Origin of the sequence: Streptomyces sp. NPDC050528, assembly GCF_044457795.1 — a bacterium.
In the GTDB taxonomy this organism is placed as follows: domain Bacteria; phylum Actinomycetota; class Actinomycetes; order Streptomycetales; family Streptomycetaceae; genus Streptomyces.
The window spans coordinates 1-211,242 of record NZ_JBITHH010000018.1; the positions used below are offsets into that span (position 1 = coordinate 1).

Sequence of the window (211,242 nt, forward strand, 5' to 3'; positions counted from 1 at the left end):
CCGTTACGACAAGAGGGCCTACGTCTTCCACGGCACCGTCACCACCGCAGCCATCAGACTATGGCTCCGGCCCTGATCCGCCGGACAGAACCTAGGGGCGCGGGGAACTGCGCGACAAGCCCCCACCGGGCCCGCACCCGAAATCCCTAGGGCAGGGAGTCGGCGCCGGCGTCGACGTCGCTCACCGCATCGGTCAGCGCGGTTCGTGCCAGGGCTCGTAGCCAGATGTGCGCGGGGTCGGTGTCGTAGCGCTGATGCCATGACAGGTACACCGAGGCCGGTGGAAGGTCGAGCGGGAGGGGGAGCAGGACCATGCCGAGGTCCGCGGCGGCCGAACGTGCCGTGGCCTCGGGCGCGGTGACGACGAGGTCGGAGCCCCGCGCGAACTCGAACGCGGCGCTTTCCGTGGGCGCGGTGACCACCACCCGCCGCGTGAGATCGAGGCGCGCGAGAGCGTCGTCGAGGATGTTCGCGAGCCTGCCGCGCCGCGAGACGCTGATGTGATCCGCCGCGGCGTACCGCGCGGCGGTGACGCTCTTCACGCGGGTGAGCGGATGCCCCCGCCGTACGACGACGACCTGCCGCGTCTCGGCCACCCGGTCGGCGTGGATCTCGGGCGCGGTCGGGCGACCGGCGTCCGCCGCGAGGTCGACCTCGCCGCGCCGCAACTCCGGTGTGTCGACGCTCGATTCCGCGATGAACCGCAGCCGCACCCCGGGTGCCTGCTCGCGCACGGCGGCCAGCAGCGCGGGCCCGCCGAGGGCGACCAACGCGTCGTGCCAGCGGAGCGTAAAGGTGCGTTCGAGTGTCGCGAGGTCGAGTTCACGGCTCGGCGCCAGCACCCCCCGGACCTGCTGGAGCAGATCGTGCACCTGTTCCCGCACGGCGATCGCGTACGGCGTCGGGGTCATCGTGCGTCCGGTGCGCACCAGGATCTGATCCCCCGTCGTACGCCGGATCCGGCCCAGGCTGCGGCTCATCGCGGGGGCGGTGACATGCAGGCGATCGGCGGCGCCGGCCACGCTGCCCTCCTCCAGCAGAGCGTCGAGCGCGGCGAGCAGATTCAGATCCAGTTGCATGGGAGTCATCCTAGCCGTGCTTTACATGCACTTGATGTTAACGATGGCCTCTCCTACCTTCGAACTACGGGCACGAACGAACGAGGTTCTCGCCCGGTCGACCTCAATCCCCCACCTCCAACTCCCAACTCCCAACCCCCAATCCCCGCAGTTCAGACAGGAGTACCGCCATGCCCGCATCGATCCAGGACCCCGCCACCACCTCCGACGCCGACCTGCTCGCAGGGACCGAGAGCGCCGTACGTACGGCGGGTGCGGTGCTGCGGGAACGCTTCGGGGACGTCGTCCCCCACCGGACCTTCGACGAACTGATGCGTGCGCTCGCCGCCAACGACGACGCGGTCCTCGACATCCTGCGCCCCCGCCTCACGGCCCTGCGCCCGGACGCCCGCTGGGTGGAGGAGGAGCTGGACGGCGGCGCTCTCCCGGCCGGCGAATGGTGGGTGGTGGACCCGGCCGAAGGCAACGTCAACCATCTGCACGGCCTGCCGGACTGGGCGGTGACCGCGACCCTCGTACGGGACAACCGGCCGGTGCTCACCGTGGTCCACCTGCCGCTGACCGGTGAGACGTACACCGCGCTCGCGGGCGCCGGCGCCCACCTCGACGGTCGGCCACTGCACGTGTCCCGGACCCCGGAACTCGGTCTGAGCATCGTGGCCACGAGCCAGGCCAGGCCGGACGAGGACGAGAAGGTCGTACGGCGCGTCGGGGCCTCGATCACCGAGATGCTCGTCGACGCCCTCGTGGTGCGGACGTCCGTGCCCGCCACCCTGCACCTGCTGAACGTGGCCGCCGGCCGGATCGAGGTCTTCTGGCAGTTCGCCGGAGCCCGCGCGGACCTGCTTCCCGGGGTCCTGCTCGTCACCGAGGCCGGCGGACGGATCTCCGACGCCGAGGGCCGCCCCTGGACTCCGGAGAGCGAGAGCTTCCTGGCCGCCGCACCCGACGTGCACGCCGACGCGGTCGCCACGCTGTCCCGCCAGCCCATTCACCAGTGAGCACTGATCGCTTTCGAGAAACAGAAGGACCGGATCGACATGAGTGACATGAGTGACATCACCATTCTCGGCGGCGGCCGCGTCGGCGGCGGCCTGGCCACCGCCCTCACCCGGGCCGGACACAAGGTGACCGTGCCGCCCCGCTCCCCGGACGCCACCGCGGACGCCGTACGAACGGCGCGCATCGTCATCAACGCCACCCCCGGCGCGGGCTCGCTGGAACGGCTCGCCGCGCTGCGCGCGGAACTGCGGGGCAAGATCCTCGTGGATGTCTCCAACGCCACCGTCGACGGACCGGACGGACTGCCCGCCGACCTGCTCTACCCGGGTTCGAGTCTCGCGGAGCGGCTTCAGGAGGCGCTGCCCGAGACACACGTAGTCAAGACGCTCAACACGATGCTCCACTCGGTGATGACCGATCCTTCCTCGCTCGCCCAGCCGCCCACCGCGTTCCTCTCCGGCGCGGACCCGGAGGCCAAGCAGGTCGTCCGCGGGCTTCTCGTGGACCTCGGGTGGCGACAGGAGTGGATCACGGACCTCGGCGGGATCGAGACGGCCCGGGCGACCGAGGGCGCGATCCTGTTCGTACCGCATGTCATCCGGTCCAGCGGATTCGCCCCTTTCGCGATCTCGATAGCCCGCTGACCAGCCGTTCCAGCGGGACCGCCACTCAGGTCGGCGTCAGCGCAAACCCCCTGCTTCCCCCACGGCGCCGCACCCGAAAATCCGCAAGGTGCTAAAGCTCAAATCGCCCCAAGCGCCAACCCCCTAGGGGCGCGGGGAACTGCGCGACAAGCCCCCACCGGACCCGCACCCGACAGACCGCCAGCGGGCCATGCCATCGGGAATCCCATACCGGCCAAGTGAATCGTCAGTGGCCGACCACCCCCACCCCGCCTACTGTCGAAGACACCGCACAGACCCCACGCCACCCCTCCCTGGAGACCCCATGTCGAAGATCCTCTTCGTACTGACCGGCGCCGACCACCTCACCCTCGCCGACGGCACCCGGCACCCCACCGGCTACTGGGCCGAGGAGGTCGTCACCCCGTACGAGGCGTTCAAGGCGGCCGGTCACGAGATCGTCGTCGCCACGCCCGGCGGTGTCGTACCGCCGGTGGACCGCGGCAGCCTCGCCCCGGACTTCAACGGCGGCCAGGAGAACGCCGACCGGGTCGCGGGCGTCCTCGCGTCGGCCCCAGAGTTCCAGCACCCGGTGAAGCTGACCGAGGTCGACCTCGCCGACTACGCCGCCGTCTACTACCCCGGCGGCCACGGCCCGATGGAGGACCTCGCCGTCGACGCCGACTCCGGCCAGCTCCTCACCCACGCCCTCGCCTCCGGCAAGCCCCTCGGTGTCGTCTGCCACGGCTCGGCCGCGCTCCTCACGGCCACCAAGGACGACGGTACGAACGCCTTCGCCGGGCGCCGTCTCACCGGGTTCACCAACGCCGAGGAGACCCAGGGAGGTCTCGCCGCCAAGGTGAAGTGGCTGCTCCAGGACCGGCTCGTGGCACTCGGCGCCGACTTCCAGGAGGGCGAGCCCTGGGCCCCGTACGTCGTGGTCGACGGCAACCTCGTCTCCGGCCAGAACCCGGCGTCCTCCGCCCCCGTCGCCGACGAGCTGCTCAAGAAGCTCGGCTGACCGGTCGCGGCTGGTCAATTCCGTCGCGGACACCGTCGTACGACTGCTACGGTCCCCCGCATGAAGCGCGCCAAGCCGTACCCGTCCTTCTGGACGACAACGCCGGAGACTGTCCCGGCGCGCTGACTGCTGAACCGAGTCGAAGCCCCGGGGCGAGTGCCCCGGGGCTTTGTCGTCGCCGGATTCCTCGCCCCACCCCTACCGCGAGGAGCCCCGCCATGTACGACCACCGCCGCCTCGGCCGCGAACTCGACCTCTTCGACACCGACCCCCTGATGGGCGCGGGCCTGCCGTACTGGCTCCCCGACGGTGCGGTCGTCCGGCACGAACTGGAGGAGTACGTACGGGAGTTGGAGAGCGCCGCCGGCTACCGGCACGTGTACTCGCCCGTCCTCGGCAAGCGCGAGCTGTACGAGATCTCCGGCCACTGGTCCCACTACAGCGACGACATGTTCCCGCCGATGCAACTGGGCGGCGAGGAAGTCGTGCTGAGGCCCAGCCTCTGTCCCCACCACGCCCTCATCTATCGGTCCCGCTCCCACAGTTACCGCGAACTCCCCCTCCGCATCGCCGAGTTGGGTGCCATGTACCGCTCCGAACTCTCCGGCGTCCTCGGCGGCCTGACCCGCGTCCGTGCCATCCAGCTCAACGACGCCCATATCTTCTGCACCCTGGACCAGGCCGTCGAGGAGGCCCGCGCCGCCCTCGCCCTCATCACCCGCGCCTACGCCGACCTCGGCATCCGCGCCGCCCGCCACCGCCTCTCGTTGCCGGGCGAGGGCGGCAAGTACGTTGCGGATCCGGCCCTTTGGCAGCGGGCCACCGCCCTGCTCCGCGAGGTCCTCGACGACTCCGGGATCCCCTACGAGTCCGCCGAGGGCGAAGCCGCCTTCTACGGCCCGAAGATCGACGTCCAGATCGTCGACCCGGCCGGCCGCGAAGCCACCCTCTCCACCGTCCAGATCGACTTCCACCAGCCCGAACGCTTCGACCTGCACTACATCGGCCCCGACGGCGCGAAACACCGGCCGGTGATGGTGCACCGCAGCGTCATCGGGAGCGTGGAACGGGCCGTGGCGCACCTGCTGGAGGAGCACGGCGGGGCGTTTCCGGCGTGGCTGGCGCCCGTGCAGCTGGTCGTCCTGCCGGTGTCGGAGGCGCAGGCCGGGCCCGCGTACGACCTCGTGCAGCGGGCCCTCGCCCAGGGACTCCGCGCCGAGGTCTCCGTCGAGGGCAGCCTCGGTGCCCGTGTCCGAGCCGCCCGACTCGCCCCGTACCAGGCGGTGATCGGCGAACGGGAAGCCGCCGACGACCTGGTCGCCGTACGACTGCGGGACGGCCGGCGGATCGAGCCGCTGGCGCCCGGCGACCTGCTGCACCACATCGGCGCCCGGGTCGAGGCGCGCGGCACCGCGTTGTGGGCGGATGCGTAAGGTCACCCTTGAACGGCCTTGATCCACCCCGATCCACCCCGATCGAACCGGATCGAACCTGATCCACCCTGAACTCCTTGATCCGCCTTGATCCGCCGAACCGTTCCCGAGAGGAGCCTGACGTGACCGGTCAGCCCATCCCCGTGATCATCGACTGCGACACGGGGGTCGACGACGCCCTGGCGCTGCTGTTCGCCGTCCGCCACCCGGGCCTTGACCTGCGCGCGGTCACCTGTGTCGCCGGGAACACGGACGTCGACCAGGTCGTACGGAACACGCTGATCGTCCTGGACCACGCGGGTGCCGGTGACATCCCGGTCGCGCGGGGTGCGGCCCGGCCGCTGATCGAGCCGGCGCGTTCGGCCGCGCACGTCCACGGGCAGGACGGCATGGGCGACATGGGGCTGCCCGACTCCACGCGCAGGCCGGTCGACATGGACGCGGTGACCCTGCTGCGCCGCGAGATCCTGGCCTCCCCCCGCCCGGTCACGCTCATCCCGACCGCGCCCCTGACGAACATCGCGCTGTTGCTGCGTACGTTCCCGGAGGTCACCCGCAACATCGAGCGGATCGTGTTCATGGGCGGCGCGGTGGCGGTCGGGAACGCCACGCCGGTCGCGGAGTTCAACGTGTGGCACGACCCGGAGGCGGCCGCGATCCTGCTCACCGCCGGGGTGCCGATCACGATGTACGGGCTGGACGTCTTCGAGCGGGTCCAGGTCCCGGCCGCCGACGTGCGGCGGCTGCGGGAGAGTTCGGAACCCCGGCTGAAGCTCGCCGGCGACCTGCTCGCCCACCGCGACCCGGCCGCGTCCGGCGACCCCACCCCCACCGGCGGCCTCGGCGACGCGGGCGCGGTCTGCGCGGTTGCCGACCCGGACGGTCTCACCACACGCCTCCTCCCCGTCGAGGTCTCCCTCGCTCCGGGACCGGGCCGAGGACAGACGATCGTCGACCGGCGCCCGCGGCACGGCGAGTCCGAGATCCACGACGGCGCGCGTGAACAGGCCCTGGTGGACGTGGGGTTGGACGTGGATGTGGAGCGGTACGTGAAGCTGTGGCTGGAGACGGTCGAGGGGTAGGCAGGAAAGGCGGTAGGGGTACGACGACGGGCGCCGGGCCGGGAACCTGTCCCCGCCCGGCGCCTCAACCACCGCCTGTCGACCGGAGGTTACGAGTGCGAAGCGCGCCGACGACGAGTGGCGACGACGATCGCCGCGCCGCCCGCGAGCAGCACCGCCGCCCCGCCGACCAGCACGCCGGTGTTGCTGCCGCCGCCGGTCTCGGCGAGGTCACCGCCGCCACCGCCGTTGGGCGAGGGCGCCGCCGGAGGAGTGCTCGACTCGGAGTCGGACGGGGTCGGGGTGGCGGACTCCGGGGTCGACTCGGAGGCGCTCGGGGTCGGGGTCGAGGAGTCCGAGGCGGGCGGGGTGGACTCCGGGGCCGACGGGGGGACCGAGGCCGGGGCCGAGGGGGACGGGGGCTGGGACTCGGTGGTCGAGCAGTCCTTCGTGCCGCCGTTCCAGGCCGCGATCAGCTTGTCCTTGATGACCGTGTGGTCGGGGCCCTTGGGCAGGTCGCCGTGGACGAGGCCGTCGCCGGCGGCGGGGTTGCCGTCGAACTTGACCGCACCCCGGTAGAGGTCGATCTGCGCGAAGCAGCCCTCGTCCGGCACCGCGATGTCGAGCGAGTCCGTCTGGCCCTTCTTCACGGTCACCGTGTCGAAGTCGACGAAGACCTGCTGGCCGGAGGTGGCGAAGGTCGGGCCGTGGGCGATGTACGAGGCGAGCGAGGCCGTGCAGGTGGAGGCGTCACCGGCGGTGCGGACCTTGATGTGGATCTTGCCGTCGTCGGTGGGCTTCAGGTTCTGGTCGTCGACCTTGACGGAGGGGAAGAAGTCCGTGCCGTTCAGCGAGAACTGGCAGCCCTCGGTCTCGGTGACCGTGCCGGCGCCGGAGCCGGGCCGGTAGTGGCCACCGGACTCCCAGCCGTCACCGCCACCGCCGTGGGCATAGGCACCGGAGGCGGCGCCGACGGAGGCTGCGGCGAGGGCGAGGGAGGCGGCGCCCGTCCCCAACAGGCGACGCACAGTGACACGACTCGCTATGGACATACTTATCCCATCTTGGCCTGGCAAGGAGTGGAGGAGCTGAGCAGCGAAGGAAGAAACACCGGGCTCATTGGTCACATGCGCCACAGCGTGTGCACATCGTGGGTCCACCGGAAGATGACTGTCAACTTCCGTCAGCGCAGCGGGAATTCATAAGGAGACCACGTGACCGACCTGTCCTCCCGTGACCCGGACTGGTGGCGGCAAGCCGTCGTCTACCAGGTCTATCCGCGCAGTTTCGCCGACGCCGACGGCGACGGACTCGGGGACCTCAAGGGCGTCACCCAGCGCCTCGGTCACCTCGCCGCGCTCGGCGTGGACGCGCTCTGGCTCAGCCCGTTCTACCCGTCCGAACTCGCCGACGGCGGCTACGACGTCGCCGACTACCGTGACGTCGACCCCCGCCTGGGCACGCTCGACGACTTCGACGCGATGGTCGCCGAGGCGCACCGGCTCGGTCTGAAGGTCATGGTCGACATCGTGCCCAACCACACGTCCCGGCTGCATAGTTGGTTCCAGGAGGCGCTCGCCGGCGCGCCCGGTTCCGCCGCCCGCGACCGCTACGTCTTCCGGGACGGGCGGGGCAAGGACGGTCAACTCCCGCCCACCGACTGGCCGTCGGTGTTCGGCGGCAGCGCATGGCGCCAACTCCCCGACGGACAGTGGTACTTGCACCTCTTCACGCCCGAACAGCCCGACCTGAACTGGGACAACGAGGAGGTCCGGGAGGACTTCCGCACCACGCTCCGCTTCTGGTCCGACCGAGGCGTCGACGGTTTCCGGGTCGACGTCGCCCACGCCCTGGCGAAGGACCTCAGCGAACCGCTGCGCGACGTGGGCCCCGTCGCGGCGAACGCCGAGGGCGTCCTCGACTCGTTCCCGCCCGGCAGCCACCCCTACTACGACCGCGACGAGGTCCACGCGATCTACCGCGACTGGCGGCGTACGGTCCTCGACACCTACACCCCGCCCCGCATGGCGGTCGCCGAGGCCTGGGTACCGTCCGCCCGCCGCGCCCTGTACGCCCGCCCGGACGAACTCGGCCAGGCCTTCAACTTCGAGTATCTGGAGGCGGGTTGGGACGCGGACGAACTCCGTGAGGTGATCACCGGCTCGCTCGCCACGGCCCGCGCGGCAGGCGCCTCGGCGACCTGGGTCCTGTCCAACCACGACGTCGTACGCCACGCCTCGCGCCTGATGCTGCCACCGGGCACGGACCCCAACACCTGGCTCCTGTCGAACGGCCACACACCACCGGTCGACACGGCGGCGGCCCTGCGCAGGGCCCGCGCCGCGACGTTGCTGATGCTGGCGCTGCCCGGTTCGTCGTACGTCTACCAGGGCGAGGAACTCGGTCTGCCCGAGGTCGCCGACCTGCCCGTCGAGGTCCTCCAGGACCCGATCTGGGAACAGCAGGGCCACACGCACAAGGGCCGCGACGGCTGCCGGGTACCGCTCCCCTGGACGTCGACCGGTCCGTCGTACGGCTTCGGGCCGGGGCCCGCGTGGCTGCCGCAGCCGGCGAGTTTCGCGTCGTACGCCGTGGAGGCACAGGACGGGACGGAGGGCTCGACGCTGGAGCTCTACCGCACCGCGCTCCGCCTGCGCCGCAAGCTGCTGGACGGGGAGGAGCTGACCTGGGCCCCGGACAGCCCGCCCGGGGTGCTGCACTTCGCGCGCTCCGACGGCTGGCGGTGTGTCACCAACCTGTCGGACGGGCCGGTCGCCCTGCCGCCGGGGGAGGTGCTGCTGAGCAGCGAACCGGCGGCAGGGGAAGGGCAGTTGGGATCCTTGGCACTCCCGGGACTCCCGGCACCCTCGGCACTCTTGGCGCCGGACACGACCGTGTGGCTGGGGGCGTAGCGCGCTCGGTGGCGCACTCACCCCACGGTCGGGGTCTGGCTGGCGCTGGGTGACGCCTCGCCCGGGAGGACCGGCGGCTGGGTGGTGCTGTTCACCGGCGGGGTGAGCACCACCTCCGGCTGGCCCGCGGGGGGCGGCGGCGGGGTCAGGTCCACGGCAGGCAGCTTCGGCGGAGTCGTTTCCTGGAACAGAACCTGGCTGAAGTTGACCAGTCCGGTGTCCTCCATCACGGTGATGTGGTCCAGAACCGTCGCGTTGGCCTGGTTGGCCAGGACCCGCACCAGGGTGTTCTCGGTCGTTCCGCGGATCTTCGCGATGGTGGCGAAGATCGAACCGTGCGTCACCCGCAGGATGTTGGCGAAGTCCGTGTCGAACTGCTTGCCGCTGTCCCCGTTCAGGGTGTTGATGAACCCCTGCTGCTGCGGGCTGGGCTGGTTCGGGATCGTGATGTTGAGCATGGGGGCGATCTTGCGGACGGTGGAGTCCAGCGCCGCGTGCCCGTCGATCAGGTGCTTGCTCGCGGTGATGACCGCCGGGCTCGCCCCCTTCTTCAGTCCCATCTGGCCGACGGGGTACTCCCACAGCCCTGCCGCGCGCACCTTGACCACGAAGTCGCGGTCGGCCTCGGTCAGCGGCCCCCACTGCGTGTTGGCGATCACGCGAGCGGGAGCGCTGGAGACCGTGGTCACGCCCAGCATTGCCGGATAGGCCAGGGCGACGAGGGTCAGGCTGAGGGCGCCGCCCACAACCATCGTTCCCGTCGCGTTCCGCGAAAAGCGCACCGTACCTCCTGTGTCGTGGACCGCCCGTCGGCGGTACGGACAGTCAGAAGTACGGATCCGGGAAGCGCGCGAAGTCTTTGGTTTTGGTAAAGCCCGAGTGGGGCGCGTCACAAGTGACGGACAGCAACTCCGGTTGCCGCTGCGGTCGTCGGGGCTGTCGTGCCGGGGTACTGGCCGGATGGATTGCGAGGAATGCGCACTCTTTCCCCGTCCGTCCGACCGTCCGTCCGTCCGAGCGCAGGCAGCGACCGCACAGCGGCACTCCTGTCTCCGCCGGCCGACCGCCCGGACCTGACGGCCACCCTCCGCACCCACCTGGAACAACGCCAGGACCGCAGAGCCACGGCCCGAGTACGACCTGGGCACACCGCGGGATACGGCACTGGCGTTGGCGGCACTGCTCCTCGGCTCGCGTCAGGCGAACTGACCGGGCTGGTAGTCGCCGGCGGGCATCGTGAGCATGACGTTCATCCGGTTGAAGCTGTTGATGAGGGCGATCAGCGAGACGAGCGCCATGAGCTGCTCCTCGTCGTAGTGCTTGGCGGCGTTCGCCCACACGTCGTCCGACACCCCGCCGGCCGCGTCCGCGATCCGGGTCCCCTCCTCGGCCAGCTCCAACGCGGCGCGCTCGGCATCGCTGAACACGGTCGCCTCACGCCAGGCGGCGACGAGGTTGAGCCGGACGGATGTCTCCCCGGCGGCGGCCGCGTCCTTGCTGTGCATGTCGGTGCAGAACCCGCACCCGTTGATCTGGCTCGCCCGCAGCTTCACCAGCTCCTGTGTGGCACGCGGCAGCGACGAGTCGTCGATGACCTTGCCCGCGGCGATGAAGTGCTTCAGCGCCTTACCGGCGAGCGGACTGCCGAAGGGGTTCAGTCGAGCACCCATGGTGGGCTCCTCTGTTCTGTCGTGGCTGGTGGTTACACAGCACTGACGGAACGGGGGCGCGGGAATGTGACAAGGGTGGGTGTGACCTGGGTCTCGCGCTTAGTGGCGGAGGTGGAGGGTGCCGGTGTGTATTGCCTGGAGGAGGTGGGTGAGGGGGACGGGGGTGGTGGTGAGGTGAGTGGAGGGGGCGTCGGATTCGCGGAGGCGGATCGTGGTGGGGGTTGCGGCGAGTTCGACGCAATCGTTGCCCTCGCCGCCGCCGGAGTAGGACGACTTCTGCCAGTGGAGGGTGCGGTTCATGGTGTGACTCGCAGCTCCTGTGTCAGGGGTGCTGGGGAAGGGTGCCGGTGCGTATCGCTTGCAGCAGGTGGGTGAGGGGGGCAGGGGTGGTGGTCAGCAGGGTGGTAGGCATGTCCGATTCGCGGAGATGGATTGCGGTAGGGGCTGCGGCGAGTTCGACGCACTCGTTGCCTTCGGCCCCTCCCGAGAAGGACGACTTCTGCCAGCGCAGCTCGGTGGCCATGCCCTCGCCTCACAGTTCGTGCATCAGTTGATGGATGAAGTCCCGTGACGCGGTGGGAGTCAGGGACGCTTCCTCAACCTTACGAAAGAGCGCACGAGCCCGGTCGAGTTGGGCCTCCGCGTCCACGAACGCGCTTCCCTGCGGGGTGTCCCGGTGGACAGTGTCCAGTCGTGGCAGCGGTCCGCCGGCCCACATCAACGAGCTGTTGGCGCCGCCGAATCCGTCCGCCTCGAAGGGCACCACGCGCACCGAGACATTGGGGCGTTCCATCACGGTCGAGATCTCCGCCAGTTGGGCCCGGGCGAGCTTGCGGTCCCCCACCTTCACGCGGAGCACCGACTCATGAAGCACTGCCTCGTACTCGAAAGGCGCCTCGCGCTCCAGTACGACACGGCGGTGCAGGCGGTGTGCGACCCAGGAGTCCAGCTCACCGGGCGGCAGTTCGGGAACCATGTACGAGAAAACGGCCCGCGCGTAGTCCTCGGTCTGGAGTATCCCCGGCACGTGCGCTGTGCCGATCACTCGCAAGAACCGCGCGTGATGCTCAAGCTCCGACAAGTCCAGGAACGTGGCCGGAAGGATCCCCCGGTACTCCTCCCACCAACCTCGCGTACGGTCGGTCGCCAGATCAACGAGTGCATCGATCAACTCATTGTTCGCGCAGGCATAGTTGGCGGCGAGCCGCCGCAGCCGCTCCTCACTGACACCCGCGCGACCGGACTCGATCTGGCTCACCTGGATGGAGTTGACGCTCATCAACTCCGCCGCTTCGCGCCCTGTAATCCCGGCAGCCTCACGCAGCTTGCGCAGCTCAACACCCAACCGCATTTGTCGTGCCGTCGGCTGACTCCTCGGCGGCATGGACACCCCTTTCTCCAGTCACTCAAAGCCTGCCGTGGATCGGCAAGTTGCCGCATCCGAACATCGACCGAACTAGCGGATTAGGGTTGCGACGGATTAACCCTATCCCCTACCGTCAGTGACGCGCCGCACGCGTTGCGAAACGCCGGGTCACCGGAAGCGCACCGCTCCGTCCTGCCATGACGGCTGCGGCACTGCCACCGCCACCCCGAACGTCAACTCCCCACCACCGAACCGGAGTTCACGCATGCCCGAAACCGAACACCCCGCCCCCTGGGAGTACTCCCTCAACATCCCCAACGACCCCCGCTCAGTCACCGTCTGCCGCCGCACTCTCCGCCTGATCCTGACGATGCACGGACTGATCGCCCTGGTAGACACCGCCGAATTCCTCGCAACGGAGCTGGTGGGCAACGCCGTTCGCCACACGGAAGGCCCCGTCGCGCTACGAGTCTCCTGGTCACCCAGCGTCCTCCGCATCGGCGCCTGGGACGCGAACCCCGAACCCCCGGAGCCCCCACGTGAGTTGACCGCGATCACCGACCTGGAGGAGGGCCGAGGCCTCGCCCTGGTCAAGGCCTGCGCCGACCTCTGGGGCTGGCAGCCCCTGTCCAGGAACGGCCACCGCGGCAAGTACGTCTGGTGCGAACTGGGCAGCGCAGCTTGATCGTCCCGCTGTTGAAGACGAACGAAGGAGCATCATGGGTTTCGTCAACTACTTCCCCGGCCGGGGCCACCTCATGGAGAGGGCCCATCTCGAAGGTCAGGCCGAGGGGCAGGCCGCAGGCGAGGCCGCGTTGATCCTGCGGCTGTTGGAGAAGCGTGGAGTCCTCGTCTCCGAGGGCGTCCGGGAGCGCGTAACGTCCTGCACCGACCTCGACACCCTCACCCTCTGGTTCGACCGGGCCCTGACCGTCACGGCCGCCGAGGGACTGTTCGTCGAAGAGGCGGAGGGCGCGGAAGGCTCAGTGGACGTCACCCCCTGATCCACCCCCTTATTCACCCCCTTATCCACCTCCTGACCTTGACCTTCAACTACCCTTCGTTGACGGAATGTTGACCGGTGTATGGCACAGCATTGGCGAACCCCCGCTATACGTTCGGCCCCATGCCACCACTCCCCCCACACCCCCAGCAACGGGCCCGCCAACAGGCCCCCCTCCCCGTCCTCCCGTACCGCAAGCCCACCAAGGGCCGCGACTACTGGGTACTGAACGACGTGCTCCCGGACGTGGACGCCGTACGGGAGCGGTGTCTCGCGAAGGACGACTGGGTCAAGGGGTATCCGTACACGTCGGAGACCTGGCCGGGGTTGCGGACCATGCCCGGGCTTGAGCCGGCCGAGATGGGGCGGATCGAGCGGCTGGTCAAGCAGGCGACCGGGGCCAAGGAGTTGTGGGTGCAGAAGGCACCCGGGGGCGGGACCCTCAACCACAACTGCATCCAGGTCGTGGGCGAGGGCGAGAGCGAGCCCCGCCCGCACACCGACTCACGGTCCCTGTGCCGGTACGCCGCCGTGCTGTACCTCAACCCCTCCGTGCCGAAGGACTGCGGGACCAGTTTCTACCGGCAGCATCTGCCGGGTGGACGGCTCGGCGGCAACGTCGTACAGGCCCCGCACAACAACCTCGTCGAGGCGCTGGGTACGCGGTTCGTCGCGCCGGACGCCTTCGAGGAGGACGTACGCGTGCCGCACAAGTACAACAGCCTGCTGCTCTACCACGCCAACCTCGTGCACAGCGCGACCGGTTACCACGGCAGCACGCTGGAGGAGAAGAGGATGACCGCCGTCTTCTTCTGGATGGCCTGAGTACGGGATGCCGAGTACCGGGTGGGCTGAGTACTGGAGGGGCTGACCCCCAACCACCCGCACGCCACCACCCACACCCAACCACCCACACCCAACCACCCACACCCCAACACCCGCCCCTCTACGCCGACTTCCGCCCCCGCCCCTCCGTCAGCGCCGCCCCGAACACCATCCCCACCGCGATCGCCGTGACGATCGTGACCAGTTTCAGCAGGTCGCGGAAGCCCTCGATGACATGCCCGCCCGCCAGCGTCGTCAGGCCGCGCATGCCGAGGGAGCCGACGGTGAGGGTGAAGAAGCCGGGGAGGAGCAGGACCAGACGGGGTGGGCGGCGTTCGGAACGGGCCAGGAGCGTCGCCGCCGCCGACAGCACCGCCGCCGCCACGAACGTCCCCCCGACCTCCCCCACCAGCTTCGTGAACAGCGACTGCACCCCCACCGTGACGTACACCAACAGGAGCAGCGGCCAGAACAGTCGGCGTGGGATCGCGAACGCCAGGACCGTGCCCGCGGTGAACACGATCCAGCCCAGGAAGAGTGCCCAGCGCGCCATGTCCGAGTCCGCCGCGATGTCCCAGAGGGCGTGCGTGGACGTGCCCGTCGCGAACACGCCCAGCAGCACGCCCAGATACAACTGCACCAGCAGGAACACGGCGTAGACGAGCCGGATGGCGCCGGTGGTGATGAGGCCGGCGGCCAACTCCGCCGTGGCCGCGCTCAGATAGTCGCCGGGGACGAAGTAGAAGAGGGCGGGCAGCATCAGCAACACCGGGCCGCCGTGGGACGGTTCGCGGGCGAACACCTCAAGGGCCACCACCGACACGACCGTTGAGACGACCAGCGGCAACACCTTTGCCAGGCGCGGGAGTCGGTCCGCCGTGACAGCCAACACCGCCGCGATCGTGGCCAGTACAGCCGTCGAACCGACCTCGTACCAGGTCGGCTGCATCAGCGGTGCGAAGCCCAGCGAGAACAGCACGATGCCGAGCAACTTCAGCGGCCAGGGGTAGGGGGCGGGGGCGTTCTCGATCCTCGTCAGCCGGCGGTCCGCCTCCGTGACACCGAGGTTGCCCCTCTCCACATCCGTGAGCAGGGGCTTCAGCGCGGTGACCTGGTCCAGGCGGAACACCTCGGGGAAGCCGCGCACGGTCACGGTCCGCGTCCCGCCCCCGACGGTCACCGTGAGCGCCGCCGCGTCCGGCACCAGCAGCAACGACGCCTCACCGCCCAGCGCCCGAGCTGCCGACCGCACCGAGTCCTCGATCAACTCGGCCCCCTCACCGCTCGATCGCAGCAACAGCCGCGTCAACCGGGCCAGGAACACGGTGAGTTCGTCGAGCGCGGCCGCCGTGCGCTGGTGCTCCACGACCGCCTCCCTCACGTAGCCCACGGGTACCGGGACCACGGCCCCCCACCAGCCTGAACGCTCCCCGCCCCACCGGCACCCCGAGCCCCCGCCCCTCACCCGAACGGCCCACTCGACCTGCGCCCACCCGCCCCCGCATCGAGCCTGGCAGCATCCCCGCAACCCCCTTGGGAGGGCCCGTGGCCTCGATGGACGTCCCCGCCGACCTGCCGAAACCGGTACCGGCAGCGCGTACGGCGGCGAGAGCCCGGCCCGCGCCCACCATCACCTGGGTCACCCTCGCGCTGATGACGACCTCGTCGGTGGCCAGCCTCCGCGCCGCCCCGACGATGGCCGTCTACGGCCTGGCCTGCGTGTTCCTGTACCTCGTCCCGGCGGTCGTCTTCCTGCTGCCGACCGCGCTGGTCTCCGCGGAACTCGCCTCCGGCTGGAGCGGCGGTGTCTACCGCTGGGTCAGCGAGGGGCTGTCGAAACCGCTCGGATTCCTCGCCGTGTGGTGCCAGTTCGCGATGACGATCTTCTACTACCCGAGCCTGCTCGCCTTCGTCGCGAGCACCATCTCGTACGTCATCGACCCGGCCCTCGCCTCCAACGGCCTCTACACCGCGATCGTCATCATGGTCCTGTACTGGACGGGGGTGTGGGTGTCGTCCCGAGGGACCAAGGCCCTTGCGGGACTGTCCAGTTGGGGACTCATCATCGGAACTCTCGTACCGGGCACCCTCCTTGTCGTGCTCGGCATGGTCTTCCTCGCCCAGGGGAATCCCTCGGCCGCCCCGATGACGTCGAGCCACCTGCTGCCCGAGTGGACGGGCCTCGCCAGCCTCGTCCTCATCGTCAACAACTTCCTCTCCTACTCCGGCATGGAGATGAACGCCGTCCATGTGTCTTCGCTGAAGGACCCGGCGAAGGAGTACCCCAAGTCGATGTTCCTGGCGATGGGGTTGGTGCTGCTCATCTTCATCCTCCCCGCCCTGGCGATCAGTTGGGTCGTGCCGTCGGACCAGACGAGCCTCACCGCGGGTGTGATGCAGGCGTTCAACGCGTTCTTCTCGTACTTCCACATCGGCTGGATGACCCCGATCGCCGCCGTGATGCTGGTCTCCGCCTCGCTCGGCGGCATGCTCACCTGGCTGGCCGGACCGTCCAAGGGCCTGCTGGAGATCTCCCGCAGCGAGGGCTATCTCCCGCCGTTCCTCCAGAAGTTGAACCGGTTCGGGGTGCAGCAGAACATCCTCGTCACCCAGGGTGTCGTCACGACCGTCATCGCCCTCGGGTACGCCCTGCTTCCCAACGTCTCCAACGTGTACTGGATCTTCTCGACCATCACTACGCAGGTGTATCTGATCGTCTACCTGTTGATGTTCGTCGCCGCGATGAGACTCCGGAAGACTCAGCCCGACCATCCCCGCGGCTACCGCGTCCCCGCCCTCCATCTCCTGTGCACCGTCGGCCTGTTGGCCTCCGTCGCCGCCCTCGCGATCGGCTTCGTCCCGCCCTCGCAGTTCGGCGGCGGCAGCATCTGGGCGTACATCGGCATCATCGGCGGCGGGCTCGTCATCCTCGGGCTGCTGATCCCGTGGGCGTTCCTCAAGTTCCGCAAACCCGGCTGGCGTACGGAGGCGTCCACGGCGGACGCGGCGGCCGGTGATGTCGTATGAGCCCCACCAAGTTCGCCTCCGAGCACCGATGGATCTACGTCGGCGCGGTCGTCCTGCTGGTCGTGCTCGCCGTCGTCGGTGTCATCCAGTACGACAGCGTGAAGACCACCAACAAGGCCACGGACAAGGCGAATCAGCTCGCCGACGCGGCGGTGGCGGCCGGCTATCCCCGGCCCGAGACCAAGACGATCGCCCGCGCGCTCGGCACCGACGGCGGGATCGTCTGCAAGGACCCCGGCAGCGCGCTCAAGTCGGCGCTCTGGAAGATCAACGTCTCCAACGGGGCCGCGTTCGTCGGCCAGCGCCCGGTCATCGGCGACACGGCCGCGCTGCGCGCCGAGGCCAAGATCCTGGAGATCTACTGCCCCGACAAGCTGCACAAGATCCAGGACAAGATCGACGACCTGAAGACCGACAACACGGTGAGGCAGTGACCACGATGGCCGATACGCCCGAACTCGCCTCCCTCATCGCCGAGTTGATGCCCCGCGCGAAGGCCGACCTCGCCGAACTCGTCGCGATCCCGTCCGTCGCCGACCCCCGCCAGTACCCGCCCGAGGAGTGCCACAAGGCCGCCCAGTGGGTCGCCGACGCCTTCACCGAGGCGGGCCTGCGGGACGTGCACCTCGCGGAGACCCCGGACGGCAGCCACGCCGTGATCGGTCACCGGCCGCCCCCGCCCGGCGCCCCGACCGTCCTCCTCTACTGCCACTACGACGTCCAGCCCCCGCTCGACGACAAGGCGTGGACGACCCCGCCCTTCACGCTCACCGAGCGCGACGGCCGCTGGTACGGACGCGGCACCGCCGACTGCAAGGGCAACATCGTCATGCACCTCACCGCCCTGCGCGCGCTCGGCGAAGACCTCCCGGTCGGGCTGAAGTTCGTCGCCGAGGGCTCGGAGGAACAGGGCACGGGCGGGCTTGAGCAGTACGTCGCCCAGCATCCCGAGAAGTTCCTCGCGGACGCGCTGCTGATCTGCGACACCGGCAACGCGGCGGTCGGCGTCGGCACCGCGACCACCACCCTGCGCGGGCTCGCGAACGTCGTCGTCACCGTCAACACCCTTGCGGGCGAGGTCCATTCGGGCATGTTCGGCGGACCGGCGCCCGATGCCCTCGCCGCGCTGATCCAGATCCTGTCCTCCCTCCGCGACCCGGAGACCGGCGCCACGGTCGTCAACGGCCTGGACTGCGAAGGGACTTGGGACGGTGTCGGCTACGACGAGCAACAGTTCCGTACGGACGCGGGCGTCCTGGACGGCGTAGAGCTGACCGGCACCGGGACCGTCGCCGACCGCCTCTGGTCCCGCCCCGCCGTCACCGTCCTCGGCATCGACTGCCCGCCGGTGGTCGGCTCGGCGGCGGCCGTACCCGCGACCGCCCGTGCCCGCGTCAGCCTGCGCGTCCCGCCCGGCACGGACCCCGGCGCGGCCCGCGAGGCACTCACCAACCACCTTGCGGACGCGGCCCCTTGGGGCGCGAAGGTGTCGGTGGAGACGGAGGGCACCGGCTCCCCGTTCCGCGCCGCCACCGACGGGCCGGCGTACACCGCACTCGGCACCGCGATGGAACACGTCTACGGCAAACCCCTCGCCTTCCTCGGCCAGGGCGGCTCCATCCCCCTGTGCAACGTCCTCGCCGAGACCTACCCCCGCGCCGAGATCATCCTCATGGGCGTCGAGGAACCCCGCTGCCTCATCCACGCCCCGAACGAGAGCGTCGACCCCTCGGAGATCGAGCACATGGCGCACGTAGAGGCGCTGTTCCTACGGGAGTTCGCGAAGTCGCGGCAGTAGTACGGCCGTAGTAGGGGACTCAGTACCGCAGCGCCGTGCCGACGTCGGCCTTCACACCGCCCGACAACGTGCGGTTGCTGCGGGCGGTCGCCGTGGCGGACTTGTGGGCCGGGACGTGGGGGACGGTGACGACGACGGTGTCGAGCAGATTGCCGCCCTCGTCCTTGAACTCCACTTGTACGGCGAAGGACTTGGCCGAGCCGGCGGTGTTGTCGACGGTGACCTCGACCGTGCTGCGGCCGGCCGAGTCGGTGGTGGGGGCGGCGAGGTGGACGGCGTCCTTCGCGTCCACGCCGTTCTTGACGTCGTCGAGCCTGCGGCCGGCCTCGGCGGTGGCCGACGCGATCGCGCCGGTGGCCTGGGCGCCGATGGACGCGACGGCGGACGCGGCCTTGCTGGCGACGGAGGCCGGAGTGCTGTCGTCAGAACAACCGGTCAACCCGGCCAGACCGGTTAGGCCAAGGGCCACAGCTGCCGCCGCACGTACCGCAGCGCGCCTGTTCCGGGCCATGTCGCCTCCACGAGTCGGTCGGGTCGTCCCTCCAGTGAAGGTCCGATGCCGTACGGCCGCATGCCGGCGTCACCCGAACGGCGCGGCACTGCTCGCGGCCCCGGGCCATCGGGGATGCGCTGGGAGGCACACGCGCGGAGGAGGCAGAGGTGACGGAACTCGACCGGCTGCGGGCGCGGGTGGCCGAGCTGGAGGCGGAGCGGCGGCCGCGGCACCGGGTGCGCTCGCTGGTCGCCGTGGTGCTGGTCATCGTGGGGTGTGTGCTCGCGCCGCTCGGCGTGGTGGCCGCGTGGACGGCGGACACGGTGGGCGACACGGACCGGTATGTGAAGACCGTCGCGCCGCTCGCCTCCGACCCGGACATCCAGAACGCCGTCGCGAGCCGGGTGACCTCGGCCGTGATGGACCGCCTCGACCTCACCGCCCTGCTGTCCGGTGTGGCGCCCGCCCAACGCCCGTTGCTGGAAAAGGCGTTGGGGGCGTTGGGCGGTTCGCTGGAGGACTCGGTCCGTGCCTTCGTCCACGACAAGGCGCAGGCGGTGGCCGCCTCGGACGCCTTCGCCCGGATCTGGAAGGACGCCAACCGCCGTGTCCACAGCACTGTGGACAAAGCCCTGACCGGCAGCGGGGGTGGTGCCGTCCGGCTCGACGACGGCGCGGTGACGCTCGACGTGGGCCCGGTGGTGGACGAGGTGAAACAGCGGCTGGTCGACGACGGGTTGACGGTCGCCGGGAAGATCCCCGAGCTCCACACGTCGATCACCCTCCTCAAGAGCGACGACCTCGGCACGTACAAGACGTACTTCCGCCTCCTCCAACTCGCCGGTACCTGGCTCCCGTTGGTGGCGGTGGTCCTGGTCGCGGCGGGCGTCCTGCTGGCGGGCCGGAAGCGGCGCGCCCTGGTGACGGGCGCGCTGGGTGTCGCCGCCATGACCGCCCTGCTCGGCATCGCGCTGCGGATCTTCCGGGCCGTCTACCTCGACGCGCTCCCGGCGGGAGTCTCCCCGGCCGCGGCCGGCGCGGTGTACGACGCGCTGACCCGTTTCCTGCACACGACCGTACGGGTGGTCGTCGCCCTGGGCGTGGTGGTCGCGCTCGGCGCCTGGCTGACGGGCCCGGGCCGCCGGGCCGGTCTCGTACGGCGGCTGTGGACGTCCGGGATCGGGGCGGTGCGGGCGGTCGCCGACGGGGCGGGGCTGCGGACGGGGCCGGTCGGGCCGTTCGTGCGCCGGTACCGGGTGTGGATCAGTTGGGTGCTGGTGGGCGGGGCGCTGCTGGCGTATCTGCTGTGGTCGTATCCGACGGGGTGGGTGGTGGTCGGGCTGGCGCTGGCGGTGCTGTTCGCACTGGCGGTGGTGGAGTTCCTGGCGGCGGAACCGGAGGAGGGGCCGGGGTCGGGGGCCGCCCCGGGTGTCACCCGTATGGCGTAACCCCCGTGGTGGAGGGGGTGCGGCGGCCGGATGGTCGAAGCACCACACACCACAGAGAGGTGGGGTACGGCCATGACCCAGCAGCCGCACTCGACGCAGCAGCCGCACTCGCCGTCCGCCGGCGGCCACGAGACGCCCCCGGTCTGGAACGACTCCGGCCAGGCCCCCGGCACCCGGGGCTCGATCCCGCCCCCGCCCGGCGGCGGGCTCGCGATGGGCGGCGCGGTCTTCGCCGGCGTCCTGATGCTGATGAACGGTGTCATCGCCATCCTCCAGGGCATATCCGCCCTCGCGAAGGACGACGTCTACACCCGCGTCGGCTCGTACGTCTACAGCATCAACCTCACCGGCTGGGGCGTCATCCTCATCTGCCTCGGCGCGGTCGGCGCGATCACCGGCTGGGGCATCCTCCGCGGCATGAGCTGGGCCCGCGTCTGCGGCATCGTCCTCGCGAGCCTCAGCGCGATCCTCCAGTTCATGTTCCTTCCGTACGCCCCGGTCTGGTCGGTGATCATGATCGCGGTGGACGTGTTCGTGATCTGGGCACTCGCGGTGTACACCCCGGAGCGTGCGGGGGCGCGGCAGTAGGGCTCCTCCCCGGACCGCGGCCTCCGTCACCGGACGGCAGGCCGCGGTCCCGGGAGTTCCTGTAGTCCTTTACGGCGAGGTCGAACCCGGGGGGCAACGCGTTCCGTCCGTCGCCCGCACGGTACTTTTCCGCCGTGCCCGACATATTCATGCTCGTCGTGGGCGTGCTCGCCGCCGTCATGGCCGCGGTCAACGCCGTGCAGGTCCTGCTCGGCCGCCAGCTCATCAAGCCCGAGGCCAGCAGGCGTTCGGCGCCGCGGCTCCGGGCGGAGTCCGCCGCTGCCGCGGTGGCCCTGGCCGGGACGTCGCTGACGGCCTTCGGCTCGGCCGGGAGCGTCGTGCTGTGCGTGGTGGGCGTGCCCATGGCGGTGGGCGGGTACATCGCGCTGCTGTCGGTCCGCAAGCGGTTCGGCTGACGTTTCCTCCGCCCCTCTCCCTTCTCTCTCCGCGCGCCGCGTTCCTTACGAAACTCGGACGTCCGGTGCCCTGAGCCGGTGCGGGGCCGCATCGGCGGGGGTGGGGGTGCGAGGCTGGGCGCATGCAGCAGTCGTACGAGAAGGCCGGGAAGGCCGAGGGGGCGGGCGGCGGTGCCCGTGTGCTGGTCGTCGATGACGATCCGACCGTCGCCGAAGTCGTCTCCGGGTATCTCGACCGGGCCGGGTATGTCGTGGAGCGGGCCGGGGACGGGCCGGAGGCACTGGCCCGGGCCGATGCGCACTGGCCCGATCTGGTGGTGCTCGATCTGATGCTGCCGGGGATGGACGGGCTGGAGGTCTGCCGGCGGATGCGGGGTCGGGGGCCCGTGCCGGTGATCATGCTGACCGCCCGGGGGGACGAGGACGACCGGATCCTGGGTCTTGAGGTCGGCGCCGACGACTACGTCACCAAGCCCTTCAGCCCGCGTGAGCTCGTGCTGCGGGTCGAGTCCGTGCTGCGGCGGTCCCGGTCGCCCGTCGGGTCCGCGGTGCCGTTGAACGCCGGGGGACTGGTCCTGGACCCCGCCAGTCGTCGGGCCAGCAAGGACGGGGCCGAACTGGCCCTCACCCACCGGGAGTTCGACCTTCTCTCTTTCTTCCTCCGGCATCCGGGGCGGGTGTACGGGCGGGAGGACCTGATGCGCGAGGTGTGGGGGTGGGACTTCGGTGATCTGTCGACCGTCACCGTCCATGTACGGCGGCTGCGCGGCAAGGTCGAGGACGATCCCGGCCGGCCGCGGTACATCCAGACGGTGTGGGGAGTCGGGTACCGCTTCGATCCCCAGCAGGGCGGAGAGGTCTGATCGATGCACAACGCCCTGCTCATCGCCCTGTTCGCCTTTCTCGGGGCCGCCGCTGCCGGGGTGCTCGGGGCCGGCGCCCTGTGGCTGCTGCGCCGACGGTCGCTCACCGCGTCCGTCGCCGTGGTCGCCGCCGTCGCGGTGACCGCGATGCTCGCCGGAACGCTGGCCGTGGCCCAGGCGATGTTCCTCTCCTCGCACGATCTGTCCGTGGTCACGACGGTGGTCGCGATGGCCGCCGTCGTCTCGCTGCTCACCGCCCTGCTGCTCGGCCGCTGGGTCGTCGCCCGCAGCCGTGAACTCGCCCTCGCCGCCCGCGACTTCGGCGACGGCGGCGACTACTCCGCCCCGGCCCGTCCCGCCACCGCCGAACTCGCCGACGTCAGCCGCGAGTTGGCGGCCACCAGCGCCAAGCTCGCCGAATCCCGCGACCGCGAACGGGCGTTGGAGTCGTCCCGCCGCGAACTCGTCGCCTGGATCTCGCACGATCTGCGCACCCCGCTGGCCGGTCTCCGCGCGATGTCCGAGGCCCTGGAGGACGGGGTCGCCGCCGACCCCGACCGCTACCTCCGCCAGATCCGCACCGAGGTGGAACGCCTCAACGACATGGTCGGCGACCTCTTCGAACTCTCCAGCATCCACGCCGGCACCCTCGCCCTCACCCGCTCCCGGATGTCCCTGTACGACCTGGTCGGCGACGCCCTCGCCGGAGCGGACCCCCTCGCACGCGAACTCGGCGTCCGGCTGATCGGCGACCGGATCGAACCGGTGCCGGTCGAGGTGGACGGCAAGGAGATGAGCCGGGTGCTGGGGAATCTGCTGGTCAACGCGATTCGGCGGACGCCCGCCGACGGCACCGTGGCTGTTGCCGCCGAGCGGTCCGCCGACGGGGTGGTGCTGTCCGTGACGGACGGGTGCGGTGGCATTCCCGAGGACGATCTGCCCCGCGTCTTCGACACCGGGTGGCGTGGCACGCACGCCCGAACCCCGCCCGCCGGGGCCGGTCTTGGGCTCGCGATCGTGCGCGGGATCGTCGAGGCGCACCAGGGCCGGGCCGCCGTACGGAATGTGTCCGGCGGCTGCCGGTTCGAGGTGACGCTGCCCGCGGCGGAGGCCTGAGCCGACCCGTCACAGGGTGAGCAGACCCGTCACGCAGTGAACCAACCCGTCACACGTGGCCTATGCCGCCGCCCCCGAACGAACCGCTCCGTCCGGGCAGCCAGCGCAGCCGCTTCTGGTCCTTGCCCGTTCTGCTCCCGGAGTGGTGGAGCTGGTACGGCATCAACCGCTCCTTCTCCTCCGAGGCGACGGGCATCTCGTCGGGCTCCCGCATCTCCCGCATCTCGTGGACCGCGCCCCCGGCGGGGAGGTGGGGCTGCTCCTCCGGGAGCGGTCGCGGAGATTCCTGGTCCCGGACCTTCATGCCGAAACGTACGGCCCAGACCAGCGCGCCTGCGATCACCAGGCCGACCAGAAAGGCTGCGGTCACGTCGAGTGCGTTGTGCGACGCGGCCAGTACTTCATACGTTGCCATGCTCATACTCCGAGTATCACTCTTTCGGGGGGAATGTGGTGATCTGTGACAGGTAGCTCGCCATCTCCGCCGGGTCTTGGGTCAGCAGTGCCACGTGGTTGTCGGGGCGGATCAGGACCAGGGCGGGGACGGGGGCGGGAGTGGAGGCCGTGAGGCCGTACGCGCGTCGGGCGTGGCCCTCGTGGTCGCGCAGATCGCCCGGCTCGCCCGCCTCGCCGTCGGTCACCGTGAACGCCTGCACCAAGTCCTCGTGCTCGATCGCCAACTTGCCGACCGCGTCCGCGACTTCAGCCCCTTCCGCGCCGAAGCCGAGCAGCGTGAAGCGTGGGTCCGCGTACACCTCGAAGAGCCGGACCGGGTTGCCGGAGGCGTCCAGGCAGGGGGCGTCGGGGGCGCGGTCGCCGGGGCGCAGGACGGCGGGGTCGCCGGTGGTCGCGGGGGCGGCGAGGGAGCTCCAGCGGTAGCCGGTGCCCATCGGGGGCGGGGCGGCGGCCTCGACGCCGGTGCCGGGTTCCCTGACCGCTTCGCGCACCCGGGCGTACAGCTCGGTGGTGATGCCCAGGGTCCAGGCGGCGACCGGGAGGCGCTCCTCCTCGTAGGTGTCCAGCAGGGCCGGTCCTGCCTGGCCGGTGGTCGCGAGGGCGAGTTTCCAGCCCAGGTTGTAGGCGTCCTGGATGCCGGTGTTCATGCCGAGGCCGCCGGCGATCGGGTGGATGTGGGCGGCGTCCCCGGCCAGGAGGACCCGGCCGACGCGCATCCGGTCGACCATGCGGACGTTGACCCGCCAGAGGGAGAGCCAGGTCGGGTCGGTCAGCGTGACACCGGGCACCTGCGCGTACCGGTCGAAGATCCGCTGGAAGCTCTCCAGCGACGGTGGCAACGGGTCGCCGTTCGCGTCGAGTTCGGGGCCGGCCTGGAACTGGAAGGAGTTCGTGCCGGGCATGGGGCAGAGCATCACTCCGCTCCCGTCCGACGCGAACCACTGGTGCCAGACGTCCCGGCTGATCCCCTCGGCCTCGACGTCACCGACGACCATCGACTGGGTCGCGTCCGTCGTCCCGTCGAAGCGCACCCCCATCGCCTTGCGCACCCGGCTGCGCCCGCCGTCGCAGCCGACGAGGTAGCCCGCCCTGATCCGCCCGCCGTCGGCGAGCACGGCCGTGACACCGTCCTCGTCCTGCTCGAACCCGGTGACCTCCGTGCCGCCTTCGACGGCGACGCCGAACTCCGCGAGCCGTTCGCGCAGGAGTTTCTCCACCTGCCACTGCCCTATGAGCACCCCTCGCTCGTACGGCGCGTCGGGGGTGGGGCGGGCGTCGGCGAACGGGTCGGTGTCGTTCACGCGCGCGCCGTCGAAGTACTTGCGGAACGGCAGTCGTGTCGTCCCGGTGGCGAGGGCGCGCCCGGTGATGCCGACGTCCTCCAGGACCTCCAGGGTGCGTGGCTGCAGGCCCTTGCCCCGGGATTCCCGGTGCGGGGCCGGGGCCGCGTCCACGATCCGCACGCCCACCCCGCGCCGGGCCAGCTCGATGGCCAGCGTGAGCCCGGTCGGTCCGGCGCCCACGATCAGCACGCCCTCGTTCCGTACAGCGCCGTCGGTCATGGCGGCCCCTCTCGTCGTCGTGCGTCCATGGAACATCGCCCGACGAGAAAATGCAACCAGGTCTCAGAAGTTTCTCGGGCTCAAAAGTTCTCCGGTCTCATTCGAGCCCGAGCCTCACCTCTCGTGTAGACTGTCCGGCATGGACGAACCCGCCGGTCTGCGCGAGCGCAAGAAGGAACGCACGCGGAACCTCATCGCACAGGAAGCCCTGCGCCTCTTCCGCGCCCAGGGCTTCGACGAGGTGTCCGTGGTCGAGGTCGCGGCGGCCGCGGAGGTCTCCAAGGCCACGCTGTTCCGGTACTTCCCGACCAAGGAGGACCTGGTCCTGCACCGTTTCGCCGACCACCTAGGCGAGGCGGCCCGGGTGGTGCGGGAGCGCCCCGCCGGTCTGACCCCGACCGCGGCCCTGCGCGACCACTTCCTCGCCGGCCTGGCCGAGCGCAACCCGATCACCGGCCTGAACGACCACCCCGAGATCCTGTCCTTCCAGGACCTCATCTACCGCACGCCCAGCCTCCGCATCGGCATGAGACAGCGGTACACCAGCCAGGACATCGACGCGCTCGCGGACGCCCTGCCGACCGGCTCCGGCGATGCGCCACCGATCGTCAGACACCTGGCCGCGGCCCATCTGATCGCCGTACAGCAGGAGTTGGGACAGGAGAACTGGCGGACGATCACGTCGGGACGCACCGCCGACGAGGCGTACGACGACGCGGTGGCGGCGGCGGAGGGGGCGTACGGACAGCTCATGACGGGGCTGGACGCGGTGTAGCCGGCGGACGCGCGGACACGCGAACAGCCCCGCTTCGAGGACACGTGCTCCTCGAAGCGGGGCTGCTCTGCGCCCGATGAACCCCAATAGCCGGGGAATCAGGGCTAGTTGGAGAAGTACAGGTACTTCCACCCGGTGTACGTCGTCGAGTTGACGTTGTCACCGGACGAACCGTTGATGTACGCGGCCCGGATGCGGGCCTTGATGCCGGACTGGCCGGGGGCGCCGAGGTTCACGGCGACCTTGCCGTTCGTGCTCAGGGCGAAGTACTCCGAGTCGGAGTCGTACCACGTGCCCTGGTAGTAGACCTGAAGGTCGAGCCGCTCCTGGCGGTTCTTGTAGTACGTCATCGTCGTGGTGACGATCGGCGCCGAGTTCTTGTGGAACCAGTAGTACGACGTCGAGCCGATCTTCGCCGTCTTGTAGTGCTTGCTGATCGCGGCGGAGACCTTGACCTTGGCGTACGCCGTGACCTTCACCGTCTTGGAGGCGTAGCGGGCGTCGCCCGCGAAGACCGCGGAGACGGCCGTGTCGCGGGTCATGTCCACGGTCACGGAGATGTTGCCGCTGGAGTTGACCTTGCCGGTCTTGATCAGCTTCTTCGGCTTGTCGGCGCCGAAGGGGTCCGAGTAGATCGCGACCGTACGGTTCTTGTAGGTCTTGCCGAGGTGCGCGGTGAACTTCACGTCGGCGCCGTAGCCGTACAGCTTGCCGTTGTTGTTCAGGCTCAGGGCGGTGGCCGCGCGGGAGACGGCGACCTTGTCGGAGGCGCTGACCGCCGCGTGCCCGGAGTCGCCCGCGTAGCTCACCTTGTACGTGACGGTGCCGCCGGCCGGCGGGGTGTCCGTGAACGAGTACGTGCCGTCCGCCTTCACCGTGACGGTGGGCAGCGCCTTGCCCTTCGTGGACTCCAGGTCGGTGCGCGTGACCTGGAGCTTCACACCCGTGGGCAGCGCGAACGCCGCCGAGAGCTTGCCGGTGACGGTGAGCTTCTTGGCGCGGGCGGCCGAGGAGGGGGCGTTGACCGTGAGGGTCGGGACGTTCTTCTCCGGGTCGGTCAGCGCCTTGAGGGCGTAGCCGCCGCTGGACGTCCGGGCCAGCACGAAGACGCGGGACGCGTCGGGAGCCCAGGCCAGGTCGGCCATGCCGTAGGAACCGATGGTGTACGTGTGGACGGCCTTCGAGCCGCTGGGACGGTACGTCGTGACCGTGTTGTCGTGGGCCTGGGCGACGAACCCGTCCCGGGCGATGTCGGCCAGCTGACCGTCCGCCGGGAAGGGGCTGGTGCCCTGGGTGAACGTGCCGTTCGCGTAGTCGTCCACCACATGGCCGTTGACCAGCACCCGGTCGGCGCCGGCGGCGAGGTCGATGTCGGCGATGCCGCTGTTCAGCGTGTAGTCGCCGAAGTACCAGGCGGTGAGCGCGGGCGTGCCGCTCGACACGTCGACCACGGCCATCGAGTCCGTGGAGTCGCCGCCGGTCTGGCCGATGGCCAGGACACCGGGCCGCAGCGGGTCGGTGTCCAGCAGCGCCGGGCCCCAGAGGCCGACCGAGGTGCCCTCGGTCGGGAACTGCGCCAGCGTCACCGGGTCGGTGCCGCTCGCCGGGTCCACCGAGGGGTCGACCGAGCCGAGGTCGCCGTCCCACTGGTCGCCGTAGGTGAACCAGAGCCTGCCCGCGGTGAAGGCGAGGTAGCGCGGGCCGGTGTTGGTGGCGACCGGGTAGCGGGCCTTCACGGCGAGGGTGGCCGGGTCGAGCGCCACGATCTCGTGCGTGCCCTGGGCCGCCGCGTACAGGGTGGTCTCGTCGTCGGACAGGACCAGGTCGGAGACCCCGCTGACCCCGCCGACCGAGGCGAGGACGTTGCCCGAGTAGTCGGTGGCCGCGACCGTACCGGCCGAACGGTCGCCGACGAACACCCGCTTGAGGGCGTTGTCCGCGATGAGCCCGCCGGGCGTGGTCACGCTCGCGGTGGCCGCCGAGGCCGTACCCGTCGCCACGGCGCTGAGCGCCGCCGAACCGAAAAGGACCGCGAGCGCTGTCGCGGTCGAGATGCTGCGCATCCGCACGTGCTGTTCCCCCCACAAGAAAACCGGTCAGGAGACCGGGAGTTGAGAGCGCCGCGCAGCACCCGGACGTGACCGCGGATGAGAGACGCGGTGACGCGCGGGGCGCGGCTGCTGGGAGCAGCGTATGACATGGCTGTGACAGGTGGAAAAGGAGTTATGGGTTTGTCGTGTGCGCGCGGTGTCCGGGAGACCCTCCCCCGCCGTGACGAGGGGGCGTTCCGCGTACCGGCCCGGGTCGTGGTCGGCCGCACCACGCCCTGAGCCGGTTCTCCCAGGTCGGCGGCGTCAGTTCTGGTGCACGACGTTGTGGCCCGCGCCGCCCGACAGGACGTCCGTGCCCGCGCCGCCCCACAGGGTGTCGTTGCCGGAGTTGCCGTAGATCGTGTCGGCGCCGGCGTCGCCGTAGAGGACGTCGTTGCCCGTGCCGCCGTAGAGGAAGTCGTTCCCGGCGCCGCCGTGGATCCGGTCGTTGCCGGTGCCGCCGGTCAGGCTCTGGGCGGCCGCGCCACCGGTGATGACGTCGTTGCCGCCCCCGCCGTCGGCCGCGTCGCCGGTGGTGGTGATCGTGTCGTTGCCGTTGCCGCCCTGGGCGATGGTGCCCGCGGCGGCCTTGACGGTGTCGTTGCCGTCGTCGCCCCAGCCCACCGAGTACTTGCCCAGGGCGAGGGTGTCGTTGCCGGTCCCGCCCGAGACGTAGTTGCCATCGACGCTGCCGTCGTCGGTGGACTTGTCGTTGCCGGCGCCCAGGTCGACCGAGGCGAAGTAGTACGTCTGGTTCGTCCTGTTGTGGTACGCGAGCGTGTCGTTGCCGTTGCCGAGCGTCAACTGCACGGTGGGGTACGGGTCTTGACTGTCCAAGGTCGTCACCGTGCACGACACCTTGGTGTGGTCCGAGGCGCTCGGGTACGTGCAGCCCGTGCCCGCCTTGATGGTGACGACGTCGTCGATGACGTAGGTGATGGTCGAGAGGTTGGTCGTCGACGCGGTCACGACCACCTTGTTGGCCTGGCCCGCGGCGGCCGTGTACAGGACCTCGTTGCCGCCGTTGCCGAGCGCGGCGGTGGCCGGTGCCGTGGCCGCGTCCGCCGTTCCGGCGAGGAGCAGCGGGGCGAGAAGCGCGGTGCCGAGCGCGAGGGTCAGCGCGGCGGCGGAACGCGGCGTACGGCGACGGGAAGAACGAGAGGACATCGCACAACCTCCGTGGAACGTAAGGGAGTTGACAGACCGAGGTGCCGGGACCGGGTGATCCGGATTCCGGCACAGCGTCTGACCCTCCCTCTCGGTCCTTGGTTGTGCCTCCTTGCGCACGGGAGCGGTATCCCCGTGAAGTGTCAGCCGTGATTCAGCGCGAATTCATGAACTGGCCCGCCGATCACCTACAACCCTCGCTAAGGGGTACGGGCCAGTTCGTCAGCGTCACGACGGAACGCCCACCGCAACTCCGGTTCCATCACGCCCCGGAAGACCCGCCGGACGGGCGGGGTGCACAGCGCGGTCACGACGACCGCGGCGACCACCGACACCGTGACCTCGCCGAGCGGACCCCGCACCCACGAAGGGCCGTACCAGCCCCAGGACTTGGCGCCCTGCGCGACGAACCCGTGCAGCAGATAGCCGTAGAGCGTGCCCGCGCCCAGCGCCGTGAACCAGGTGCGGCGGCGCGGCACCCAGGCCAGGAAGCAGGCGACCAGGAGTGTCGAGCAGGCGAACAGGGCCAGCGTCATCAGCGGCCCTTCCCAGTCGGGGGCGCCGAGTTGATCCGCGCTCGCGTTGTGGAACAGCCAGGCGTAGTCGAAGCGCGGGACCGACCAGTACGCCACCGCGAGCGTCACGACGAACACCGGCACCGCCAACTGCCGTACCTCCGACCGCCGTACGAGCTGGAAGTGCTCCGGCTTCAGACACAGCCCGAGCACGAAGTACGGGAGGAACTGCAACACCCGTTGCAGATCAAGGTCGTTGCCGATCGAGGGGGAGAGCGTCGCCAGCATCGCGATGACCAGGGCGACGGGCAGCGGGTGGCGTACGTGCTTCCAGATCGGTGTCGTGAGCCGCCAGACGAAGAGCGCCGCCAGGAACCACGTCAGGTACAACGGGTCCAACAGGCTGATGGCGCGGTCGGGTTGGTGGTCCGTCCAGCGCGTGTAGAGCGTGTACGCCGTCTCGAAGACGACGTACGGCACGACAACTCCCCCCAGCAGCCGCCGAATCTGCGGCGGAGTCGCGCGGAAGCTCCGCGAGAAGTACCCGGAGATCACGATGAACGCCGGCATGTGCACGGCGTACACGAGCGTGTACAACGCGGTGACGCTACGGCTGCCCGAGCGCAGCGGCTCCCAGGAGTGGCCGATCGCCACCAGCACGATCGCCAGGTATTTGGCGTTGTCGAAGAAGGGGTCGCGTTGCTTTCCGGGGCCGCGCTTCGACGCGGTGGGCTCCGCCGTGGGGGCGGTGGGACCGGGGGACGACCCGGTGTGACCGTGGGTCCGGGTGGAGCCGGGGGTCTCGGCGGAGGCGGTGGGAGAAGCACGCATTCGGCTCGCCTCACCGCTCCGCGACGCTTCAAACATCTGGCACACCACTTTTTTCTCACCCACTTCTCGCCCACGTCAGGCCCTCTTCTTGCCTCCCGCGGGCAGCCTGGCCTGCCGGAACTCTGCCGGAGATCGCACAAGCGCCTGCCGTGCCGGCCGAGGCAGAGTTCGGACCATGACCGAAGTCGGTGAGGTGACCTGCCGTGCCGGGGCGCGCCGGGTCCTGTGGTTCTCCGTCGCGTTCGGGGCGGTGGGGGTGGGCGCCGCGGGGGCGTGGACGGCGTACCGGGGCCCGGACCCGCTGGCACTGTCCCTCGGCGGCTCGCTCGCGCTCATCGCCGTCGTCGCGCTCCACGTGGTCACCGCCCGGGTGGACGCGGACGCCCGCGGCCTGCGGTCCCGGACGCTGCTACGGCGCTGGAGCGTGCCCTGGTACGACGTCGCCGATCTCCAGATCCGGCTGCGGCACTCCACCGGTTCGCGGGGCGGGGAGAGCCGTAGGGTCAGCGTGCTGCTGCGGGACGGCCGCAGACGGACGCTGCCCCTGCCGGCCGCCGTCCCGTCCGAACTCGCCGCTTTCCACGAACAGTTGACGGCCCTGCGCGCACTGCACCACCGCTACGGGACCGACGTCCCGGAGTCGGCCCGCTTCCGCGTCGTCTCGGACCGTACGGCCGGGAGCGTGCCGGTGACGGCGGCCGTCTGGTGCGCGACGCTGCTGATCGGCGCGGGCGTGGCGGCGGCGTTCGTGTCGGACGTCGCGGTGGATCAGCGGGCCTGGGAGACGGCGGTTCCGTGCACGGCGGCGACGCCGGTCGCGGAGCGCGCGGAGTGCCTGACCCACACCTCGGCCGTGATCGCGCGGACCGACCCCAACCGGCCCAGGATCAACAGCTGGCTGTACTTCACCGACAACCGGCCGTTCAGGCGCCTGGAGGTCCCGGTCGAGGCCGCCGACGGGTTCCACGCCGGTGACAAGGTCCAACTCACCTTCTGGCGCCACGAGGTGAGGACGATCACCGGTTCGCGCTACGTCTGGCACCGGCACGTCCAGTCCGCCGGAGGGCAGGCCGTCATCGCGGCCCTCGCCGCCCTCGGCGCGGGCTACCCCGGAGCCATAGTGCTCCTGAGCCTGCGCAACCGCCGCCTCCCCGACGACGAAGTCCTGCCCTCCGCCCTGCCGTTCGCGTTCGTCGTCGCCGGTACGGCCCTGTGGCTGGTCCCCCTCTGCTACCTCCACCCCACGACCCTGTTCGCCTCCGCGACGACGATCACGTGGGCGACGGCGGGCACGCTCGGCACGGCCGCGCTCTGCGTCCGGGCCTGGCGCGCGACCCGAGTCCGCGTACCTGGACCGGCCGAAGTGCCCGCGGTTCTACCGGAGTTGGACGGGGAGGTGTTCGTGTCCGCGCGCTTCCTGGAGCACACCGACTACAACCCGTACTGCTTCGGCACCCACATCGCCCTCGGCGACGGCCCGCCCGCGGTGGCCCCGGGCCCGGGCCGGTTCGCGGCGCGCCGGATCCCGGTGGAACGGCTCACCGTCCGGACGGTACGACGGGTGCGGGGCGACGACGGCGACACCGTGCCCGGCGACTGGCACATCGCCGAACTCGACGACGGGGGGCGGCTGGTGAGGCTCGCGGCGGCGCCGGACGACTTGGCTCTGGTCCTGCGGGAGCTGAGGGTGGTGCACGAGCCGTCGGTGCGCGAGCCGTCGTAGGAAGGGAGGTCGAGGTCGTAGGAAGAGGGCGTCGTAGGGAGGGGGAGGTCCTAGGAAGGGGAGGCCGTAGAAGAGGGTTTTTGCCAGGAGATGGCATTCCCGCTGGTCAGCTTGTCACTCGCGGGAGTTATCGTCCGACCTGCTTGTTCACTCTTTTCACAGGAGCTTCATGCGCCTCAAGCAGGTCTCGCTCACGGCGGCGATATCGGTCCTCGCCGGGCTGACCACCGCAACCGTCGGCCTCACCGGCACTGCCGCCTGGGCCGACAGTACGGCCGCGCTGCCGTTGTCCCACTACGCGCATCTGCTGGTCGACACCGCTCACCAGCACCTCTTCTTCAGCCAGGGCGCCGGTTCGACCGACATCGTGGTGACGGACCTGGCCGGTGACCCCGTCACCACCATCACCGGCGAACAGGGCGCCACGGGGCTGGCGTTGTCGCCGGACGGCGGCACGCTGTACGCGGCGCTCGCGGACGGTGACGCGGTCGCCGCGATCGACACGGCGACGCTGACCGAGTCCGCGCGCTACCCGACCGGCACCGGCAGCGGGCCCGTGTCCGTCGCGGTGGCGGGCGGGAAGGTCTGGTACGGCGCCATGGCGGACGGCAGGGGAGCCGTCGGGTCCGTGGACCCGGCCGCCGCCGATCCGGTCGCAACACCCCAGTCCGTGCTGTCCAATTGGTTCTTCGCGCCGCAGATCGCGACGGGCGGCGGTGTGCTCGCGGCCGAGGAGACCGGCTCGAACATGACCGACGTGGCCACCTTCGACGTCTCCTCCGGCACGGCGACCGCCCTGACGCACCTGGCGGTCTCCGGTAGTCCGACCACCGGATTCCAGGTCAGCGGCGACGGCAAGAAGGTGCTGCTCGCCACGTCCAGCGACATCGTCCTGCGGGCCTACCGCACGGCGGACATGGCGATCGCCAACCCCGACGTGTACTGGGTCGGCGGAAACCCCTCCGGGCCCAACTCGCTCAGCCTCGACACCGACGGCACGATCGCCGTCGGCAGCACCCAGGGCTCGGCGCCCGGGGTGTACCTCTACGCGGGCACCCGAGACATCGAGAACTACGTCAAGTTGCCCGCCGGGACCCTGGCCCCCGACGGTCTGAAATGGGGAGGCGACGACGTGACGCTCTACGGCGTCACGCAGGACTCCTCGGGCGCCTACACCCTCAATGTGCTGAGCGGGCTCAAGCTCACCGACACCCAACTGGACCTGCGCCTCACGGGGTGGGAATCGGGACGGACATTCGCGGTTCCCACCCGCCCGTTCACGCTCGAAGGCTCACTCACCACCAAGGGCTTCGTCCCGGTCGGTGCGAAACTCCAAGTAAGCCGTGACGGAACGGAGTTGCCCGACGCGACGGTCGGCGCGGACGGCTCGTTCTCGATCACCGACACCCGGCCCGACGAAGGCGGGTACACCTACCAGGTGTCGTACGCCGGGGACGCGACGCACCGGCCCGTGACGGTCTCGCGCACGGTGAACGTGGCGCGGCTGTCGACCACGGTCGGCCCCCCGGAGGCCAGTTCGGCGAAGCCCCGCTCGGTGGTCTTCACCGGCACCCTGAGTTCGGCGGACTTCGGCACCTTCCCCCAGGGCACGACCCTCCAGGTGTCCCGGACCGACAAGGACACCCAGGAGACGGTCCAACTCCCGTCCGTCACACTCGATTCGACCACCTCGCAGTACACGGTCACCGACGCCCCGGGCACCACGGGATGGTTCACCTACGACGTCTCCTTCGCGGGCGACGCCACGCACCAGCCCTCGACCGTCGAGCAGTCCTACATCGTCTCGCCGTACACCCCCACCCTGACGCTCAAGGCCCCGACGACCGCGACGCGCGGCGCCGCGCTGACCTTCGGCGGCACGCTCGGCGACGCCCCGTACCCGTCCGGTGAGACGGTCACCGTGTCCCGCACGGACCTGGCGCAGACCTCAACTCCCGTCGCCTGGACGGTCCCTGTGGGTACGGACGGCAAGATCACGGTCAAGGACACCCCGTCCGTCGGCGGCGCGAACACCTACAAGGTCGACTACCCGGGCGACGCCACCCACCAGGCGGCCACGGCCTCCTCGACCGTCCAGGTGTCCCGCGCGGCGACGGCCGTCTCCGTCACCAGCAACGAGTCGACGTACACCTACGGCGCGACGGCGACCGTCACCGCGCACCTCGGCACGACGTACAACGGCCGTACGGTGTCGATCTACGCGACGCCGGCCGGCGGCAAGAAGACGCTGGTGAAGACCGCGGCCGTCGACAGCAAGGGCAACCTGAAGGCGACGTACAAGCTCACCCACAACACGACGTTCACGGCGTCGTTCGCGGGCGACTACCGCTACGCCCCGGCGACGGCGACCCGTGCCGTCCACGACCAGGTGGGCATCGCCGAGAAGCTGGCCGGCTACTACACCAGCACCAAGTACGGCACGGTCACCTACCGCGTCTACCACCACACGGTGAAGCCCCAGGTGACCGGCACGGTGACCCCGAACAAGTCCGGCCAGTGCCTGCGCTTCCAGGCCCAGGAGTACTACAACAAGGCCTGGCACACGCTCACTACGTCGAGCTGCTTCTCCTTGACCACGGGGAGCGCCGCGACGACCGGGTTGAGCCTTACGAACGCGGTCGATCAGAAGTTTCGGGTGCGGAGTGAGTATGTGGCGGGGGCGAAGGATGGGAGCAATGTGAGTACTTGGGGTGGGTGGTTGTACTTGACGGTCAGGAAGTGATGCTCAGGGCGGGGGAGTTGGGGACCTGAGGTCGGGAACCGCTTGTTGGGAACCGGCGGTTGGGAGACGACCGGTGTCGGCCGGCGCCGGTTCGGTCCATGAACTCCCCGGGAGTCACTGCCAGTTGACGACGATGCGGTTCAGCGGGGTGTCGAGGGCGAAGAGGCCGGGGCGCTGGTCGGTGGCGGGGGCGTCGAGCGGCTGGATCTCGAACGTGGCTTTGCGGTGGCGGTATTCGCGGTCCCAGGTGCGGATGGCGTCGGCGACCTTCGTGACCAGCTCGTCGCTGCCGGGACCGTGGCCGATGACCCCGAACTCCCAGAGCTTGCCGCCCTCGGGGGTCTTCTTCTCCGACGGGCGCCGTGCCAGGTAAGTGACGGCGCCCTTGTCGACGACGGCTGTTGAGGAGGGGTAGGGGTCCTCGGTGAGCAGGTCGCCCTTGGCGCTCTGGGGGAACAGCATGCGGATCAGGCCGCAGGGGAGGGAGCAGGTGACGAAGAGTTCCATCCACTCCGGTGACTCCATGGCCTGGACTGTCATGCCGGTCCATTCCTCGGTGCGCGGGTGGTCGAGGACTCCGGCAAGGGCGTCGGCATTGATGTTCAGCCCGGCGGGGGCCTGCAGCCGTACCGTCCCGTCCGCGCTGAGCGGGATGACACGGCGGTCGTCGTCGGCGATGCCTCGCCTGAGCGGCATGAAGGTGTTCATCTGGCTGTCGAGGGAGACCCAGCGGTCGTCGCGCTGTTCGTAGGCGATGGAGCGGGAGACCGTGCCCTTGAGTCGCTGGGGGACGAGGAGCCGTCCGCCGGGGGCGAGTTGCCGCAGCCAGGCGTGCGGTACGCCGTGGGCGCCGACGGTGGCGATGATGCGGTCGTACGGTGCTCCCTCGGCGTAGCCGAGTGCTCCGTCGCGGGTTACGGCCTCGACGTTGGTGATCCGGGCGGCGGTGAGGTGTGTGCGGGCGCCGTCCACGAGGTCGTCGTCGACGTCGAGGGTGGTCACGTGTCCGCTCTCGCCGACCAGGTGGGCGAGCAGGCCGGCGTTGTAGCCGGTACCGGCGCCGAGTTCGAGGACGCGCTGGCCGGGTTGGACATCGAGCTGGTCGAGCATGAGGGCGACGACGCTGGGCTGGGAGGCGCAGGAGATCGATGTGCCGTCGGGGTCGTACTTGATGTGCACCGGTGCGTTGGCGTAGGCGACTTCGAGCGAGGCGTCGGGCACGAACACGTGGCGGGGTACGATCCGCAACGCGGTCTCGACGGCGGTCGTGCGGGCGTGACCCTCCGCGCGAAGCTGGTCGACCAGGGCGTTGCGGAGGCGCTTGGCGTCCGCCGCGGGAGTGGTGATCGTGTCGGTGTTCACCGCGCCGACGCTATCGACGACGGCGTTTGCCGTGCCGGTCGACGCGGTGTTGTCACTCGTTCCCATGACTACCTCTCGTGCGATGTTGAACAGTGCGCTCTGGTCGTTCCGGGGGAGACCGGCGCGGTTGGCGTGGAAGATCACGTGGTCGGCAGGATCTGCGGGGCGCGGGTGACGTGGGCGCTCTCAGGCCGTCGCCGAAAACTCCGACTACGGCCCGAAACCGGCTGATCTTCGCGTCACGGCGTTCCGCCCAGTCTTCAGCGGTTCGTCGTCCGTCCTGGTGTCCCTCGCGTCGGCGGTGGCGGTCTCAGGAGGGCAGCGGCCACTGGGGGCCGTTCGGATGGCCGAGCCAGACCACCTGTTCGTTACGGGAGACCGTGACTCCGAACGCGGCGCGGTTCGGTGAGCCGTGCTTCTCCCAGGTGGCGACCGCCGACTCGACCGCGTCCCAGAGACGGCGCGGGCCGCCCTGGCGGACCTGCCAGCCGCTGTCCGTGGCGGTGAGGACGGCGAAGGAATCGGTGACGCTGTCCAGCACGAACATGGCGGCCGCACCGTCGTCGCCCGGCAGAGAGAAGAACCGGGCGTCCGGCGCCGCGAGTTGCGTCATGAAGGCCGGGCCGGAGGTCGTAAGAACGCTTGGCCCGTACGTGGCTTTCCGCTGCGTTCCGTCGTCGGGCCCCGGGATCACGCCGAGGCTCGCCGGCGCGTCCTGCTGGCGGGCGATCATGAAGCTCGGGTCGTCTTCGCTGAACCAGCCGCTCGCGCTGTCCCCGCTGACGACCAGCTTGACCAAGCCCAGGGAGCGCATCCACCCACGGAGGGTGGTGAGGATGACACCGCCGGTCACCACCTGCTCCAGCCAGGCGGGCGGGATGTTCCGGAAACCGCACGTGGCGATCAGCCGGTCGTATGGGGCGCCGCCGCGGTCGCCGGTGCGGCCGTCCCCGACCAGCAGGTGAGGGGTGTGACCGGATTCGGCGAGAGCCGCACGAGCCTGCCGAGCCACGCCCTCGTCCGTCTCGATGGAGGTGACGTTGCCGCTGCCGAGGCGGTGGCACATCAGTGCCGTCGAGTAGCCGGTGCCCGTCCCGATCTCCAGTACCTTCATGCCCTCGTGCACATCCAGGTCTTCGAGCATCCGCACCACGAGGCTCGGCAGCGTGGAGGACGAGGTGGGGGCCGCATTGCTGATCGGCTTCGGATCGGCCCAGTCGATGTCCCGGCCGTCGAACTGGGTCATCCAGGTCGCGTCGGTGTAGACGAGCCGGAGCCATTCCTCGTGGCCGACGGTCTCCTGGGTGACCGGCTCCCACTGGGTGATTCCGGGGGCGTCGCTCTCCCGGTAGAAGCGTGGGACGAAAACGTGGCGGGGAACGGCCTCCACAGCGGACCGCCACTCACGCGACCGCAACCAGCCACCTTTCTCCAACTGGTCTGCAAGCTGCAGTCGAAGGCCTCCTGCGGCCGCCTCGACGTCGGGCTCAGCTGACACGAAGTCCTCCTTCCAGGAGATCTGCGAGTGCGGCGGTCATGGGCAGGTCGGTCGGAGGCTCCATCCATGCCCACTGCCCTGAAGGGTTGCACTCGATGAAGACCCACTCGCCGGGTTCGGTCAGAGCGAAGTCGAACGCACCGAAAACAAGACCGAAGTGCCTGAGGTAGGCGCGCATCGCCCGCTCGACTTCCGGGGGTGCGGTGACGGGTGTGTAGGTGTGGGTGCTGTAGTCCGTGCGCCAGTCGAGGAGCCCGGAGTCGATGCGTACGGCGAAGGTGCGCTCGCCGATCACCGTGACCCGGATGTCCGCAACCTTGTCCACACGCTTCTGGAAAAGGTGCATGGTGCCGGTCACAGAGTCGTCGATCTCGTCAGCGGTCACCTCGGTCACGGGAACGGTCTGGGCCTTGCCGTCGACAAGGTAGAGCGGAACCGAGAGCGGTTTGAAGATGGCCGGGCCGTGTTCCTTGAGGAACGCTCGGGCATCATCAGGCACATTGGTGATCAGCGTGGGCGGCAACACGAACCCCACCACCGCCGCTGCGGCGAGGCCGGCCGGTTTGTACTCGGCGTCGCCGATCCGGTTGGGATGGTTGACGTAGAGGCAGCCCGGCAGCGAGGTCAGGATGCCGCCGAGGCCGTAGCGGGCCTGGGCCGCGGCGAACCGCTCGTCCTGCTTGTCAAGGTGCGGGAAGGTGAATCCGGAGGGTCGCCGGTAGTACATGGCTCGCGCCGAGCCCAACTCGGCGCGCCTGCTGGGGGTTTGCACGCTCCCCCGCCACCTGTCGGTGTCCCCGATGAAGGCGGAACACGACAGGGTCGCGGGAAAGTCACCGGAGTCGAACCGCACGACCGGGACACCCCGGTCGTGCAGCTCGGCGATCACGAAGTCCGCGGTCGGGTCGTCGAGGTTCGTGACGACCAGGACCGGACGATCGTCGTACGACACCGGAGTCACTGGTCGGTGTCGTTCCCGGTGTCGCTGTCCGGGGAGTCGCTGCTGCGGTCGCCCTGACCTGTGGTGCCGGTCGCCGGGTTCGTACCGGAGGACGTGCCGTGCCCCGGGGACATGGTCGGAGCCCCGGAGGCGTCGAAGTATCGAGTGGTCTGCGTCGCCGGGTCCAGCTCCACCCTCGCGTAGCCGGGGACTTCGACGGGCGGGTACGGGGCGATACGGCGCAGACCCCACGGGGCGGCCGTCAACTGCCCCTGCGGCAGCGGGCTGCCGGTGGGGAAACGATCCATGTGACTGAACACGGTCTTCCTTTCGTAGTGAGAGACGGGAGTGGTGCGGCTTTCTTGCTTGCTCAACTGGAGCTGTGAACCGTCGGGGGGGAGTGCGCTCAGGTCTGTTCGACTCCAGTGGCCGAGATGGTCGATCCGGCCGCCTGGCAGTCGGGTATGCAGACCCAGAGTCGGAACAGGAAGCCTCGGTGGCACACGTCGCCCAGCACCCGGCCGCTCGCTCCCAACCACCGGGCACAGAAGGCACAGTCCATGGCCATCTGCTGGCGGGGCCGGAGGCGGGCGACGTCCGGGAGAGGCAGGGTCATGGCGGCCGGGGTGCTCACTCGTCGCCCTCGATGCCCTCGATGAGGAGTTCGGCCCAGACCTCTTTGCCCCACGGACGCTTGCCCGAGCCGTGCAGGTCATAGCCCCAGCGGTCGGCGACGGCGTCGATGAGGAACAGGCCACGCCCTGACTCGTCGTCGTCATCCGGCGGACCGAGAACCGGCAGGCGCGAAGGTGCCCGGTCCACCACCCCGACCCGTATCCGTTCCGCGCTCGGCCGCCCGACCTTGAGTCGGATCGAGTGGCACGAGGTGTGCCTGACGGCGTTCGCGATCAGTTCCGAGATGATCAGCGCGGCGCGGTCGGCGAGGTCGTCGAGGTGCCATACGCCGAGGGCGTCACGAACGAGCTTGCGGCCGATCTCGGCGGTGGACGGCGCGCACGGGAACGTCTGGCTGTAGGCGGGGTGGCCGGTTGGGGCGGCCTGAACTGGCGTACTGAGACTCGTCATTGAGGTTGAGCCTTCGTGTTGTCTCGGCGCCCGACCCGCCCCTCGCAGAACTTCAGGGGCGGACCAGGCCGTCAACAGCCGCCCGTCACAAGTGGGGAGGTGATGGGCGACCAGCACTCAGACAACTCCCTTTCACAGCAAGCTGGTTAGGGCGATCGGGCGTTCATCCGACGGCCCGACCTAGGGCGATTTGACCATCCGTTTACCTGGCGGGCGCGGGGCCGTGAGAGCTACCGTGCGGACATGGACACCACGCGCAACACCGTCCTGGAGGAGTGGATGGCCGAACACGGCTACAGCTCCAACAGCCTTGCGGACACGGTGAACAGGGCTTTAGAGCGACTGACCGGCAGACCCGGCGGCCTCGACGGATCATCGGTCCGGGGCTGGAAAGCGGGCCGGGTCAGATGGCCAAAGTCGGCTACTCGCAAGGCACTTGAGGACGTCAGCGGTCTGCCTGCCGTCGCTCTAGGGTTCGTGCCAGGGGGCCGGGCTCGGCCCACCCCAGCCCCACCGCAGCAGGAGGACCCCGACATGAAGCGCCGTACTCTCGTCGGCGGCATCGCGGCGGCTGCCGCAGCAGTAGCCGCGCCCGGTGCCGCCTCCCCGCGTCGTATCGGCATGAGCGACGTCGACCGCCTCCAGAAGCGCTTCGCCGAACTCGTCGCCAGCGACCACCGTCACGGCGGCCAACTCGGCATCGAGCACCGGGCCGCCGCACTCGCCGACGAAGCGCTCAACCTCCAGAACGCCGGTAGCGCCACCCAGCGCGTACGCAGCAACCTCTACGCCTCCGCAGCGGCGTTCCGTTCCTCGGCGATGTGGGCCGCGATCGACGGCCGTCGCTACGACGACGCCAAGGCGCACATGCGCGAGGCCCAGGCCCTTGCCGAGATGTTCGGAGACCAGGCGATCAAGTTCCGCATCTGGAGCCACGCCGGCACCATGTACCGGCACATGGGCCGCCCAGCCGACGCGTTCGCGGCTAACGACGTCGCCCGCAACCTCCACCTCACCCGCCGCGACCCCTTGTTCGCGTCCCTCGGCCTGGCCCGTCAGGGTGCCATCCACGGCGCGGCGCACGACCACACCGGCACCCGCCGCGCATTCGAGCAGGCCCAGGACGCCATGCTGCGAGCCGACCCCACCGACTACCGCCCCGTGTGGATGCTCGCCTTCTACGACCAGGCCGAACTGGACCACTTGGCACTGTCCGCGTACCTAGCACTCGGCGACTACGCGACCGCCGAGTTCCACGCCCACCGCTGCCTGTCCGCACTCCGGCCCCACATGGCTCGGTCCCGCGCCATCACGACGACCCGACTTGCCCACGCCCAACTTGCCCAGGGCGCACCGGAAGCCGCGACGATCACCGCGATGAAGGTCCCCGCGGACGCCGCCACCCAGCACGCCAGAGTCACGCGCATGCTCCAAGAGTTCGGTGCTGCACTGCGCGCCACCGCGCCGGGCAGTACCACCGTGCAGACGTGGACCGAGCACGCCGCCACCTGGAGGATGGCCGCATGACCACGGCGCCCGCCATCGAACTGCGCACCTTCACCACCCTCGACACCGTCCGCGGCGACCTCCTCGACGTGTACGCCGAGGTGCGCGCCCCGCTCCTGCACCTGCCGAACTACGCGGTCACCGCGTTCGGCGAACGCCTGGACCGACACGGCACCGAGCCAGGGTTCGTCGCCGTGCTCGCGTACGCGGACGGCCATCCGGTCGGCTACGCCTACGGCAACACCATCGAGCACGGGGACCGGTACTGGCAGCGCACCAGCCCGGCGCCGGCGGACAAGTACACCGAGCGTCCGGCCGTGGCGTTGAAGGAGATCGGCGTCAGGCCGGCCTGGCGGAAGACCGGCACTGCCCGCCGTATCCACGACGCCTTCCTCACCGCACGCGCCGAACCGTTCGTCACGCTCATGGTCAACTCGGCCGCTGGGGACGGAAAGGTCCACGCGCTCTACGAGTCGTGGGGGTACGAGGACATCGGGCAGAGCCAGCCGTCACCGGCCTCGCCGGTCCTTACCGTAATGATTCGCGCCAGCCACTGACTGCTTCACGAACGAACGAGCCGCCGCCCGATTCTCCACTCTTGGCGGGCAGCGGCCGCCTCGCCGGTTACTACTTCTCTAGCCCTCCTTGGGCCCCGCCTGCTGCACCACCTCGAACGTCCACAACGTCGAGTCCGTCGCGGCAGGCCTCGGCCGCTCACCCTGCGGGGAACCCTCGGCGGATCCCTGCGTGCCGCCCTCCTGGGCCGCGCCGCGGTGGGCGGTCTGTCCCATCCCCGACATCCAGTTCTGGAAGTCCTCCTCGGCGCGCCAGCGCGTGTACACGAGGTAGGTGTCGGTGCCCTCGACGGGCCGGAGCAGTTCGAACCACTCGAAGCCGTCCGAGCCGTCCACCGTTCCGGCGCGGTTCGCGAAGCGCTTCTCCAGCGTCTCGCGCTGCTCCTCGGGGACGGTGAGTACGTTGATCTTGACGATGCTCATGGGGTCATTCTCCCAGTCGGCGTCGGCCCGGTTCCGTCGCGGGTCACCCGGCGCACCAGGTCCACCCAGGTGGCCTGGAGCCGGGCGACCGGGATGCCGCAGCCGACGTGCAGATAGTCCCCGGTCTCGAAGTTCGCGAAGGCGAGCAGCGCGTGGGCGAGCATGTCGGGGTCCGCGTCGACTCCCGCTTCCCGGAGGAGAGTTGAGACGTGCTGGTGGAAGGCTCGCCCGGTCCCGGAGCCGTACCGGCGTTCGTGCACGACCTGGCGGCCCAGCGCGGCGCCCAGGTCGGCGTCGGCGGCGACCCGTTCGATCAGGGCACTGCCGAAGGCTGTCAGCCGGTCCCTCGCGGGGGCGCCGGGGCCCAGGGGTGGCGGGCCCGAGGTGTACGCCTCGTGGAAATCGGCCTCGGCCTCGCCGAGCAGCGCGAGCAGCAGCCCGTCCCGGTCGCCGAACCGCCGGAACAGCGTGCCCTTTCCGACCCCGGCCGCCTCCGCGACCTCGTGCATCGTCACGTGCTCCGCGCCCCGCTCGTCCACCAGCCGGGCGGCGGCCTCCAGCAGCCGCACCCGGTTGCGGGCGGCGTCGGCTCGTTCGGCGCGCTCGGCGGGGCTGCCGTCCGGTGCGTCGTCGGATGTCATGGTCGCGGTCAGACGCGGCTGAGCATCGCGAGGACCTCGTCGTACGCACCCTTCGACTCGGCGTCGCGCACGAACCGGGCACGTTCCACGACGAGTTCCTTCGCGTCGGGGTTCTCCCGCAGCAGGTCGAGGGTCTCGGTGAGGAAGTCGTCCAGGGGCATGGAGTTCTCGTCGTCCTGCTGGCCCAACAGCGTGGTGCGCACGCCCGGCGGCGCGACCTCGATCACCTGGACGCCGGCGTCGGCCTGTGCGAGTTGCACCCGCAGGCTCTCCGAGAAGGAGTGCAGCGCGGCCTTGGTCGCGTTGTAGGTCGGGGTGATCGGCAGCGGGACGAACGCCAGCGCTGAGGTGACGTTCAGGACGGTCGCGTCGGGCTTGCCGGCCAGCAGGGGCAGGAAGCCGTACGTCATCCGGATCGTGCCGAGCAGGTTGACCGTGACGTGGTCCTCGGCGACCGGGAGGGACGCCGGGTCGAGGAGGTTCTCGCGCAGCATGATGCCGGCGTTGTTGACCAGCACGTTCAGCTCCGGGTACGCGGCCCGGGCCCGCTCCGCCGCGCGAGCGATCGACGCCGGGTCCGTGACGTCGAGGGCGAGCGCCTCGACGCCGGGGTGCTCGCTCGTGATCCGGTCCAGCAGTTCCTCGCGGCGGCCGGCGACGATCACCTTGTTGCTGGCCTCGTGCAGGCGCAGGGCCAGACCGAGGCCGATGCCCGAGGTGCCGCCGGTGATCAGGACGGTGTTGCCGGTCAGTTTCATGGGGGTCTCTCCTCGGAGGTCGTCGCTGGTCCGACCGTAGGAGCGGCTGGGTGGGGGCGGGAGAGGAAGAGTTATCCATGGATCGGGGATCCCTGGCTGGGGTGACGGAAAGCGGCGACGATGGAGGTCACGGACGGGAAAGGGCGATGGCGGGCATGGAGAAGAAGGAGCTGGCCGAGTTTCTGCGGCGGAGGCGCGAGGCGCTGCGGCCCCATGACGTCGGGCTCGTCGAGGGTCCGCGGCGGCGCACGCGGGGGCTGCGCCGCGAGGAGGTCGCCCAGCTCGCCGGCATGTCGACCGACTACTACGCCCGCCTGGAGCAGCAGCGCGCCCCGCAGCCGTCCGTGCAGATCACCACCGCCCTCGCCCGGGCCCTACGGCTCACCCCGGACGAGCGCGATCACCTCTTCACGCTCATCGGCCACAACGCCCCGGTCCGCTTCCAGCGCTCCGAGCACGTCAGTCCGGCGTTGATGCGGGTTCTGGAGCGGCTCAACGACGACACCCCGGCGATCGTGCTCACCGACATGGCCGACACCCTCGCCATGAACCCGATCGCCACCGCACTCCTCGGCGACCAGACGCGCCATACGGGTCTGGCCCGCAGCGCGTACTACCGCTGGTTCACCGACCCCACCGACCGGCTGGTGTACCCGGAGGAGGACCACCCCCGGCACAGCCGCACCCAGGCCGCCCGCCTCCGCGCCGCACTCACGGCGGCCCCGGGCAGCGACCCCAGGGCGGCCCGGATCGTCGCCGAACTCCACGAACGCAGCCCGGAGTTCGTCCGCGTGTGGGAACTCCAGGAGGTCGCCCAGCGCTACGGTGAGAGCAAGACGATCCTCCATCCCGCCCTCGGCCGTATCGACGTCGACGCCCAGGTCCTGTTCACCGAGAACCGCGCCCAGACCCTGGTCGTCATGACCGCCCGCCCCGGCACGGAGAGCCAGGGCAAGCTCGAACTCCTCTCCGTCATAGGGCATCAGCAGCTCACCCCCTGACGCCCCGCCTGAACTGCCGTCACCAGCAAGCTCGTTGGGGCCCCAGCGACGCCACAGCAGTCCGCACCCACGCCCACCGTCACGAACTGACATGACCCCGTGGGCGGTTGTGCATCGAACGGCCGCCTCCAACCGCCCTCTTTCGGGTGATCTGCGAGCTACATAACAGACGTAACGTTTCCTCACTTCGCCCGCTGAGCTGCGCGTTTGTCGAAAAAAGCCCCGAACTGGTCACGCGTTCGAATCGCGTCACGCCCCCGCCCGGATCTTGATCCGATCTACAGTCGTGCACGCTCGTCCAAGATCACTTCCCCATCGAGGCGTGTGTGACCTTCCGACTGCCCAGCGCAGCCCCGCTCTTGAGAACGCCGCAGACGGCCGTCCTTGAGGGCATCGCCGGTTTCGTCCCCCCGGACGCGGTGCCGAACCACGCCCTGCCCGCCGCGTGGGACGTCGACGACGCCTGGGTCCGCCGCCGCACCGGCATCGGCGAACGCCGCCGCGCGGCACCGGGCGTGACCACCGGCGACCTCGCGCTGGAGGCGGCCGGCCGCGCGCTCGCGGTCGCCGGCGGCCCTCTGGTCGACGCCGTCGTCGTCGCCACCTCGACCCCCGACCGCCCGATGCCCGCCATGGCCCCCCGCCTCGCCACCCGCCTCGGCCTCGGCGAGATCGCCGCGTGGGACGTCTCCGCCGCGTGCAGCGGTTTCGTCTACGGCCTCGCGGCCGCCGTCGGTGCTCTGACCTCGGGGTGTGCCGACCGTGTCCTGCTGGTCGGGGCCGAGGTGTACTCGACGCTGCTCGACCCGCAGGATCGTTCCGCCGGAATCGTGTTCGGCGACGGCGCCGCGGCGGTGGTCCTACGGCGCGGTGAGCGCGAGGAGCCGGGTGCCGTCCTGGCGCTGGACCTCGGCAGCGACGGCTCGGGCGACGAGCTGATCCAGGTGCCCGGCGGCGGTGCGCAGGAGCGTTCCCGCCCCGGCGACTACGGCCCGGACGACCGTTACTTCCGTATGCGGGGGCACGAGGTGTTCCAGCAGGCGGTGACCCGTATGACCCAGTCCGCCCACACCGTGCTCAAGCGCGCGGACTGGGCGGCCGAGGATGTGGACCGGTTCTGCGCCCATCAGGCCAACGCCCGCATCCTGTCCGCCGTCGGCGACCGCATCCCGGTCCCCGGCGAACGGCATGTCACCAACATCGCGCGCGTCGGCAACACCGGTGCCGCGTCCATCCCGCTGGCCCTGTCCGACGCCGCCGCGCGGGGTGAACTCCACGCGGGGGAGCGGGTGTTGCTGACCGCCTTCGGCGCCGGGCTCACTTGGGGCTCGGCGGCCCTGGTGTGGCCGGACCTGCCGAACGTGCCGCACATCGACACAACCGGCGCGGATACCGCAGCCGTAGCCACGGCCGACCTGGCCGTACGCGCCGCCAACCCGGCCGAACCCGCTATCGACCCGGCTGTACCTGCTACCGATCCGGCCCTGCGGACCCGGATCGCCTGACACCAGCCTCGCCTGAGACCAGCTTCACCTGATACCAGCCCCGCTCAACATCTGCCTCGCCCAACACCAACTCCCCCTGACACCCCCCTTGCCCGTCCCCGGGCATGCCTGTCGCTCGCCTCCCCGAGTCGTCCGCTACGCAAAAAACAGGTCGGACGACTCGGTTCCGGAAAACCGGCTCACCCCGGCTCACCCCGGGTTCCCCCTCACCCCGAAGACCCCCTCCCCCCGAAGTCCCGCTCGCCCCACCGAAAGGACCCCCATGTCCCCCGTCCAGACCGCCGTGACCGCCGTACTCACCGAGAAGTTCGAGGTCAGTGCCGAGAGCATTCGGCCGGAGGCCACCCTGGAGAGCCTCGATCTCGACTCCCTCGCGCTGGCCGAACTCGCCCTCGCGCTCCAGGAGCAGCTCGGGGTTCCGGTTGCGGAGGAAGAGGCCGCCAAGCACAGCACCGTGGGCCAGCTCGTCGCCGCGCTGAACGCCAAGCGGGAGCGATGAAGGCGGCGTCCGCGCCCGTGTCCGTCACCGGCCTGGGGCTCATCACCCCGGCCGGGGTCGGTCGGGAGGAGACCTGGAAGGGGGTTCTGAGCGGGCGGTCCGCCGGTGCCACGGACCCCGAACTCAAGGGCTGTGCCGTGGACTTGTCCTGCCGAATCCCGCTGATGACCCCGGAGCAGGCGCGGATCGGCGGCGGCAAGGCATGGCGGATGGGCCGGTTCAGTCAGCTCGCCGTGCTCGCGGCGCGCGAGGCAGTCGCCGACGCCGGGCTCGACCCGGCCGGGTGGGACGGGGCGCGGGTCGCCGTGGTGATCGGGTCGGGGCTGGCCGGGGCCGCGCATCTGGAGGACCAGACGATCCGCCATCACCAGGGCGGTCCCGAGCTGGTGTCGCCCGCGCTCGTGCCCATGCTGATCTCCAACATGGCTGCCGGGGAGGTGTCGTTGGACCTCGGTGCGCATGGTCCGTCCCTGGCGACCGAGACCGCGTGCGCCTCCGGGGCCAGTGCCCTGGCCGTGGCGCGGGGGCTGTTGCTCGCCGGGCTGTGCGACATCGCGGTGGCGGGCGGCGCGGAGGCGGCCGTCACTCCGGTGATCACGTCCGGCTTCCAGCGGATGGGCGCGCTGTCGTCCCGCGTCGACGAACCCGCCGCCGCCTCAAGGCCGTTCGCGGCGGACCGGGACGGGTTCGTGATCTCCGAGGGGGCCGCGATCCTCGTCCTGGAACGGGAGGCGGACGCGCGGGCGCGGGGAGTGCGGCGGTACGCCCGGCTCGCGGGCGCCGGTCAGACCTCCGACGCGCATCACCCTACGGCCCCTGCACCGGGGGGAGTTCACGCCGAGGCCGCGCTGCGGGCCGCGCTCGCGGAGGCGGGACTTGGGCCTGCCGACGTCGATCACGTCAACGCGCACGGGACCTCGACCCCGCTCAACGACCTGACCGAGGCGGAGTTGATCGCGCGGGTGCTGCCGCACCGGCCAAGTGTCAGCGCCGCCAAGGGAGTTCTCGGGCACAGTCTCGGCGCGGCCGGTGCGATCGAGGCGGCGCTCACCGCCCTCACCGTCCACCGCTCCACCGTCCCGCCGATCGCCAACCTCACCCCGGACAACCTCCCCTTCGACCTGGACTGCGTCACGGGCGAACCCCGCGGCCAGCGCGTCCGGGCCGCCGTCAGCCACTCCTTCGGGTTCGGCGGGCACAACGTGGTGCTCCTCCTCACCGCCGAGGACTGACGACAACTGACCGCGGGCTGACCCGGATTGAAGTGAAGAGGGCCCAATGACCGTTCACAGCACCATCGTTCACGCCACCGTCCACATCCCCGAGGGACGCCAGACCGTGGCCGCCGTGGAGGACCGGTTCCGGGCGGGCAGCCCCGCCGTACCGCTCTCGCGCGGGGTGCTCCAGCGCATGTACGGCCTGGCCGAACGCACGGTGGCCGACGACCTGGAGCAGCCCTCCGACCTGGCCGCGCACGCGGCCCGGCGCCTGTTCGAGGACACCGGCACCGAACCCGGCGCCGTCGACCTGCTCCTCTACGCCGGGATCCTCGCCGACATGGAGGAGCCGGCCACCGCCCATGTCGTCGCCGACAAACTCGGCCTGGGCTGCCCGGTGTTCGACCTCAAGAACGCCTGCAACGGAGTCCTCAACGCGCTGGAGGTCGCCGACGCGTTCATCAGGAGCGGGCAGTACCGGCGGGTGCTGGTGACCACCGCCGAGGTCAGCACCCGGGAGAGCCGCTGGCAACTGGACGACCCCGCCGACCTGTTGACCGCGCTGCCCAGCCTCAGCACCGGCGACATGGGCTCGGCCCTGCTGGTGGAGGCGGGTGACCGGCCCGGCATCCTCGGCTCCCGCTTCTTCGCCAACTCCTGGGGCTGGCGCGCGGCGACCCTCCCCAACCCGTACGCGCAGCACCGCACCCTCGGCCATCTCCGCATCGACTCCGCCCAGTTGGTGGGGTCGTTCGAGGGGCTGCCCGGCAAAGTGCGGGGCGCGCTACGGGAGTTGGGTGTCCGGGGCGACGACCTCGACCTCGTCTGTGTGCACCAGCCGTCGGTGCCGTTCACCAGGGTCGTCTGCGACTGGGTCGGCGTGGACCCGGGCCGCATCCTGCCCACCTTCCCCACCCACGGCAACGTCGCGACCAACACCATCCCCCTCCAGCTCGCCGCCGCCCTCGACAGCGGCCGCCTCCAACGCGGCGACCTGGTGGGCATGTTCGGCTTCGCGAGCGGGGCGAGCGCGGGGGTGGTCGTGTGCCGCTGGTGAACGCCGCCGCCCATCACGACAACCCCCAGCCCCCGACACCGTACGAACGTGAAGGCACAAGGCACCATGACCCCGACCTGTACCTCTCCCCGCATTCCACCCCTCCCGCCCGCCCAATGGCCTCCGGTCCTACGGTCGTTGCTCGCCGACTCCCGGCAGGACGGCCCCGGGCGGGAGAACCTCTTCGGCACCCTCGCCCACCACCCGGTCCTCGCGCACGCCTGGCTCTCCCTCGCCCGCGTCCTCACCCACGAGGGCACCCTCGGCCACCGCAGACGGGAGTTGATCGTGCTCCGGGTCGCGCACCGGCTCGACGCGTCCTACGTCCACGGTCGGCATCGCACCTCGGCGGCGGACGCCGGACTGACGGGCGGGGAGATCGACGCGACGGCGGCCGACCTGGACGTCCACCCCTGGCAGCCGGAGGACCGGGACCTCCTGGAGGCCGCCGACCTGCTGGCCGCCAACTCACCAATCCCCGGCGGCCTTTGGGACCGCCTCGCCGACGCCCTCACCCCCGAGCAACTCGTCGAACTCCTGGTCCTGGCCGGCCAGACCGCCACCATGTGCACCACGCTCAACACCCTCCGCACCCCCTCCGACCGGCGCCCCACCCTCACCGTTCTCCTGGAACGGGACCGCTGTTGCAGCGCGGGTCAGTGCGTGGGCGTGGCGCCCGAGGTGTTCGAGCAGGACGAGTCGGACGGCCGGGTCGCGCTGCTCGTACCGGAGCCGGACGCGCGGTACGCCGACGAGGTGCGCTTCGCCGCCGACCTGTGCCCCAGCGGCGCCATCACGCTCGTCGACCACGAGGAGACCGCCCACCCATGACCGCGACCGTGACTGCCCTCAACCTCCCGGCTTCCTACGGCAGTTGTCCCTTCGACCCGCCGCCCGCCTACACCGCCGCCGCCCGCGAGGCCGCCGTCACCCGTGCCGTACTGCCGGACGGCACCCCGTGCTGGCTGGTCACCGGGTACGACGAGGTACGGGCCGTGCTCGCGGACGCCCGCTTCAGCGCGGACGCGCGCACACCGGGGTTCCCCTTCCTCTCTGCCGGACAGCGTGAACTGGCCACCGCCAAGCCGAGTTTCATCCGCATGGACGACCCCGAGCACGCCCGCCTGCGCCGGATGGTCACCAAGGACTTCCTGGTCAAGCGCATCGAGGAACTGCGCCCCGGCATCCAGGACATCGTCGACCGGGCCGTGGACCGCATGACCGAGGACCGCACCTCGGCCGACCTGGTCGCGGACTTCGCCCTGCCGATCCCGTCGCTGGTCATCTGTCTGATGCTCGGGGTGCCGTACGAGGACCACGACCTGTTCCAGTCGCTCAGCCGCACCCTCCTCGACAACCGGACGACCCGACCGGAGGCGGAACACGCGCACGCCCAACTCATGGGATACCTGGCCGAGTTGGCGGAGCGCAAGCGGCGCGAGCCCGGTGACGACATCCTCAGCCGGCTCGCCGCCCGCGACGATCTGACCGACCAGGAGACCGCGTCACTCGGCTTCCTCCTTCTGGTCACCGGGCACGAGTCCACCGCGAACATGACGGCCATCAGCGTGCTCGCTCTGCTGCGCCGCCCCGACCAGGCGGAACTCCTGCGCCGACAACCGGACTTGATGCGCGGTGCCGTAGAAGAACTTCTCCGGCACCTCACGATCATCCACCTCGGTCTCGGCCGGGCGGCGACCGAGACCGTGCGGGTGGGCGAGGTGACGATCCCGGCGGGCGAGGCCGTGATCTGCATGCTGTCCACGGCCAACCGCGACGAGCAACTCTTCGCGCCCGGCGCCGACTTCGACCTCACCCGCGACGCCCGCCGCCATGTCGCCTTCGGCTACGGCATCCACCAGTGCCTGGGCCAGACCCTGGCCCGCGTGGAACTCCAGATCATCCTCACCACGCTGCTACGACGCCTGCCCGCCCTGCGCCTCGCCGTCCCCGCCGACCAACTCACCTACAACCAGGACAACATCGTGTACGGGGTGCGGGAACTTCCGGTGAGCTGGGACTAGTTCAGGGTCGGTCAGAACACCCGGCCCAGGTCCTGCTGCACGATCGTCCGCATGCTGTGTTCGGCGAGAGCGGCGATCGTCATGGACGGGTTGCAGGCGCCGGTGGAGCCGGGGATGCGGGCGCCGTCGAGGACATAGAGGCCCTTGTGGCCTAGGACGCGGCCGTAGAGGTCGACGGCGTCTCCCATCGGCACTCCGCCCAACGAGTGCCAGGTGGACGGGGCTTGGGCGTTGGTGTCGATCATGAGGCCGCCGCCTGACGTGGCGATGTCCTGCATGCGACCGGCGATCAGTTCCTGGAGGGCGGCGTCCGTGTCCGTCGGCCAGGTGAGGACCGCGTCGTCGGTCGAGGCGTCGTAGGCCCAGGTGCCCGCGCCGTCGACGATGCCGAAGCCGACGACGGTCAGGGCCGTAACTCCGGTCTGCTGTATGGGAGATCCGGCGTGCACGACCGTCAGCGGGATCGCGCTGCTCGGGTCGCGGCCGCCGACGCAGGCCGGGCCGCCCTGTTGGGTGCCCGCGTCGCCGGTCGGGTTGATCCAGGCCCAGATGCGGTCGCCGTTGTTGCCCCAGCCGGTGCCGATGGCGTCGGGCAGGTCCGGAATCAGGTTCTTGGCACGGGACTTGACCAGGAGGCGGGTGGTGCCGGGCGAGCCAGCGTTGAGGAAGACGGCGTCCGCCGTGATCCGGATCTGCTCCTGGACGGTGCCCGCCGTGTCGATGCGGTCGACGGACAGCACCCACTTCTTGTTCGCGTCCATCGCGAGGTCGCGCACGATGTGCAACGGCGCGACCTGCACCAGGCCGGTCGACTCCGCCTGTGCGAGATAGGTGACGTCGATGGAGTGCTTGCCGCCGTTGTTGACGCCGAAGGCGATGTCGCTGGTGGTGTAGGTCGGGTCGTACAGACCCTCCAACTCGCCCCGGACGTATGACCAGTCGATGGGCAGCGGGACCTTGAACGGGGTCAGGCCCGCCTTCGGTGCGATGTCCTGGAAGAGCCGCGAGGACTTGTAGGGGTCGGAGGCGAGGACGTCGTAGGGGATGGTGGAGATGCCCAGCATCCGGGAGACGGTCGGGTAGGCCCAGAGGTCGAGGTCGTCGTAGAGGCCTGCTGCCTGCGGGATGGAGGTGGCGAAGTCGGCCTTCGTGGGCTGGAGGGTCATGCCGTGGTACATGATCGATCCGCCGCCGACCGCCGCTCCGCACATGGCGGTCATGCCGTTTCCTACGACGGCTTCGAGCACGCCCGTGTACGGGGTCCAGGTCTGGGTGCCGCCGCCGACGATGGCGTGGTCGGTGAGCCAGGCGGAGCGGTTGTCCATGTTCGCGAAGCGGCAGAACGTCGTCGCGTTCGGGCCGGTCGGCCAGCGCTTTCCGCGCTCCAACACCAGGGTGGAGACGCCTGCTTGGGCCAGTCGTAACGCGGTGACTCCGCCGCCGAATCCGGTGCCGACGACGACGGCTCGTTCGCGCAGTTCGGTGACGGCGGGCGCGGTCGCCGCCCGTGCCCTGGGGATGCCGGCCACGGTGGCCGCCGCGCCGAGTGCGGTCGCGGTGAGCAGGCTGCGGCGGCTGAGGTGGGGGGTGGGGGTGGAGGTGCGTTCGGGCATGGGGGGACTCCGGCAACCGTAGGGGGAGTGCGAGTCGCCGGGAGCGTAGCGCGATTGGACATGGCATTGTCAACAAACGGAAATGTAATTCTCCCAAGGGAGAGGGGTGTTGTCGTCGCGTGGTGTGGCGGTTCGGGGTGGGTCCGTCCGAAGTCCCGTGAATCCGATCACCCCCAAGTGTCCGATCTGTACACTCCGTTACCCGTCAGAACCGTGAGTGAGTGCACGCGTGCGTGAGGGCGAGAGGTGGGACGGTGTCGGTGGCGCCAGCGGCCGGGGACAGGATCGACGGCCGGTATCTCCTGAACGAACCCATCGGCACCGGCGGCATGGGCGTCGTCTGGCGGGCATGGGACGAGCGGCTGCAGCGCTGGGTCGCGGTCAAGTGCGCACGCCTGGACGACGATCGGGCCACCCGGCGGCTGATGGGCGAGGCGCGCAACGCGGGGCGGCTGCACCACCCGAACATCGTGGCCGTCTTCGACTACGTCGACGAGGGCACCACCTGCTGGATCATCATGGAGTACGTCCCCTCCCGCAGCCTGGCCCAACTCATGGCGGAGCGCGGCCCGTTGACGCCGGAGGAGGCCGGGTCGATCGGCTGCCAGATCGCGGACGCGCTGGTGAAGTCGCATCGCGCGGGTGTCGTGCACGGCGATGTGACCCCGGAGAACATCCTCGTCACCGACGAAGGTGTCGCGCGGCTCACCGACTTCGGGATCTCCCGGGCGCTGGGGAACGACGGCACGCAGACCACGACCGGCACCGTGCGCGGCAAACCCCGTTATCTGGCGCCCGAGTTGGCGAAGGGGCAGTCCGCGGGCGAGAAGTCCGACGTGTTCTCGCTGGGTGCCTCGCTGTTCGCGGCGGTCGAGGGGCAGTCGCCGTACGGCGAGGCCGAGCACCTCATGACCTATCTGGCCCGCGCTGTGGAGGGGCACATCGAGCCCACCCGCCGAGCCGGTCAACTCGCCGCCCCGCTGGCCGCGTTGCTGGAGGTGGAGCCCGGGGACCGGCCCGACGCCGCGCACGCCCGGAAGCTGCTGACGCGGGCCGCGCCGCCGCCCGCGCACATCCAGGAGCAGCTGGCCGACCGTCGCACCCTGGACCTGGAGTCCTCGACCCTCCGGCTGGGCCCGCTGGCCCGCTGTACCCGGGACGTCCTCACCCTCTCGCTGCCGCGCCGGGTGCGCCGCCGTCCGATGGCGGTCACGGCGGTGGCGCTGGTGACGGCCGGTGCCGTCGCGGGCGGGCTCGTCCTCTTCGCCCCGTGGGACTCAAAGGGCGGGAGCGACAAGAGTGTTGGCCTGGCCGACGCGAAGCCCTCGGCCACCGCACGCGCCGGGACCATGGGCGACGAACGGACGGCTGACCCCTGCGGGCTGGTCGACGCGGCCTCGCTCAGCCGCTTCGGGCACACCCAACTCGATCCGGACTACGGGGAGATCGACCGCTGCGACATCCTCGTGGACAACACCAGCGGTGACGACATCGCGGACGTGCAGGTCAACCTCGACGCGGACCGGGACTCGTTCGACGACATCCAGTCCACCCGCCTGGTCGGCAACCTCACGGTGGTGACCATCAAGCGGGACGACAAGACCTGCGAACGGGCCGTCCTGCCCACCGACGGCACCCAGATCCGGGTCATCGGGCAGCAGTTGGCCACGTCGTCGCCCGACCCGTGCCAACTCGCCGACGCGGCAACCGATCACGTGGTCGGCGTCCTGGCCGACGGCCCGGTACCCAGGCGGGCATCGGCACCGGCCGCGAACTCCCTGGCCCGGCTGAACGCCTGCACGCTGCTCGGCGCCGCCGACCTCAAGCAGGTGCCCGGCGTCCAACTCGCCAACCAGGACGCCGGGTTCGGGAACTGGGACTGCGACTGGTCCAGCGACGACGGCAAGCGCGAGGTGGAGATCCAGTTCAGCCGGGACAACTCGCTCGACGCCGACGACGGCACGCTCGTGAACGTCGCCGGCACCAAGAGCTACTCCATCGCGGACGAGGCCGAGGACGACAGCTGCACCGTACGGACCCCGCACCGGACGTACACGGACTCCGTCGGTGAGGAGACCACCGAGCTGTTCCAGCTGACCGTGTACGCACCGCAGCCGAGCGGTCAACTGTGCGACACGGCTGCGGAGTTGGCGGGGACCGTCGTGGGGAACATCGCGAAACGGCTGCCCGCGCGCTGACGCCGGCCGCCCGCTTGACCCCGTCCGGTCGGTCTCAGGGCTGTACCGGCATGGTCCAGCAGTTGGAGGTGGTGGGCCTGCCGGCTAGGCGGTCGGTGAGCCAGGCGATGGCGTCGCCCTGGTCGGTGAGCAGTGGCGCGAAGTGGTTGAGGAGGGCGCTGCCGACACCGGGCAGGACGACGGCCTTGTACGTGACGTCGGCGCCCTTCGCGCACCAGTCGAGGGCGAGTTGGCGGGCCTGCGCGTGCGGGACGAGGTTGTCGCTGACGCCGGTGGCGAGCCGGACGGGCCCGGAGGGCTTGAGGGTGCCGATGCGCTGCTCGTCAAGGAACTTCCGCAGCGCGGGAGTCGAGGCGATGATGTCGCCGATGGACTGCCCGTCGGTGGTCCAACTGCTGCTCTGTGTATAGGCGTAGCCGAACAGCGCGTCGCCGACGCACATGGTCGACAGGTCGGTCAGGGCGGCCTTCCCGGCGTCGTTGAGATGCGCCTCGGCGAGCGGCTTCAACTCCGGGTCGGACTGCAGGAATCCGTTGAGCGACCAGCCCAGCGCGCCCGCGAGTTCGCTGCCGTCGATGGCCTTGGTGACCGAGGTCAGATCGGCGGGCGGGGCACCGGCGTACGTCCCGGAGAGGGTGACGTCCGGGGCGTAGGAGGACTGGAGTTCGGCGGCGGCCGCGGTCGCGCCGCCGCCCTGGCTGTAGCCGTACAGCCCAACTGGGGAGTCTGAGCTGACAGTTGCTCCGCTCACGGAACGCGCGGCGCGCACGGCGTCCAGTACCGCGTGCGCCTCGTCGATCCGGTTGACGTAGGTGTGCAGCCGGTCGGTGGCGCCGAGTCCGACGTAGTCGGTGACGACGACGGCGACACCCTCGGCGAGGAGGCGGTAGATCGCCAGATCCTCGTAACCGACCGACACCGACTGGCTGTTGAGGGACAGCGGGTGCTCCAGACCCATCGACGCGGAGCACTGGTCGCCCTGTCCGAGGGTGCCGGGGGCGACCGCGACGAGGGGGCGTGGGCCGGTGCCCGTCCAGTCGGCGGACGGTTCGACGTAGGCACCGGTGACGGCGACGGGCTGCCCGTTGGAGTCCGTGGACTTGTACATCAGCCGGGTCGCGGTGCCGGGCAGGGTGCTGCCGTCGAGCCCGGGGAGGCTCAGGGCGAGGGGGAGGGGTTCGGTGCGGACGAGGGCGCCGTCGGTGGTGGGGAGGGTGGTGGGCGGGTTGTAGAAGTCGGGGATGGTGACGCCTCTGGAGACGACGTCGGCGGAGGCGGTTGCGGGGGTGGCGGTGAGCGCCTGGGTGCAGAGGCAGGCGGCGGCGGTGATGGTCGCGGCGAGCAGGCGTTTGTGCGCGGGCCCGGTGAGTGGGGTGGGCATGGCGAACCTCCTGTGAAGCGGCCGGCAGGAAGCGGCGGCACGCCGGCGCACCCGCGTCCACGGGGGCGCCGACGCCGCTGGGGAAGTGGTTCGCCTGGAACTTACCTATGAGTAAGTTACTCGTGATACCCGTCGGTAGGTTACGTTTCGGTAATGTGACTGGCTGTCAACTCGCGGCCACCCGCCCCAACAGCTCGGCCACGGCCTCCGGTTCGCTCACCATCAGGTCGTGACCGGTGTCGATGTCCCACAACCGCCCAGCGGCGCGGGCCGGTTCGAGGTCGGCCGGGTCGCGGTACGGCAGCGTCGACGTGCATACGATCTGGGACTGCGGAAGCGCCCGCACGCCCGCCTCGTTCGTGAGCCGCAGCGGCTGCTCGAAGCACTTCCAGGGGTGAGGCGTGATCTTCGGCGCCAGCCAGGCGATGTCGTCCGGATCGGTCAACCCGTAGTCGGGCATGGGTCCTTCGCCGGGAAAGTTGACGAGCTCCACCCCGTCCACGACCCGCCCCATGGCGCGGGAGGCGTTCATCAACTCCGGTGCCAGTTCGGCGAGGGACTGCCCGTTCGCCGGGGTGGCCGCGTCCAGGTAGACGAGATGGCCGACGCGGTCGAGGGCGCGGTCGGCGACACCGGTGACGACCATCCCGCCGTAGCTGTGCCCGACGAGAATGGCGTCGAACAGCCCCTCGTACACGAGGAGTTGGACGACATCGGTGATGTGGGTGTCGAGGTCGACGCCGGGCGTGAGCAGATGCGCGCGCTCGCCGAGCCCGGTGAGTGTCGGGGCGTACACGTCATGACCGCCCGCCCGCAGAATCCGCGCGACGCGCTGATAGCACCAGCCGCCGTGACTGCCGCCATGCACGAGAACGTACGTGGCCATAAGAGGCTCCTATCCAACAACTGTCGGATATCCATCAGGTGTTGGGGAGAATACTGTTGCGGCATGCCAGCGCAACCCCTTGAACGCCACGGCCTCCCCGACCCCCGCGTGCTCCGCTCCCGCGCCGCCCTCGAAGCGGCCCTGCGCGAGCTGGTCACCGAGCGGGACCTGCGCCAGATATCCGTCGCCGACCTCACCAAACGCGCCGGCGTCAACCGCTCGACGTTCTACGAGCACTACGTCGACGTCCACGACCTGGCGGTGGCGGCGTGCACGGCGACGTACGACGAGTTGGTGGCCGCAGCCCCGATACCGCACGGCCAACTGACCCCCGACGGAACCCCGTTGCCCAACCCCCTGCCCGCCCTCTTCACCCATGTCGCGACGAACGCCCCCCTCTACCGCGCCCTCCTCTGCGACGAGGGCAGCGCCCGCATGATCAACCACCTCCTCCACCGCATCACCCTCGCGGCCCGCACCAGCCGAGGCCTGCCCACCGACACCGACACCACCGACCCGGTCTCCGCCTTCCTCGCGGGCGCGGTCCTGGGCACGATCATCGACTGGCTACGCCGTGACTGTCCGGGGACGCCGGAGGAGATCGGGGCGGAGATATGGCCGTATGCGGTGGCTTGTGCGGAGGTGTTGCCGGGGGTGGGGCGGTGAGAGAGGGGGCGGTGCGGGGTTGGGCGAGACGGGTGTGGCTGCACCGTTCCGGACAAGGCCGACCAGGCCCGCATCCGCACGATGCGCGGCTCGCGCGGCGGCCGGCCGCCGAAGTTCGACCCACAGGACTACAAGGCTCGGCATGCGGTCGCATGCGGCATTGATCGCCTCAAAAGGCACTGCAGGGTGGCCACGAGGTACGGCAAGCGGCGGTCCGCTACGAAGTGATCGTCCTCGTAGCAGCCGCGAACGAGTGGCTGTGATCACTCACACGGCACGTTCCATGCACACCAGTTGATCCCGCTCGTCCCACGACTCGGTGACGGCGAAGCCGAACCGTTCGTACAGAGCGATGGCCCCGGTCCGCCAGTTCCACACCGACAGCCGCACAGTGCCGACGCCGCTTTCCGCAGCATGCGCGAGCGCGGCACCGAGCAGATCCGACGCAATGCCCCGACCCCGGAATGCCGGGTCCGTCCAGAGCCTCTTGATCTCCGACCGCCCGTCGGCGGGGGCGGTCACCACCAGACAGCCCACCGCGGCGCTCCCGCTCAGAGCCACCAGCACGACATCGTCGACGAACGCGATCTGCGGGTCCGAGATCTCCGCCCGGTAGCGGTCCGGCAGCCCGGCCACATCGGCGACGACCTCACCCTTCTCGGCCTCCGTCCGCAGATGGTAGGCCGCCAGCAACGCGGACGGCCCGTCCTCCGCGGAAAGAGTCCGTCCTGGCCGACGGACAATGGAAACCTCGTGTTGATCAGTCATGACGTCAGCATCACACGACGCAAGGCCGACCCAGCCTGAGCCTCTCGGACCACTTCCGACACACGCCCTGGGTCCCCGGGCCGCGACCGCCTGCCGCTCGAAGGCGCCTAGGCGCGGGAGCGGAGCTGGGGTTCGTCGTCCTGCGTCCCGTCCGCCGAGAGCCGGCGCGTGATCCGGTCGAACAGTTCCGACAGCGGCTCGCCGACCTCGCGGCCGAACTCCGTGAGTCCGTAGGTGACTTGGGGTGGTGTCGTCGGTTCGACCTCTCTCCACAGGAGGCCGTCCTGGACCAGGGCGCGGAGGGTCTGGGCGAGCATTTTCTCGCTGATGCCCTGGATGCTCTCGCGGAGTTCGTAGAAGCGGAGGCTGTCGCGGCGCAGGGAGATCAGGACCCAGATGCCCCATCTGCTGGTGACGTGGTCGACGATGTCGCGGGCGAGGCAGTCGGTGTGAAACACCTCATACCGCGGCCCTGTCCCGACCCTTCTCTCCTGCACGCCTTCCGACATGTTATGAGCTTACCTCTGGGTATGTCCTTACGGAAAGTTAGCCCAGCTCCTAGCGTGACGGCCGTAGCAGTACAGGCGACAAGGAGCTGAACATGATCGTGGTGACCGGAGCTACCGGAAACATCGGGCGGCCGTTGACGCGGGCGCTGGCCGAGGCGGGGCAGCAGGTGACGGCGGTGTCGCGGCACGCGGCGGCGGTGCCGGACGGCGTCCGCCATGTGACGGCCGACCTCGCGGATCCGGCCGGCCTCGAGCCCGCGCTGGCCGGAGCGAAGGCGCTGTTCCTGCTGCTCTCCGGCGACCTGCACGCGCCGGGAGCCGGAACGGCCGATCTCATCCGCGCGGCCGAGTCCGCCGGGGTCCACCGGGTCGTCCTGCTCTCCACCCAGGGCGTGTCGACCAGGCCCTCCGGCCCGACCCGGGTCGCGATGCGCGCGCTGGAGGACGTCCTGCGGGAGTCCGGCCTGGAGTGGGCGATCCTGCGCCCCGGCGGCTTCGCCTCCAACGCGCTGTGGTGGGCCGAGTCCATCCGCGAACGAGGCGTCGTGGCCGCGCCGTTCGGCGATATCGGGGTGCCGGTCATCGACCCGGCGGACATCGCAGAGGTCGCGGCGGCCTGCCTGCTGGACGGCCAACACACCGGTGAGGTCTACGAGTTGACCGGCCCCGAGGTGATCACCCCGCGCGGCCAGACGGACGCCATCGCCGCCGCGCTCGGCTCACCGGTGAGCTTCCACGACCTCACCCGCGACGAGGCCAAGGCCGCCATGTCCCAGGCGATGCCGGCGGAACTCGCCGAGGACACCCTGACCATCCTCGGTGCCCCGACCCCGGCCGAGCTGCGCATCAGCCCGGACGTGGAGCGGGTGCTCGGCCGCGCGCCGCGCTCGTTCGCGGACTGGGCGGCGCGCCATGTGGACGCGTTCCGCTGACACGGGCCCGGTGCGTGCCCCGAGCGCATGCCCTAACCCCGGCCGCGCAAGGCCTGCGCGAGCGCGCTCACGCTGATGTCGACGATCGCGCCGAGTTCCCTCCCGCTCGCCCCGGCCCTGCTCATCACGGCCAATGACTGATTGACCGCCGTGATGTGCGTGGCATGGTCCTCGGCGTCGCTCTCGGTCAACTTCGCGCTCCGCAGGGCGGTTTGGAGCCGCGCGCGTTGCAGCCCCACGGCTTCGACAGCGCGCGCGGCGATGGCGGGGCTCAGAACGGGTATCGCCATCGCGGTCTGCGCGACCAGACAGCCGTCCGGTACGGCGGGGTCGGCGATGCGGTGAAGGGTGACGTCGAAGAACGCCCGGATCGCGCGCAACGGCTCCCCGGACGCACCGGAGTCGAGCGCCTGCTGGTACTTCTCGCCGTACCGGACGGCATAGCGGTCCAGGCACCGCAGGCAGACCGCCCGGACCAGCAACGCTCAGACCACCAACCCACACACCACCGAAGCCACCTCCACCACCACCCCCGCCTCCAGCAACGACCCGTCCCCCGAAACCCCCAACACCGCGACAGTCCCGCTGTGTTGGTTGGTCACCAGCAGACACCCCGGCGCCGCGGTCAGCCCCCGAGGCCAGCTCCCCCCGCTCGGAACCTCGCCGAGCGGCGCAAGCCCCGCACCCGTGATCCGGAACGCCGCCACTGTGTCCGCACCCCGGTTGGTGACCCAGACGTAGCGCCCGCAGTCCGAAGTCACGATGCCGCCGGGCTGGTTGGGGATGTCCGCTACAGCCGTCGCCGGCACCCGCGACACCTCGTGCAGGGTGCCCGTCCCGGCGTCGTAGCGGTGGCACGTCACCGTGGAGGAGAGTTCGTCGGCGCTGAGGACCAGGTCGCCGCTCGGGGTGAAGGCGAGGTGGCGGGGGCCGGAGCCCGGGCGGAGTTGGGACGTGGCGACAAGCTTCAACTTGCCGGTGTCGGTGTCCAGTTCGTACGTGAACACCGTGTCCGCGCCCAGATCCGTGGCCAGGACGTAGCGGCCGGCCGGGTCGACGAGGACCTGGTGGGCGTGGGTGCCCTCCTGGCGGCCCGCGACCGGGCCCGAACCCTTGTGTTCGACCACGTCCGTCAGGTCCACGAGCCTGCCGTCGGCGTCCAGGCGGTGGACCGCCACCGTGCCGGGCAGCGTGTCCGTGCCGTAGTTGGCGGTGAGGAGGTAGTCGCCGCCCGGGTGGACGGTCAGGTGGCACGGGTTCGCGCCGCCGCTGGTCAGGGGTGCGCCGAGTGGCGTCGGCGCCGCATCCTCCCGTAGGCCGAATGCCGCTACCGCGCCGGGAGTCGACTCGTGCGTCGTGTAGACGACCGGCAGGGTCGGGTGTGCCGCCAGGAACGACGCGCCGCTCGCCGCCACCGCGTCCACCACACTCAGAGCGCGATCCCCCGGCGTGAAACGCAGCGCTGTCACCCCGACACCCTCACCACCCGTGTCCGGGGTGTACGAACCCGTCAGGACGACAACTTGCCCAGCAGTACCAGTACTTGTCATTGAGCGCTCAGTTCCTCAGCGGAGTACGTCATCGGGGTGCGTCATCGGAGTACGTCGTCGTGGTGGTCCAGCAGAGCGAGTTCGGCCCGGCGCGGCAGGCCCTCCCAGTCGCCCTCCGTGCCGACCGCGAACGCGCCGAGCCGAGCGGCCGTGTCCAGCCGGAGTGCGGGCGCGGCGCCCGCCAGCAGCTCGGCCAAGTAGCCGGCCACAAAGGCATCTCCGGCACCCACCGAGTCGTGGACCCGGGCAGGCAGCGCGGGTTGGCGGTACGGGCGGCCGTCGACGAGCGCGAAGGCTCCCTCCGCGCCCAGCTTGATGACCGCGCCGGACGGGCCCAACTCGCAGATTCCCTTGGCCAGTTCCTCGGGCTCGTGGCGGTCCGGTACCGCCAGCCGTGCCTCGTGCGGGCCCGCGAACACCAGGTCGCTGTCCCGGAGGAGGGGCAGGACCGCCGCTCTCGCCTCGTCCTCGTTCCAGAGCAGGGAACGGAAGTTGATGTCCAGGGAGACCAACACCCCTGCATCACGTGCGATGTCGACCGCCCTGCGAACCGCCCGCGCCGGGCTCTCCCCCAATGCCGGTGTGATGCCGGTGACATGGAGGACCGACGCCCCCGCCACCACCTCCTCCGGAATGTCCTCGGGGGACAGGCGCACACCCGCCGTCGCCGTCCGGTAGTAGCGCATCCGGTGCTGCGAACTGGTCCGTCTCTCCTTGAGGAGCAGGGAAGTTGGCGCCGGGTCGCGTACCGCCAGCGCCGTGACGCCCTCGGCCCGCAGCTCTCGTAGGACCAGTTCGCCCAACTCGTCGTCGCTGACGCGGCCGATCCATGTCGCCCGGCCGCCCAGACGGCTGACACCCACCGCCACGTTCGACTCCGCGCCGGCGATGCCGAGGCGCAGGGTGGTGCCCAGGGTGAGCGGGCCCGGACCGGCGGCGGACAGGACGCCGAGGGTCTCGCCCACGGTGACGAGGTAGGGCTCGTCGCTCGCGACCGGCTTGCGGCTGTTCACAGGTGTCACTCCTTGGCCCCGGTATCGGGCCTGACCGTCTTCAGTAGTGCGCGTGCCCGTGCGGTGAGGGCGCTCAGCGCCTCGGGGGCGGGGTCCCGGTCGGCGCCGCGCAGCAGCGGGGAGCCGACACCCACGGCGAGTGCCCCCGCGGCCATGTACCGACCCGCCGCTTCGAGATCCACGCCGCCGACCGCCATGAGCGGTATCTCCGGTAGCGGGGCGCGGAGTTGGGCCAGATGGGTGGGGCCGCCCGTGCACGCCGGGAAGAGTTTCACGGCCGCCGCGCCCGCCCGCCAGGCGGTGATCACCTCGGTCGCCGTCCACGCCCCGGGGTAGAAGGGGACGTTGAGATCAGCCGCCGCCCGGATCACGTCCGGCTCGACATTGGGGGAGACCAGGAACTCCGCGCCCGCCGCCAACGCGTCCCGGGTGTCGGACGCGGTGAGGACCGTACCCGCGCCGACCGAGACGGTGTCGCCGAGTTCGTCCTTGATGCGGGCGATCGCCTCCAGCGCACCGGCCGTGGTGAGGGTGACCTCCAGACACGTGACCCCGCCGGCCGCGAGCGCACGGGCCGCGGCGGGCAGCCCGGAGGCGTCGGCCGACCGGAGGATGGCCATGACCCGGGTGCTGGTCAACTGGGGTGTGAGAAGCGGCCGTTGAAAAGCCCGCACGTCCTGACGATCCGTCACTTCACCGCTCCCGCCGACATTCCGGCGACCATCTGGCGCTGGAAGAAGATGAAGATGACGAACAGCGGCAGTACGCCCAGCAGAGCGGCCGGGAAGAGGGTGGTCGGCTGCACGGTGTGCGGGTCGATGAAGGAGTACGCGTTCACCATGACCGTGCGCTTGCCCGGGTCCTGGAGGAATACGAGCGGGACCAGCAGGTCGTTCCAGATCTGCAGCGAGATGAACGTCAACAGGGTGCTGGTGACCGGCCGTAGCAGCGGCAGGATGATGACGAAGAACGTGCGCAGCGCGCCGCAGCCGTCGAGTGCCGCCGCCTCCTCCAGGTCGGTCGGGATCTGGCGGATGAAGCTCGTGTAGAAGAACACGGCCAACGGCAGGTTGAGCGCGGTGTAGATGAAGACGACGCCCGCGTACGTGTCGAGCAGGTTCAGGTCGCGCATCAGCAGGTACAGCGGTGCCACGACGACGAACACCGGGATCGACGTGCCGAGGATGAAGAGCCGGTACACCGCCGTCGACCAGCCCGCGGTGATCCGGGCCAGCGGGTAGCCCGCGAGCGCGCCCAGCACCGTGATGAGCAGGCACGAAAGCCCGGTGATCAGAAGGGTGTTGAGGGTGCTGGTGCCGTAGTGGATCTGGCTGAAGGCGTGCGTGAAGTTCTTCAGCGTGAAGGAGTGCGGCACGCCCAGCGGGGAGCGCGCCACGTCCGCCGCCGTGCGCAGCGAGGTGACGATCGTGAACACGAACGGCAGCACGAAGAGGACCGTGCCGAGACAGAGCACCGTGGTACCGAGTCCGGCGGCGAGCCTGCGCGGGGTCCACGGCGTGGCGGTGCGCGGCTGGGGCGCGTCACGCTTCCCGGCGGGGCGGCCGACTTCCCTTGCGGGGACCGCGGTTGAGAGGGGTGAGGTCATGGGGTGATCCGTCCGATTCCAACGGTGCCGACGGGGTGCGCGTGCGCGCTGCAAGTGCCGTACAGAAGAGGCTTGTTACGGCGTCACACGCGCCGTTCGCGCAGTCTGAGCAGGGAGTTGGTCGCGCTGGACAGGACGACCACGGTCACGAGGAGCAACACCGCGAGGGCGACGCCGTAGGCGAACTTCCCGCCGCCGAAGATGTTCCGGTACACGAGCAGGGTCAGGGTGTCGGTGGCGCCGGCCGGGCCGCCGTTGGTCAGGACGAGCGGGAACTCGAAGACCTTGAGCGAACCGATCAGGCTGAGCGTCACGTTGACGGTCAACGCCGGTGCCAGCAAAGGCCATTCGATGCTGCGGAAGCGCCGCCAGCCGCTCGCGCCGTCCAGGGCGGCGGCCTCCAGGAGTTCGGTCGGCATGCTCATATAGCTCGCGAGGAAGATCGCGCACGAGTAGCCGGTGAACATCCAGATGTTGACCGTCGCGACCGAGTACAGCGCGGTGGACGGGTCGCCGAGCCAGACGTGCTTGAGTGCGCCGAGGCCGACCCCGTCGAGCAGCGCGTTGAGGCCGCCGTTCGGTGCGAAGAGGTACGACCAGATGAACGCTGCCATCAGCGGCGAGATCAGCGTCGGCGTCAACAGGACGACGTTCAGGGCCTTTCGGACCTTCGGGCGGCGGAACAGCATCGACGCGAAGAGCAGCCCGAGACCGTTCTGCACGACGACGACCACGACGGCGTAGAGGACCGTGTGCCACAGCGCCGCGGAGACCTGGGAGTCGTCCTCCATCGCCGTGTACTGGTCCATGCCCACGAAGTGCGAGATCGGGCCGCCGACGCTGTCGGTGAAGCTCAAGTACACGCCCTTGAACAGCGGATACAGGATGAACAGCGCGTACACGGCGATCGCGGGGAGCAGGAAGGCGGCCATGGTGGCACGCCGTCGGTGGAACACGGGGGATCAACCTCCTTGGCCGACAGGTCCCTTGGGGGAGTGGGCGGGGTGGGGGTGCGTTGGGGTGGGTGGGCTGCGGCGGTCCCGTGCGGCCGGATCGGGCATCCGGCTGGTCGGCTCGGTCACCCGGCCTGTCGACTCGATCGCCTGGCGGGTCTGGTAGCCCGGCCGGTGTTCGATGGGCCGCACAGCCCAACTCCCCGACGGACACGGTTACTTGGCGGACGCCGCCGTCTGGATGTCCTTCAGCGTCTTCGCCGCGTCCGACTGGCCCAGCAGGAACGACTGGATCTTGGAACCGGTGTCGGTCTCCGCCTGGGAGCCGTACCAGGTGTTGGACGGCAGGACCCGGTAACGGCCCTCCTTGAAGGCGGTGTTGAAGATGGTCGTCTCCGTCGAGTCGGGCGTGGTGCCACCAGTGAACGGGGACTCGGCGTGCTCGGCGTCCAGGTACTTCGCCAGATTCGCGCTCTGCGACCAGAACGTGACGTACTCCTTCGCCGCATCGGCGTGCTGCGACTGGGAGTTGACACCCCACGCCGTACCGGAGAAGAGCATGGCGTTCGGCTTGGTGCCCGCGGCACCACCCGGCCAGGGTGCGAACGAGACCGGGAAACCGGCCTTCTTGATGTTGGAGACCTGCCAGGCACCCTGGTACCAGAAGGCGCTCTTGCCCGCGCTGAAGTCCTGCGGACCCTGGGACCACTCGTCGACGCCGAGTTCGTTCTTCCAGTTCACATAGCCCTTGTCGCCAAGGGACTTGAGCTGGTCGAGCGGCTCCTTCCAGTCCGAGGCGAAGGAGGTCTTCCCGGCGAGGAAGTCCGTGTCCCACTGCTTGTTCTTCTGGTAGACGGTCGTCGAACCGCTCGCCTGGAAGATGGAGCTGCCCGTCCAACCCGCCTTGTCCGGCAGCGAGATGGGGGTGATGCCGGCCTTCTTGATCTTCGCGAGGTCGGCGAGGAACGTCGGCCAGTCGGCGGGGACCTCGGTGATCCCGGCCTTCTTCAGCAGGTCCATGTTGGCGTACAGACCGATGCCGATCAGCTCCATCGGCATGGCCAGCGTCTTGCCGTCGCTCTGCGTGAACGGCTTCGCCGCCGAGGATATGGAGCTCGCCCACGACTCGCCGGAGAGGTCCGCGAGGTAGCCGGAGGCGCCCCACTTCTTCATCTTGTCGGCGTCGACCATGATGACGTCGCCGGCCTTGCCGCCCAGCAGCTCGGGCTGCAGCTTCTGGGTGTAAGTCGGGTCCGCAGTGGTGTACTTGAAGTCGATCTTGATCTTCGGATGCGCCGCCTGGAACGCCTTGTTGATCTCGGCGATGTTGGCCGGCTCCGCGCCGCCGCCCTTCCACGCCTCCACGTGGAGCGTGACCGTCCCGTCCGCCGAGGTCGAGTCGGACCCACCGCCACAGGCGGCGAGCGACGTCGCCAGGGCGGCGACCGTGGTGGCGACCGCGAGCAGTCTCCCGGAGCGCTTCATTGCACACCTCACCCATCATCGGCGCATGCCGATTTCGTCGTGCTTGCAGGGGTTGTCTACGAGACCTGCGCGATCGCAGGCTTTTCTACGGAAGTTGACGGTCCATCACCTTCGCCGAGTCCCGTCGGCTGTGTGAGGACCGTGATGATTTGCCGGGCCTGAATGGATATATCACTGAAATCCATCGAAGGAAACCGGTTGACCAATGACTTCGGCGAACGCTAAGTTGCGGCGCCAGAAGGTGTCAAGAGGTCAAGCGCAACACGGCATGCCGAACGCCACACCCCCGGCGAATACGGCAGCCTGGGACGATTCGCACAGCCTGGGTCACTTGGCCTCGGGGACGATTCCCGTGACTGACACAGTGGTCGACAGCGTCGTTGACGAGGAGGGTTCGCGTGGCTGAACAGCCCGTACGGGCAAGGCTGGTGGACGTCGCACGGGAGGCGGGAGTCTCCAAGGCGACCGTGTCCAAGGTGCTCAACGGACGGCAGGACCTGTCCGTCCGTCCCGAGACCAGACAGCGCGTCCACGAGGTCGCCGAAGCCCTGGGCTACCGCCCGCACTCCGGGGCCCGCGCCCTGGCCGGGGCCAGCACCCACGCCCTGGCCCTGCTGGTGCCGGCTCTCAACAACCCTACGTACGTGACCATTTCGCGCGGCGCCTACCAACGCGCCCGTGAACTGGGCTATCTCTCCCTGCTCGCCGAGGACTTCGACGGCCAGGAAGCCGACGACACCTTCAACGACCTGGTCAAGGAGGGCCGGGTGGACGGCCTCCTGATCGCCTCCGCCCGCCCCAACCACCCCCTACTGGAGACCCTGAGCCGCAACCCGGTTCCGCACGTCTTCCTCAACCGCGCCGTCAAGGACTCGGGCCGCAACGTCACGATGGACGTGGCGCGTTCGAGCGTCACCGCCCTGGACCATCTCCACGGACTCGGTCACCGGGTGATCGGCCACATCGCCGGCCCCTCGGGGATCACCCCCAGCGAGGACCGCCGGGACGCGTTCCTGCGGCACGCCGCCGTACTGGGACTCGTCGCGGCACCGGTCGCCTCCGGCGACTTCACCGAGGAGGGCGGTGCGGGTGCCGCCCGCGAACTCCTGACTCCGGTCGAGGGCCGACCGCAGGTCACCGCGCTGTACACCAGCTCGCTGGCCCAGGCCATCGGGGCGATGCGCGCCATCCACGAGCGCGGTCTGCGCATCCCCGAGGACATCTCCCTGGTCGGCAACGACGACCTCCCGGTCGCCGGTTACCTGACCCCGCCGCTGACGACGGTCGCGATGCCGCTGCACGAACTGGGCACGGCCGCGGTGGACGCGCTGGTGGCGGAGATCCGGGGCGAGTCCCCGGGGGATGTGGTGGTGCCGACCGAGCCGCGGTTGGTTTTGCGGGGGTCTACGGCGGGGCCGGCGGGGGGCGCGGGGTGAGGTGAGCCGGGGGAGTGCGGCCCGTACGACCCGTACGACTCTGGGGACTTGTGGCTGGCGGGGGCGAGGGCGGAGGCGCGAGTGCGGGGTGGCCCGTAGTACCCGTAAGACCCGTAGTACCCGTACGACTTGAGGCGCGGGCGCGATCGGCCCCCTGGAATCCGTGCAACCCGTAATACCCGCAGTACCCGCAGTACTCGTACGACCCGGATACGCGAGCCCGGGCCGACCCGTAGAACCCGTAGTACCTGCACGACCCGTAGCTCTTGCCCGACCGGCAGTACCCGCACGACCGGCAGCACCCGCACGACCCGACCCGACCGCTCGGCCCGAGCCGTAGGCCGACCCGGAAGGGCACTCCCGTAGTACTCCGCAGCACCCCCGAAGAGCCCCGCAGTATCCCCAAGCATCCTGAAGCACCACGAAGGACCCCGAAGCACCCCGTAGTGCGAGGACGGATGACCGGACGGGCCGGTCACGCCGAGAGGAACGCCATGAGCCGCACCACCCCCGACAGCCTCGACGGCCGCGACCGCCTTCCCGACCGTCACGCCTCCCGCTTCACGGGCCGTACCGCCCTCCTCACCGCCGCCGCGTCCGGCATCGGTGCCGCCACCGCTCGCCGTCTCGCCGACGAGGGCGCGTTCGTGCTGGTCACGGACGTGGACGCGGCCGGTGCCGAGAAGGTGGCCGACGAGGTCCGCGCCAAGGGTGGCCGGGCCCGCCACCTGGGCCTGGACGTCACGAACCCCGAGGCCTGGCCGGAGGCGGTACGCACGGCCGAGGAGTGGACCGGCCGCCTCGACCTCCTCCACCTCAACGCCGGCCGCAACCTCCCCGGCGCGATCCACGAGATCGACGACACCTTCTGGCACGACCACCTCCGCCTCGCCCTCGACTCCGTCTTCTACGGCGTCCGGGCGGCCGTCCCGCTGCTGACCGCGTCCGGCGCCGGCGCGGTCGTCGTCACGGGGTCCGTGCACGCGGTGCTCGGCTTCAGCGGCTTCCCGGCGTACGCGGCGGCGAAGGGCGGAGTCAGCGCGCTGGTACGGCAGTTGGCGGTGGAGTACGCGGGCCGGATCAGGTTCAACGCGGTGGTGCCCGGTGCGGTGGAGACCGGTCTGTGGACCGACGCGCCGGACGAGTACCGGGCCCAGACGGCGGCCCGGACCCCGGTGGGGCGGCTCGGTGAACCCGAGGACATCGCCGCCGCCGTCGCCTTCCTCGGCTCCGACGACGCGTCGTTCATCACCGGCCAGAACCTGGTCGTGGACGGCGGGCGCAGCATCAGCTCGCAGGAGTAGGCCGGGAGCAGGTGAGGAGTGGGCCAGGAACAGGACCCCTCCCCGTACCCGTAGTACCCGCAAGACCCCACACGGCCGGCTCTCCGTGCCCGTACCCATACCCGTAGGACCCGGAGGTCCGCAGCATGAAAATCACCGGATACGAGCTGTTCCTCGTCGAGCCGCGCTGGCTGTTCCTGCGCGTCGACACCGACGAGGGCATATCCGGCTGGGGCGAGCCCATCGTGGAGGGCAAGGCCCACACCACGGCCCGGGCGGTCGAGGAGATGTTCGACTATCTCGTCGGCCAGGACCCCGCCCGCATCGAGGAGCACTGGCAGATGCTGGCCAAGGGCGGTTTCTACCGCGGCGGCCCGGTCCTCAGCAGCGCCCTCGCCGGTATCGACCAGGCCCTGTGGGACATCGCCGGCAAGACCCACGGCGTCCCCGTGCACCAACTCCTCGGCGGCCACGTCCGCGACCGCGTCCGCATCTACGGCTGGCTCTACGGCGAGACCCCCGAGGAACTCGCCGAGTCGGCGGCCGGGCAGGTCGCCAAGGGCCTGACGGCCGTAAAGATGAACCCCTGCGCGCAACTTGAGCCCCTCGCCACCCCCGCGGCGATCGACGCGATCGTGGCCCGGGTGAGCGCCGTACGGGAAGCGATCGGCCCGGACCGGGACCTGGCCCTGGATTTCCACGGCCGCTTCAGCGGAGCGATGTCGAGGCGCGTACTCCCGTACCTGGAACCGCTGTTGCCGATGTTCGTCGAGGAACCGGTCCTCCCGGAATTCACCCGCGACCTGGGCGACGTAATCCGCGCGACCTCCATCCCCATCGCCACGGGTGAACGCCTCTTCTCCCGCTGGGACTTCAGGGAGGTCCTCGGCGCCGGTATCGCGGTGGCCCAACCCGACATCAGCCACGCGGGCGGCATCTCGGAGACCCGCCGTATCGCCGCGATGGCCGAGGCCTACGACGTACTCGTCGCCCCGCACTGCCCGCTCGGTCCGATCGCGCTCGCCGCGAGCCTCCAACTCGACTTCGCCGTACCGAACTTCCTCATCCAGGAACAGTCGCTGGGCATCGGCTACGGCGACAGCAGCGGCCTGCTCGGCTATCTCGCGGACGCCTCCCCGTTCGAGGTCCAGGACGGCTACATCCACCGCCTCACGGCCCCCGGTCTCGGCATCACGGTCGACGAGGACAAGGTCCGCGCCGCCGCCGAACGCGGCCACCGCTGGCGCAACCCGGTGTGGCGCAACGCGGACGGCTCACTGGCGAGTTGGTAGCCAGCGGCCGGTAAAGGGCCGTACTTCAGGGGGACTTGACACAGCGCTGTCCCGACGCCGTCGAATCCGGCGTCGGGACAGCACCACACGCTCCAGGCGCACCGGCGGCAACCGGTCAACGCGCCTGGTGAAGAGGGGAATCTCGCCGCACGCAGCGGCAAGGGACACATCCACCCATCCAAGGAGCGCGCAATGAAGCGTCGCAGATTCGGTTCTCCCGGCAAACTACTTTCTGCCACAACCCGCCGAAGGCCGGGGATCCTCGCCCTGCTCGCCGCGATGGCGGGCGCCCTGTTGGTCCCCGTCACCGCCACCAACGCGGCGGCGGCAGGCACCAGTTACTACGTCGACTGCTCGGCCTCCACCAATGGCACCGGCACCAGCGCCAGCCCCTGGAACTCGGTCACCGGCGTCAACAGCACGACGTTCACCGCGGGCGACAGCATCCTCTTCAAGGCCGGCACCACCTGCACCGGCCAACTCGCCCCCGGCGGTTCAGGCTCCTCCGGCAGCAACATCTCGATGGCGTCGTACGGTTCGGGCGCGAAGCCGATCATCGACGCGGCGGGCGCGACGGGCGCGGTCATCCACCTCCTCAACCAGCAGTACTGGGACATAGGCGGCCTGGAGCTGATCGACAACTCCTCGTCCCCCGCGTACCGTTCGGGCGTCCTGGCCGAGAACAGCTCCGGCGGGATCCTGCACCACATCCGCGTGCACGACATGTACATCCACAACATCGCGGGCTACGGCGGCGGTTGGTACTCGACGAACGCGGGCGTAGGAGTCCAGACCGACCACACCACCCCGGTCTCGACGTGGGACGACGTGGTCGTGGAGAACAACACGTTCGACCACGTGGACCGCATCGCGGTGGCGGTCACGCCCGACGCGGACGGCCAGGGCACAGGCCTGACGACCGGCACGGTCATCCGCAACAACACGATGACGTACGACGGCGCGGACGACATCCTGGTCGTCAAGAACGACGGCGCCCTCATCGACGGCAACAAGGCGGGCTACGGCGGCGCCAAGTCGACCTGCCCGCCGTCCGGTCAGTACTGCAACGGCGCCTCGGCCGGCATCTGGATGTCCGGCAGCAGCAACACCGTCGTCCAGAACAACGAGGTCTACTGCCACATCAACGGCGCCGACGGCACCGGCTTCGACGTGGACTGGGGCAACCACAACACCACGTTCCAGTACAACTACAGCCACCAGAACCTCGGCGGTTTCCTCCTGGTGATGCCCCCCTTCACCATCGCCAACGAGCCCACGTCGACGGTCCCCAGCGACGGCACGGTGGTCCGCTACAACATCAGCGAGAACGACGGCAGCAACTCGGGCTGCCCCACGTCGGGCACCCAAACCCACGGCGGCGGAGTCCTCCACTTCGTAGGCGGAGTCCCGAACCAGAGCGGCAGTTCGTCCGCGATCCCGCTCTTCTACAACAACACGTTCTCGGTACGGGACGGCCTGAGCACACCGATCCTGTACTCCCGCGCGGGCACGTCGATCAGCGGAGCCCTCTCCTTCCAGAACAACGCGATCTTCAACTACGGCTCCGGCAACTACTTCACCACCACCGGCAGTTCGACGTTCTCCAACAACCTCTTCTACGGCAACCACCCGTCCCGCGAGCCCGCGGACGCGGCGAAGGTCACGTCGGACCCGGAGTTCCGCAACGCGGGCAACACGAACACGTCCTCGTCGTACACCGGCAAGAACGCCTACCAGGTCCACCCGTCGTCCCCGGTGATCCGAGCGGGCGCGGTCATCGCGTCCAACGGCGGCTACGACGCGTACGGCAACGCGGTATCGGCCACGGCGGCCCCCAACATCGGCGCGTACAACGGCACCGGCGGCAACCTGCTCACCAACGCGGGCTTCGAAACAGGCGCGTTGACCCCGTGGACCCAGGCGAGCGGTACGGCGTCCTCGGTGACGGCGTCCAACTCCCGTACGGGCGCTGACGCGTTGACGACAGCGGCCAGCGGCAGCGGCGCGAACCAGGCCCTCACCGGCCTGACCCCGTCGACGACGTACCTGCTCACAGGCTGGGGCAAGGTCGCAACGGCGGGCGAGACGCTGGCCATCGGCGTCAAGAACTTCGGCGGCACGGAGACTTACACGAACGTGGCTTCGACGTCGTACTCCCAGACGGCGATCCTGTTCACCACGGGTGCGTCGTCGACATCGGCGACGGTCTACTGCTGGAAGAACGCGGGCGGCACGGGGGCGGGTTACTGCGACGACCTCGCCGTGGAACCGCTGTCGTCGTCCACGAACGCGGTCACCAACTCCGGCTTCGAAACAGGCGCGTTGACTCCGTGGACCCAGAGCACGGGTACGGCGTCGAGTGTCGTCGCGTCCAACTCCCGTACGGGAACGTACGCGTTGCAGACGGGCGTCAGCGCGAGCGGCGCCATCCAGACGGTGAGCGGCCTTTCGTCAGGCGGCAGTTACCTGCTGGCGGCCTGGGCGAAGGTGGGCACCGCGGGTGAGGAGGTCGCGGTCGGCGTGAAGAGCTTCGGCGGCACGGAGACGTATCTGCGGGGTTCGACGACGTCGTATGCGCAGGAGCCGATCTTCTTCACGACGGGCGTCTCCAACACCTCGGCGTCGGTGTACTGCTACAAGAACTCCGGTTCCGCGGCGGGGTATTGCGATGACTTCACGGTGGTGAAGCTGCCCTGATCAAGCCCCGGGTCACTGCCCTTTGACCACCATCTCCGCAACGAGCCCCCAGGTCTGTGATCTGGGGGCTCGTCGCGGGGCGGGGAAGACGTTCACGTGGTTGGGGCCTATGGCGGCGACCGCGCGCACTCAAGGAGTTTCCGGCGGTGGCGATGTGTCGTCGCACCTTTCCAGAACCAGGCTCGCCGAACCCGCTTCGAGCCCGTTGCCCTCCTCCAATTGGAGATGCGCGCCGTCCGGTGTGCCTTCCTGGGCGAGCGTGAGGAGGTGGCGGGCGAGGGTCTTCAGCCCCGCGGAGTTGGCCTCGATGACGATCTCCCGGCCCAGGTTGCGGACTTCGATGCGCGCGCCTTCGTCCCAGGTGAAGACGGTGGCGATTCCGTCGGTGACGGTACTGACGTGCGTGTTGGCCGGCGGAGCGGCGCCGGGTTCGGTGGGCATGCTCAAGCATCGCTCACGCAAGGGCTGATGGGACGATCGCCCATGGTCTAGAGCTGACCTCGCCACCACGGCACGTCCAGGCTGTCGGCCGGGATGACCTTGGCCCTCGCCAGAATCTTCTCGTCGAGGGCCCGCACCAGGACGCGCAACTCACGCGCGCTCTTCCTGGGCAGCGCGCGAAGCACGGCTTCAAGGTGCTCACGGGAGTCGACGCCGTAACAGCCGCAAGCGAGGATGCGGCAATCGAAACCTACGAGCGGTTCGACAAGTTGGCTGAGAGGACCATGGGCCAGGGCCTTCCAGTGCCAGAACGCTTCTTCCGTGGCCTCGGGCCAGAACCTGGTCCGCTCCAGCCGACGCAGTTGGGCCGCGCAAGCTCCTGACAGCCCGTCAATGAACGGGAACCGTCGCCGACTTGGCGAACGGACGGGGAGTTCGCCCCGCAGGGCTGATGGGCGCCTACGCGGCATTGCCCCTTCGGTTGTCGGTCATGCGAGCAAGGTACAGAACCGGGTGTCAGGTGGCCACCGGGTATCCGAGACCGGCGTCATGGGCTCGGGAAGCGCGGTTCCTCAGGGCCCAACTGGCCTTTCACCAAGGGCTCTTCGACACGGCATTCGCGCCCGATCCCGCCTCGGAAGAGGTCTCGGCGCCACGTCGGTCCGGGAGAGCGGGAGCCGTCCGTGAAGCTGCCCGCGGTGTGATGACGGCGCCAACGTGCCGTGCCTTTCGGCGTCTTGTTCCGATGGTTCCGACAGCGACCTCCGGCCGCCGTCGGCCAACCGCACTTCCCTCGACCGCACTTCCCCCCAACCGCACTCCCCTCAACCGCACTTCCCCGCTTCCACTCACCCACGCCCCCGCCCTCTCCCTCCCGTCGGTCCCCTGTGCGCCGCGGAACACGTCATTCTGCGTCAGCGGTGCACGCCGAGCACGCGGGCGGGAGACGGCTCCGTACCGGAAATGGCCAAACCCTGGCAGTCAGTGGTGCGAGCGACGCCGTAGCCGTAGACATGGCCTGGCCGGGGTGGGCGGCAGCAGTGAACTCAGCAGCCGCCCGGAGGCGTTCAGCAGCGCGGGACGTTCGGCGGCGGTGCTTCCGCGGAGCACGAGTGCCAGCGCGGCGGTGAGTACGACGGCCCGCGAGAAGGGGGCCAGGAAGGTGCGGGCCAGTACCAGGCCCACGACCAGGTCGATGTTGGGTAGACCGTTCATGGTGCGTGTCCTTTCATGGAACGACGGCTTGTCCGACTCCGTTCTACGCACGGCGTCACGTCTCTGACCAGGTGCTTCGGACATTCGTGAACGGTGAACGCCCATGAACGGGAATGAACGAGGGAGCGTTGATGGCAGGACGTGGGGGGACACAGACACCGGGGCCGAAGCGCCCGGATCCGGCGGCGGTCGAGCCCGGGATGCGGCCCTGGGCGCGGCTCATGCGCCGGGTCTTCGACGAGCTCTACGAAGCGCTGGAACCGGCGGAACGCCCCACCCTGACCGCGCTGGCCCAGCGGGTCCACTTGAGCAAGCCCTACGTCTCACAGGTGTTCTCCGGCAAGTCACGGCCGGACCTGGCCAAGTTCCTCTCCCTCGTGCGGGCGCTGGGCGGTGACCCCCGGCAGTGGGAGCCGTACTGGCACAGGGCGGCCGCGGAGCAAGCGGCTGACGCGGGCGAGGAACCGCCCCTGAAACTCCCCGGGGTCGGGGACGAGAGCGCCGACTCCGATGCCGGCACCGTCCGGGCCGAGCCGGACTGGGACCTGCGCCGGCACGTCCTGCGCCGTCTGGTGCGGACGGCCGTCGCCTGGGCGATCATGGCGGCCACCTATCCGGTACGGAGGCGTCGGGACCCGAAGGCTTTACGGCTGCGCCGCACAATGATCAAGCAGGTCAGAGACAAGATGGCCAAGGAGATCGGGCGGTCCGAGACCTTTCACTACCTCCGGCCCCGCTTCGTGATGCTCGTCGACGATGACGACGCCGGCACCGGCCGCAGGCAGCGCGGCAGGAAACGTGGCAGCCCGGAACCCACCCGGGTACCGACCCGGGAGACGTCCGTCCGCGCACTCTTCGACGACCTGGACGAACTGGTCGTACTGGGCAGGCCCGGCATGGGAAAGAGCGCTCAGCTCGCCCGGCTCGCGCACCAGCTCGCCGTCGAGGCCCTGGACGACACCGGCCGCGGGGAACCCCTGCCCATCCCGGTCTACCTGCGGCTCGACAGCTACCGGGGAGAGCCGATCGAGGAGTGGCTGGCCGCCGCGGCACGGCACCAGTACGAGTCGGTCTCCGCCAAGCTGGTGCGGAGCTGGCTGGACGAGCGTCTGTTGCTGCCGGTGCTGGACGGCCTCGACGAGGTACCCGAGCAGGACCGGGCCAAATGCGTCGCGGAGTTACGGCGCCTGCGGGGCATCTGCCCGGGTATCGCCGTCGGCTGCCGAACGGACGAGGCCGACCTGCGCCGACTCGCCCGCCGGATGAACGCGCTCCGCTACGTCGAACTCCAGCCTCCGACGCGACAGGACGTCCAGGACTTCCTGGAGACCGACAAGGAGGCCCTCAAGGACGTGGACGCGGCGCTGAAGGAGAGCGAGGGCGAGGACCTGTGGCCGCTGTTGCAGTCGCCGCTGATGCTCAACTTCATCCGTGTCGCGTACGGCCACCGGACGGCCGACGACCTACGGAAACCGGGCAGTCTCACCGAGCGCCGGAACCGGATTTTCGACGCCTATCTCAGGGAGTGTCTGAAGCGGGACGAGGCTCCCGAGCGGACACTCGGCTGGCTCACCTGGCTGGCCCGGACGCTCACCGGGCGCGGCGAACACGTGCTGTACCTGGACCGGCTGGACCTGAGCTGGCTGTCCCCCACCGAGCGGGCCCTGCCACTGATCGTCCCGAACGTGACCATGTCGATCGTCGCCCTGGGGCTGCCCGTGCTGTGGCTGGCGGTGGCCGTGCCGGCGGGAGTGATCCACGCGAGTGTGGGGGGCGCGGCGGCCTTCGCCCTGGCCATGGCGATCACGATCTCGGCCCAGGCGTACCGGTCCGAGAAGCACAGTCTGGAGAGGGCTGACGATCCGGGCGAGAACGAGCGCAACGGCGCGCCGCGGGGGAGCCTCGTGATTCCCGTTCTGGGCAACACGCCGGTGATCGCGTTCAACCTGTTCTGGCTGGTGGGACTGGCGCATGTGGACCTGACGGCACCGGGTCCCACGGTGGTGGGGCTGGGCTATCTCTGGGTCACCGCCGCTCAGATGGAAGGGGCCTTCACCGATGTCTTCTCCCCCGTGGAGCAGATGCGGTGGAGTTTGCGGAGGCGGGAACGGATGCTCTACTCCGGGGTGAAGTTCTACCTGGTGCGTGCAGGGCACTCCGTCCTCGCCTGGCTGGCCTTGGCCGTGCTGCTCGGTTACGTGGTCCATCTGCTCTGCCCCCGGCCTGGCTGGATCGCCCCGGCGGCGACGTATCTGCTGGCCGTCACCTACATCCTCGGCAACCAGTTCGAGCCGTCGCTGCAGAACCGACGCCCACGCCCCAACGAGGGCATCCGTCGTACGGCCCGGTTCTCGCTCACGCACGGGACGGCGGGCTTCGTCGTGACCGGAGCCGCCCTCTTCCTCCTGATCGCCCTGGCCGTACCGGACGACGGCCTGCGCCACGCCTGGTTCGTTGCCGCGCTCTTGGGCGCGCTCCTCGGCGTGATCCGTGGTTTCCGGTACGGCGGTCTCGCCGTTCTGCGTCACTGGACGATCCGCGTGGTCCTGGCGTACCAGGGCTACACCCCCTACCGCTACCGGCGCTTCCTGCACCGAGCGGAGAGGCACGTCCTGCTTCTCCGAACCGACAGCGGCTTCTTCTTTCCGCACCGTCTGCTCCAGCTCCACGTGAACAGCGCCGGGGACCACCTGATGCATGCCTCGCCCGGCGTCCGATCGGCGCCGCGGAGCTGAAGCGGCGTTGGCGAACCCTGCGACACGTCGCCCTCGGACCACGGAATAGGGGAATGAGGACCGCTGAGAAAATGTAAGTGATCCGATTTCGGCATGGGTGTAGATCGCGAACTGGGAGCCCAATTCATGCGTGCATCACCGGTGCTCATCCTGATGATGGGGGCTACCTTTAAAGGAGAGCCGGTGGAGTGCGGACCTGCGATTCACGATTTCATCGTACGCGGATTCGATTTTCCGTCGTCCATGTCTCACACCGGCCGTGAAGGTGTCTTCTTGGGGGGTTCCATGTCGCAGCTCTGCTACTGGTGCAGGGAAACAGTGATTGTCTGCCCTAAATGTTTGAGCGAGTTCGGGAAGATGGAGACGTGTTCGCGTTGTGAGACGACCGGCTTCCTCTGCCCGACCGATCACGGAACCTCGTGGCAGGGGCATGTCCCATGTTCGCCCGAGGATGAAGCCGCGGTCGATGCCTGGGTTCGTTCGGTGTGCCGGGACCCGTGGGACCATGACATCACCGAGTCTCTGCCGTTCGCCGGAGAGGAGACGCTGAGCTACCTCGCCTTCATGGCGGACTTCAACGCCTACCGCCGCTTCCCTCGAACCAACGAGGATCTCCGCGCAAGGGTCCAACTGACAAGAGCCCGAGACCTGGCCATCCGGCTCGGCGGGCGCGAGCCGAACGTATTGCGCGCGGGCCCCTTGGGAGCGTGCGCACCCGAGGCCACCGTCAGCACGCCACCCGAACCTCCCTTGACGGCCCCACCGAAACCTCCCGTGATGACCCCGCGAAAAAAGTGGTGGCAGAGGTAAGAGGAAGAAGAAATGCCCGAAAATGTAAAAGTAACGTGTCCCCACTGTCACCGTCAGACTTGGGTTCGCAAGGGTTATAACGACCCTTGCGAGCACTGCGAAAGAATCATTATGCAATAGGGGTGTGGCGTTTCCCCTTGGTCTCGGACAGCGGTTGCTTACGCTGCGGGGTGAAGGCGCGTCCTGGACCGGGTTTCGAGTGCGTTGAGGTACGTGAAATCCGGGGTGCCTGCGGAGCCTGGTGCGGTAGTGCGTAAGGGGGATTCACCTGGTGCGTTGCCGTCATTCGAGGGTGCGAAGACGCCGCGCCCGAAAGAAGTGACGGCCTGCGCGGAAGGCCAGGAACAGCGTCGTGATCGCCAAGACGAGGTTGAGCGTGTCCACAACCATCACGACGGAGTGGGTCGCCCCCAGCAGCCGCGGCAGGTTGCTGCCGATCATCCCCAGGCCCATCAGGAGGGGGATCCAGGCCAAAACGACACGCGCGCCCTGATCGGGACCGGCTTCCTTGCGAACGTGGGTCCGCTCCCACCACCGGCCGCCGAGGGTCGCGAGGACAAGCGCGCACCCCATCGCGACTACGGACCAGTCCATGAACCGCAGTGTCACCCTTCCCTCGATTCGTTCGCGGTCCGTTCCTGCTGCCGCCTACGACGCAACCCCTTGGCACTGGCGACGGCGACGAAGAAGGTGCCGCCCACTGTCATAGGGAGGTTGGAGGCGAAGGGCCTCAGCGGGGGGTGTTCAAGGAAGGCCCGGCTGAACGCGATTGCGATCAGGGCGACTGTCAGCGCGGTCGCCCACATGAGTAGTACGAGCAACCATGTGTTCCGGGTGCTCAGCCAGGAAGTCATGGGGTCATCATGCACCCGCCATACGGCCGACTGCAGTCCCCTTCTCCGGGAAGTCACGCTCAACTCATCTTCAGCGACGGCCTGTTGGTGCCGTAGAGGCTGCGGGCAGGGGATCAGGGGAGCCGCCCGGCCCTGTGGAGCGCGTCGAAGGCCATCTCGTCGACGGCCGAGACTCGGTCCCGATCGACGTAGCGGAACCACGCCTTCTCGGCGATCTCTCTGGACGGGGTCAGCTCACCGTGGTGATCGGCGGTGTAACAGATCATTCGGAAGGGGTCGTGATCCGGATGGCCCTCACCGATCTCGAACGTGCCGAAGTGCACCATGGAACCGGGGTCGATGGTCGCCTGCAGTTCCTCGTCGATCTCCCGTACCAGGGTCTCGTTGTCGGACTCGCCCGGCTCACGATGACCACCCGGGAGGTAGAAGCGATCTCTGCCGTGGCTACGCGTCACCAACACCCGGTCGTCCCGAACCAGGATCCACGCCACCTTCTCCGGCACGCCGCTGCTGCCATTCGCCATTCGCCATGGCCCGGGACGGTAGTGGAGGGCATCGTCTGCGTCAGTACCGTCCGCACATTGGGCTTGGGAAGCGTGGGTTTTGGGATGGGGATTGGGATTGGGAGAGCTCAACTGGCCTGTGCTGTGCAGACGGGTTGATGAAGTCGTGCCGGCCGTCGGTTTCGACCCGTATTCGACTGCGGTGGCCGGAAAGAACACGCTTCACTTACGTCGTGGAACTCGTCGAGGGACCAGTCGACTGGAGCCCGGAGCTGCATGCTGCCGGCACCAAGTCTCGTATGCAGCGCTGTGCATGGGGTTCTCCGTGCACGCATAAAGCGCGCTGGAGCGTGCGGGTCAAGGACAAGGGCGGCGAGAGCTGGTGGGCTGTCTGCGAGGAGCACCGCGTTTCGTCAGCGGTTCTGAATACAGGCTCGCCGTGACCGACTGTCTGCACGGCCCCAACTGGGCATCGGCGGCGGTGACTTGAGGTCGCTCCCGGTCACGCGCACGAGCCCGGCCACACCCACGAGTGTCAACCGCAGTCGCCCAAAGTCGCAGCGGTCCACGGGCGTTGATATCAACGTTGGATGCCGACGGAGCAACTCCGGTGCTGGGCAGATCTCCGGGGCAGAGCGAACTCACCCAGGTGTCGCGATCCGCGGCGAGGAATAGAGGAACTGGCCCTTGCCCAGAGGCTGTTCCTCAACCTTGCCGCGCCACAGGAGTACGCCGTGGCGCCGCTCCCAGAAGAGTAGATACACGCCCTTGACGATCCGTTCCGGTGCGAAGAGAAGCCCCCAACCAATGGCCCAGGGACCCCAGAGCAGGCCGAAGACCAGGGTCGGCAGCGCCACGATGACAACGAAGGGCCCGGGGAAGCTGCGGCGCATGGACTCACGCGGGGCGGGGAGTATCGCCTCGGGGTCGTTCAGAGGGACTGCGCTCTCGAAATCGCGCCTCTCACCGCCCACCCACGGCGACCGGGTCGAAATTGCCAGCAGACCGAAGAGCGCGCTGAGCCCTAAAACGCCCAAAAGCGCAAACACCGTGCCGCTTTCGGCCTGCGGTAACCCGCGCACGCCGAAGACCACAGGCGCGGTGACGGCCATGGCGACCCCCACTTCGACGATCGCCGCGAACTGATAATGGACGTAGCGCACCACGGCTTTCCCCCTCCGCACGCGCCTCCCCAGGACGGACGCAGGACTCACTATGTAGGCCGTGCATCCCTCGGTAAACCGGCCACCGCCTCGGCCCTGTACCGGCGTGTGCCGTTGACCTCCCGTTCGTAGGGCATTGGCGGAACCGTGACTTCAACGTTGGGCTCGGGGGCGCTCGGTGACTTCCGGGCGTCGCGGTGAACACCGGCTCAGGCAGGGGCCGTTCAACTAGGGGTCCAGTAAGTACTCCGCCGTCTGCGGTTGTTGATGTCAACGATGGATGTCAGGAGCTGCTTCGGCGACTGTGGCCGGACACGTGCTTGTTGGCCGCGTCGAAACCCTGCTGCGGCCCCGATGCCCCGGTCTGCGACAGTGGTGCCGTGCTGCTGGATCCTGAGAACACGCTGTTCGTCCGTGGTGCCACGCCCGTGCTCCTGCTGGCCGACGCGCCTGTCCACGATGCCTTGCCGCTCCTGACCGCGTCGGACGCGGCGGTGCCCCCCTTGTGCGAGGGCTGGAGCATCGTTCCCCGACTCACCCTGTGCGTGGTGGACGGACCTGGGGACCACGGTCTCGTCGTCCCCGCTCTCGCTGCGCTGGTGGTCGGCGGGGCCGACGATGGCACGGGCACGGCATCTGCCGGCATGGGTGACTGGTGTGCGGATGCGGAGCAGGCCGGCGGAGCAGTCGTTCTGTCTCTGGACCACCTGCCCGAGACACTCGACTGGCCGGCCCTGCTGTCCTCGGGTACTGCTCGCGGCGGCTTCATGCCTGCGCCGGCCTGACCATAGAACAACACGTCCGACTCGCGAAGCGAGCGTTAGGCTTGCCGGCCGGCTTCGCAAGCCTTGGGCTGGTGTACCTCTCGCCTGCTGCAACGGTCCGTAGGCGTCCGGGCTTGGCCGCCGCTATTCGCCTGCGTTGTCATGCAGTTGGACACTCACGGCCACAGCGACCTGCCAGCACTGGCGGCAACCCCGGGCTGACGCATGACGCAAGGAAACCTGAGCCGCGAAGGCTCGAAGAGCCGCTAGTAGTAACTGCTGTGTGCGGCCCAGACATCGATGACAACCATCGTCAGGACCCAGAGGGCTGCGACACCGAAAACGGAACGTTTGACCAGCCGAGTCCGATGTCGCACCACGATGGTGAGCTGTTCTGTGTCCCTGCCGTCAGGTCGTGGGTAATCCCGCCAACGGCCTGTTCCTATCCAGACCGCCGCCAAAGCCACGGCAATCCAGACAGTCCACTCTCCTAGCCGTTCACCCAGTTGGTACAGCGTCATCTGTAACCCCCCTATCCCCAGCGCAGAAAGACCCTACTGCGGCCGCAGGACAACAATTCGGTGGGGGGCGGTAGCCGATTCGAGGCGGCGAACTTCTGATCCGTGGCTCTGCAGAGATCGATCGTTGTGGACGAGAGGGGACGTAGGCAGTGGTCTGTGGGTCGGCGTTGGGCGCTGCCGGTTGCTGTACTTCGTCGGCGTACAGCAGGATCGAAGGATGTCCCGCTCAGTAGGCGCGCACACTGCCGATCCGTGCCCTCGGTGCCGCGTTGAAGCGGTTCGTCCGGGCAAGCCGATGGCTGTTGGGGGATGCGATGCGGTTGGCTACCACTGCGATTACTGTGCGCATGCGTGGACTCGGCAGGTTGAGGATGACCTGGACGTCTACGACACCGTCAGGGTGGACCTCCCCGACGCCACGCTCTACGGCACGGTCTGGCAGGTGGACGCGGATCGCGTCCAGGTGCGCGGTGCGGGTGGTGATTGGCTGCGGTGGGTCGAGCGCTGGAGAGTGATCGTCTACTGAAGGCCCTCCTCGCCTGTGTCCAACTGATCGACCGCACTCCGGAATCACCTGGCTTGCTGGCGTCGGCCGCGGTGCGGATGACTGCCGCATGCGCCGGGGGCGGGTGCACTCTTTCCAACTGTGGGGGTGGGGTCTTGGGCTGGGTACGGCGGCGTTCATGGGCGGCTAACTGCTGGCACCGAGACGGTTTGGGGTCTCGCCTGAACGGCAGTGAACGGTGCTGAATGAGACGGAGACTGAGACGGGGAAGGGCCGAGACTCCGACCTCGAAGTAATGTCTGTCCCTCGTGCCATCATCCTTACCTACTGAGGATCCCTGGATGCGAAGACGGCCAGGGGGCGGCTGTCGACTTGGTGAGTGGGGGCGCTGGATGCAGATTGCAGGCGTTGAGGTGTATGTGAATCATCCGGTGTTGCACCTGGGTGCCACCGACTGGGTACCTGTCTCCCTCGATCTGGGAGACACCGACGCCGCCAGTTGCGACACCCATGTGGCAGTCCGGGTCCGTCCTCAATCGAATCTCATCCGAGTCCGCATCTTCAGGGACTCGACCGGCGCCTTGGGCCTCGATCCGACCTTTGCGACCGTGTTCGACGGCCAACTCCTGCTGTCAGATGGCCGCCTGGCCGTTGGCGACGTCGAAGGACTCACCCGCTTTGTGCGTCTGATCGGTGACCGAGGTGCCTGGAACGTCCGTGTGGCCGTGGACAGACCGGGGTGGGAAGCTCGCGCCATCGATGTGACTTTGGGATGGCCTAGTACCTAGTCGGGCCGCCGCCGGCCGGGGTCCCAGGAAGCGGTCTGCGGCGCTACGCCCTCAGCTTGGGAAGCTCGGGTCTTCTGGGCGCTACTACCGTACTGACCTGCGGCGGAACTGGGCTGCGGCCCATGACGGTATGTGGTCGACTCGCCGTTGTTCCCCGTGAGTCCCCGCAGGTTCTGGCACGGGAATGGCACGCATCCTGCCCTCGTCATCCCCGAACTGCCGGGCCCTGGATCCTGGACGCCTGTGCCTCAGCTGGCGAACGTCAACCACGATGGACGGTCGTCGAACGATCAGGCGCGCGTGTGTCAGAGCACCACCATCGGTCCTCAGCCACGCTGCCCGGTGACGTCCGTCAGAGCAAGCCGCGTCGGCAGAAGCGTATTGGTGAGCCGTTGGGCGATGACCTCTTCACCCCGAAGCGACTTGGGTGGGGCGCTGTCTTGGGGCTGGTGTGGTCCTCACGTGCGTTGATGGTCCGATGGTGTACGCCGGCGTTGTCACGCGGCTAAACACTCAGCGCGGGCGGGGCCATCAGCCAGCGACCCGATACCAAAGGGCCCGCCTGCCGGTTGCATCACCCAGTTGTTCTGGGATCTGCGACGGGATTGGGTCAGTTCACGCCGCCGCTAGAAGCGGTACATCACCTCTGCTGCTTCTCCCCCTACCCTCCGTGTCCACTTGGTCCTAGCATGTGATCTAGGCAACATGTCTGGGGGGGATGGATGATCAACGTGGAAGCCGCTATGCCCGATGTGCCGCTGAGGGGGGATTTACCAAAAAAGCAGCGCATGGAGATGCTGCAGGATGGCTACCTCCGTGCTGTTGCTGCGGCAGCCGGCTGCACTATGGCGAAGCCTGATCCGGACGATGGAATCGACTGGAAGCTGAGCCATACCTCTGAATTCCATACTGCCGATTGTCAGATTGACCTCAAAATCCAGCTGAAGAGCACATGGACTTCAGCTCCTAACCCCTCAAACGGGTTCGTCTCCGTTAATCTCTCCAACGAGCGACTCAAGCTCCTCGCCCGTTCCCCAGTAACTGTGCACCGAATATTGGTTGCGATGATCGTTCCCGAAGACATTGCTAACTGGGTGGAAGCCAGCCATGAAATATTTCAATTGCGACATTGCGCCTATTGGCGAAGTGTGACAGGAGTTGAGTCATCGGGAGAGAAGTATACGGCGGTCAGAGTTTCAACGAGTCAAATCTTTGACGATGTTTCCTTATGTGCAATTATGGAGCGAATAGGTAAGGGGGGCGCACCGTGAAGGTGCCAGACTTTAGAGAGGTGGCCGAACATCTCACGGACTCACAGTTAGCGATCGCTCTTGAATCGACAGGGTGGCAAAAATTCGGCGGACAGGTCAATCTGTATAGCCGTTGGCGACCAACCGCGAACTCTGACTCCAGGTCGGACGGTGGGCTCCTTTTGCCGCAAAACCAGGAAACTGAAGATTACGCCGACTTGCTTAGCCAGGCTGTCGCGCAGGCGTGGATGCTAGGGGATGAGCGGATTCGATCAATCCTGCGGAGGGCGGCGACACTGCACTCTTTGGGAGATGAGCTGAAATTCCATAAAGAAGCCCCTTCACGAAGGGGTACTATCCCATGGAGCGCCGGTGAAGACCTCCACGCAGGAGCACGTAAGTCCATGTTGGTAGCGGCGAAGACGCGAAAATCCAAGTCGGCTTACTACGGTAACTCGAATAGCTTCCTTGCTAAAACTTTTCTAGATTCCGTACTCATGGGTCAGACAGAAGTCGGCAGCTACGTAATTACTGCTTATGCGCCTCCCGAAGAAGTATTTTCTGAGCGGAAGATCAAACCGGGCGACACGATTCCATTGATTGGTCGACACACTGGGCGAGAGATTACATTGGGGCTCGTAGAAGTACTTGCAGCTGCGCGGGAATCAGTTGACGATTTTAAAGAAACCGGATCGACATACACATTTGTAGAGAATGTTAGGCGCGGATTCTGCTATGAGCTGACGCAAGCTGTCAGGAATTTGATTAGAGATTCTGATGGAGCCGAGGTTGAAGTCGAGCTAAACTCAGCCGAAGATCTTTTCTCCGGACGTCCCGCAGAGACTCATAGGCTTGAGTTTTCCCCCTCTGACTATGCCGCCTTGGAGAAGGCCGGCAACATGCTGGCCGCAACTGTCAATCCTCTGTTCGTTACGGTTCTAGGTACTGTGACTCTGCTCGAACGGCCAAAGCCAGGGAACCCAGGCGTAGTCCGCCTGGACGTTCTGAGTGGCACAGAGGCTCGCAAAATGCGGGTTCGCCTCAAGGTTGAGGACTACGATATGGCTGTTGACGCTCATAGAAATAACCTAGGTCTCAGGATTTCCGGTAGGCAAGAGCTCGAAGGCCACTTTTATTGGCTTTACGATCCACGGGTCATCGAACTCGTTAATATTGCTCCACGGCCATCAAGCGGAGCAGTCGGTCAAGGAAATCAAGACCCTCTCTTCGGCGAGTTCTAGCGCGTTTAGTAGAGGACTCCGGGTTACCCACGGACCTCATGCTGCAAGTCGCAGATGCGGTGCGACTACTAGATATTCGGAGCGTTGAGTTCTGAAATAACGGCATTGTTTAATCTGTGGAGGTTCTCATCAAAAGAATTAAGTCGCTTAAGGTTCGAAACTTCCGCGGAATCTCGACGGAGGTAGAACTGAGCCTTGTGAATCGCAATGGGAAGATTTCCTCGATGCTAATTCTTGGAGACAACGGGACAGGAAAGTCCTCTCTCTGCGATGCTTTTGAGTTTTGCCTGAGGGGGAAAATCAGTCGGCGGGGCAACGCTGGAGCTAAAACCCGACGGGAAGCTCAAAATCTAATCAATCGTGGTACTCCATATGTAGAAATTGAAATGGAAGACGGTAAAGTATATGGCCGCGGCTCGGGCCAGGTTGGTCAAGGAAATGTCAAGCTGAAAGGGGAAGATTTTGCTCCAGGTTTCTCGATGTGTCCGACTGTCCTGAGCCGACCGGATATCGAGGTATTCTGGAAGATTGATCCTAGCGAGAGAATGAGATTCTTCTTTGACTATTTTCGCGATACCGTAAAGCATACTGGGTATGTCGCCCTGGAGATCGAGCGGACTCAGTTCGACATGCAAAAATCGCTCATTGCGATGCTTCAGGGGCAGCTCCGTCTTTCCCGACTGACTCAAATTCCGGCCTCATCTATTCCCACTAGAGGGAAGGAAGAGTTCGTGCGCTGGCGCTCTAAAAGGTTTCGTCAGCACCCAGCTTCCCCGAGATTGAAGAAGGCGGCAGGAGCGATCCCTCTTTCGAGGAGTGTTCGCCAAGCGTTGGATGAACTTGAGCAGAGCATCGACGTGGTATCAAGGTACGCGCGGCACATCGAGTCGCAAAAGAGACTTGCTGGTGCGCGCGGGGATTCTCTGCCGATTATCTCGTCGGAGCTGTCTAGTGTTTTGAATGAGATTGCTTCGCGAGTCTCAGAAGATTTTGCTGAGATTGCCAAACTTGAACACATCGATTCTATCCAAATGGCACCCTCGAAGGATGGGGTAGGGCTCGAGATCGACTGTGTTCTCGCGACGGGCGATCACGTAAATCCTGTTCAAATCTTGAGTGAAAGCTCACTGGATCTTCTGGCGCTACTAGTCATGCTGGGTGTAGCTGACGTCTGCGCGGTCCGCGGACAAACGAAGTTTCTGGTTATGGATGATGTCTGGCAGAGCGTTGATTCCGTACACAGAAATTCGATTCTAGATTACCTGTTCGGCGAGCGCTTCAGTAAATGGCAGTTGATAGTTACTGTCCACGATCGTCTTTGGGCGCGCCTTATTCAGGAGAAGGCGCGGCGTAATAGCTTTCCGCTCAAGGTTGTTGAGGTGACGCAGTGGTCGGCGGCGTTGGGTCCCATGATTTCAGACGCCAATATTTCTACCATCGACCAGCTTTCTAGTCTTATTCAGACTGCGCAACCGGAGCCTCTATGTGCCTATACGGGCAGATCTCTCGAAGAGCTATCGGATAGGCTCACTGTAGCGCTTGGAGTAGCTGTTTCCCGTATTCCCGGCGACCGGTACACCTTGGAAAATCTGTGGCCTCCCCTGTACTCGAAGATCAATAAGTATGAGTTGGATCAGGCAATTAAATACGCTGCAAAGTCGGTGGATGATGTCTATATCCTCAGGAATACATATGGGGCTCATTATTCCCAATGGGCTGAGTCGATGTCGCGAGCAGAGGTTTTGCACTTCGCTAACTCCGTAAAGGAGCTTTGGGAGCGTACGCATTGTGAGGTATGTTCCGCCCCGTTGTCGCGTTTTAAAGTGAAGGGTAAAGATTTGGTGGGTTGGCCATGTAGTCACGAGAAGTAGAGTGTCTGCCGCACACGATGCCGATACGCGCGATACTGAGTAATCTGAACGTCAGTGGGGCGGCTTAGGTCTGGAACTGCTTTGGCGCCAGTGAGCATGGCCTCGTTTGACCGAGGGGGAGGCGCGGGCCGGAGAGTTCGGTGCCACGCTGGGTTGAGCGGCGTCATGCTGGCGCCTTCAGTGAGCCTCTTCGAGCTGGCCACTGATCGGGTGACGGTCCGTGAAGCGCAACGCCCGAGGCCCCCAGGCTGTTGATCGAGATGTCTGACGTCTCAATCACGTTGCTCGGGGGCCTCGTTGGTCATCCATCCTGCCGCACTTGACCTGCCACATGCGCTCGTGGAGTGGGTCACCATGCTGATCGTCACCCGTGAGGGCGACCGCCGATGCAAGCTGCGCCCGTCCCAACGCGCGATGGTGGCACTGGTGTACCTGCGCGAACACACCACCCTGGCGAAGATCGCAGCCGGGTTCGGTATCAGCGAGTCCACCGCTCACGCCTACATCACCACGGTCGTCGACCTGCTCGCCGAACGAGCACCGGGTCTGCTGAAGGTGCTGCGCGAGAGTGATGCGGACTTCGTCCTGCTGGACGGCACGCTCGCCGAGTGCGACCGGGTTGGCGACGGACGCGCCGACTACTCCCACAAGCACCGGCGCCACGGAGTGAACGTGCAGGTCGTCACCGACCCCGGCGGCCGGCTGCTGTGGCTCTCACCCGTCCTGCCGGGCCGCACGCACGACCTGACCGCGGCCCGCACCCACCGGATCATCCGGATCTGCGAGCGCCAGAGCGTTCCCATCCTGGCCGACCTCGCCTACCAGGGCGCCGGCCCATGGGTGACCACCGGCATCAAACGCAGGCCCCTGCAGGAACTCACTTCAACCGAAAAGACCCTCAACCGGGCCCTGGCCGCTGCGCGGGCACCGGTCGAACGCGGCGTCGCACGCCTGAAGTCCTGGCGCATCTTCCGCAGATCCCGGTGCAGCCCGAACCGCATGACGTCAATCGCCAAGGCCATCCTCACCCTTGAGCGGCAACGCTGAAGAAGCTCAGTGAAGATCGGCTCGCCTGTGAGGTTCCCGGACAGCCGTTGGATCGGCTGTCGGCTGTATGCGGTTTGAAGTCGTGCGAGCACGATCGGAGTTCGGTGCCGTGACGGCGTGCCACCGGCAGGAAGAGCGCTGGTCGGACTGTCCAGGTGATGCGTGTATTGACGTGGGTGACGGACACGGTCCAGGGCTCCCTACGCAGGAGGCATCGTCTCGTGTCGATGCGGTGGTCGTAGAGCCGCTCCCACGCTTCTTGAGATGCATCGGTGTCGAGGGCGGGTGAGATGGTGCGGAGGATGGTCGAGACCCAACTGTCGGCCTCCCGCTCCGAGTACGCGTCGTAGGAACCGAACAGGGTCGGCGGCAACTGCCCGCCCACTCCTTCCGTCCAGCACTCGCACCAGAACCCGCTCCTGGCCGTGGTCTTCAGCATGGGTGCCCTCCCCGTCGTACGTCCGTGAAGAGTTCCGCGGTGACCGTGTGACCGTCGTCGCTGTCGTGGACCACGAGCCGGTGGGCGATCGCGCTGACCATTCCCAACCCCCGGCCGTGTTCCGCCTCCTGGTCCTGTCCTTCGGGTGAGGCTGGTTGGGGCGGGTGGCGCGCGGGGTTCTTCTCCGGACTCCGGTGTCCCGGAGGGCTTCACAGGGATCGGCGCCCATCAGCACGTACGACGGGCAGGGCCCAGGTCGCTGACCCGGGCCCTGCCTGTGTGTGGGGGTTGGAGCAACCTCAGTCCGTTTCCCCCGGCTTGACCACCGTGCTCACGAAGTTGCCGATCGCGCCGAGCGTCGCGCCCAACTGCTCGATCTGGGGGAAGTGCGCCGCGTCCGTGATCGGGGCGAAGTGGCCGTTGGGGAAGGCGTCGGCGTAGCCGCGGCCGTACTTCAAGGGGGCTATGCCGTCTTCCTCGCCCCAGACGACCAGGACGGGGACCGTTACCCGGTGGAGGCGGGCGCGGAGTTTCGGGTCGTAGGTGAAGTGGTCGCCGCCGTAGACCGCGAGGGTCTTCTGGTTGGCGCCTGCCGCCGCTCGCTGTTCGTCGGTGAAGGAGGCGAAGTCGGGGCGGAACTTGGCGTTGGCGAAGGAGAGTTGGCTGACGTCGGACGGGGCCATGGTGCGGGGGTCCACGACGCGGTTCTCGACCATGTGGGCGTGGATGCCCACCGCGTTGAGGAGGGTCAGGGCGCCGATGCGGCCCTTGTTGTCGCGGAGGGCCATCTCCGCCGCGATCCAGCCGCCGACCGAGTTGCCGATCACCATGACGTTCTTGAGGTCCAGCGTGTCGAGCAGGTCCAGGTAGGCGATGGCCAGGTCGGCGACCGTGTCGAAGCGCTCCGGGCGGGGCGTGCCGTCGAAACCGGGGTGGGTCGGTGTCACGACGTACACGTGCTCGGAGAGGGCGGCGGAGATGCCGGCGACCGTGCGCGGGCCCGCGCCGCCGTGGAGGATCAGCACGCCTTCGCCCTCCGTGTTCTCGCCGAACTCCTGGATGGTGACGGTGAGTCCGCCGGGGAGGGCGACGGTGCGGGGGGAGGTGGGGGCGGAGGCAGGGGTGGTCATGGTGAGGTCCTTGTCCTTGTGCGTGCTGGCGCTTGTCTTTGCTTGCTGAGAGCTGGCTCTCATTAAGGTAGGGGGTGGACTCTCTTTATGCAAGCCTACTCTCATGATGGGGGTTAAGTATTGGTGGGGATGGGTGCGCGAACGCTCTTCGCCCCCGACGCCAAGTACAGGGTGAGACCGTCGTCCGGCGGTCGGAAACGGAGACTCGGTGAAACCGGATGAACCTCACGGCATGAGCGAGCCCTACGGCGGCGGCCGTGCCCAACCCGGCGACAGCGAAGCCCAGTTGACAAGGTCGGCGCGTGGTGACGCGGGGGCCTTCACTCACCTCGTGCGGGACCACTCGGCCGCCCTGTACGGCTACTTCGCCCGGCGTATGCCCGCCGCCGCGGAGGATCTGCTCTCCGAGACCTGGTTGCAGGCGTTCGCCGCGCGGCGCACGTTCGATCCCTCGCGGGGTTCGGCTCGGGGGTGGCTGTTCGGGGTGGCACGGAACGTGCTCGCCCAGCAACTGCGGCGGGCGGGGCGGGAAGAGCCCGCGCCGGGGCCGGATGTCACCGACCCCTGGCAGGTGGTGGACCAGCGGCTCGACGCCGCCGCGATGGCTCCCGCGCTGCGGCGGGCGCTCGCCGAACTGCCGCCTGAAGAGCGGGAGTTGCTGCTCCTCATCAGTTGGGAGCAGCTCACCCCGGCCGAGGCCGCCGTCGTCGTGGGGATCCCGGCGGGCACCGCCCGTTCACGGCTGCACCGGGCCCGGGGCCGACTGCGCGACCGGCTCACCCTGCCCCGCCCGGCGGGACGGAACCTCACCGCCACAGGAGACCTGGCATGACCGCGTACGACGACACGGAGGAGAACGGTATGAACGAGCGAGGCGCACTGCTGGACTTCCCCGGCGCCGATGAACTGGCCGCCGCGGGTCACGTCCACCCGCTGCCGGAACGGGCGTTGGCCCGGGTACTGGCGGAGGTCGAGGCCGCCGTAGCGACGGAAGGGGCCGACGTAACCGCCCCGGGTGCGAACGTAACCGCCCCCGATGCGAACGTAACTGCCCCGGGCACGGCCGGTGTTGTCGTCGCGATGCCCGAACGGCGGCTGTTCGGACGGCAGTTCGGGCGGCGTCGGGCGCTGATCGGGCTGCTCGCCACCGCCGCGGTGGCGACCGGTGTGGTGACGTATGCCAACAACGGCGGGACCTCGGCGGGTCAGGACGCGGGTACGCGCAGCGAGGCGCGGGCGAACACCGCGACCGTCTTCCTCGACGACATCTCCACCGTGGCCGCCAGTCAGTCGGTTTCCTCGGGGAAGTACTGGAAGACGCGGACGACGGTCGGGACCGCGTACCTCTCGCAGTCCATGGACTACTACGTCGTCAACGGCGGCAAGGCGTACCGGAAGGGGCTGCGGCCCGACTGGCAGGTCGGGCCGAAGGACCTCGACTGGAAGGGACTTGGGCAACTGACCACGGATTCCGGCAAGTTGCTCGCCCTGCTGCAGTCACCGCCGCGCCCCAAGAGCATCTCGCCGTTCGACCAGGCGGTCACCCTGCTCACCGACTCCCCGGCGAGTCCGCAACTGCGGGCCGGGGTCTTCAAGGCGATGGGCGGTCTGAAGGGGGTCAAGCTGCTCGGCCAGGTCAAGGACAGTACTGGGCGTGGTGGTACGGCAGTTGAGTTCGCGGAGGCCAAGAGTGTCGGGCAGGTGATCGTCGACCCGAAGACCAGCGCGATCCTGGAGTACACCTTCACGTGGACGGCCGGGCCCAGCAAGGGCAAGGTCACCCACCAGACGTTCCTGTCGACGGGGTTCACCGACAGGATCGGCTGACAGGGGAGGCGCCAACTCCCCTACGGCGGCTAGCGTTTCGCCGTCGTGTACGTCAGGTGGGTCACCCGGGACGACGCGTCCGCGCGGGTCTGGGTGAGGGCGAGGCGGTCCGGGTCCACGTGGTCGAACAGGCGGATTCCGGTGCCGAACAGCACGGGCGCGAGGGTGATCGAGAACTCGTCGACCAGGCCCGCGTCCAGATACCGCTGGATCGTCTCGGCGCCGCCGGCGATGCGCACATCGCGGTCGCCGGCGGCCTCGCGGGCCTGCTCCAGCGCGCTCTCGACGCCGTCGGTCACGAAGTGGAAGGTGGTGCCGCCGGGCCGCTCCCACGGGTCGCGCCCGGTGTGGGTGACGACGAACACCGGGGTGTGGAACGGCGCTTCCTCCGGCCAGGACAGCTCGCCCGCGTCGAACATCCGCCGGCCCATGACGCTCGCGCCGGTGCGTTCGTACGTCGCCCGCGCGATGTCGTTGTCGAGGCCCTCCTCGCCGCCCTCGCCCAACTTCAGGTTCTCGCGGAAGAACCGCAGCGGGAACACCCACGCCTGCAACTCCGACCACTTCGCCATCCAGCGCCTGACCCTGGGGTCGTGCCGGCCCTCGGGCGAGAAGACGTCCTCTATGGGCACCTCCTCCGGCGCCATGAAACCGTCGAGCGACATCGTCACACTGAAGAACACCTTGCCGGCCATCAGTCCTCCGCCTCCTTCAACTCGGTCTCGGTCGCCGTGAGTTCGGCGACGTAGGCCGCCAGGTTGCGGAGCGTCTGTTCGCCGCCCTCGATCGCGTGGTACTTCTCCGCGGCCTCGTCGCGGAGTTCCTTCGTGGGGAACAGCGTGCGCATCAGGATCCGCGTCCCGTCGCCGGCCGGCTCGAAGGTCAGGAGGGACTCGAAGGCGTTCGGGTCGTCGCGGGACTCGCCGTGCAGGAGCGCGATCCGCTCCGGCGGGACGATCTCCCGGTAGGTGATCCACTCCTGGTAGTCGGTGCCGTCCGGGCCGTGCATCACGAAGTCCCAGGTCCCGCCGACACGGAACTCGAAGGACCGGGTCGTCGTGGTGAACCCCTCCGGTCCCCACCACCGCGACAGGTGCCGGACGCGAGTGAACGCCTCGAACACCAGCTCCCGCGGGGCGTCGATCACCCGGGAGATCACGATCTCGCGGTCCGCGGCCGTGGTCGCGGGCGCCGCCTCGTGCGCGGCCTCGCCGTCGTTACTGGTCGTCGCCATCGTGTGGTCCCTCCTGCCGTGTCCGCTCCGGCCCCTGCGCGTGCCCGTGCTCGTGGTCGTCCCTCAACTCCCGCACGTACGCGTCCAGTCGGCCGAAGCTCTCGTTCCAGAACCGCTCGAAGCCGCCCACCCACTCGTGGACCGGCCGCAGCCCGCGCGCGTCCAGGCCGTACAACCGCTGCCTGCCCGCCTCACGGACCTGTACGAGCCCGACCTCCCGGAGAACCCGCAGGTGTTTGGACGCCTGCGGCTGGGTCATCCCCAGGTCCCGCGCCAGGTCGGTCACCGGCCGCTCGCCGCCCCGCAGCAGCACCAGGATGTCCCGCCGCTGCGGTTCGGCGATCGCGTTGAACGTGTCCGAGGTCGTCGCCGCTCGTGCCATGACACCATCGTATGCCCATATCGGCATGCGTCAACATCATGCCTACGACCCCTACGACCCCTACGACCCCTACGACCCCTACGACCCCTACGACCCCTACGACCCCTACGACCCCTACGACCCCTACGACCCCTACGACCCTGGTGTCACCTACGCGTCGGGCAGCGAAGCCGCCAGGTCCTCCCAGGCCCCGTGCACGTCCTCCCCGACCATCCCGAACTGCGTGATCATCGCGACGCACCGCCCGTCCTCGTCGTCGAGTTCGAGAGCCGAGGTCGGGCCGTGGGCCGCCGCGGAGCGGACGAGGTGGCAGGACCGGACGGCGGCCAGGTCGAACTCCACCGAGCTCTCCGCGAGCGCCGCGAACACCCGGCCGCCCACGGTCCGGTCGGTGACGTGGACGCGGCCCGCGCACGCCTGCATGGCCGCCGGGGCGAACACCGCGACCCCGATGGGCAGTCCGACGGAACAGACGTGGTCGAGCACCAACGACACGACGTCCACCTCGATCGGCCGGTGCTCGCCGCCGCGATAGCGGTGGAACGCGGTGCGCCGGGCTCTCCCGCCGTCTGTCAACACCGCGTCCAGCTGGGTCAGTTGATCCCCGTTCTCCCATGCCGGAACCTCGGGAGACGCCGACGCCACGGCGGCCCGCGCGCCGGCGTGGACCGTGGGCGCCAGACCGGCCAGCAACCGGTCGCCCTCGGACAGCAACCGCCCTTGGTGTACGGTCCGGCCCGCCGCGTCGAGGAGGCGCAGCGTGACCGAGTCCGTGTCGCCGTCCCGCGCGACCACCGCCGTGTCGATCCCGTCGGCGTCGATCCGCAACGCGATCGAACCCGGCCGGACGACGAACGCCTCGCCGCGCAGGCTCGGTTGGGCGTAGCTGCCCGCCTGGTCGATCCGGGCGACCGGGCCGCCGGTCACCGCCTGCACGAACTGGAAGAGCGTCAGGCAGCGCGCCAACTCCGGCATTCGCGCGTCGATCAACCGCACACTGCCGCTCCGCCGCGCGCCGCAGCACCCCTCGAACGCGCAGTGCCGGTGAGGGTTGTTGTGGTCCGCCATGCTCAATACACGTCCCGTACATAGCGCTTGGCACGCCGCAGGTCCGCGAGGTACTCCGCCGCGTCGTCGTCCCCGCGGCCGCGTTGCTCGGCCACGACACCCAGCAGCGCCGCCTCCACGTCCTTCGCCATCCGCGAGGCGTCACCGCAGACGTAGACGTGCGCGCCGTCCTCCAGCCAGCCGTACAACTCCCTTGAGCGTTCCCGCATGCGGGTCTGTACGTAGATCTTCTCGGCCTGGTCGCGGGAGAACGCGAGGTCGAGTTCGGTGAGCACGCCGCGGCTTTGCAGCTCGGTCAGCTCGTCCTCGTAGACGAAGTCCGTCTCGCGGTGACGGTCGCCGAAGAACAGCCAGTTGCGGCCGGTGGCGCCCCGTGCGGCGCGTTCGTGGAGGAAGCCTCGGAACGGGGCGATGCCGGTGCCGGGGCCGATCATCACCATCGGGGCGTCGTCGTCCGCCGGGACTCCGAAGGAGGCGTTGGGCTGTACGTATACGCCAACGGGCGTGTCCGCGCCGCCCGTTCGGTCCGCGAGGTACGTCGACGCGACGCCCCCGTACCGGCGGTCCCCGGTGCCGTACCGCACCGATGCGACCGTGAGGTGGACGCGGTCCGGGTGGGCCAGTGGGCTCGACGAGATCGAGTACTGGCGGGCCTGCAACGGCCGGAGGAGGGGCAGGAGTTCGGGGAGGGTGGGGGCGGTGGCCGGGTCGGTGGCTCGGAGGAGGTCCAGGATGTCTCGGCCCCAGAGCCAGGAGTCCAGGTCGGAGCGGTCGCCCTGCGCCACGACCGCCGCCAGCTCGCCGGAGGGTGCGCGTTCGACCAGGTCGGCGATCAACTCCTTTGAGGGGGTGCGGATTTCGCGTTCCGTGCGCAGGAGCTCGGCCGTCTCCTCGTCGCCGGTCGCGCCCAGGTGTTCCAGGAGTTCTGCGACCAGCGCATCGTCGTTCAGCGGTACGACGGCCAGCGCGTCGCCCGCCTCGTACGTGATGCCGCTGTCGCCGAGGTCGAACTCGTAGTGGCGGATCTCCTTCGCGCTGTGCGGGGCGGAGAGCAGCTTGTTCACGGCGAGGCGGGAGCGGTACGGGGTGCGCTTGTTCCACGGGGAGCGGGTCGGGGCGGCGGGCGCCTTGTTCGCCTCCGTGTTCGTGCCCGTCGCGCCTGTCTCGGCCGCCAACCGGTCCAGTACCGCCGTCGTCCATTCCGCCGCCGGGTCCTCGAAGTCGACGTCGCAGTCGACGCGTTCGTGGAGGCGGGCCGCGCCGAGTTGTTCCAGGCGGGTGTCGATGAGCTTGGCGGCCTGGCAGAAGTCGTCGTAGCCGCGGTCGCCGAGGCCGAGGACGGCGTACCGCACGCTTTCCAGGCGCGGTGCCGTGTCGGACTGGAGGGCTTCCCAGAACAGGCCCGCGTTGTCGGGGAGTTCGCCCTCGCCGTAGGTCGAGGTGATCACCAACACGTGGGTCATCGTGGCTAGTTGGTCGGGGGTGACGGCGTCGAGCGCGCTCGCCCTTCCGGCCAGGCCGCGGGCCCGCGCGCCGGCGACCAGCTCGTCGGCGAGGAACTCCGCGTTGCCGGTCTGGGTGCCGAACAGGACGTCGACCGTGGCCGTGGGCGCGTCGGCGGACGTGCTCGCGCGGCGTCCGGCGGCGGCGATGCCGGCGATGAACCCGGCCAGCCAGGACTCCTGTTGGGCGGAGAACGGTGCGTCGGCCGGGATGAGGGCGCCGGTCGGGGGCATGAGGGTCACGCGGTCACCGTCTCGGTCGGGGCCTGCGGGATGTGGGCATGGCGGGCGGCGATGTCGTCGAGCGCGGCCGTCGCGAGCAGCTCGTCGAAGCGGGCGGCGCGCACCCGGTCGGCGTTCTTCGTGGTCTGGTGGAGGATCCAGCCGTAGGTGCCGGGGGCGTCCACGCTGAGGTTGTTGCGCTGGCGGAGGGCGCGCTTGTAGTCGTCGAGGCGCTTGCTCGCGATCAGCGTCGCCAACTCGCCGTCGTCGAACCGCTCCAGCGTGCCGCGCAGGTACTTCACCACCCGCTGCTTGACGAAGAAGTCCTCGGTGAGGACGAGGTTGCGGACGGCCTCCGTGACCCGTGGATCGTTCGGGCCGCTCGCGCCCGGCACCCGTTGCAGCGCCAGGTCCTGCGCGACGCCGAGCACCGTGTAGGAGGACAGGAGCGAGAACATGTCGTCGCTGCCCTGGTCGCCGAACGCCGGGGCACGGCCGCCGAGTACGGTGCGGTGGTCGCGGTAGTCGACCTTGAACGCACGGAGTTTGTCGGTGGCGATCGAGGTGGCCAGCTCGTCCAGCAGCTCGTTGCGGGTCGCGGCGGCGAGGATCTCGCCCGCGTCCTGGTAGAGGAGCAGTGACCGGGGCATCCCGCAGTACACGTACTGCCGTTGGACCTCCCAGTCCTCCAACAGCCGTGCCGCGAGCGGGGAGTTGGTCGCCTCGACATGCCACGCCAGCAGCAGGCGTACGGCCTCCTCGTGGAAGGCGCCGTGCACGGTGTCGGTGACGGAGAAGACGAGGAGGGAGTCGGCGCTCACCTGGCGGCCCAACTCGCCCGTGGGGTCGTACTGGTAGAGGAAACCGCCGCTCATCCCGTTGCCCAGGCCCTTGCCGAAGCCGCCGAGGTTGAGGACCGTACCGCCGGTCATGTACTCGCAGCCGAAGTCGCCGAGGCCCTCAACCACTGCCGTGGCGCCGGAGTTTCGTACGGCGAAGCGGTCACCGGCCTCTCCCTGTACGAAGGTTCGGCCGCCGGTCGCGCCGAACAGCGCGAAGTTCCCGACGAGGACGTTCCCGCCGCGCTCGGTGCTTCCGCCGCCCGGGGCGCGGACCACGATCCGGCCGCCGCTCTGGCTCTTGCCGACGCCGTCGTTGGCGGTGCCGGTGTGTTCGAGGGTGATGCCGTCGTTGCAGAAGACGCCGTAGGACTGGCCGGCGGAGCCGGTGGTGCGGATGCGGACCGCGTCGTCGACGAGACGGCGACGGCCACGGTCGTCGGTGGTGATCGCGGGCCGGGCCTCCGCCAACTCGTGGTTCAGCAGGCGCTCCACGTCGATCGACAACTGTCCGCCCACCGACTTGTCGCTGTTGCGGAGGTGGATGTCCTCGACGAGGAGGGCCGGTTCGCGGCGGTCGACGAGTGCGGCGCGGACGCGTTCGATGAGGGCGTCGTCGGTGGTGAAGTCCTTTTCCAGGTACTCCGGTTCGGCTACGACCTTCTCCGGCACGCGGGCGAGCAGGCGCCGGACGTCGAGGCGGCCCACGCTCGCGGGGTGGTCGAGGAGTTGGAGGAGGTCGGTGCGGCCCCGGGCCTCGCGCAGGGAGCGCAGGCCCAGGCGGGCGAGGATCTGGCGGACGTCGTGCGCGATGTTGAGCAGGTACTGGGCGAGGGCGCGCGGATCGCCCTCGAACGCCTCGGAGTTGGTGGTCAGTCCGGCCGGGCACTTCACGTTGCAGTTCTTCGCCATGACGCAGCCGAGCATCATGAGTGCCGTCGTGCCGAACTCGAAGCTGTCTCCGCCGAGCAGCGCCGACGTCACGACGTCGCCGCCCGTCTGGTGCGCGCCGGAGCAGCGCAGGACGACCTTCTGCCTCAACCCGTTGGCCACGAGGGCCTGGTGGACCTCGGCGACTCCGATCTCCGCCGAACGGCCCGCGTACTTGAGGCTGGTGACGGCCGCCGCACCCGTACCGCCGGTGTTTCCGGCGACGTTGATGACATCTGCGCCGGCCTTCGCGACGCCGACCGCGATGGTGCCGATGCCCTCGGAGGACACGAGCTTCACGATCACCCGGACGCGTGCGGCCTTGCAGTCGTGGATGAGCTGGGCCAAGTCCTCGATGGAGTAGGTGTCGTGGTGCGGGGGCGGGGAGATCAGCTCGATGCCGGGGGTGCCGCCGCGCGCCGCCGCGATGTCGACGGTGACCTTCGGCGCGGGCAACTGGCCGCCCTCGCCCGGCTTCGCGCCCTGCCCGATCTTGATCTCCAGTTCCTGGAGCATCGGGTCGGCGAGGTAGCCCGCCCAGATGCCGAAGCGTCCCGACGCGAACTGCTTGATCCGGGAGCCGCGGATCGTGCCGTAGCGGGAGCGGTGTTCGCCGCCCTCACCGCTGTTGGACATCGCGCCGACCATGTTGGTGCCGTGCGCCACGGCCTCGTGCGCGGTGGCGACGAGCGCGCCGTGGCTCATCGCGCCGGAGGCGAGGGCGCGGGTGATCTCGTGCGCCGGCTGTACGTCGGGGAGTTGGAGGCTGTCGGGGGCGCTGCGGAGGAGGGTGAGGAGGCGGGCGGCGGTGCCGGTGGCGGTGACCGTGACTCCGTCGGCGTCTGCGGGGAGTGACTCGACCTCGCCCGGGTGCGCGAGGGCCAGGCCGTCGGCGAGGGCTGTGTGCAACTCGGCGCTGGGGGAGGCGAGTTGGAGGTGGGCCGTCACCGTGTCGCCCGCGGACCGCCCGCCGACCGTGCCCTCGTCGTCCGCCGACCGCTCGGTGACGGTCGCGACGACGCCCCGGACCGTCACGCTCGCGTTGCCGTCCGTCGAGAACCGGCCCAGTTCGCGGGCGAAGTCCTCCGCCGTGCGCAGGCCGGTGACGTCGGCCGGGAGTGCCAGGACGTCACGGAGGGCGGACGGGCGGCGGGAGCGTTCCTCGTGCGTGGTACGGAGGAAGGCGCGGTAGCCGGGGGTGATCCGGAACGCGTCGATCTCGTCGTCGCTGAGCTGGTCGTAGCCGGTGTTGCGGTAGGCCGCGTCGGTGATGCCGAAGGCGTCGTCCAGTTGGCCGAGGGTGAGGAGGCGGAGTGCCTCCGGGTCGTTCTCGCGGCCGAACTCCGGCTGTTCTTCGGCCATATCGCCGAATCCGCGGACCGCGGTGACGCCGAAGGAGTGCCCGGCGCCGTCGGACCGTTCCTTGAACAGGCCCAGGAGGGGGACCTGTTGCTCGGTCTCGACGGCTCGGGCGCGCTCGTGCCACTCGGTCGCCGCTTGCGCGATGCGGGCGAAGCCGACGCCGCCGACCGGCGCCTCCATGTGCGGGAAGGCTCGTGCGAAGACGTCGTCGCGGGTGTCGAGGTAGTTCGGTTCGAAGAACTCGCCGCCGATGTAGCTCTCGGCGGTGCACAGTCCGACCCGGCCCATCGTCTTGGCGAGGGCCTTCTCGGCCGCCTTGCGGAAGCGGGCCAACGCCCGGTCGGTTTCGGTGACTTCGCCTGCGGGGGCCGGTGCGCTCGGGTGCTTCTCCTCGGCGCGGAGGCGGGCGCTGAGGCTGTAGACGGCGGAGGCGCCGAAGCCGAGCGCGGTCGCGACGTGGTGCGAGGACGGCAACTGGCCGCTCTCCGCGACGATCGAGACGCGCAGCCGGAGGCCGGTCTCGATGAGGCGCTGGTTCACGGCGGCTACGGCGAGGATGACGGGGAGGGGAGCGCGGGTGGAGGAGATCGCGCGGTCGGTGAGGACGGCGATGCCGCCCTGCCGGGTGGCGAACTGCTCGACGTCGTCGCAGAGTTGGGTGAGCGCGGTGCGCAACGCGTCGGCGTTGGCGGTCTCGTCGCCGACCACCGGGTCGTAGAGCATGTCGAAGCGTTCCAGCGGGACGATGCGCTGGTCGCGCAGGCGGACCATGTCCAGGTGGCCCAACACGGGGGAGGAGAGCACCAGTTGGCGTCCGGCGGTGCTGCCCGTGCCGTCCGGCTTGGGGCCCAGGGCGACGCGCATGCTCATGCCGTCGGCCTCGCGGATGCTGTCGAGCGGCGGGTTCGTCACCTGGGCGAAGCGCTGCGAGAAGTACTTCGCCATGCCGCCCTCGGTGTCGCTGAGCGCGTTGATGGCGTTGCCGTAGCCCATCGCGGAGATGCGTTCCGAGCCGTTGGCGAGCATCGGGTCGAGGAGGAAGCGGAAGCTCTCCTGGTTCAGCGAGTACGCCACGTACCGTCCGGCGAGGGCGAGATCGCCGTCGTAGCCGAGGGTGGTCGTGCCGCGGTAGTAGTCGGGGGCGGGCAGGTCGTCGAGGTTCACCCGGGCCGCGTCGAGGAGTTGGGAGTACGGGCGGCGGGCGGCGAGGGCGTCGAGGACCTCGCGGGTGCGCAGGCGGCGGCCGGTGCGGTGGTCGACGACGAGCATGCCGCCGGCCTCGATGCGGCCCCGGTGCACAACTTCGCTGTCCGGGAAGGCGACTTGACCCGCCTCCGACGCCACCATCAGGTACTCGGCGGTCTCGACGGTACGGAGCGGTCGTAGGCCGAGCCGGTCGAGGCGGGCGCCGATGACGTCGCCGTCGCTGAAGATGACGGCGGCCGGACCGTCGTTCTTCTCCTCGTAGAGGGAGAAGTATTCGAGCATGTCGCGGACGGCGGCGGGGAGGCTGCGGTCGTTCTCCCAGGCGGGCGGCATCAGCGATACGACGGCTTCGACGAGGTCCAGGCCGTCGTCGAACACCCGGCTCTGCAGGGTCTGGTCGAGGCGGCTGGAGTCGGACTGGCCGGGCGGGCGCACGATGCTGCGGGTCCGGGCGCGGGCGAGGGCCTCGTCGCTGAGCCTGTTCTTGCGGTCGGTGTTCAGCTCGCCGTTGTGCGCCATGAGGCGGAACGGCTGCGCCATGGTGGGGTGCGGTTCGGTGTTGGTGGAGAACCGGGTGTGGAAGTAGAGCGAGCGGACGGAGTGGCGGGGGTCGAGCAGGTCGCGGAAGTACCCAATGACCTCACCGGAGTTGAGGCGGCCCTTGAGCACCTGGGTGCGGGCGCTGAGCGAGAGCGGGTACAGCCCGGCGTAGGTGTCGTCGGCGTAGGCGACGGCCTCGATCGCCAGCAGGGCGCGGTGGGCGGCGGCGTCGACGTCCGTGCGGGACCAGGCCTCCGGGGCGCGGAACACCCACTGCACGATGGGGAGTTGGTGGGGTTCGGCGGCGGGGCGGGTGACCGTGTGGTCCACCGGGACGTCGCGGACGAGGAGGACGTCGAAGCCCTGGTCGGTGATGCTGCGGCCGACGAGGTGCAGGGCGGCTTCGGGGCGGGCGGCGTCGGTGGGCATGAAGCAGTTGGCTACGCCGAAGTGTCCTGCGCGCAGCGCCTCCCCGGTGATCGCGGAGAAGAACTCCACCGACAGGTCGACGCTCACGCCCGCGCCGTCGCCCACGCCCTCGGCGGACTTCCCGCCCCGGTGGGGGATGGCTCGGAGCGCCTCGTCGCCCTTGGTGATGACGTCGTGGCTCGGCACACCGTCGAGGCGGGTGAGGAAGCCGACGCCGCAGTCGCTGTGGTCGCGGGCAGGGTCGTAGAGACCGAAGGTGGGGTGATTCACGGGCCTGTCCTGTGAGCGGCTCCGGCTGGGGGGTACCTCCCAGGACCGTGAGGCGCTGGGGAGGACGGCCAGGCTGCGTCGCTGGAGCGCTCGCCGCGGGCGGACCGGCTGGCGGTCGGACCCTGGATGGTGCGAAGAGTAATAGTAAGGCTTGCCTAACTTGGATGGCAAGGGTGGGCGGTGGGCGTCGCTAGCACCCCGCGCACGCCTCTGACCAGCGGTTCGGTGGTGCCGTTCAGGTTGCTTTCAGGTCTACGCGGGTCTTGGGCAACTCATGCACCGTAAGCGCAAAAGCTCTGGCAAAGGGGGCTGGGGCCGGGGTCGGACGGCGTGCCAGGGTGCCGCCATGACGACAGATCACCTCACCCACGCCCGGCCTCCGCGCCGCATCCCGTACGCGGCGAGCAAGGTGCCGGAGGTGACCGTCTACTTCTGGATCATCAAGGTGCTGACCACCGGCATGGGCGAGACGGCCTCCGATTTCCTGGCCCATCTGTTCGGGCCGATCCCCGCGGTCGGGCTCGGCGGGGTCGCCCTCGTGGTGGCGCTGGCGGTCCAGTTCACCGCGCGCCGGTATGTCGCGTGGATCTACTGGACGGCGATCGTCATGGTCAGCGTCTTCGGCACGATGGCGGCGGATGTGCTGCATGTCGGGCTCGGGGTGCCGTACGCCCTGTCGACGCCGTTCTTCGTGATCGTGCTGGCGGCGGTGTTCGCGCTCTGGTTCGCGAGTGAGCGCACGCTGTCCATCCACAGCATTACGACCCGTCGGCGTGAGGGGTTCTACTGGGCCGCCGTTCTGGCCACGTTCGCCCTTGGCACGGCGGCGGGTGACCTGACCGCCACGATCGGGCTCGGCTATCTCGGCTCCGCCGTCGTCTACGGCGCCGCGATCGCCGTGCCTGCCGTCGCTCATCGCGCGGGGCGGATGGGTGCGGTGCTCGCCTTCTGGTCCGCGTATGTCATCACTCGGCCGCTCGGTGCGTCCGTCGCCGACTGGATGGCCGTGGGGCATGCGCGGGGTGGGCTGGCGTGGGGACTTGGGCCGGTCACGGCCGCTTGGACGGTGGCGATTCTCGGGTTCGTGGGGTACCTGGCGGTGTCGGGGAAGGACGTTCGGCGGGACGTCGCTGTGTGACGCGGTGGTTCGTGGTCGGCTTTCCCGCCTTGTACGGCAAGGGAGTTCGGGGCGCTACGACGGCAGGTCGATCACGAAACGGGCTCCGGGCGCGTGCCCGGCGTCGTAGGACACCTCCCCGCCTGCCGACCGGGCCAGTCGGCGGGCCAGCGGGAGGCCCAGGCCCGCGCCGCCGTGTCCGTCGTCCGGGTTCGCGCGTCGGCCCGGTTCGAAGAGGCGGGCCGCGAACTCGGGTGGTACGCCGGGGCCGTCGTCGGTGACGTCCAGGCGTACGCCCTCGGGTGTGTGGTGGACGGTGACGGTGACCGTGGAGCGGGCGTAGCGGCAGGCGTTGGTGAGGAGCGGGCTGGCGATGCGCTCCAGGCGGGCCGGTGGGATCCCTGTCGTCAGGTGCGGTCCTTCGACGCTGATCGTCAAGTGGGCCGGTACGTCCAGGAGTTCGGCCAGTCGGCGCAGGGTGGGTACGACCTCGGCGATGCCCGGAGCGGTCGGGGTGTGTTCGCGGGCGTCGGCCAGGAGGGTGTCGCAGATCGTGCGCATGGACTCGGCGGCGTCTCCGATGACCTGGTGGGTGGCGCGGGTCTGGGCTGCCGTGCGCGGTCGCGTCCCCCACCAGTCGAGTTCGGCGATGATGCGGCTCAGCGGGGTGCGCAGCTCGTGCGAGAGCTCGCCGGTGAGCTGTTGTTCGTGGCGCAGGAGGGAGCGGATGCGGTCCAGTATCGAGTCCAACGACGCGCCCAGCGCGGCCAGTTCGGCCGGGTGCCGTGTGCTGCCGAACCGTTCCTCGGAGGCTACGGCGCTCCACTCGGCGGCCTGGTCGGTCATCGTCCGGACGGGGCGCAGGGCGCGGCCGACCGCCAGGCGGGTCAGGGCGTAGGTGCAGGCGAGCATGACCGCGTCCAGGGCGAGTGAGCCGACGAGGAGGGTATGCGCCGAGCTGCGGTAGGGGGTCAGGTCGAGCGCGGTGACCACGGTGGCCGTGCTGCGTCCTCCGGGTACGGGCTGGGCGCACAGCCGGAGGGGGGTGTGGAGGTCGGCGGTGGCGCAGTGCCGGCCGGGCTGGCTGGCGAGCTGTGCGGTGACGCGGTTCAGGGGGCCGACGCCAGGCGGGCCCTCCAGGAGGCGGTGTCCGGCGTAGATCCAGACGTTGGCGTCGAGGAGGTCGTCGTGGGAGGTCTCCAGGACGCGGACGGTCGGGCCGCTGGTGTCGATGGTCGTGGCGACGGCGGCGGCCCGGGTGCGCAGCTCGTCGTTCGCCTGGTGTTGGAGGCGGTGACCGGCCACGGCGTTGAAGGCGATGGTGAGGACGAGCATCAGGAGCGTGGCCGTGGTGAGGGCGACGAGGGAGAGGCGGCCGCGGAGGGTGTGGGTCGGCGTCGGGGTCCGGGTCGTGGCGGTACGGCGAGCCCGCCGCTTGTCGGGTCCCTTGGGTGTTGTCACAGTCGAACGGATTGGTGCCGGGTGCGCGGCGGGCTGCGCCGTACCGCCACGACCCGCTCCCGTTTCGTCGGCGGCTGCGGGCTCGTGGGGGTGAGGGGCTTGGATCACGGTGCTTCGCGGGCCGTGGTGGGCGGCGCCCGGGGCCGGTGGGGGTGGCTGGTGCCGGGGCTCGTCCCGGGTGCCTGTCGTGACGGGCCGGGGCGGTCGATCCGGAGGTTCGTGCCGGGCGGCGCTCATGACAGGTGGTGCCCGATCCCGCGGGCCGTGCCGATCGTACGGTCGCTGCCTGCCTCGCGGAGTTTGCGGCGGAGGCGGGTCAGGTACTGGTCGAGGGTGTTGTCGTGGACGCGGGCGCCTTCGGGCCAGGCCGCGCGGATCAGGTCGCGGCGGGTCACGATTCCGCCGGAGGCCGCCATGAGCGCGGCCAGGAGCCGGAACTCGGTCGGGGTCAGGGCGACCCGGGTGTCCTGGACGCCGATCGCGTGGTGGAGCGGGTCCAGGACCAGGTCGCCCTCCGGGGCGGTGGGTGGTGGTGCGGTGCGGTGCAGGGCCGCCCGGAGGCGGGCCGCCAGTTCGACCAGGTGGAAGGGTTTGGTCAGGTAGTCGTCGCCGCCCGCCGAGAAACCGGACAGGCGGTCGTGCAGCCGGTGTTGGGCGGTCAGGAAGACGATGGGCGAGCGGAAGCCGTTCGCGCGCATCGCCTGGCAGACGTCCCGGCCGTCGGCGTCGGGCAGGCCGATGTCGAGTACGGCGGCGGAGATGTCGGCCCCGGCCAGCCGTAGGGCGGTGGCCCCGTCCGGTGCGGGGACGGTGTCGAAGTCCTCGTCGCGCAGCCCGCGCATCAGTACGTCACGCAGGGTGTGGTCGTCCTCGACGACCAGGATGGTCGGGCGCATGGTCCTCCCTGTGCCGGCTGCCGCGACTGCGACCGGGGTGACTACAGACATGTAGACGGTCTACTGAACTGTAGACGAAGGTGCCGTCACACGGCAGTCAGGATGCGTTCAGGTGTCCGATGGCAGCGTCCGGGCCCATGACCTACGAGATCTCCCGCAGCGGTGACGCCGTTGCCCCGCCCCCGCCCCGCCCGCGCCGCAACAAGGTTCCCGAAGTCACCGCGTACTTCTGGATCATCAAGGTGCTGTGCACGACCGTCGGCGAGACCGCGGCCGACCTGCTCAACGAGAAGGCCGGCCTGGGCCTGACCGGGGTGTCGCTGCTGATGAGCGCCCTGCTCGCGGTCGTCCTGGTCGTCCAGTTCCGTACGGCCGCCTACCGCGCGGGCGTGTACTGGCTCGCCGTCGCCCTCATCAGCGTGGTCGGCACCCTGATCAGCGACAACCTCACCGACAACATGGGCGTCCCGCTGGAGACCACCACCACGGTGTTCGCGATCGCCCTCGCGGTCGTCTTCGTCGTCTGGTACCGGCGCGAGGGCACGCTGTCCATCCACAGCATCGACACGACGGGCCGCGAGGCCTACTACTGGCTGGCCGTGCTGTTCACCTTCGCCCTCGGTACGGCGGCCGGCGACCTGGTCTCCGAGCGCATGAACCTCGGCTACTGGCTCGCCGCGACCCTCTTCGCCCTCGCCATCGGCGCGGTCGCGATCGCCCACCGCGCGCTGGGCCTGGGCGCGGTGGTGAGCTTCTGGATCGCCTACGTCCTCACCCGCCCGCTGGGTGCGTCGATCGGCGACTATCTCTCCCAGCCGACCGGTGACGGCGGTATCGGGCTCGGTACCGTCGTCACCAGTGCGCTCTTCCTCGCGGTCATTCTCGGTCTCGTCGTCCATCTCGCCGTGACCCGCAAGGACGTCATCGAGGCGGTGGCAGAGGGGAGTTGAGCGGGGGAGGGGCGGCGCCCGGACGAACTCGGACGCCGCCGACCGGGGTTCCGCTACTTCCCTCCCGCGGCGCAGAGTTGGGTGTCGATCAGCGCGTTCTGCGCCGTCTCCGTGGACAGGTCGGACGCGCCGTCGCCCGTCGCCTCCAGGACCACGGTCCGGCGGCCGTCCGCGCTCACCCCGTCGCGGGTGGTGTAGCCCATCAGGTCGCCGGCGTGGCTGTAGTAGAAGCCGCCGCAGGTCAGGGGGATCTGCATGAGGCCGAGGCCGTAGCGGGCGCCGGGCCAGACGGGGTCGAGGGAGGTGGCTCGTACCGTCGTCTTCATCTCCGCCAGTTGGGCCGGGCGCAGGAGCTTGCCGCCGAGGAGGGCGGAGAAGAAGCGGGACAGGTCGTTGGTCGTGCTGATCATCGCGCCCGCCGAACCGGCGGCCGTCGGGTTGACGGAGGTGACGTCGATGGTCGGGCCGGATCCGCCGAAGTCCGAGTAACCGTGCAGGTGTTGGCCGGGGATGCGGGCCGAGGTGTCGGGCGCGGAGGTGTCGCGCAGACCGAGCGGGCGGATGACGCGCCGGGTGACCTCCTGCTGCCAGGTGTGGCCGGTCGCCTTCTGGATGATCATTCCGGCGACGATGTAGTTCGTGTTGGAGTACTCCCACTGGGTGCCCGGCGCGAAGTCCGGCTGGTGCCGCATCGCGATGCCGACCAGCTGCTGCGGGGTCCAGGTGGTGTAGCGGTCGGCCTGGAAGTCGGCCACCGAGGCGATCTCGGGGAAGTCGGCGGTGTAGTTGAAGAGTCCGCTGGTGTGGTTCAGCAACTGCCGTACGGTGATGGCGTTTCCGTCGTTCCCGTTCCCCGACACCAGTCCGGGCAGCCAGTGTTCGACCGTGTCGTCCAGCGACACCCGTCCCTCGCCGACCAGTTGGAGCATCACCGTCGAGACGAACGCCTTGGTGCTGCTCGCGATCCGGAACTTGTCGGTGACGCGGGCCGCCCGTCCCGTGGCCGTGTCCGACACCCCGGTGGTGGCGTAGCGCCGTCCGTCCGGACCCGTCGACTGGGCCACGACGGCGACGGTGCCCGTCTTCTGGATCGCGTCCACGCTCTGCTGGAGGGTGGGGGTGGTGCGCTGCCGGGAGTCCGCGGCGCTCGCCATGGGGGTCGCGAGACCGAGTCCTACGGCGGCCAGCGCGGCCGCTGCGGTGAGCTGACGGAACGTCATCATGGGCTGTCTCCCTGCGAGTTGGTGGTCGCTCGCACCGGCTTGCGGTGCGTTCACCAACCTAGGGAGACGGCCCGCGGTGATCGATCCAGCTCGCGGGCCGGTCCGGTGTACAGCCAGCTGTACCAAGGACCTGGGGAAAACCTCAGCCCAGCCGCCGCAGATCCTCCAGATAGCGCAGGACGGCGGCGACCCGGCGGTCCACCTGGTCCGTGGGGGACAGGTCGAGCTTGGCGAAGATGCTGCGGATGTGTTTGTGGACGGCGCCGTCGGTGACGACGAGTTTCCCGGCGATGGCGGAGTTGCCCAACCCCTCGGCCATCAGGGCGAGTACGTCCCGTTCGCGCGGGCTGAGCCGGTCCAGGCGGGTGTCCTGGCGGGAGCGGGTGAAGAGCTGGGCGACCACCTCGGGGTCGATGGCCGTGCCGCCGGCCGCCACGCGGTTCAGCGCGTCGAGGAACTCCTCGACCCGGCCCACCCGTTCCTTGAGCAGATAGCCCAACCCGCTGACCCCGCCGCCGAGCAGCTCGGTCGCGAAGCTCTGCTCGACGTACGCCGACAGCACCAGCACCGCCAGGTCGGGGCGCCGGCGCCGGGCCTCGACCGCGGCGACGATCCCCTCGTCGGTGTGGGTCGGCGGCATCCGTACGTCGAGAATGGCGACGTCCGGCTTGTGTACGTCGATGGCGTCGAGCGCTTCGTCCGGGGTGCCCGCGGTGGCCACCACGTCCAGCCCCTCCGCGCGCAGCAGCAGGGCGAGCCCCTCGCGCAGCAACGGGTCGTCCTCGGCGATCACGATCCGCATCTCAGTCACGCTCCACAGCTCAGGTAGTTCAGGTGTTTCAAGTGGCCGAAGTGGCTCAAGTTCCGCATGGCAGGCCTACGGTGAGGACCGTCGGGCCGCCCGGTGGGCTGGTCAGGGCGAGGTCGCCGTCGTGGGCCGCGATACGGCGGCGGATTCCGGTGAGGCCCGAGCCGCCCTCCGCGTCCGCACCGCCCCTGCCGTCGTCCTCTACGCGCAGGACGAGTCGGCCGCCGTTGCCGCGTGCCGTGATCGTGGCGTGCCGGGCGCCGCTGTGTTTGGCGATGTTGGTCAGGGCCTCGGCGACGACGAAGTAGGCGGTCGCCTCGACGGAGGCCGCGCAGCGTGCGGGTACGTCCACGTCGATCCGGCACGGCACCGCGCAGTCCGCGGCGAGACCGGAGAGCGCGCCCGCGAGACCCCGGTCGGCCAGCACCGGCGGCAGGATGCCGCGCGCGACCGTCCGCAGCTCGGCCAGCGCCGTCTCGGCGGCGGACTGGGCGCGTTCGAGGAGCTCGTCGGCACCGGCCGGGTCACGGGCCACCATGCGGCGGGCGGCGCCGAGCAACACGGCCACGGAGACCAGGCGGTTCTGCGCGCCGTCGTGCAACGAGCGCTCGATTCGCCGGAGTTCGGTCGCGTGGGCGTCGAGCGCGGCGGCGCGGGTCGCGGTCAACTCCGCCACGCGCAGGGAGAGATCGACGTCCGGACCGGCAGCGAGGAGCCGCCGTCCGGGGTCCGACTGCAGCCGGGCCATACCGGGCGTCAGCCCCAGGATGATCGCGATCCAGCCCACGCCCAGCAGCGCCACGGCGAGGGCGTCCGCCCAGGTGTGCGCGCTGCCGACGCCGAGCGACGTGGCCGTCGTGTTCGCCGGCATGAACGTCCAGTACAGCGGAAACGCGGTGTCCCGAATCGCGAGGATCGGCAGCAGCACACCGAACACACCGAGCAGCGCCCCGATGGTGGAGTGCCGTAGCAGCCAGTGCAGTTCGCGGTGGGTGGTGGGGTCGGCGAGGGCGGCCCGCAGGCGCGTGGGCGGGGGTTCGGGGGCTACGACCTCGGGGCCCCAGCGGGCGAGCCGGTCCCGTTCGCGGGCGGCCAGGGCGTGCAGGCCGCGGAGTGGTGCGGGTGCCATCAGCAGTCCCACTCCGACCAGGCTCGTCACGGCGGTGAGAGTCAGCCAGAGCAGCAACAGGGCAGCGAGCACGGCTGTGTTGAGGCCGGAGGCGAGTTGGGCGATGGCTCGGCCGGCGGCGCTGAGGGTCCGTAGCGCGATGTCTTTGAAGGTCTCGCGTTGGACCGGGGCCGCCGTCGCACCGCCTTCCGCCGTCTCGCGCGTGCTCGCTGTCATGCGAACGACCCTATGCCGTACGGCAGTTCTCCGGGGGCGGAGGAGGCGTGGAGGAAGCGCGGGGTACAGCCTGCTGTACCCCGAACCGGGCGGGCTGCGGGATCGGCCCGGAGGGGGGCTGATTCATAGCGTCGGTGACGACAGGACACGCGGCACACGATCACGGGAGAAGCACCCATGCCGGACACGACGACCACCGATCCCGACCGGCTCACCCCGGGGGACATCGCCCGCACCCTCCTCTGGACCGTGGTCGTGGCCAGCGCGCTCACCAACATGGCGGCGTCCTTCGGCGGCGCCCGCACCTGGGTGCACCTGGTGTGCGGCGCGGTCACCGTGCTGTGCGCCGGCACCCTCGTCGTACGGAACCTGCGGGGCCGGCGATGAACACCACGGCCACCACCATGACCACCGCCGCCATCGCCCTGGACGGCGTCAGCAAGGCCTACCCCGGAGGCGTACGCGCCCTGGACGACGTGTCGTTGACCGTGGAACGCGGCACCTTCCTTGCCGTGATGGGTCCTTCGGGTTCCGGCAAGAGCACGCTGATGCACTGTGCCGCCGGGCTCGACTCCCCGACGTCGGGCAGTGTCCGGATCGACGGTCACGAGATCGCCGGGCTGAACGAGACCAAGCGCACCCAACTCCGGCGCGAGCGGGTGGGGTTCGTGTTCCAGGCGTACAACCTGATCCCCTCCCTCTCCATCGAGGACAACATCACGCTGCCCCTGCGACTGGCGGGCCGTAAAGCCGACCGCGACTGGCTGCGCACGCTGGTGGAGCGGGTCGGACTGGCCGACCGGCTGTCCCACCGCCCGGCCGAGCTCTCCGGCGGGCAGCAGCAACGGGCCGCCGTCGTACGGGCGTTGGTGGCCCGCCCGGCGGTCGTGTTCGCCGACGAACCGACCGGCGCGCTCGACCTGCGCAGCGCCCACGAGGTCCTCGACCTGCTCCGCGACCTCGTCAACGACCTGCACCAGACGGTCGTGATGGTCACCCACGACCCGGCCGCCGCCGCCCGCGCCCACCACGTGCTGGTGATGGCCGACGGCCGCGTGGTCGACGCCCTCAAGGCACCGACCGCCGATGAATTGGCCGCCCGTCTCGTCGAGTTGGGGAGGGCCTGAGCCATGTTCCGTCTCGCGATACAGATGGTCGGCCACCGCGTCACCGCGCTGATCGCCGTGGCCTGCGCGGTACTGGGCGGTGCGGCGCTCGTCACCGCCACCGGTGTCCTGGCCGAGTCCGGCCTCCGCTCCCACCTGCCCGCCGGGCGCCTCGCCGGAGCCTCCGTCGTGGTCGCGGCCGACCAGGAGTTCCACCCGACCGGCGACCTCCCGCTCGCCCTCCCGGAACGGCATCGCATCCCGGCCCAACTGGTCGGTCAACTGGCCGAGTTGCCGGGTGTGACCGCGTCGGTCGGCGACATCGGCTTCCCGGCCGCTCTCGTCGACGCGCACGGTCGGGTCGTGGCCGTAGCGTCATCGTCGTCCGGAGATCCGCAGGTGGCGGGGCACGGCTGGTCCTCGACGAAGCTGCTGGCGGGGGCGCGGGTCACCGGCAGCGCGCCGACCTCTTCCGACGAGGTCGCGGTGGACAGCGCCACCGCCGCCGCAGCCGGTGTCAAGCCGGGCGACCGCGTCCAGGTCGTCGTCAACTCCCGTCCTGCGAGCGGCTATCGCGTATCGGCGGTGGTCAACTCCCCGGGCGCGGGCGTCTACTTCGCCGACAAGGCAGCCGTAGGACTGGCTGGCCACTCCGGCCGTGTCGACCTCGTCGGCCTTCGCACCGCGCCCGGTGCAGAGGCACGGGTCGCCGCCGAAGTCCGTACGAAGCTGAAGGGCACCGGGCTGTTGACCGTCACCGGTGCCGAGCGGGGCGACACGGCCGCACCCGGCGCCGGGGCTTCGCGCTCGCTGCTGGTGCTGCTCGCGGGTTCGCTGTCCGGGATCGTGCTGCTGATCACCGGGTTCGTGATGGCGAGTGCGCTGGCCGTGGCGATCGGGGGGCAGCGGCGGGACCTGGCGTTGATGCGGGCGGTCGGAGCAACTCCGAAGCAGATTCGACGGTTGGCCGCCGCGCAGTCGACTGTCGTGGCCGTTGTCGCCGTGGCGCCCGGGGTGGGGCTCGGGTATCTGCTGGCCGGACAGTTCCGGGGGCTGCTCGCGGACCGGGGTGTCATCCCGTCTCAACTCCCCCTCACCTTCAGCCCGTTGCCCGCCCTCGCGGCGATCGTGCTGATGATTCTCGCCGTGCAGGTGTCGGCCCGTTGCTCGGCGTGGCGTACCTCGCGGATGCCGGCCACCGAGGCGGTCGCCGAGTCGCGGAGCGAGCCGCGGAATCCGTCGCGGGTGCGGACGCGGATCGGCGTGGCCGTCATCGTCGTAGCGACCGTCATGTCGGCCCTGCCGCTCTTCTCCCGCACGGTCCTCGGCGCTACGGCCACCTCGATCGCCGGGATCGTCGGGGCGATCGGACTGGCCTTGGCGGGACCGGCGTTGGTGCGGGGCATCGGGGGTGCGGCGGCGCGGGCGACGAGGTCGGGGGCCTCCGCGCCGACCTGGCTGGCGATGGCCAACCTGCGGGCCTACGCCCTGCGCAACGCGGGGATCGTCTCCACGCTGGCCATGGCGGTCGTGTTCGTGCTGACGTACACCTTCACCCAGACGACTGTGCTGGCCGCGACCGCCCAGGACACCAGTACGGGGACCCTGGCCCAACTGCGCCTGAGCGCACCGGCGTTGGGCGGGCTTCCCGCCGACACGCTCGCCGCCGTACGGAAGACGGCCGGAGTGCGGGCCGCCGCGTCCGTCGGGACGACCAGTGTGGTGTGGGAGTACAAGCAGTTCGGTGATCCTGCGGTCGACTCGGGGTCCGCGACGATCCTCACGCCGGACGCGGCCGGTGTTCTCGACCTTGATGTGCGGGACGGGAGCCTAAGTCGGTTGTCCGGTGCGACAGTCGCTGTGAGCAGTGATGTCGCGCGGACGCGTTCCGCGACGGTGGGGCACACGGTGGATCTGGTCCTCGGGGACGGAACTCCCGTCGCCGCCAAGGTGGTTGCCGTGTACGGGCGGGGGCTCGGTTTCGGCACGGTGGTGCTGTCGCACGATCTGGCCGCCGGGCACACGACCACAGCCCTCGACCAGTCCCTCCTGATCCGTACGGACGGCTCGGCGAAGGCGCGGCAGAACCTCACGGCTCTCGCCGCCGACCGCCCCGGGCTGACCCTCGGGCCTGCCAACTCCCCATCCACGGGCGGGCTCAAGGACGCGCCGCCCGAGGTGTGGATCAACCTCGCGACGATCGTGGTGCTGCTCGTGTATCTCCTGCTCAGCATCGCCAACAAGCTGGTCGCGGCGACCGCTCAGCGGAGGGTGGAGTTGGGTGCGCTGCGGCTCAACGGCACAACTCCCCGCCAGATTCGGGCGATGATGCGCCGCGAGGCCGCGATGACCGCCGCCACCGCGCTCATCACGGCACTGTTGCTCTCCGCGATCCCGCTGGCGTTGTTGGGGCAGGGCTTCCTCGGGCGGCCCTGGCCGGCGGGGCCGGTGTGGCTGCTGCCCGGGCTTGCGATCATGGTGATCGTCACGGCGTTCCTCACCATCGAACTGCCTACGCGGCAGGCGTTGCGGACTTCGCCTGCCGATGCGATTCGGGCTCAGTGAGCGGGAGTTGGGGCTAGCGCAGGGCGCTGGCGCGCCGGTGGGCCGGGATGTCCAGCCACCAGGCCGCGGCCGTGCGGGCGACCGGGAGGAAGTCGGCGCCGGTCAGGATCGCGGTGAGCAGGTCGTCGCGCGAGGCCATGCCGAGGGCGTAGACCAGGCTCTCCAGCGTGGCGGCGGTCACCGGGTCCCGGTCGGTGAGCCACGCGGCGTGGTGGTGGGCGACGGCACCGCGCAGGAAGTCGCCCGTGGAGTGGTCGGCGGCGACATGGCCGAGGCCCCGCACCGCGGCGTACGCGGTGGGCCGGGGCACGCTCGGCAGGACCGCGAGGCGCTGGAGCAGCCCCCGGTGACGGTGGTCGCCGAGGACGCGCAGCGCCTCCAGCAGCACCACCGCGAGTTCCTCGTGCCGGACGGCCATGGGGCGGACCAGTTCCGCCGCGAGCGCGTCGGCGAGTACCGGGCGGTACGGGGTGGCCGCGAGCAGGAACGCGGCGTAGAGCCGGATGTCGAAGAGCGGGCTGGCCAGCGTCTCGGCGACCAGTACGGCCGGTACGGCGGGGTCGCACATCCGGTCGGGTTCGACCGTGCCCAGCCGTGCGGTGACCCGGTGGACCGCCGCCGCCACCAGGGCACGGGCGTCCGGATCGGCCCCGTCGCCCTCCCCGTGCCGTCGTGTCGGGCCCCGGCGGCCCAGCACCGAGCGGGCGTACTCGGGATGCACGGCGGACAGATGTGCGCGCAGGGGTTCGAGCTGGTCGCCGGACGGGCCGGTGCCGGTGGAGTCGCGGACCGCCCGGACGAGCGTCCTGAGCTGGCCCTCGTCGAAGTGCCGGTACCGCACCTTGCGGAAGCACGCCATGACCGCGCCGCGATGTGCCAACGGCCCGCTGGGCGTGGCGAGTTCACTCAGCACCAGGTCGGCCGCGTCGGGGTGGGCGCAGTTGTCCAGCGCGCAGACGATCTCCGTGGCCGTGAGCCGGGCCCGTCCGGCGGCCATCGCGCCGCACACGGCGATGACCGTACGGCCGCCCCGCCGGTGGTTGAGCAGCCGGTTGAGGGACTCGAAGCGGAGCATCCACGGCAGGTCGTCGGCGATCACCATCTCCTCGACGAGCCGCTCGGCGAGCACGGACCAGGTGCCCGACGGCATCAACACCGCGTCGGGACACGCGCACAGGCCGTCCGTCAACTGGTCCCAGTCGTCGCCGGTCATCACATCGCCGGACACCGCCTGCTCCAGCAGATCCTCCAGCGGCCTCCCGGCGGGGCCCGCCGGGTCGACGTCCAGGACGGGACCCGGTGCCCAGTACCGCCACACCGTGCGCGCGGTGGCGGTGAGCGTGTTGCGGGGGAGGGCGAGCAACTCCTCGTAGCGGCGAACCGCCCTCCAGGGAACGGGAGTTCGGCCCGTCTCCCAGCGCGAGACGGTGCTGGTGCTCACCTCGCGGTCGTACATCCCGCCGTGGAAGGCCGCCGCGAAGGCCGGTAAGGACCTCAGCGGTTTCTCCTCGGCCAGCACGCGGTTGACCCGTAACAGCCAGGCCACGCGGGCCCGTCGGCCCAGTGCGGCACCCGCGTCGACCGCCGCATGTGCGTCCATACGGCCAGTCTGGCAGGAGCCGGACAGTACCGGGGCAAGGTCGGCAAATGTCACCGCCATACCCCAATTCCGGTATCCCGAGGGCCTCTCTTGCACCGCCCGACGAGCTGTGCAACGCACCGGGGAACGACACCGCCCGCGCGGTACCAACGGGGAACAGGCCCGCGCGGACGGGCACTTGGGCAAGCGACAGGGGGAGAACGATGGGGATGGTGCTGGGGCTCGGGCATGTGCTCGGGGTGGCGATCGCGCTGTGGACCTTCAACGGGCGGGCGGGGGGCTCGTTCTGGCGCGGTATGCCGCCGGAGGTGATGCTCATGAGCCCGGAGTGGTTCCTGACCAGCGCGGTCAAGGCGATGGGCTGGGAGATCACGCTCGCCGTATGGCTGCTCAGAGGGCAGCCCTCCTCGCCGTGGGGCGTACGGCCCGGCAGCCGTTCGGGCCGGATCAGCCGCCTGTCCGTCGCCGAACGCGCCGCCCGCGACCGGGCGTTGCGGGCCGCCGAGCGCGGCCGGGTCCCCGAGGCGTGAGGCGCCGACCGTCTCACCGGCGGTGACTCCACCAGGACATCCCCACCAGGACGTCCGACACGACATCCACCAGGACGTCCAACACGACATCGATTCAGCGAGGGAAGGACGGGGAGCCGTCGATGGAGATCCTGCACAGACTCATGGGACCCAGGCGTCTGCCGCCCAGCAAGGACGGTTACCAGGCGCCCCCGGGTGCCCTGGCCGGCGGCTGGGAGTGCGACGACCCGGACTGCGGGGGGTGCGGGTACTTCGCCGATCCCCGCCCGAGCATCCCGCGCCGCTGCGACGAGTGCGGGAGCGGCACGTATCCCCGGCACGTCTGGCCGTGGCAGCACGGTGAGGAACGGGCGCGGCTCGATGCCCTGCTGTCCGGGGCGGAGCGGGAGAACGACGTGTATCTCGCCCTTCTCGCCCGCTTCCACCTGCTGGAGTGGACGTTCGAGGACCACTTGATGGCGGGCCGCCGCCGGGACGCCCTCGTGACCCTGGAGGAGACCGACGCCAAGCTGCGTACGGCGATGCGCGCGGACCCGTACTTCACCGAGGGCTCCCACCGGTTCGGCCTGGTCCTCGGCGCGCTGCGCAGCGGCGGCCCCGACATCGCGCTGCGGGTCCTCGAACCCTGGGTGGCACTGGCCCACGAACAGGGCCCGGGGTACGGCACGGACCTGGAGTCGGACAATGCGAGCCGCACCAACTACTGCACCGTGGTGGGCGCTTGCCTCGACTGGCTGGGCGACGGGCGCACCCGGTCCCATCCCCGCCGGGCCACGGTCGTGACCTGGACCCTGGACACCGCGCGCCTCCCGCACGTGCGGAACTTCATGACCGCCGACCAGATCACGCGCCTGACCCGCCTGGATCCCGGGTGGCGGCCGGGGCGCTGACGCCACGGACGGCCGCGCGCGGTGGGCGGAACCCGCCCGCGCGGCCGAACATCGGTCCGAACGAGTGGACTCGCAGGCGCGCGCACCGCAGGCAGACCCCTCACCCGACTCCGGATGGTGCCGTGGCAGCCCCACCCCCGATCCGGAAGAAGCGCCCCCACATGCGACGTACCCCCTCCAGACGCCTCCTGGCAGCCGCGCTGCTGGCCGCGTCCGTCCTGGCCGCCCCGGTACTGGCGACCACCGCCAACGCCACCGCGGTGATCCACCCCGCCCCGCAAACCCAGAACCAGAAGCCGGACCAGAACCAGAACCAGGAGCAGAACCAGGACCACTGTTCCTCCGACGGCCTCGGCCGCGGCGTAGCCGCCCGCCTCGACAAGGCCATCGCGGACGTCCGTAAGCAGGCCGCCATCCCCGGTGTCGCCGTCGGACTGTGGATGCCGGGCAAGGGGTGCTACGTCCGTGCGACCGGCGTCGCCGACAAGGTCACCGGGCAGCCGATGAGCACCGACTTCTACTCGCGGATCGGCAGCGAGACCAAGACCTTCACGGTCACCGCGCTGCTCCAGCTCGTCGACGAGCACCGCATCGGGCTGGACGACCCGGTCTCGCGCTACGTCCACGGCGTGCCGAACGGCCGGCACATCACCCTGCGCAACCTCGCCGAGATGCGCAGCGGACTGTTCCCGTACAGCGCGGACGCCGACTTCGCGCACGACCTGCTGAGCGACCCGACCCGCACGTTCACCCCGCGGGAGCTGCTGGCGTACGGCTACAAGCACCGCAACACCGGCGCGCCGGGCAAGGTATTCGTCTACAACAACAGCAACCTCGTCCTGCTCGGCCTGGTGATCGAGAAGGTCACCGGTCATCACATCGACGATGTCATCAACCGGCGGGTGCTGCGCCCGGCACACCTGGACCAGACGCTGTTCCCCGACGGCCCGAACGTCCGTGAGTTCCCGGAGCCGCACGCGCACGGGTACACCAACCAGACGCTGACCGGCGCGGTCGCCGACTCCACCGACTGGAACCCGAGTTGGGCCTGGTCGGCCGGCGCGATGATCTCGACCATGCACGATCTGCGCAGCTGGGCGAAGACCGTCGCCACCGGGGAGCTGCTCAGCCCCGAGACCCAGAAGCAGCGGCTGAAGGTGCTGCCGACCGGATTCCCCGGCCTCGACTACGGCCTCGGCATCTTCGAGACCGGCGGCTGGATCGGGCACAACGGTTCGATCCCGGGCTACGAGTCCGTGACCGTCTACCTCCCCGCCCTCAAGGCGACCCTGGTGGTCCTGATCAACACCGACATCACCACCGGCGGCCAGGAGCCGTCCACCCTCCTCGCCCGCGCGATCACCCAGATCGCCACCCCCGACAACGTCTACGACGGCTCGACCCCCACGCGCTAGCGGCTTCCCGCCCGCCCAACACCACACCCCCAGGCCTTTGACCTGGGGGTTTCGTGTCGGTCCCGGCGACCCACCACGCGTTTCGGCATTCGGCCAATCCGCCGCCCGACCTGATCCGGATTACGCGTGAACCCCTGACCGGCGGGAGGACACGTGACGGAGATGGCGATGGAGCGGACAGCGCGGCACGGGCGCCGCACCGCCGTGATCGGTTCCGGTGTGGCGGGGCTGACGGCCGCGTACATCCTGGGCGGGGCCGGTCACGTCACCCTGTACGAGGCCGACGACCGGCTCGGCGGGCACGCGCACACCCACGAGCTGACGTCGGCGCACGACGGGCGGGTGCACCGCGTCGACTCCGGGTTCATCGTGCACAACCGGCGTACGTATCCACGCCTGTTGCGGCTCTTCGACGAACTCGGCGTCCCCACCCAGGAGTCGGAGATGAGCATGTCCGTGCGCTGCGAGGGGTGCGGGCTGGAGTACGCCGGTGCGCGCGGCCCGGCCGGACTGTTTGCCCAGCCCCGCAACCTCCTGCGCCCCCGCTATCTGCGGCTCCTCGCCGAGGTGCCGCTCTTCCACCGCGCGGCCCGCCGCCTGCTGGCCCGGGGCGGTCAAGAGGCCCTGACCTTGGGGGAGTTCCTGGACCGGGAGGGCTACTCCGCCTATTTCCGCGCCCACTTCGTCACGCCGATGGTGTCGGCCGTGTGGTCCTGCGACGCCGAAACCGCCCAACGCTACCCGGCCGCCTACCTGTTCCGGTTCCTGGAACACCACGGCATGCTGTCGGTGAGCGGATCACCGGTGTGGCGCACGGTCACCGGCGGCTCGGGCACCTACGTCGACCGGATCGCCAAGCACATCGGCGAGATCCGCACGTCCACCCCCGTGCGGTCCGTACGACGTCACGCCGACCGTGCCGACATCACCACCGAGGAAGGCACCACCGAGTCCTACGACGCCGTCGTGATCGCCGTCCACCCGGACCAGGCGCTCCGGCTGCTCGCCGAACCGACCTCGCTGGAACGGGAGTTGCTGGGCGTGTTCCCGTACTCCCGCAACACCACCCTCCTGCACACCGACACCCGGCTGCTGCCCCGCGCCCCGGGTGCCCGCGCCTCCTGGAACCACCTCATGCCCTCGTGCGAGGCCGACTCCGGCCGGGTGCGGGTCAGTTACGACATGAACCGGCTCCAACGCCTGGACGCCACCGAGACGTTCGTGGTCACCCTCGGCGGCGAGGACCGCGTCGACCCCGACCGGGTGCTGGCCCGCATGGTCTACGAACACCCCGTCTACACCCCCGAGTCGGTGGCCGCACAGCAGCGGCTGCCCGAACTCGCCGGTGACGTCTGCGTGTTCGCGGGTGCCTATCACGGCTGGGGTTTCCACGAGGACGGCTGCCGGTCGGGTGTCGAGGCCGCGGCGGCGCTGGGGGTGCGGTGGTGAACGCCGTGTCCGCGCGGGTGAAAGCCGTACCGGCGGAGGTCGGTACCGTACCGGCGCTGTACTCCTGCACGATCGCGCACGTGCGGACCGCGCCCCGGCGGTACAGGCTGCGGCACCGCACGTACATGTGGCTCATCGACCCCGACCACCCGCCGCAACTCCCGCGCCCGCTCCGCCCGTTGGCCCGCTTCGACCCGCGCGACCACTTCACCGGCGACGGCCCGCCGTCGATCCGGGCCGGACTGGACGCCTTCCTCGCCGAGCACGGCGTGCGCCTGGACGGCGGCCGGGTGGTGATGCTGGCCCACGCCCGGGTGTTCGGGTACGTCTTCAACCCCCTGACCCTGTACTGGTGTTACGGCCCCGACGGCGAACCGCGGTGTGTGGTCGCGGAGGTGCACAACACCTACGGCGGGCGGCACTGCTACCTGCTGCACCCGGACGCCTCCGATACCGCGCGCGCCGAGAAGAAGCTGTACGTCTCGCCGTTCTTCCCGGTCGACGGCGGCTACCGCATGCGGCTGCCGCAGCCCGGGTCCCAACTCGCCCTGACCGTCCACCTGGACCGCGAGGGCACCCGTGCCTTCACCGCGACCGTACGCGGCACCCGGCGCGAGGCGAGCACGGCGACCCTGCTGCGGCTGGCCCTGCGCCACCCCTGGTCCACCCTCGCCGTGTCGGCCGTGATCCGCGTCCACGGCATACGGCTCTACCTGCGGGGACTGCCCGTTCAGCCCCGAACCGACGACCACCGTGCCCCGGAGAACGTGACATGACGACAGCAGAACCCCGCACCACCCCCCGCGTGCGCACCGCCGCCGTCGACCCCTCCCGCTGGCCCGACGTCCGCCGCGTACCGGCCGCCTCCCGCGTCCGTACGGCACTCACCGCGGCCCTCGTCCGACGCGCCCTCGCCCAACTGCCCCTGCGGGCACGGTTCGCAGGCGCCCCGGACGTCGGCAAGGGCGGCCCGCTGATCGACGTCCGCGACCCGGCCGCGTTCCACGCCCGCATCGGCACGGAGGGCCTGATCGGCTTCGGCGAGTCGTACATGGCCGGCGAGTGGGACGCCCCCGACCTGGTCGCGGCGCTGACCGTACTGGCCGGCCACGCGGCCGAGTTGATCCCGGCCCCGCTGCAACGCCTGCGCACCCTCTGGGCACCGCGCCACCCGCACACCGAGCGCAACACCCCCGACGGTTCCCGCGCCAACATCAGCCGCCACTACGACCTGTCCAACGACCTCTTCGCCCTCTTCCTCGACGACACCCTCAGCTACTCCTCGGCCGTCTTCCGGGGCTTCCCCGCGAGCCACGACCTCCTCGCGGCGGCCCAACACCGCAAGATCGACCGGCTGTTGGACCTCGCCGACGTGGGCGAGGGCACCCGGCTCCTGGAGATCGGCACCGGCTGGGGCGAACTCGCCCTGCGGGCCGCGGCCCGGGGCGCCCGCGTCACCTCGCTCACCCTCTCCCGCGAGCAACGGGACCTGGCCGTCGAGCGGGTGCGCGCGGCGGGTCTCGGCGACCGCGTCTCCATCGAACTGTGCGACTACCGCGAGGCGTCGGGGACCTACGACGCCGTCGTCAGCGTGGAGATGATCGAGGCGGTCGGCGCCGAGTTCTGGCCGGTGTACTTCCGCGCTCTGGACCAACGGCTCGCGCCCGGCGGCCGGTTGGCGCTCCAGGCCATCACCATGCCGCACGACCGGATGCTCGCCTCCCGGGACACCTTCACCTGGATCCACAAGTACGTCTTCCCCGGCGGCCTCATCCCGTCCACCGAGGCGATCGAGGAGACCGCCCGCGACCACACCGGCCTTCGCCTCGCCCGCCGCGACGCCTTCGGCGCGCACTACGCGGAGACCCTGCGGCTGTGGCGCGAACGGTTCACCGAGCGGGCCGGGGAGGCGGCGGCGCTCGGCTTCGACGAGGTCTTCCACAGGCTGTGGACCTTCTACCTCGCCTACTCCGAGGCCGGTTTCCGCTCCGGCTACCTCGACGTCCAGCAGTACCTGTTCACCAAGCCGCACCCCGAGACGCAGGATCAGCGATGAACGGCTTGTCCTCCGGCTTCCCTTGGAACGCGTTCGCGCTCAACCTCGCCTGGGCGGCCGGGACTTCCCTCGCGGTCATGCTCGCGACCTTCGCCGTGGCGGTACGCATGGGCGTGCACCGGATCGTCGACGTCGCGTGGGGCGCCGCCTTCACGGCGGTGGCCGTCGTGACCTTCGCCGTCTCCGCCGGCGAGGGCGATGTCGTACGACGACTGCTGGTGACGGTGCTGACGGCGGTCTGGGGACTGCGGCTGGCGGTCCACATCGCCCGCCGGGGCCGTGGCCACGGCGAAGACCCGCGCTACGAACGGATGTTGGCCAAGGCACCGGGCAACCGGAACGCGTACGCCCTGCGCATGGTGTATCTCCTGCAAGGCGCGCTGGTCTGGCTGGTGTCGCTGCCCGTGCAGGCGGCGCAGTATGTGCCGGGTCGTCCCTCGGTGCTCAACTACGTTGCCGGTACGGCGCTGTGGGCGGTGGGTGTCGGGTTCGAGGCGATCGGGGACGCCCAACTCGCCCGCTTTCGCGCCGACTTGGCCAACAGGGGCCGGATCATGGACCGAGGCCTGTGGTCCTGGACCCGGCACCCGAACTACTTCGGCGACTTCTGCGTGTGGTGGGGCCTGTTCCTGCTCACCTGCGACTCCCCGGCGGCGGCCGCCGTGTCCGTCGTATCCCCGCTGGTGATGAGCCTGTTGCTGACCCGGGGCAGCGGACAACGGCTGCTGGAGCGGCACATGGCGGACCGGCCGGGATATGCCGAGTACCGTGCCCGCACCAGCGGTTTCTTCCCGCGTCCGCCGGGGCGGGAGTGAGGAAGGGGTACGTCATCGAGGCAGAGCACGGCATCTCCCAACGGGCCGATCAGCACGCGGCGTTGAGGGTACGGCGGCGTGTGTCGCACCCTCGGGCCGCTGTCCTCGTCCTGCACGGGGGTCAGTCGACGAGTGAACGCCCGGCGCGTCCCTGGCAGTTGGCCGCGTTGCGCATGAACTCCGTCGAGCGTGCGGTGGTCGCCCGACTGCCGTCCCCTGACGTGCTGGTGGCCCGCGTCGGCTACCGCGTCCGCGGCTGGAACGGCGACCACGCCGACCCGGCCCACGACACCCTGCGCGCGCTGGACGCCCTGGCCGAACTCACCGGCCCCGTACCGACGGTCCTCCTCGGCCACTCGATGGGCGGCCGGGCTGCTCTGCGCGCGGCGGGTCATCCCCAGGTGAGCGGGGTGGTCGCCCTTGCCCCGTGGTGGCCGCCGGGGGAACCTGTCGAGCAGGCGGTGGGGCGTCACGTCGTAGCCCTGCACGGCGAACGGGATCATGTCACCTCGCCCGCGGAGACGGCGGATTGCGTACGCCGGGCGCGGGAGGCGGGGGCGGCGCGGGCGGGGCTGGCGGTCATCGGCGGGGGCGACCACGGGATGCTTCGGCGTCATCGCGTCTGGCATTTCACGGCAGCTGCGCTGGTCGCCCATCTGCTGGACCCGGGGTCTGCCCCGGACCCGTTGCCTGAAGGGTGTTATGGGGCGGGGGAGTTTCCGGTGCTCTGAGCGGTGCGATGACGCCGGGTCTCCGGTCAGCCGCAGAAAGCCGACTGCACGGCGGTCACGATGTTCGCCGCCTGGCCGTCGGCGAGGCTCGGCACGGTGCCGCCCTCGAACCGTGCCTTGGCGTTGCTCGGGACCGTGGCTGTGTCCTTGCCGCTCTTGATGTCCGAGCAGACGTTCCGGGACCGGTCAATTGCCCTGTCTTCCTTGGCAGTCAGTACCGGATCGACGTCGCGGCTTCGCCTTGCCGGCCGTCGCGGACTCCCCGTCGTCCTCGAACAGCGCGACCACCCCGCTCCTGCCTATCTCGCTGCCGGACCCCCCTCCCACATCACCCACGGCCGCTCGATCACCTCGGCGTAGCTGGTGTGCCCGGGGTGTTCGCGGAGGTGGGAGAAGGCCCAGGTCTGGGGTTCTGTCGGGTCGTTGCTCGGGGTGGACGTCTCGGCGCACTCGGTGTCGTCGTCCCTGAGCGCCAGGCAGCGGAACGCGTACGTCACCGGTGGGGCGTCGGGGTCCTGGTCGGGCCGCAGCGTCCAGTCGACGAAGCGGAACGTGCGGCGGATCGGGACGGTCACAGCACGTCACCCCGGCTGCGGGCGTTCGCGCGGGCGGTCTCGGCGTGCAACCGCTGTTTGGCGTCGGCCAGTTGTACGTCCTCGGGGTTCACGGTCCACTCGGTTCCGCCGGTGACTGGTCGGAGGGACCACACCCCGCACCATTCACCACGGAACTCGCCGACCCGGTCCTGCGCATCCACCAAGAGAGTGCCGGGGGCGGGGAGTTGAGGGGGTTCCTGACTCTCCACGGGCCACTCCTCTCCGTAGTCGTTCCACTACCGATGCGGCTCAGAGTGACCTAGAGTCAGAGAGTCTTCAACTGGCGAGCTTTGGCAGGCAAGTTAGGTGGATCATGGTCAACCGCAAGGAACTCGACGCCGATCAGTCCCCGCAGGCGGCGTACGGGGCGTATTTGCGCAGGATGCGTGATGAACGCGGCTGGACGCAGGACGACTTGAGTATGCGTACGGGATATTCCAGCGCACATATTTCGGCCGTCGAAACTGGTCGGCGCCCGCCAACACCCCGCTTCTCGGCAAGTACGGACAAGGCGTTCGGCACCGGAGACAAGTTCGAACGGCAGGCGCGGGCCGTGCGGAACACCGCGATCCTCGAAGGCTTCCCGGAGTACGTCGGGTACGAGGGCCGGGCTGTGGAGATCCGGCTGTACGAGATCGGCATCATTCCCGGGCTGCTGCAAACGCCGGAGTACGCACGGGTGTTGGCGGACAGCAGTGTGCGGCGGGGTTCCATCACCCCCGAACAGGCAGATGAGCGCGTCGAGTTGCTCATGAAACGGCAGGCGGCGCTGGAGAGGGTCGATCCCCCCATGGTGTTCCTGACCATGGACGAGAGCTGTATCCGCCGGACCGTCGGCGGAGCCGCTGTGATGGCAGCCCAGTTGGCGCGGCTGGTGGAGTTCGCCGCACGGCCGAACACCCTGTTGCAGGTAGCGCCGTTCGACATAGGCGAACGCCGACCGCTCAACCTGCCCGTCTACCTGCTGACACTGCCGGACCGGTCCGTGACCTGCTACGCCGAGTCACAGTCGCAGGGGCACCTGGATCGCGAAAGCATTTCGGTGCTGCCCATGTTGACGGCCTACCATCAGCTACAGGCCGAAGCGCTGTCGCAGACGGCGTCCGTGGCCATGATCGAACAGGTACGAAAGGGCATCTCGTGACGACCGAAACCCCTTGCTGGTTCACGTCCTCGTACAGCGACAACGGCGGCGCTTGCATCGAGGTCGCCGCCAACTTCGTCGCCCCCCACGGCACCGTCCCCGTCCGTGACTCCAAGAACCCGACCGGTCCCGTGCTCGGGTTCCCCGCCCACGCCTTCGCCACCTTCATCGCGGGCGTCAAGGCGGGCACGTTCGGCACCGTCTGACGTTATTCCGGTACTGCCCTGCCCTTGGCCAACTCCGCCGCGAACTGCGCCCCGCTGAGCAGCGCCAGGTTCGACAACCACAGCCACACCAGAAACACGACACTGCCCGACAGCGACCCGTACAACCTGCTGTAGGCACCCAGCGTCGTCGCATACGTCGAGAAGCCCGCGGAGACGATCAGCCACAGCGCGGCGGCCAGCACGCCCCCGGGCAGGCTGTGCCCGCGTCGCCGCGCACCCGCCGGGCCGGTGTGGAAGACGACCACGACGAGCAGCGCCACCAGGCACAGCAGGACCGGCCAGCGCAGCAGGTCCCATGCCCAGGCGGCCGTCTCGTCCACGCCGGCCATCCGGCCGACCGCCTCCGCGAGCGGGCCCGTCAGCAGGAGCGTGAGGGAGCCGACGAGGAGCAGGCCGAGCAGCACCAGCGCGGTCAGCACGATGCGCGGTGCCTTGCGCCAGGGGGAACGCCGGTCCTGCGTGCCGTGCATGCGGTGCAGGGCGCGGCGGAACACGGCGAGGTAACTCGTCGACGACCACAACGCGCTGACGCTGCCCGCCACCAGGAGCGGCCACGCGGTGCGGTCCGTGCGCAGGACGTGGGTCAGGGCCGCGTGCAGTTCCGTGCCCGAGTCGGCCGGGGCGTACGCCGTCACGTGGGTGACGAACTCCTCGGCCGTGTCCGGGCTGATCATGCCGAACGCGATGACCGTGGCCAGCATCGCCGGCAGCACCGCGAGGATCGCGTAGTACGTCAGCGCCGCCGCGTAGTCCGAGATGTCGTCGTTCCACAGCGACACCGGGGTGCGGCGCAGCGCGGGCCACCAGGCCGCCGGTGGCCGGAACCCGGCGATCCGGCGGACCCGGCCGACGTACGGCTCAGCGGACATGGGGCGCCCGGTGGTGGGAGGCGGCGCTGAGCCGGAGCCGGGTGCGGGTGGTGTATGGGGCCGCCGCGCCCTCCGCTTCCGCCGTCACCGTGCGGAGGGTGGGGAGTACGGCGTCGGGGGAGGTGTCCGGGGCCAGCCAGACCCGCAGCTCCACCTCCAGCCGTCGCCCGCGCCGGGGCGACACCCGCGCGTGCCCCCGCGCCACCCCGGGTACGGCCGACGCCCGCGCCGCCAACGCCTCGGCCAGTGCCCGCGGACGTACCGTGCAGCCGGGGGAGGGGAGCGCCAGCCGCCGCCCCGACCCCGAACTCCCTTGCCTGAGTGCCCAGTACGCGAACACCAGGGTCAGCCCGACCGCCCCGGCCAGCACGCTCGGCGTCCACCAGCCCTCACCCCGCACCTGCGCCAGCCGCCCCGGCTCCAGCAGCACGGCATGCGTACCGGGCGCGGGCCACCAGGACGGCAGCCGGTGCGCCACGGTCCGGTCCGTGGCCGTGAGCCAGGAACCGGCGAGCAGGAGTCCAAGTCCGGTGACACCGAGGGCGGTTCGGTTGATGGCCGTGTGGGTGGCACGCATCACTGGTCAACTTCCTTGAGGGGTACGGCGGTTCAGGGGGGAGCGGGTGATGTGGGCGGGGGAGCTGAGTAGTTGGAGTGCGTCAACCGTCAATACCGTTCGTGGCTACGACAGTTTCCGGTACCGGGGTCGGCCTGGGCGGCTGCCACACCGGGTCCGGGGTGACGGTGACCCGTATCCGGGGTTCGTGGCGCAGTCGGCAGGAGGTGACGGCGGCGCGCGCGGCTGTCGTCACCGCGGCGGACACCTCGGCCCGGTCGCCGAAGGCCAGCCCCGCCCGCACCGCGATCCTCCGGCGTCGTACCCGGACCCGTACCCGCCCGACGCCGGCCACGTCGGCCACCGCGTCGCGGACCAGGGACTCGACCGCCGAGCGGTCCACGGCGGCGTCGACGCGCTCGGCCTCCGCATGGACGGTAGAGCGGTGCCGTAGCCCCGGAGTGACGGCCAGCACGATCATCCAGACGCCGAGCAGGGCCGTCAGGGCGCCCGCGATCACGACGGCCGGGTCCCCGGGGCCGTGCCCGGAGAGCCAGTGCACCGCCGAGACGCGCCAGGCCGCCGCCGCACGGTGGGCCAGGTGCACCTCGATCAGGTCCACGGCGAGTGCGCCGCAGCCGAGCGCGGCCGCCGAGGTCAGCAGGGCGACCGGGACGCGGCGGCCGGACCACCAACGCCTGGGTGTTCCGGGGGAGTTGGTCTCCTCGAACGGGGGGACCGGAGCGCGGGAGTATCTCGGCGCCGCGAGCGCGGTGACGTTGACGCGTGCGGTCGGTACGTCCAGGCCCGTCAACTCCCGCGTACGTTCCACCACATGGCGCTGGACGTCCCGCGCGCCGTCGGCCAGCGGGGCCGGATAGGGCAGCGTCACCCCGAGGGACACCTCCGCCTTCCGGCCCCGTACCGTCGCCGTCGCGTGGGCCGGACGGCCGGGCAGTGCCTCGGTGGTCGCCCGCTCGGCGATCCGGCGGACCGCGCGCTCCGAGACGGTGGTGGTGCCCCGCTGCGCGGCGGGCGCGGGTACGGGTGGGGATGCGGCGGAGGTCGCGGTCGCGGGCGCCGTTGCGGCGGTGGTCATCGACGGCTCCGTTCGAACGCGTCCCGTACGTCCTGGACCGTGCCGCCGCGCTCGTACCAGCGGCCCACGGCCCAGCCGAGGCCGCCCAGCGCGGCCACCAGCAGGAAGGCGCCGAAGCCGCCGAACCAGCCGGCGAACGCCAGGGCCATGCCCGCGATCATGCCGACGAACGGTGTGTTCATGCCCGTCCACCTCCACCTCTCCACCGGATCCACCACTCCTGCCCGTGCCCGCGACCGGCCGCCCTACTCCACGCGGGGCTCACCGGTACGCGCGAACTCGTCCTCGTCCGGCAGATGGACGTCGTTGACGGTGACGTTCACCTCGACGACTTCGAGGCCGGTGATGCGTTCGACGGCGGAGATGACGTTCTCCCGCACGTCCTGGGCGACGTCCATCACGGACACCCCGTACTCGACGACCAGGTCCAGGTCGATCGCCGTCTGCTTCTCGCCCACCTCGACCTTCACACCGCGCCCCACATTCGGCCGGCCACCGGGCACGCGGTCGCGCACGGCGCCGATGCTGCGCGAGAGGCCGCCGCCCATGTCGTGCACGCCGGGGATCTCCCGGGCGGCGATACCGGCCACCTTCACGACGACGACATCGGCGATCGACGTACGGCCGCGGTCGGCGGCGGGCTGGTCGGCGCCCGTGCTGCCGCCGGACACGGCGGTGGTGGCCAGGTCCTTGCCCGCCCGGTCGGTACCGATCCGGTCGTTGGTGGCGACCGGTGCTGTCTGAGTGGTCATGTCGTACCTCTCTTCTCTGCGGCTTCTGTCGCGCTCGCCGCCTCGCGGCCGATGTGCTCTCACTTCTTCAGACCCGTGCCCGCCGCATCTGTGACGCGGCGGGCACGGGAAATCCTTCGGGGCGTCAGGCGGTCGGCATCAGCACCGTGTCGATGATGTAGACGGTGGCGTTGGCGGTCTTGACGTTGCCGCAGACCACCTTGGCGGAGTCGTTGACGGTGTACGACTCACCGGAGCCGGCGGTCGTCAGCTTCGACTTCTCCAGGGTGTCGAAGGAGCCCTTCTCCAGGTCCTTGGGCGTGAGCTGCTGCCCGACGACGTGGTACGTGAGGATCTTGGTCAGCTGCGCCTTGTCGTTGAGGACCTTGTCCAGGGTGGCCTTCGGGATCTTCGCGAAGGCGTCGTTGGTCGGCGCGAACACGGTGATGTTCTGGGCGTTGTTGAGGGTGTCGACGAGCCCGGCCTTCTTCACCGCGGCCACGAGCGTGGACAGCGCCGGGTTGTTGGAGGCGGCGGTGGCCACCGGGTCCTGTGCCATGCCGTCGAAGGAACCGGAGCCGCTCTTCGGGACGGCCGCGCAGCCGGTGCCGAAGGGCTGGTCGGCCGAGGCGGCGGCGGTGGATCCGGTCATGCCGTCCTGGGAGGTGGACGTGGCGGATGCCGACGACTTCGCGGAATCACCGCTGCCGTCCGAACAGGCGCTCAGGGCCAGCGGCAGTACGGCGGTCGCGGCGAGGACGACGGCGGTACGGCGGATACGGATACGGGTGCTCATGAGGGTTCTCCTGTAGATCGGTACGGCGACGGACGCCGCCGGTACACGGGGGTGGGAAAGGCGGTCTGTGGGGTTGGTCAGTCGACGGTCACGACCACGGAGTGGCGGCCGCTGGCGCCGTCGGGGATGGTCTGTGCGCGGTGCGCGGTCTGGAGCGCGCCTGTGCGGTCGGTGGCGCGGACGGTGAGGGTGTGGCCGCCCTTGGTCGCCTGCCAGGGGAAGGACCACTGGCGCCAGGTGTCGCGGGTGTCCTCGGCGGCCAGCCGGGCCTCCTGCCAGGGGCCGTCGTCGACGCGGACCTCGACCCGGTCGATGCCGCGGTGCTGGGCCCACGCGACCCCGGCGACCATGACCGTCCCGGCCCTGGGCCGGGCGAACGGCTTCGGGGTGTCGATCCGCGACTCGGTCTTGATCGGCGCCCGGCGGGCCCAGCCGCGCTTGACCCAGTAGGGGTCGTAGGCGTCGAAGGTGGTGAGTTCGATGTCCTTGATCCATTTGCAGGCCGAGACGAAGCCGTACAGGCCGGGCACGACCATGCGGACCGGGAAGCCGTGTGCGAAGGGCAGCGGCTCGCCGTTCATGCCGAGGGCGAGGAGGGCGTCGCGGCCGTCCATCAGGTCCTCGACCGGGCTGCCGATCGTCATGCCGTCCACGGAACGCGCCACCAACTGGTCGGCCGGGCCGCCCTCGGAGGGCGGCTTGACCCCCAACTCGGCCAGCAAATCGGCCAGTTGTACGCCGATCCAGCGCGCGTTCCCGACGTAGGGGCCGCCGACCTCGTTCGACACACAGGTGAGCGTGATGTCGCGCTCGACAAGGTCGCGCCGCAGCAGGTCGTCGAAGGTCAGGGTGACCGGGCGCCGTACGCCCTGTCCGTGGACGCGCAGCCGCCAGGTCGTGGCGTCGATCTTCGGTACGACCAGGGCGGTGTCGACGCGGTAGAAGGCGCCGTTGGGGGTGATGAAGGGGCTGACGCCGGGGACGCGCACCTGGGCGCCCTTCGGTACGGGCCGGGCCCGGGAGCCCGGCGTCGGCAGCACCAGGTTTTGGCGGGAGGCGACCGCGTCCCGGCCGCCGGCACCGCTCAGCGAACGGCCGAGCAGCCCGGCACCGGCGGACCCGACGGCGGCCGCGCTCGCCGCGATCACGAAACCGCGCCGGTCCCATCCCGCACCAGGTGACGCCACGGCCTCCGGTGTCGCTGTCGCAGCCCGGGGCCGGAGGCGGCCGGCCAGGACGTACAGCACCCCGGCCCCGACGACGGCGCCGGCCACGGAGGGCAGCGCGTCCGCGATCCCCGTGGAGTCCGGCCGGCCCGTCGCCGCGACCGCGCCGACGACCCCGAACAGCAGCACACCGGCCGCGCCCGTACGCCGGAATCGCAGCGCGACCATTCCCAGGGCCAGCGCGAAAAGCGCCAGTACCGCGAGAATTCCCAGCTGGAGAAAGAGTTTGTCGTCCGTTCCGAAATGGCGGATCGCCCAGTCCTTCACGGCGGCGGGCGTACGGTCGATCGCCGCGCCCCCGACCGCGACGACCGGACCGGCCTGCGGACGGACCCCGCCCGCCACGGCCTCGGCGACCGCGAGCGCCGCGAGACCCGCCAGCGCGCCGCTGAGCGCGGCGAGTGGCAGCAGTGCTTTGGTGGGTTTCCGCTCGTTCTCGGTCACGGGGGGAATCCGGTTCCGAAAGCCGCGCGGATTGGTCGCCCCACGATCGGATGAATTCTTTTTCCGGGCCAATCCGCGGCCGCCTCGGCTCCGGAAAGAAACAGGGAGGGAGCACCCGCGTCACAGGAACCGCGCGGCCGTGTCCAACCCTCGTACAGACCGGACGAGAGGAGCCGCCCAGTGGCGGGGCCCCGCACACAGAACGCACCACCGGACACCCGGACCGCGGCGGACGACACGGACGACGCCCTGCTGGCGGTCCGGGCCGCGGAGGGGGACGAGGACGCCTTCGCCGTGCTCGTGCACCGGCACGCACCGGCGCTGATCCGGCTCGCCACGAGTCTGCTCGGCACCGGCGCGGAGGCGGAGGACGCCGTACAGGACGCCTTTCTCAGCGCCTGGCGACGGCTGCCGGAGTTCCAGGGGCGCAGCGCCTTCGGCACCTGGATGTACCGGATCGTCACCAACCGCTGCCTGAACGTGCTGCGTTCGCGCAGACCCGTGGCCTCGCTGGAGGCGGCCGGTGACGTGGCCGCCGCCGAACACACCACCTCTCCGGCCCGCATCGCCGAGGGCCGCGGCGCGGTCCGCGAACTGCGCGAGGCCCTCGACCTGCTCTCGGCCGAACAGCGCGCGTGCTGGGTGCTGCGCGAACTGGACGGCCGTTCCTACGAGTTCATCGCGGACGCGGTCGGCATCAGCCAGGAGGCCGTCCGCGCCCGGGTGTTCCGCGCCCGCCGATCTCTGACCCAAGCAATGGGGGCCTGGCGATGACCGACCGCACCGACCAGCCGAACACCACGGCCGCCGCCCCGGCCGACGACGAACTCCTGCCCTGCGGACGGTTGTTGTCGCGGACCTGGGAGGACTGGGAGCGGGGCGCGGACGACCCGCACCTGCGCACCTGCCCGCACTGCCGCCAGGCCGTGCGCGGACTCGACGACCTGGAGTCCGTGGTGCGCGGCCTCCAGGCGGAGACGGACACCACCGCCTCCGCCTACAACACCGAGCCGCTGACCCGCCGGATCATGGACGTCGTACGCCTCGAACTGCGCCCGGGGCGCCCGCTGCCCCTGGGCGAACCCGCCGAGGACCTCTGGATCATGGAGGCGGTCGTGGCCCGCGCGCTGCGTGCGGCGGCCGAGTCGGTCCCGGGCGTCCGGGCCGGTTCCTGCCGGCTCCGCGACGGCGACGGCGGCGACGGCGTCGAGGTCCGCCTGGAGATCCACGCCCCGGCCGACGCCCCGCTGCCCGAGCTCGCGGCCCGGGTCCGCGAACGCGTGTGGGAGGCCGCGGACCGCGAACTGGGCATGGACATCACGGCGGTTGACATCCGGGTGACGGACCTGGTGCCCGCCTCGCTGTCCGACGACGACGATGACGAGGATGACGACGATCAGGAAGGCGGTGCCGCATGACCGCGCAGCACGCCGAGGAATCCGCGCCGTACGGGAACCCGGCGCTCGCGACGCTCGCCGCGGAAGTCGCCACGGCCGTCGAGGCGGTCTCCGGGGTCGCCTTTCTCCGGCCGGGGCTGACGGACCGGCTGCGGTCGGCGGTGTCACGGCCCGGGGCGGCGCCCGCCGGGGTGCGGCTGAGCCGTCCGGACGGTGACGGTCCCTGGCAGGCCGAGATCCATGTGGTCGCGCTGCGCCGGGCCAGGACCGTGGACGTGGCGCGCGGGGTCCGGGACACCGTCGCGCGGCACCTGGACACCCTGGCGCCGACGCGGTCCGCGCCGCGGGTCACCGTGACGGTCACCGGGCTCGTCTGAACGCGCCGCCCGCGTGCCCGCCCCCGCCCGCCTCAGCTCGGGAAGGTCATCAGCGCGAGCGGGGCGGAGGTGGGGTGGGGCGAGCCGCCGTCCGGTTCGACGGTGATGCCCATGCCCGAGGAGCCGTCGACGGCGCCTTGCAGCAGGACGGCCTGGTCGGTGCGGGAGGAGTTCATCAGACCGGCCGACCGCATCGTTCCGCCGTCGTCGAACCACAGCTGGTAGACCTTGCCGCCCGGCGGCCGGGCCATCCCGGAGACCACGAACACGGCCCGGTCCCGGTCGCGCGAGACGACGACGGTACCCGTGGCACCCCCGGCCAGCCCCGCGGCCCGGGTCCGGGCGTCCGGGGCGGCCAGCACGGCGGCGATCTCGTCCGACGCCTGGGTGGCGTGCCGTGCCTGGTCGCGGGCGTCCTCGGCCCGCTGGTACTGCCACACCGCCGTACCGCCGAGCGCCGTGGCCGCCGCGAGACAGGCGGCGAGCGCCCAGCGGGAGAGCGTACGGCTGCGGAGGCGGGCCAGGGCGGTGCGGTTCTGGGGGCGCCTGCCGGGGGTCTCCTGGCGGACGCCGGTGATCCGGCGCAGCACCTGTGCGCGCAGTGCGGCCGGGGGCGTCGAGGCGACGGCGAGACCCAGGCGGGCGGCGGTCGCGCTCAGCTCGGCGGTCTCCTCCGCACAGGGTTCACAGCCCGTGAGATGCCGTTCGAACGCGGTGCTCTCGTCGTCGGGCAGCGCGTGCAGGGCGTAGGCACCGGTCAGCCGGTGCAGGTCGGTGGTCGTCACGCGGTCACCCCCAGGCAGTCGCGCAGCCGGATGAGGCCGTCGCGCAGGCGGGTCTTCACGGTGCCCAGCGGCAGGGCCAGCGCCTCCGCCACCTCGCGGTAGGTCAGGCCCCGGTAGTACGCCAACGTGACGGACTGGCGCTGGAGTTCGGTGAGCGTGCGCAGACAGCGCCGTACCTGTTCGCGCTCCAGCCGGGCCTCGACGCGCTCGGCCACCTCGTCGTACTCGGGGAGCTGGGCGAGCAGTGCGGCCTTGTGGTCCCGGGCCGCCGCGGCGTCCACCGAGCGCACCCGGTCCACCGCGCGGCGGTGCGCGAGGGTGAGGATCCAGTTGACGGCGGTGCCGCGGTCGCGCCGGTAGCGGGGAGCGGTCCGCCACACCTCCACCAGCACCTCCTGCGTCACCTCCTCCGACTGCGCCTGGTCGCGCAGTACGGCCCGCACGACACCCAGCACCGGCCCCGCCACGGCGTCGTAGACCCCCGCGAAGGCGTCCTCGTCCCCGAGGGCCACCCGGCCGACCAGTTCCTCCAGGTCGGGCCCCGCTGCCGGGTTCCTGCCGATATGCACTGCTTCTTTCACCGTGGGCCTCCGCGGTCGGGACATGTCCGGGCGTAATCCGTTCCTGCCGGGACCTTGGATTGGATGCGGTGCCAACGAAAACGAGCCGAGAGGGGTACGGGTCCGGGGCCCGCCGCCGCGTATGGACGGCGGGCCCTCGTCCTGTCCCGCCGGTCCCGGTCAGCCGGCGACGATCCCCTCGCCGCCGACCGCCCCCGGCACCACGACCGAGCCGATCGCGGTGAGTGACCCCTTCGGGCCGACCCGGAACTCGTCCACGACCCCCTTCACACCGGTCTGGACGTACAGGTACCGGCCGTCGGAGGAGGCGGCCGCGTCGACCGTGCCGGCGTCGGTGGCCGTGTTGCCCAAAGCGGTCAACTGGCCCTGGGCGCCCACCCGGTAGCCGGACAGGGTGCCGCTGGCGGCGTTGGAGACGTAGAGGTGATCACCTGCCGTCACCGCCCAGCAGGTGGCGGTCTGGCCCGTCGGGACGTTGCCCTTCGCCGTCAGTCTGCCGTCGCGGCCGACCGTGAAGGTGCCCACCGAGTTGGTCCCGGCCTCCGTGACCCGGATGCGTCCTGCGGAGTCGAAGGCGAACCCGAACGGCACGGCGCCGGGGGTGGAGGTCACCACGGGTTGGGCGGACGGTCCGCCGTGGGCGCCGTCGAGCGGGAAGACGTCGATGCTCTGCCCCGAGGCCTTGGTGGTGAGGACGAGCTTCGAACCGTCCGGCGTGAAGGAGATCTGCCCGACGGCCGAAGTCCCCTTGTCCAGACCGAGGTTGCGGTGCCAGGAGGGGACCTTCACGAGCCGTTCGCCGGTCCGCACGAAGCCCTGGACGGAACCGCCGCCGAGGGTGTTCGCGACGTAGACCCGGTCGCCGTGGAAGGTCACGCTGACCGGGAAACTCCCGCCGCTGGAGATCTCCTGGACCCGACGCAGGTGCGTGCCGTGCACGGCGAAGACGGTCACGGTGTCGCTGCCCGCGTTCACGGCGTAGAGGAGCTGGTGGTGCCGGTCGTAGGCGAGCGAACCCTGCGAGGCGAGGTGGTCGGCGACGGTGCCGGGCAGCATGCCGCCCTTGCCGCCGGTGGAGTAGACGCCCTTGCGGGTGAGGGTGCCGTCGGCGGCGCGGGCGTAGGCGGCGACGGTGTTCGCGGTGGTGTTGTCGCTCTGGACGAACACCGTTGCGCTGCCGCTGTGTTGGGGAAGGGAGTTGGGGCTTCGGTGTGCGTCGGCGGCGACCGCTGCGGGGGCGGCGAAGAGGGCGGCCGCGGAGAGGGCGGCGGCGGTGGCGACGGCGCGGGTGATCCGGGAAGTGCGGGCGGCGCGGGCCTTGGTGACGGTCATGCGTGCGTACTCCTCTTGCGGAAAAGGGCAGTTGGGAGCCGGCGGGATGGTCACGCTCGGTGCCGGACGCTTCGCAACGCTAGACCGGGATCAGGGGATTAAACGGTCATAAGGGGTAGGTGTGGGTCGACGTCCCGGGGCCGTAAGAATCGCGGCCGACCCGACCCGACCTGACCCGACGCGACCGGCGCCGGGTCGGCCGTGGCCGGGGCTTCGCTCAGGCCTCGGTGGCGGGTCCGCCGAGGTCCGCTTCCTCGGGCAGGATCTCCATGTCTATGTCCTCGCGTCCGAGGAGCGGGCCCAGCGCCAGGCCGCGCTCCGGGGGCCAGAACTCGGGCCGCTTGCCGGGGACGGGGTCGTCCCCGCCGTCGAGCCACAGGCCCTCGCCGCCGCCGGGGGTGAAGAAGGCCACCATGTGCGCCTGTTCGTCGGTGCGGTTGCGGAACCGGTGCCGGGTGCCCCTCGGTACGAAGACGAAGTCGCCGGTGTTCGCCACGAAGGTCTGGTCGCCGTTCAGGAATTCCAGCTCGCCGGAGATGAGGTAGAAGGATTCGTCGGCGCTCCGGTGCACATGTGCCACCGGTCCGCCGCCCGGGGGTACCCAGCAGACGGTGAAGCCCACGGCGCCGTCGGTGTCACCGGCCGTGGCCAGGGTTTCGTAGACGTCGCCGGACATCCACTTGACCACGCCCTTCTCGGTGGGGACGTGCAGGACGCGGGGAGTGTAGTAACTCATGTCGTTTCCTAGGGAGTTGGACGTCGGTGGGGGGTCAGTGGGCGCCGAATCGCCTGGCCTGGTGGGTGGCGGTCCGGACGTCTCCGGCGAAGGGCTCGCCGTGACCGGGCAGCAGCAGATGGACCATCGGTTCGGACGCCGGTCCCGCCGCGAGGTCGTCGAGGCGGTCGAGCGCGGCGAGCGCGGCGCCGCTGTCATGGGTGAAGCAGCGGCTCACGATCGTGGGTCCGGTCCGGTCGGTGAAGCCGTCGGCGGTGACGAGGGCGTCGCCGGTGAAGAGGAGCCCGCGGTCGGCGAAGAGGTACGCGGTGCTGCCGGGTGTGTGGCCGGGCAGGACGACGGCCTGCGGGGCGCCGGGGACGTCCTTCAGTACCTGGTCGGCGTCGAAGGTGCGCGCGCCCGGCACCCCGCGAGCGGTGAACGCCCCGTCGCGGGCCAGCCGTAGCGGAACGGCGAGGGCGGACGGCCGGCGCAGCAGATACGGAACCATCGAACGCTCTGGCTTGGCGTGCCGGGTCGAGCTCCGCGGGCCGTCGCGCAGGATGGCGTCGTCCCGCCCGTGGATCCAGAGCTCGGCCCCGGCTTCCCGGAGGGGGCGGGCCAGTCCGGTGTGGTCGGCGTGGCCGTGGGTCAGGAGTACGGCGCGTACGTCGCCGAGGGAGCGGTCGAGATCGGCCAGCAGTGTGCGCAGTGGCGCGAGATGCACGGGCGTTCCCGCGTCGACCAGGACGAGCCCGTCCGGGTCCTCGATCAGGTAGAAGTTGACGACATGGTCGCCGAGGCGGTGGACGCCGGGTGCGACCTGCGTGGATGCGGGACGGGACATGGGGGGCCTCCGGCAGCCGGGCAGCATTAGATATAGCGGACTGTATCCGATACAGTGGACTGTAACAGAATGAAACGGGATGGGAGAGTGCGCTGATGCCGGACGGGACGCCACGTCGGTCCTACAACTCCGAGGGCCGCCGCGAGACCGCCCGCCGCAACCGGGCCGCGGTCCTCGACGCCTGCCGCGAACTGCTCTTCCGGGACGGCTACCACGCCACGACGATCAAGGCCGTCGCCGAACGCGCGGGCGTCTCCCCCGAGACGGTCTACAAGTCCTTCGGCGGCAAACCGGGCCTGGTCAAGGCCCTGTGGGACATCACCCTGGCCGGCGACGACGACCCCGTCCCGATGGGAGACCGCCCCCAGATCCAACAGATCCTGCGAACCCGTGAACTGAGCACCAAGCTCCGCCTCTACGGCACGTACGTCCGCGGTATCCATGAACGGATCACGCCGCTGTTCGCCCTGCTGACCCAGGCGGGCCCGGACGTCGGCGAGGTCCTGGAAACCGGCGAGCAGGAGCGGCTGACCGGGGTCACCGCGTTCGTCACCCACCTCGACGAGACCGGCGCGCTGCGCCCGGACGCCGATCCGGCCCAGGTGGCGGACGCGGTCTGGGCCCTGGCCGGCCCCCAGCTGTACACCCAGCTCACGGCGGGCCGGGGCTGGTCCGCCGACACGTACGAGCAGTGGCTGGCGGACACCCTCACCGCCACGCTCAGCCCATAGGCCGAGGCGCCGGGGCCGCGTCCTCGGCACTCGCGCGGCTGTCCTTGCCGAAGAAGAAACTCAGCACGACGGTGACGGTCGAGGCGACGGCCAGCCGCAGCCCCCACGCGGCGGCGGACCCGTCCCCGAGGACGGACGTGAAGTCGGGTCCGTAAAGCAGCGCACTGCTCATCGGAAACGACCCCGCACAGCTCAACAGATAGACCCACAGCGGCGGTTCGTTGAACGCGATGAGCACCGATGCCGCGACGACCGCGACCGCACTGAGCACGACGGTGAGCGAAGTGATGTCCATACCCACCAGCTTTCCGCCGGGCGGATGGCGCGGCGTCGACGTAACGGAGGAACGGGGTCTCTATCCATGGGTGGAGAAGGTCTCGCTCATCTCGCTCCCGCCGTCGCCAGCCCCCATATCCGCGCCGCCGTCTCGGCCGCGGATTCGGTAGGCGGCGGATCGTTCGGCAGCTGGGCCGGCACTGTCGTGTTCTTCTTCTCGCCGGGGCGGTCGGCGAACAGGGCGACGGTGAGGGTGAGTTGGGGGTTCAGGGTGGTGGACCAGACGGTTCGGCGGGTGATGCCGCCGCCTGCTCCGGCGGTGAAGGAGGTCGTAGGGGTCGTAGGGGTCTTCTGGGTGGGGGAGGTTGAAAGGCTTGGTTTCTTGTACGTCCCGGATGTCAGCTCGGTCACGAAGTACGCCTCCTTCTCGTCCAGCACCTGTCGTGTCTCGGGGTGGGACGTGTAGACGGTTCGGCTGTCCCGGGTGATCTTCGTGATCGTGTACGGGGTCGCGTACAGGCCGTTCGCCGCCACGGTCGCGTAGGCCGAGGTGAGCTTGAGGGGGGTGGGGGCGGCTGTCTTCTGGAGGTCGGACAAGGGGGCGCCGAGGCGGACCTTGATGAAGGGGTCCAGGGCCGTTCCCGCTTCGACCGCGCCGCCCACCGCGTCGTTGAAGGGCTGGCGGGCGTAGTCCGAACCCCCGTACAGCAGCCGTACCGCTCCGTCGCCGGGTTTGATCGCCACGACGGCTGTGTGCAGCGTGATGTCCTTGCCGTTCTTGTTCTCCTTGCTGTCTTTGTCGGCCTTGAGGTTTTTCACCGCCTCCGTCGTCGCGTCCTGTAGGGCCAGGTCGAACGTGGTGTGCACGGTGTAGCCGCCGCGCGCCAGCTGGTCCTCGGTGATGCCGAGCCGGTCGGCGGCCTCCTTCGCGGCGACGTCGATCATGTACTGGCGTTGCCCCTCGGTCGTGCCCGGCGGGTAGAAGCGGAAGGCCGGGAAGGTGGCGTCGGCGCGCTGTTTCGCGGTGATCGTGCCGCTGGCCGCCATCGCGTCGAGCACCCATGTCCAGCGGGCCTTGAGCGTCGCGGTGACCGTCGGATCGGAGCCCGCCTTCTCGTAGTACGACGGGATGTTGACGATCGACGCCAGTGCGGCGCCCTGGGAGACGGTCAGGTTCCGGGTGTCCACGCCGAAGTAGTTGCGCGCGGCGGCCTGGATGCCGGCCGAACCCCGGCCGAAATAGACCGTGTTGAGATAGCCCGCCAGGATGTCGTCCTTGGACCGGGTGCGATCGAGTTTGATCGCGATCAGTGCCTCGCGGACCTTGCGGGACAGGGACTGTTCCGGGGACAGCAGCGCGTTCTTCACGTACTGCTGGGTGATGGTCGAACCGCCCTGCCGTTCGCCGCCGGTGAGGGAGGCCAGTACCGCTCGGGCGATGGCTCGCGGCGAGACCCCGTCGTCCGTACGGAAGGTGCGGTTCTCGGCCGCGATCACCGCGTCCTGCACGTACCGGGGGACCTGTGACAAGGGGACCTCCTGGCGGTCGACCGGGCCGCGTCGGCCCAGGTAGGAGCCCTTGTCGTCGACGAAGACCGTGCTCTGCGTGACGGTCTCCGGGTGCGGCTCGGGGATGTCCGTCAGGCGGTACGCGACGACCGCGGCCGTGCAGAGCGCCGCGATCAGGACCAGGAAAGCGATGGCCGTCCGGCGCAGCAGCCGGCCCCGGGTACGGCGCAGACGCAGGCGGAGCGGGATGCGGCGCAGCTGGGCGCGGACCCGGTGCGCCCCGGGGCGAGCTCGGTTCCAGGGGGTCGTGGGGCGCTTCACTCGCCCACCCCGCCCCGGGCGACGGCCTTGCCTGCCGCGTCGTACACCGTGACGGTCGGACCGCCTTGTCCCGAGCCGGACTTCAGCTCTTGCAGAGACAGCGATGTGCGCGCGTACCAGACGCCCCAACCCGGGCTGCCCGCGAGCGTGAGGACCGTACCGGTGATTCTGCGGTCGTCGACGGTGACTTCGACGCGGGCCGGGTCTGCGGACAGGCCGCCGTACAGGCCCGACAGGAAGTACGAGGTGTTGTTCAGCGGCTCGGGTTGTACGGAGGCGGTTGGTTTTCCGCCGGCTGGTTTTCCGGTGGCTGGGTTTCCGCTCTCGACGCCGGCTTCGGAGCCGCTCCCGTAGCCGTCCTTGTAACCGCCCCTGTACCTGTCCTTGTAGTCGTCCTTGTACGTGGTCGACGAGTGCTTGCCGTCCGTCGTCAGCCAGACCTGTACTCCCGGTACGGCGTCCACCCGTTCGCCGGGCGCGACGATCCGTATCGGGCTCCGCGCCACGTCGGCGGTCCCGGCGCCCGACCCGTCCGTAGAGCCGCCGCCCATGAACCGGTCCGCGCCGAACACGACCCCCGGGACGAGCAGCAGTGCGCAGACCGCCGCGACCGCTCCGGTACGGCGCCGTCGTAGCGCCCGGCCGTGTTGTTCTACGGCGTCGAGCTGAACGTCCGGCGGGACAAGGCCGGTCGAGGCCTCGGCGAAGAGCCTCCGCAGGTGCTCGGCATCACCCCCGTGAACCGCCAGCCCCCGCCGGGCCCGGCTCCGCACCGCACCCGTCGACCGGCCGAGCAGCTGCGCGACCTCCGCCTCGCGCAGGCCCTCTCCGTGCAGCAGCACGAGCACGGCCCGTTGGGTCTTCGCACGGCGCGAACGCCTCCGCGCCCCGCGCAGATACTCCTTGACCAGGAACCGGCGTACATAGAAGTCCGTGTCGTCCCGGGGTATTCGGCGCCATCGCGCGCACACCCGCACCAGGGTTCTGCGCGTCAGCTCCGTCGCCTCGCGGGGGTCGCCGGGGGCGTCGGCGAGCAGGTGGGCGGTGGTGAGCAGTCGGGGCAGGCCCGCGTGGGCGTAGGCGGCGAAGTCATCGTGGGGGAGCGGCACTTCGGGGGTCCTCCGGTACGGCTGTGGGGGAAGTGGATCCTGGGGCGCGTGTTTGTCGTCTGTCCTGTGGGGCGCGTTGTGACGGACGCGGCCATCGGGACCTGTACGCACCGCGAGGGCGGTCAGGTTGCACGGGAATTCCAAGACTCCGGTGAGGTCATGACCGAGGACGAGTTCGACGCTTTCTACGCGGCCACGTTTCCCCGTCTGACCGGCCAGCTCTCGGCGTTCACCGGCGACAGAGAAGAGGCGCAGGACGTGGTCCAGGAGGCGTTCGTACGAGCCTGGGACCGGCGCGGGGACTTCCTCGCGGACGAGGCGCCCGAGGCGTGGATCCGTACGGTCGCCATGCGGTTGGCGGTGAGCCGCTGGCGCCGGGCGAGGCGCTGGCTGGAACTGGTGCGCCGCACTCCGCCGCCCGGGGCGGTGCCGGGACCCGACCCCGATCACACGGCCCTGGTCGCCGCCCTGCGCCAACTGCCCAAGGCCCAGCGGATGGTGATCGTCCTGCACCATCTGTGTGACGTGAGCGTCGAGCAGATAGCCTCCGACACGGGTGCGCCCGTGGGGACGGTCAAGGCGAGGTTGTACCGGGGGCGGGCGGCGCTCGCGAAGCATCTGACGGTCGACGAGGCCGACGAGGCCGACGGGCTCGACGGGCTCGACGGGGCGGGCAGGGGCGGCGGGGCAGTCGGGGCAGGCGAGTTGGGCGGGGCGGGCGCGCTGGTGCGGAAGGAGAGCGGCCGTGTCTGACGAACTCCGCGACACCGATTCCAGCAACACCCGCCCCACGAACACCGATCCCACCGACACCCGCTCCACCGATCCCGAACTCTCCATCGCTCTCCATGACTTGGCCGCCCGCAACGAGACCTTCCCGCCCCTCTCCGGCGCCGAGGTCCGCCGCCGTGCCGTGCGCCGGGGGCGTCGTAGGACGGCCGGTGTGCTGGGCGCGGGAGCGGTCGCTTTCGCCGTTGTCGCCCTCGCGCTGACCGCGGGTTTCACGGACTCCGCCGAGGACGGGAAGGAGCGTCAACTCCCCGCCGCCACCCACGCCGACCCCGTCCCGTCACCCCGGGTCACCTCCGGCGGGGCGTCAACTCCCGCCCCGCGCACGCCCGCCACCGGCACGGTCGCCCTCGGCAAGCGCGTCATGGTCGTCGGGAGTCGGGTCATGGCGCTGACCTCGGGCTTCGCCGACGGCGCCGAGGTGGTCGGGCCGTTGACCGTCTACAAGCGGCACGAAACCAAGGTGGTGACCGTCACCGACCTGACCGGCGGAACCGCCTACACCACGGAGGTCTCGCTCGCGGTCGAACTCCGCGACGCCCATGACGAGCCGATCTACGTCGGCATCGCCCGCTCCTACAAGGAGAAAGCCGTCGGTGCGCAGGAGACCGGCGCCGGCTGGATCGGGCTGGACTCGACCGACGCGAAATGGTTCTACGACGACGCGAAGATCGGCAGCGTTCTGTCCGTCACCGGCACCAAGTCCTGACCCGGCCGGTCACTTGGTGACGAATCACTTGGTGACGAACGCATCCGCCTCGCACTTCTTGACCCACTTGAACAGGTTGTCCGGCGGAAGCCCCTTGTCGAAGGCGAACACACCGGGGCTGTCGGGCGCGGCCGAGACCTTGAGGCCGTGGGAGCGCATGCACCGGATCCACTTGTCGAACTTGTCCTGGTACTCGGGGTCCTCCCGGGCCGCCCGCTCGGGAAGGGTCTCCGGTTCCTTCGACGCGCAGGCCTGCCTGGCCTTGTCGCGCAGGGGGTCGTTCCCGCCCTTGTACCCCTTCCAACTGCCGTCCTCGTTCTTCAGCATGTACGGCGTGAGGCCGTGCTGCGCCTGACAGTCCAGGTACAGCTGGTTCAGCCGGGTCTCCTCCTCGTCCGTGGTGTCCGGGCGGATCAGCGGCCGTTCGAGCTGCGCCGGTGACGGCGAGGCCTTGCCGCCACTGCCACTGCCACTGCCGGTGCCGGTGCCGGTCAGGCTCGCGACGCCCTTGTCCTCGGCGGACTTGTCCGCCCCGGATTTTCCGCCGCAGCCCGTGAGCAGGGCCAGCGAGGCCAGAACGGTGACTACGGCGAGGCGGCGGCCCAGAGGTGCCGGGCGGGACCCGGTGAAGATGGGCGAGGTGGGCGAGGCGTGCGGCACGATGGTCAACTCCTGTGCTTGTGGGGGTATTTGTCCAGACTCTTCGTGTACTGGCCGGAGGAGGACGAGACCCCCACTCGCGAACGGGGCCGACGATGCCGGACCGCGATCAGAGCGGTTTCAGGGAGATGTATCGAGATTGTCAGGAGAGGCGGATCGAGCGGGCCGGACCCCGGGTCCGGTCGAACGCGCTGCCTATAGTCGCCGCTATGAGCGCGAGGACGAGGACGAGGATCCTGGTCGCGGAGGACGACGTCAGACAGTCGCGGGTGCTGCGCATGTACATGGAGGCGGAGGGCTACGACGTGACGGTCGTCCCCGACGGACGCGCGGCCGTCGACGCCGCCCGCCGGCTCCGCCCCGACCTGTTGGTGCTGGACGTGATGCTGCCGAGGCTCGACGGCCTCGACGTGTGCCGCATCCTGCGCGCCGAGTCGGCCGTACCGGTACTGATGCTGACCGCGCGGTCCGACGAGAACGACCTGTTGCTCGGTCTCGACCTCGGCGCCGACGACTACATGACCAAGCCGTACAGCCCGCGTGAGCTGATGGCCAGGATCCGTACGCTGCTGCGGCGGATGGAGCGGGTGGCGCCGGCCGACGACGGTGTGCTGCGGGTCGGCCCCCTCACGGTGGACCCGCTCCGGCACCAGGTGCTGGACGGCGCGGGCCGCGAAGTCCCTTGCACCCGGGGCGAGTTCACGGTCCTGGCAACCATGGCAGCCGAGCCCGGCCGGGTCTTCACCCGCACTCAGCTGCTGGAGCGGACGCGCGGCTGGGACACCGCTCCCACCGAACGCACGGTCGACATGTACGTGATGAACCTGCGCAAGAAACTGGAGCCCGACCCGCGCCGCCCCGCGTACCTGGTCACCGTCCACGGGGTCGGCTACAAACTGACCCCGGGCCCGGACGCCGTAGAAGACCGTCGTGTCCCGCGCTAGGGTCCCGCTGCGCGGCAGCCTGTTCGGGCGGCTGCTCACCGCCTCGTTGCTGGTCGCCGTCTGTGCGGTGGCCGCCACGACCTGGCTCGCCGTCACCACCACGACCCGGGCGATCCGCACCCAGCAGGGGCAGTCCCTCGCGGACGACACCCGCGTCTACGACACGCTCGTCGGTTACGCGGCTACGCACTCCGACTGGAGCGGGGTGCAGGACCTGGTCACCGGTCTCGCGGCCCGTACCGGCAGGCCGGTCACGGTGACCACGCAGGCCCGCACTCGTATCGCCGGTTCCGGCACGGCCGTCCGGCTGCCGTACCGGCCGACCGCGCAGCTCGACCCGCTGCGGCTGGACCCCGTGCTGTCCGACGCGGGCCCGATCGATCCGCGCGCGGTGGGCCCGTATCTCCTGGAGGCGCGGGACCGGGAGCGACTGCGGCGCACGGCCGGCACGATCGTCCGGTGCCTGCGCGGCAAGGGAATCGGCGCCACGATCACGACCCTGCCCAGCGGGCGCCCGAAGGTCGTACCGGCCCGCCCCGTCCCCGCGGGGACCGGCGAGAAGGCGTGCGACCCCGCCACGCTCCGCGTGCCGCTGCGCTCCGAGGCGTTGGCGGTCAAACAGGTGAGCGACCTCGCCTCGAAGTGCATGAAACAGCAGGACCGCGCCTCGCTCGTCGTCTACGCCGACTTCTCCTGGTACTCCTACGGCACCGGTCCCGAGAACTCCGAGCGCGCCGCCCAGGAGTGCGTCAACGACGCCCGCCGCCAGCAGCTCCGGGCCTATGTCTCGCCGCCCGCCCTGCTGTTCGTCGGCGACCGCAGCAGCCCCGAGACCTCGGGCCTGCACCTGACCACGGGAAACACCCTGCGGATCGTCGGCGCCGCCGCCCTCGTCCTGCTCGTCGCCGCCACCGTGACCACCCTCGTGGGCCGACGGCTGGTCCGTCCGCTGCGTGCCCTGATCCGGGCGGCCCAGCGCCCCGCCGACGAGGCCGTACGGGTCCCGGTGACCGCCAACGACGAGATCGGCCTCCTCACCGCGGCCTTCAACGACCTCGCCGAGCGCCGACAGGAACTCGAAGAGCAGCGCAGGTCGATGGTCAACGACGTGGCACACGAACTGCGCACCCCGCTGACCAACATCCGCAGCTGGCTGGAGGCCGCCCAGGACGGTCTCACCCCGGCGGACCCGGACCTGCTGGCGCTCCTCCTGGACGAGGCCGTACTCCTCCAGCACGTCATCGACGACCTGCGCGATCTCGCCGCCGCCGACGCCGGGAGACTCGTCCTGCACCGCGAACTCCTGGACGTGGGCGACCTGTTGGACCAGGTGACGACGGCCCACCGCGGCTCCGCCGACCTGGCCGGCGTCGCCCTGCGGACGGAGCCCACCGGCCGCCTCGACGCCCACGCCGACCGGGTACGCCTGCGCCAGGTGATCGGCAACTTCGTCTCCAACGCGGTCCGGCACACCCCGGCCGGCGGCTCCGTCGTCCTGCGCGCCCGCGCGGAGGGCGCCGACCTGGTCGTCGAGGTCGCCGACTCCGGCACCGGCATCGACCCGGCGGACCTCGCCCACGTCTTCGACCGCTTCTGGCGCGCGGACAAGTCCCGCAACCGCCGGACGGGCGGCAGCGGCCTCGGCCTGTCCATCGCCCGCAAACTGACGGAGGCCCACGACGGCACGGTCTCGGCGACGAGCACGCCGGGGGTCGGGTCCGTGTTCACCGTGCGGTTGCCACGTTCCTCGTACGACTGCCGGGACCCCGACGCGCAGGGCCGTCACGGGTCCCCTACGACCCCTACGACCCCGACCCCTACGACCCCGACCCCTACGACCCCGACGACCCCTACCTCCTAGGTCCCGCGAGGGCGTACGCCGTAGTGCCGACGCCCAGGAGGAGCACGGCGGTCCAGGTGGCCGCCGGGGAGCCGGGCGGCAGGAGCAGCCAGGTCGCCAGCCGGGTCGGCGTACTCGTGGCGGGCGGGGAGAGGAACGTGAGCGAGAGCCAGGCGAACGGCAGGCTCCACGCGTACTGGGCGCCCGCAAGCGCCGCGCCCAGCGCTGCCAGTCCCGTCAGACCCGCGCTGTCCCGGACGACGAACCCGGTGCCGGCCACGGGCGTGCCGCCCAACGCCTGTACGGCCGGCAGCACTACGGCGACCACCGCCCCGGCGAGCAGGACGTGCGCCGCCCTGCGCGGCACCCAGCGGATCGCGGCCGTCCGGTCCAGGGCGAGATCCTGACCGCTGAGCCCGATCGAGGCCGCCAACACCCCTGTGGTCAGGGCGAGTACGGGCAGTCGGGGATCAGCGGGTCCCGAGCCGGGGTCCGGGGCGAGTGTCCACACCGCCACCGCGCCGATCACCAACGCGGCGCAGGACGCGGGTACTTGACGCGAACGCGCGTACAACGTCAGCCACCTCAACGGCATCCCCTTCCACGGCACCCCTCGCAACGGGACGCCTCTCATCCGGAGGCCGCTCAATGGGTCCGGCCCGACAGCACCTCGAACGGGTCGCCCTTGCAGGCCAGCGCAGCGCCCCGCATCGCGTTGATCCGCGCGAGCTGCTCCGCTCGCGGAAGGGCCATGAGCTTCTTCCACACCGGTCGGGTCTCGGTCTCGACCTCGTCGCGTACGACCGCCGGTGTGCCGGGCAGTGGCTTCAGGTCCCCGAGGATCCAGGCCACCGCGACGACCTGCGCGTACTCGTCCCCGCCGAAGCCGCTCCAGCCGACGGGGGTGCACCCCGGCACCAGGCCCTTGGCGAGGAGGGCGGAGGTCAGTTCCTTGCCCTTCGCTTCGGCGACGACGGCGTCGTCGAAGCCGAACAGCACAGTCGTACGGGACCACTTGGGGGTGGAGCCGTACGGGAGTACGGCGGTGTTCTCGCGGACGGAGACCGGTGCCCGGTCGCCGAGGGCGTGGTGCAGCAGCCGTAGCGCTTCCTTGCCGGGGGCGGCCAGTTCGGCGAGGCGGTCCTGGTGCGCTCGCGTCACGCACACCGGGCCGTCGCACACCGGCTCGGCGGCGGTCTTGTCGACGACGTACATCCGGCGTGGGTCGGAGGGCAGGACGAGCAGGGCGAGGAGTGCGCCCGCCAGGACGGGGGTGAGGGCGAGCAGCCGGGTGCGCGGGGTCGCGGCGACCAGGAGGGCGAAGCCGGTCGCGGCCATGCCGAGGACCCAGATCGTCTGGCCGATGTGCACGGAGGCGGAGAGCGTGACGAGGACGCTGTGGACCTCGTCCACCTCGGGTGACAGGAGGGAGAGGCGGTTCGGTTCGGTGGTCGTGATGCCCGTCGCCGGGTCGATCGTCGACGTACGGCCGAGCGACATGTGCATGAGGGCGGTGAACGCGAACGCGGCCATGGCCAGCAGGGGTGGGGTGAGCGGGGAGGGCAGGGTCCGTGCGACGCCCATGCCGAGGACGGCGCCCGCGACGAGGAACAGTGCGCCCACGAGGGAGATCGGCAGCCAACCGGCGTGCGTGTACTGGGTGTTGGCCAGGACCTGGACTCCGCCCACGAGGACGAGAAGCCCGAAGGCCGAGGTCAGCGTGATCGCGCTCGCGGCCGCCGGTACGGCCGCGCGGTGACGGGCGGGGCGTGGGGTGCTCGTCAGGAGTTCGACCATCTTCGAGCGGTGGTCGCGCAGACCCTGGAGGGCGCCGAACCCCACGGCGAGCGGCCACAGGTAGAACAGCAGGCTCCGGGTCCACAGGGCCAGGGACGTCCACTGGGCCGTCCACGCCGTGGTGCCGTTCCACCAGCCGGCGTCGACCGCGTACAGGAACGTCAGCGCGCTGGTGAGGACGACGGCTCCGGCCCAGGGGGCGACGGAACGTCTCAACTCGGTACGCAGGACAGAGAAGTTGACGTCGACGCGTGGGACACGGAAGTTCAACTCGGCTGACAGAACACGGGTGTTCACCAATTGCCCCTTGTCTGGGCGGGGTTGAGGAGCAGGGCCGAGTAGCCGCGCTCCAACGGGCTGTCGCCCACGTGCTCGGGGCCGCCCGCGGCGGCGAGTCGGTCCGGGGTGCCCTGGAAGACCAGGCGGCCCTCGGCGAAGAGCACGACGTCGGTGCAGGCGGCGGCGACGTCCTCGACCAGGTGGGTCGAGACGACCACGCAGGTGTCCGCGCCCAGTTCCTGCAACAGCTCCCGGAATCGCAGCCGTTGGGCCGGATCGAGCCCGGCCGTCGGTTCGTCGAGCAGCAGGATTGCCGGGTCGTTGACGATGGCCTGGGCGATGCCGACCCGGCGGACCATGCCGCCGGACAGGGACTTCATCCGGTCGTCGGCGCGGTCGGCCAACCCCACGCGTTCCACGGCGCGTTGGACCGCCCCGGGGATGTCCGCCTTCGGCACTTCCTTCAACCAGGCCATGTACTCGACGAATTCACGCACGGTGAACCGCTTGTAGTAGCCGAACTCCTGTGGCAGATACCCGATCCGGCGGCGCAGCGCCCGGTGCTCGCCCACCCCGCCCGCGGACTCCCCGAGCAGCTCCAACGTCCCCTCGGCGGGGCGCAGTACGGTGGCCAACGCCCTTATCAGGGTCGTCTTTCCGGCCCCGTTGGGACCGAGGACGCCGTGCACTCCGGTGCCCAGCGACAGGTCGAGCCCGTCGACGGCCATCCGCTTCCGGCCGGCCCTGACCTTCAGCCCGGCGGCCCGGATCTCCCAGGCGTAGGGCGTCGGCGCGAGGTCGGCCGCGCTCACGGCGGGTGTCATGTGATCGTCCTTTCCAACTAGTGTCCCCACGGCTCTTGTTGTCGATCTCCCGCCGGTCATCGATGGCTCACCGATGGGTCACCGGTGAGCTCCCAGCACGGCGTACGCGCCCCGGCGGGCGATCACGATCCCGACGCCCAGTGCGAGGACCAGCCCCCACACCGGCAGACCGCCCGCTTGCAGGGCGAAGGTCGCCCGGTGCGCGGCCACGGTCGGTGTCACCACGACTCCGGCCCATACGACGACCACCGCGACGGCGGCACGGGTCACCCCGACGACACCGCCGAGCGCCAGGGTCGTAGAGGTGAAGGCCAGACAGGGCAGCAGCCACTGCGCGGCCGTCACCCCGGGCACGCCCGTCGCCCACCCGGCGACCAGCAGCGCGGGCACGACCACGGCGAGCACGGACGCCGTCCGGCGCAGCACCAGGTGCAGCCCCGCCCTGGGCACCGAAGCCGTCAACTCGTAGGCGGGATCGAGCCCTTGGGACCAGGACGCCGCGACGCCGAGCACCGGCAGGACCGGGGCGAGCAGCAGCACGAGCGACACCTCGCCCGCGCCGGAACCGAAGCCATAGCCGTACCCGTAGCCGCCGACCAGGTCGAGCAGCAGCGCGAGCAGCGTGACGCTCACGACCATGGCCAGCCACGGCACCATCGTCGGCGTCAGCCAACTCGACAGCCGTACCGAGCGATACCGGCGGCGCCGTACCGGGGCGGTGGCGGCGAGCCGGGGTCCGAGGTCCGCCCATACGGTGCCGACGAGCGCCGCCACGGCCGGTGCCTGCGCGGAGACGGTCACCGCGAGCCGGTCCCGGCAGATCCGGCACGCCTCCAAGTGGGCTTCCAGGGCCCAGAGTTGGTCGGCGGCGAGGTCGGTGTCGTCGCCGCGCGCATAACTGTCGATGGTCCGAGCCGAAGCGTGTTCCCCACTCATGTCAGCGCCCTCCGCATCGCGATCCGGGCCCGGCGGGCACGGGTCTTGACCGTGCCTTCGGGCAGTCCGAGCAGGACGGAGGTCTCCCGGACGGACAGCCCGTCGAGCACCAACGCCTGCAGTACTTGCCGGAGTTCGGGCGCGAGCAGCCGTAGCGCGTCGCCGACGTCCCCGCCGACGGTGGCCGCGAGGGCCTCCTCCTCGGCGGCGGGTGCCGCGTCGGCGGTGGCGGCGGCCGGTGGCGGCTCGGCGTGGTGGGCCCGGCGCCGGAAGGCGTCGACGAGCCGGCGCGCCGCGATCGTCCACAGCCACCCGACGGCCGTACCGCCCACCGAGGCCCCCGCGAACGCCCCCGCCGCGCGCCACACCGCCAGATACGTCTCCTGCATCACCTCGGCGACGATCTGCTCGTCGGCACACCGCCGGCGCAGCCGCACCGCCATCCACGGCGCGGTCCGCCGGTACAGCTCGTCGAACGCCGCACGGTCACCCCTGGCGACCAGCCGCACGAGACGCTCCTCGTCCAGCTCGCCGGGTGCCTTCCTGACTGATCTCACACCGGCTAGACGCGGGGCGGGGGCCGCCGGTTTTCCCTTCTACGTGAGCCGCGTCACACCGGTCAGCCGGGCCCGGCCGGGCTTCGGGAGAACGCCGTATCGCCCGCCGTCGCCACGATCGCGTCCTTGACGAGCAGCACGCCCGGCGGATAGCTCTGCACCTTGTCCCCGGGGTCGTCCAGCGCCGAAGTGCGCCAGACCTCCGCCCCCGTGCGGCTGTCCAGTGCCAGCAGCCGGCCGAAGCGATTGGCGAAATAGACCCGCTTGTACGTCGTCGACACCGCGGGCGCGGACAGGCTCTCCACGTCCGTCGCCTTCTGCCAGAGCTGCTTGCCGCTGTCCGCCGACACCGCGGTGACCGTCCCGTCGGACCGGACGAAGTAGACGACGCCGTCCACGAGGGTGGCCGCACCGGTCAGCACATGCGCCAGCGGTATCCGCCTGACCTGCCCGGTTCCCGAGGCCACCAACAGCAGGGCGTTGTACGGCCGTTCGTACCCGGATTCGTACACGTCCTTGGCGGTCCGGGGGGCGAGGAACAGGGGCTGCCCGCCGACGGCGCCGAGCGCTTCCGCCTTCCGGGGCAGCGTGGCCGTTTCGGTGAGACTGTCGGGGCCGAGCTTCATCAACTCGACCGGGGCCTGGCCCGGTTCGTTGCCCTTCGAGCACAGGGCGTAGGGGGCGCCGCCCAGTGCCGACGGCGTGCAGTACTCGTCCAGCGAGGGTGCCTGCCACAGTTCCTTGCCGGACGGCCCGTAGGCCACGAAGGACGCGTAGTCGGGGGACATGGTCAGCAGCCCGCCGTCGTACAGGACCGCGTCCTCGGACTTGTTGATGTCGCGCTGCCAGCGCCGTTGCCCGGTCGTGGCGTCGACGGCCACCACGCGCCTGGTGTTGTCGTCCGGATCCTCGTACACATAGACCAGCCCGTCGCGGACCCCGATCGGCCGCGCCCCCTGAGGGCGGGTTCCGGTCCGCCACTGCATACGGCCGGAGGCCGCGTCGACCCTGGCGGCGGTGAACCCCGTACCGCCGCAGAACAGGGCGCTCCCCTCCGCCACGCAGCCGAGGCTGTTGTATTCGAGGGGGATGCCTTTCACGTCGTACGTCAACGCCGTCTGCCAGGGCCGCCAGCCGGCGGGCAATGACGCGGCCTGCGTGGTGGCCGTAGAAGTGGTGGCGGTGGCGGTGTCGTCCGAACCGGACACGAAGACACCCAGCCCGACACACAGCCCCGTGAGGGCGAGCACCGCGCCGAGGCCGGTGAGCAGTGTCCGGGTCCGGCGTCGCTTGCCGCTGCTGATGTCGGTCGTGGCGCCGGTGTTCGGCGAAGCGGGGCCGCGCGGGGGGCCGGGGGACGGCCCGGTGCGCGGGGACCCGGTGGTGTCGGATTCCGGCAGCGCCTGGAGCATGCGGTGGATGTCCGTCAGTTCCGGCCGTGCGGCGGGGTCCTTGTCCAGGCAGCGCTCGACGATGCCGAGCAGCGCTTCGGGTACGCCGCCGAGGTCCGGGGTCCCGAACACCACCTGATAGCCGGTTATGTACGGGCTGTCGGCGTCGAACGGTCCCGTGCCGACGGCCGCGAACACCAGCAGCGACCCCAGCGAGAACACGTCCGAGGCCGGGGTGACGTCCCGGGGCGAGGACACCTGCTCCGGCGACATGAAGGGCGGGGTGCCGATCATGCGCCCGGTCGTGGTGAGGCTCTGGTGGTCGGAGGCCCGCGAGATGCCGAAGTCGATGACGCGCGGCCCGTCCTCGGTCATCAGGACGTTGCCCGGTTTGAGGTCCCGGTGCACCAGGCCCGCCCGCCGGATGTCGCGCAGCGCCTCGGTGAGCCCCAGCCCCAGCGCGCGCAGCTCCCGCAGGCTCAACGGGCCGTCCCTCCGCACGACTTCGGCGAGATTGAGCCCCGGCACGTAGAGCGTCGCCATCCACGGCTGGTCGGCGTCCGGGTCGGCGTCCACGACCGGCGCGGTGAAGGCACCGCTCACTCTGCGGGCCGCCGCGATCTCCTGCCGGAAGCGCGTCCGGAACTCCTCCTCCTGGGCATACGGCCCCCGCACGACCTTGACCGCGACCTGCCGCCCCGAGGGGGAGACCCCCAGATAGACGACCCCCATACCGCCCGACCCGAGCCGACCGAGAAGGGCATAGCCGCCTATGGACTCCGGATCCCCGGTGTTCAGGGGCGTCATCGCCGATCATCCTTCCCAGTGCCGGCCTGCGTCACGGGATCAGAGTAGGGCTTCGAAAAACTCGCGCGATGTGGGGTGAAGACGATGTCGCCTGTCAGCGGAGAGGGCGCCGACTGCGCCGGGACAGCCGTACGGCGGCGAAGGCCACGTCGGCCACCAGGACCACGATGCCGATGACCAGCAGATAGCCCAGACCCTCGGCTGCCACGCCGATGATTCCCAGGACGACGGCCACGAGGACCAGCAGCAGGAAGAGCACCACGACTCGAACACCTCCCTCGGGCCCGACTCGGTCGACCGCGATCAATATTACAGGGATCAAGGAAATTCGGCCCATTGTGCATTTCATGCATTTCGCGAATTACTCGCCAATTCCACTGAATTCACTGTCCTGGGGAAATCGGTCGGCGCCCTCGGGGGCATGCTGGTGGTCCTACGCGTGGACCGGGAGGTGCTGGGATGCGGTGGTGGGCCGGGGCCGGGGGATGGATGGTCGCCGTGGTGGTCGTCCTGGCGGGGTGTCACGCGTCGGGGGGCGGTGGTCCGGCGGGCGGGCCGTCGGAGAGCAGCGGTCCGGCAGGGCCGTCGGCCGGTGCGCCGACGCCCACATCCGGAGCGCCGACCGGGGGAAGCCCGTCGGCGTCGGCCACCAACTCCTCCTCTCCACCGGGGAGTTGTGCCGCCGGACACGCGCAGGTCACCGTCAGTCCTGGTGACGCGGTCGTGCGGCGGATCTGTGTGCGGCCCGGGACCGTGGTGTCGCTCGTGCTGCGACCTCGGACGGACGACAAGCGGTGGACGGCCGTGCGGAGTTCCGCGCCGGGCCTCGTCCTCGCGTCCGGCTGGCGGGTGGACACGGACGGCACGGTCCACGCCTCGCTGCGGTGTGCGGGGACGAGGGGCGGTACGGCGGAGGTCACCGCGTCGGCGAAGGCACCGGATCTGGCGGGTGCGGCGCGGGTCGCCTTGACCCTGCACCTGAGCGTGGTGCCGTACACGACGCAGGGGTGACCCCGGACGAGCCGGGACCACCCCTCCAACTACCCCCGGCTCAGCGGAGGTTGTGCACGCCGATCGTGTAGATGCCGCGGCCGTGGGTGGCCGCGTACAGCGTCTTGCCGTCCGGGCTCAGCTTCAACTGGAGTACGGCGACGGCCGGGAGGCTGCCGACGCGCTCCCAGGTCGTACGGCCGGGCGCGCGGTAGACAACGCCCAGGTCGGTGGCGACGGCGAGGCCGCCGTTCGGGGTGACGACCGCGGAGTTCGTCGGCACGTCGGGGAGGTTCTTCGAGATGTCCTTCCAGGTGGTGCCGCCGTCGGTGGACTCGAAGACGTGGCCCACGCCGGCGCCGGGACCCTCGGTCCAGTGCCGGGAGAAGCCGTTGACCGCGAGGTAGACGTGGTCGGCGTTCTTCGGGTCGACGGCGAAACCGGCGAGGTAGCGGTTGGGTACGGTGCCGTCCGCGCCGGTGGCCGGGAGGGTGATGTCGTGCCAGCCGGTGCCGTCCGCGTTGCCGACGGAGATGCCGCGGGCGAAGCCCTGGTTGTTGCAGGGCCCGCACCAGGCCGCGTACACCTTGCCGCCGGAGGCCGCGACGGCGGTCGCGGTACGGCCCTCGCCGAGGTCGTAGACGCTGGTCCACTCGTCGCCGCTGCGGATGGCGTAACCGTGGGTCTGCACCCAGATGTGCCGGCCGCCGGCGATCCAGGTCGAGCTGTTCTTCATGTCGGCCGTGATCGGGGCGATGAAGCGGGCCTCGCCGGTGGCGTTGTCGGCGGGGGCCACGTTGTACGACGTGACCTTGCTGGGGTCGGTGACCCAACTCCCGTCGTTGATCGCGCAGTTCTGGGTCACCTGGATGGCGAGATAGACGTACTCCTCGGCGATGTTGCACCCATTGGCCGGGTCGGTGAGCGTGTCACCGCCGTCGCCGCCGAAGTCGGAGCCCATCACGGTGTCGTTGCTGCGCAGGATCGACTGGCCGTTGTCCTGGAGGCCGCCGGTGACGGAGACGCCGCCGTAGGTCAGGTCCTTGCCGACGCCCACCGAGTAGTACTGGAGGGTGTCGATGGTGCCGTCGTTGAGCGAGGTCCAGTCGGTGGCGTGCCCGGAGGCGTCCTGGGAGCCGTTGAGGGGGCGCTTGTAGACGCCGCCGTCGTTGCCGACGTAGACGAAGCTCTTGCCGTGGTAGCTGCCGATCGCGACGCCGTGCTGGTCGGAGTGGGTGGTCGGGCTGCAGTCGCCGGTCTGTTTGGTGGGGTCGATGCTCCAGCAGGGGAAGCCGAAGTTCCAGTACGGGCCGACCGTGGACCAGTTGGTGCCGCCGTCCTTGGTCTCGTAGACCTCCTCCAGGCCCGCGTAGACGTGTTCCGCGTTGGCGGGGTCGACGGTCAGGAACTGGTTGTACCAAGCCTGCACGCCGGGCATGTAGCCGCTGGAGGTGAGCGCCGAACCGTCGGCGGCCAGGCCCTTGTAGTCGGCGATCTTCGTCCAAGGGCCGGTCGGAGAGCCGGACTTGGAGACGTAGATGCCCTCCAGACCGCTGTCCGGGTTGGTGTTGAGCTGCTCCGGGGACTGGTCGATGGCGTAGTAGCGCGAGCCGTCGGCGGAGCGGGCGAAGGTGACGTTGCCGACGTTGTCGGCGTCGGCGGGCAGGTCACCGAGACCGCTGGTGATCCGGGTCCAGGCGCCGTTCACCTTGGTGTAGAAGCCGTTGTAGTCGTCACCGCTGCGCCAACCGACGGCGAGGACCACCTTCGAGGGGTCCTTCGGGTCGATCGCGATGTCGTTGGCGATGTTCTTGTACGCGGCCGAGTCGTCGTTCGCGAGTGAACCACCCGGCAGATAGGCCGGGTTGGGCGCGAACTCCAGCTTCCAGGCACCCTTCAGCGTCTTGGTGGAGTGGCTCCAGACACCCTCGCTGGTCGCCGCCCACACCTTGCCGCCGCCGAAGCGCAGTTCGTGGATGGTGGTGGACTCCAGCTCGTCGCCGCCGACCCGGCTGCGGGTCGAGAACGTACTGTGCCGGGGGTTGGACAGGACGTAGACGCCACTGCCGAGATACGCGTCCGCGTTGGTCGTCGCCTCGCCGGTGCCCAGCCACAGCCGCCCGGTACCCTCCAGCGCGAGCGCGCCGGTGGACTGGGCGGGCAGCTGGTCACTGATGGGCTGCCAGTGCCCGCCCCCGGACCGGGAGCGCCACACGCCGCCGCCCGCGCTGCCCGCGTAGACGTACCCGTCGTCGTCGGCGGCCATCGCGGCCATCCGGCCGGTCACATTGCCCGAGCCGCCGCTGGAGTTGGAGTCGTAGTCGCGGTAGCGCGGGTCGTCGGAGTTGTACGGCAGGTTCGTGATGTTCCGCCAACTGCCGCCGGTGCTGCGCAGGTTGGTGAGACTCGTCCAGGCGGCGCCGTACGCGCCCGGTGCGACGATGCCGGGTGAGGTGCGGGCCTCGGCGTACTGGTCGGCGCCCTCGGCTATCTCGTCGGCCTCGTTGCCGTCATCACCGCCGCCGTCGTCGTCGGCCTTGGCGCTCGGGCTCATGGCACCCACCGACTGCCCTCGTTCGGCGGCCAGTTGAGCCAGTGCGCGGACCCCGAAGGGGGTGCCGCCCGAGCCGGGCGCGGCGCCGGCGGGTATCGCCACGAGTGCGGCGGATGCGGTGATGGCGCAGATCGTGAACCAACGTCTCTTGCGGGTCGGTACTGACACCGGAGTCCTCCCGAGCGGGCATGGATACAGCCGTCGGGACGACCCGACCACCGGCGGCGGGAGGAGTCCGGCATTTGGACAGTCCTTGACCAGAACCTGTCACTACAGATGGCTGGAAGCCGACCGGTTCACCGAATCGTCGCGCCTTCGTCGGGGACCTGCGGTCAGCGGGGCGCGGTCCGCGCGCGGGCGACGACCGGCAGGACACCGGCGAGGGCCAGTGCGATGCCGCCGGAGACCAGCAGCGGAAGGTGGCCGTCGGTGCCCCAGGCGAGCCCGGCCCACACGCCCGCGAGGAGCACGGCCGCGCCGGTGGCGCCCTGGAACAGGCCCTGTGCGGTGCCCTGTTGGCGGTCGGGGACGAGTGTGGAGATCCAGGCTTTGCCGACGCCGTCGGTGCAGGCCGCGAAACCGCCGTAGAGCGGCAGGACCACGAACACCGCCCAGGGGCTGTGGATCAGGCCGAGGCCCAGATAGCCGATCGCGAAGAAGACCAGGCCGGCGGCGAAGACCAGCGGGCGCTGCAGTCGGTCGGACAGTGCTCCGGCGGGGTACGACAGGCCGGCGTAGACGAGGTTGTAGACCGCGTAGGCGCCCACCACCCCGGCCGTCGAGAGGCCCAGGTCATGGGCGCGCAACAGCAGGAGCGCGTCGGGGAAGTTGACCAGGTTGAAGGCGAGCAGCACAGCGAGGACCCGCCAGTAGGGGCGCGGCAGGGACCGCCAGGGCGTGCGTGCGGTCCGGGTCGAGGAGCCGCCCGTCCCCTTGGCCCGGGGGTCGCGGACGGCGGCGACCAGTGCGACCGATGCGACGGCGGGGATCACGGCGATCCAGAACAGCGGGCGCAGCCGGTGGTCGAGCGCCTCGTACAGGACCAGCCCGACGAGCGGGCCGACCACCGCGCCGGCGGTGTCGGCGGCCCGGTGCAGACCGAACACCCTGCCGCGCTGCCCCTTCGGGACACCCTCGACGAGCAGGGCGTCGCGGGGCGCACCGCGCATGCCCTTGCCGAGCCGGTCGGTGACGCGGGCCAGCAGCACCAGCGGCCAGACGGTCGCCAGCGCGATCAGCAGCTTGCCGACCGCGGCCAGCCCGTACCCCGCACCGATCAGGGGCCGCCGGTCGAACCGGTCCGCGAGGCGCCCGGCGGCCACCTTGGTGATCGACGCCGCGCCCTCGGCCGCCCCCTCGATCGCACCGACCGCGGCGGGCGGAGCACCCAGCACCACGGTCAGGAAGATCGGCAGGATCGGGTAGAGGAGCTCGCTGGCCGCGTCCTGGAGAAAGGACACCCCGCACAGCACCTTGACGTTGTGGGTCAGCCACGCGGGGCGGCGCCCGGTGGGTCGCGGGGTGCTGCTGGGATCGGTCACGGGTACAGGATCTCCGGCGAACGGTGGAGCGTGGCAGGGTCCGCACAACAAAGAACCCCCGGGTCGTGGACCTGGGGGTTTCACATGGGGCGTGACGGCGGTATGCCGGACCCCCGAACGGCCCGCCCAGGCGCGACAGGTGCCGGGGCTGGGACTTCCATGGAAGACATGCCCCGACTCGACACCGCAGGCCCCCGCCCCCTTCGCTCCGCCGCTGCGCTGGGCCTGGTGGCGGCACTGGCCGTCGGCTGTAGCGGGGGGTCCGATGCCGACACCACCGTCGCCGGGCGCGCGGCCGTCGCGACCTCACCGCTGCCCACCGTCCCACCCGCCCAGCCACCGGCACAGATCACCCGGGCCGAGGTCGAGACCGCCGTGGGCAAGCTGGACGACGTCGTACGGGACGCCATGCGCCGCACCGGTGTGCCCGGAGTCGCCGTGGGCGTGGTGCACAACGACGAGGTGTTGTATCTGAAGGGCTTCGGCCTGCGGAAGGCGGGCACGAAGGACAAGGTCGGAGCGGACACCGTCTTCCAGCTCGCCTCGGTCTCCAAGCCCCTCGCGTCCACCGTGGTCGCCGCGGCCGTGGGCGACAAGACCGTCGGCTGGGACGACCCGGTCGTCGACCACACCCCCGGCTTCAAGCTCAAGGACCCGTGGGTCACCCGCCATGTCACGCTGGCCGACCTGTTCTCGCATCGCAGCGGACTGCCCGACCACGCCGGAGACCTCCTGGAGGACCTGGGCTACGACCGCTCGTACATCCTGGACCACCTCCGCTACGAACCGTCGGCCCCCTTCCGTGCCCACTACGCGTACACCAACTTCGGTCTGACCGAAGCCGGCGTCGCTGCCGCGCGAGCGGCGGGTACCAGTTGGGAGAAGCTGTCCGACGAGAAGCTGTACCGGCCGCTCGGCATGGACTCCACCAGCTCTTCCTTCGCCGACTACGAGAAAGCGGGCAACAAGGCGGCCCTGCATGTGAAGACCGGGGACACCTGGCGCGCCGAGTACGTGCGCGACCCGGACGCCCAGAGCCCGGCGGGCGGGGCCAGCTCCACGGTCCGGGACATGACGAAGTGGCTGCGCCTGCAACTGGGCAACGGCAAATTTGACGGCCGACAAGTAGTCGACGCCGGCGCCCTGGAGCAGACCCACTTGCCGCACATGGTCTCCACGCCGCCGCACTCGCCCGCGGGCAGGGCAGGGTTCTACGGGCTCGGCTGGAACGTGAGCTACGACGACCAGGGCAGGCTGAAGCTCGGCCACTCCGGGGGCTTCGCCCTGGGAGCGGCCACCAACGTCGCGTTGCTGCCCTCGGAGAAGCTCGGCATCGTCGTCCTGACCAACGGCGAGCCCATCGGCGTGCCCGAGGCGATCGCCTCCACGTTCCTCGACACCGCGCAGACGGGCGGGCCGACCGTCGACTGGCTGGCGTTCCTCGGGCCGGTCTTCAAGCAATCCCTGCACGGGGAAGAGTCGCAGGTCGACTACGCCAAGCCTCCGGCCTCGCCCGCACCCGCGAAGGCGAACAGCGCCTACACCGGAACGTACGCCAACGACTACTACGGCCCGATGACCGTCAGCGTCCAGGGCAACGAACTCACCATGCAACTCGGGCCCAAGAAGCAACGGTTCCCCTTGCGCCACTACGACGGTGACACCTTCAGCTACCGCACCACCGGCGAAATGGCCGTCGGCCTCTCCGGCGTGACCTTCACCGTCGGAACCGGCGGCCGCGCCGACAAGGTCCGGATCGAGAACCTCGACACGACCGGCCTCGGCACGTTCACGAGAAACGACTAGGCCCTGCGGGCAGAGCCGACCGCCCCACTCACCAATACGTAAGCCCCAGGCGGCTGGCCTGGGGCTTCAATCTGGAGCGGGTGACGAGAATCGAACTCGCACTCTCAGCTTGGGAAGCTGATGTTCTACCACTAAACTACACCCGCGAAAACGCCGGTTGAACCGGTGTCGGAACGCTCCGTCACTGTACCGCATGTCGAGCCCCGGGCGCTGAGGCCGTGGGGCTCGACTGCGTTACGGAGCGGGCGACGGGGCTGCGGTGGGCCGGAGTTGGGGCGTACGGTGGAGGGGTGGAAGAGGGTCTGGGTGGGACCGGAGTGCCGCCTGGAGAGTCGTTCCTTTCATCCCGTAATGTGGCATTTGGCGTCCGGCGAGCAGCAGTCGGGCGCGGCTCTTGGGGAAGGGACTCATGGACTTGATGGAGCGCACCGTCGTCCGATGTGCCGATGGGCACGTGTTCAGTACCGCTTCGTTCCCGATGCAGCAGGCGGAGCGGCTCGGCCCTGGCCGGCTCGTGCGGTGTCCACGGTGTGCCCGGCTCCGCAGTGTGGTGCTGGTGACCTTGGAGAAGCAGTAGAAGTAGAAGCAGCCCGAGATGTCGCGGGAGAAATACCAGGAGTAGCAGCAGCGGTATCGCAGTAGTCGCTGGCGCGCGGGTCCGTCCGATTGTGGTCGGTCCGCGCGTCTTGCGTATCCTCGGGGCGTGCTTCTCTCAGACAAGGACATCCGGGCCGAGATCGACGCCGGGCGGGTCCGGATCGATCCCTACGACGAATCCATGGTGCAGCCGTCCAGTGTCGACGTGCGCCTCGACCGCTACTTCCGGGTGTTCGAGAACCACCGCTACCCCCACATCGACCCGTCCGTCGAACAGGCGGATCTGACACGGCTGGTGGAGCCGGAGGGCGACGAGCCGTTCATCCTCCACCCCGGCGAGTTCGTGCTCGCCTCGACCTACGAGGTCGTGTCGCTCCCCGACGATCTCGCCTCGCGCCTCGAAGGGAAGTCCTCCCTCGGCCGCCTCGGGCTCGTCACACACTCCACCGCCGGCTTCATCGACCCGGGTTTCTCCGGCCACGTGACGCTGGAGCTGTCGAATCTCGCGACGCTCCCCATCAAGCTCTGGCCCGGCATGAAGATCGGCCAGCTCTGCATGTTCCGGCTCAGCTCACCGGCCGAGTTCCCCTACGGCAGCGAGCGCTACGGCTCCCGCTACCAGGGCCAGCGCGGCCCGACCGCCTCCCGCTCCTTCCTCAACTTCCACCGAACGCAGGTGTGAGCATGAGCGCCGTACGGGAGAACCTGACCTACGAGGCGTTCGGCGTCGCCGTGCGCGAACTCGCGCAGACCATCGCCGACGACGGCTACGAGCCCGACGTCATCCTGAGCATCGCCCGCGGCGGGGTCTTCGTCGCCGGCGGCCTGGCCTACGCCCTCGACTGCAAGAACATCAGCCTCGTGAACGTCGAGTTCTACACGGGCGTGGGCACCACCCTCGAAATGCCCGTCATGCTCGCGCCCGTCCCCAACGTGATCGACTTCTCCGACAAGAAGGTCCTGATCACCGACGACGTCGCCGACACCGGCAAGACCCTCAAACTGGTCCGCGACTTCTGCCTCGACACCGTCGCCGAGGTCCGCAGCGCGGTCGTCTACGAGAAGTCGCAGTCGCTGGTGAAGTGCGAGTACGTGTGGAAGCGCACCGACGAGTGGATCAACTTCCCCTGGAGTGTGTTGCCCGTAGTACGTAAGTCGGGCGAGCCGATCACGCCGTCAAAAGAAGCGCTCTGACCTGTACCTTCTCCAGGGCTCTGAGAGAGCCCCTCGCTGGATCGGCGAGGGACTCTCTTGCTGTCCCGATACGCGGGCGATTGTTGGGGTTGCGGTACCTGGCTGCTGTACTGCAGGATCCCGGCGGGGGTGATCATGGAACGGCGTGTGCTGGAATCGCTGTTGGCCGGTGACGACGAGGCGTCCGTGATCGCTCTGGCCACCCTCCGGAGTGGCGCTACCTACTGGGTGGCGGACCGGGCACAACCCGCAGGCCAGCATGCTGGAGTCTTCAATCGCCGTCTTCGGCGCATGCGGCTGCACGGACTCGAACCTCTTGGGCTGGAACGAGCAGTGCAGCTCGTCCGCGAACATGGCCAACCCGTGCGCACAGGGCTGATCGATGCTGCCGACCGGAAATGGACCACCCTGCTCTTCATCACCGAGGACGGCAGCGCACTGGTGGCCTGTGCCGGCTGGTCGCTGCCGCTGGTCAGGAAGTCACCGCTCTAGGAGCGAGGTTGGGCTGTTGCGGGCGTGAGCTGAGGATTCCCCGCCTTGGGTGTCGACTGCCGACATCACCTCACGACTTCGGTCTGAGCCGGGACGAATACGGTCGAGGCTTCTACTCCTGATCCAGCCAACCTGGCCAACTCGGCCGGGGAATGGCGGCAAGCGAGGAGACCTTGCCCCTTCTCTCATGTGTCCGCGCCGTCGGTGGCTGGCAGGAGCGCCGCCAACTCGGTGTCGTCCGGGCGGTGGACCGCCTCGGCCGCCTTACGCAGAACGGCGCGGTCGACCTTGTCCGCGTCCGCGATCAGATGAACCACTACGGCGTCTATGGGCACCGCGTACTCGTGGCTGCCACCTGCCTTGCGGTACCAGGCATCGCCGTCGTGCTCACAAGTGACCCGCTTGTCCGACACCTCGCCCAGTGGCTGCTTGGGGCAGCTCTCCGCTGTCAGGGTGCCGTGACCTGCGAAGAGGCCGAACTTGGTGGCACCCACCTCGGATCTGTACGCGGTAACGAACTCGTCCTCGTACTCGCCGACCGACGCCTGGAACACGGTGTAGCCGGAGACCTTGGTGACATAGACGAGTTCCGGCGCCACGCCCCAGACGCGCGCGGCGGCGTCGAGGTCGGCGCCGTCGGCGGCCGTCCCGCCGTTCTTGTCCGCGTCGCATCCCGTGAGGAGAACTGGCAGCAGGAAAAGGGGGAGCAGCGCACGCGCGGGTCGCATCATGCCCACAGCTTTTCGCATGGACATGCCGCAGCCACAACTGATTTCCGGATTCCCCCACCCACATTCCCTGCGCATTCCTGCTCGATCGGAGACGCCGGGGGCACGTTCAGTCTTCGGCCTGACTGGGCGCCGTGAGGTCTACCCATATCCACGGCTTGTGGTCCCACGCACGCACTTCGCCTACGACGAGGTCGACAGTCGCCCCGACCGTTGGCAGCTCCTGCGCGAGGTGCTGCACTCCCGGCTCGCTGCCGCGGCGAATCATGTCCAGCGAGGCGCCCACTGGCTCGTATCCGTTGAGTTTCGCCGTGAGGCCCCAAGGCTGGTGACTGGTGATCGTTGCTTGGAGTGTCTCGCCTTGCCGAAGCTCGGTCAGGGGACGCCTTGATCCATCTGTCATGGCGGCATGATCTCAATGCCGCCGACGACAGTCAGCCACGATGGCGGAAGCGTGGTGGCTGGCAGCTTTGGAGTGTGTTGCCTCCGGTACCTAGGTCGGGGGAAGCGGCGAAGCCGAACAGGGAAGCGGTCTGAACTGCGGGTACCCCGTAGACCAAAGAAAGAGCCCATTCGATAGATCATCGAGGGGTCTCGTGCTGTACAGCAGGATGTCCCCGTCAGGGTCGGGCGTTGACCTTGCCTGCGACAATGCACCCATGAATGACGCCTCTGGGCCGCAGACCTTCGCTTCGCCGCTCAAGCCCGTCGACCTGCGCACCATCGCGCCTGAACGTGAGGCCTTGGCAGGGTGGCTCGACTATCATCGCGCCGAGCTGCTGAGGAAGCTCGATGGGTTGACCGAGGAACAGGCTGCCCAGCGTGTCGTTCCGTCCCTCACCACCCTGCACGGATTGGTGCGACACCTCACCAAGGTCGAGTTCGTCTGGTTTGTCGACGTCATCAAGCAGAGCGAGGAACCCGCGCCCTTCGGTTGGCCGAAGCGCAAGGACGGTGACTTCCTGGTGGACGACGGTGCGACCCTGGCCGAGGACGTCGCGCGCTATCTGGCCGCCTGCGAGCGCAGCCGCGAGATCTTCGCCGGGGTTTCACTGGACGATGTTTGTACGCACCATCGATTTGGGGATCTCGACGTGCGGTGCATCATGATGCACATGATCAGGGAATACGCCCAACACAGCGGCCACGCGGACGTGATCCGCGAGCTCATCGACGGCAGTACGCAGAGCTGAGTCCAGCTGGGTTTTCGAGTGCGCCACGGGCACGGGAAGTACAGTCCAGATGCCCCATGCCCTACACACTGGCTCCTGGGCGTCTTCGCGCTCCACCCTGAGCTTGGGAAGCTGCGGGCATTTGAGGACGGTTCAATGGTTGACCTGCGTGAACGGCTGTGACGGCTTCCGCGACCGTATAGGCCGCCAGGCCCAGGTCGCACGATCAGGAAAGCTGCCCGGCCTCGTGGAGCGCGTCGAAGGTCATCTCGTCGACGGCCGAGACTCGGTCCCGATCGACGTAGCGGAACCACGCCTTCTCGGCGATCTCTCTGGACGGGGTCAGCTCACCGTGGTGATCGGCGGTGTAACAGATCATTCGGAAGGGGTCGTGATCCGGATGGCCCTCACCGATCTCGAACGTGCCGAAGTGCACCATGGAACCGGGGTCGATGGTCGCCTGCAGTTCCTCGTCGATCTCCCGTACCAGGGTCTCGTCGTCGGACTCGCCCGGCTCACGATGACCACCCGGGAGGTAGAAGCGATCTCTGCCGTGGCTACGCGTCACCAACACCCGGTCGTCCCGAACCAGGATCCACGCCACCTTCTCCGGCACGCCGCTGCTGCCATTCGCCATGGCTCGGGACGGTAGTGGAGGGCATCGTCTGCGTCAGCACCGTCCGCACACTGAGCTCGGGAAGCTCGGGTTTTCTGGCGGCAGTTGCCGGATCTGCGGTAGAGCGGTGTTGGAACTCCGGACACACTCGCGCAAGTCCCCCTGTTCCCGTGATTCCCCGCAGGATCTGGCACGCGAATGGCACGACTTCTTCGATCCGGAGCGCCCTGGACGGAGACTGGGCCCTGGAACTCCTGAGCCTTGGCCAACGACAGTCAGCCACGACGGCCGGGTGTCCATCAGGGCAAGTCGTGACGGCGGACGTGTGGTGGTGGGGTCCCTGGTCCGTCGAACCCCCGGTAGTCCGCCGCACCGGCCAGGTCCTCGACGCCTGAGCGATTCGGTTCTACGACGACGAAGGGCTCCCGGCGCGTGCCGGGAGCCCTTCGTCGTCGTAGCGGAGAAGTCTCTCCGGAGAGCCTCTAGAACGTGCCCAGCTTCACGATCGACAGCAGGGCGACGAGCTGGATCGCGGAGGCGCCCAGGGCCTTCGGCCAGGGGAGGTCGTGGGAGCGGCTCACCATCATCGTGAGGAGGGCGCCGGCCGCCACCCAGGTGGCCCAGCCGAGGGCCTGGACGAAGGTCGCGTCGCCGCCGAAGAACATGGCGAAGATCAGGCGGGGGGCGTCCGTGAGGGACATGATCAGCATGGAGAGGCCGACCGTGGGCTGCCAGGCTCCGTCGCCGCCGAGCTGGCGGGCCAGGGTGTGGGTGACCACGCCCAGGACGAAGGACGACAACACCATCGCCACGGCCGTGATCAGGACGATCGGGACCGCGTTCGACAGGGTGGCGTTTATGGCGTCCGCGCGGGCGCCGTCGAAACCGAAGACCGCGAGCAGGCCGTAGAGGAACGTCACGATCAGGGCGGGGCCCCACATCGTGTAGTCCCGCATCTGGAGGAAGGTCTGCTGGGGGGAGAGGACGATGCCTCTGAGCAGGTCCTTCCAGTGCAGACGGGGGCCGACCGGGCCCGCGGGCGCCTGGGCCGAGCCCGCGCGGTACGTACCGCCCTGGGTGTACGGGTCCTCCCCTACGGCGAAGGCCTGGGTGCTGCCCGGGTTGTTCGCCGCGTACGGGTCCGGGGTGCCCGGGTGGGAGCCCTGTCCGTACCCGCCGCCGTCGCCGAAGTACTCCGGCTCGTCACCGTAGGCGCCGTTGCCACCGTTCCCCTGGGACCACTGCCGACCGTTGCCGCCGCCGTACTGCGCTTGGGGTTGCTGCTGCGGGTACGGCTGCGGGGCCGGGGGATAGCCGTACGGCTGTCCCTGCGGCGCCGGGGGTGCCTGCCGCCCGTACGGAGGTTGTTGAGGGCGCGCTTGCGGGGCCCTGCCGTCCCGGGCGCCGCGTCCGATCCTGAATCCAGCCACGTCATCGAACGTACCTGGTTCCGCGGAGACACGTGTCGGGCCGGGGGTTTCGGAAGGGGCTTTGCTGCCGAGCTGTGACATCCCCTAAGGGGAATCCGGAAGGGTCCTGAGGGCCCAGCTGGGGTGGGGCGATGACAAGCGCTGGTGTTCAACTCGCCGCCCTGACCTGCCACTTGCGTACGTCGAGCAGTGACCGTCGGACCGCCCGCTTCTTTGCCAGTGTCGGGATTGCGGGAGCCGAGTAAAGGGCGCTCCCTGCGGTCGCGTCGGCTGCGCCGATTCCGCTGCGCTCCACCCTTGACTCGTCTCCCTCAATCCCGTTGGAGAAGCGAGCGGGCGGCCCCGAGGGATGGGTGGCCCAGCCATGAACACCCTTGCCTGTACTGCGTTGCGGGCCGGTGTCGAGGGGCGCGTCCGCGTCTCGCCAGCACGCCGGGCCGGCTTAGCGGCCAGCGGCGAGTGGGTGGGAGGGTGGGAGGGTGGGTGCTGGAGGCTGTCGGTCGGTGGGTGGTTGCTGGAAGCCGGGGTCTTTTCTAACCAGTCAAATGGCGTGAGAGTGGTTAGTTTTACCTACAGCTTCCCGCAACCACCCACCCGCCGCTGGCCGCTGAGCCGAGGCGGCGTGCCGCCGAGACGCGAACGCGCCCCTCAACACAGGCCAGCAACCCAGTTCAGGCAAGGGAATCCCCACCTGGCTACCCGGCCCAACGTTCACGTATCAGGGCGCGTCCACCTGAACTACCTCGCGTTTTACGATGCGCATACGTCCTTGAGCCGCTTCGCCGCTGCGTCGATTTTGCTGGAGTCCGGGTCCGTGTCGCCGTTCAGGATGGATTTGTTGTAGTCGGAGATCGCCTTGTCGAGGTCGTCGACCGCCTTGGTGACTCTGCTGTCGTCCGAGTCCGCGTTGATCTCGTCGATCGTGGTGCCGGACTCGTGGATCGACTTGAGGCTGTCGGAGATCGTGTTCCAGCTCTGGAGGCAGTCCAGGGAGTTCGAGGTGTCGGTGGGGTCGCAGGCCGTGAGGAGTCCGGTGGTGAGGGCGGCGGCGGCCACTGCGGTGGCGAGGGTGGCCGTACGTCGGGAACGGCGGGGGCGGCTGGGGCGGCGGAGATGCGTGGGCATGGGAGGCCTTTCGAGGGTGGTTCCGTGGGCGTGGCTGTGGAGCGGATCGTCAGGCCCAGGGCTCGTTCGTCGAGGTCGGAGCCGGTGTCTTGGCCGGTCCCTTGCGGAGGTTGGAGACCAGGCCGCCCGCCGCGCCCAGGGAGACCAGGCCCATGCCGGCGGCCGTCGCGATGCCCTTGACGCCTTCCATGGAGAAGTAGCAGAACGCGGCTACACCGCCGTTGAAGAGGAACAGGAACCACAGCGTCGACGACTTCGACAGGAACGCCTTGATCCTCGGCTTCTTCGCGATACGCGAACCGGCCAGCAGCGAGACAGCGATACCGGTGTACGTGGCGGCGGTCTTCGCCGTACCGTCCAGCACCGCCCCGGAGGCCGTGCTCGCGGCGAGGCCGCCGACGAAGAACGACCACAGCAGCAGATTGGCGACGAACGACTTCACCGTGGTGAGCAGCGACTTCACGGGAATTCCTAAGGGGGAGAGGGGGTGTGATCTCTGTCCTCTACGATTCCGTGGCGCACGCGCCGTCACGAGGGACCGTTCTCCCGAACACATGGTGTAGTGCGCTACACCATGGAGGCCGGGGGATCAGGGGGTGGGGCGCGTGGGGCTGTGCGGGCCGCTGGTGTGGGGAGCCGTCGCCGCGGGGTGTGCCGTGGTCCGGGCGGGGGCGTTGTGTGTGTGGTGCGGCGGAGCCGGCGGCCGGGCGACTCCGTTTCCCTGACCAAGCCCCGCGAAGACTTGATCAAGCCACGTGAAGACCTGACCGAGCCACGCGACGAGTGCTACGACCAGCCGCGCCCCGAACTCCTCGGCAGCCGCCCGCCGTTGGGCCACGTTCTCGGGACCCGCCTCGACTCCCCGGCCTGGACCAGAACCCGTACCTGCGCCGTATGGCTCCTCGTGAGCTTCGCCTCCGGCGCCAGGGTGCGTACCGCGACTGTCGTGGAGCGGCCGGGCGCGGTGCGGAAGGACCTGAGCGAGGACGTCGTACGCGGCTGTTCGGCGCGGTTGGTGGTCGCCGGACCCGGTGTTCCCGAGGGGCACTGGAGCGCCTTCTCCGACGGGACGGACGGCAGGGCCTCGCTGGTCGGCTTCGTCCTTGTTCTCCTCGTGTACGTCTTCTCGTCCGTCGGGACCATCGGGGGCGAGTGACGGTACGACGATGCCCCGCGCCCTCCGGTGAGGGTGCGGGGCATCGTCGTAGTCGAACAGGTTCTTACTTCACCGGCTGGGGCTCCGGGGAGTTCTCCGGTTCCGAGGTGCCCGCCGGGGGCTCGTCCTCGGCGGGCTTCTTGACCGAGTCGAGGAGGAGTTGGGCCACGTCGACCACCTGGATGGATTCCTTGACCTTGCCGCCCGTGGCGGAGCCACTATCGGCTGCAGCCTTCTTGCCGTTGACCGAGTCGGTCAGCATCACCAGGCAGAAGGGGCAGGCCGTGGAGACGATGTCGGGGTTCAGGGAAAGGGCTTCGTCCACGCGTTCGTTGTTGATGCGCTTGCCGATGCGCTCTTCCATCCACATGCGCGCGCCGCCGGCTCCGCAGCAGAAGCCGCGTTCCTTGTGGCGGTGCATTTCCTCGTTGCGGAGGCCGGGGACGCTGGCGATGATCTCGCGCGGGGGCGTGTAGATCTTGTTGTGGCGGCCCAGGTAGCAGGGGTCGTGGTAGGTGATGATGCCCTCGACCGGGGTCACGGGGATCAACTTGCCCTCGTCGACGAGGTGTTGGAGCAGCTGGGTGTGGTGGATGACCTCGTAGTCGCCGCCGAGCTGCGGGTACTCGTTGCCGATCGTGTTCAGGCAGTGCGGGCACGTCGCGACGATCTTCTTCGCCGACTTGGGCTTCGCCGACTCCGCCACGACCTTGCCGTCGTCGTCCAGTTCCTCGCCGAACGCCATGTTCAGGGCCATGACGTTCTCCATGCCGAGCTCCTGGAACAGGGGCTCGTTGCCGAGCCTCCGCGCCGAGTCGCCCGTGCACTTCTCGTCGCCGCCCATGATCGCGAACTTCACGCCCGCGATGTGGAGGAGTTCCGCGAAGGCCTTCGTCGTCTTCTTGGCGCGGTCCTCCAGGGCGCCCGCGCAGCCGACCCAGTACAGGTACTCGACCTCGGTCAGGTCCTCGATGTCCTGGCCGACGACCGGGACCTCGAACTCGACCTCCTTGAGCCACTCCAGGCGCTGCTTCTTCGCCAGGCCCCAGGGGTTGCCCTTCTTCTCCAGGTTCTTGAGCATCGTGCCCGCCTCGGACGGGAACGCGCTCTCGATCATCACCTGGTAGCGGCGCATGTCGACGATGTGGTCGACGTGCTCGATGTCCACCGGGCACTGCTCGACGCAGGCGCCGCAGGTGGTGCAGGACCACAGGACGTCGGGGTCGATCACGCCGTTCTCTTCGAAGGTGCCGATCAGGGGGCGCTCGGCCTCCGCCAGAGCCGCCGCGGGGACGTCCTTCAGCTGCTCCTCGGTCGCCTTCTCCTCGCCCTCCATCGACTTGCCGCCGCCCGCCAGCAGGTACGGGGCCTTGGCGTGCGCGTGGTCGCGGAGGGACATGATCAGGAGCTTGGGGGAGAGCGGCTTGCCCGTGTTCCAGGCGGGGCACTGCGACTGGCAGCGGCCGCACTCCGTGCACGTGGAGAAGTCCAGCAGGCCCTTCCAGGAGAACTGCTCGACCTGGGAGACGCCGAAGACGTCGTCGTCACCCGGGTCGGTGAAGTCGATCGGCTCGCCGCCCGACGTCATCGGGAGCAGGGCGCCGAGCGAGGTCTCACCGGTCGCGTTGCGCTTGAACCAGATGTTCGGGAACGCCAGGAAGCGGTGCCAGGCCACGCCCATGTCCGTCTTCAGGGCGACCGTGATCATCCAGATGAAGGAGGTCGCGATCTTCACGCCGGCGAAGAGGTACGTGAGGTTCTGGAGCGTGGAGACGTCCAGGTGGCGCAGGGCCGAGACCACGGGGTACGAGATGAAGAAGGACGCCTCGTACGCGTCCACGTGGTGCTGGGCGCCTTCGAGGGCGTGCAGCATGAAGATGCAGACGCCGACGATGAGGATGACGGCCTCGACGAAGTACGCCTGGCCGAAGTTGGAGCCGGCGAAGCGGGACTTGCGGCCCGGCTTGTTCGGCTTGCTCAGCTGGCGGATCACGATCAGGGCGAGGATGCCGAGGACCGTCATGGTGCCGATGAACTCGACGAAGACGTTGTACGGCGCCCATTCGCCGATGACCGGCAGCAGCCAGTCGGCCTGGAAGAGCTGGCCGATGGCGTTGACGATCGTCAGCAGCAGCGAGAAGAAGCCCACCGCCACGAACCAGTGCGCGACGCCGACGACACCCCAGCGGTTCATCCGGGTGTGGCCGAGGAACTCCTTGGCCACGGTGACGGTGCGCTGGACGGGCTCGTCGGTGCGGGTGCCCTTGGGCACGTTCTGGCCGAGTCGCATGAAGGTGTAGATCTGCAGGACGGCGCGGGCGAACAGCGCCACACCGACCACGATCAGTACCAGCGACACGATGATCGCGGCGAGTTGCATTTCAGGGCTCCTCGGGCCTGCGAGGGGTCATGGCATCACCGCTCAGCACATTACTAAGCGGTAACTTAATCGGTTCGACCGAGACTACCCCTATCTTGCGTCGCACTGTAGCCAGCCGTGCGGTGATGTGCGTCGCTGAGGGTTGCCTAAAAAGGCCTGCTCCAGACCTGCTCCGGGCTCGTTCCCAAGCTTGTTACGGTCTGATCGTGTTATTCGTACTGAATTGGTACATTTGCCGCTAATTTGGATCCGTGCTCTACGGGATTCTCGCCGCCACGACCGCCCTCCTCCTCTCCGCGCTCCTCGCCGCACTGCTCCGTGTGCCCGCGCTCCGGGCGAGGATCGTCGACCGGCGACGACGGGCCCGGCCCGTTCCGCTGCTCGGGGGACTCGCGGTCGCGCTCGCCGTCTCGGCGGTCACCTGGGCGTGCGACCGGACCGGACTCGCCCCCCTCGGCGACGGCGTCGGCGGACTGCTCGCTGCCGGGTCCGCGGTGGCCGGGCTGGGGCTCGTCGCCGATGTCTGGCGGCTGAAGACCCGGTTCCTGGTCCTCGGTACGGCCGTGGCGGCGGCCTGTGTCGTGCCGTACGACGAGATCGGGGTGCCCGGAGGGGTGCTGGCGGTGGTGTGGATCGTGTTCGTCGCCGGCGCCTTCAAGGGGCTCGATCACGCGGACGGGCTCGCGGGGACCGTGGGGGTGGTCACCGCCTTCGGGGTCGGGGCCTGTGCCGCGATGGAAGTGATGGACGGACTCGCGGTGTTGCTGAGTGTGCTGGCCGCCGCGCTCACCGGGTTCCTGATGCACAACTGGCATCCCGCGCGGATCGCGCTCGGCGCGTGCGGGTCGCTGTTCACGGGGTTCCTGCTCGCCTCGGCCGCCGTGCTGACGCAGGCCGGGCGCGGGTTCGCGTCCAGTGCGGGGGTGTTGTTCGCGCTGACCGCCGTTGCCAGTGCCGACGCCGTACTGGTGCTGCTGTCCCGGCGGCTGGCCGGGCGGGCGTTGCTGCGGGGTGGGCCGGACCATCTCGCCCACCGGCTGCGGAGGTTGGGGCTCACTCCGCAGGGGGCGGTGGTGCTCCTCGGGATCGGGGGGTTCTCCGGAGTGCTCGTCGGGGTGCTCGTGCACAACGGGTGGGTGGGTGAATCCGCCGTCGTGTGGGTGGTGGGCGGGGCCCTGGTCGTCGTGTTCGGGCTGCTTAAAGTCAACGTCTACGGGGTGCGGCGTGCCGCGTCTACGCAGGTCAGAGGCCAGTTGCGTGTAAGGAACGGATAAGAGTTGAGCCTGGTCGACTCAGCTCTGTTGACCCAGCGGTGAGTGTCGTGCACACTTGAGTCCGTTCCACTCAAGTCATTGCTGGAGGAATCAACCATGGCACGTGCGGTCGGCATCGACCTGGGCACGACTAACTCCGTCGTCAGCGTTCTTGAAGGCGGCGAGCCCACCGTCATCACCAACGCAGAGGGCGCCAGGACCACGCCGTCCGTCGTCGCCTTCGCCAAGAACGGCGAGGTGCTCGTCGGAGAGGTGGCCAAGCGCCAGGCGGTCACGAACGTTGACCGGACCATCCGTTCCGTGAAGCGCCACATGGGCACGGACTGGAAGATCGAGCTCGACGGGAAGAACTTCAACCCGCAGCAGATGAGCGCCTTCATCCTGCAGAAGCTCAAGCGCGACGCCGAGGCCTACCTGGGCGAGAAGGTCACGGACGCGGTCATCACCGTCCCGGCCTACTTCAACGACTCCGAGCGCCAGGCGACGAAGGAGGCCGGCGAGATCGCGGGCCTGAACGTCCTGCGCATCGTGAACGAGCCGACCGCCGCGGCGCTGGCGTACGGCCTCGACAAGGACGACCAGACGATCCTCGTCTTCGACCTCGGTGGCGGCACCTTCGACGTGTCCCTCCTGGAGATCGGCGACGGCGTCGTCGAGGTGAAGGCCACGAACGGCGACAACCACCTCGGTGGTGACGACTGGGACCAGCGGGTCGTCGACTACCTGGTGAAGCAGTTCGCCGCCGGTCACGGCGTCGACCTGGGCAAGGACAAGATGGCCCTCCAGCGTCTCCGTGAGGCTGCCGAGAAGGCCAAGATCGAGCTGTCCAGCTCCACCGAGACCTCGATCAACCTGCCCTACATCACGGCGTCCGCCGAGGGCCCGCTGCACCTGGACGAGAAGCTCACCCGCGCCCAGTTCCAGCAGCTGACCGCCGACCTGCTGGAGCGCTGCAAGACGCCGTTCCACAACGTCATCAAGGACGCCGGCATCTCGATCAACGAGATCGACCACGTCGTCCTCGTCGGTGGCTCCACCCGTATGCCGGCCGTCGCGGAGATCGTGCGCGAGCTGACCGGCGGCAAGGACGCCAACAAGGGCGTCAACCCGGACGAGGTCGTCGCCATCGGCGCGTCCCTCCAGGCCGGTGTCCTCAAGGGCGAGGTCAAGGACGTCCTGCTCCTCGACGTGACCCCGCTGTCCCTCGGCATCGAGACCAAGGGAGGGATCATGACCAAGCTCATCGAGCGCAACACCACGATCCCGACCAAGCGGTCCGAGATCTTCACCACCGCCGAGGACAACCAGCCCTCCGTGCAGATCCAGGTCTACCAGGGCGAGCGCGAGATCGCGGCGTACAACAAGAAGCTCGGGATGTTCGAGCTGACCGGTCTGCCGCCGGCCCCGCGTGGTGTCCCGCAGATCGAGGTCTCCTTCGACATCGACGCCAACGGCATCATGCACGTCACGGCCAAGGACCTCGGCACCGGCAAGGAGCAAAAGATGACCGTCACCGGCGGCTCCTCGCTGCCGAAGGACGAGGTCGACCGCATGCGCCAGGAGGCCGAGCAGTACGCGGACGAGGACCACCGTCGCCGCGAGGCCGCCGAGTCCCGCAACCAGGGCGAGCAGCTCGTCTACCAGACGGAGAAGTTCCTCAAGGACAACGAGGACAAGGTCCCCGGCGAGGTCAAGACCGAGGTCGAGGCCGCCGTCGAGGAGCTGAAGGCCGCGCTCAAGGGCGAGGACACCGCCGAGATCCGCACCGCCACCGAGAAGGTCGCCGCGGTCTCGCAGAAGGTCGGCCAGGCCATGTACGCCGACGCCCAGGCCGCGCAGGCCGCGGGCGGCGACGCCCCGGGTGCCGAGGCGCCCAAGGCGGACGACGACGTGGTGGACGCCGAGATCGTGGACGACGAGCGCAAGGACGGTGCCGCGTGACGGAGGAGACCCCGGGCTTCGAAGAGAAGCCTGATGTCCCTTCCGGCGCCACCCCCGAAGACGCCGAGCCGAAGGTCGCCTCCCCCTCCGCGGGGGAGGGGGCGGCCCCGGCAGGGGACGCAAGCAGCGCGCAGATCGCCGGTCTGACGGCCCAGCTGGACCAGGTGCGCAAGGCGCTCGAAGAGCGCACCGCGGACCTCCAGCGGCTCCAGGCCGAGTTCCAGAACTACCGCCGCCGGGTCGAGCGGGACCGCATCGCGGTCAAGGAGATCGCCGTGGCGAACCTCCTGACCGAGCTGATGCCCACGCTCGACGACATCGGCCGCGCGCGGGAACACGGTGAACTCGTCGGCGGTTTCAAGTCGGTGGCGGAATCCCTGGAGACCGCCGCGGCGAAGATGGGACTGCAGCAGTTCGGCAAGGAGGGCGAGCCCTTCGACCCGACGATCCACGAGGCCCTGATGCACTCGTACGCGCCGGACGTCACCGAGACGACCTGCGTGGCGATCCTGCAGCCCGGGTATCGCATCGGCGAGCGCACCATCCGCCCCGCGCGGGTGGCGGTCGCGGAGCCCCAGCCCGGCGCCGCACAGACCGGCAAGGCGGAGTCCTCGGACGCCGCCGAGACCGCGGACGACGACAAGGAGAGCGGTGGCCCGGACGAGGGCTGACATCGCACCCCACGGGACCCGCACAGCGAGTAGCACCAAGGGAAAGGAGGGACGTCGAGGATGAGCACCAAGGACTTCATCGAGAAGGACTACTACAAGGTCCTCGGCGTCCCCAAGGACGCCACCGAGGCCGAGATCAAGAAGGCGTACCGGAAGCTCGCCCGCGAGTTCCACCCGGACGCCAACAAGGGCAACGCCAAGGCCGAGGAGCGCTTCAAGGAGATCTCCGAGGCCAACGACATCCTCGGTGACCCCAAGAAGCGCAAGGAGTACGACGAGGCCCGTTCCCTCTTCGGCAACGGCGGTTACCGCCCGGGGCCGGGCGGCGCGGGCGGCGGCAACTTCAACTTCGACCTGGGCGACCTCTTCGGAGGCGGCGCCCAGGGCGGCGGTGGCGCCGGGGGTGCCGGCGGCTTCGGCGGCGGGATCGGTGACGTCTTCGGGGGCCTGTTCAACCGGGGCGGCGCGGGCACGACCCGTACGCAGCCCAGGCGCGGCCAGGACATCGAGTCCGAGGTCACGCTCAGCTTCACGGAGGCCATCGAAGGGGCCACGGTGCCGCTGCGGATGTCCTCGCAGCAGCCCTGCAAGGCCTGTTCGGGCACCGGCGACAAGAACGGCACACCGCGCGTGTGCCCGACCTGCGTCGGCACCGGCCAGGTCGCGCGCGGCTCCGGCGGCGGCTTCTCGCTCACGGACCCGTGCCCGGACTGCAAGGGCCGGGGCCTGATCGCCGAGCACCCGTGCATCGAGTGCAAGGGCAGCGGGCGCGCCAAGTCGTCCCGGACCATGCAGGTCCGGATCCCCGCGGGGGTCACGGACGGCCAGCGCATCCGGCTGCGCGGCAAGGGCGCACCGGGTGAACGGGGCGGTCCCTCAGGGGACTTGTACGTCATGGTGCACGTCGACGCGCACCCCGTGTTCGGCCGCAAGGACGACAACCTCACGGTGACGGTCCCGGTGACGTTCGCCGAGGCGGCACTCGGCGGCGAGGTCAGGGTGCCCACCCTGGGCGGCCCGCCGGTGACGCTGAAGCTGCCCCCGGGCACGCCGAACGGCCGGACGATGCGCGCCCGCGGCAAGGGCGCGGTCCGCAAGGACGGCACCCGGGGTGACCTCCTCGTGACCGTCGAGGTGAGTGTCCCGAAGGACGTCACGGGGAATGCTCGTGACGCACTGGAGGCGTACAGAGAGGCGACCGCGGGCGAGGACCCGCGGGCGGAGCTGTTCCAGGCCGCGAAGGGAGCATGAGAGTGATGGACGGCCGTCGACGCAACCCGTACGAGCTGACCGAGGAGACCCCGGTCTACGTCATCTCGGTGGCGGCCCAGCTCTCCGGCCTGCACCCGCAGACGCTGCGCCAGTACGACCGCCTCGGCCTGGTCTCCCCGGACCGCACGGCCGGGCGCGGCCGGCGCTACTCGGCCCGCGACATCGAACTGCTGCGCACCGTCCAGCAGTTGTCGCAGACCGAGGGCATCAACCTGGCCGGCATCAAGCGCATCATCGAGCTGGAGAACCAGGTGGTCGCGCTCCAGCAGCGCGTCGCCGAGCTCCAGTCGGCGGTCGAGGGCGCGGCGGCCACGATGCAGCAGCGCGAGGCCGCGGTGCACGCGTCGTACCGGCGCGACCTGGTCCCGTACCAGGAGGTTCAGCAGACCAGCGCGCTGGTGGTGTGGCGGCCGAAGCGACAGCAGTCCTCGGACTGACGTCCACTCACACGCGGAAGGGGCCCGGAGGTTCGACCTCCGGGCCCCTTCCGCATGCTCGGGACGGTCAGGGCGCCAGGGCCGCCCAGGCGTCGCCGGGGGCGGATTCGGTGCCGTCGGCGTGGAGGGCGGTCACCCAGTAGAAGTGGGTGGTGCCTGCGGCGGCCGTGGTGTCGGTGTACGACGTGCCGGTGACCGGGTCGGCGGTCAGGGGCTCGTAGGCGGCGGTGGCCGGGTTCCAGCGGTACACCCGGTATCCGGTGATGTCGTCCCCGTGGTACGAGCTGGACAGGTTCCAGGTGAGATCGACCGCCGTCGTACCGCCGGCGGCCCGGGCGTCGACGCTGACCAGCCAGTCCGCGGGGGTCTCCACGGTGGGCCGCAGGTCGTACTCGGTGACGGTGGTGGAGACCATGGCGTCGGCGGACGTGTAAGTGGAGTTGCCCGAGGTGTCCACGGCGTCCACGAAGTACGTGTGGTGCTCGCCGTCCTGGAGGTTCGCCGAGTCGACGAGCCGGCTGGTGCCCGCCTTGACCGTGCCCACGTGCGTGTACTCGGTGCCGTCGTCCACCGTGCTGACCCGGAACACGTTGTACTCGGCGAGGTCGGCGGCCGGGCTGTCGTCCCAGTCCAGGACCGTGCCGTACTCGGTGGCGGTGGCCGTGAACCCGGTGACGAGCGGCGGGGCGGTGGCGTCGCCGTAGGCATGGGAGACGGTCTGCGAGGGGGCCGACTCCCGCCCGAGCGCGTCGACGGTCGTCACCCAGTACACGTAGAACCCGTCGCTCGGGCTCGGCACGACCGTGGTGTCGGTGCAGGCGTAGGTGTGGCGGGTGCCGTACGCGGTGTCGGTGAGCGTCGGGGCGCAGGGCACCACCTGGGAGTCGACGACGTCGAACGTGCCGGTCGCGTCGTCGAAGCGGTGCTCGTCGCGGTGGACCCGGAACCCGGTCGGCGCGTACGGCGAGACGTCCCAGGCCAGATCGATGCCGCCGCCGTCCTCCGGCCGGTTCTCCGTCTTCCAGAAGTAGGGCACGGCGAGCGGCCGGGCGTGGGAGACCACCGCCGAGTACCCGGTGTTGCCCGCCGGGTCGGTCGCCGCGACCTTGTAGTAGGAGGTCTCCCCGTACGGGGCGGTGGCATCGGTCGCCGAGTTGCTCAGATTGCCCGCGGCCACGGTGAACGGCCCGCCGGGTGCGTCGGACCTCAGCAACCGGTAGGTCAGCGACCCCTCACCGGACATCCACGAGAGGCCCACCCCGTACAGGGCACTGTCGCTGTAGACGGCCAGGTCCGTGACGGTCGGCGCCAGCCGGTCCGCCGTGGTGACGAGTTGGTCGGTACTGCCCGGGGACTCCAGGCCGGCCCTGTCCACGGCCCGCACCTCGTAGTAGTGCGCGTGACCGGAGGCAGCGAGGGACTCCGTGAACGACGTGCCCGTCAGCAGGCCGGCGCCGCTGACCCGATGCCAGTCGGTGTACCCCTTCGCCCGCCGGTAGACGCGATACCCGGCGAGGTCCATCTCCTTGTTCTTGGCCCAGGTGAGCTTGGCCTTGCCGGTGGCGGTGTCGTACGCCACCGCAGCACCCGTCGGGGCGAGCGGCTCGACCTTGTCGACCGTCGCCGAAGTGCGGGGCGTGTACGTGAACTTGACCTTCGCGGAGCCCGTCCAGTTGACGTAGTCGATCCGCAGGGTGTGCTTGCCCTTGGGGATCGTCACGTTGGCCGTCCTGCTCACGGTCGTGGAGGTGTTCCTCCACAGGTCGACCTTGCGGACGCCGTCGACGTAGACGCGGATCCCGTCGAGCCCGGACGCGGCGAGGGCGAAGGGGCCGCCCGAGCCGAAGTCCCGCGTCACGCTCCAGCGGACGCCGAAGGTGTCCTTCGGGAGGCCGGAGGCGGGGGCGCCGGTCCAGGTCTGGTCGATCGCGTTGTCGCAGTCCGTCTTCTTCGCCGTACCGGAGAAGGCCGTGTTCGCGAAGAACTGCCGCTTGTAGACGGGTGAGGCGCAACTCGTCGCGGCGGAGGCGGGACTTGTCGCGCCGGCGAGCAGGCTCCCCGCGACGGAGAGCACGACGGCGGCGGCCGTCGTGTGTCTGGCTGGGTTCATGCGGTCCTCTGTCGGATCGGTCGCGGCGGCACAGCCGCTGACGATCACGACTCGTGGGGAAAGGAGTTGGTTGTGCTGATCTTTGCCTGCTCATGAACTCCCGTTGAGTGGAGGGTCCGTAAAGAGCGTTTGGATGGGGTTCCGCAGCCTCTCCACATACCAAACGGAACGTGGCGTTGCCATCTCGTTAAGTAGTTCCGCTTGACGCCGGTGGTCGTGGCCGCGTTGGCTTTTCAGTCACCTGGGTTGCAATGCTGCACCCACGTCCGCACGGCACCAGAAGTGAGCTCCCAATGCGTCGTATCGCCATATCCGTGGCCGCGTCCTCGCTGGCCCTCCCCCTGGCCGCCTGTGGCGTGCTCAACTCGTCGGGGAGCAGCTCGGACGCGACTCCGGCGAAGGGCAACGACATCACCGTCGGTGTGCTCATGCCGGAGAAGACGAACACACGGTACGCGGAGTTCGACTTCCCGATCATGAAGGCGAAGATCCAGGAACTCACCGCGAACAAGGGCAAGGCCGAGTACGAGAACGCCGGCGGTGTCGCGGCCACGCAGGACAAGCAGATGCAGAAGATGATCGACGAGAAGGTCGACATCATCGTGCTCGACGCCGTCGACTCGCACCTCATCCGCACCATGGTGGCGAAGGCCAAGACCGCCGGCATCCCGGTCATCGCCTACGACCGTCTCGCCGAGGGCCCGATCGACGCGTACGTCTCCTTCGACGGCGAACTGGTCGGCGAGGTGCAGGGCCGTTCCCTGGTCGAGGCGCTGGGCAGCAACGTGGACACCTCCGACAAGATCGTCATGATCAACGGTTCGCCGACCGACCCCAACGCCGCGGTGTTCAAGGGCGGGGCGCTGTCCGAGCTGCAGGGCAAGGTGACGATCGCCGAGAGCTACAACACCAAGGCCTGGGACCCGGACCTCGCCCAGAAGGAGATGACCGAGGCGATCGGCAAGCTCGGCAAGAACAACATCGCCGCCGTGTACTCCGCCAACGACGCCATGGCCGGCGGCATCATCAAGGCCCTGAAGGCGTCGGGCCTCACGAAGCTCCCGCCCGTCACCGGCCAGGACGCCGAACTCAGCGCCGTGCAGCGGATCGTCACCGGCGAGCAGTACATGAGCGTCTACAAGCCCTACCCCGACCTCGCCGAGGCCGCCGCGAAGATCGCCGTCGCCAAGGTCCAGGGCAGGGACATCGAGTTCGACGCCCTCACCCGTGACACGGTCGACAGCCCCACGAACAAGAAGATCCCCTCGCAGCTGGTCTCCGTGGTCGCGCTGACGCAGGACAACATCAAGTCGACGGTGGTCGCGGACGGGATCTACAAGATCTCCGACATCTGCACGGCGGACTACAAGTCGGCGTGCGAGGCGCACGGGCTGAAGTAACCCGCCCGCCCCGCACGGGAGTTCACGCCACCCGCGTGAACTCCACCGTCACCTCCGGCGGCCCGCCCGCCACTCCCCGGTAGATCCCCTTGTGCGGCGTCACGTCGTCGTAGTCGCGCCCCCGCCCCACCACCACGTGGGACTCGTCGGGCCGGGTCCGGTTGGTGGGGTCGTAGCCGCACCAGTCGCCCGCCCAGTACTCGATCCAGGCGTGGCTCTGTCCGGCCACTGGGCGGTGGAGTTCCGCTTCGCGCTCCGGGTGCAGGTATCCGGAGACATAGCGCGTGGGCAGACCGAGCCCCCGCAGCAGCGCGATGGTGACGTGCGCGATGTCCTGGCAGACGCCGGCACCCTGTTCCCAGGCCTCGGCCGCCGACGTGTTCACGCCGGTGACGCCGGGGAGGTAGGCCACCCGGTCGGCGACCAGCGCGGAGACCGCGATCGCCGTCCCGTGCGGATCGAGTCCTACGGCCGCCTTGCGCGCCTTCTTCAGCAGCTTGGGCGGGACCGTCGTACGGACCGTGGGGCCGATGAACTCCAACAGGCGTGAGTTCGTGGTCCGTTCGGTCACCTCCTGCCAGCTGGGGGAGGGGCCGAGCAACTCCGGCGGGGACGTCTCGACCAGGCTCGACGCGGTGATCGTGAGGTCCGCGTGCGGGTCCATCAGGTCGAAGCCGGTGACCTGGGTGCCCCAGTAGTCCCAGTACGACCACGTCGGGGTCGTGGGGTTCACCGTCACGCGCGCGTCCAGCGTGGTCTGGCCGGGCAGCGTGAGCGGGGTCATCCGCACCTCGTTGTGGGAGGAGACGGCCGCCTGGGCGTACGACACGCGGGTGGTGTGGCGGATGCGAAGCCTACGGGTCATCTCAGGCTCCTTCCTGGGCCCACTCGACGGGCCCCTGGTACGGGAAGAACAACTCCGCGACCGCCTCCGCCGAGTCCATGCAGGCATGCTGCAAGTCCTTGAGGAGGGCGGGCAGTTGCTCTTCCAAGGCGTGCGAGTCCAGGTATTCGAGACGGGTACGGAGGCGGCCTATCGGGCGCCGGGCGGGGTCCTGGCGCTGGCGCCCGAGCGCGGTCAGGCACTCCTCGGCCGTCGTCAGCGCGTGCAGCGCGGAGCGCGGGAAGTCCCGGTCCAGCAGCAGGAATTCGGCCACGCGCGGGGTGTCCCCGAAACCGCCGTACACGCGCGCGTACGCCTCGTCGGCGCCCGAAGCGCTGAGCAGTGTCGGCCAGTCGGGCGCGTGCGCCGCGTCCAACACCCGGACGGACAGCAGCCGTACGGTCATGTCCACCCGTTCGAGGCTGCGTCCCAGGACGACGAAACGCCAGCTGTCGTCGCGGCTCATCGTGGAGTCGGCGAGGCCGAAGAACAACGCGGCGCGTCTGCGCACGAGTTCGAGATAGGCGTAGGGGCCCGTACGGCGGGCCGCGAGGCGTTGGTCGGCCAGGGCGTGCCAGGTGGAGTTGAGGCACTCCCACATCTCCGAGGAGACGGCCTCCCGGGCGCTGCGGGCGTTGAGACGGGCGGCGCCGAGCGCGCCCTCGATGGAACAGGTGGAGCGGGCGTCGAAGGCGAGCTGGTCCAACACCTGCTGCATGTCGACGCGTTGACCGCCCGCGTCGACCCCGAGGATCGCGTACAGCGACCGGCAGGCCGCGTCCTCGTCGCGCCAGGGGTCCTCCAGCAGGCGGTGCAGATAGGCGTCGAGGATGCGCCCGGTGGCGTCCGCGCGCTCGACGTAACGGCCCGTCCACGTCAGGGCCTCGGCTATCCGGGAGAGGATCACGTCGTTCACTGCTGCGCCCCTTCCTGTACGACCGCGGGGTTGCCGTCGGGGCCGAGCTGGCGGGGTGCCACCTCGGGCAGTCCGCTCTCCGGGAAGAGCGACGCGGGCTGTTCGGTGGGGCCCTCCGCGAGCACCCAGGTGTCCTTGGAGCCGCCGCCCTGGCTGGAGTTGACGATCAGGTTGCCCTCCTGGAGGGCGACGCGGGTGAGGCCGCCGGGCAGCACCCAGACGTCGGTGCCGTCGTTCACGGCGAACGGGCGCAGGTCGATGTGGCGCGGTGCCATGCGTTCGCCCGCGAGGGTGGGGGAGGTGGACAGGGCGACCGGGCGCTGCGCGATCCAGCCGCGCGGGTCGGCGGCGACGGCTTTGCGAGTGCGTTCGAGGGTCTTCGCGTCGGCCTTGGGTCCGATGACGATGCCCATGCCGCCCGCGCCGTCCACCGGCTTCACGACGAGTTGGTCGATCTGGTCGAGGACCGCCTCCAACTGCCCCGGCTCGTCGGGGCGGTAGGACTCCACGTTGGGGAGAATCGGTTCCTCTGAGAGGTAGTAGCGGATGAGGTCGGGGACGTAGGTGTAGAGGAGCTTGTCGTCCGCGATGCCGTTGCCGACCGCGTTCGCGAGTGTGACGTTCCCGGCCTGGGCGGCGTTCATGATGCCCGGGCAGCCGATCACCGAGTCGGGGCGGAAGTGCAGCGGGTCGAGGAAGTCGTCGTCGAGCCGTCGGTATACGACATGGACGGGCACCTCGCCGCGTGTGGTCCGCATCCACACCCGGTTGTTGCGGCACACCAGGTCGTGCCCCTCGACCAGCTGGACGCCCATCAGCCGTGCCAGCAGGGCGTGTTCGAAGTAGGCGGCGTTGCTCGGGCCCGGGGTGAGGACCACGACGCGCGGGTCCTGGGTGCCGGCGGGCGCGGCGGCGCGCAGGGCGGCGAGCAGCTTCTGCGCGTACCCGTCGACGGGGACCACGTGCTGCTCGGCGAAGAGGGAGGGGAAGATCCGGGTCATGGCTCTGCGGTTCTCGATGACGTACGAAACCCCGCTGGGGACCCGCACGTTGTCCTCCAGCACCCGGAAGTCCCCGGCCTCGTCGCGCACGAGGTCGATGCCGGCGACGTGGATGCGGACCCCGCCCGGTGGCTCGACCCCCTGCGCGGCCCGATGGAAATGGGCCGAGTTGAGGAGCAGCCGCCAGGGCACGACCCCGTCCTCGAAGGCCCGGCAGTGCGAGTACGCGTCGGAGAGATAGGCCTCCAGGGCCCGCACTCTCTGCGCCACCCCGCGCTGGATGAGATCCCACTCCAGCGCGTCGATGATCCGCGGCACCAGGTCCAGGGGCCAGGGCCGTTCCTCGCCCGCGAAGGCGTAGGTCACGCCCCGGTCGGTGAACGCGCGGGCCATCTGGTCCGCGCGGAAGCGCAGTTCACTCGGCTCGATGGGCTGGAGTGCCGCCAGTACCGGCTCGTAGGCGGTTCTGACCTCACCCGGCCGCACAAACATCTCGTCCCACGCATCGGCCAATGCGTATGCGTCAAATATGTCCGCCATGAGGGGACGTTAAGTGCGGTACGTAACACGACGGTCTCTGAGTGATTTCCGGCAGCTCACGCGGCAAGTGATACGACGGGGGACTCGTTGCTACCGGCCGGACACCCCCGCAGCTTGTTGCAAGGCGAGGCACGGAGGCCGGGAGATAGCGGGCGATATCAGCGGTTTTCGGCGGCTGTTCGAGGGGGAGCCGTGTTGCGGAGCAGGTCCGCTCCGCGCATAGTTGCGCTGCAAAGAGCCGGGAACCGGGGGTGGGATGGGCGATGGCCGGGCACGGGACGGACGAGCATCCACACGGTGCTGACCGACTCTGCGGCCCCGGGGACCGCGTGTACTCCCGGGCCGTACGGCGGGGCCGTGTACCGCGCACGGACGCCGAACCGGTGCCGTGCCTGCTGGAGCTGGCCCTCCTGCACCCCGACCCCGACGACATGGCCTGGCTGGTCCCGACCTCCCCGCAGGAGGTCATGACCCGCCTGCTGCGCGGGGTCTACGACGAGGTCAGCGAGAGCCACCGGCGGGTGGGTTCGGCCGTCGCCGCCTTCGAGTGGTACGCCGGTCTCGGCCGCCGTATCCAGGCGTCGGCGTCCCTGGAGGGCGGCGCCGCGATCCGCGTCCTGGACGGGCTCTCCCGTATCCAGGCGGCGATGGACGACGCGACGGAGGCCTGCACCAGCGAGGTGCTCACCGTCCAGCCCGGCGGCATCCGTCGCGAACCGGAACTCACCGAGGGCCTGCACCGCGCCGTCGCCCTGCGCTCGCGCGGGGTGCGGATGCGCGACCTGTACACCCACGTGGCCCGGCACGGCCAAGGCCTGCTGAACTACCTGGAGTTGATGGGCGACGCGGTCGAGGCGCGGACGCTCGACGAGGTCGTCGACCGGCTGATCCTCTTCGACCGCACGGTCGCCTTCATCCCCGCCAACGCCGACCACACGATGGCCCTGGAGCTGCGCCACCCCGCGCTGATCGACTACTTCGTCACGGTCTTCGACCGCCTGTGGCGCCTCGCGATCCCGGTCGCCGCCCCGCTGCCCGACACCGGCATCGAGGGCATCTCGCACCGCGAACAGTCCATCGCCGCCCTGCTCGCGGACGGCCACCAGGACGCGGTGATCGCGGAACGGCTCGGCATCAGCGTCCGCACCTGCCGCGCCCACATCGCCCGCCTGTCGGAGACGCTGGGCGCGGCCAGCCGTACCCAACTCGGCGTCCGTATCGCCCAGGTGGGCCTGGACGGCGCCTCTTCACGCCTGCCGGACGTCCCCGTGCAGCTCACTCCGGTGGATCGAGAATCCCCGACTGCCCGATGAGGTAGCCGAGTTGGGCCCGGCTCTCGCTGCCGAGGGTGGCGGCGAGTTTGGCTATGTGGACGCGGGCGGTGCGGATGTTCATGCCGAGGCGGTCGGCGATGACGGCGTCGGTATAACCCTCTATGAGCAGGCTCGCTATGGCGCGTTGGCGGGGCGTGATGCCGTTGTGGGAGGGCTGCCGGACCGCTTCCGGGTACATGGGGGTGGCCAGGTGCCAGAGGCGGTCGAAGACCGTGACGAAGTAGGTGATCAGCGCCGGGTGCCGGACCTCCAGGGCGACGGTGCGGTGCTCGTTGGCCGGGATGAAGGCGACCGCGCGGTCGACGACGATGAGGCGGTCGGTGACCTCGTCGAGGGTGCGGGCCTCGGCGTCGCCCCGCAACTGGTCGTAGCGGGTGAGGACGGCGGGCTGATGGCGGAGCGCGTGCGGGTAGAGGCTGCGGATGCGGCCGCCGCGGTCGAGGAGGGCCTGGTCCTGTTTCAGGGCGTTGAGGTTGATGTCGAGGGACTCGGGGTTGCGCCGGCGCGGCTGGATCGCCAGCACCTCCCGGGAGGCCGCGGCCACGGCCTCCGCGATGGCCGAGTTGATCCGGTCGAAGCCGTTGAGGACGCTGATCGCGGTGTCCGTCGCTCCGGTCCGGCGGCCGTCGATGCGCATCAGCGGCTCGAACGCCTCGGTCAGCCGCTCCTCGCGCCGCCGTTCGTCCGCGATCCGCGCCCCCGAGGAGCGCAGCAGCCGGTGCAGAACCACGGCCGGGGCGACCGGTTCCAGCCGGCCCGGGTCCGCGGCGGCCGGGTGCAGCAGGCCGTGGTCGAGCAGGCACGGAGCTGCGTCGGCGGCCGCGGGGTGCACCCACCCGTCGCGCAGGGCGCGTGCGTACAACTCCGATCCGGCGGGGCACAGGTCGTCCACACCGTGCTCCGCGTGGGACGGGGACGTCACTCCGCCGCTCCCTCCGGTCTGAGGATGCCCGACTCCGCGATGAGGTAGCCGAGTTGGGCCCGGCTCTCGCTGCCGAGGGTGGCGGCGAGTTTGGCTATGTGGACGCGGACCGTGCGGATGTTCATGCCCAGGCGGTCGGCGATGACGGCGTCCGTGTGGCCTTCGACGAGCAGGGTCGCTATGGCGCGCTGGCGGGGCGTGATGCCGTTCAGGGAAGGCTGCTCGACCGATTCCGGGTACAGGGGCGTCGCCAGGTGCCAGAGGCGGTCGAAGACCGTGACGCAGAAGGTCACCAGGGAAGGGTTGCGGACTTCCAGGGCGAGGGTGCGGTCCTCGTTGGCGGGCATGAAGGCGACGGTCCGGTCGACGACGATGAGGCGGTCCGGGATCACGTCCAGGGTGCGCGCCGCGACATTGCCGCGGAGCCGTTCGTAGCGGGCGATGATCGACGGCGCCTGGCGCAGGGTGTGCTGGTAGAGCGTACGGATACGGCCGCCGCGGTCGAGCAGGGCCTGGTCGCGGGCCAGCGCCTCGATGTGGAACTCGGGGGCCGTGTAGGCGGTGTGCGTGATGTGCGGCTGGATGGCGAGGACCTCGCCCGAACTGTCGGCCATCGCCTGGGTGATGGCGGCGCCGATCCGGTCGAGCCCGCTCAGGACACCGATGGTCGGGACGCGCTCCGTCCCGGCGGGGCGGCCGTCGATCCGCATCAGCGGTTCGAAGGTCTCCGCCAGCCGCTGCTCGCGCCGGCGCTCCTCGGCGACGCGGTCCTCCATGGCCCGCAGCATCCGGTGGAAGGCGACCGCGGGGGCGACCGGCTCCAGCCTCCGCAGATCCGTGACGGCGTGGATCAGCAGGCCGAAGTCGAGGAGACAGGGCGCCTGTTCGGCCTCGGAGCGGCTCACATGGCCCTCGCGCAGGGCACGCTCGTACACCTCGGTCCCGGCCGCGCACAGGTCCTCCACGCCGTGTGTGTGCGGCTCGGTCACGGTGTGCCGTCCCCTCCCTGCGTCGGGTCGTCCTGGTTCAGGATCCCCGACTGGGCTATGAGAAAGCCGAGTTGGGCCCGGCTGCCGCTGCCCAGGGCCGTGGCGAGCTTGGCGATGTGGGCCCGGCAGGTCCGCACGTTCATGCCCAGCCGGCGCGCGATGGCCTCGTCGACATGGCCCTCGATCAGGAGTTTCGCGATCGAGTGCTGGATGTCGGTGATGCCGTCGGGGGCGGTCTCGTAGGGGGCGCCGACGTTCAGCGGGACCGCGCGGCTCCACATGAACTCGAAGACCTTGATCAGGTAGCTCACGAGACCCGGGTGGCGCAGTTCCAGGGCGACCTGACGGTCGTCGCGTATCGGGATGAAGGCGACGCTCTCGTCACAGATGATCAGGCGCTCCACCAGCTCGTCGATGGTGCGGTACTCCACCTTGGCGTTGACGAACTGGTCCACGTAGCCCAGCCGGTCGGGGCTGTAGCGCGCCGTGTGCTGGTACAGGGTGCGGATCCGCACTCCGCGCTCGATCAGCGGTTTGTCGCGTTCCAGCCCCTCGATGAGCCGGTGCTCGGGGCGCTTGCGGCCGCTCGGCTGGACGGTGAGCATCTCCGTCCGGCACTGGGTGGTGGCCAGGTCGAGCGCCGCGTTGATCCGGTCCAGCCCCTCCAGGACCGTGATCGAGGAGTCGGTGGACGCGGTCTCCTGGGCGCTGAGGGCCATGAAGGGCTCGAAGGCGTCGGCCAGCGTGACCGACATCCTTCTCCGCTCGCTGATCTCCCGTTCCAGGGGGTGCAGCCGCTGGGCCAGCGCCACGGCCGGGGGGACGGGACGCAGCAGATCGGCGTCGTCCGGGTCCGGCTGGAGGAGGGCGAATTCCATGAGACAGGGGGCGGCCTCGACGGCCGACCGTGTGATGCGCCCGGTGCGCAGGGCTGTCGCATAAAGACGGTCGCCCTCCTCGCACAGTTCGGTCAGCGCGTGGGGATGTGCGCCGTTAGTCCCGTTTGTCACCAAATCTCCACCCCCCAGGGTCCTGAACATGCAGGAACATGATGCACCGATCGTGTGGCCATGACGTGCCCGAATGAGCCATCGTCTTACTCGACGGGGGAATGAGGGGACCTTCAAGTGAGGACGAAGCCGATTATGCGTAACAGATTGCTTCGCTCGGTGCTTGTCACGGCCTTCTCCACCGTTGTGGCCTTCGGCGCACTGGCCGGCCTCTCCGGTGCGAAGGGCGACGTGCATCGAGCGAGTGGTACTCAGGCCGCGGGGATCGAGATTTCCGCCACTGCGTCCCCTGACATGCCGTCTGACAGCGTCTGGGACTGATTATGACTACTCCTCCGGACGACCGCAGTTTCCGGCGCGAGATGGCCACGGCCTACCGCTCCGGCTGGCACTTCATCGACCTGGCCACCGCCATCCCCCACAGCGGTGACTCGCTCATGGTGACCGTGTTCGGTGAGCCGGTCGTCGTGACGCGGGACGAGGACGAGGACGTACGGGCGTACCGGTGTCTGCGGCGGCCTCGGGGGGCGCCGCAGCCAGTGCGATGTGCCATTCGGTACGGAATGATCTTTGTGAATCTTGACCAGCGAGACCATCGGCTGGTGGAAACGGATGCCCCCGACGTCCAGACCATCTCAGCCACCCCCCGCAGTGCCTGACGCGATTCCCCCGTCGTAACAGATCGCTCAGGTGCTTCCCCCCGCAGCGGCGTCACCGTGACCTGAACACGGTGACGCCGCTGCAGTTTGTGCGGAATGTTCGGGTATGGGGCCGGCCGTGGTGGCCGGAACTGATCGATTCGGCCCTCCCTGCCCTCCCCGCCCTTCCCGCTCGGCGCCTCTCCCGCTCGGCTTGTCCGCGCAGCTTGTTCGCGATGACCCGAGCAAGCCGCGCCTCCGGGCCGTATGTCCCTGCGACGACAGGGGCGGCCTGTGCATGCGTGCGCCCTCAGAGCCCGGAACCGGCAACCCCGTAACCCGGAATCCGGAACCCAGAACTCGGTCGCCGGATCGGTCCCTCCGTTGCCTTGAGTGGAATAGACTCAACTTTGTGCACGTTGACCGTGTCATTCCGTGCACGAAGGTCGTAGGAGGAGGAGTACGCGAACGTGGACGCCGAGCTGACCAACAGGAGCCGGGACGCGATCAACGCGGCCAGCAACCGTGCCGTGACCGGGGGGCACGCCGACCTGACCCCGGCCCACCTGCTTCTCTCGCTGCTCGCGGGGGAGGACAACGAGAACATCACCGACCTGCTGGCCGCCGTCGACGCCGATCAGGCCGCCGTACGGGCGGGTGCCGAGCGGGTGCTCGGGGCGCTGCCCAGCGTGACCGGGTCGACCGTCGCGCCGCCGCAGCCGAGCCGTGAGCTGCTGGCCGTGCTCGCGGACGCCGGTGAGCACGCGAAGGAACTCGGCGACGACTACCTCTCGACCGAGCACCTGCTGATCGGTATCGCCGCGAAGGGCGGCGCGGCCGGGGACGTACTCTCCCAGCAGGGGGCCAGTGCGAAGAAGCTGCTGGACGCGTTCCAGAAGAGCAGGGGAGGGCGCCGGGTGACCACACCCGACCCCGAGGGGCAGTACAAGGCGCTGGAGAAGTTCGGTACGGACTTCACGGCCGCCGCGCGCGAGGGCAAGCTCGACCCGGTCATCGGCCGGGACCAGGAGATCCGGCGGGTCGTCCAGGTGCTGTCCCGCCGTACGAAGAACAACCCGGTCCTCATCGGCGAGCCCGGCGTCGGCAAGACCGCCGTCGTCGAGGGGCTGGCGCAGCGGATCGTGAAGGGGGACGTGCCGGAGTCCCTCAAGAACAAGCGGCTCGTCTCGCTGGACCTCGGTGCGATGGTCGCGGGTGCGAAGTACCGCGGTGAGTTCGAGGAGCGGCTGAAGACCGTCCTCGCGGAGATCAAGGACTCCGACGGCCAGATCATCACCTTCATCGACGAACTCCACACCGTCGTCGGCGCGGGTGCCGGCGGCGACTCCGCGATGGACGCCGGCAACATGCTGAAGCCGATGCTGGCCCGCGGCGAACTGCGCATGGTCGGCGCGACCACCCTCGACGAATACCGCGAACGCATCGAGAAGGACCCGGCGTTGGAGCGCCGCTTCCAGCAGGTGCTGGTCGCGGAGCCGAGCGTCGAGGACACGATCGCGATCCTGCGCGGACTCAAGGGCCGCTACGAAGCGCACCACAAGGTCGTCATCGCGGACAGCGCGCTGGTCGCCGCCGCGACCCTCTCCGACCGGTACATCACCTCGCGCTTCCTCCCCGACAAGGCGATCGACCTCGTCGACGAGGCGGCGTCCCGCCTCCGCATGGAGATCGACTCCTCCCCGGTCGAGATCGACGAACTCCAGCGCTCCGTCGACCGGTTGAAGATGGAGGAGCTGGCCCTCGACAAGGAGACGGACGCCGCCTCCATCGAGCGCCTGGAGAAGCTGCGCCGCGACCTCGCCGACCGCGAGGAGGAGCTGCGCGGCCTCAACGCCCGCTGGGAGAAGGAGAAGCAGTCCCTCAACCGCGTCGGCGAGCTGAAGGAAAAGCTCGACGAACTGCGCGGCCAGGCCGAACGCGCCCAGCGCGACGGCGACTTCGACACCGCGTCCAAGCTGCTCTACGGCGAAATCCCTACCCTGGAGCGGGACTTGGAGGAAGCCTCCGAGGCGGAAGAGGAAGCCTCCAAGGACACGATGGTCAAGGAGGAGGTCGGCCCCGACGACATCGCGGACGTCGTCGGCTCCTGGACCGGCATCCCCGCAGGCCGCCTCCTGGAGGGCGAGACGCAGAAACTCCTGCGCATGGAGGAGGAGTTGGGCCGCCGCCTCATCGGCCAGCGTGAGGCCGTAGAGGCGGTCTCCGACGCCGTACGACGCACGCGCGCGGGCATCGCGGACCCGGACCGCCCCACCGGCTCGTTCCTCTTCCTGGGCCCAACAGGCGTGGGCAAGACGGAACTTGCGAAGGCGCTCGCGGACTTCCTCTTCGACGACGAGCGGGCGATGGTCCGCATCGACATGTCGGAGTACGGCGAGAAGCACAGCGTGGCCCGACTGGTCGGCGCCCCGCCCGGATACGTCGGCTACGAGGAGGGCGGCCAGCTCACGGAGGCGGTGCGCAGGCGGCCGTACTCGGTGATCCTGCTCGACGAGGTCGAGAAGGCGCACCCGGAGGTCTTCGACGTGCTGCTCCAGGTACTGGACGACGGTCGCCTGACCGACGGCCAGGGCCGCACGGTCGACTTCCGCAACACGATCCTGATCCTCACCTCCAACCTGGGCAGCAACTTCCTGATCGACCAGACCACGGGCGAGGCCGAGAAGAAGGAGCAGGTTCTGCAGGTGGTCCGGGCCTCCTTCAAGCCGGAGTTCCTGAACCGGCTGGACGACCTGGTGGTCTTCTCCGCCCTGAACAGGGAGGAGCTCGGCCGTATCGCGGGCCTCCAGATCGGCCGCCTCGCCAAGCGCCTCGCGGAACGCCGCCTCACCCTGGAGATCAGCGACGAGGCCCTGACCTGGCTCGCGGACAACGGCAACGACCCGGCGTACGGGGCGCGACCGCTGCGGCGGCTCGTCCAGACGGCGATCGGTGACCGGCTCGCCAAGGAGATCCTGGCGGGCGAGGTCAAGGACGGGGACACGGTACGGGTGGACGCGTTCGGGGACGGGCTGATCGTGGGGCCGGCCACCGGGAAGACGCTGTGACGCCCGGTGTTCAGGTCGTGACGTCAGGCGGCGTTCAGTAGGAACTCGCGTCGAAGGTGACGAGGGCGGTGTCCCCGGTGGACCCGCCCTCGTAGGACACGCTCACGGTGACGTCGTAGGCGCCGGACGCGTGCGCCTGTGCGTCGCGCCGGACGCGGACGCACTCGTCGTCGTCCCCGTGACAGGGGAAGCCCGCGCCGTCCGGGAACGACTCGGCCAGCCAACCGTGGACCGCCGCGCGCGGCATGCGGAAACTGCCGTCGTACGCCTGGCCTCCCCAGGTGTACGAGGTGCAGTGCGCGTCCCGGGTGTCCTCGGGCAGCGCGGCGCCGGAGAAGTCCATGGCGTCGGCGCAGTCGGCGCTGCCGACGGTGCCGGGAGGGTCGTCACTGGAGGCGGCGTAGCGCATTGTCTGGGCGAACCACCAGACCGCCCACACCACGAAGACGAGGCACATCCACCACATCCCCCACAACGGCCACCGTGCTCCCCTCCGCATGTGCATGACCGTATATCGGTCAGCCCGTGGCGGACAGTCCCGTCAGGGGTTGCCACCCCCCTCCCCGCATGGGGGAGGATGGCGGAATCCGTACGAAGGGAAATACACGGTGAGCATCGACCCGTCCTCGATTCCGAACTTCGGGGGCCAGCCCGAGCCGAACCCCCAAGGACCGGCGGGCCCCGTCGTCCCGGATCAGGACCTCGTGAAGCAGCTCCTCGACCAGATGGAGCTGAAGTATGTCGTCGACGACGAGGGTGACCTCGCGGCGCCGTGGGAGCAGTTCCGTACGTACTTCATGTTCCGCGGCGAGGACGACCAGCTGGTCTTCTCGGTGCGGACGTTCTACGACCGTCCGCACGACATCGACGTCAAGCCGCAGCTGCTTGAGTCGATCGACGACTGGAACCGCCGCACTCTGTGGCCCAAGGTCTACACGCACACCCACGACGACGGCACCGTCCGTCTCATCGGTGAGGCGCAGATGCTGGTCGGCACCGGCGTCGACCTGAACCACTTCGTGTCCTCGACGGTCAGCTGGGTGCGTGCCGCGATCGAGTTCGACCGCTGGCTCGTCGAGCAGCTCGGCCTCACCGAGGAAGTCGACGAGGCCGTCGAGAAGCCTGAGGACGACGAGGAGTAGTTCTCCTCGGTCCCGCAAGACCATGTATGACCGGCGCCCGTCCACAGCCTGTGGACGGGCGCCGGTCTTTTCTCGTCTCTCAGCCCGCCGGCTTCTTCAGCCGGCCCGTCGTGATGAAGTACGTGCCCGCCGGGCGGAACACCTCGAAGCCCGCCTCCGTCAGGCCCGTCGCCAGGACGTCCCGTTTGGCCAGCATGTCCGTGCGGAAGTCGTCGAAGTAGGAGTCGGGGAGGGACAGCGCCTCCGCCACCGCGTACTGGAACGGGCCCGAGGCCACATACGTCAGGAACTGCTTCGCCGACCGTACGGCCGTGACGAGGGCGGGGGCGCCCGTGACCCAGGAGACTCCGCGTTCGCGCACCCATTTCCCTGGCTGGTTGCCGTCTCGCGCAGGCCGTCACGTGACCGCGGCAGTCTGTCGAGACAGGTCGTCCGTATCCAGTTGGAAGCCGTGCGGCTCGGGATCGCAGTCGGCCTTGACGAGCTTCACGGCCGCCACCGGATCAGAGCAGGCATGGCAGCGTGGTCGGTGCCTTCCATGGTCACGATGACTTCCCGGCCTGTCGCCGTTCCCAGCCAGGTCACGAAGGAGCGGACGGGTGCGAAGGCCGCTTCGTCGACCACGTCGGACGGATCGAAGGTGAACTCGATCTCTTCGATGTCGAAGAAGTAGCAGGTGAACCAAACGCCGTCGATGTCGATGGCCAGGCTCGCCGATTCCTCCGGGTCCTGCTCCAGCCGGGACCATACGGCAGTAGTGTCCAGGGTGCCGCTCTGCGTGGTCTCGGAGAGTGTCCAAGTAAGAACATGGCGCCCCGGGACTGCGTGCAGAGCGTCGAACATGCGTCGCCAGTCGTCGATCGTGGTGTCGAGGACGCAGACATCCCGCAGGGCTCCGTCTGCTGCGAAGTCGGCCGCCTGGTAGGCCGGTTCGGTCTTGTGCTGCCCCGCCATCACAGGAATCCTTCGAAAGTGAGCTGGCCGCCACGCCAACTCCATCGGGCGCCCCAGCCTCCAGGCACCCTGAAGTCCCGGGTGATGCCGCCGTATTGAGCCGACGCCGAGGTGTTGACCTTCTCGACCGTTGGGGTCGGTGTTGATGAAGTGGGTGCCCTGGGGCTGGGGGAAGGCGGCGAAGTAGGAGTTGGAGAGTGCGAGCGCCTCGGCGACCGCGTACTGGAAGGGGCCCGACGCCACATACGTGAGGAACTGCTTCGCCGACCGCACGGCGGTGACCAGGCCCGGTGCCGGCGTCACCCGGGCCACTCCGTGTTCGCGCACCTATTTGCGTGCGGCGCGGGTCAGTTGTGACAAGGGTGCTGTGCCCGACCCCCGAGTCCCGTCAGCTTTCGTAGTGGTAGCGGCACTGTGCGATCAGGACGCCGTCCTCGGTGGCCTTGTAGATCAGCCGGTGCTCGTCGTTGATGCGGCGCGACCAGTAGCCCTGGAATCCGTGCTTGAGCGGTTCCGGTTTGCCGATGCCCTCGTTGCCGTTCCGGGTGATGTCCGCGACGAGCGTGTTGATGCGCTTAAGGATCTTCCGGTCCTGAAGCTGCCACCACAGGTAGTCCTCCCAGGCGCGGGAGGAGAAGGTGATCTTCAACTCGCGACCCTTACTCGTCGGTCGCCAGCTCGCGCACGATGCCGCCGCCATTTTCCAGCTCGTCGATGGAGGCGAGCAGGCGCCGGGCGTTGGCCGGACTGCGCAGCAGGTACGCCGTCTCCTTCAGGGACTCGTAGTCCTCAAGGGAGACGATGACGACCGGCTCATGTCCGGCCCGGGTGATGACGACCTCTTCGCGGTCGTCGGTGACGGAATTGAGTACCTCGGCGTACCGCGCGCGCGACTCGGAATACGTCATGGTCTTCACAGTCGGCCCTCCTTCCACGTACAGAATATTGTACGTCTGCTCCTGTCGATGCGGCAAGCGCCGAAATGACGGCCTCCTGCGCGAAAGCGCAGGGCAGGCGAGGCGTGCGAGGCGGCCAGGGACGCGTCGACCAGTCCCGCGGGGCGGCCGTCAGCCCGCGAGTGCCTTGCGGAGCCGGCCCACCGCCTCCTCCAGCACACCCACCCGCTTGCAGAACGCGAACCTCACGAAGGGCGCGCCCTCCTCCCGGTGGTCGTAGAAGACCGCGTTCGGGATGGCGACGACCCCGGCGAGTTCGGGGAGGGCGCGGCAGAAGGCGAAGCCGTCGGTCTCTCCGAGGGGGCGGATGTCCGTCGTGATGAAGTACGTGCCCGCCGGGCGGAACACCTCGAAGCCCGCCTCCGTCAGGCCCGTCGCCAGGACGTCCCGTTTGGCCAGCATGTCCGTGCGGAAGTCGTCGAAGTAGGAGTCGGGGAGGGACAGCGCCTCCGCCACCGCGTACTGGAACGGGCCCGAGGCCACATACGTCAGGAACTGCTTCGCCGACCGTACGGCCGTGACGAGGGCGGGGGTGCCCGTGACCCAGCCGACCTTCCAGCCCGTGAACGAGAACGTCTTGCCCGCCGAACCGATCGACACCGTCCGCTCCCGCATCCCCGGGAAGGTGACGAGCGGAATGTGCTCGGCCTCGTCGAACACCAGGTGCTCGTAGACCTCGTCGGTGATCACCAACAGATCGCGTTCTACGGCGAGTTCGGCGATGGCGGCGAGTTCCTCGCGGGTGAGGACGGTGCCGGTCGGGTTGTGCGGGGTGTTGATCAGGAGGAGGCGGGTGCGGTCGGTGACGGCGGCGCGCAGCTCGTCCAGGTCGAGACGGAAGCGGCCTTCCGAGGGGCGCAGGGTGACCGGTACGCGGGTTCCGCCCGCCATCGCGATGCAGGCCGCGTAGGAGTCGTAGTACGGCTCGAACGCGATGACCTCGTCGCCGGGTTCGACCAGGGCGAGGAGCGCCGCCGCGATCGCCTCCGTCGCGCCGGCCGTGACCAGGACCTCGGTGTCGGGGTCGTAGGAGAGGCCGTAGCGGCGCTGCTGGTGGGCGGTGATCGCGGTGCGGAGTTCGGGGACGCCGGGGCCCGGCGGGTACTGGTTGCCGCGTCCGTCGCGCAGGGCGCGGACCGCCGCCTCGCGGATCTCCTCGGGGCCGTCCGTGTCGGGGAAACCCTGGCCGAGGTTGATCGACCCGGTCTTCAGGGCGAGCGCGGACATCTCGGCGAAGATCGTGGTCCCGAACTCGGCGAGCCGGCGGTTGAGGAGGGGGCGTGCGGTGGAGGTCATGCCCGCCATCCTGCGCTCAAGCTCTGGAGTTCCTCAACTCTGCTTTGGCAGGTGAGACGACCGGGCATCCCTGCTTCACGCACCAACCGGGGCGCCCACGGGGGGCCGCTTCGGGGGAATCGGAAGGAGGGTGACGCCATGGTCTTCGGCATCATCCTGGCGGTCGTCGCAGTGGCTTTCGTGGGAGCGGTCGTCCGCGCGGGGCGCGAGAACAAGCTCAGCAAGGGATCGGGGCGCAGGTCCGGGCTCTCCGGGGGCGCGGCCGGGTCGAGCAGCTGGTGGGCCGGTGACGGGGGGTCGTCGTCCTCGGGCGGCGGGCACTCCGGCGGGGGTCACTCCGGTGGGCACCACTCGTGCGGCGGCGGGCACTCGTCCTGCGGAGGCGGCTCGTCGTGCGGCGGCGGATCGTCCTGCGGGGGTGGGGGCGGCTGCGGCGGCGGCAACTGAGCCGGACGCGGTGACGGCTGACACGGGGCAGCTGAGCACCGCCGACGGGATGGCACGGGGGGCCGGAGCGCCCGTCGGGGGACCGCTCCCGGCGGGCGCTCCGGCGCGCGCCTGACACGCCTGGGCGTACGCCTTGGTTGAACAGTTGAGCTGTGCAGCCCCCTGAGGGATGGAAACCCCACGAAGTTGGGTAAAAACGCTGTGGTGGCGCCATCCCTCATGATTCCCTCTACATCACCAACGCAGCCCCAACGCAACCCCTCGGGCGCCTGCAGACACCTTCTCCTGACTGGGCCGACCGGGCCGATGTCCCGGTGTCGGCCGGGGTGTGCCGGACCCCCACACCTCCCCTTACCTCCCCTTTCTTTGCGTGCTAGCGGAGCCGATCCATGCTCACGACCCTGAAGACGTCCTACACCGATACGCGCGCGGCCGACCTCGCCTGGACCCTGGGGCGCGAGCCGCTGCCCGCCCTGGCCACGCTCGATCTCGAACTGTCCGGTGCGAAGCTTCAGTTGAGACTGCTCGGCGCGTCCCACCAGGTACTCCTGGACGAGGAGCGGGGCAGCTGTTCGGAGACGGTCGCGTGCATCCCGGGTTCCAGCACACCGCTGCCGCTCGGGGTGGCCAAGCGGGTCGGGGACTGGGAGTACGAGTTCGCGGCCCGGGTCGAGGTGCTGTCCCCGGGGCAGTTCGCGGGCCGCGCCCAGGAACTGCTGGCCCTCGTCGCCGACCATCCCAACGGCCTGGCCGGGGTCTTCCCCGGCAGCCCGCACGCCTTCACCGCGATGCTCGCCCAGCGGCACGAGGGGCAGGTGCACTGGCGCACCTGGCACGCGTATCCGCAGGACGGGCAGCTGGTGGCGACGCGGACGCGGGTGGGGGTGCGGGTGCCGGTGGGGCATGCGATGCCGTCGCCCGTATAAACCTGGACGCGCTTGGACGGGTCCGGACGAGCTTGTGCGGCCGACACCAACCCCGGTCGCTGTAAACACATTCCACACGTGTGGGTGACGAAGCGTGCCCGTGGTGTGACGTAACGTCGCAGCGTGATCGAACCGCACGCGCCGGCCCGGCCGGGTACCCAGCCACCGTGGGCAGGCCCCGCGCGGCTGCCCGTACGGCCGGGCACGGGCCGGTTCCTGGTGCTCGCGGGCGTCTTCGTCTGCGCGGCCTGCGGACTCGTGTACGAACTCGAACTCGTCGCCCTCGCCTCGTACTTGATCGGCGACTCGGTCACCCAGGCGTCCGTCGTGCTGTCCGTCATGGTGTTCGCGATGGGCATCGGCTCGCTCGCCGCGAAACGCCTGCGCTGGCATGCGGCAGCCGGGTTCGGCGCGGTCGAGGCGGCGCTCGCGCTGATCGGCGGGTGCAGCGCGATGGCCTTGTACGCGGTCTTCGCCTGGACCGGGAACTGGGGCGGGCTGTGGGCCCAGGGCCCGCGCTGCCTCCTGGTCGCGTTCTCGCTCGCCATCGGGCTGTTGATCGGCGCCGAGGTCCCCTTGCTGATGGAGCTGATCCAGCGGATCCGTCGGCAGGACGCGGGGGGTGCGGTCGCCGATCTGTTCGCCGCGGACTACGTGGGCGCGCTCGTCGGCGGCCTGGCGTTCCCCTTCCTGCTCCTGCCGTTCCTGGGCCAGCTGACCGGCACCCTGCTCACCGGCACGGTCAACGTGGTCGCCGGCGGCTCCCTGGTCCTGGGCCTGTTCCGCCGCGACCTCTCCCGCCGGGGCCGCTGGCTCCTGGTCATCACCAACCTCACGGTGCTCGGCCTGCTCGCCTCGGCCGCCGTCCTGGCCGACGACTTCGAACGGGCCGCGCGGCACGCGGTCTACGGCAAGGACGTCCGGGTCGCGCTCCAGACCGACGTCCAGGAGGTCGTCCTCACCGGCGGCGACCACGGCCGCCCCCTCGACCTGTTCCTCGACGGCCGCCTCCGCGTCAGCGGCCGCGACGAGAACCGCTACCACCAGGCCCTCGTCGCCCCCGCCATGAACGGCCCCCACGCGCGCGTGCTCGTCCTCGGCGGCGGTGACGGACTCGCGGCGCGGGAAGTGCTGCGCCACCGGGGGGTGCGCCGCGTCGACATCGTCGAACTCGACGCGGGCGTCGTCCGGTTGGCCCGCCAGGACCCCGCGCTCTCCGCCCTGAACGGTCATGTCTACGCCGACCCGCGCGTCCACGTCACGACGGGCGACCCCTTCGACCGGCTGCGCGCGGTCCGCCCGGGGTCGTACGACGTGGTGATCGCGGACCTCCCCGACCCCGGGATCACCGCCAGCACGAAGCTGTACTCCCAGGAGTTCTACGGCCTTGCCCGCCGCGCGCTCACCGAGCGGGGGCGGCTGGTCGTGCACGCGGGGCCGGTCTCGTCCCGGCGCCATGTCTTCTGGACGGTGGTCTCGACGGTTCGCGCGGCCGGGCTGCTCACCGTGCCGTATCGGGTCGGGGGGCGTGCCGCGGGTTTCGCCGCGGGGCCCGATCGGGCTGCCGGGACGTCCGGGGCTCCGCGTGATTGGGGGTTCGTGCTGGCGACGCGAGGGGAGGCGGTGCCTGCGTCGCCGGGACTGGAGGGCGAGGAACGGGCGGCGGAGCGGACGCGGGTGCCGGGGCTGGCGGCTTCCACGTTGGTGCATCCGCGGTACTGATCTCGCGGAGGGCGGCGCATTTCAACGCAGGTCGGCAATATCCAGCCCGTCCGGCGTTTGAGGACGAGGCCGTTCAGGCCGAAGGGGGGTCTGGGGGCGCAGCTCCCAGGGACGCCCGCACCAACACGGCCGCACTTCCGGGCAACGGCACGTACACCCCCGCCCAACCTGGGTAGGCTCGGCAAGCATGGAGCATGAGGTGCACGTTCCGGTTCCCGCCGAGCGGCTGCGGGCCGTACTCGGGGACCCCGCTCGGGTCGCCCGCGCCGTCCCCGGTTTCCAGCAGGACGCCGGTAGTGAACTCGTCGCCGGGCGTCTGAAGGTTCGCGTCGGCAGCCACTCCATCACCTATCGGGGTGCGGTGCGCGTCTCCGCGCAGGACGACGGTACGTATGCCGTGGAGGGCGACGCTACGGAGGCTCGCGGCACCGGTTCCGTCAAGCTCGCCCTCACCCTGCGCGTCCGGGGGACGGACGGCGGCTCCGCCCTCGCCTTCGACGGTACGGCGACTGCGGACGGCCGGATCACCGAACTGGCGCCGGACGCGGTGAGGTCGGCGGCGACAAGGCTCCTGGATCGTTTCGCGGAGAACCTGGGAGCGGATGCGGACGAGCCGGAGCAGTCCCAACCTGCGGACCCCGGCCCGGAGTTCGAGATCGAGCCCCCGCTTGTCGATCCTCTGCTGGCCGATGAAATCGACGACATCGTGGACGCCGGCGACGTTGAGGACATTGACGACATCGATGACGCCGTTGCCGACATCGGCGGTCTGGCCGAACCCCATGTCTCCGAGACCTTCGCCGACAGTTCCGAACCTCCCGCCGAAGCCGCGCACGCTCGCCGCACGATGATCGGGCGGAGTGCGGAGGAGGTCGATCACGCACCCCCGCGCGGTCGTTACGCCCCCGTCCCCGCCCCGCAGAGCGTGTCGACCAACGCCACCCTCCGTTGGGCGGCGCCCGCCGCGGCGCTGGTCGTGGCGTCGGCGATCGTGGTCAACAGGGTGTTGCGCAAACGCCGTTGACGGGTCGCCGTTCGCCCTCTTGATCCGCCCAGTAGGGTCATGCCGTGAGTAACGAAGAGATCACGCTGACCGCGGGCGACGCGGAAGTGACGGTGCAGCCGGGCAACGGCGGCCGTATCGGAGGACTGCGGGTCGGCGGCACCGAACTGCTGCGCCAGGGCGAGCGGTTCGGGTGTTTCCCGATGGTCCCCTGGTGCGGGCGGATCCGCGACGGGCGGTTCCTGGACGGCGGGACCGTCCACCAGATGCCCCTCAACTCCCCGCCGCACGCCATCCACGGCACCGTCCGCGACGGCGCCTGGCGTACGGCCCGCCGGTCGGCCGACGAGACGGTCATCACGTACGACCTCGTCCAGCCGTGGCCCTACCCCGGCCGCGTCACCCAGGCCGTCGCGCTGACCGGCGACTCCCTGACGCTCACGATGGCGGTGGAGGCGCACGGCGACTCGTTCCCGGCGCAGATCGGCTGGCACCCGTGGTTCCACCGGAACCTCGGTGGCGAGGACGTGACCGTCGACTTCAGCCCCGCCTGGCAGGAGGAGCGCGGCGACGACCACCTGCCCACCGGCAAGCGCATCGACGTGAAGCCCGGTCCCTGGGACGACTGTTTCGGGATGCCGGGTGGCGTGGACGTCACGCTGACCTGGCCGGGGCAGCTGGAGCTGAAGGTGACCAGCCCGGAGGAATGGGTCGTCGTCTACGACGAGCAGGAGGCCGCCGTGTGCGTGGAACCGCAGACCGGGCCGCCGAACGGGCTCAACACCCTGCCCCGCCTGGTCACCCCGATCGAGCCGCTCGAAGCCACGATGACCTGGGCCTGGAGGCGCCTCTAAGCTGGGCGGCATGACGGACGTACGCGGCGTGGTGCTGCAGCAGATCAAGGACAAGGCCGTGGTGCACGGCAAGGTGACCCTGTCGTCGGGGCTGGAGGCCGATTACTACATCGACCTCCGCCGCGTCACCCTCGACGGCGAGGCCGCCCCGCTCGTCGGGCAGGTGCTGCTGGACCTGACCGCGGACCTGGACTTCGACGCGGTCGGCGGGCTGACCATGGGCGCCGATCCCGTTGCCACGTCGATGCTGCACGCCGCCGCCGCGCGCGGGCGGAAGCTGGACGCCTTCGTCGTGCGCAAGGCCGCGAAGGCGCACGGCATGCAGCGTCAGGTGGAGGGTCCGGAGATCGCGGGGCGCCGGGTGCTGGTCGTCGAGGACACCTCCACCACCGGTGATTCCCCGCTCACCGCGGTCGAGGCCGTGCGCAGGGCCGGTGCCGAGGTCGTCGGCGTCGCGACCATCGTGGACCGGGCGACGGGTGCGGCCGAGAAGATCGAGGCGGGGGCCGGGGTGCCGTATCTCTTCGCCTACTCCAAGGATGAACTCGGCCTGGACTGACCGCCTCCGCCCGCGCGTCCGACCGAGTTATCCACAGGGCGAGACGGGCAGGGGCGACCATCCGGTCCCGTCTGGAAAGATGGGGCCGACGATGACGTCGCACCCAAGGTCTAGGTCAGGGCCGTAGCACGCAGATCGCGAAGATCGCCAACCCGCAGATACCAAGGAGCGGACCATGCCCATCGCAACCCCCGAGGTCTACAACGAGATGCTCGACCGGGCGAAGGCAGGCAAGTTCGCCTACCCGGCCATCAATGTGACCTCGACCCAGACCCTGCACGCTGCGCTGCGCGGCTTCGCGGAGGCCGAGAGCGACGGCATCGTCCAGATCTCCACGGGTGGCGCGGAGTTCCTGGGCGGCCAGTACGCCAAGGAGATGGTCACGGGTTCGGTGGCCCTGGCCGAGTTCGCGCACATCGTCGCCGAGAAGTACCCGGTCACGGTCGCGCTGCACACCGACCACTGCCCCAAGGACAAGCTCGACGGCTACGTCCGCCCGCTGCTCGCCGTCTCCGAGGAGCGCGTGAAGGCCGGCGGCAACCCGCTGTTCCAGTCGCACATGTGGGACGGCTCGGCGGAGACCCTCGCCGACAACCTCGCGATCGCGCAGGAGCTGCTCGCCCGCGCGGCCGCCGCGAAGATCATCCTTGAGGTGGAGATCACCCCGACCGGTGGCGAGGAGGACGGCGTCTCGCACGAGATCAACGACTCGCTGTACACCACGGTCGAGGACGCGATCCGTACGGTCGAGGCGCTGGGGCTGGGCGAGAAGGGCCGTTACCTGCTGGCCGCGTCCTTCGGCAACGTGCACGGTGTGTACAAGCCGGGCAACGTCGTCCTGCGTCCCGAGCTGCTCAAGGAGCTGAACGAGGGCGTGGCCGCGAAGTACGGTCAGCCGGCCGGCAGCAAGCCGTTCAACTTCGTCTTCCACGGCGGCTCCGGCTCCACCCCGGAGGAGATCGCCACCGCGCTGGAGAACGGCGTCGTGAAGATGAACCTCGACACCGACACCCAGTACGCGTTCACGCGCCCGATCGCGGACCACATGTTCCGCAACTACGACGGTGTCCTGAAGGTCGACGGCGAGGTCGGCTCCAAGAAGACGTACGACCCGCGCACCTGGGGCAAGCTCGCCGAGGCGTCGATGGCCGCGCGCGTCACCGAGGCGTGCGCGAACCTGCGCTCCACGGGCACGAAGATCAAGTAAGTCCTTCTGAGGCGCCTGTTCCGCTGAGGCGTCTGTTCCGCGAGCCCGGTGCTACGGCACCGGGCTCGTTGTATACCTGGGGCATGTCCTCCGACGTCCGGCTCGCCTCGCCCCAGGGCAAGTGGATCCTGCTGACCACGGTGCTCGGTTCCAGCATGGCCATGGTGGATTCCACCGTCGTCAATGTCGCCCTGCCCCGCATCGGCCGCGATCTCGACGCCGACCTGGCCGCCCTCCAGTGGACGGTCAACGCGTACATGCTCACGCTGGCCGGCCTGATCCTGCTGGGCGGTTCCCTGGGGGACCGCTACGGCCGCCGCAAGATCTTCGTGTTGGGTGTGGTGTGGTTCGCGGCGGCCTCGCTGCTGTGCGGTCTCGCCCCGAATGTGGGCGTCCTGGTCGCCGCCCGCGCGCTCCAGGGCATCGGCGGCGCGCTCCTCACCCCCGGCTCCCTCGCCCTGATCCAGGCCTCCTTCCACCCCGACGACCGGGCCAGGGCGGTCGGCCTGTGGTCCGGCTTCGGCGGTATCGGCGCGGCGGTCGGCCCGTTCCTGGGCGGCTGGCTGGTGGACGGTCCCGGCTGGCGCTGGGTGTTCCTGATCAACGTCCCCATGGCCCTCATCTGCGCCCCCATCGCCGTACGCCACGTCCCCGAATCGGCGGACGGCCGCAAGCACGGCCGCTTCGACGTCCTCGGCGCGGCACTGGGCGCCGTGTCGCTCGCCCTCGTGACGTACGCCCTGATCGAGGCCCGCAACGGCTCGCTGGTCGTGGTCCTGACCGCCGTCGCGGGCGTGGCGGCGGGCGTCGCCTTCGTCTACGTCGAGAAGCGCAACCCCGATCCGATGATGCCGCCGGACATCTTCGCGTCGCGCCAGTTCACGGCGGTCAACCTCGTCACCCTCTGCGTCTACGCGGCCTTCGGCGGCTTCTTCTTCCTGACCGCGCTCCAACTCCAGGTGGTGGCGGGCTACTCGGCGCTCCAGGCAGGCACCGCCCTCCTCCCCACAACCGCCCTGATGCTCCTGTTCTCGGCCCGCTCCGGCGAACTGGCCCAGCGCATCGGCCCCCGCATCCCCCTGACGGTCGGCCCGCTGCTCTGCGCGACGGCGATGCTGCTGATGCTCCGCGTCGGCCCGGACGCCTCCTACCTCGCCGACGTGGTACCGGCCCTCCTGGTGATGGGCACGGGCATGGTCATCCTGGTCGCCCCCCTGACGGCCACGGTCCTCGCCTCCGTGGACACGGCTCGGGCAGGCCTGGCCAGCGGCATCAACAACGCGGCGGCCCGCGCGGCCGGCCTCATCGCGGTCGCCGCGCTGCCGCTCCTCGCGGGGATGGGCCCGGAGGCGTACCGCTCGGCGGGCGCCTTCAACGATGCCTTCGACCGGGCGATGCTGTGGTGCGCGGGGGTTCTGGTGGTGGGGTCGGTGCTGGCCTACGCGACCGTACGGCGCCCGGCACCGGATTGCCGGCGGCCGGAGTGTCTTACGCATGGGTGGGTCACGGCTCCGCCGTTGGAGCCTCGGGTGGGGAAGGGGCGGCTCGAATAGCGGCTCGCTGCCGTGCGGCGGCCGTGATGCCGGCCAATCCCCGCCCCTAGGGGAGACTGGAACCCATGACGATTCACGAGAACCTCCTCGGGGGACCGCCCCCGACCCACCTCCCCGAAGACCCCGGGCCGCGCGACCTCCTCGCGAGTGGTGCTACGCCCGCCGATGTCGCCGCGAAGTACCCGACCTCCTCGCTGGCCTGGGCGCTGTTGGCCGACGACGCGTTCGAGCGCGGCAGTGTCGTGGAGTCGTACGCCTATGCGCGTACGGGCTACCACCGCGGGCTCGACTCCCTGCGGCGCAACGGATGGAAGGGGCACGGACCGGTGCCCTGGGAGCACGAGCCGAACCGCGGTTTCCTGCGAGCGCTGCACGCCCTCGCCCGGGCCGCGCAGGCGATCGGGGAGCAGGAGGAGTACGCGCGGTGCTCGCAGTTCCTGAAGGACTCCTCGCCCACGGCGGCCCAGACGCTCGGCTAGGTCGGGGGCATTGATGCAGGTCCGCCTGGTGTGACCAGGCGGACCTTGCGGTCTCGGGGGACCATTGGGGAGGATGCCCGGTGGGGACCGGGGCCCCCGTGTCGGCATTCGGCAGGGGCGGACCGCTACCCGGAGTACGCATCAGGAGACAGCGATGTCCCAACCGGCTCAGGAAACTCAGGAGCCCGAGGCCCCGCATCTCGACTTCCAGGGGACGACCCCCTACGAGGACTACGTCCAGGCCGACGTCCTCACCCACCTCCAGCACACCCGCTCCGACGACCCCGGCGAGATGGTCTTCCTCGTCACCACCCAGGTCATGGAGCTGTGGTTCACCGTCATCGTCCACGAGTGGGAGACCGCCGCGCGGGCCCTGCGCGAGGACCGGGTGCCGGTCGCGATCGACGCGCTGAAGCGTTCCGTACGGGAACTCGACGCGCTCAACGCCTCTTGGCGGCCCCTCGGCCAGCTCACGCCGGCCCAGTTCAACTCCTACCGCGCCGCCCTCGGCGAGGGCTCCGGCTTCCAGTCCGCGATGTACCGCCGGATGGAGTTCCTCCTCGGCGAGAAGTCCGCGTCCATGCTCGTCCCGCACCGCGGAGCGCCGCGCGTACACGCCGAGTTGGAGAAGGCTCTCCAGGAACCGAGCCTCTACGACGAGGTGTTGAGGCTCCTCGACCGGCGCGGGCACGCGGTCCCCGAGGCCGTACTGACGCGTGACGTGACGCTGCGGTACGAGCCGTCGGAGGAGGTCGAGGCGGTGTGGACGGCCCTCTACTCCGGTGACGCCGACGACGAACTCGCCCGGCTCGGCGAGGCGTTGACCGATGTCGCCGAACTCGTCTGGCGATGGCGCAACGACCATCTCGTCGCCACCCGGCGCGCGATGGGCGCGAAGACCGGGACCGGCGGCTCCGCGGGCGTGGCCTGGCTGGAGAAGCGCGCGCAGAAGAACGTGTTCCCCGAGCTGTGGACGGCGCGGTCCCATGTCTGAACTTGCCCTGAAAGCAGAGAAGTTGGACGCCGGTGACGAACTGGCCGGTGTGCGTGCGCAGTTCGTCCTCGACGACGTCGTGTACCTGGACGGGAACTCGCTCGGCGCGCTGCCGGTCGGTGTTCCCGGGCGGGTCGAGGACGTCGTACGGCGGCAGTGGGGCGAGCTGCGTATCCGGTCCTGGGACGAGAGCGGCTGGTGGACCGCGCCCGAGCGGATCGGTGACCGGATCGCTCCGCTGGTCGGGGCGGCGGCCGGGCAGATCGTCGTCGGCGACTCCACAAGTGTCAATGTATTCAAGGCACTTGTGGCGGCGGTGCGGATGACGGCCGGGTCGGGGCGGGACGAGATCGTCGTCGACGCCACGACCTTTCCCACGGACGGGTACATCGCCGAGTCGGCGGCCAGGATGACCGGGTGCACGCTGCGGCCGGTGGCCCCGGCTGATGTGCCGGGCGCGCTCGGTGACCGTACGGCGGCCGTGCTCCTCAACCACGTCGACTACCGCACCGGGCGGCTGCACGACCTGCCCGGGCTCACGGCCGCGGTGCACGCGGCGGGTGCCGTGGTCGTCTGGGACCTGTGCCACAGCGCGGGTGCGCTGCCGGTCGGGCTCGACGAGCACGGGGTCGATCTCGCGGTCGGCTGCACCTACAAGTACCTGAACGGCGGCCCGGGTTCACCCGCGTATGTGTATGTGCGGCGGGAGTTGCAGGAGCGGTTCGACTCGCCGCTGCCCGGCTGGAACTCGCACGTCGAGCCCTTCGGTATGCGGTCCGCGTACGAACCGGCGGCGGGCGCGTTGCGCGGTCGCGTGGGTACGCCGGACATCCTGTCCATGCTCGCCCTGGAAGCGGCCCTCGACGTGTGGGACGGCGATGGCGACGGCGGTGGTGTCTCGATCGAGGCCGTGCGGGCCAAGTCCCTTGCCCTGACCGACTTTTTCCTGGAGTGCGTGGGGTCGTACGTCCCCGGCGGGCGGGTGGAGTCGGTGACTCCGGTCGCCCATGCGGAGCGCGGCAGCCAGGTCGCGCTGCGGTGCGCGGATGCCGGGGACGTGATGAAACGGCTGATCGAGCGGGGCGTGGTCGGCGACTTCCGGCACCCGGACGTGCTGCGGTTCGGATTCACGCCGTTGTACGTCGGGTTCGGGGATGTGGAGCGGGCGGCTCGGGTCCTCGGAGACGCGGTCCGCTAGAAGCTGTACCTCGATCTAACTGCCTTGGGTGATGGGAGTGGTTAGGTTTTCGGAGAGGCCGATGACGTACACCCCTGCCGCGGCGGCGGCCTGCGCCGCGCGCGCGGCGCGCTCCGCGGCGGGGGTGTCCGGGGCGGTCCCGGTGGTCAGCAACTCGTAGTAGAGGGGCGCCGACACAGCCCGTACGACCTGGGAAGGATCGGTGCCCACCGGCAACTCCCCACGCTCTACGGCCTGTTCGACACAGGGCGCCCACTCGGCGACCCGGACCTCGTAGAAGTGGCGCAGGGCCTCGGCCGTACGGACGTCGCAGGTCGCGGCGGCGATGACGGCGCGGAACAGGGGGCCCTGGCGGGGATCGGCGAGCGTGCGCTGGACCAGCAGGGCGTTGGCTCGCAGGTCGCCGAGCAGCGAACCCGTCTCCTCGCGCGGCAGCGACTGCTCGGCCATGTCGACGAGGAGGTCCGCGACCAGCGCGGTCACCGAACCCCAGCGCCGGTACACCGTCGTCTTGCCGACCTCCGCCCGCCGGGCGACGTCCGAGAGGTCGAGCCGGTCGACGCCCTGCTCCGCCAACACGTCACCCGCTGCCCGCAGCACCGCCGTACGCACGCGTGCCGTGCGGCCGCCGGGGCGCAGGGTGCCGGGTTCGGGTTCGGGGTCGGGGTCGGGGTCGGACTGAGGGTCGGGTTGGGGTCTGTGTGCGTGCTCGTCCTCGGTGGACATTGCGGTCTCCTGGGAGTGCTGATGAGGTGCCGTGACGGGCACGGCGTCAGCGTAACGAAACAGCAGAACCGTTTAACCCTCACCCAGCGTGACATCCGCGTGTCCGAGCACGTCACCGGCCTGGTAGCGTCCCGCCCACGGCCGCAATCTTCTCCAGGTCCGCCACATCCGAACCATCCAAGTCCGTTTCGTCGCTGAGAGGTTGGAGCATGCCGGACGACGCAGCCGCACGTGCCGCCGCAGAAGAGGAGTCGGCCTTCTCGCACCCCGCCGTCGACCCCGACAGCACCGCCGCGTACGGCGATCACCCCGATCAGGTGATCGACTTCTACGCCCCGCGCGGCGAGCGCATGCCGGGCGAGGCCGCACCCCTGGTCGTAGTACTTCATGGGGGCGCGTGGCGCGCCCCGTACGACCGTAGGCACATCACGCCGTTCGCGGACTTCCTGGCCCGGCGGGGGTTCGCGGTGGCCAACGTCGAGTACCGGCGAGGCCCGGCCCTGCCCGCGCAGGGCGGTACGAGTCCGGTCGCGGGGCGCTGGCCGGACACCTTCGACGACGTCGCGGCGGCGCTGGACGCGCTCCCGGCGCTCGTACGGGAGGCGCTGCCGCAGGCCGATCCGCGCCGCACGGTGATCACCGGGCACTCGGCGGGCGGCCACCTCGCCCTGTGGGCGGCGGCCCGGCACGTCCTCCCGAAGGACGCCCCCTGGCGCACCCCCGCCCCCGCCGCACTGCGCGGCGTGGTCGCCCTCGCCCCGATCGCCGACTTCACGGTCGCCGAGAAGCTGGCCGTGTGCGACGGAGCGGCGGGCCAACTCCTCGGCGAGCAGGCCAAGTTCGCGGAGCGCCTCCCGTACGCCGACCCCTCCCTCCTCCTCCCCACCGGCATCGCGACCACCCTGGTCCAGGGCCGCGCCGACATCGAGGTCCCGCAGGCGGTCGCCGAGTCCTACGCGGACGCGGCGGCGAAGTCGGGCGAGGTCGTGGGCCTCACGCTGCTGGAGGACGTCGGCCACTTCCCGCTGATCGACCCGGCGGCGGACGCGTGCGCGGTGGTGGCGGAGGAGATCGCCCAGCTGGCGTGGTGAGCGGTTGGTGATGAGCGCTGCCGGGCTGTCGGATGCCGGCTGTCGGTCGGCCGCCCCGGTCATACCCGTAATACCTGAGAGCTACGGCGCAGATGAGCTCCCTGGCGTGACGCGGACGACGACCGCGGATCCGTAATTTTCCTTCCAGATGAGCAGGCCCGACGAGCGGGCGGCCTGGGAGGGGAGACGGGACATGGGGACGGGGACGGGGGCGTGGCTCGACGCGGGGGTGAGGGGAGCCGGGGCCGGGGACGGGGCTGGGGCGGCGACCGGTGGGGCGGAACGCGGTACCGGGGAGACCGGCGCGGCGGAAGCGCCCCGCACTCGGCGCACCGCCAACACCCGCTCCCGCACCGGCAGATGGCGTCGCGCCCTGCTCGCCGCGCTTGTCACCGGCGCGGTGGTGATCCCCCTCTCCGCCGCGGCCCGGCCCGAGATTCCCGCGCCTCTGCCCGCCACCCTCGCCCCGCTCACACCGGCCACGCTGGATGAGGCGTACGCGGCGAACCGGGCCAACGCGGCCGAGGCGTCCCGTATGGCCGGCACCGACGGCGACGACCGTCGAGCGGCGACGGAGCGTGCGATGGCCGCCCCGGACCGCCGCTTCCTCGCCTTCGACGGTCGCGGCACCGGCCAAGCGACGGAAGTCTTCGGCGACTTGGCCCACGCCGACCGCGTAGCCGTCCTGGTCCCCGGCTCGGACACCACCCTCGACACCTACGACCGCTTCCGCGCGACCGCGCTGAACCTCCACCGCCAACTGACCGAGGACGCCCCCAACTCCCGTACGGCGGTGGTCTCCTGGCTCGGCTACGACACCCCGCGCACGGTGAGCACCACGGTCCTGACACCGACCAGAGCGGACCAAGCGGCCCCGCACCTAAGGGAGTTCATACGACAGCTGCACACCCTCACCGGCCGCGCGGCGCACGTCACGCTGGTGTGCCACTCGTACGGCACGGTCGTGTGCGGACGGGCCGCCGCCGGGCTGGCCGTGTCAGACATCGCCCTGATCGGCAGCCCCGGCACGGGAGTTGACTCCGTCGCGGGCCTGCACACCCCGGCCCGGGTCTGGGCGGCACGCGGCGCCGACGACTGGATCGGCGACGTCCCGCACGAGAGCGCGGACCTGTTCGGCACGACGGTCGGCTTCGGCACCGACCCGGTGTCCCCGGCCTTCGGCGCCCACGTCTTCGCGGCCGGCGACGTCGGCCACAGCGACTACTTCTCCCCGGGCTCGGCCTCCCTGGCCAACCTCGCCCGGATCGTCCTGGGCGAGACCTCGGAGGTGACCCATGCGTGACGGGACCCGGAACGGCGAGACACGGAAGGCGAGTCAGGGCATTCGGCGGGGCATAAGGCGGGGCATACGACAGGGCGGACGGCTGGGCATACGGCACGGCGCCGCCCGCGTCGAAGCGGCCACCCCGCCCGACCGGGACCGTGCCGTGGACGCCCTGCGCGCCCTCGCGATCCTCGGGGTGGTCCTGGGCCACTGGCTGGTGACGGCCCTGGTGGCGGACGGCGGCACGTTGCACACGGCGAGCCCGTTGCAGCACATGCCATGGCTGGCGCCCATCTCCTGGGTGTTCCAGACGCTGGCGGTGTTCTTCCTGGTGGGCGGCCATGTGGCGACCCGAGGGTACGCCTCCGCGCGGGCCCGGGGCGCGACGTACGGTCAATGGCTGACGGGCCGCCTGTCCCGGCTGTTCAAGCCGGCGGCGGCCGTCCTCACCCTGTGGACGGTGACGGCGATCGCCCTGCTCCTGTCCGGCGCGGACTTCGAAACGGTGCGTGCGCTGGTCAAGTTGGCGTTGTCACCGTTGTGGTTCCTGGTCGTGTTCGCGGCCCTGACGGCGGCGACTCCTCTCGTCACCAGGCTCAACCCGCTGTGGCCGCTGGCGGTCGTCCTGCACGTGGACGTGATCCGTTTCGGGCTGGGCGGCCCGTCCTGGCTCGGCTGGGTGAACGTCGCGGCGGGCTGGATGGTGCCGTACACCCTCGGCGCGGCGTGGACCCGGGGCGAGTTGGACCGGGCCCGCGCGGGGTGGGTCCTGCTGGTCGGCGGTACGGCTGCGACGGCGGCGCTCGTCCTCTGGGCGGGTTACCCGGCGTCGATGGTCGGCGTCCCCGGCACCACAATCTCCAACCTCGACCCGCCGACCCTGGCCGCGGTCACCTTCGGCCTGGCTCAGTGCGGCCTCGCCCTGCTCCTCCGCGACCGCCTGCGCCGCGCGATGCGCCGCCCGCTCGCCTGGTCGGCGGTGGCCCTGGTCAACCTCTCCGCGATGACGATCTTCCTCTGGCACCAGACCGCCCTGATGGCCACCACGGCCACGACCCTCCCGGCCGGCCACCTCCCCGGCCTGCACACCCACCCCGACACCCTGACCTGGGTCGCGGCCCGCATCGCCTGGCTCCCGGTGTTCGCCCTGGCCCTGACGATCTGCTGGACGGCGTTCCGACCGTACGAACACCCCACCCGCCCACGCCCGAGCGAACTACCGTCACCGTCCCTAGGGTTGACCAGATGAACGCCCCCATCCACGCGCCTTTGGTCGCCGACGGCGAACGAGCCCCACAGGGGCCTCCGGCAAGCGGCGACGAAAGCAGTACGGTCGGTGCGGGGCTGGGCGCTTCCATCCACGCGCCTTTGGTCGCCGACGGCGAACGAGCCCCACAGGGGCCTCCGGCAAGCGGCGACGAAAGCAGTACGGTCGGTGCGGGGCTGGGCGC

199 protein-coding genes, 1 tRNA gene and 6 pseudogenes are annotated in these 211,242 nt (G+C 69.8%); 101 read left to right on the top strand and 105 right to left on the bottom strand.

Going from position 1 to position 211,242, the window contains the following annotated elements; all coding sequences use genetic code 11:
• Positions 1-146 precede the first annotated feature (146 nt).
• Positions 147-1,079: a LysR family transcriptional regulator gene (locus tag ACIBK4_RS44035; protein ID WP_399004673.1), complete on the bottom strand. Its 933-nt coding sequence runs from the start codon at positions 1,077-1,079 to the stop codon at positions 147-149.
• A 170-nt stretch (positions 1,080-1,249) separates the two neighbouring features.
• Here ACIBK4_RS44035 and ACIBK4_RS44040 point away from each other — a divergent pair, with 170 nt between their 5' ends.
• The 5 genes from ACIBK4_RS44040 to ACIBK4_RS44060 all read left to right on the top strand — a co-directional run bounded on the left by ACIBK4_RS44040 (position 1,250) and on the right by ACIBK4_RS44060 (position 6,240).
• The gene (locus ACIBK4_RS44040) at positions 1,250-2,080 is read left to right on the top strand and encodes an inositol monophosphatase family protein (RefSeq protein ID WP_399004675.1); all 831 of its coding nucleotides are present in this window, start codon (positions 1,250-1,252) and stop codon (positions 2,078-2,080) included.
• Between the two features lie 48 nt (positions 2,081-2,128).
• On the top strand, positions 2,129-2,725 hold the full coding sequence (locus ACIBK4_RS44045; protein WP_399005040.1) for an NADPH-dependent F420 reductase: 597 nt from the start codon (positions 2,129-2,131) through the stop codon (positions 2,723-2,725).
• A gap of 304 nt (positions 2,726-3,029) precedes the next feature.
• Complete coding sequence (locus ACIBK4_RS44050; protein WP_399004677.1) at positions 3,030-3,725, top strand: type 1 glutamine amidotransferase domain-containing protein; 696 nt, start codon at positions 3,030-3,032, stop codon at positions 3,723-3,725.
• Between the two features lie 218 nt (positions 3,726-3,943).
• Entirely contained in the window at positions 3,944-5,158 is a 1,215-nt protein-coding gene (gene thrS, locus ACIBK4_RS44055) for a threonine--tRNA ligase (protein ID WP_399004679.1), read from the top strand.
• 122 nt (positions 5,159-5,280) lie between these two features.
• Positions 5,281-6,240 (top strand): nucleoside hydrolase, encoded by a 960-nt coding sequence (locus tag ACIBK4_RS44060; protein WP_399004681.1) that lies wholly within the window; start codon positions 5,281-5,283, stop codon positions 6,238-6,240.
• A gap of 89 nt (positions 6,241-6,329) precedes the next feature.
• Here ACIBK4_RS44060 and ACIBK4_RS44065 read toward each other — a convergent pair whose 3' ends face one another.
• Entirely contained in the window at positions 6,330-7,271 is a 942-nt protein-coding gene (locus ACIBK4_RS44065) for an LAETG motif-containing sortase-dependent surface protein (protein WP_399004683.1), read from the bottom strand.
• A gap of 162 nt (positions 7,272-7,433) precedes the next feature.
• Here ACIBK4_RS44065 and ACIBK4_RS44070 point away from each other — a divergent pair, with 162 nt between their 5' ends.
• Positions 7,434-9,131 carry a glycoside hydrolase family 13 protein gene (locus tag ACIBK4_RS44070; protein ID WP_399004685.1) on the top strand — a complete coding sequence of 566 codons (1,698 nt, stop codon included), beginning with the start codon at positions 7,434-7,436 and terminating at the stop codon, positions 9,129-9,131.
• A gap of 17 nt (positions 9,132-9,148) precedes the next feature.
• On the opposite strand, the gene ACIBK4_RS44075 is transcribed toward ACIBK4_RS44070, so the two are convergent.
• The 5 genes from ACIBK4_RS44075 to ACIBK4_RS44095 form a co-directional block, all read right to left on the bottom strand.
• On the bottom strand, positions 9,149-9,877 hold the full coding sequence (locus ACIBK4_RS44075) for a DUF4142 domain-containing protein (RefSeq protein ID WP_390167229.1): 729 nt from the start codon (positions 9,875-9,877) through the stop codon (positions 9,149-9,151).
• A 450-nt stretch (positions 9,878-10,327) separates the two neighbouring features.
• Positions 10,328-10,801 carry a carboxymuconolactone decarboxylase family protein gene (locus ACIBK4_RS44080; protein WP_399004687.1) on the bottom strand — a complete coding sequence of 158 codons (474 nt, stop codon included), beginning with the start codon at positions 10,799-10,801 and terminating at the stop codon, positions 10,328-10,330.
• Between the two features lie 99 nt (positions 10,802-10,900).
• A complete protein-coding gene (locus tag ACIBK4_RS44085; protein ID WP_399004689.1) occupies positions 10,901-11,101 on the bottom strand; it encodes a DUF397 domain-containing protein in 201 nt (66 codons plus the stop codon).
• Between the two features lie 22 nt (positions 11,102-11,123).
• Positions 11,124-11,324, bottom strand: coding sequence for a DUF397 domain-containing protein (locus tag ACIBK4_RS44090; protein WP_399004691.1), 201 nt, complete (start codon positions 11,322-11,324; stop codon positions 11,124-11,126).
• A gap of 9 nt (positions 11,325-11,333) precedes the next feature.
• Positions 11,334-12,185, bottom strand: coding sequence for a helix-turn-helix domain-containing protein (locus ACIBK4_RS44095; RefSeq protein ID WP_399004693.1), 852 nt, complete (start codon positions 12,183-12,185; stop codon positions 11,334-11,336).
• A gap of 247 nt (positions 12,186-12,432) precedes the next feature.
• Between ACIBK4_RS44095 and ACIBK4_RS44100 the strand changes: the two genes are divergently transcribed.
• The 3 genes from ACIBK4_RS44100 to ACIBK4_RS44110 all read left to right on the top strand — a co-directional run bounded on the left by ACIBK4_RS44100 (position 12,433) and on the right by ACIBK4_RS44110 (position 13,995).
• Complete coding sequence (locus ACIBK4_RS44100; RefSeq protein ID WP_399004695.1) at positions 12,433-12,852, top strand: ATP-binding protein; 420 nt, start codon at positions 12,433-12,435, stop codon at positions 12,850-12,852.
• 34 nt (positions 12,853-12,886) lie between these two features.
• Positions 12,887-13,171: a hypothetical protein gene (locus tag ACIBK4_RS44105; protein ID WP_399004697.1), complete on the top strand. Its 285-nt coding sequence runs from the start codon at positions 12,887-12,889 to the stop codon at positions 13,169-13,171.
• Positions 13,172-13,293: 122 nt separating this feature from the next.
• Positions 13,294-13,995, top strand: coding sequence for a DUF6445 family protein (locus tag ACIBK4_RS44110; RefSeq protein WP_366433107.1), 702 nt, complete (start codon positions 13,294-13,296; stop codon positions 13,993-13,995).
• A gap of 121 nt (positions 13,996-14,116) precedes the next feature.
• On the opposite strand, the gene ACIBK4_RS44115 is transcribed toward ACIBK4_RS44110, so the two are convergent.
• A complete protein-coding gene (locus ACIBK4_RS44115; protein ID WP_399004699.1) occupies positions 14,117-15,361 on the bottom strand; it encodes a threonine/serine exporter family protein in 1,245 nt (414 codons plus the stop codon).
• A gap of 179 nt (positions 15,362-15,540) precedes the next feature.
• Between ACIBK4_RS44115 and ACIBK4_RS44120 the strand changes: the two genes are divergently transcribed.
• The 3 genes from ACIBK4_RS44120 to ACIBK4_RS44130 are packed head-to-tail and all read left to right on the top strand — an operon-like array spanning position 15,541 to position 18,820.
• A complete protein-coding gene (locus ACIBK4_RS44120) occupies positions 15,541-17,022 on the top strand; it encodes an APC family permease (protein WP_399004701.1) in 1,482 nt (493 codons plus the stop codon).
• Entirely contained in the window at positions 17,019-17,456 is a 438-nt protein-coding gene (locus tag ACIBK4_RS44125; RefSeq protein WP_399004703.1) for a hypothetical protein, read from the top strand. The genes ACIBK4_RS44120 and ACIBK4_RS44125 overlap by 4 nt, the downstream gene beginning before the upstream one ends.
• 5 nt (positions 17,457-17,461) lie before the next feature.
• A complete protein-coding gene (locus ACIBK4_RS44130; RefSeq protein ID WP_399005042.1) occupies positions 17,462-18,820 on the top strand; it encodes a dipeptidase in 1,359 nt (452 codons plus the stop codon).
• A 19-nt stretch (positions 18,821-18,839) separates the two neighbouring features.
• Here the strand turns inward: ACIBK4_RS44130 and ACIBK4_RS44135 are convergent, their stop codons facing one another.
• Positions 18,840-19,331, bottom strand: coding sequence for a hypothetical protein (locus ACIBK4_RS44135; RefSeq protein ID WP_399004705.1), 492 nt, complete (start codon positions 19,329-19,331; stop codon positions 18,840-18,842).
• A gap of 149 nt (positions 19,332-19,480) precedes the next feature.
• Between ACIBK4_RS44135 and ACIBK4_RS44140 the strand changes: the two genes are divergently transcribed.
• The 5 genes from ACIBK4_RS44140 to ACIBK4_RS44160 all read left to right on the top strand — a co-directional run bounded on the left by ACIBK4_RS44140 (position 19,481) and on the right by ACIBK4_RS44160 (position 23,744).
• Positions 19,481-20,761 (top strand): hypothetical protein, encoded by a 1,281-nt coding sequence (locus ACIBK4_RS44140; RefSeq protein WP_399004707.1) that lies wholly within the window; start codon positions 19,481-19,483, stop codon positions 20,759-20,761.
• A gap of 72 nt (positions 20,762-20,833) precedes the next feature.
• Positions 20,834-21,349, top strand: a complete 516-nt coding sequence (locus ACIBK4_RS44145; RefSeq protein ID WP_399004709.1) for a hypothetical protein — start codon at positions 20,834-20,836, stop codon at positions 21,347-21,349.
• Positions 21,350-21,483: 134 nt separating this feature from the next.
• Positions 21,484-21,765 carry a hypothetical protein gene (locus ACIBK4_RS44150; protein WP_399004711.1) on the top strand — a complete coding sequence of 94 codons (282 nt, stop codon included), beginning with the start codon at positions 21,484-21,486 and terminating at the stop codon, positions 21,763-21,765.
• A 122-nt stretch (positions 21,766-21,887) separates the two neighbouring features.
• A complete protein-coding gene (locus ACIBK4_RS44155) occupies positions 21,888-22,628 on the top strand; it encodes a response regulator transcription factor (RefSeq protein ID WP_399004713.1) in 741 nt (246 codons plus the stop codon).
• A 3-nt stretch (positions 22,629-22,631) separates the two neighbouring features.
• Entirely contained in the window at positions 22,632-23,744 is a 1,113-nt protein-coding gene (locus tag ACIBK4_RS44160) for a sensor histidine kinase (protein ID WP_399004715.1), read from the top strand.
• Between the two features lie 49 nt (positions 23,745-23,793).
• Here the strand turns inward: ACIBK4_RS44160 and ACIBK4_RS44165 are convergent, their stop codons facing one another.
• Both ACIBK4_RS44165 and ACIBK4_RS44170 read right to left on the bottom strand, forming a co-directional pair.
• Positions 23,794-24,165, bottom strand: a complete 372-nt coding sequence (locus tag ACIBK4_RS44165) for a DUF6479 family protein (RefSeq protein ID WP_399004717.1) — start codon at positions 24,163-24,165, stop codon at positions 23,794-23,796.
• A 10-nt stretch (positions 24,166-24,175) separates the two neighbouring features.
• The gene (locus tag ACIBK4_RS44170) at positions 24,176-25,762 is read right to left on the bottom strand and encodes an FAD-dependent monooxygenase (RefSeq protein ID WP_399004719.1); all 1,587 of its coding nucleotides are present in this window, start codon (positions 25,760-25,762) and stop codon (positions 24,176-24,178) included.
• Between the two features lie 139 nt (positions 25,763-25,901).
• On the opposite strand from ACIBK4_RS44170, the gene ACIBK4_RS44175 reads away from it, so the two are divergent.
• Positions 25,902-26,537 (top strand): TetR/AcrR family transcriptional regulator, encoded by a 636-nt coding sequence (locus ACIBK4_RS44175; RefSeq protein WP_399004721.1) that lies wholly within the window; start codon positions 25,902-25,904, stop codon positions 26,535-26,537.
• 104 nt (positions 26,538-26,641) lie between these two features.
• On the opposite strand, the gene ACIBK4_RS44180 is transcribed toward ACIBK4_RS44175, so the two are convergent.
• From ACIBK4_RS44180 to ACIBK4_RS44190, 3 genes are all read right to left on the bottom strand, one after another.
• The gene (locus tag ACIBK4_RS44180) at positions 26,642-28,600 is read right to left on the bottom strand and encodes a YncE family protein (protein WP_399004723.1); all 1,959 of its coding nucleotides are present in this window, start codon (positions 28,598-28,600) and stop codon (positions 26,642-26,644) included.
• Positions 28,601-28,891: 291 nt separating this feature from the next.
• Complete coding sequence (locus tag ACIBK4_RS44185; RefSeq protein ID WP_399004725.1) at positions 28,892-29,794, bottom strand: calcium-binding protein; 903 nt, start codon at positions 29,792-29,794, stop codon at positions 28,892-28,894.
• Between the two features lie 200 nt (positions 29,795-29,994).
• Positions 29,995-31,140: an acyltransferase family protein gene (locus ACIBK4_RS44190; protein ID WP_399004727.1), complete on the bottom strand. Its 1,146-nt coding sequence runs from the start codon at positions 31,138-31,140 to the stop codon at positions 29,995-29,997.
• 175 nt (positions 31,141-31,315) lie between these two features.
• Here ACIBK4_RS44190 and ACIBK4_RS44195 point away from each other — a divergent pair, with 175 nt between their 5' ends.
• Positions 31,316-32,863, top strand: coding sequence for a PH domain-containing protein (locus tag ACIBK4_RS44195; RefSeq protein WP_399004729.1), 1,548 nt, complete (start codon positions 31,316-31,318; stop codon positions 32,861-32,863).
• A gap of 169 nt (positions 32,864-33,032) precedes the next feature.
• Positions 33,033-35,606 carry a hypothetical protein gene (locus ACIBK4_RS44200; protein WP_399004731.1) on the top strand — a complete coding sequence of 858 codons (2,574 nt, stop codon included), beginning with the start codon at positions 33,033-33,035 and terminating at the stop codon, positions 35,604-35,606.
• 114 nt (positions 35,607-35,720) lie between these two features.
• Here ACIBK4_RS44200 and fxlM read toward each other — a convergent pair.
• The 6 genes and pseudogenes from fxlM to ACIBK4_RS44230 all read right to left on the bottom strand — a co-directional run.
• Positions 35,721-37,121, bottom strand: a pseudogene (gene fxlM / locus ACIBK4_RS44205) (methyltransferase, FxLD system); the annotation flags it as partial.
• Between the two features lie 157 nt (positions 37,122-37,278).
• Positions 37,279-38,466 carry an ATP-grasp peptide maturase system methyltransferase gene (tgmC, locus tag ACIBK4_RS44210; RefSeq protein WP_399004733.1) on the bottom strand — a complete coding sequence of 396 codons (1,188 nt, stop codon included), beginning with the start codon at positions 38,464-38,466 and terminating at the stop codon, positions 37,279-37,281.
• The gene (gene tgmB / locus ACIBK4_RS44215; RefSeq protein ID WP_399004735.1) at positions 38,456-39,427 is read right to left on the bottom strand and encodes an ATP-grasp ribosomal peptide maturase; all 972 of its coding nucleotides are present in this window, start codon (positions 39,425-39,427) and stop codon (positions 38,456-38,458) included. The genes tgmC and tgmB overlap by 11 nt, the downstream gene beginning before the upstream one ends.
• Positions 39,424-39,726, bottom strand: coding sequence for a putative ATP-grasp-modified RiPP (gene tgmA / locus ACIBK4_RS44220; RefSeq protein WP_399004737.1), 303 nt, complete (start codon positions 39,724-39,726; stop codon positions 39,424-39,426). Before tgmA ends, tgmB begins: the two co-directional genes overlap by 4 nt.
• Positions 39,727-39,812: 86 nt before the next feature.
• Positions 39,813-40,022, bottom strand: a complete 210-nt coding sequence (locus ACIBK4_RS44225) for a hypothetical protein (RefSeq protein WP_399004739.1) — start codon at positions 40,020-40,022, stop codon at positions 39,813-39,815.
• A gap of 14 nt (positions 40,023-40,036) precedes the next feature.
• Positions 40,037-40,492 carry an ATP-binding protein gene (locus ACIBK4_RS44230; protein WP_399004741.1) on the bottom strand — a complete coding sequence of 152 codons (456 nt, stop codon included), beginning with the start codon at positions 40,490-40,492 and terminating at the stop codon, positions 40,037-40,039.
• 243 nt (positions 40,493-40,735) lie between these two features.
• Between ACIBK4_RS44230 and ACIBK4_RS44235 the strand changes: the two genes are divergently transcribed.
• The gene (locus ACIBK4_RS44235; RefSeq protein WP_399004743.1) at positions 40,736-42,019 is read left to right on the top strand and encodes an XRE family transcriptional regulator; all 1,284 of its coding nucleotides are present in this window, start codon (positions 40,736-40,738) and stop codon (positions 42,017-42,019) included.
• Positions 42,016-42,555: a GNAT family N-acetyltransferase gene (locus tag ACIBK4_RS44240; protein WP_399004745.1), complete on the top strand. Its 540-nt coding sequence runs from the start codon at positions 42,016-42,018 to the stop codon at positions 42,553-42,555. The genes ACIBK4_RS44235 and ACIBK4_RS44240 overlap by 4 nt, the downstream gene beginning before the upstream one ends.
• A gap of 78 nt (positions 42,556-42,633) precedes the next feature.
• On the opposite strand, the gene ACIBK4_RS44245 is transcribed toward ACIBK4_RS44240, so the two are convergent.
• Genes ACIBK4_RS44245 through ACIBK4_RS44255 form a run of 3 tightly spaced genes read right to left on the bottom strand, consistent with a single transcriptional unit; the run spans position 42,634 to position 44,395 of the window.
• A complete protein-coding gene (locus ACIBK4_RS44245; RefSeq protein ID WP_399004747.1) occupies positions 42,634-42,996 on the bottom strand; it encodes an antibiotic biosynthesis monooxygenase family protein in 363 nt (120 codons plus the stop codon).
• Positions 42,993-43,637, bottom strand: coding sequence for a TetR/AcrR family transcriptional regulator (locus tag ACIBK4_RS44250; RefSeq protein WP_399004749.1), 645 nt, complete (start codon positions 43,635-43,637; stop codon positions 42,993-42,995). The genes ACIBK4_RS44245 and ACIBK4_RS44250 overlap by 4 nt, the downstream gene beginning before the upstream one ends.
• Positions 43,638-43,645: 8 nt before the next feature.
• Positions 43,646-44,395 carry an SDR family oxidoreductase gene (locus ACIBK4_RS44255; RefSeq protein WP_399004751.1) on the bottom strand — a complete coding sequence of 250 codons (750 nt, stop codon included), beginning with the start codon at positions 44,393-44,395 and terminating at the stop codon, positions 43,646-43,648.
• Positions 44,396-44,550: 155 nt separating this feature from the next.
• On the opposite strand from ACIBK4_RS44255, the gene ACIBK4_RS44260 reads away from it, so the two are divergent.
• From ACIBK4_RS44260 to ACIBK4_RS44290, 7 genes are all read left to right on the top strand, one after another.
• Positions 44,551-45,396: a helix-turn-helix transcriptional regulator gene (locus tag ACIBK4_RS44260; RefSeq protein ID WP_399005044.1), complete on the top strand. Its 846-nt coding sequence runs from the start codon at positions 44,551-44,553 to the stop codon at positions 45,394-45,396.
• A 326-nt stretch (positions 45,397-45,722) separates the two neighbouring features.
• Positions 45,723-46,901, top strand: coding sequence for a beta-ketoacyl-ACP synthase III (locus ACIBK4_RS44265; RefSeq protein WP_399004753.1), 1,179 nt, complete (start codon positions 45,723-45,725; stop codon positions 46,899-46,901).
• Between the two features lie 262 nt (positions 46,902-47,163).
• On the top strand, positions 47,164-47,400 hold the full coding sequence (locus tag ACIBK4_RS44270; protein ID WP_399004755.1) for an acyl carrier protein: 237 nt from the start codon (positions 47,164-47,166) through the stop codon (positions 47,398-47,400).
• On the top strand, positions 47,397-48,632 hold the full coding sequence (locus ACIBK4_RS44275) for a beta-ketoacyl-[acyl-carrier-protein] synthase family protein (protein WP_399004757.1): 1,236 nt from the start codon (positions 47,397-47,399) through the stop codon (positions 48,630-48,632). The genes ACIBK4_RS44270 and ACIBK4_RS44275 overlap by 4 nt, the downstream gene beginning before the upstream one ends.
• Positions 48,633-48,678: 46 nt before the next feature.
• Positions 48,679-49,674, top strand: coding sequence for a 3-oxoacyl-ACP synthase III family protein (locus ACIBK4_RS44280; protein ID WP_399004759.1), 996 nt, complete (start codon positions 48,679-48,681; stop codon positions 49,672-49,674).
• A gap of 48 nt (positions 49,675-49,722) precedes the next feature.
• Complete coding sequence (locus tag ACIBK4_RS44285) at positions 49,723-50,505, top strand: ferredoxin (RefSeq protein WP_399004761.1); 783 nt, start codon at positions 49,723-49,725, stop codon at positions 50,503-50,505.
• On the top strand, positions 50,502-51,698 hold the full coding sequence (locus ACIBK4_RS44290) for a cytochrome P450 (RefSeq protein ID WP_399004763.1): 1,197 nt from the start codon (positions 50,502-50,504) through the stop codon (positions 51,696-51,698). The genes ACIBK4_RS44285 and ACIBK4_RS44290 overlap by 4 nt, the downstream gene beginning before the upstream one ends.
• 11 nt (positions 51,699-51,709) lie before the next feature.
• Here the strand turns inward: ACIBK4_RS44290 and ACIBK4_RS44295 are convergent, their stop codons facing one another.
• Positions 51,710-53,311, bottom strand: coding sequence for a GMC oxidoreductase (locus ACIBK4_RS44295; protein ID WP_399004765.1), 1,602 nt, complete (start codon positions 53,309-53,311; stop codon positions 51,710-51,712).
• Positions 53,312-53,565: 254 nt separating this feature from the next.
• Between ACIBK4_RS44295 and ACIBK4_RS44300 the strand changes: the two genes are divergently transcribed.
• Positions 53,566-55,509, top strand: coding sequence for a serine/threonine-protein kinase (locus ACIBK4_RS44300; protein WP_399004767.1), 1,944 nt, complete (start codon positions 53,566-53,568; stop codon positions 55,507-55,509).
• A gap of 34 nt (positions 55,510-55,543) precedes the next feature.
• Here ACIBK4_RS44300 and ACIBK4_RS44305 read toward each other — a convergent pair whose 3' ends face one another.
• Positions 55,544-56,890: an alpha/beta fold hydrolase gene (locus ACIBK4_RS44305; protein ID WP_399004769.1), complete on the bottom strand. Its 1,347-nt coding sequence runs from the start codon at positions 56,888-56,890 to the stop codon at positions 55,544-55,546.
• Positions 56,891-57,056: 166 nt separating this feature from the next.
• A complete protein-coding gene (locus ACIBK4_RS44310; protein ID WP_399004771.1) occupies positions 57,057-57,776 on the bottom strand; it encodes an alpha/beta fold hydrolase in 720 nt (239 codons plus the stop codon).
• 63 nt (positions 57,777-57,839) lie between these two features.
• Between ACIBK4_RS44310 and ACIBK4_RS44315 the strand changes: the two genes are divergently transcribed.
• The gene (locus ACIBK4_RS44315) at positions 57,840-58,442 is read left to right on the top strand and encodes a TetR/AcrR family transcriptional regulator C-terminal domain-containing protein (RefSeq protein WP_399004773.1); all 603 of its coding nucleotides are present in this window, start codon (positions 57,840-57,842) and stop codon (positions 58,440-58,442) included.
• Positions 58,443-58,709: 267 nt separating this feature from the next.
• Here the strand turns inward: ACIBK4_RS44315 and ACIBK4_RS44320 are convergent, their stop codons facing one another.
• Together ACIBK4_RS44320 and ACIBK4_RS44325 are read right to left on the bottom strand one after the other, a co-directional pair.
• Complete coding sequence (locus tag ACIBK4_RS44320) at positions 58,710-59,210, bottom strand: GNAT family N-acetyltransferase (RefSeq protein ID WP_399004775.1); 501 nt, start codon at positions 59,208-59,210, stop codon at positions 58,710-58,712.
• Positions 59,211-59,317: 107 nt separating this feature from the next.
• Positions 59,318-59,719: a winged helix-turn-helix transcriptional regulator gene (locus ACIBK4_RS44325; RefSeq protein ID WP_399004777.1), complete on the bottom strand. Its 402-nt coding sequence runs from the start codon at positions 59,717-59,719 to the stop codon at positions 59,318-59,320.
• A 92-nt stretch (positions 59,720-59,811) separates the two neighbouring features.
• Here ACIBK4_RS44325 and ACIBK4_RS44330 point away from each other — a divergent pair, with 92 nt between their 5' ends.
• The gene (locus ACIBK4_RS44330) at positions 59,812-60,651 is read left to right on the top strand and encodes an SDR family oxidoreductase (protein ID WP_399004779.1); all 840 of its coding nucleotides are present in this window, start codon (positions 59,812-59,814) and stop codon (positions 60,649-60,651) included.
• A gap of 32 nt (positions 60,652-60,683) precedes the next feature.
• Here ACIBK4_RS44330 and ACIBK4_RS44335 read toward each other — a convergent pair.
• The 7 genes and pseudogenes from ACIBK4_RS44335 to ACIBK4_RS44365 all read right to left on the bottom strand — a co-directional run.
• A pseudogene (locus ACIBK4_RS44335) lies at positions 60,684-61,112 on the bottom strand (TetR family transcriptional regulator C-terminal domain-containing protein); the annotation flags it as partial.
• A 24-nt stretch (positions 61,113-61,136) separates the two neighbouring features.
• Positions 61,137-62,201: a lactonase family protein gene (locus tag ACIBK4_RS44340; protein ID WP_399004781.1), complete on the bottom strand. Its 1,065-nt coding sequence runs from the start codon at positions 62,199-62,201 to the stop codon at positions 61,137-61,139.
• 41 nt (positions 62,202-62,242) lie between these two features.
• Positions 62,243-63,214 (bottom strand): sugar kinase, encoded by a 972-nt coding sequence (locus tag ACIBK4_RS44345; RefSeq protein ID WP_399004783.1) that lies wholly within the window; start codon positions 63,212-63,214, stop codon positions 62,243-62,245.
• Positions 63,215-63,219: 5 nt separating this feature from the next.
• Positions 63,220-63,834, bottom strand: coding sequence for a bifunctional 4-hydroxy-2-oxoglutarate aldolase/2-dehydro-3-deoxy-phosphogluconate aldolase (locus ACIBK4_RS44350; protein ID WP_399004785.1), 615 nt, complete (start codon positions 63,832-63,834; stop codon positions 63,220-63,222).
• A 68-nt stretch (positions 63,835-63,902) separates the two neighbouring features.
• Positions 63,903-64,820 (bottom strand): carbohydrate ABC transporter permease, encoded by a 918-nt coding sequence (locus ACIBK4_RS44355; protein WP_366433060.1) that lies wholly within the window; start codon positions 64,818-64,820, stop codon positions 63,903-63,905.
• 83 nt (positions 64,821-64,903) lie between these two features.
• A complete protein-coding gene (locus ACIBK4_RS44360; protein ID WP_399004787.1) occupies positions 64,904-65,776 on the bottom strand; it encodes a carbohydrate ABC transporter permease in 873 nt (290 codons plus the stop codon).
• A gap of 213 nt (positions 65,777-65,989) precedes the next feature.
• The gene (locus ACIBK4_RS44365) at positions 65,990-67,258 is read right to left on the bottom strand and encodes an ABC transporter substrate-binding protein (protein WP_399004789.1); all 1,269 of its coding nucleotides are present in this window, start codon (positions 67,256-67,258) and stop codon (positions 65,990-65,992) included.
• 398 nt (positions 67,259-67,656) lie between these two features.
• On the opposite strand from ACIBK4_RS44365, the gene ACIBK4_RS44370 reads away from it, so the two are divergent.
• From ACIBK4_RS44370 to ACIBK4_RS44385, 4 genes are all read left to right on the top strand, one after another.
• Positions 67,657-68,694, top strand: coding sequence for a LacI family DNA-binding transcriptional regulator (locus tag ACIBK4_RS44370; RefSeq protein ID WP_399004791.1), 1,038 nt, complete (start codon positions 67,657-67,659; stop codon positions 68,692-68,694).
• 494 nt (positions 68,695-69,188) lie between these two features.
• The gene (locus tag ACIBK4_RS44375) at positions 69,189-69,998 is read left to right on the top strand and encodes an SDR family NAD(P)-dependent oxidoreductase (protein ID WP_399004793.1); all 810 of its coding nucleotides are present in this window, start codon (positions 69,189-69,191) and stop codon (positions 69,996-69,998) included.
• A 125-nt stretch (positions 69,999-70,123) separates the two neighbouring features.
• Positions 70,124-71,269, top strand: a complete 1,146-nt coding sequence (dgoD, locus tag ACIBK4_RS44380) for a galactonate dehydratase (RefSeq protein WP_399004795.1) — start codon at positions 70,124-70,126, stop codon at positions 71,267-71,269.
• 192 nt (positions 71,270-71,461) lie between these two features.
• Positions 71,462-73,966 (top strand): right-handed parallel beta-helix repeat-containing protein, encoded by a 2,505-nt coding sequence (locus tag ACIBK4_RS44385; protein WP_399004797.1) that lies wholly within the window; start codon positions 71,462-71,464, stop codon positions 73,964-73,966.
• 129 nt (positions 73,967-74,095) lie between these two features.
• On the opposite strand, the gene ACIBK4_RS44390 is transcribed toward ACIBK4_RS44385, so the two are convergent.
• The 3 genes from ACIBK4_RS44390 to ACIBK4_RS44400 form a co-directional block, all read right to left on the bottom strand.
• A complete protein-coding gene (locus ACIBK4_RS44390; protein ID WP_399004799.1) occupies positions 74,096-74,407 on the bottom strand; it encodes a hypothetical protein in 312 nt (103 codons plus the stop codon).
• Positions 74,408-74,454: 47 nt separating this feature from the next.
• Positions 74,455-74,592 carry a hypothetical protein gene (locus ACIBK4_RS44395; protein WP_399004801.1) on the bottom strand — a complete coding sequence of 46 codons (138 nt, stop codon included), beginning with the start codon at positions 74,590-74,592 and terminating at the stop codon, positions 74,455-74,457.
• A gap of 796 nt (positions 74,593-75,388) precedes the next feature.
• Positions 75,389-75,622 carry a hypothetical protein gene (locus tag ACIBK4_RS44400; protein WP_399004803.1) on the bottom strand — a complete coding sequence of 78 codons (234 nt, stop codon included), beginning with the start codon at positions 75,620-75,622 and terminating at the stop codon, positions 75,389-75,391.
• 131 nt (positions 75,623-75,753) lie between these two features.
• Here ACIBK4_RS44400 and ACIBK4_RS44405 point away from each other — a divergent pair, with 131 nt between their 5' ends.
• A complete protein-coding gene (locus ACIBK4_RS44405; protein WP_399004805.1) occupies positions 75,754-78,357 on the top strand; it encodes an NACHT domain-containing protein in 2,604 nt (867 codons plus the stop codon).
• 1,092 nt (positions 78,358-79,449) lie between these two features.
• On the opposite strand, the gene ACIBK4_RS44410 is transcribed toward ACIBK4_RS44405, so the two are convergent.
• The 3 genes from ACIBK4_RS44410 to ACIBK4_RS44420 all read right to left on the bottom strand — a co-directional run bounded on the left by ACIBK4_RS44410 (position 79,450) and on the right by ACIBK4_RS44420 (position 81,690).
• Positions 79,450-79,761 carry a hypothetical protein gene (locus tag ACIBK4_RS44410; protein WP_399004807.1) on the bottom strand — a complete coding sequence of 104 codons (312 nt, stop codon included), beginning with the start codon at positions 79,759-79,761 and terminating at the stop codon, positions 79,450-79,452.
• A 373-nt stretch (positions 79,762-80,134) separates the two neighbouring features.
• Positions 80,135-80,545, bottom strand: coding sequence for an NUDIX domain-containing protein (locus ACIBK4_RS44415; protein ID WP_399004809.1), 411 nt, complete (start codon positions 80,543-80,545; stop codon positions 80,135-80,137).
• A 620-nt stretch (positions 80,546-81,165) separates the two neighbouring features.
• Entirely contained in the window at positions 81,166-81,690 is a 525-nt protein-coding gene (locus ACIBK4_RS44420; protein WP_399004811.1) for a hypothetical protein, read from the bottom strand.
• 377 nt (positions 81,691-82,067) lie between these two features.
• On the opposite strand from ACIBK4_RS44420, the gene ACIBK4_RS44425 reads away from it, so the two are divergent.
• From ACIBK4_RS44425 to ACIBK4_RS44455, 7 genes are all read left to right on the top strand, one after another.
• A complete protein-coding gene (locus ACIBK4_RS44425; RefSeq protein ID WP_399004813.1) occupies positions 82,068-82,472 on the top strand; it encodes a hypothetical protein in 405 nt (134 codons plus the stop codon).
• Positions 82,473-83,372: 900 nt separating this feature from the next.
• The gene (locus tag ACIBK4_RS44430) at positions 83,373-83,498 is read left to right on the top strand and encodes a hypothetical protein (RefSeq protein ID WP_366433043.1); all 126 of its coding nucleotides are present in this window, start codon (positions 83,373-83,375) and stop codon (positions 83,496-83,498) included.
• 371 nt (positions 83,499-83,869) lie between these two features.
• Positions 83,870-84,265, top strand: coding sequence for a hypothetical protein (locus ACIBK4_RS44435; RefSeq protein ID WP_399004815.1), 396 nt, complete (start codon positions 83,870-83,872; stop codon positions 84,263-84,265).
• Positions 84,266-84,987: 722 nt separating this feature from the next.
• Positions 84,988-85,536, top strand: coding sequence for a DUF4365 domain-containing protein (locus ACIBK4_RS44440; protein ID WP_399004817.1), 549 nt, complete (start codon positions 84,988-84,990; stop codon positions 85,534-85,536).
• Between the two features lie 284 nt (positions 85,537-85,820).
• A complete protein-coding gene (locus tag ACIBK4_RS44445) occupies positions 85,821-86,756 on the top strand; it encodes a hypothetical protein (protein WP_399004819.1) in 936 nt (311 codons plus the stop codon).
• Between the two features lie 116 nt (positions 86,757-86,872).
• Positions 86,873-88,627, top strand: coding sequence for an AAA family ATPase (locus ACIBK4_RS44450; RefSeq protein WP_399004821.1), 1,755 nt, complete (start codon positions 86,873-86,875; stop codon positions 88,625-88,627).
• Between the two features lie 297 nt (positions 88,628-88,924).
• Entirely contained in the window at positions 88,925-89,674 is a 750-nt protein-coding gene (locus ACIBK4_RS44455; RefSeq protein WP_399004823.1) for a transposase family protein, read from the top strand.
• On the opposite strand, the gene ACIBK4_RS44460 is transcribed toward ACIBK4_RS44455, so the two are convergent.
• The 3 genes and pseudogenes from ACIBK4_RS44460 to ACIBK4_RS44470 all read right to left on the bottom strand — a co-directional run bounded on the left by ACIBK4_RS44460 (position 89,652) and on the right by ACIBK4_RS44470 (position 91,243).
• The gene (locus ACIBK4_RS44460; RefSeq protein WP_399004825.1) at positions 89,652-90,113 is read right to left on the bottom strand and encodes a hypothetical protein; all 462 of its coding nucleotides are present in this window, start codon (positions 90,111-90,113) and stop codon (positions 89,652-89,654) included. The two genes, ACIBK4_RS44455 and ACIBK4_RS44460, sit on opposite strands and share 23 nt — an antisense overlap.
• Positions 90,107-90,256 (bottom strand): annotated as a pseudogene (locus tag ACIBK4_RS44465) (ATP-binding protein); the annotation flags it as partial. The gene ACIBK4_RS44460 and the pseudogene ACIBK4_RS44465, both read right to left, overlap by 7 nt.
• A gap of 156 nt (positions 90,257-90,412) precedes the next feature.
• Positions 90,413-91,243 carry an alpha/beta fold hydrolase gene (locus tag ACIBK4_RS44470; protein WP_399004827.1) on the bottom strand — a complete coding sequence of 277 codons (831 nt, stop codon included), beginning with the start codon at positions 91,241-91,243 and terminating at the stop codon, positions 90,413-90,415.
• A 232-nt stretch (positions 91,244-91,475) separates the two neighbouring features.
• Here ACIBK4_RS44470 and ACIBK4_RS44475 point away from each other — a divergent pair, with 232 nt between their 5' ends.
• Together ACIBK4_RS44475 and ACIBK4_RS44480 are read left to right on the top strand one after the other, a co-directional pair.
• Positions 91,476-92,075 (top strand): RNA polymerase sigma factor, encoded by a 600-nt coding sequence (locus ACIBK4_RS44475; protein ID WP_399004829.1) that lies wholly within the window; start codon positions 91,476-91,478, stop codon positions 92,073-92,075.
• Positions 92,072-93,070 carry a hypothetical protein gene (locus ACIBK4_RS44480; protein ID WP_399004831.1) on the top strand — a complete coding sequence of 333 codons (999 nt, stop codon included), beginning with the start codon at positions 92,072-92,074 and terminating at the stop codon, positions 93,068-93,070. The genes ACIBK4_RS44475 and ACIBK4_RS44480 overlap by 4 nt, the downstream gene beginning before the upstream one ends.
• 29 nt (positions 93,071-93,099) lie before the next feature.
• On the opposite strand, the gene ACIBK4_RS44485 is transcribed toward ACIBK4_RS44480, so the two are convergent.
• The 6 genes from ACIBK4_RS44485 to ACIBK4_RS44510 form a co-directional block, all read right to left on the bottom strand.
• Positions 93,100-93,765: a dihydrofolate reductase family protein gene (locus tag ACIBK4_RS44485; RefSeq protein WP_399004833.1), complete on the bottom strand. Its 666-nt coding sequence runs from the start codon at positions 93,763-93,765 to the stop codon at positions 93,100-93,102.
• Positions 93,765-94,304: an SRPBCC family protein gene (locus ACIBK4_RS44490; protein WP_399004835.1), complete on the bottom strand. Its 540-nt coding sequence runs from the start codon at positions 94,302-94,304 to the stop codon at positions 93,765-93,767. Before ACIBK4_RS44490 ends, ACIBK4_RS44485 begins: the two co-directional genes overlap by 1 nt.
• Positions 94,288-94,686 (bottom strand): ArsR/SmtB family transcription factor, encoded by a 399-nt coding sequence (locus tag ACIBK4_RS44495; protein WP_399004837.1) that lies wholly within the window; start codon positions 94,684-94,686, stop codon positions 94,288-94,290. Before ACIBK4_RS44495 ends, ACIBK4_RS44490 begins: the two co-directional genes overlap by 17 nt.
• A gap of 150 nt (positions 94,687-94,836) precedes the next feature.
• Complete coding sequence (locus ACIBK4_RS44500) at positions 94,837-95,754, bottom strand: hypothetical protein (RefSeq protein ID WP_399004839.1); 918 nt, start codon at positions 95,752-95,754, stop codon at positions 94,837-94,839.
• Between the two features lie 2 nt (positions 95,755-95,756).
• Positions 95,757-97,490, bottom strand: coding sequence for a sulfite reductase flavoprotein subunit alpha (locus ACIBK4_RS44505; protein ID WP_399005046.1), 1,734 nt, complete (start codon positions 97,488-97,490; stop codon positions 95,757-95,759).
• Positions 97,491-97,495: 5 nt separating this feature from the next.
• Positions 97,496-103,054 carry a glutamate synthase-related protein gene (locus ACIBK4_RS44510; RefSeq protein WP_399004841.1) on the bottom strand — a complete coding sequence of 1,853 codons (5,559 nt, stop codon included), beginning with the start codon at positions 103,052-103,054 and terminating at the stop codon, positions 97,496-97,498.
• 346 nt (positions 103,055-103,400) lie between these two features.
• On the opposite strand from ACIBK4_RS44510, the gene ACIBK4_RS44515 reads away from it, so the two are divergent.
• Entirely contained in the window at positions 103,401-104,192 is a 792-nt protein-coding gene (locus tag ACIBK4_RS44515; protein ID WP_399004843.1) for a hypothetical protein, read from the top strand.
• 54 nt (positions 104,193-104,246) lie between these two features.
• On the opposite strand, the gene ACIBK4_RS44520 is transcribed toward ACIBK4_RS44515, so the two are convergent.
• Together ACIBK4_RS44520 and ACIBK4_RS44525 are read right to left on the bottom strand one after the other, a co-directional pair.
• Positions 104,247-105,632, bottom strand: a complete 1,386-nt coding sequence (locus tag ACIBK4_RS44520; RefSeq protein ID WP_399004845.1) for a sensor histidine kinase — start codon at positions 105,630-105,632, stop codon at positions 104,247-104,249.
• Between the two features lie 233 nt (positions 105,633-105,865).
• Positions 105,866-106,528: a response regulator transcription factor gene (locus ACIBK4_RS44525; RefSeq protein ID WP_399004847.1), complete on the bottom strand. Its 663-nt coding sequence runs from the start codon at positions 106,526-106,528 to the stop codon at positions 105,866-105,868.
• A gap of 137 nt (positions 106,529-106,665) precedes the next feature.
• Between ACIBK4_RS44525 and ACIBK4_RS44530 the strand changes: the two genes are divergently transcribed.
• Positions 106,666-107,478: a hypothetical protein gene (locus ACIBK4_RS44530; RefSeq protein WP_399004849.1), complete on the top strand. Its 813-nt coding sequence runs from the start codon at positions 106,666-106,668 to the stop codon at positions 107,476-107,478.
• Between the two features lie 53 nt (positions 107,479-107,531).
• Here the strand turns inward: ACIBK4_RS44530 and ACIBK4_RS44535 are convergent, their stop codons facing one another.
• From ACIBK4_RS44535 to ACIBK4_RS44545, 3 genes are all read right to left on the bottom strand, one after another.
• Positions 107,532-108,701: a serine hydrolase domain-containing protein gene (locus tag ACIBK4_RS44535; RefSeq protein WP_399004851.1), complete on the bottom strand. Its 1,170-nt coding sequence runs from the start codon at positions 108,699-108,701 to the stop codon at positions 107,532-107,534.
• Between the two features lie 142 nt (positions 108,702-108,843).
• On the bottom strand, positions 108,844-109,503 hold the full coding sequence (locus tag ACIBK4_RS44540; protein WP_399005048.1) for a response regulator transcription factor: 660 nt from the start codon (positions 109,501-109,503) through the stop codon (positions 108,844-108,846).
• Positions 109,504-109,558: 55 nt separating this feature from the next.
• The gene (locus ACIBK4_RS44545) at positions 109,559-110,854 is read right to left on the bottom strand and encodes a sensor histidine kinase (protein WP_399004853.1); all 1,296 of its coding nucleotides are present in this window, start codon (positions 110,852-110,854) and stop codon (positions 109,559-109,561) included.
• A 177-nt stretch (positions 110,855-111,031) separates the two neighbouring features.
• Here ACIBK4_RS44545 and ACIBK4_RS44550 point away from each other — a divergent pair, with 177 nt between their 5' ends.
• The 3 genes from ACIBK4_RS44550 to ACIBK4_RS44560 are packed head-to-tail and all read left to right on the top strand — an operon-like array spanning position 111,032 to position 114,525.
• On the top strand, positions 111,032-111,241 hold the full coding sequence (locus tag ACIBK4_RS44550) for a hypothetical protein (RefSeq protein ID WP_399004855.1): 210 nt from the start codon (positions 111,032-111,034) through the stop codon (positions 111,239-111,241).
• Positions 111,238-111,981 (top strand): ABC transporter ATP-binding protein, encoded by a 744-nt coding sequence (locus tag ACIBK4_RS44555; RefSeq protein ID WP_399004857.1) that lies wholly within the window; start codon positions 111,238-111,240, stop codon positions 111,979-111,981. Before ACIBK4_RS44550 ends, ACIBK4_RS44555 begins: the two co-directional genes overlap by 4 nt.
• A 3-nt stretch (positions 111,982-111,984) precedes the next feature.
• Positions 111,985-114,525: an FtsX-like permease family protein gene (locus ACIBK4_RS44560; protein WP_399004859.1), complete on the top strand. Its 2,541-nt coding sequence runs from the start codon at positions 111,985-111,987 to the stop codon at positions 114,523-114,525.
• Between the two features lie 13 nt (positions 114,526-114,538).
• Here the strand turns inward: ACIBK4_RS44560 and ACIBK4_RS44565 are convergent, their stop codons facing one another.
• Positions 114,539-116,125, bottom strand: a complete 1,587-nt coding sequence (locus tag ACIBK4_RS44565) for an XRE family transcriptional regulator (RefSeq protein ID WP_399004861.1) — start codon at positions 116,123-116,125, stop codon at positions 114,539-114,541.
• Positions 116,126-116,328: 203 nt separating this feature from the next.
• Between ACIBK4_RS44565 and ACIBK4_RS44570 the strand changes: the two genes are divergently transcribed.
• From ACIBK4_RS44570 to ACIBK4_RS44605, 8 genes are all read left to right on the top strand, one after another.
• Positions 116,329-116,655, top strand: coding sequence for a hypothetical protein (locus ACIBK4_RS44570; protein WP_399004863.1), 327 nt, complete (start codon positions 116,329-116,331; stop codon positions 116,653-116,655).
• A 143-nt stretch (positions 116,656-116,798) separates the two neighbouring features.
• Positions 116,799-117,545, top strand: coding sequence for a hypothetical protein (locus tag ACIBK4_RS44575; protein WP_399004865.1), 747 nt, complete (start codon positions 116,799-116,801; stop codon positions 117,543-117,545).
• Positions 117,546-117,706: 161 nt separating this feature from the next.
• Complete coding sequence (locus ACIBK4_RS44580) at positions 117,707-118,960, top strand: serine hydrolase domain-containing protein (RefSeq protein WP_399004867.1); 1,254 nt, start codon at positions 117,707-117,709, stop codon at positions 118,958-118,960.
• 162 nt (positions 118,961-119,122) lie between these two features.
• Entirely contained in the window at positions 119,123-120,409 is a 1,287-nt protein-coding gene (locus ACIBK4_RS44585; RefSeq protein ID WP_399005050.1) for an NAD(P)/FAD-dependent oxidoreductase, read from the top strand.
• Positions 120,406-121,185, top strand: coding sequence for a DUF1365 domain-containing protein (locus ACIBK4_RS44590; protein WP_399004869.1), 780 nt, complete (start codon positions 120,406-120,408; stop codon positions 121,183-121,185). The genes ACIBK4_RS44585 and ACIBK4_RS44590 overlap by 4 nt, the downstream gene beginning before the upstream one ends.
• Positions 121,182-122,465, top strand: a complete 1,284-nt coding sequence (locus tag ACIBK4_RS44595; protein ID WP_399004871.1) for a class I SAM-dependent methyltransferase — start codon at positions 121,182-121,184, stop codon at positions 122,463-122,465. Before ACIBK4_RS44590 ends, ACIBK4_RS44595 begins: the two co-directional genes overlap by 4 nt.
• Complete coding sequence (locus ACIBK4_RS44600; protein WP_399004873.1) at positions 122,462-123,280, top strand: DUF1295 domain-containing protein; 819 nt, start codon at positions 122,462-122,464, stop codon at positions 123,278-123,280. The genes ACIBK4_RS44595 and ACIBK4_RS44600 overlap by 4 nt, the downstream gene beginning before the upstream one ends.
• Positions 123,281-123,342: 62 nt before the next feature.
• On the top strand, positions 123,343-124,011 hold the full coding sequence (locus ACIBK4_RS44605; protein ID WP_399005052.1) for an alpha/beta family hydrolase: 669 nt from the start codon (positions 123,343-123,345) through the stop codon (positions 124,009-124,011).
• Between the two features lie 299 nt (positions 124,012-124,310).
• On the opposite strand, the gene ACIBK4_RS44610 is transcribed toward ACIBK4_RS44605, so the two are convergent.
• Positions 124,311-124,586, bottom strand: a complete 276-nt coding sequence (locus ACIBK4_RS44610; protein WP_399004875.1) for a hypothetical protein — start codon at positions 124,584-124,586, stop codon at positions 124,311-124,313.
• The gene (locus tag ACIBK4_RS44615) at positions 124,583-124,816 is read right to left on the bottom strand and encodes a hypothetical protein (protein WP_399004877.1); all 234 of its coding nucleotides are present in this window, start codon (positions 124,814-124,816) and stop codon (positions 124,583-124,585) included. Before ACIBK4_RS44615 ends, ACIBK4_RS44610 begins: the two co-directional genes overlap by 4 nt.
• 104 nt (positions 124,817-124,920) lie before the next feature.
• Between ACIBK4_RS44615 and ACIBK4_RS44620 the strand changes: the two genes are divergently transcribed.
• Positions 124,921-125,751 carry a helix-turn-helix domain-containing protein gene (locus ACIBK4_RS44620; RefSeq protein WP_399004879.1) on the top strand — a complete coding sequence of 277 codons (831 nt, stop codon included), beginning with the start codon at positions 124,921-124,923 and terminating at the stop codon, positions 125,749-125,751.
• Positions 125,748-125,957 (top strand): DUF397 domain-containing protein, encoded by a 210-nt coding sequence (locus tag ACIBK4_RS44625; RefSeq protein ID WP_399004881.1) that lies wholly within the window; start codon positions 125,748-125,750, stop codon positions 125,955-125,957. Before ACIBK4_RS44620 ends, ACIBK4_RS44625 begins: the two co-directional genes overlap by 4 nt.
• 2 nt (positions 125,958-125,959) lie before the next feature.
• Here the strand turns inward: ACIBK4_RS44625 and ACIBK4_RS44630 are convergent, their stop codons facing one another.
• The 7 genes from ACIBK4_RS44630 to ACIBK4_RS44660 form a co-directional block, all read right to left on the bottom strand.
• Positions 125,960-126,847 carry a YihY/virulence factor BrkB family protein gene (locus tag ACIBK4_RS44630; protein WP_399004883.1) on the bottom strand — a complete coding sequence of 296 codons (888 nt, stop codon included), beginning with the start codon at positions 126,845-126,847 and terminating at the stop codon, positions 125,960-125,962.
• Complete coding sequence (locus tag ACIBK4_RS44635) at positions 126,837-127,424, bottom strand: hypothetical protein (protein WP_399004885.1); 588 nt, start codon at positions 127,422-127,424, stop codon at positions 126,837-126,839. The genes ACIBK4_RS44630 and ACIBK4_RS44635 overlap by 11 nt, the downstream gene beginning before the upstream one ends.
• An 82-nt stretch (positions 127,425-127,506) precedes the next feature.
• On the bottom strand, positions 127,507-128,502 hold the full coding sequence (locus ACIBK4_RS44640) for a DUF6286 domain-containing Asp23/Gls24 family envelope stress response protein (RefSeq protein WP_399004887.1): 996 nt from the start codon (positions 128,500-128,502) through the stop codon (positions 127,507-127,509).
• The gene (locus tag ACIBK4_RS44645) at positions 128,499-128,684 is read right to left on the bottom strand and encodes a hypothetical protein (RefSeq protein ID WP_033284025.1); all 186 of its coding nucleotides are present in this window, start codon (positions 128,682-128,684) and stop codon (positions 128,499-128,501) included. Before ACIBK4_RS44645 ends, ACIBK4_RS44640 begins: the two co-directional genes overlap by 4 nt.
• 63 nt (positions 128,685-128,747) lie before the next feature.
• Entirely contained in the window at positions 128,748-129,254 is a 507-nt protein-coding gene (locus ACIBK4_RS44650) for an Asp23/Gls24 family envelope stress response protein (protein ID WP_399004889.1), read from the bottom strand.
• Between the two features lie 124 nt (positions 129,255-129,378).
• On the bottom strand, positions 129,379-130,029 hold the full coding sequence (locus ACIBK4_RS44655; protein WP_399004892.1) for a fasciclin domain-containing protein: 651 nt from the start codon (positions 130,027-130,029) through the stop codon (positions 129,379-129,381).
• 77 nt (positions 130,030-130,106) lie between these two features.
• A complete protein-coding gene (locus ACIBK4_RS44660; protein ID WP_399004894.1) occupies positions 130,107-131,699 on the bottom strand; it encodes a sulfite oxidase in 1,593 nt (530 codons plus the stop codon).
• Between the two features lie 180 nt (positions 131,700-131,879).
• Between ACIBK4_RS44660 and ACIBK4_RS44665 the strand changes: the two genes are divergently transcribed.
• From ACIBK4_RS44665 to ACIBK4_RS44675, 3 genes are read left to right on the top strand one after another with little or no spacing between them, the layout of a single operon-like run.
• A complete protein-coding gene (locus ACIBK4_RS44665) occupies positions 131,880-132,473 on the top strand; it encodes an RNA polymerase sigma factor (RefSeq protein ID WP_390166743.1) in 594 nt (197 codons plus the stop codon).
• A complete protein-coding gene (locus ACIBK4_RS44670) occupies positions 132,470-133,117 on the top strand; it encodes an Asp23/Gls24 family envelope stress response protein (RefSeq protein ID WP_399004896.1) in 648 nt (215 codons plus the stop codon). The genes ACIBK4_RS44665 and ACIBK4_RS44670 overlap by 4 nt, the downstream gene beginning before the upstream one ends.
• Positions 133,114-133,473 (top strand): hypothetical protein, encoded by a 360-nt coding sequence (locus tag ACIBK4_RS44675; protein ID WP_399004898.1) that lies wholly within the window; start codon positions 133,114-133,116, stop codon positions 133,471-133,473. The genes ACIBK4_RS44670 and ACIBK4_RS44675 overlap by 4 nt, the downstream gene beginning before the upstream one ends.
• 32 nt (positions 133,474-133,505) lie before the next feature.
• On the opposite strand, the gene ACIBK4_RS44680 is transcribed toward ACIBK4_RS44675, so the two are convergent.
• The 5 genes from ACIBK4_RS44680 to ACIBK4_RS44700 form a co-directional block, all read right to left on the bottom strand.
• Positions 133,506-134,258 carry an anti-sigma factor domain-containing protein gene (locus tag ACIBK4_RS44680; protein WP_399004900.1) on the bottom strand — a complete coding sequence of 251 codons (753 nt, stop codon included), beginning with the start codon at positions 134,256-134,258 and terminating at the stop codon, positions 133,506-133,508.
• Positions 134,255-134,839, bottom strand: coding sequence for a sigma-70 family RNA polymerase sigma factor (locus tag ACIBK4_RS44685; RefSeq protein WP_033284017.1), 585 nt, complete (start codon positions 134,837-134,839; stop codon positions 134,255-134,257). Before ACIBK4_RS44685 ends, ACIBK4_RS44680 begins: the two co-directional genes overlap by 4 nt.
• Before the next feature lie 159 nt (positions 134,840-134,998).
• Positions 134,999-136,171, bottom strand: coding sequence for a lactonase family protein (locus ACIBK4_RS44690; RefSeq protein ID WP_399004902.1), 1,173 nt, complete (start codon positions 136,169-136,171; stop codon positions 134,999-135,001).
• A gap of 217 nt (positions 136,172-136,388) precedes the next feature.
• Complete coding sequence (locus ACIBK4_RS44695) at positions 136,389-136,907, bottom strand: cupin domain-containing protein (protein ID WP_399004904.1); 519 nt, start codon at positions 136,905-136,907, stop codon at positions 136,389-136,391.
• A gap of 34 nt (positions 136,908-136,941) precedes the next feature.
• Positions 136,942-137,733, bottom strand: coding sequence for an MBL fold metallo-hydrolase (locus ACIBK4_RS44700; protein ID WP_399004906.1), 792 nt, complete (start codon positions 137,731-137,733; stop codon positions 136,942-136,944).
• 95 nt (positions 137,734-137,828) lie between these two features.
• On the opposite strand from ACIBK4_RS44700, the gene ACIBK4_RS44705 reads away from it, so the two are divergent.
• Positions 137,829-138,464: a TetR/AcrR family transcriptional regulator gene (locus ACIBK4_RS44705; protein WP_399004908.1), complete on the top strand. Its 636-nt coding sequence runs from the start codon at positions 137,829-137,831 to the stop codon at positions 138,462-138,464.
• Here ACIBK4_RS44705 and ACIBK4_RS44710 read toward each other — a convergent pair.
• The 3 genes from ACIBK4_RS44710 to ACIBK4_RS44720 all read right to left on the bottom strand — a co-directional run bounded on the left by ACIBK4_RS44710 (position 138,454) and on the right by ACIBK4_RS44720 (position 141,679).
• Complete coding sequence (locus ACIBK4_RS44710) at positions 138,454-138,759, bottom strand: hypothetical protein (protein ID WP_399004910.1); 306 nt, start codon at positions 138,757-138,759, stop codon at positions 138,454-138,456. The two genes, ACIBK4_RS44705 and ACIBK4_RS44710, sit on opposite strands and share 11 nt — an antisense overlap.
• Positions 138,760-138,845: 86 nt before the next feature.
• Complete coding sequence (locus tag ACIBK4_RS44715; protein ID WP_399005054.1) at positions 138,846-140,507, bottom strand: transglycosylase domain-containing protein; 1,662 nt, start codon at positions 140,505-140,507, stop codon at positions 138,846-138,848.
• Positions 140,508-140,566: 59 nt separating this feature from the next.
• The gene (locus ACIBK4_RS44720; protein ID WP_399004912.1) at positions 140,567-141,679 is read right to left on the bottom strand and encodes a sigma factor-like helix-turn-helix DNA-binding protein; all 1,113 of its coding nucleotides are present in this window, start codon (positions 141,677-141,679) and stop codon (positions 140,567-140,569) included.
• 159 nt (positions 141,680-141,838) lie between these two features.
• Between ACIBK4_RS44720 and ACIBK4_RS44725 the strand changes: the two genes are divergently transcribed.
• Together ACIBK4_RS44725 and ACIBK4_RS44730 are read left to right on the top strand one after the other, a co-directional pair.
• Entirely contained in the window at positions 141,839-142,432 is a 594-nt protein-coding gene (locus tag ACIBK4_RS44725) for a SigE family RNA polymerase sigma factor (protein ID WP_399004914.1), read from the top strand.
• A complete protein-coding gene (locus ACIBK4_RS44730; RefSeq protein WP_399004916.1) occupies positions 142,425-143,177 on the top strand; it encodes a hypothetical protein in 753 nt (250 codons plus the stop codon). The genes ACIBK4_RS44725 and ACIBK4_RS44730 overlap by 8 nt, the downstream gene beginning before the upstream one ends.
• Before the next feature lie 24 nt (positions 143,178-143,201).
• Here ACIBK4_RS44730 and ACIBK4_RS44735 read toward each other — a convergent pair whose 3' ends face one another.
• Entirely contained in the window at positions 143,202-143,837 is a 636-nt protein-coding gene (locus tag ACIBK4_RS44735) for a hypothetical protein (protein WP_399004918.1), read from the bottom strand.
• A gap of 209 nt (positions 143,838-144,046) precedes the next feature.
• On the opposite strand from ACIBK4_RS44735, the gene ACIBK4_RS44740 reads away from it, so the two are divergent.
• Both ACIBK4_RS44740 and ACIBK4_RS44745 read left to right on the top strand, forming a co-directional pair.
• The gene (locus tag ACIBK4_RS44740) at positions 144,047-144,781 is read left to right on the top strand and encodes a response regulator (protein ID WP_399004920.1); all 735 of its coding nucleotides are present in this window, start codon (positions 144,047-144,049) and stop codon (positions 144,779-144,781) included.
• The gene (locus ACIBK4_RS44745) at positions 144,768-146,642 is read left to right on the top strand and encodes a sensor histidine kinase (RefSeq protein ID WP_399004922.1); all 1,875 of its coding nucleotides are present in this window, start codon (positions 144,768-144,770) and stop codon (positions 146,640-146,642) included. Before ACIBK4_RS44740 ends, ACIBK4_RS44745 begins: the two co-directional genes overlap by 14 nt.
• Here the strand turns inward: ACIBK4_RS44745 and ACIBK4_RS44750 are convergent.
• The 8 genes from ACIBK4_RS44750 to ACIBK4_RS44785 all read right to left on the bottom strand — a co-directional run bounded on the left by ACIBK4_RS44750 (position 146,632) and on the right by ACIBK4_RS44785 (position 153,862).
• The gene (locus ACIBK4_RS44750; RefSeq protein WP_399004924.1) at positions 146,632-147,210 is read right to left on the bottom strand and encodes a hypothetical protein; all 579 of its coding nucleotides are present in this window, start codon (positions 147,208-147,210) and stop codon (positions 146,632-146,634) included. The genes ACIBK4_RS44745 and ACIBK4_RS44750 overlap by 11 nt on opposite strands.
• A 56-nt stretch (positions 147,211-147,266) precedes the next feature.
• A complete protein-coding gene (locus ACIBK4_RS44755; protein WP_399004926.1) occupies positions 147,267-148,715 on the bottom strand; it encodes a hypothetical protein in 1,449 nt (482 codons plus the stop codon).
• Positions 148,712-149,521 carry an ABC transporter ATP-binding protein gene (locus ACIBK4_RS44760; protein WP_399004928.1) on the bottom strand — a complete coding sequence of 270 codons (810 nt, stop codon included), beginning with the start codon at positions 149,519-149,521 and terminating at the stop codon, positions 148,712-148,714. Before ACIBK4_RS44760 ends, ACIBK4_RS44755 begins: the two co-directional genes overlap by 4 nt.
• A gap of 78 nt (positions 149,522-149,599) precedes the next feature.
• On the bottom strand, positions 149,600-150,457 hold the full coding sequence (locus ACIBK4_RS44765; RefSeq protein ID WP_399004930.1) for a zf-HC2 domain-containing protein: 858 nt from the start codon (positions 150,455-150,457) through the stop codon (positions 149,600-149,602).
• Complete coding sequence (locus tag ACIBK4_RS44770) at positions 150,454-151,014, bottom strand: RNA polymerase sigma factor (protein WP_399004932.1); 561 nt, start codon at positions 151,012-151,014, stop codon at positions 150,454-150,456. The genes ACIBK4_RS44765 and ACIBK4_RS44770 overlap by 4 nt, the downstream gene beginning before the upstream one ends.
• Positions 151,015-151,076: 62 nt before the next feature.
• The gene (locus ACIBK4_RS44775; protein WP_399004934.1) at positions 151,077-153,212 is read right to left on the bottom strand and encodes a PQQ-binding-like beta-propeller repeat protein; all 2,136 of its coding nucleotides are present in this window, start codon (positions 153,210-153,212) and stop codon (positions 151,077-151,079) included.
• 94 nt (positions 153,213-153,306) lie between these two features.
• Positions 153,307-153,474 carry a hypothetical protein gene (locus tag ACIBK4_RS44780; protein ID WP_399004936.1) on the bottom strand — a complete coding sequence of 56 codons (168 nt, stop codon included), beginning with the start codon at positions 153,472-153,474 and terminating at the stop codon, positions 153,307-153,309.
• Positions 153,475-153,733: 259 nt separating this feature from the next.
• A complete protein-coding gene (locus tag ACIBK4_RS44785; RefSeq protein WP_399004938.1) occupies positions 153,734-153,862 on the bottom strand; it encodes a hypothetical protein in 129 nt (42 codons plus the stop codon).
• 115 nt (positions 153,863-153,977) lie between these two features.
• Here ACIBK4_RS44785 and ACIBK4_RS44790 point away from each other — a divergent pair, with 115 nt between their 5' ends.
• Positions 153,978-154,223: an acetyl-CoA synthetase gene (locus ACIBK4_RS44790; RefSeq protein ID WP_399004940.1), complete on the top strand. Its 246-nt coding sequence runs from the start codon at positions 153,978-153,980 to the stop codon at positions 154,221-154,223.
• Between the two features lie 40 nt (positions 154,224-154,263).
• Here ACIBK4_RS44790 and ACIBK4_RS44795 read toward each other — a convergent pair whose 3' ends face one another.
• A complete protein-coding gene (locus ACIBK4_RS44795; protein WP_399004942.1) occupies positions 154,264-156,924 on the bottom strand; it encodes a glycosyl hydrolase in 2,661 nt (886 codons plus the stop codon).
• A 164-nt stretch (positions 156,925-157,088) separates the two neighbouring features.
• Entirely contained in the window at positions 157,089-158,297 is a 1,209-nt protein-coding gene (locus ACIBK4_RS44800; RefSeq protein WP_399004944.1) for an MFS transporter, read from the bottom strand.
• A 168-nt stretch (positions 158,298-158,465) separates the two neighbouring features.
• Between ACIBK4_RS44800 and ACIBK4_RS44805 the strand changes: the two genes are divergently transcribed.
• Positions 158,466-160,103, top strand: a complete 1,638-nt coding sequence (locus ACIBK4_RS44805; protein WP_399004946.1) for a serine hydrolase — start codon at positions 158,466-158,468, stop codon at positions 160,101-160,103.
• Positions 160,104-160,175: 72 nt separating this feature from the next.
• Here ACIBK4_RS44805 and ACIBK4_RS44810 read toward each other — a convergent pair.
• Positions 160,176-160,249 (bottom strand) — tRNA-Gly (locus ACIBK4_RS44810).
• 557 nt (positions 160,250-160,806) lie between these two features.
• Here ACIBK4_RS44810 and dcd point away from each other — a divergent pair.
• The 3 genes from dcd to ACIBK4_RS44825 all read left to right on the top strand — a co-directional run bounded on the left by dcd (position 160,807) and on the right by ACIBK4_RS44825 (position 162,386).
• Positions 160,807-161,382, top strand: a complete 576-nt coding sequence (gene dcd, locus ACIBK4_RS44815) for a dCTP deaminase (RefSeq protein ID WP_266770151.1) — start codon at positions 160,807-160,809, stop codon at positions 161,380-161,382.
• A gap of 2 nt (positions 161,383-161,384) precedes the next feature.
• Positions 161,385-161,894: a phosphoribosyltransferase gene (locus ACIBK4_RS44820; RefSeq protein WP_399004949.1), complete on the top strand. Its 510-nt coding sequence runs from the start codon at positions 161,385-161,387 to the stop codon at positions 161,892-161,894.
• A 147-nt stretch (positions 161,895-162,041) separates the two neighbouring features.
• Complete coding sequence (locus tag ACIBK4_RS44825; protein ID WP_399004951.1) at positions 162,042-162,386, top strand: hypothetical protein; 345 nt, start codon at positions 162,042-162,044, stop codon at positions 162,384-162,386.
• Between the two features lie 185 nt (positions 162,387-162,571).
• On the opposite strand, the gene ACIBK4_RS44830 is transcribed toward ACIBK4_RS44825, so the two are convergent.
• Positions 162,572-163,117 (bottom strand): hypothetical protein, encoded by a 546-nt coding sequence (locus ACIBK4_RS44830; RefSeq protein ID WP_399004953.1) that lies wholly within the window; start codon positions 163,115-163,117, stop codon positions 162,572-162,574.
• A gap of 656 nt (positions 163,118-163,773) precedes the next feature.
• On the opposite strand from ACIBK4_RS44830, the gene ACIBK4_RS44835 reads away from it, so the two are divergent.
• The gene (locus ACIBK4_RS44835) at positions 163,774-164,307 is read left to right on the top strand and encodes a DinB family protein (RefSeq protein WP_399004955.1); all 534 of its coding nucleotides are present in this window, start codon (positions 163,774-163,776) and stop codon (positions 164,305-164,307) included.
• Between the two features lie 205 nt (positions 164,308-164,512).
• Here the strand turns inward: ACIBK4_RS44835 and ACIBK4_RS44840 are convergent, their stop codons facing one another.
• The 4 genes from ACIBK4_RS44840 to ACIBK4_RS44855 all read right to left on the bottom strand — a co-directional run bounded on the left by ACIBK4_RS44840 (position 164,513) and on the right by ACIBK4_RS44855 (position 167,920).
• Positions 164,513-164,923: an NUDIX domain-containing protein gene (locus ACIBK4_RS44840; RefSeq protein WP_399004957.1), complete on the bottom strand. Its 411-nt coding sequence runs from the start codon at positions 164,921-164,923 to the stop codon at positions 164,513-164,515.
• A gap of 461 nt (positions 164,924-165,384) precedes the next feature.
• Positions 165,385-166,413, bottom strand: coding sequence for a Yip1 family protein (locus ACIBK4_RS44845; protein WP_399004959.1), 1,029 nt, complete (start codon positions 166,411-166,413; stop codon positions 165,385-165,387).
• 669 nt (positions 166,414-167,082) lie between these two features.
• The gene (locus tag ACIBK4_RS44850) at positions 167,083-167,457 is read right to left on the bottom strand and encodes a hypothetical protein (RefSeq protein WP_399004961.1); all 375 of its coding nucleotides are present in this window, start codon (positions 167,455-167,457) and stop codon (positions 167,083-167,085) included.
• A gap of 49 nt (positions 167,458-167,506) precedes the next feature.
• The gene (locus ACIBK4_RS44855; RefSeq protein ID WP_399004963.1) at positions 167,507-167,920 is read right to left on the bottom strand and encodes a hypothetical protein; all 414 of its coding nucleotides are present in this window, start codon (positions 167,918-167,920) and stop codon (positions 167,507-167,509) included.
• 279 nt (positions 167,921-168,199) lie between these two features.
• Here ACIBK4_RS44855 and ACIBK4_RS44860 point away from each other — a divergent pair, with 279 nt between their 5' ends.
• The gene (locus ACIBK4_RS44860; RefSeq protein ID WP_399004965.1) at positions 168,200-168,613 is read left to right on the top strand and encodes a hypothetical protein; all 414 of its coding nucleotides are present in this window, start codon (positions 168,200-168,202) and stop codon (positions 168,611-168,613) included.
• A 64-nt stretch (positions 168,614-168,677) separates the two neighbouring features.
• Here ACIBK4_RS44860 and ACIBK4_RS44865 read toward each other — a convergent pair whose 3' ends face one another.
• Positions 168,678-170,993, bottom strand: a complete 2,316-nt coding sequence (locus ACIBK4_RS44865; protein WP_399004967.1) for a (Fe-S)-binding protein — start codon at positions 170,991-170,993, stop codon at positions 168,678-168,680.
• A gap of 251 nt (positions 170,994-171,244) precedes the next feature.
• Between ACIBK4_RS44865 and ACIBK4_RS44870 the strand changes: the two genes are divergently transcribed.
• The 5 genes from ACIBK4_RS44870 to ACIBK4_RS44890 all read left to right on the top strand — a co-directional run bounded on the left by ACIBK4_RS44870 (position 171,245) and on the right by ACIBK4_RS44890 (position 176,588).
• Positions 171,245-172,267: an MraY family glycosyltransferase gene (locus tag ACIBK4_RS44870; RefSeq protein ID WP_399004969.1), complete on the top strand. Its 1,023-nt coding sequence runs from the start codon at positions 171,245-171,247 to the stop codon at positions 172,265-172,267.
• Positions 172,268-172,363: 96 nt separating this feature from the next.
• Positions 172,364-174,208 carry a molecular chaperone DnaK gene (gene dnaK, locus ACIBK4_RS44875; RefSeq protein ID WP_399004971.1) on the top strand — a complete coding sequence of 615 codons (1,845 nt, stop codon included), beginning with the start codon at positions 172,364-172,366 and terminating at the stop codon, positions 174,206-174,208.
• Positions 174,205-174,879 (top strand): nucleotide exchange factor GrpE, encoded by a 675-nt coding sequence (grpE, locus tag ACIBK4_RS44880; RefSeq protein ID WP_399004973.1) that lies wholly within the window; start codon positions 174,205-174,207, stop codon positions 174,877-174,879. The genes dnaK and grpE overlap by 4 nt, the downstream gene beginning before the upstream one ends.
• Positions 174,880-174,939: 60 nt before the next feature.
• A complete protein-coding gene (gene dnaJ, locus ACIBK4_RS44885; protein ID WP_399004975.1) occupies positions 174,940-176,130 on the top strand; it encodes a molecular chaperone DnaJ in 1,191 nt (396 codons plus the stop codon).
• Between the two features lie 5 nt (positions 176,131-176,135).
• On the top strand, positions 176,136-176,588 hold the full coding sequence (locus tag ACIBK4_RS44890) for a heat shock protein transcriptional repressor HspR (protein ID WP_033284884.1): 453 nt from the start codon (positions 176,136-176,138) through the stop codon (positions 176,586-176,588).
• Positions 176,589-176,655: 67 nt separating this feature from the next.
• On the opposite strand, the gene ACIBK4_RS44895 is transcribed toward ACIBK4_RS44890, so the two are convergent.
• Positions 176,656-178,698 (bottom strand): PA14 domain-containing protein, encoded by a 2,043-nt coding sequence (locus ACIBK4_RS44895; RefSeq protein WP_399004978.1) that lies wholly within the window; start codon positions 178,696-178,698, stop codon positions 176,656-176,658.
• A gap of 293 nt (positions 178,699-178,991) precedes the next feature.
• Here ACIBK4_RS44895 and ACIBK4_RS44900 point away from each other — a divergent pair, with 293 nt between their 5' ends.
• On the top strand, positions 178,992-180,098 hold the full coding sequence (locus ACIBK4_RS44900; RefSeq protein WP_399004980.1) for a substrate-binding domain-containing protein: 1,107 nt from the start codon (positions 178,992-178,994) through the stop codon (positions 180,096-180,098).
• 22 nt (positions 180,099-180,120) lie between these two features.
• On the opposite strand, the gene ACIBK4_RS44905 is transcribed toward ACIBK4_RS44900, so the two are convergent.
• Genes ACIBK4_RS44905 through ACIBK4_RS44915 form a run of 3 tightly spaced genes read right to left on the bottom strand, consistent with a single transcriptional unit; the run spans position 180,121 to position 183,438 of the window.
• Positions 180,121-180,963 (bottom strand): transglutaminase N-terminal domain-containing protein, encoded by an 843-nt coding sequence (locus ACIBK4_RS44905; RefSeq protein WP_399004982.1) that lies wholly within the window; start codon positions 180,961-180,963, stop codon positions 180,121-180,123.
• Position 180,964: 1 nt separating this feature from the next.
• Positions 180,965-181,897, bottom strand: a complete 933-nt coding sequence (locus tag ACIBK4_RS44910) for an alpha-E domain-containing protein (protein WP_033284781.1) — start codon at positions 181,895-181,897, stop codon at positions 180,965-180,967.
• A complete protein-coding gene (locus tag ACIBK4_RS44915; protein ID WP_399004984.1) occupies positions 181,894-183,438 on the bottom strand; it encodes a circularly permuted type 2 ATP-grasp protein in 1,545 nt (514 codons plus the stop codon). Before ACIBK4_RS44915 ends, ACIBK4_RS44910 begins: the two co-directional genes overlap by 4 nt.
• A 263-nt stretch (positions 183,439-183,701) precedes the next feature.
• Here ACIBK4_RS44915 and ACIBK4_RS44920 point away from each other — a divergent pair, with 263 nt between their 5' ends.
• Positions 183,702-184,751, top strand: a complete 1,050-nt coding sequence (locus tag ACIBK4_RS44920; RefSeq protein ID WP_399004986.1) for a LuxR C-terminal-related transcriptional regulator — start codon at positions 183,702-183,704, stop codon at positions 184,749-184,751.
• On the opposite strand, the gene ACIBK4_RS44925 is transcribed toward ACIBK4_RS44920, so the two are convergent.
• Genes ACIBK4_RS44925 through ACIBK4_RS44935 form a run of 3 tightly spaced genes read right to left on the bottom strand, consistent with a single transcriptional unit; the run spans position 184,714 to position 187,696 of the window.
• Positions 184,714-185,694, bottom strand: a complete 981-nt coding sequence (locus ACIBK4_RS44925) for a LuxR C-terminal-related transcriptional regulator (RefSeq protein ID WP_399004988.1) — start codon at positions 185,692-185,694, stop codon at positions 184,714-184,716. The genes ACIBK4_RS44920 and ACIBK4_RS44925 overlap by 38 nt on opposite strands.
• A complete protein-coding gene (locus ACIBK4_RS44930; RefSeq protein WP_399004990.1) occupies positions 185,691-186,683 on the bottom strand; it encodes a LuxR C-terminal-related transcriptional regulator in 993 nt (330 codons plus the stop codon). Before ACIBK4_RS44930 ends, ACIBK4_RS44925 begins: the two co-directional genes overlap by 4 nt.
• Positions 186,680-187,696: a helix-turn-helix transcriptional regulator gene (locus ACIBK4_RS44935; protein WP_399005056.1), complete on the bottom strand. Its 1,017-nt coding sequence runs from the start codon at positions 187,694-187,696 to the stop codon at positions 186,680-186,682. Before ACIBK4_RS44935 ends, ACIBK4_RS44930 begins: the two co-directional genes overlap by 4 nt.
• Positions 187,697-188,016: 320 nt before the next feature.
• Between ACIBK4_RS44935 and ACIBK4_RS44940 the strand changes: the two genes are divergently transcribed.
• Both ACIBK4_RS44940 and clpB read left to right on the top strand, forming a co-directional pair.
• Complete coding sequence (locus ACIBK4_RS44940) at positions 188,017-188,352, top strand: hypothetical protein (protein ID WP_026178811.1); 336 nt, start codon at positions 188,017-188,019, stop codon at positions 188,350-188,352.
• 449 nt (positions 188,353-188,801) lie between these two features.
• Positions 188,802-191,399 (top strand): ATP-dependent chaperone ClpB, encoded by a 2,598-nt coding sequence (gene clpB, locus ACIBK4_RS44945; RefSeq protein ID WP_399004992.1) that lies wholly within the window; start codon positions 188,802-188,804, stop codon positions 191,397-191,399.
• A 34-nt stretch (positions 191,400-191,433) separates the two neighbouring features.
• Here clpB and ACIBK4_RS44950 read toward each other — a convergent pair whose 3' ends face one another.
• On the bottom strand, positions 191,434-191,898 hold the full coding sequence (locus ACIBK4_RS44950) for a hypothetical protein (protein WP_399004994.1): 465 nt from the start codon (positions 191,896-191,898) through the stop codon (positions 191,434-191,436).
• A 109-nt stretch (positions 191,899-192,007) separates the two neighbouring features.
• Here ACIBK4_RS44950 and ACIBK4_RS44955 point away from each other — a divergent pair, with 109 nt between their 5' ends.
• Positions 192,008-192,541: a YbjN domain-containing protein gene (locus ACIBK4_RS44955; RefSeq protein WP_399004996.1), complete on the top strand. Its 534-nt coding sequence runs from the start codon at positions 192,008-192,010 to the stop codon at positions 192,539-192,541.
• A gap of 106 nt (positions 192,542-192,647) precedes the next feature.
• Here the strand turns inward: ACIBK4_RS44955 and ACIBK4_RS44960 are convergent.
• From ACIBK4_RS44960 to ACIBK4_RS44980, 5 genes and pseudogenes are all read right to left on the bottom strand, one after another.
• Positions 192,648-192,887 (bottom strand): annotated as a pseudogene (locus ACIBK4_RS44960) (aminotransferase class I/II-fold pyridoxal phosphate-dependent enzyme); the annotation flags it as partial.
• 743 nt (positions 192,888-193,630) lie between these two features.
• Positions 193,631-193,807: pseudogene (locus ACIBK4_RS44965) on the bottom strand (aminotransferase); the annotation flags it as partial.
• A 76-nt stretch (positions 193,808-193,883) separates the two neighbouring features.
• Positions 193,884-194,144: a Txe/YoeB family addiction module toxin gene (locus ACIBK4_RS44970; protein ID WP_399004998.1), complete on the bottom strand. Its 261-nt coding sequence runs from the start codon at positions 194,142-194,144 to the stop codon at positions 193,884-193,886.
• Positions 194,145-194,154: 10 nt separating this feature from the next.
• Positions 194,155-194,412 carry a type II toxin-antitoxin system prevent-host-death family antitoxin gene (locus ACIBK4_RS44975; protein WP_329464350.1) on the bottom strand — a complete coding sequence of 86 codons (258 nt, stop codon included), beginning with the start codon at positions 194,410-194,412 and terminating at the stop codon, positions 194,155-194,157.
• Positions 194,413-194,562: 150 nt separating this feature from the next.
• Entirely contained in the window at positions 194,563-195,756 is a 1,194-nt protein-coding gene (locus tag ACIBK4_RS44980; RefSeq protein WP_399005001.1) for a pyridoxal phosphate-dependent aminotransferase, read from the bottom strand.
• Between the two features lie 129 nt (positions 195,757-195,885).
• On the opposite strand from ACIBK4_RS44980, the gene ACIBK4_RS44985 reads away from it, so the two are divergent.
• The 11 genes from ACIBK4_RS44985 (at position 195,886) to kynU (ending at position 206,689) form a co-directional block, all read left to right on the top strand.
• Complete coding sequence (locus ACIBK4_RS44985) at positions 195,886-196,194, top strand: hypothetical protein (RefSeq protein ID WP_399005003.1); 309 nt, start codon at positions 195,886-195,888, stop codon at positions 196,192-196,194.
• Positions 196,195-196,583: 389 nt separating this feature from the next.
• A complete protein-coding gene (locus ACIBK4_RS44990) occupies positions 196,584-197,120 on the top strand; it encodes a DUF2617 family protein (protein WP_366437333.1) in 537 nt (178 codons plus the stop codon).
• Between the two features lie 123 nt (positions 197,121-197,243).
• A complete protein-coding gene (locus ACIBK4_RS44995) occupies positions 197,244-198,842 on the top strand; it encodes a polyamine aminopropyltransferase (protein WP_399005005.1) in 1,599 nt (532 codons plus the stop codon).
• A 187-nt stretch (positions 198,843-199,029) separates the two neighbouring features.
• A complete protein-coding gene (locus tag ACIBK4_RS45000; protein ID WP_399005007.1) occupies positions 199,030-199,866 on the top strand; it encodes an SRPBCC domain-containing protein in 837 nt (278 codons plus the stop codon).
• A gap of 44 nt (positions 199,867-199,910) precedes the next feature.
• Positions 199,911-200,699: an aldose 1-epimerase gene (locus ACIBK4_RS45005; RefSeq protein WP_399005009.1), complete on the top strand. Its 789-nt coding sequence runs from the start codon at positions 199,911-199,913 to the stop codon at positions 200,697-200,699.
• A gap of 10 nt (positions 200,700-200,709) precedes the next feature.
• A complete protein-coding gene (gene pyrE / locus ACIBK4_RS45010) occupies positions 200,710-201,258 on the top strand; it encodes an orotate phosphoribosyltransferase (RefSeq protein WP_399005011.1) in 549 nt (182 codons plus the stop codon).
• Positions 201,259-201,433: 175 nt separating this feature from the next.
• Positions 201,434-202,465: a class II fructose-bisphosphate aldolase gene (gene fbaA / locus ACIBK4_RS45015; RefSeq protein ID WP_399005013.1), complete on the top strand. Its 1,032-nt coding sequence runs from the start codon at positions 201,434-201,436 to the stop codon at positions 202,463-202,465.
• An 83-nt stretch (positions 202,466-202,548) separates the two neighbouring features.
• Positions 202,549-204,018, top strand: coding sequence for an MFS transporter (locus tag ACIBK4_RS45020; protein ID WP_399005015.1), 1,470 nt, complete (start codon positions 202,549-202,551; stop codon positions 204,016-204,018).
• 65 nt (positions 204,019-204,083) lie between these two features.
• On the top strand, positions 204,084-204,497 hold the full coding sequence (locus ACIBK4_RS45025; RefSeq protein WP_033284811.1) for a DUF3151 domain-containing protein: 414 nt from the start codon (positions 204,084-204,086) through the stop codon (positions 204,495-204,497).
• A 154-nt stretch (positions 204,498-204,651) separates the two neighbouring features.
• A complete protein-coding gene (locus ACIBK4_RS45030; protein ID WP_399005017.1) occupies positions 204,652-205,491 on the top strand; it encodes a tryptophan 2,3-dioxygenase family protein in 840 nt (279 codons plus the stop codon).
• The gene (gene kynU / locus ACIBK4_RS45035) at positions 205,484-206,689 is read left to right on the top strand and encodes a kynureninase (RefSeq protein WP_399005019.1); all 1,206 of its coding nucleotides are present in this window, start codon (positions 205,484-205,486) and stop codon (positions 206,687-206,689) included. The genes ACIBK4_RS45030 and kynU overlap by 8 nt, the downstream gene beginning before the upstream one ends.
• Positions 206,690-206,704: 15 nt before the next feature.
• Here the strand turns inward: kynU and ACIBK4_RS45040 are convergent, their stop codons facing one another.
• Positions 206,705-207,415, bottom strand: coding sequence for a TetR/AcrR family transcriptional regulator (locus tag ACIBK4_RS45040; RefSeq protein ID WP_399005021.1), 711 nt, complete (start codon positions 207,413-207,415; stop codon positions 206,705-206,707).
• Between the two features lie 209 nt (positions 207,416-207,624).
• Here ACIBK4_RS45040 and ACIBK4_RS45045 point away from each other — a divergent pair, with 209 nt between their 5' ends.
• The 4 genes and pseudogenes from ACIBK4_RS45045 to ACIBK4_RS45060 all read left to right on the top strand — a co-directional run.
• Positions 207,625-208,506 (top strand): alpha/beta hydrolase, encoded by an 882-nt coding sequence (locus ACIBK4_RS45045; protein WP_399005023.1) that lies wholly within the window; start codon positions 207,625-207,627, stop codon positions 208,504-208,506.
• A 193-nt stretch (positions 208,507-208,699) separates the two neighbouring features.
• Complete coding sequence (locus ACIBK4_RS45050; protein ID WP_399005025.1) at positions 208,700-209,809, top strand: alpha/beta hydrolase; 1,110 nt, start codon at positions 208,700-208,702, stop codon at positions 209,807-209,809.
• Between the two features lie 88 nt (positions 209,810-209,897).
• On the top strand, positions 209,898-211,040 hold the full coding sequence (locus tag ACIBK4_RS45055) for an acyltransferase (RefSeq protein WP_399005058.1): 1,143 nt from the start codon (positions 209,898-209,900) through the stop codon (positions 211,038-211,040).
• Positions 211,037-211,242, top strand: a pseudogene (locus ACIBK4_RS45060) (Toxic cation resistance protein); the annotation flags it as partial. The gene ACIBK4_RS45055 and the pseudogene ACIBK4_RS45060, both read left to right, overlap by 4 nt.

What these genes read in the sequence shown, in the direction of transcription:
- ACIBK4_RS44035 (WP_399004673.1), bottom strand. Translation starts at nt 1,079, where the DNA reads ATGCAACTGGATCTGAATCTGCTCGCCGCGCTCGACGCTCTGCTGGAG.
- ACIBK4_RS44040 (WP_399004675.1), top strand. Translation starts at nt 1,250, where the DNA reads ATGCCCGCATCGATCCAGGACCCCGCCACCACCTCCGACGCCGACCTG.
- ACIBK4_RS44045 (WP_399005040.1), top strand. Translation starts at nt 2,129, where the DNA reads ATGAGTGACATCACCATTCTCGGCGGCGGCCGCGTCGGCGGCGGCCTG.
- ACIBK4_RS44050 (WP_399004677.1), top strand. Translation starts at nt 3,030, where the DNA reads ATGTCGAAGATCCTCTTCGTACTGACCGGCGCCGACCACCTCACCCTC.
- thrS (WP_399004679.1), top strand. Translation starts at nt 3,944, where the DNA reads ATGTACGACCACCGCCGCCTCGGCCGCGAACTCGACCTCTTCGACACC.
- ACIBK4_RS44065 (WP_399004683.1), bottom strand. Translation starts at nt 7,271, where the DNA reads ATGTCCATAGCGAGTCGTGTCACTGTGCGTCGCCTGTTGGGGACGGGC.
- ACIBK4_RS44080 (WP_399004687.1), bottom strand. Translation starts at nt 10,801, where the DNA reads ATGGGTGCTCGACTGAACCCCTTCGGCAGTCCGCTCGCCGGTAAGGCG.
- ACIBK4_RS44085 (WP_399004689.1), bottom strand. Translation starts at nt 11,101, where the DNA reads ATGAACCGCACCCTCCACTGGCAGAAGTCGTCCTACTCCGGCGGCGGC.
- ACIBK4_RS44090 (WP_399004691.1), bottom strand. Translation starts at nt 11,324, where the DNA reads ATGGCCACCGAGCTGCGCTGGCAGAAGTCGTCCTTCTCGGGAGGGGCC.
- ACIBK4_RS44095 (WP_399004693.1), bottom strand. Translation starts at nt 12,185, where the DNA reads ATGCCGCCGAGGAGTCAGCCGACGGCACGACAAATGCGGTTGGGTGTT.
- ACIBK4_RS44100 (WP_399004695.1), top strand. Translation starts at nt 12,433, where the DNA reads ATGCCCGAAACCGAACACCCCGCCCCCTGGGAGTACTCCCTCAACATC.
- ACIBK4_RS44105 (WP_399004697.1), top strand. Translation starts at nt 12,887, where the DNA reads ATGGGTTTCGTCAACTACTTCCCCGGCCGGGGCCACCTCATGGAGAGG.
- ACIBK4_RS44110 (WP_366433107.1), top strand. Translation starts at nt 13,294, where the DNA reads ATGCCACCACTCCCCCCACACCCCCAGCAACGGGCCCGCCAACAGGCC.
- ACIBK4_RS44125 (WP_399004703.1), top strand. Translation starts at nt 17,019, where the DNA reads ATGAGCCCCACCAAGTTCGCCTCCGAGCACCGATGGATCTACGTCGGC.
- ACIBK4_RS44130 (WP_399005042.1), top strand. Translation starts at nt 17,462, where the DNA reads ATGGCCGATACGCCCGAACTCGCCTCCCTCATCGCCGAGTTGATGCCC.
- ACIBK4_RS44135 (WP_399004705.1), bottom strand. Translation starts at nt 19,331, where the DNA reads ATGGCCCGGAACAGGCGCGCTGCGGTACGTGCGGCGGCAGCTGTGGCC.
- ACIBK4_RS44145 (WP_399004709.1), top strand. Translation starts at nt 20,834, where the DNA reads ATGACCCAGCAGCCGCACTCGACGCAGCAGCCGCACTCGCCGTCCGCC.
- ACIBK4_RS44155 (WP_399004713.1), top strand. Translation starts at nt 21,888, where the DNA reads ATGCAGCAGTCGTACGAGAAGGCCGGGAAGGCCGAGGGGGCGGGCGGC.
- ACIBK4_RS44160 (WP_399004715.1), top strand. Translation starts at nt 22,632, where the DNA reads ATGCACAACGCCCTGCTCATCGCCCTGTTCGCCTTTCTCGGGGCCGCC.
- ACIBK4_RS44165 (WP_399004717.1), bottom strand. Translation starts at nt 24,165, where the DNA reads ATGAGCATGGCAACGTATGAAGTACTGGCCGCGTCGCACAACGCACTC.
- ACIBK4_RS44170 (WP_399004719.1), bottom strand. Translation starts at nt 25,762, where the DNA reads ATGACCGACGGCGCTGTACGGAACGAGGGCGTGCTGATCGTGGGCGCC.
- ACIBK4_RS44175 (WP_399004721.1), top strand. Translation starts at nt 25,902, where the DNA reads ATGGACGAACCCGCCGGTCTGCGCGAGCGCAAGAAGGAACGCACGCGG.
- ACIBK4_RS44180 (WP_399004723.1), bottom strand. Translation starts at nt 28,600, where the DNA reads ATGCGCAGCATCTCGACCGCGACAGCGCTCGCGGTCCTTTTCGGTTCG.
- ACIBK4_RS44185 (WP_399004725.1), bottom strand. Translation starts at nt 29,794, where the DNA reads ATGTCCTCTCGTTCTTCCCGTCGCCGTACGCCGCGTTCCGCCGCCGCG.
- ACIBK4_RS44190 (WP_399004727.1), bottom strand. Translation starts at nt 31,140, where the DNA reads ATGCGTGCTTCTCCCACCGCCTCCGCCGAGACCCCCGGCTCCACCCGG.
- ACIBK4_RS44195 (WP_399004729.1), top strand. Translation starts at nt 31,316, where the DNA reads ATGACCGAAGTCGGTGAGGTGACCTGCCGTGCCGGGGCGCGCCGGGTC.
- ACIBK4_RS44200 (WP_399004731.1), top strand. Translation starts at nt 33,033, where the DNA reads ATGCGCCTCAAGCAGGTCTCGCTCACGGCGGCGATATCGGTCCTCGCC.
- ACIBK4_RS44225 (WP_399004739.1), bottom strand. Translation starts at nt 40,022, where the DNA reads ATGACCCTGCCTCTCCCGGACGTCGCCCGCCTCCGGCCCCGCCAGCAG.
- ACIBK4_RS44230 (WP_399004741.1), bottom strand. Translation starts at nt 40,492, where the DNA reads ATGACGAGTCTCAGTACGCCAGTTCAGGCCGCCCCAACCGGCCACCCC.
- ACIBK4_RS44235 (WP_399004743.1), top strand. Translation starts at nt 40,736, where the DNA reads ATGGACACCACGCGCAACACCGTCCTGGAGGAGTGGATGGCCGAACAC.
- ACIBK4_RS44240 (WP_399004745.1), top strand. Translation starts at nt 42,016, where the DNA reads ATGACCACGGCGCCCGCCATCGAACTGCGCACCTTCACCACCCTCGAC.
- ACIBK4_RS44245 (WP_399004747.1), bottom strand. Translation starts at nt 42,996, where the DNA reads ATGAGCATCGTCAAGATCAACGTACTCACCGTCCCCGAGGAGCAGCGC.
- ACIBK4_RS44250 (WP_399004749.1), bottom strand. Translation starts at nt 43,637, where the DNA reads ATGACATCCGACGACGCACCGGACGGCAGCCCCGCCGAGCGCGCCGAA.
- ACIBK4_RS44255 (WP_399004751.1), bottom strand. Translation starts at nt 44,395, where the DNA reads ATGAAACTGACCGGCAACACCGTCCTGATCACCGGCGGCACCTCGGGC.
- ACIBK4_RS44260 (WP_399005044.1), top strand. Translation starts at nt 44,551, where the DNA reads ATGGAGAAGAAGGAGCTGGCCGAGTTTCTGCGGCGGAGGCGCGAGGCG.
- ACIBK4_RS44270 (WP_399004755.1), top strand. Translation starts at nt 47,164, where the DNA reads ATGTCCCCCGTCCAGACCGCCGTGACCGCCGTACTCACCGAGAAGTTC.
- ACIBK4_RS44275 (WP_399004757.1), top strand. Translation starts at nt 47,397, where the DNA reads ATGAAGGCGGCGTCCGCGCCCGTGTCCGTCACCGGCCTGGGGCTCATC.
- ACIBK4_RS44280 (WP_399004759.1), top strand. Translation starts at nt 48,679, where the DNA reads ATGACCGTTCACAGCACCATCGTTCACGCCACCGTCCACATCCCCGAG.
- ACIBK4_RS44290 (WP_399004763.1), top strand. Translation starts at nt 50,502, where the DNA reads ATGACCGCGACCGTGACTGCCCTCAACCTCCCGGCTTCCTACGGCAGT.
- ACIBK4_RS44295 (WP_399004765.1), bottom strand. Translation starts at nt 53,311, where the DNA reads ATGCCCGAACGCACCTCCACCCCCACCCCCCACCTCAGCCGCCGCAGC.
- ACIBK4_RS44305 (WP_399004769.1), bottom strand. Translation starts at nt 56,890, where the DNA reads ATGCCCACCCCACTCACCGGGCCCGCGCACAAACGCCTGCTCGCCGCG.
- ACIBK4_RS44310 (WP_399004771.1), bottom strand. Translation starts at nt 57,776, where the DNA reads ATGGCCACGTACGTTCTCGTGCATGGCGGCAGTCACGGCGGCTGGTGC.
- ACIBK4_RS44315 (WP_399004773.1), top strand. Translation starts at nt 57,840, where the DNA reads ATGCCAGCGCAACCCCTTGAACGCCACGGCCTCCCCGACCCCCGCGTG.
- ACIBK4_RS44320 (WP_399004775.1), bottom strand. Translation starts at nt 59,210, where the DNA reads ATGACTGATCAACACGAGGTTTCCATTGTCCGTCGGCCAGGACGGACT.
- ACIBK4_RS44325 (WP_399004777.1), bottom strand. Translation starts at nt 59,719, where the DNA reads ATGTCGGAAGGCGTGCAGGAGAGAAGGGTCGGGACAGGGCCGCGGTAT.
- ACIBK4_RS44330 (WP_399004779.1), top strand. Translation starts at nt 59,812, where the DNA reads ATGATCGTGGTGACCGGAGCTACCGGAAACATCGGGCGGCCGTTGACG.
- ACIBK4_RS44340 (WP_399004781.1), bottom strand. Translation starts at nt 62,201, where the DNA reads ATGACAAGTACTGGTACTGCTGGGCAAGTTGTCGTCCTGACGGGTTCG.
- ACIBK4_RS44350 (WP_399004785.1), bottom strand. Translation starts at nt 63,834, where the DNA reads ATGGCCATCCTCCGGTCGGCCGACGCCTCCGGGCTGCCCGCCGCGGCC.
- ACIBK4_RS44355 (WP_366433060.1), bottom strand. Translation starts at nt 64,820, where the DNA reads ATGACCTCACCCCTCTCAACCGCGGTCCCCGCAAGGGAAGTCGGCCGC.
- ACIBK4_RS44365 (WP_399004789.1), bottom strand. Translation starts at nt 67,258, where the DNA reads ATGAAGCGCTCCGGGAGACTGCTCGCGGTCGCCACCACGGTCGCCGCC.
- ACIBK4_RS44375 (WP_399004793.1), top strand. Translation starts at nt 69,189, where the DNA reads ATGAGCCGCACCACCCCCGACAGCCTCGACGGCCGCGACCGCCTTCCC.
- dgoD (WP_399004795.1), top strand. Translation starts at nt 70,124, where the DNA reads ATGAAAATCACCGGATACGAGCTGTTCCTCGTCGAGCCGCGCTGGCTG.
- ACIBK4_RS44385 (WP_399004797.1), top strand. Translation starts at nt 71,462, where the DNA reads ATGAAGCGTCGCAGATTCGGTTCTCCCGGCAAACTACTTTCTGCCACA.
- ACIBK4_RS44390 (WP_399004799.1), bottom strand. Translation starts at nt 74,407, where the DNA reads ATGCCCACCGAACCCGGCGCCGCTCCGCCGGCCAACACGCACGTCAGT.
- ACIBK4_RS44400 (WP_399004803.1), bottom strand. Translation starts at nt 75,622, where the DNA reads ATGAACGGTCTACCCAACATCGACCTGGTCGTGGGCCTGGTACTGGCC.
- ACIBK4_RS44405 (WP_399004805.1), top strand. Translation starts at nt 75,754, where the DNA reads ATGGCAGGACGTGGGGGGACACAGACACCGGGGCCGAAGCGCCCGGAT.
- ACIBK4_RS44410 (WP_399004807.1), bottom strand. Translation starts at nt 79,761, where the DNA reads ATGGACTGGTCCGTAGTCGCGATGGGGTGCGCGCTTGTCCTCGCGACC.
- ACIBK4_RS44415 (WP_399004809.1), bottom strand. Translation starts at nt 80,545, where the DNA reads ATGGCGAATGGCAGCAGCGGCGTGCCGGAGAAGGTGGCGTGGATCCTG.
- ACIBK4_RS44435 (WP_399004815.1), top strand. Translation starts at nt 83,870, where the DNA reads ATGCAGATTGCAGGCGTTGAGGTGTATGTGAATCATCCGGTGTTGCAC.
- ACIBK4_RS44440 (WP_399004817.1), top strand. Translation starts at nt 84,988, where the DNA reads ATGATCAACGTGGAAGCCGCTATGCCCGATGTGCCGCTGAGGGGGGAT.
- ACIBK4_RS44460 (WP_399004825.1), bottom strand. Translation starts at nt 90,113, where the DNA reads ATGCTGAAGACCACGGCCAGGAGCGGGTTCTGGTGCGAGTGCTGGACG.
- ACIBK4_RS44470 (WP_399004827.1), bottom strand. Translation starts at nt 91,243, where the DNA reads ATGACCACCCCTGCCTCCGCCCCCACCTCCCCCCGCACCGTCGCCCTC.
- ACIBK4_RS44475 (WP_399004829.1), top strand. Translation starts at nt 91,476, where the DNA reads ATGAGCGAGCCCTACGGCGGCGGCCGTGCCCAACCCGGCGACAGCGAA.
- ACIBK4_RS44480 (WP_399004831.1), top strand. Translation starts at nt 92,072, where the DNA reads ATGACCGCGTACGACGACACGGAGGAGAACGGTATGAACGAGCGAGGC.
- ACIBK4_RS44485 (WP_399004833.1), bottom strand. Translation starts at nt 93,765, where the DNA reads ATGGCCGGCAAGGTGTTCTTCAGTGTGACGATGTCGCTCGACGGTTTC.
- ACIBK4_RS44490 (WP_399004835.1), bottom strand. Translation starts at nt 94,304, where the DNA reads ATGGCGACGACCAGTAACGACGGCGAGGCCGCGCACGAGGCGGCGCCC.
- ACIBK4_RS44495 (WP_399004837.1), bottom strand. Translation starts at nt 94,686, where the DNA reads ATGGCACGAGCGGCGACGACCTCGGACACGTTCAACGCGATCGCCGAA.
- ACIBK4_RS44500 (WP_399004839.1), bottom strand. Translation starts at nt 95,754, where the DNA reads ATGGCGGACCACAACAACCCTCACCGGCACTGCGCGTTCGAGGGGTGC.
- ACIBK4_RS44505 (WP_399005046.1), bottom strand. Translation starts at nt 97,490, where the DNA reads ATGCCCCCGACCGGCGCCCTCATCCCGGCCGACGCACCGTTCTCCGCC.
- ACIBK4_RS44515 (WP_399004843.1), top strand. Translation starts at nt 103,401, where the DNA reads ATGACGACAGATCACCTCACCCACGCCCGGCCTCCGCGCCGCATCCCG.
- ACIBK4_RS44525 (WP_399004847.1), bottom strand. Translation starts at nt 106,528, where the DNA reads ATGCGCCCGACCATCCTGGTCGTCGAGGACGACCACACCCTGCGTGAC.
- ACIBK4_RS44530 (WP_399004849.1), top strand. Translation starts at nt 106,666, where the DNA reads ATGACCTACGAGATCTCCCGCAGCGGTGACGCCGTTGCCCCGCCCCCG.
- ACIBK4_RS44535 (WP_399004851.1), bottom strand. Translation starts at nt 108,701, where the DNA reads ATGATGACGTTCCGTCAGCTCACCGCAGCGGCCGCGCTGGCCGCCGTA.
- ACIBK4_RS44540 (WP_399005048.1), bottom strand. Translation starts at nt 109,503, where the DNA reads ATGCGGATCGTGATCGCCGAGGACGACCCGTTGCTGCGCGAGGGGCTC.
- ACIBK4_RS44545 (WP_399004853.1), bottom strand. Translation starts at nt 110,854, where the DNA reads ATGACAGCGAGCACGCGCGAGACGGCGGAAGGCGGTGCGACGGCGGCC.
- ACIBK4_RS44550 (WP_399004855.1), top strand. Translation starts at nt 111,032, where the DNA reads ATGCCGGACACGACGACCACCGATCCCGACCGGCTCACCCCGGGGGAC.
- ACIBK4_RS44555 (WP_399004857.1), top strand. Translation starts at nt 111,238, where the DNA reads ATGAACACCACGGCCACCACCATGACCACCGCCGCCATCGCCCTGGAC.
- ACIBK4_RS44560 (WP_399004859.1), top strand. Translation starts at nt 111,985, where the DNA reads ATGTTCCGTCTCGCGATACAGATGGTCGGCCACCGCGTCACCGCGCTG.
- ACIBK4_RS44565 (WP_399004861.1), bottom strand. Translation starts at nt 116,125, where the DNA reads ATGGACGCACATGCGGCGGTCGACGCGGGTGCCGCACTGGGCCGACGG.
- ACIBK4_RS44570 (WP_399004863.1), top strand. Translation starts at nt 116,329, where the DNA reads ATGGGGATGGTGCTGGGGCTCGGGCATGTGCTCGGGGTGGCGATCGCG.
- ACIBK4_RS44575 (WP_399004865.1), top strand. Translation starts at nt 116,799, where the DNA reads ATGGGACCCAGGCGTCTGCCGCCCAGCAAGGACGGTTACCAGGCGCCC.
- ACIBK4_RS44580 (WP_399004867.1), top strand. Translation starts at nt 117,707, where the DNA reads ATGCGACGTACCCCCTCCAGACGCCTCCTGGCAGCCGCGCTGCTGGCC.
- ACIBK4_RS44585 (WP_399005050.1), top strand. Translation starts at nt 119,123, where the DNA reads ATGGCGATGGAGCGGACAGCGCGGCACGGGCGCCGCACCGCCGTGATC.
- ACIBK4_RS44595 (WP_399004871.1), top strand. Translation starts at nt 121,182, where the DNA reads ATGACGACAGCAGAACCCCGCACCACCCCCCGCGTGCGCACCGCCGCC.
- ACIBK4_RS44600 (WP_399004873.1), top strand. Translation starts at nt 122,462, where the DNA reads ATGAACGGCTTGTCCTCCGGCTTCCCTTGGAACGCGTTCGCGCTCAAC.
- ACIBK4_RS44620 (WP_399004879.1), top strand. Translation starts at nt 124,921, where the DNA reads ATGGTCAACCGCAAGGAACTCGACGCCGATCAGTCCCCGCAGGCGGCG.
- ACIBK4_RS44630 (WP_399004883.1), bottom strand. Translation starts at nt 126,847, where the DNA reads ATGTCCGCTGAGCCGTACGTCGGCCGGGTCCGCCGGATCGCCGGGTTC.
- ACIBK4_RS44635 (WP_399004885.1), bottom strand. Translation starts at nt 127,424, where the DNA reads ATGCGTGCCACCCACACGGCCATCAACCGAACCGCCCTCGGTGTCACC.
- ACIBK4_RS44640 (WP_399004887.1), bottom strand. Translation starts at nt 128,502, where the DNA reads ATGACCACCGCCGCAACGGCGCCCGCGACCGCGACCTCCGCCGCATCC.
- ACIBK4_RS44645 (WP_033284025.1), bottom strand. Translation starts at nt 128,684, where the DNA reads ATGAACACACCGTTCGTCGGCATGATCGCGGGCATGGCCCTGGCGTTC.
- ACIBK4_RS44650 (WP_399004889.1), bottom strand. Translation starts at nt 129,254, where the DNA reads ATGACCACTCAGACAGCACCGGTCGCCACCAACGACCGGATCGGTACC.
- ACIBK4_RS44655 (WP_399004892.1), bottom strand. Translation starts at nt 130,029, where the DNA reads ATGAGCACCCGTATCCGTATCCGCCGTACCGCCGTCGTCCTCGCCGCG.
- ACIBK4_RS44670 (WP_399004896.1), top strand. Translation starts at nt 132,470, where the DNA reads ATGACCGACCGCACCGACCAGCCGAACACCACGGCCGCCGCCCCGGCC.
- ACIBK4_RS44675 (WP_399004898.1), top strand. Translation starts at nt 133,114, where the DNA reads ATGACCGCGCAGCACGCCGAGGAATCCGCGCCGTACGGGAACCCGGCG.
- ACIBK4_RS44690 (WP_399004902.1), bottom strand. Translation starts at nt 136,171, where the DNA reads ATGACCGTCACCAAGGCCCGCGCCGCCCGCACTTCCCGGATCACCCGC.
- ACIBK4_RS44695 (WP_399004904.1), bottom strand. Translation starts at nt 136,907, where the DNA reads ATGAGTTACTACACTCCCCGCGTCCTGCACGTCCCCACCGAGAAGGGC.
- ACIBK4_RS44700 (WP_399004906.1), bottom strand. Translation starts at nt 137,733, where the DNA reads ATGTCCCGTCCCGCATCCACGCAGGTCGCACCCGGCGTCCACCGCCTC.
- ACIBK4_RS44705 (WP_399004908.1), top strand. Translation starts at nt 137,829, where the DNA reads ATGCCGGACGGGACGCCACGTCGGTCCTACAACTCCGAGGGCCGCCGC.
- ACIBK4_RS44710 (WP_399004910.1), bottom strand. Translation starts at nt 138,759, where the DNA reads ATGGACATCACTTCGCTCACCGTCGTGCTCAGTGCGGTCGCGGTCGTC.
- ACIBK4_RS44725 (WP_399004914.1), top strand. Translation starts at nt 141,839, where the DNA reads ATGACCGAGGACGAGTTCGACGCTTTCTACGCGGCCACGTTTCCCCGT.
- ACIBK4_RS44740 (WP_399004920.1), top strand. Translation starts at nt 144,047, where the DNA reads ATGAGCGCGAGGACGAGGACGAGGATCCTGGTCGCGGAGGACGACGTC.
- ACIBK4_RS44760 (WP_399004928.1), bottom strand. Translation starts at nt 149,521, where the DNA reads ATGACACCCGCCGTGAGCGCGGCCGACCTCGCGCCGACGCCCTACGCC.
- ACIBK4_RS44765 (WP_399004930.1), bottom strand. Translation starts at nt 150,457, where the DNA reads ATGAGTGGGGAACACGCTTCGGCTCGGACCATCGACAGTTATGCGCGC.
- ACIBK4_RS44775 (WP_399004934.1), bottom strand. Translation starts at nt 153,212, where the DNA reads ATGACGCCCCTGAACACCGGGGATCCGGAGTCCATAGGCGGCTATGCC.
- ACIBK4_RS44805 (WP_399004946.1), top strand. Translation starts at nt 158,466, where the DNA reads ATGCCCCGACTCGACACCGCAGGCCCCCGCCCCCTTCGCTCCGCCGCT.
- ACIBK4_RS44820 (WP_399004949.1), top strand. Translation starts at nt 161,385, where the DNA reads ATGAGCGCCGTACGGGAGAACCTGACCTACGAGGCGTTCGGCGTCGCC.
- ACIBK4_RS44830 (WP_399004953.1), bottom strand. Translation starts at nt 163,117, where the DNA reads ATGATGCGACCCGCGCGTGCGCTGCTCCCCCTTTTCCTGCTGCCAGTT.
- ACIBK4_RS44835 (WP_399004955.1), top strand. Translation starts at nt 163,774, where the DNA reads ATGAATGACGCCTCTGGGCCGCAGACCTTCGCTTCGCCGCTCAAGCCC.
- ACIBK4_RS44840 (WP_399004957.1), bottom strand. Translation starts at nt 164,923, where the DNA reads ATGGCGAATGGCAGCAGCGGCGTGCCGGAGAAGGTGGCGTGGATCCTG.
- ACIBK4_RS44845 (WP_399004959.1), bottom strand. Translation starts at nt 166,413, where the DNA reads ATGTCACAGCTCGGCAGCAAAGCCCCTTCCGAAACCCCCGGCCCGACA.
- ACIBK4_RS44850 (WP_399004961.1), bottom strand. Translation starts at nt 167,457, where the DNA reads ATGCCCACGCATCTCCGCCGCCCCAGCCGCCCCCGCCGTTCCCGACGT.
- ACIBK4_RS44865 (WP_399004967.1), bottom strand. Translation starts at nt 170,993, where the DNA reads ATGCAACTCGCCGCGATCATCGTGTCGCTGGTACTGATCGTGGTCGGT.
- dnaK (WP_399004971.1), top strand. Translation starts at nt 172,364, where the DNA reads ATGGCACGTGCGGTCGGCATCGACCTGGGCACGACTAACTCCGTCGTC.
- dnaJ (WP_399004975.1), top strand. Translation starts at nt 174,940, where the DNA reads ATGAGCACCAAGGACTTCATCGAGAAGGACTACTACAAGGTCCTCGGC.
- ACIBK4_RS44890 (WP_033284884.1), top strand. Translation starts at nt 176,136, where the DNA reads ATGGACGGCCGTCGACGCAACCCGTACGAGCTGACCGAGGAGACCCCG.
- ACIBK4_RS44895 (WP_399004978.1), bottom strand. Translation starts at nt 178,698, where the DNA reads ATGAACCCAGCCAGACACACGACGGCCGCCGCCGTCGTGCTCTCCGTC.
- ACIBK4_RS44900 (WP_399004980.1), top strand. Translation starts at nt 178,992, where the DNA reads ATGCGTCGTATCGCCATATCCGTGGCCGCGTCCTCGCTGGCCCTCCCC.
- ACIBK4_RS44905 (WP_399004982.1), bottom strand. Translation starts at nt 180,963, where the DNA reads ATGACCCGTAGGCTTCGCATCCGCCACACCACCCGCGTGTCGTACGCC.
- ACIBK4_RS44915 (WP_399004984.1), bottom strand. Translation starts at nt 183,438, where the DNA reads ATGGCGGACATATTTGACGCATACGCATTGGCCGATGCGTGGGACGAG.
- ACIBK4_RS44920 (WP_399004986.1), top strand. Translation starts at nt 183,702, where the DNA reads ATGGCCGGGCACGGGACGGACGAGCATCCACACGGTGCTGACCGACTC.
- ACIBK4_RS44940 (WP_026178811.1), top strand. Translation starts at nt 188,017, where the DNA reads ATGACTACTCCTCCGGACGACCGCAGTTTCCGGCGCGAGATGGCCACG.
- ACIBK4_RS44950 (WP_399004994.1), bottom strand. Translation starts at nt 191,898, where the DNA reads ATGCGGAGGGGAGCACGGTGGCCGTTGTGGGGGATGTGGTGGATGTGC.
- ACIBK4_RS44980 (WP_399005001.1), bottom strand. Translation starts at nt 195,756, where the DNA reads ATGGCGGGCATGACCTCCACCGCACGCCCCCTCCTCAACCGCCGGCTC.
- ACIBK4_RS44985 (WP_399005003.1), top strand. Translation starts at nt 195,886, where the DNA reads ATGGTCTTCGGCATCATCCTGGCGGTCGTCGCAGTGGCTTTCGTGGGA.
- ACIBK4_RS44990 (WP_366437333.1), top strand. Translation starts at nt 196,584, where the DNA reads ATGCTCACGACCCTGAAGACGTCCTACACCGATACGCGCGCGGCCGAC.
- ACIBK4_RS45000 (WP_399005007.1), top strand. Translation starts at nt 199,030, where the DNA reads ATGGAGCATGAGGTGCACGTTCCGGTTCCCGCCGAGCGGCTGCGGGCC.
- pyrE (WP_399005011.1), top strand. Translation starts at nt 200,710, where the DNA reads ATGACGGACGTACGCGGCGTGGTGCTGCAGCAGATCAAGGACAAGGCC.
- fbaA (WP_399005013.1), top strand. Translation starts at nt 201,434, where the DNA reads ATGCCCATCGCAACCCCCGAGGTCTACAACGAGATGCTCGACCGGGCG.
- ACIBK4_RS45020 (WP_399005015.1), top strand. Translation starts at nt 202,549, where the DNA reads ATGTCCTCCGACGTCCGGCTCGCCTCGCCCCAGGGCAAGTGGATCCTG.
- ACIBK4_RS45025 (WP_033284811.1), top strand. Translation starts at nt 204,084, where the DNA reads ATGACGATTCACGAGAACCTCCTCGGGGGACCGCCCCCGACCCACCTC.
- ACIBK4_RS45030 (WP_399005017.1), top strand. Translation starts at nt 204,652, where the DNA reads ATGTCCCAACCGGCTCAGGAAACTCAGGAGCCCGAGGCCCCGCATCTC.
- kynU (WP_399005019.1), top strand. Translation starts at nt 205,484, where the DNA reads ATGTCTGAACTTGCCCTGAAAGCAGAGAAGTTGGACGCCGGTGACGAA.
- ACIBK4_RS45040 (WP_399005021.1), bottom strand. Translation starts at nt 207,415, where the DNA reads ATGTCCACCGAGGACGAGCACGCACACAGACCCCAACCCGACCCTCAG.
- ACIBK4_RS45045 (WP_399005023.1), top strand. Translation starts at nt 207,625, where the DNA reads ATGCCGGACGACGCAGCCGCACGTGCCGCCGCAGAAGAGGAGTCGGCC.
- ACIBK4_RS45050 (WP_399005025.1), top strand. Translation starts at nt 208,700, where the DNA reads ATGGGGACGGGGACGGGGGCGTGGCTCGACGCGGGGGTGAGGGGAGCC.